This window comes from Mesorhizobium sp. Cs1299R1N3 (genome assembly GCF_037179625.1).
In the GTDB taxonomy this organism is placed as follows: domain Bacteria; phylum Pseudomonadota; class Alphaproteobacteria; order Rhizobiales; family Rhizobiaceae; genus Mesorhizobium; species Mesorhizobium salmacidum.
The window spans coordinates 1-230,686 of sequence record NZ_JAPYKQ010000001.1 but is presented as its reverse complement, the minus strand read 5'-3'; the positions used below and the strand labels follow the sequence as shown (position 1 = coordinate 230,686).

Sequence of the window (230,686 nt, the reverse complement as noted above, 5' to 3'; positions counted from 1 at the left end):
CAGGGACCAGCTCAACGAATAATTCTGGGCTATCGTACCCCACAGCCAACTTCCGGCCGCTATCCCACCCGATAAAAACGCATAGTAGATCGACAGCGTACGACCCACGACCCACCGCGGGCTCGACAACTGCACGCTGACGTCCAGGCCAGTCCAAGTCACCACCCAACCCGCGCCGCCGAGCGCGAGTGCAATAGCGGCCACGGCAAGCGAAGAGGTCAGGGCAAGAGCGAGTGAACAGGCTGCACAAGCGATGCAAGCGACCGTGATCAGCCGCTCTTGAGACAGCGTTCGCCGCAGAACATTGTTGCAGATACCGGCGGCGAACGCTCCGGTGCCGAAGCCGGCCATCAGGATGCCATATGCAATTGGCCCTGCGCTCAACTGATCGCGGGCAACCAGCGGAAGCAACGCCAGGATCGAGATGCTGGCCAGCCCAAAGAGGGTTCCGCGTGCGATTGCCGCCTTGATCTCCGAAGACATCGCTGTGAAGCGCACCCCGTCATGGATGGCCGTCGACATCGACTCACGCGGCAGAGGTGAGGAGGGGACCTTCCACCTGCAGCGCTGTAGTGTCCACAGCAGGGACAAATAGGTCATCGTCGCCAGCGTGAAGGCGGTCATAGGTCCAAAGGAAGCAACGACGAAGCCGCCGAGCGCCGGGCCGATGCTTCGAACCGCGTTATATCCGACCGATATAAGCGTGACGGCCGCCGGAACATCGCTTTTGCGCAGAACATCGCCAACCGAGGCGTGCCAAGCGGGGTCGGCGAACGCCACGCCGCATCCCGCTAAAAAGCTTAGTCCCAAGACAATCCTCGGGTCGACAAGGCCCAGCGCTACAAGGCAAGCCAGCATCGCTGATGCCAGAGATATCACGCACCAGCCAGCGAACATCACTTTGCGGCGGCTGAAGTTGTCGGCGATGGCGCCGGTAAAAACAGACAGAAAAAATGCGGGCAGCGTCGTTGACGCTTGCACCAGCGCCACATTCAGATCGGACTTGGAGATCGTTGCCATCAACCAACTGATCGCCACAGTCTGCATGAGCCAGCCGAGGCTGGAAAGCTGCGCGGCCAGCCAAATCGATCTAAATGTCTGATTTTTGAGCGGCGCAAACGTTGTTGGCGCTACTTCATCCACGTCTGCGAACGCCGGCTTGCTCATCTTATCCGAACCCTTACTGGTCCTATTGATCGCGTCCGCCATGCGATCGCTCGACCAGGGTCGGATGAGGTACGTATCGTCGCCACATTACAATATGTTTTCGCCGGAAACGCTCTTGTGGTCGAAACGAATATTTCTTGTGGAAGAACGATTCAACCAGGTTCTGCAGAAACGGGCGGAATCTGCTAGCGCTTCCAGCGCCTGGCAGTGACGGTCTTGATCAGCCGCTTTTGCGTGGCCGCGCAATCCATTGTCCCAAATCGTCAGGCGTCCGTGATTCGGCGACACGGAATCATGAACGACTGTACTGGGCAACAGGCGGGCCTCGCGACCCAGGGCTGCGAACTCGGGTTAACGCGCTTTGGGGATTGCGGCTGATCTGATTCCATGGAGTCCCATGATTCGGAGCCTGGCCATGACCACTGTCGCCCTTGAAGGATTCGAAAAGTCGCGCCTGAGGTCGCTTCTCGAGCATTTTGGCGAGATCGAAGACCCGCGTGAGCCGTGGCGGGTTGCCCATCCGCTGCCCGAGGTGCTGCTTCTGGTCGTCTGCGGCACGATCTGCGACTGCGAGGATTACGACCTGATAGCAGCGTGGGGAAATGCCCATCTTGACTTCCTGCGCCGCTATCAGCCCTACCATCACGGCGTGCCGAGGCGGCCGCTGGCTGACTTTGCTCATGAACCGCATCGATCCGGCGCTGTTTGCCGGCGCCTTCACCGCGTGGGTGCGCGAGACGTGGCCGGACAAGCCCGACTTCGTTGCCATCGACGGCAAGACCTCGCGGCGCAGCCACGACAAGAGCGCAGGCAAGGCGCCGCTGCATCTGGTTTCCGCCTTCGCCACCACCGCACGGCTGGTGCTCGGCCAGGAGGCCGTGGCCGACAAGAGCAACGAGACAACGGCCATTCCCGTGCTTCTGGAGCGCCTCGGCGCCAATGGCGGCCTCCTGGGCGCGCTCGTCTCCATTGACGCCATTGCCACAAATGCCGCCATCGCAACCGCAATCCGCGCTCACGGCGCCGACTATCTGCTCGCAGTCAAGGCCAATCAGCCGACATTGCGCGCCGAGATCGAGCGCTACTTCGACGACGCGCCGCAAGACAGCCTCGACAGCTTCACCGACCTCGACAAGGGCCATGGCCGCATTACGCGTCGTCACCGTCAGCCGCGAGACTGGATGGCTCGCAGGCCAGCGCCGTTTCCTCGGCGAATTGCGCCTGCCTGAGGTCAAGGCCATCGTCCGCGTCACTTCACGCACCGGACTGAAGGACAGGAGCCGCTTCGATACCCGCTACTTCATCGCCTCCGCCGACCTCACCGCCGAACGGGCCGCCCACGCCGTGCGCGGCCACTGGCTGATCGAGAACGCCCTGCACTGGACCCTTGATGTCGTCTTCAAGGACGACCAGTCGCGGCTCAGAAAGGGCCATGGCGCCCACAACATGGCCATCGTCCGCCATTTTGCCCTCAACCTCGTCCGGGCAATCAACGACAGGCAGTCGATCAAACTGAGGCGCAAAAAGGCCGGATGGAGCCCCGACTACCTCGCCTCAATCCTCGGTCAACTTCCCCGTTAACCTGGATTCGCAGCCCTGCCTCGCGACCCGTTCCTGAAGGCATCACCGCGCGGATGCCGCTCATGGCGAAAGGAGCTCTTCAAGCGTGGCGAGTGCCTCGCTTTCGTGCGGACGTGCGTCAGTGAGTTGTCACATGAAAGTTTTGTTAAGAAAGGTGTCGTTTCAAATAATTGTCTCTCCTCATTGATCTAGATCAACCGAGCGTCTCGTCCCTGCTGACATAGCTGCCGCGCACCCGAATTTCGGATTTATGGAGAGCAGGATGAGAGACTGGATAGGGCTGGGACGCGCAATGACGCTTGGCATCGCGCTTGTCGTGACAGGGCAGCATCAGGCAGCGGCCGCGGATGTACAATCTGCGGATCTGACCCATGGCACGGCCGATGTGGTCGAACCTAGTCCTTGGCAAGTTCGCCTGCGCGCGCTGGGAGTGATCACGGACGACAAGGGTTACGTCGACGGAATTCCAGGCTCTGGCCTTTCCTATTCGAATACGGCAATTCCGGAGTTGGACCTTTCTTACTACTTCACTGACAATCTCGCCGCTGAACTCATACTTGGCACGACCTATGCCAATATCTACGGCAGCGGAACGATCAGTGACCTGGGCAAGATCGGTAAGACTTGGGTGCTGCCGCCTACCCTGACGCTGCAATACCACTTCACCAATTTCGGCGCTTTCAAGCCCTATGTCGGCGCAGGCGCAAACTACACAATCTTTTATAACCAGAATACCGGCAGCGCCGACTCTCTCGACGTCAAGAACGCCTTTGGCGCCGCTGTGCAGGTCGGATTCGACTACACGCTGGACCGGCATTGGGGCGTCAATTTCGACGTCAAGAAGCTCTTTCTCAAGCCGAAATTCGAGACAGCCATTGGCGGGACGAACTTCACCGGCAAGGCCAAGCTCAATCCTTGGCTGATCGGCACTGGCATCACCTATCGCTTCTGACACTTCATAAATTCAACGCGGCACCATGTTCATATGGTGCCGCCAAGCTGGTGATCCCCTGATCATCAGGGCACTGCGCCGCGGTCGGGTTAAGCCGCTCCGAGCATCTTCCCCCTATTTTGTGTCGCGCTACGGCCGCAGACAGAGTTTTGGCTCGGGTCTGAACGCCTCTCATGCCCAGTATGCCTGCCTCTGGTCCTCACAGCAACAAAATGCGCGATCAGAGCGTGATCCGAGCCCAGCAAAAGAGTCGCGCGCATCAGAGCTCCTCGACACCCACGGGGCAACCGCGTGGATCGTTCATCCTGCAATAAAGCACGGATGTCGCGCCTCTTGAAATCCCGATGATGCGGCGAATGCTCCCGCGATCATGGTGACGATGTCGTTTGTATACCGGCGGCTTTCATCATGCTCCTCTCACGACAAGTGTAGCGCCGATGTCGCGCACACCAAACGACACTGTATAGGCTTTGTGGGTTTGTAGCATCCGCGACATGATGCTGTTCGGTACGGCTTCCTGCAGTACCTCGTAAGTCACTGAACAATTACACGAATATCTTTTTTCGCACTCCTTCTCCCAGTTGGCACACCTGTTGCGATCCCCGTCACGTGCGCCACTCGGGATGCGCTGAAAACCGCCAGGGCTAACGCGGAAGATGCAGAAAAATTCAAAGCGCAATGGCGGCAATAGTCGCGCGATCCTGGAGGGGCGCCAACCCAAGAGCCTTTTCTGGGCGGATGTGGCCGCTGTCGGAATCGCATTTGTTTGGGGTGCAAGTTACCCGGTGGTGAAGGGCGCGTTTCTCGTCGCACCTGTTCTGGTCATTATCTTTTACCGCTTCCTGATCACAGCAGTCGTCATGTCGTTTGTCGCGCGTAAGGAAATTGCGACGGTCGTTCAGGGCGATTGTGCCCGCGGCGCCGTGCTTGGGGCCATCCTGTTCGCGATTTTCCTGGCCGAGACCTATGGCGTGTCCCTGACAAGTGCCACGAACACCGCACTCATCATCTCCTTATGCGTCGTTTTCACACCCATCCTTGACTACGGACTTTCAAGAAAGTTGCCGCCGATTGGGGTTCTCGCCGGCTCCGGATGTTCATGTGTCGGTGTCGCTGCCCTAACCGGAGGAATGAGCGGCTTCAGCTTCGGGGATCTTCTTGTTCTTAGCGCCGCCGTATTGCGAGCAATCCTGGTGGTTATGACCAAACGGCTCATGCACGGCCGCCATATTTCGTCAGCTGCCTTGACGGCGATTCAAGGTGCCACTGTCGCCCTCCTTACGATCGCGCTGCTGCTGGTGGATAATGGCGTTTCCGAATTGGCGATTAAAGGCGGTGGTCGATTCTGGGCATCCGTCGTGTTCCTGTCACTCTTCTGCACCATCGGGGCATTCTATGTTCAGAACGCCGCCGTTCGGGGCAGCACGCCGACTCGGGTGAGCCTTCTGATGGGTACCGAACCGCTCTTTGGAGTCTTACTCGCTCACCTTTTTCTGGCTGAACCACTAACCATGCCAAGCATGCTTGGAGCCGGCCTCATTATCGCGGGAACCTGCACCGGCATCATTTTCGAAACCAGAAAGCGATAACCATGCTCATTGATTCTTGCCTAAGACATCCGACGGGTCGTGTTGAAAGCTTTGAAGAAGTCGCGGTCTTCGGCGATCGCTCGAAGCCGGTCGTGACGATGTTCAGTGGCGGCTTGGACAGCACTTACCTGATTTTCAGGCTACACCAACTCGGCTTTCGGAATATCGAAGCCGTAGCGGTTGACGTGGGCGGGTCCATCGACCATCCGGTTCTGGAGCAGACGGCCGCAAAGTTCGGGGCGCGCTTTACTTGCCTTGATCGTCGGGAGGCCTTTATCGAACATGGCGTCAACCCGGCCATTCGCGCGCATGCCAGATACCTTGGCACTTATCCGCTGAGCAGTTCGTTGAGCAGACCGGTGCTCGCCAAAGCCGTAGCGGACCATGCGACAACCATCGGTTCGGAACTGCTCCTTCATACGGCAAATCTGTCACAGAATAGCCTGGCTCGCCTTAACAACAGTATTGAGCAGCACGGCTTTTCGGGCCTTTTCGGCACCCCCTACGTCCGGTCGGCTATCTCAAGACAGCAAAAAGCAACGGCCCTCGCCGAAACCGGGCTCACTTTCATGATGGATCGCAAGCTGAGTGTGGACGAAAACCTCTGGTGCCGCGAATTCGAGTCTGGGCCGCTGGATGATCCGGAAGACTTTGTTATGCCTGACGAAGCGTTCTGCTGGACCCACACGCCAGGCGATCTCCCGGCAGAGGAGATCTCGCTCCGTTTCAGCAATGGCAATCTCGTTTCCGTGAACGGGCGCGATCTTCCGCTGATGGAGGCGATTGCCCTGCTGAACAAGGAGGTCGGCAAGTTTGGTCACGGTCGTTTTGTCGGCCTTGAACATATTTCCAACGATGACAAGGTGCTGGAGATTCGCGAAGCGCCGGCGGCCGCCATTATCATGGATGCCCTCAGGCACTTGGAGATGGCTTCCCTCCCAACCCGTGCCATTATACTGAAACAGGGCCTAGAACAGACTTGGGTGCAGGAATCTGTATCCGGAAACTGGGGCAGCACCAGCCACACTATCTGCGATAGCGCGATCGCTGCCGCCCTCGACGGCGTAGGCGGCACGTTGATCTATGTGATCGATAGCAATCGGTTCCTGCCTCGCTCCATCATTGCGCACAGACCACGCTATATCAGGGACCGGGACCTTTGGGAGTACCGGGCCGCGAACCAGCATTCCTTCAAGCCGTGACGAGAGAGCCATGCCGGACGAAATAAGCAAACGCACTAACGAAGAGTACATGCACGAATGCGTGGAAAGTCTTGGCGCCTGCGGTTGGTGGTTTTCACCATGCGAGTGGACGCAAGATGCATTTGATATTGCTAGCTGTTCAACATGGGTCGGCTTCGCTGATCATTGGAATCACCTGCTTAGGGATGAATACATGCGCGACGGCGGGACCTATCGGTTTCGCCGGTACAGTGCCTTCGAATTCGATACGGAAGCTGGCTCGTTTCGTCTGCTACCCGACGCGCCATACGAGCAGTCCAAGAGCGTCAACAAATTGAACGGCGGCTTCCCGCGATATTTTGAACCCCTCGAGCGGACATTTGTTGAGCATCCGATTTTGGACAAGATCCTGAAAGGCGTCGGCCGCATCGTTTCCAAAACCACCGGACACAGGCACTGGAACGTCAAGCTTCATCCCTACAGGATTGTTGCACGCGGAAGCGTGTCTGGCCTGCCGGCCCCTGAGGGGCTGCATCAGGACGGCGTCGATTTCATCGTTTCCTATATGATCGGTCGCCTAAACGTCGTCGGAGGCGTTAATACCGTGACGGATGCGGGCAAACAGTCGATCGGAACGGTGGAAATGATGCGGCCGAATGACTTCTTGGTCTGCGATGACAGGAAAACTTACCACGACGTCTCTCCCATCATTGCCGAAAAACGAGAGAAGCCGTTTGCGTACCGCGATGTGCTGGTCCTCGCGTTCGAAAAGATCTGAGCAGCCCGATCAGCGTTGGATGTACATGCGATGTTCCATCCCGACTATAGCTGTACTCGCCCTTGACCACTTGGCTCAGAATGCGTCTTGAAAATCGGGTTGCTGTGGGTTTGTCCGACGCTGGGTCATGCTTTGGAGACAAAGCAGTGCGGTGGTCGGATGTTGAACATTGGATTCGGCTGGCTGGTCCGTCCGGCGGACGTTCCGACCATTTCGGTAGCTTGGCAGACGGTCTATGGCCGGTTTCGGAAATTAGCGCGGTGATTCTTGCCCCAAACCACCCAGAATGTGGCGCTGACGCCGGATCTCTGAGCGAACCGTACGCGACACGAGCCCGTCGACGGCGGTAATCGACAGGCAGTTACGTCAAGGCTCCGCCATCGGAACAACGGGCTAGAACCCCGGAAAAAACGCCACATTCCAGTCGCTTCGAAGGCCCACCTATTGATGGTCAAACTCTCCGATATCTCCAATTCCGGCGCAAGCACGCTGGGCGTAAAGTAGTGGAAAGGGCCGCCTGTCTGGACATCGGATCGAGATCAATCGTCGATCGGACAAGAACGGCTCGTGTGGCATCCAAGATCCACGAGCGCTTGAATTTCAAAACGGATTCTCAGGACAATACCTCGATTGCGGGAGAAGCAAGTTGAGTGCAAATAGGGATTTCTTAACTCTAGCACCGCTTAACGTCCCTCCCGATAACGTTTACAGAATGGGATCATGGCCAAGCGACCAACGATTGCGGATCTTGCTCGCGAAGCTCGCGTCAGCGTGGCCACCGTCGACAGGCTTTTGAACGCTCGCCTTCCGGTGCGGGACCAGACTGCGCTGCGGGTCTACAAGGCGGCCGAGACCATCGGCTATCACCGGGTCGGCCTTGTCGAGCGGCGCCGGAAGCCCAACCCGCCGCGATATCGGCTCGGCTTTATTCTCAGAAAACCGGCTCAGCATTTCTACCAGGAATTCGCGCGCGAGGTCGAGGCGGCAGTAAATGCGGCACAAGCGTTTCATGGTACCTCCCGCATTGAGTTCGCGCCCTCGGATGTGCCGGGCGATCTGGTCGCACTGCTCCAAGAGCTTGGCGGCCGCTGCAACGCCATTGCCATGGTAGCGCCGGACCATCCGACGATAACGGCAGCCGTCGAAGAACTCAGGGCGAAAGGCATCCCGGTTTTTTCGCTGCTTTCCGATTTCGCCGCCGGCGTACGCGAGGGCTATGTTGGGCTCAACAACCGGAAAGTCGGGCGGACAGCAGCCTGGATGCTTTCCAAACTCGCCAAACGTCCGGGCAAGGTCGCGGTCCTTGCCATCAATGAGCGCTACCAGAGTCACGAGCTTCGGGAAATCGGCTTTCGCTCCTATTTTCGTGAGAACGCGCCGATGTTCGACCCGTTTGACGTATTTATGGACATCGAGACGCGACGGATGACCTACGAAGCAACGCGGGATGTGGTGCGGGAACCTGAGCTCGTCGGCTTTTATGTGGCCGGCGGTGACATGGATGGCGCAATCTCGGCGCTCAGGAAAGAGGGCGAACTCAGGGACATCGTAGCCATCGTCAACGAGATTACGCCGCAGTCACGGGCCGCGCTCGCAGATGGCACCATCACGATGGCGGTCGCCACGCCACTGCACCGCCTTTGCCAAGAGCTGACGATGCTGATGGCCAGGGCCATTGAAACCGGCTGCGCCAAGACGCCGGGACAGACATTCCTGCCATTCGACATCTATCTTCCGGAAAATATATGACGCGAACTTCTCAAACCGGTTCAGTATCGGCACGTCGGTCCGACGACATCGCTATGATCTATGCGGCTTTCCTCTGGCGCCATTGTCTTGTATTTCACGAAACCGCTTTGGCTTTTGGGCGATATTCGTCCGGCGCCCGAATAACGGCCGATTGCCGTAAAGGAGGATAGCTTGGACCAGCAGGACCCTAAGGAGGAGCCGATCGAGACTGTGTTCCGCAATGGCACGGTTACCGTCGTCGGCATCTTACTTGCATTCTCCCTGGGCTTCGTCACACATTGGGCGGCGAACCCGGTCCCATGGCGACTGTATGACCTTTTCGCTGTTGTGCCGATCTTGGCCGGCATCGCGCTTCAGATGCGGGCTCTGTCCATCCTGCTCGAAATCAGCTCGCTACGCCGGCAGGTTTTCGAACGTGCTAACCGCATTTTCATGTTCGGCCTCGTCCTCACCGCATGCGGGGTCGGACTGGCAATCCTGCTCGACGTGTTCGAGATGTCCGCAAGAAGCACTCTGCCCGGACGCTAAGAGGTTCAGCCCTTGGCAGGGTCGGACCGTTAATCCGGTGTTGTTAACGCCATTCTGGCGGGAAACCGCTAGGCTCTTTGCCCAGAATGGCTGATCAGAGTCTTAGCTGAAGCCGGTTTGCACCTGATACGTTCCGTGAAAAATTTCCAGCGCCTGACACAGTCCTGGCAAATCGCACCATTTGGCGCGTCAGCCCGGGCATGCGCTCGACACTGTCTTCACCGCCTCCGCCGGTGGCGCCGGGTCCCGGCATGACCTCGCCAAGGGCACGGAGCGAGACACCCCATAAATCGGGATTCGGCGAGGCGAGATTGAAGGCAAATTAAAAGCCGGAGAGCGTGTGAGGCATGAGCGTGCCTCGCCTCAAGGACATTTCGCGATTTGCGCTAGTCGGTGCGCAAGCTCCTCGACACCCGGCAGGGCTGCGCGCCGACGCGCATGCAGTTGGCCTTGGCGAGCTGCCCGGCTCGATCTCACGTCCGATAAGATAACGGCCGGCTCAACGATACGGTGCAAACGACCAGGCATGAGCTGAGGTGCTGTCGTGCGGGATCGTCCTTGCAAGCGGCCAAGCCGCCTGACGCTCGACCGTTCTCCGCCGTTCGGCTTCCACGATGACGCATGGCCCGTGCGGTCTCGGCCGTTTCATTCCTCTCGATTCCGCTTCCGCAGGCGGCCGAGGTCCTCCCTTATTGCGAATGAAATATCACGTAACACTACAAATGAAACCCGTTTCTCTTGGACGAATGCACCTGTGAATGGCACACGTGCCAGAGAATACGAGCGGCAGTGCAGTAAAATTTATAGCGAAGTCTCCTTTAGTTGTGACGTGACGATGTCGTCGGCATGCTAAACTCATGGTCACAAGCAATATAGCAGGAGATAAGCTCAAAGACAAACCAACTAGAGACATGGATAAGAATTATCCTAAAAGTTATCAGTTTCATACCGCGCATAAATTATGGCCACACACGTTCCAGAAGGGAAACACATGAAGAAAATGATCGACATGGATTGTAGAAAACTGTTGTCTGTCGCTTGTACGGCGGCTTTCCTGACGTTCATTTTCGCCAGCCCAAGCGCCGCTCAGGATTTCAGCGGCGTGACATCATTCCTTGACGCCATCGTGGCATCGATCACCGGCCCGATTGGGGTTGCAATCTCGGCGTTGGCTGTCATCGCGGTCGGCTTCTCATTCATGACCGGTCGGATGGACTGGACCTTCGCGGTGTCGGTTATCGTTGGTATCGCGATCGTCTTTGGTGGCGCCAGCTTCGTCCATGGCCTGGCCGCAAAATGATTTCGATCCGTCGCAGCCACTTTTTCATCCTCTAAAGGCTGCCGGCTGCCTCACGGTTTCAAGGGAGTAGAGGCCATTCAACGTACAACGCTCTTCATAGGCTTGACGCGAGAGGTCGCCTTTGCCGGGTTGCCGCTCACATATCTGGTCGTTCTCATATGTGCCGTGATGCTCGGCTTTCTTATAACCAAATCGTTCGTCTATATGGCGGTCGTGGGGGGGGCTGGCTACTTCGCGTTGCGTGCTCTAGCCGCCTATGATCCAAAAATCATCGATGTCTTCATCGCAACCGTGCAAAGCACGCGGATGAGTGCGGCACTGCTGAAAGGCGAAGGACTGGTGTACCGTGCTTGAGGCGCCTCCCAATCGGGCGATGCGACAAGGCGCTCACAAAAGCGACCAACTTGCCAGCCAACTTCCATATCTCAGCAGCGTGGACGACGTCACCCTGATGTTGCGGGATGGCGATCTAATGGGCGCCTTTGTCGTCGAAGGCGTCAATGCCGACACAATCGACAGCCGGCAGACAGCGGAGCTGAGTAACGCGTTTTCCCGCTTCATTGCGCAGCAGCGCGGTAACGTTGGGTACTATGTTCACCGCATATCCGTTGCAACTCAGCCCAGCATGCGGGCGGTCAAAGGAGATGCGTTCAACGAAGAGATTGACCGGCGCTGGCAATACTATCTTGAGAACATCGGCCTGCGCGATCGCATCACGATGGTCACCATGGTGATACGGCCACCGAAAAAACTGACCAAATTCATCAATTTGTTTGGGAAAAAGGATACCTATAGCCGTGACGAGGTCGCCGCGCGCGCGATCCGCCTCGATCAGATGATCAGAACCTCCATGATCAGTCTAAGCGAGGCAAAGCCTCGTCGTCTCACCGTCCTGGATGGCCAATGGCTCGGCATGTTGCGCACGCTGATCGATGGATCAAGTGGGCGTCTTGTTGCGGGCAGGAAATTTGTCCCGGTCGCGGACCTCCTGGCGACCTCGATGGTCACGTTCCGCGGCAGAGTCTTTGAATGCGATCATCCCAACCCCAGCCTCAAACGCTACGGGACCCTCATATCCGTAAAGGACTATCCGACCGAGACCTTTCCCGGAATTCTCGACAGGCTCAATCTACCCTACGATTCCGTGGTCTCACAGAGCTTTACACCGATCGATAACATCACCGCCCAAGGCAAGATCGCGCGTGTGCGCAAGCAGATGAAGGCGGCAGAGGATGCGGCCGTCTCCTTGATGGCACAACTCGAATTGGCCGAGGACGACGTTGCATCCGGTCGCGTCGTCTTTGGCGACCATCATTGCAGCATCGCTGTCTTCTGCGAAACTCAAGAGGAGCTTGAGGAGGCCATGGCGTATGTCACGCGCGCCATGCAGGAGGCTGGTGCTGCAATCGTTCGCGAGAGTTTCTCCGCCCGGGCCGTCTATTTCGCCCAGCATCCTGGCAACTTCACCTACCGCACACGAGCGGCAATGATCTCCTCTCAGAACTTCGCAGAACTTTGCGCCATGCACGGCTTGCCGAAAGGCAACCCGCCGGAGCGATGTCCTTGGGGCGAATGCGTGACAATCTTCCCGACAGCATCCGGCGAGACGTTCCGTTTCAACTTCCATTTACCAGGCACGCCAGGTCAGCGTACGGTAGCTCATACGCTCGTGCTCGGCCAAACCGGGTCCGGCAAGACCCTCGGCGTCGCGTTTTTGCTGAGCCAAGCCCAACGGCTTGGCGCCCGCACTATTATCTTCGACAAGGACAACGGTTTTGAGATGGCGGTCCGCGCCATGGGGGGAGCGTATTCCTCCGTACGTATGGGGCAGGAAACGGGCTTCAACCCAATGCGGGCGGAGGCGGACAACCGCGGCGCAGCCTGGCTGTCGGATTGGCTGATGGCATTGGCCAGCAACGAGGGCGGACGGCTAAATCCGGTGCAGGTTCAGGCCCTCACCGATGCCGTTCAGGCCAACGCGACGGCTGACCCCCGCCTCCAGAATTTCGAACAGTTCCGCACTCAGCTGCGTGCGACGGACGATCAGGGCGACCTCCACAACCGACTTGGCCGGTGGGACGAAACTGGCCAGTTCGGCTGGCTCTTCAGCGGCAAAGAGGTCGATCCGCTCGCTTTCGACAGTCGGATCACCGCGTTTGACCTCACAGAAATTTTCGACAACAACGCTATCCGCACAGCGTGGCTGAGCTATGTCTTCCGGCGCGTGGAACGGCTCGTAGAAGACGAGGTTCCGACCCTACTCGTCCTCGATGAAGCTTGGAAACTGCTGGACGACGCGTATTTCGAACTGCGCCTCAAGGACTGGATGCTAACGATGCGCAAGAGAAACGTTGCGGTCGTTCTCCTGACCCAGCGTGTGTCGCACATCATCAACAGCGCCGCCGGCGACGCCATATTGGAGAGCGCCGTCACGCGTCTCATCTACCCCAGCTCCTACAATACCGAAGCCGAACTCGCGCCGCTCAACCTGTCACCGACGGAGAGCGCGTTCCTTCAGACAAGTAACGTCGATAACCATCTCGTGCTGTTGAAGTCGGGCGGCGACAGCGTCGTTCTTGATTTCGCGCTCGGGCCGATTGGTAAGGGGATCGACGTTCTCGGGGGCGGACGCGGGCAAAACGCGCCTGCAGAATGGCGCAATACGCCTAATTTTCAAATGGAGATGCTGAAATGACGAGGTCCCTGATCTTTCTCACATTGGTACTCGTCCCCCTTGCCGCCTGCCAATCCGTCCCTGCGACGCGGGAGAACAACTGTGTCTGCACCTGGGAAATCCTTGACCATCAAGCCGAAGGAGCCATCACATGAAAGTCTTTTTCCAAGCCGTGGTTGGCCTTTGGGTTGGGGCCGGTCTGCTGGTTCACGAGGCTTACGCCCAAGAAACCGGGATCGCGCCTGCACCCCTGCCTCCCATCGCCGCCCTCCCGGCGGCGCCGGACGGCGCGCAGGCAAGCTATGACAAGAACGCTGTCGAACTGCTGACATACGTGGTTGAACTATCTCGGCTGATGGGCGGCGGGACCGCGCAACTGCTTGCGTCGGCGCACGTAGCTGAAAATCTGCTGAGCCGGATCCAGGAGGCGGCTCAAGCGCAGCTTGCTGCCATATCCGGGCCAAAGCCGTTCCCACAGAACAATGGCGAGGCAGACGTCGCGGCGCGCAAAGGAGGGCCAGGTCTGTGGGAAATGGCCACCGCTGCCTTGAACGGAGAGACGGTTGGCTCCGATGGCATTCAGGCAGCCCTAGTCAAAATTCGCAAGCTCTACCACTTGGACGACGCATTTGCGTTGCGCAATGACAAGCTCCTCAGCAACGTCATGGTCGCTCATTCAGCGGCTCAAGGCGCTGTCGCGGCGGCTGCCGCGGAGGACTCCTACCGGCGGGCCAATGACAGCATGGGCAGGATAAATGGCTATGTCACAGCGCTCGGCACCAGTGGCGACTTGAAAACGAGCGTCGACATCAACACACGCGTGATGATTGAAGTCGCGCAGCAACTGAACGAAACGCTTCGCACCCAAGCGGTGATCGCATCCGTGGCAGGAACCTACCTCATGTCGTTAGGCGCCGAGGCCGCCGAGCCGGACACTGTCCGAAATCTTTTCGATAACTTTGACAAGTAGTCACCATGGGCCTGATTTCAACACTTGCCGCAACCATCGACGGTGCCCTCGTCGATTACGTGCAGGCAGTTTTTGAAGGAGTCGCTCATCCGATCAGAAAACTGCTTAACGCTACTGCTCTGATTGCGCTGCTATTCATCGCGGTGAATCATATAATGCAATTTAGGCCTGTAAACTATTCAATATATCTGATGTGGGGGGTGCGATACATACTCATATATTCATTCGCCACGATCTGGGTGAATTTCCATGGCATCTATACAATTCTCGTAGACGTCCCCGGCGAATACACCGCGCTTATGATGCGCGCTGCGGCATCGCCGAGGGCTGTTGGTGGCGGCCCCAATCCTGCGAAGCTGATGAATACGTATTCTGCGATGGACGGGTTCTCTCGAGCGATAATGCAGATCGGCGAAGATCGTATTTCAAACACGTCCGTCTGGAATATCGGTAAGTCAGTACGGAACGTTGCTTTAGGCATCTTAATAATGGTCATTGGTGCTTTTTTTACCGCGGCATCCGCCGTTTGTGTTTTAATATCAAAAGTCGGATTTGCCGTTTCGATCAGCTTGGCGCCTCTCGCCATCACCATGCTAATGATGCCTCAAACCAGGCAACATTTCGAGAGTTGGACGCGCTTTACTATCGGATTTGCTATAATACCGTTACTTGCTACCGCGCTGATGGCAGTTGTAGTGGGCATTAGCGCCCACATGCCTAGAGGAGCCGGCGGTGAATTTGGATTTCCCTTTATCATGATCGCTGTGACAGTTCTCATGTTCATGATCCCCACGATGGCAAGCACCTTAGCCTCTGCATCGGTTGCCGCTGTGGGCGCTGGAGCAGCGGTTGCCGCAGCTTCCAAGGTCAAGGGTGGACTCAAATCACTTTATAAAGGAGGGCGGTGGTTGGAAGATGGCCTGATGACGGCAAACACCGCACGTGCCGCTGGCGCTTCGCACTTCGGCGCAGTTCGGTCGGGGGCCAACGCGATGCAGCAAAGCGCGTATGTCCGGAAACAGCGTTGGAATGATCATCTCGCTCGCGGGATCATCGGGGGTTCCTCGCCGAAATCGGACGGCAGGGGAGCCGCTGCCGACGGTCCTGCCGGTGGGGCTTCCCGCTCAAAGGGCAACCGAGGCTTGTCTCCTGAACAGGCCAATCTCTACCGCTGAACCCACGCACACCAGAATAGGAGGGACGCGTGGCTGAGCAAGCAATGCAGCACGCATTCGAAGACGAGCTTTTTTTCAGCATTCGCGATCAACGCAACAATTGGGCAAGAGTCGCCGTTTGCGCCGTCACCGCCAGCCTTTTGTCGGTGGTAGCTCTGGTCATTGTACTGCCCCTCAAAGAAACCAGGCCTTATGTCGTGATGGTCGATAAGACCACCGGCGAGGCTGAAAAGATCGTCCAGGTTCGGCCTGCCTCGCTCGATCAGCAGGAGGCAGTCCTTCAGGCAGAATTGGTGTCCTACGTTGTTGATCGCGAAACTTACGATCCAGCCGATAACAGCACCCGAATTCCTGATGTCATGGCGCGCTCATCGGATAACGCCGCCGAAACTCTGGCCCAGACCTGGCGCTCGGATTCGGCTCAGTATCCGCCGACTGTCTATGGTGATGAGGTTCGAGTGCGCGTTGTGGTCAAATCGATCTCACTGACGCCTTCGGGTCGGCGCAACGCGGCGGACCTCGCTCGTGTACGCATCATCAAGCATCGAGAAGAAAAGGGACGCGACACTGTCGAGCGCAGTTATGTTGTCACCGTCGGTTACCAGTTCAGGCCACAAGTAAATGCCACTTTGGAGTCGGTGTGGAAAAATCCCCTTGGCTTCACCGTTGTTGCCTACCGGATCGACGCGGAAACCGCCAATTAGAAATTCGGCAAACTGTTAGGTAAAAATGCTAAAGATCTTATCATTATCGATGATTGTCGGCGCAATGTTGATAGTGCCGGCCATGGCCGAACAATCGCCGGTGGGATTTGCATCAGACTCGCGAATAAAGCGGTATGTATATGATGAGCATAACGTGTATAAGCTCGGATTATATTTGAAGTCAGTCACTGCGATCCAGTTTGACGCCGGGGAGAAAGTGGAATCAATTCTCCTCGGAGACAGCGCATCCTGGCAAGTGATCAAGCTAAAGATGGGCAATGTGGTGAGTTTGAAGCCCATTATCGACCAAGCCCTGACGAATATGACTATCTACACCGATCAGCGAGTCTATACATTCGAGCTACGATCAGTCGGCGAGATAAAGGCGGGCATGAAGGCGGGTGCCGCGCAAGCGTTCCGGATCCTCTTCACCTACCCAGACCAATCCAGGCCCTCGGACAAGAGCCTTGCCCGAGGCGGACCCGTGGATCACAACTACATGGTCTCGGGCCATGCCCGGTTCCGGCCGCTCGCGGTGACAGACAATACATTGCAGACAACTTTCGTCCTGCCCAAGGGCGCACCCCGACCTGCAATCTTCAGCGTCGGTCATCAGCGCGAGGAAAAACTGGTCAATTCGCGCACCGACGGCGACCATATCATCGTTGATGGGACCAGCGACTATTGGGTGATGAGGATCGGCGACGAGACTGTCTGCGTCGGCAAGACAAACGCCGTGAAATGGCAAAAGAGCCAGTGAGGAAAGGATTGGGACGTGCCGGACAGGTCGAGCGACATTGACCCTCGACATGATCGCATTGCCGCAGAGACAGTGGCTGATGCCTCTGTCGATGTGGATCGCGAAAAGCGAGTGGAGGAACGGCGAGCTCGCCACATCCGTCAATCCGAGCGTCGAAGTGTCGGCTGGGTTGTGCTCGCCGGCATGTTGCTGGCCGGCATCGCCGTTGCGTTCCTGATTGTCGAGCCAACTCTCGCGCTGAAGGCAGTCGGCTTTAGCGGCGAGGATGAGCAGAAAACTTCGCAGGTTGATCTGGAAGTCGACCGCGCGATCCCTAACGATCAGCGGCTTGATTTTCCCGCTGCCAAGGGTCCTGCAGCAGCTGAGCCAAGGCCCAGTCCCAACGCTGAGACCAACAAGCAGCTCGAAGAACTGCGCAAGGAAATCGTTGCCATTGCCAGGGCCAACAAAGGCTCCGATGTTTCACTTGCTGACGTCCAGGCACTGCTGGAGCAATACAACAAAGACATGACGCAGAAGCTCCAGCAGGAGCGGGAGAAGGGGAAGATTGAAGACGCACGTGTGCGCGCCGAGGCGTTGCGTTTGCAAGAGGAGCGCGAACATTCCGGTGAGGTCGCCAAGCTCGACGTCGAGAGGCGTCGTCAACTCGAAGAGGTCGCCACCAGACAACGGGAATCGACAGGCGTTGTCGTGGATGACTCAGGAGCGGGCGTTGCCTCAGCCGAAGGTACGCGAGAAGTGTCTGACGACCTGAGCGCAAACGATCGTTTTCTCGCCTCCGCCGCCGGCTCCGAGGTAAAGACGTCGGTGTCTCGTGCTCTGCCTGCTCCGTCCCATACGGTCGTGCAGGGCACTATAATCTCTGCCGTGCTTGAAACGGCTATCGATACAGAACTGCCCGGGAATATCCGCGCCCAAGTGATCGAACCGGTGTTTTCCTTTGACGGTTCTCGCATTCTGATGCCGGCGGGGACGAGCCTGATCGGCACTTTCAGCGATAGAGTGGATCTTGAGCAAAGACGCGTGCTGATCGCCTGGAACCGGGCAATCACGCCCGATGGCAAATCAATCGCGCTCGGCTCCACAGGGGCGGACCTGCTTGGTCGCGCCGGTACCGAAGGTAATGTGGACAACCGCTATATTAACAAAATAGGTGCATCTGTCCTCATCAGCACCATCACCGCGCTGCCCTCGAGCATTCCCGGCCTGACCAGCGGCAACCGGTCCTCCAGCGGAGGTGGCCCGACCATCAATATTGGCGGTGCCGGATCAGGCAACAGCAATGCTGGTGGCCAGACTGCGTCAAAAATCGCGGGAGCACTCAGCGATCAAAGTGAAACGATCTTGGACAAATATCTCTCCCTCCCTCCTATCATTCGTGTCCCTCAGGGCGAGGAAATCCGAGTCTTCGTCAACCAGGATCTCATCCTCCGATGAATGATCAGCAGCCCAGTCGCGACATCTCATATGTGGAGCAGTACTTGGAGCCACTCCGGGACTATCTGGTCAATGATAATGTCAACGAGTTGGCGATCAACCCTAACGGCTCCATCTTCGTGGAGGAGGCCGGAGCGCTCCACATGCATGAGGTCGGCGTGGCCTTGCCGCCCCGTGCCATCAAGCAGCTTGGAGCCCAGTTGGCTGGAGAGACCCGCAACACCCTTGGGGCGCTCAATCCGATCGTCTCGGGCCGCGCAGTGGTTTGGGGGAATCCGCTGCGCGTGCAGGTCGTTGTCGAACCGGCGGTGACGTTCGGTGTGTCGCTGACCATCCGCAAATATCTGCAGCGCACCTTGGACGGTTCCAAGATAGAGCTATTCGAGGGTGGACAGACCACAGTGGATGCCAACCGCCGTATGCGCCATCGGGCAATTATGGACATGGCCCAGGCCAGCAATTTGCAAGGTGTGTTTCGACAAGCCGTTGACGAGCGATTTAACATTCTGATTTCGGGAGGCACATCCTCTGGCAAGACCACGGTCGCGCGTGCCTTGCTGGCGATGTCAGACCCTGCCGAGCGGATCATTACGATCGAGGATGCACAAGAGCTTAGCCCATCCCACAAAAACCAGGTGGGGCTAATCGCAGACCGTGAGGAGGGTTCGCCTCGCCGCCCATCGAGGCTCTTGGAAAGCTGTTTGCGAATGCGCCCAGATCGCATCATCCTCGGCGAAATACGCGGCATCGAGGCTTATGATTTCCTTGAGGCGATCAACACCGGCCACCCGGGTTCTATATCAACTATCCACGCCGACAGTCCTGAACTTGCCTTCGACAGGCTGGCACTCATGGTGATGCGCTCTGGTGTGCAGATGTCGCATCGCGAAATTGTCAGTTATGCCAGAAAGACGATTGACCTGGTTATTCAAGTCGGCCGCCAGAAGGGCAGGCGGGGCGTACTGGAAATCCACCTGCCCTCGCAATGCCTGGACTAAGCACGAGAGACCACATGGCAGGTCTGACGGAAACTGCTTGCCGCCGACGTGAGCCTCCGTCCATGTCGATCGGATGGTTGAAGCTCGCACTTCACCCCGGCCCGGAAGGGCCGATTCTGCGATTGGGTGGACATCCGATGTTATGGTGGCCGAACCCTTGGCATCTCCTGATTAAATGGGCTGAATGCCTTGGCGGCTCTTCACCGCAGCGTCTCAGAGCCAGTCAAGGCGACGGCTGCTTGAACGCCCAATTCGACGACGCCGCGGTCTAGGCTGCAGTTGTAACGCGAAACAGGTTCAGCAACCCTCGGCAGGGTGGTAGCCTCGGACAGTTGCCATAAGGAGCCTGCAATGGACCGCGATACACGTAGAAATAGACCTGAAGGTTCAGCCCGCGACGGTGGCGATGCCGCAGGATTAAGTCATCTGCCAAGGGAATTGCTCAGCGAATTGGCAAGGCGTGTCGTTACCGACGACCCGGTTCAAACGGCAAAGAGCTTTACCAATTTTAAGCAAACGAGTCGTTCGGTCCGAGACGAGTTCGATGGAGGGGGTGCAGTTGGCGAGTTTCATACGCGTCTCGGTCGGCTCGGCACTTCAGCTCAGGCTTTGTATACGGCAGCAATGCCGCCTGAGAATGGCATGTCGAATCTTCTCAGGGCACGCTATCTAAGCCGTGCTGTCGCACCAATACTGAAGTTTCAGAATGCGCCCAGGAAATCTGCCGTTGCCGACAGCATTCTAAGTCTGACACAGCCAGGCGCCCAAGCCTTCGCCCTGTCCAAGATGGGGGACAAGCTAGGTGATTTTAGCCCGGCAGATAGGACGCGCCTTCTTGACCGATCGATAGAATTGTTGACCGCTACAGCGGCACAGGGTGCTCAGGGACAATGGAGTGTTCTTGTCAGCACGGTCAGGGCCATTAAAAAGGGACACGACCATTTGAATGAAGAACAAAGAGAGCGACTGAACGGAGCATTTTCACAGGATCCGTACCTGGGTGCGCTGTATAGGTCGATTCAGGTGAGCACCGCTGGGCGTGCGATCCCGCAGCGCAATCCGGATTTGGACGGAAACATCAACGCAATTGAGAATCAGGCCGCTGAGCTGCCCGCAGAGTGGTCGATTGGCCAAGCGAATACGATAGCGCAGATCGGCGCTTCCATCAACGACACCTATGATAACGCGCGAGCGGAACTCATGCATTCCGATAGAAGCAGGGACTTGACACGATAGGGTTTCATGAGCGCCGCGAAGCTCGTCCCTAACCGTTCGCCCAGCGCCAGCAGGGTTTTGAGCAAAGGGTAGGGGGGAGGTCTCGGGGAATCCTGTCGCTGTTGTGGCAGCCGAAGGTAAATCTCGATCGAACTGTCTTGGAGCAGTTGAGCGGAGCTGCCAGCGCCAAAGGTGATGTCGCCGTGGTTGACGTCTCCAACTCGCAACGCGGCCCACCGCCGCCGCCCACCCCAACGGCACCACAGTCCGCGGCCCAATGGCCGCTGGACAGCATTGAAGTCGGTGTCCAAACGGTGACCGGCGGGCAGGCATTTAGGTGCTTCGCGCCGGCTTCCGGCACGGCGGATCGTCCAGACAAATTTCGACTTGCGGCCCATGCGGGAAGCTGTTTTCCCAGCGGGTAGCGTTCGGCAGCCTTGACCGGAATGCCTGCCTCTGTTGAGGAGCGAACATACGGCCAAAGGCTGGCACATGCAGCGGCCCCTTGAAAGCTCAATTCCCCGGTCTGCAGGATTGCAAACGTAACGCGAAATCAGTTCGGCAGGTCGCTCGTGCCTGATAGCCTTGAGCAGTAGAAATGAACGTAAGGACTCTGAGCAATGGATCGCAACACACGCAGAAATAGGCCGGAAAATTCGGCTCGCGATAGCGGCCGCTCCACACGATTCACCGATGTGCCTCGTGAACTAATGGACAACGTGGCCAGAGGTGTAGCCTCCGACGATCCAGTTGAAGCGGCAAACAACCTTACCAACCTCAGGCTGGCGAGCCGTTCAGTACGCTCCGACTTGGAGGGCGGCAGTGCAGGACAATTTCACAGCCGGCTCAATCGGCTCGGCGAATCAGCTCAGCGCGTGTATTCCGCAGCAATGCCGCCCCCTGGCAATGCCTTGATAAGCGACCCATTCAACTCGCGCTATTGCCCTGTCGGGCCAGTCCTGAAGTTTCAAACGGCCGCGATGAAATCTGCCGCAGTCGACAGAATCCTCGGAATGACTGACCGAACGTCACAATCTCTCGCCTTGTCCAATATCGCCGACAACATAGGTGATCTCAGCTCGGCCGACAGAACGCGCATTCTTGACCGAACAGTCGATTTGCTTACACAAGGTCCGAACGCCGCCGAACATAACGTCAACTATGTAACAGCCCTCAAAAAAGGGCAGGATTATTTGAATGAAGGCCAAAGAGAGCGATTAGACGCATTTCCATTGTATGGGATGCTCCGCGATGCGCTTGACGAGCCTGCCGGGCGTGCGGGACAGCCGCAAAATTCCGACTTGGACAGGCGCATCGACGCTATTGAGGCTCGAGCCCAGCAGTTGCCAGGAGAATGGTCGTATTACCAGCAGAATACAGTTGCAGAGACCGGGGAAGACATTCACGACGCTTACAATAGCGCGCGAGCGGAACTCATGGATTCCGACCGAAGCAGGGACTGGACACGATGAAATGGTCTGCGCGGTAAGCTAACCGGCTAGCCGTGTCACGGACCGAGGTCGGGTTCGCGCTTGACCCCGGTCCTTAAGCCTTGCGGGCAGCCGTCTTCGGTGGACGGAGCAGTTTGCTCGGTCAGCATGTCAAGCCCATCAGCGGAACGGCGAGGTGGACGTCCCGCAGCACTTGCCGGTTTGCGGGCATGATGTGCGGGCGTGACAAAAGGGATCAGGTGAATTCCAGTCCCAGGTCAGCGGCCTCGCTCTCTGCTTTCGCCGCCCATTGGAATTCACGTTGATCTCCGAATTGGGCGGCTTCTACGTCCATCGAGTGGCGACTAGCGCAGGAAATGGGGCTCGACGTTCTTGGCCGGCAACGCTGGAAACAGACGCAGAGGGCCTTGCCCGTCAGGAGATCGGCGGAGCGTCGACGCAGCGTGCGGCGATCTTCACCACAAGATGATGCCGATCACGCGGCACTCCAGGACGTGCACGTCGCCACAGTGTCGGTCGGCACGTTCAAACATGCCACACAGCACATCCTTATACCAAGAGTCACGGAGTTTGACCGACGTGCGCCCACTGCCGCATTCCGATTGATGTGATGGTTTCGGGGGCGGCGAGGAGCTTCTGCCACGCCTCGCAAGCGGCGTCGATGATGGCGTCGTAGTCGTCGAAGACACGGTTTGAGAGCCAATTCTGCCGCAGATATTGCCAGACGTTTTCGACCGGGTTCAGTTCCGGGGAGCGCGAGGGCAGGAAGATCGCCGTCATGTTTTTCGGCATCCTGAGATTGGCGGTGGTGTGCCATCCGGCACGATCCATGACGAGCACAGCGTGTGCGCCCTTTTCAACATGGCGGCTGATCTCGTCGATATGGCGTTGCATGGCCTCGGTGTCGGCAAAGGGCAGAGCCAGAGCGGCCCCGGCGCCGCGCGCCGGGCAAATCGCGCCAAACAGATACGCACTCTTGTAGCGCTGATCGGCCGGCTGGCGGGGTCGGGTGCCCCGCCTTGCCCATTGCCGCACGATGCCGTTCTTCTGGCCGATGCGGGCTTCATCCTGGAACCAAAGCTCCACCTTCGTGCGCGGCGGCAGGTCGCAAAGATGCGCCTTCAGCGTGCGTGGCCAGTTTTTTTGAACTCCTCGACAATATGGGCATCCTGGCCCGGATGATGTGGGCGCGCGCTGATGTGCGAGAAGCCGAGCTTGTGCAGCAGTTTCCCGACATAGCGCGTGTCGTAGTCCACGCCGAAGCGCTCCTTGATGACGCGCTTCAGGTCGATGCGCCGCCAGCGCACGACGCCGTCAACGGCACGGTCAGGCCCCGTCTCCACCATCGCAGCCAATTCGCTCTGCTGCTCTGGCGACAGCCGCGACAGCGGACCAGGCGACCACTGATCGAGAAGACCCTCGGGGCCTGCAGTATTGAACCGGTGCACCCAGTCGCGCAGCGTCTGCCGATCCATCCCGCCGATCCGCGCCGCATCGGTTCATCCCGTCCAGAACCGCCGCGATCGATAACAGCCGGCTGCTCTGCCGGACATCCTTCGAAGCCCGCGCAAGGCGTCGAAGTTCGTTCGCCGAATAGTCATCCCGTAATTTCACCGCTGAACCCATCGCCGAATCTCCTTCGGCATCAGGGAATCACGGTCCACCTGCGACATCACGAAAGAGTCAGCACCCGAGACCGTTGGTATTAGCCACAAATTCGCGATCATGATGATCCTTCACGGGGCCTGGATCCCCGTCGAAATCCTCTATTGCAGGCCAGATTTCAAGTGTAACGAAGAATCAGTTCGGCAGAGTCCTTCGGGGTGCTAGCGTTGAGCTGTAGAAACGGCCTAAGGACATCTTGCAATGGACCACGACATAAGTAGAGATAGACCTGGAAGTTCGAGCCGCACCGGCGGTGGCGCCGCACGATTCACTGACATGCCAAGCGAGTTATTGGGCAAAGTGGCGGCAAGTGTAGTCTCCGAGGATCCGGTTGAGACGGCAAACCGCCTTACCAATCTTCGGCTGGCGAGCCGCTCAGTCCGGACCGAGTTCGAGAGAAGCGGTGCAGGGCAATTTCACGAGCGGCTCAATCGGCTCGGAGATTCAGCGCACCGCCTTTATACAGCAGAAATGCCGCCTGAGAATGTCGTGCCGCAGGACGACCTTTTCTTTGCGCGCTATCAAACCCGCGCTGTCAGGCCAATACTCAAGTTTCAAACTGCTCCAATGAAGACTGCTGTGGTCGACAGAACCCTCGCTATCGATGAACCAAGGCGACAATCTCTCGCCCTGTCCAAACTAGGGCAAAGCATAGGTGATCTCAGCCAACTGGATCAGACGCGCCTGCTGGATCGATCCCTTGAACTCTTTACGCAGGAGGGCGGCGGTCCAGCGCACTTCGTCATCCGCAACAATACGGCCAAGGCCCTGAAAATGGGCCGCGACTATCTGAATGAAAATCAACGAGAACAGCTAAACACCGCGTTTGCGCAGAATCCGGAACTGGCTTCCTTCTACGCGGCGGTTGAGGTGCTGCCGGCCGGGCATGCGGCGGCGCCGCAAAACCCGGATTTGGACGCGCGCATCAACGCAATTCAGGATCGTGCGCATCAGCTGCCAGGGGACTTCGCTTCGTATCAGCAGCAGGATGCGATGGCGGAGCTCGGGGATTCCATTAGCGAAACCTACAATAGCGCTCGAGCGGAACTCATGCGTTCCAACAGAAGCAGGGACCTGACACGATGAGGTCGTGCCCGCGGCCAAGATGACCGTGTAATCGCTAGCGGACCGAGGTCGTCTTCGCGGTCGACCTCGGTCGCGTCGATACAGCAGGCTCGCAACGAGCCTCCGGCGTGCAGGACATACTTTACCGAGCCAGCGCTGCAACCCGTCAGCGCTGTAGGGAGAGGGTAACAGGATCAGGTCAGATTCTGGCCGCGGTCGCAGCTTCGCGCCAAAAACACGTCTCGGCCAGCGCTCCGGCGATGGCTCACCCAGACTGCTCCTCCGCTTCGAGCCGTCCGCCTCCCACGCTCCCTTTCCCCTCCCGGTCGGTCACTGGCCATCATCTTCAAAGGCGACGAGAATCTGATTGTCGGCGTCGGTCAACTCGACCGTATACGCCATCGCCATGCCCAACCGCCAGTGGCGGACCGTTGGGGGCGCAAGCCCGACAGGTCGCATTAACTGGATTTTCATCACTCCCTTGGAAGACCCGGCTTTTGCCGGCATACTCCCGTATATGCCAGGCAAGGACAGTCAACGCCCTTCCATCTTCGACCTCGACGCGCTGCGCGAGGCGTTCATGGAGTCTGTCCGCGAAAACAATGTCTCGCCTGCCGAATGGGGCGAGCACGCCGAACAGTTCATTCAAAGGCTAGCGGGTCACAAACTTGCCGAAGCGGCGGTTAGCCAGATCACTGGAGCGCCGGACGATAGCCAGCCAGCTCGAAATCCATAGGTACGGAATCAGACGCAGAATCTCACTTGATCTAGTGTTTTTGCTGGTCTTATAAAACCGACGTTACCCTTGCTTCTAGGGAGGCGCGCAATGGATAACGTGGTTCCGTTCCGCTATGTGGCGGCTCGTGTTGAAGTGGCGGAAGCCGGTGGCGAGTGGTTCGTCCGCGTCACCGAAGACGGCCAAGAACTTACCCGATCATTTGAACTGGAATCGTTTGCGCTGTCCTATGCGGAAGGCCAGCGGCTACGGCTAGGATTACATACGATCACCCGGATGTAGGAACTAACAAAGCCCCGGCGCTTGGGTCTGCGCCGGGGCTTTCGACATGTACGAGCTACACCAGCATGTCCACCTATGAGCATGTGCTGATATGGTAAAGGATTGGTGAATAGGACGGCCGCCGGGTAGGGTCTGGCCACCTTTCGCGTCGAAAGCAGGTGTCGCTGAGTCAGCATGGCCGAAACGAATATAAGGGTGGTCGCGCGGAACGGTCCGGTGTGCGGCAGCGTGGATCGCCACGACGCCTTGAAGGCCGTTCGCACCAAGCCCTCCAAAAAACACCTTGGCTTCGTCGTGGAACTCGGGCGGGACAGAACGGACATGGAAATCTCCTATGTCCATCTCGAGGACGGCGACTGAACGGTCGGGCTGAAAGATCGGGCAATGTGGAGTAGTCGAGGCAAACTATCCGGAGCTCCTTTTCACTGCGCCGACGTTGAGGACACGCGGCGCCCTAACCAGACCTCTAATCCCTCTCAACTCGCTTCAGGCCCGCCGCCACGCGAGTTCGGGCAAGCGGGGCTTGAGAGCTCAATCGGATGATCAGTCCGCCCCATCAAATCCCCGAATTGAACGGTCAGATTCAGAGTTCATTCTGTTGTGCTCTGAAATGCCAAGTTCCTGAAGTGAAAGTATTTGCGCCAGCAGCTCGCGCTGAGCAGGGGTCCCCCGCGGCTGCTTGGCAGTGTCCTGCATCGTGGACGGACCGGCGGCGATAGGCGCCCCCTTCGACTCTGGAATGGCGAGGCTAGAAGTTAGCTGCGCGGCATCGCCCGGCGCAGTCACTGCTGCTGGATACGGTCCTCCGTCGACTGCGGGGAAGGTCGTTATCTCCGCAATGAACGGGATCGGCGCTGGTTCGGGCAATGCACCTGTCTGGCTGGCGAAAATCGACTTCAGGTGACGATCACAATAGTACTTCACTTTATCCAGCTGCAGCGGTGGCTGGCCTTTGATCAGCACGATTTGTTTGTTGTCATCGAGCAAACGCACCTGCTCGGGCCGCAAGAGCGGCGCGCCTTGATCCGACATATGGATATTAGGACTTAGCCATTCCCGAGGGCTGAAAGACTTTGACCTTTGGTGAAAGGTATATTCGCCAATCGCTTTTGAAATGTATTGGGGCGTTTCGTCGTCGGCTGTCGCCATGAACACCTGCACACCGGTGTTCGAGAGGAAATTTTCCTTGCCAGGCTGCTCATAGGCGCCGGTCAGGGCCGAGAGGCTCTGGATGATGAACATGAAGCGGCCTTTGTAACCCGCAATCGTGGTGATTGCGGTTTCAATCGCTTCGAGCCTGCCGAGATGCTTGAATTCATCGAGGAGGAACAGGACCTCAAAAATCTCGTCCTTTCCCGGCAGAGTGCGTTGCAATATCGATACGGTTTGCTGGAAAAACAGCCGCACGAGAGGTGCAATCACCTCCAAATCATTGGGGCTGACGCAGAGATATATTGTCGTGGGGTCCCGGCGCAAGTTGCCAATGGAGAAATCCGATCTCGATGTGGCGTTCTTAATCAGCGGGTCAGCCCAAAGGTTCAGCCCGCCATCGCCCAAAACGGATGTGTATGAGGTGAGGAGTTTGGTGTCGTTGCCGGCCATGTTGTCAAAAATGCGCCTCGCCTCCGGAATTTTGCTTTGTTCCGCGAGTTGCGCAAATAACTTGTATTTCTCGCCCGGCTGCGAAAACAAATCATAGACGGCGCCAATGGTTGGCGTGCCACGCTCGATGCAGGCCAGAACACCGGCGACAAAAAGGTCCCGTGCGCCCTCGATGAACCCTTCCGCGCCCTTACCCTTGGGCGCGATCAGATTAACCGCTAATCGCCGAGTTTCTGAGAAGCGGCGCTCCTGCGGTGTAGCAACGATGTCGAGCACTGGATTGTAGCAATGAGTGCGTCCTTGCCTGTCGAGCGGCGAGAATTTGATGATCCGGTCGCCGCGCTTCAACCTCGCCCTCGACGTCAGTTCGAAGAGTTCGCCCTTGACATCGAGCGCAAGCACCGAGCCATCGAAGGTCAGAAGCGTTGGAATGACAACGCCGACGCCCTTGCCTGCGCGGGTGGGCGCAACCACCAAACTGTGTGGTTGCTCGCCATTGGTGAGATACTGTCCAAACCCGCGCGGCCCGGACGTTTTGCCGAATATGGGACCAGTGATGCGGCGGTAGGGCTTGATGAACCCTTTTTGGCGCATTTCGCCAAATCGCGCCCATCGTGCCGTTCCGAAGTGTTTGGCGCGAACCAAGAATACGGTGAGGGTGACCATGATGATCACCGATGTCATGCCGACAATGATCAAGCAGGTGTAAAACGTCGCACTGGCATAGCCGAGATAGAAGGGTGTTTCATACCAGAACGCCAGGAGATCGAAGTCGCGGAGTCCCCGGACGCTGAGCCCGACCCTTAGGCTAACATACAGGCTGGCGAAGATCAGCCCGAGGGGCAAAGACAGCGCAAGGCCGAACAAGAATGTGGTGAGCTTGAAATTCGTGCGTGCCATTGTCCTGTGCTCTGGCAATGTTCAGCGTTGCTAGCCCCGGACAGGGACCTTGCCAGCTGGTCCTACGGGCCGCAGTTGGTTCGACCTGCTGCAGCCCTCTTTCAGAGTCAAAATATGTCGTCTCGCGGATTTCAGCTGACCGCGATTACTCTTGTAACAGCGCAGACGCAGCGCGCCGCCATTCACTTAAAAACCTGAATAAGAGAATACATATCGGTGCGTCATCCGAAAGCGTACAAAATAACGGTTACAAAGGTAACAAGGCGCTGCAGAACCATCGCTATATCTCACCGAAGCTGTTGATATTGTCCGAACGATATTTGCACAGAGCGCTTTCGGCGCGGACGGATTGCGGCATGAAGCTGATCACTTGCTATTCATTTAAAGGTGGGGCGGGCAAAACAACGGCGTTAATGGGTCTGTGCTCCTCGCTTGCCTCCAAGCAAAAGAAGATTGCGTTGTTCGAATCTGACCAAAACCGCCCGCTCACCAGGTGGAAACAAAATGCCCTTCGTAACGACGCTTGGGACCGGCAATGCGAGGTATTCGTGGCCGACGATCTGCCCGTAATGGTGGATGCATATGGACAGGCGGATCTTGGCGGCTTCGACTATGGGTTAGTCGATGCCCATGGCGGTCCCAGCGACTTGAACAACTCTATAATCGGCAGTTCCGATTGCCTGCTGGTACCCGCTATGCTGTCATCTCTTGACATCGATGAAGCGCTAGCAACGTGCCGCTTCATCATCGAACTGTTAATGGCAGAGGGACTGGAAGCATATACTGCCATTCTACGCCAGCGAGTGCCAATCGGCAGACTGACAGTGTCCCAACGAGCCGCGTACGAGATGTTGGACGTTCTGCCGCTGTGCGACACCCCGATGCATGAGCGGGACGCCTTCGCGGCGATGAAAGAGCGAGGCATGTTGCACATGACGATCGCTAATATGGCCAACGATCCGGCAACGCGATTGATGCTGCATCACAGCCAGAGAGCATTGGATGAACTCGCTATGATCAGTGCATTCATCGAGAAGGTGTTGCAGGACTGACAGGGGAATGCGCAAGCCGATAGCTTCGACAAGGGTCACCGATCGACTTGCCGCGTTTTCGATTCATCGAGGACCCATAGCCGCCAGCCGACATGCAGATTGTCGCCGGACGATGGCACCAGCCAAACATGGCCGCTGGCCAGCACGCAACAGCACCCGCCGAAGCTTTGCCGCAGAAGGACTTTGATGCTTGCGGCAATGCACCTTGCTCGATCGCACTGGAGTCGAGGCCTATGCAGTTGCTGGTGACATCGAGCCAGAGACGTTCATGACTGCGCCCCGTAGCGATCCTGGATAGAATCCATCGGCCTAAGGAACTCCTTCTTGGGCGAGACCTAATACTCACTTGGTTCGGCAATCCACTGCAAGCGCTCAGTGTTGCATTCAATGATTCCGTTATTGCGCCGGATGGCGCCGGCCTCCTCCAGCGCCAATATGGCCCGATTTACTTTCGGCCGGCTTGCGCCCAAAATTCCCGCTATATCGGATTGAGTGAGCTGCAGTTTCAGATCCGCCCTTACCGGCAGCTCATTGCCGTGGATCTGCCTCAGGGTTACGAGGAGAAAACGGGCCGCCCGGGAATTCAAGTGATACAGGGCGATGGTTTCCAACTGCTCGGTGATACCCCGCAATCGTGAGCAGAGATAGCGGATTGTGGCTCTGGCCGCCCCCGGCGAAAGTTTGATGAGGTCCATAAATGGCCTCTTGGCAATGACGAAACCTTCGGAGGCGACCTGCGCCGTGGCGTCGGCCGATCGAGGCTGGTCATCTAGCATGGCCATCTCGCCGAACAGATCCCCGGCTTCGAGTTGCCGGAGGACCAATTCACGCCCTTGTGGGGTGATCAGCGACACCTTGATCCGTCCAGAGATCACTCCAACCATGTAATTGCCCTCATCGCCTCGCTGGAAGATCACCGTGTCTGGAAGCCACCTGCGAAAAGTAGAAATTCCGGCGAGTGCCGCGATGGTCTTGTCATCGAACTCCCGAAAAATCGGAAAGGAACGCCAGAAGGCAGCGCTTCTATCGAACTCGGCCATGTAGTTTCCTCGCTGGAAATGATTGGTCCTATGACGCGCGCTTCTGGGTGATCACGTCGATTGAGCATCGTTGGCGTTCCCTCTCCCGGAAAAAGCGACTCTCGCGCCGACGCGTTGTCACGCATCATCGATCTCCTGAGGCGGCGACGGCGAACCGGACGAAACCAGTTAACCTGTGGCTGTGGCTTGGGATGGGTTCGTGGCGCGCTCTTGTCTGTGGCCTGGTTGATGATGGCGCCTCAGCGCATCTCTCATAGGCTCTAACGCCCGCCTCCTGATCGACGCCGGCAAGCGTGGCAACCGGCAATGACCTGCACCACTTCGACGTGCCGCTTCAGTTTATTGTTCGGTCGCCCGAAGGCCGATCCGAGCCGTGGCCTGTGAGCTCGCTCCAGGATCTGGCCCGCTCTGCGAACCGGCCTGCCGCGCTGAGAGCGGGCATCCGCAGGTCTCGCTGCGCCTGCCGCTGCCGTCTGCCGGGGGGCCAGATGCGCCATGGTCGTGGCATTGACGTTCAACGCATGTAACAGGGAACTGGTTATCGGGGAGGCTGGTCAACTGCGTCATGCCGGGCGCACGGATATGCGTCGTGAGAGCTTGGCCGGCTTCGGCATTGGTTGGCACAAATGGACGTGGTGATCGCGGCAACATGGAACTGCTGGCAGTTGCGGGTGCCCTTTCTATCTTCGGTGGGGTTCGCCAACCCGGCTAAAGACCGAGGCCCGGCGGTGTTGTTTTCCCTCATTTCCGAACTTATTGAAAATCGATTGTTTCGATTTATCCCATCCACGCCATGGATGGATATGGGGCACGCACGCTCCTCCCAGCACCTCTTGCTCTGCTGTAAAAGCGATGGCGCATTCACTGGCTCTGGCTGGTGTCAAATCTCCAGCAGCTTCGCAGAGATACTGAACACGTAACCGACGCCACGTTTGGTTTTTATCAACTTTGGGGCGCGCGCATCGGTCTCAAGTTTTCGACGCAGGCGCAATATCTGGACATCGATGCTGCGGTCTGAGATCTCGCCGTGAATGCGCGTGGCCCGTTGCAGGTATTCTCGCGACACAGGTCGTTCTGCCACCTCGAGGAAGGCAATCAGGAGCGCATACTCGCCCTGCGTTAGAGGGACCAGTGCACCTGCAGGATCGCGCAGCTGTCGCGTTTTTAGGCGTAGCTCCCATCCGCCGAAAAGCCACTTTCCCGATTGTGACTTTCTCTGTGTTTCTACAGGGCCGGCAACACGCCGCCTCACCAGTGAGTCCACGCGCACCAAAAGCTCACGCACCCTGGTCAGACACTCGTCGGCCTCGGATTCAAGCCGGACCATATCGTTCTCTCCCCGGCGGTTCTCAACGACAATAACGGAGACGTCCCCAAGGTTGCGCAGATCACGCAAAAGCCCAGGGTCCTCCTGGCCAAGAGTCAAACTGGCAATGACAAGGTCGGGCTTTAGCTTTTGCGAAATCTTCAACGCTTCCCCATGCGCACCCCCCGCCACAGTGGTCGACAAATCGCAGCGCAGCACGTGTTCCTCAATGGTCAGAAGAAGCGCGAGAACATCGTCGACTAAAAGCACGCTCCCGATTTTGCGGGCCTCGCTCATATATCGCCTCCATTCCCCAACCCACCTTGCCGCTTCAAAAACACCCGCTGCCGACCAGGCCCATTTGAGCGCGGCAGCAGCCTCGGATTGCACGACCGGGGAATTGCTGCTGTAACCGATGGAACTTCACCTTGGTTACGACAGCTCGCCGCCGCGATTGCCGGCGGACGAGGCGCTGCGCGCGCCGGCGTGTCGTGGAGCGGAGGACAAGGGGAGGAGCGGCCAACAGTGGAAAATCGGCCAAACAGCTTGTTTTCGGATCGTTGCCGAAAGACAAAAACCGTGATGTGTTGTCGCGCTCGTAAAGATCTGAGCAGCGCCGTGCAGTTGCGAGACGCTTGCGATCGCAGTCCTGCCGGCTATGGGCGCCAAGCCAGGAAATGCCGCTCAATGCAGCCGATAAAGCAATTGACGGCCAGGCCCATGAGGGAAAGCATCGTCACCCCGGCAAACAGGTGTTCCAGGTTGTAGAGTGCTCCTGCGTCCAGGATGTAGGCGCCCACGCCATGCTCGGCACCAAGCATCTCGGCTGCGACCAGCAGAGTTATGCCGATCGAAATGGAGACGCGCAGGCCTGACAGGATACCCGGAAACGCTCCGGGCAGAATGATCTTGCGCACAATCGAGAGCCGAGCGAGGCCAAAGCTCTGGCCCATCCGGATCAGGCTGCGGTCGACATTGTCAACCGCCGCATAGGTGGCGACCACCGTGGGGGTGAAGGTACCCAGCGCGATCAGCGCATATTTCGATGCCTCATCGATACCGAACCAGACAATGAAGAGCGGTAGCAATGCAATCTTTGGCACAGGAAAGAGCGCCGCGACCAAAGGCAGGAGACCAGCGCGTATGAGGCTGCACAAGCCAATCAGAACACCGAGCCCTACGCCAAACACGACGCCGATGGAAACGCCAACAGCGAGGCGCCGCAGCGATGGCAGCAAGTGCTGCCAGAGCAGCCCGGTCTGGTAAAGCTGGACGAAGGTCTCGAAGACCGCTGAGGGGCGAGGCAGCGTCAGGCCCGAGATGAAGCCCGTACGGGTGCCGACCTCTGCCAGCCCAATCAGGAGGATGGCAACGAAGAAACCGACAAGGGGGACGCGTGAGGGCGCGAAGCCGCCGCCGCGGAACTTTACGAGCTGTGACACTACGATGATATCAGCCATCGAGCAGTTCCTGATCGGCGGCCATTGCTTCATCTCTCATCAGGGCCCAGAGATGCAGCTGCATCTTCTCCAGAACCGGAGCGCCGACGTATCTCTCGGCCAGCGGCTTCTCGATTGTGAGCATATCGCGGATGGCTCCGGGGCGACGGGAAAGCACGACAATGCGATGTCCCAGCCGCACGGCTTCGCTCAAATCATGCGTGACATAGACGGCGGTAAAGGGCTGATGCGTCCACAGCGAGACGAGATCATCCATCAGAAGCTCGCGCGTCTGGCTGTCGAGGGCCGACGTCGGTTCGTCCATGAGCATCACCGCCGGACTGACCGCCAACGCGCGCGCAATCGCAACGCGCTGACGCATGCCCCCCGACAACTGCTTCGGCAAAGTGGCGCGAAACTCAGAGAGTCCCGTGCGGGCAAGGACGTCGGCGACGATCCGCTCGACCTCCTTCGCCGGCAGTTTGTGATCCTCAAGTACCAGCTTCACATTGCCTTCCACGGTCCGCCACGGCAGCAGAGCGAGATGCTGGAACACGTAGGTAAGAGGATTGAGCGATTCAGCGGGCGGCGTGCCGACCTGCAGCACCATGCCTTCTGTCGGACGCTCCAACCCGCCCAGGAGGCGCAACAAGGTGGATTTACCGCATCCCGACGGGCCGATGATGCACATGATCTCGCCCCGTGGGATCCTAAGCGAGAGATCGCTCAGAACCTCTACGGGGCCATAGCGGTGGCTGACATTCTTTAGCAGCAGTTCCATATCTTCTGTCCCGCCTCCTGAGCCGGCCGGCGGAGGGGGTCAGATCGTCTCGACGTAAGAAATATCGAAGAGCATCTGTGCCTTGATCGTCTCGCTCACCATTTTCTCCGCCTTCAGCCAGACAAGCTGATTCATCGCGGACTCGAGTGTAAGCGCACATCCCTTGTTGATTCGCATGGCGCTGCCGACTAAGATTTTCTTCGCGGCCGGGAACGGATGGTCAGAGTCCACATATTTGTGGATGATCTTGGCCACCTCATCCACTTCCTCCGGTGTGGCGGTCTTGTCTACGACGGCAGCGTTGTAGTCGTCGATCGCCCTCGAATGGGCGGTGACAAAGGCTTCGGTCTTCTCCCGCTCGTTGGCGGCGTTGTTTGTCGAGCTTACCACTGTCGTCACCTGATAGTCGGGCGCATAGTCGGACACGAGGCCGATCTGCTTGGCACTGCCTTCGGCCAGCATCTCATTGGCGATGCTGCCCTGGATCGCCCAAGCGTCGATCTGGCCGGTGCCCAGCGCACCAACGATTGCACCGACCTTATGGAGCCGGCGCAGCCTGATTTCCGACATCGGGATGCCGTTCGCTTCCGCGATCTTGTGGCACATATAATGAAAGGAGGAGCCGGCCGTGGTGACACCGAAGCTCTTGCCGCTCAGGTCCTTCGCCGTGGTAAGACCGGCCTGGTACGCTTTTTCGGAGGCCAGGATGATAGCGCCGACGAGACCCTTCTCCTCAGATACCGCGCCGCCGATCACCTTGATTGCGCCTTTTCCGGCGAGGTTCACGAGTCCGCCGCTCATCGCGGTAACCGCATAATCGGCGTCGCCCGAGGCAATCGCCATGGCCATCGGCTGAGCTGCCTCGAAGAACTCGAATTCGACGTCCAGCCCTTCGTCCTTATAGTAGCCTCGCTCGCGCGCGATGTAGCTGGGGGCATGGCTGGCGAGACGCATCACACCAAGCTTCACCTTGCTGGCAGCAAAGGCCGGCCGGCCAAGCAAGGTCAAAGCCCCGGCTGCGCCGAGACCGACAATTGCCTGGCGGCGGTTAATCGCGAGCTTGGTCACGTTCCACGTCCTTTCAAGAGCGGTTCTTTTGTGTCTGGCTGGTGGCCGGCGTATCGAGCCGCTGCGCATGCCCGGGCGCGACCAGGCGACCGAAGGACCTGCATCGATTTGTTACGCCTGCCGCTCTGCTGCCTCGCTCAAATCGCCGCTTGGTCCGTTCGATCCATATGCGGTGTGATGTTCCGGCGGGACCATTGATTTCAACCGTTCTACATCTCCGTTGGATGCAGGCTTGCAGGTCGCAGCAGCTAGCTGCGATTCTCCGTTGCTCAAATTGCAAGCTCAACCTTACGAACAGCTGACGAGAGTCGATCAGTGATGGCTGCATGGACTGTTCATGTATGGCTTCGGCGTGATCAAAACCGAGCTTGGTGCACCTGACGAGTTTCGAAATGCGTTGCGGAAATCGTCAGCGTGAATCAGTTAGAATTATCGACTTCGTCCGACCAGCCAGACCCAACCGCCCGCTCATATGGGAATTGCCCAAAACTCAATCGTCGGTTGGGCACGTAATCCCGCACGCTCGGCGGCAGAAGCTGTGCCTCATCGATCTTCCAGGGGCGAAATTCCTTGCTCATAAATCCGCAAGGAATCAGACCCGTCCTAACTTAACCAGTGACTACTCGGACCGGCTCCTAGCTTAAACGCAACGAATTCAAATCCACGCGTAAGCTTATGGTCAGCTAACCGGTCTAGCGTGCTCTTCAGTGCTTGGGAACAATCAGCCCGGGTGCCATTCAAACCTACCGACAGGAGAGCGAATCTGATGTACGGCCGAATCAATGCCTCGTCCAGCCGGTCCCCAAGTCCTAACCGGGCCGGCGGATCAAATCGGGCAGCAGATACTGACCGCTTTGCGGAGAATGTTGCAGGCGTGGCGTCCGATCTTCGCCCAAGTTCATCCTCGGGAGAGCCGCGGTCATATTTCCTGACTTCGCAACCTCCGATCGAGGAGATCGACAGGTCCACCTTCAGGAGAGAAGTGAAGGCTTTCTATGGCGATGATATCAAGTACATTGCCGATAATCCGCAAGAGTACTCGGGTTTCGTGTCGCTAAAGGCCTTGAGCGCGGCAAACGTTGCTAGAGGCTACGCCAACACCAACAACGATGCGGCCGAGGCACGATATTTCAGCTATAAGCTAGGCGACAAAAGCGTTGGCCTTCTGAAGACAGAAGGCAGCTTGAGGGTCCCCCCGGGTGGTGGACGGTTTCACGCCCAGTTTCCCGGGCGAACTGAAATCACCTCCCAAGTAGCTCTTCGGGTTACTCACCCCCTTGTCGAGAATGCCGGTGATATCCTGCTTGAGCATCAACTTCGGCTTGACGGCGAACGCCCATTGGTCCTGTCACGCCCTGCCGCTAGGGGGGCAGAGGGCCGTCTCACGCAGATGGGTTTTGCTCATGTGGGAAGAGATAACTGGGTCCTTGATCCTGCACAGCATCCGGAAAAATGGAATAATGATGACGGTGAATGGCGGCGGACAGACAAGCCTACGCTATATCTTTCCAAGAGCGGTGACGACCATAGGGAAGCAAGCGTAGAGACAGACTCGTCCGATGATGATGATCCGTCCTGGTATTTCGAACGCCTTAATATCGAGCGGGACGGTAATATCGAGCGGGACCGTAATATCGAGCGGGGCCGTGCGCCGCGGACGCGAGATGATTATACAAGGTGAGCGCGACACAGCCGAGCTGAGGACTAGGGAAGTGGATCCGAACCGATTTCCGGCTCTCAGCAAAGCTCCATCTATCTCATCCGACGCTTGAGATGGCTGAACGCGCTCGGGCAGCAACCCCACGCGTCAGCGGCCTGGTTGTCATTTTGTGGCTCCTCGACTGTAGCGCAACGGCCGCCGCGTCGCGCGCCAGGAGAGGAGCCGGCCGATCATGGCCGAGTTCGAGCCTTGGTTGAATAGAGCTCGCCGATGTGCCTCAGCGCCTCGCTGGCGATCGGCGCTGGACCGGCAACTGCCAGTTCATAAGCGCCGGCGGACGTGTGCCCTGCAGAAGGCACTCTTCTCGGCCAGCGTGCGGTAGCCGCCACAACCCTCGACCTGCAGGAAGCCGCTAGACTAAAGCCGGAGAGATGGGCAATCGGCGGCTCGGCTTTGCGGTCCGGCGCATAGACATATGCTACACCCGGCGGTTCGCTGCCCTGCCATGGCCGGTCATCGCGGGCATAGGCCCATAACTACCCGACAAAGAGCTTGGGCAGGGCCTTCATTTCTCCAGCCGCCGCTCGTGAATGGGACGCATATGCCAGCTGACGAGAGTCGTTCGGTGACGGCTGCATGACTGTTCATGTACCGCTTCGGCGTGATCAAAGCCGAGCTTGGCGCACCTGACGAGTTTCGGAATGCGGTGCGGAAATGGTCAGCGTGAAGCAGTTAGAATTATTCACTTCGTCCCACAAGCCAACCGCCCGCTCATGTGGGAATTGCCCAAAAATTCGATCGTCGGTCTGTCAGCTATATATCTCCTCTACCTATGAGCCGAAGGGCGAAGGGAGAGATGGTCTTGGCCATCTCTCCCCCGCGATTGCCGCCTGCGCAGGGCGGGGCCGCCCGCTCGCAAGGCGGCGCTGATCCACATCGTCTGAGCTGACACGATCCGCCCCGCTCGACGCGCACCCCAGCTCCGCTCGCCCGCATTCGCCCCCCTCTCTGCCGCGCGCTCACGCGCCCCCGGAAGGCATGCCGAGGGGCATGCCTTCGGCATGTAACGGGAAAGGACCAGAACCATGACCATCCATCCAAAGAACGTTGAAACCGCCAATGTCAGCGCAAGCGGCACCGAGGTTTTCATTCCGCTGAACAAGTTGAAAAAGTCGCCGCGCAATGCGCGCAAGACACCACACAGCGAGGCGATCATCGAAGCCTATGCGGCAAGCATCGCCGCCAAGGGCATCCTGCAAAACCTTGTGGTTGAACCGGAGCTTGACGGCGAGGGCGCTGAAACCGGCTTCTATCTCGTCAGCATCGGCGAAGGTCGCCGGCTGGCGCAGCTGCTTCGCGTCAAGCGCAAGCAGATCAAGAAAACCGAACCTGTCCGCTGCGTCATCGACACAGTGAACGATGCGCACGAAATCAGCCTGGACGAGAACGTCACGCGCGAGGCGATGCACCCAGCTGACCAGTTCGAGGCGTTCCGACGCCTCAACGAGGAGCGCGGCTGGGGGGCGGAAGAAATCGCCGCCCGCTTCGGTGTAACCGCACATGTCGTGCGGCAGCGCCTGCGACTTGGCTCTGTCAGCCCCAAGCTGATGCAGGTTTATCGCGATGGTGATCTGACCCTCGATCAGTTGATGGCGTTCACCATCACTGAGGATCATGCAAGGCAGGAGCAGGTTTTTGACAACCTCACCTACAATCGCGATCCCTACATGATCCGCCGCCAGCTTACACAGACCCATGTTGCGGCCGCCGACCGCCGCGCCGTCTTCATCGGCGCGGAGGCATACATCGGCGCGGGCGGTATGATCATCCGCGACCTGTTCACGGATGATCGCGGCGGCTTTTACGATGACGCGGCTTTGCTCGACCGAATGGTCATCGAAAAGCTGCAAGGCTTCGCGGAAAGCGTCAGGCAGGCCGAAGGCTGGAAATGGGCTGATGTCCATATCGACTATCCGCATGCGCATGGCCTGCGCCGCATTTATGCGCAGCCGGTCGCTCTGTCGGAGGAAGACGAAGCCGCCTATGCGGCGGCGTCCGACGAGCTCAACCGCCTGACGGAAGAATGGAGCAGCGCCGAGGAACTTCCCGATGATGTCGACAAGCGCTTTGGCAAACTAGAGGCTGAACTCGAGCGCATCGACGCTTTGCGTCACGCCTACGACCCGGATGTCATCACGCACGGTGGTGTGTTTGTCGTGCTTTCCCATGACGGGACGGCGCGCATCGAACGCGGCTTCATCCGCGCCGAAGACGATCAGCCGGAAAGGCAAGTGCAAGAAGGTAGCGATGGCTACACCATCAACGATGATGGTGAGATCATCGAGGAAGGTATCGGTCCGGAACGCGATGGCGATAGCGACGACGAAACGCAGGACGCTGGCAAGCCGCTTTCCGATCTTCTCGTCCGCGACCTGACCGCCCACCGCACACTCGGTCTCCGTCTCGCACTCGGCGAACACCCGGACATTGCGCTTCTTGCTGTGACGCATACGCTCGCCGCACAGGCTTTCTATCAGGGCGCAGAAGCGCACTGCTTGGAAATCCGGCCAACCAGCACCTACCTTGCCGGCCACGCGAATGGCATCGAGGACACGGCAGCGGCCAAGGCTCTGGCGGATCGCCACGCAGGATGGGCAGCGGATATGCCCGGCGATGTGGCGAACCTATGGGGCTTCATCGCTTCGCTCGACCATGCCAGTGTTATGGCGTTGTTTGCGCATTGCGCCTCACTCACGGTCAACGCCATGAAGCAACCTTGGGAGCGCAAGCCGTGCGCTCATGAAACGGCCGACAGGCTGGCAGCGGCGCTTAGCCTCGACATGACCGCCCACTGGGCGCCGACGGTACGCACCTACCTCGGGCGCATAACCAAGGCACATATCCTCGCCGCCATATGCGAGGCAGTGAGCGAAGAGGCGGCGGAAAGGCTCGCTGCCTTGAAGAAGCAGCCGATGGCCGAAGCCGCCGAGCAGTTGCTCGCCGGAACCGGTTGGCTGCCGCCGCTGATGCGAACGGAGCCCACTGTGCTTGCCGAGACAGGTGACGCTCGCAGCGAGGAGGCGAACGAACCGCCAGCGGGAGACCTTGCACCTCTGGATGCAACGGATTGATCGCAGGCAACAGCGGCAGCATGGCCGAGGAAGGCCAACCCTTCTACATTGCGGCCGAGTGATAGGCAAAGGCCGGAGCCGCATCAGTGGCTCCGGTTGGCATCTTTGACAGGTAGGAGAATTTTCCGGCCGCGCGGAAGCGCGGCCGGGGACCTCGACAGCACGACACCATCGGTCGCAGCAACGAAAAGGCCACTCCGATAACGCGTAATGCGCGTCAACCCACGACGGCGACGATGCTGGCGGACTCTCCCGCCGAAGCTCCGGCGAGGCACGCAAGCTTCCCGGTTGGCGGATCACGCGGCGACGCTGCGCAGGATCAGGTGCAAATGTATCGTGCCGCGCTGTGGTCTCGACCAGGCTCGCTTGGATCGGAGCGCGACAACTCGGATCTTCTGTAAGATGGGGCGTTAGTCGCTGCCTCGCTACGCGTATTGTTTCCGTGTCGCATCGAATGCAGTGGGGTGCAGGGCAAGGGCCCGACAAGCCTGGACCTTCCATTGCCACCATCATATTTCCGCGGTGAAGTGATCCCTGCCTTGCCTTGAATAGGCTCCCGCACCGATCCAAGAGCCTGTTGCGGTGTGAATCCAGCCGACCGCGATTGCGGCGGTTCCTCTTCATCTGCTGGCAAGCCACGCCCACGGCGCCCTCGGATGGGTTGGTCTGACCGAAGACCGGCTTCGCCTCGATCGTCTTCCCGCAACGGCCGCCGCTGGCTTTTTTCCGCCGCCGGCCCAAGCGGCCGGCTTTGCATCGCGAGACAAAAAAGCCAGCGTCAGCCGCCTTTCACTTCGTTCCAGCCCTGAGGACCACCCCATTGCGCAAGCGCAACGGGGACCCCGGTGGGTGCGGATCCGATCGTCCCCGGTCTCACGACCACCATCGAGGCCGCGATGGGCGCGGCCCGATCAACAGAAGGAACCACCGCAATGGCTACGATCGGCATCTTCACCAGCACCGGTAAGGGCTTCAAGGGCTCCGTCAAGACCCTCAACCTCAACGTCAAGACCGTGGATTTCATCCCCGCCGATGGCGACAACGAAAAGGGTCCGGACTTCCGCATCTTCGCCGGGGGCACTGAATTCGGGGCGGCATGGAAGAAGACCTCGCGCGAGGGACGTGATTATCACTCGGTCAAACTCGACGATCCGAGCTTCCCCGCTCCGATTTATGCCAGCCTGGTCGAGACCGAAACGCAGGGCGAGTTCTCGCTCATCTGGTCCCGCCGCACCGCCGAGTGAAATCGGCCTAACCAAAAAACAAGCCCCGGCGCGCAGCGCCGGGGCTTCACCATGCTCAGTCCGCCACCGCCGGACAATAGGCAATTGGCCGCAGCAGGCTAGCCCTTCGCAGCAACTTTGCGCGTTTTCTTGGCAGGCGATTTTGCAGCGGGCGCCGTTACCGCGGCGGGCGCGGCGCGCGGCATCCGTTTCGGTTTCTCCACCTTGGCTGCTTCTGGTGCCGCCGGCTTGCGCCCGAGCCCGGCTGCCTTCGCCATCGCGGAGCGAGCGGCGGCGTAGTTTGGCGCCACCATCGGATAATCGGCAGGCAGGCTCCACTTGTGCCGATAGTCCCCAGGACTCAGATTGTAACGGGTAGCGAGGTGCCGCTTCAGCGATTTGAACTTCTTTCCGTCTTCCAGGCAGATGATGTAGTCCGGCGTTACCGACTTTCTGACCGACACGGCTGGCTCCAGTTTAACCGCAGGTTCGGCAACGGGTGTGCCGACGTTTCGCAAAGCAAAATGGATATCGCCGATCAGCTTCGGCAATTCCGCGACGGGCACTGGATTGTTCGACACATAAGCGGAGACGATATCAGCAGCAATCGCCATGAGATCGGTTTTGTCCTGTTGCTCATCGGAAACGGTCATGGAGATTCCTTCTTTGTCATCAATCACGTCGCCATGCTATTTGTGCAGTTTGTACAATAGATCAAGCGAATTATGATTTGTTCGCTCCATAAATCGCCAAATGCGCGAAACTTCCGGCTAAACCTCGTTGCGATTTATTGTGATCGCCGCGGAAGAATCTGCCAACTGCCCTAAGGGAAGCGAGGAGACTTTCCCCTCGCTTCCCCGCCATTGCCGCCTGTGCAGAGCAGGGCCGCCGGCTCGCAAAGCGGACCACCAACCGCCAACCATCACGATCAAATCCTATCCGCTTCGCTCGACCGTGCAGCCCGGCTCCGCGCGCCGGCAAGGGCCCCCATCACTCCCGCGCGCTCACGCGCCCCCGGAAGGCATGCCGCAGGACATGCCTTCGGCATTGACGAAAAAAGGAGTGACCCCAATGAACATGACCACGACCATCGGCAGCGCCGACAACAACCATCGGCAGCAACCCGTTTCCGGCGCCTTTCGCGTCGATATCTCGCGCGGCGAGCGCAGCGGACGCGTTTCGTCGGAATGGTTCTCACGCCCCGACGATGAGCGTTATCTGTCGCTGACCGAACTTTACGATGCGGTGCGGACGCGTGCGGATCGTGCCACGGCCCGCACTGTCGAGAGCCGCGCGGTCCGCGTCGAGGCAAGTCGGGACAACGCCGAGCGGCTTTCGCTGATCGTTCCTGGACAGGAGCAGATGATTGCGCCCACGCATTGGAGTTTTGGCCAGCTGTGCAGCCTTGTCGGTGCGCCCGCAACCTACATGCGCCAGCTTCCCGCACCTTTGGCAGGCATCAACCTGCAGCACGGCCTGCTCAATCATCGCGCGGAGCTTGTCAAAACCTTGGAGGCGGAGGACGGACGCATCGAGCTTCGTGCGGTCACCGGCCCTGACTATGGTCGCATCTGGGATCACGAACTTGTTGCCGCCGTCATGAGAATCGCCGGCAACGGCACCGGCGACACCATGTGGAAGGTACCGGGTATGCTGGACTGGGCGACCATGACGCACAATCCCTTCGTGGACGTCACCAAGGATACCACCACGCTTTACGCCAGCGACCGCGACGTGTTCCTGTTTCTGGTCGACGATACCCACCCAATCGAGGCCGGACGCCTGCCGAACGGAGAGCCGGATTTGTATTTCCGGGGATTTTATTGCTGGAATTCGGAAGTCGGCAGCAAGACGCTCGGCATCGCCTCTTTCTATCTTCGCGCTGTCTGCATGAACCGCAACCTTTGGGGTGTGGAAGGCTTCGAGGAAATCAGCATTCGCCATTCGAAGTTTGCGGCACAGCGGTTCGCCCACGAGGCGGCACCCGCCTTGACCCGCTTCGCCAACTCCTCGCCGGCGCCCTTCATCGCCGGCATCAAGGCTGCGCGTGAGAAGATCGTCGCCCGCAACGATGACGACCGCGAAACCTTCCTGCGCAAGCGCGGGTTCTCCAAGGCCGAAACCGGGAAGATCATCGATGCCGTCTTGCAGGAGGAGGGCAGGCCGCCCGAAAGCATTTTCGATTTCGTGCAAGGGATGACCGCGCATGCCCGCACCAAATCCCATCAGGACAGCCGGCTTGAGCTTGAGGGGAAGGCGAAGGCATTGCTGGAAAAGGCAGCCTGATCGTTTCGACGCTGCGCGGTCGAAATTCGGCCGCGCAGCGTCATGCTGGAATCTTCAGCCCCTCCGCTATCTGGGTTTGACAGCGGCGGCCGCGCCTCTTGGGCGGCCGCCCGCTCGCCGGGCTGTGCCCGGCTCGCGATGCGACTGCAGTCTAATTGCGATGCGTGGCTGGTCATCAAGCACGACATCGAATTTTACCGATGCTTTGACTTGACGTTTTGAACGGATACGACCTCGCTCAATAGCTCGTGCGGATCGAAGCCTATCGTTTCAGCCAGATCGAGAAATTCGACGACATCGATTCGCCGGCCCCCGGATTCAATGGCCGCGACCACCGATTGATATCTGTCCAGCGCTTTTGCCAAATCAGCCTGGCTCAGGCCGGCTTTCCTGCGCTTTTCGACCATCAGTTGGACAAGACGCAGATGTCTTGGTGATCGAAGCGTCTTCTGCATTTTTGCCGGTCCTTGACGAAGCCGGCAGATCAATTAAATGGAAAATCAGATAACCAGAAAATCTGATAATCTGGTCGCCCTCATCGATCAGCATGAACTCATCGAGGTGAAAGCCGTGGTGCATCCAGGCATCCCAATCAGGATTTGGCAGCACATCGAAGAAAAAGGTGTCGGCGCACGAGATTGCCATGCTTAAGCCTCTCCTCGATCCCGATGTCGCCGACGTCGCGCCAGACGTCCCCATCCTGACCGGCTACGACGAGGAGCGGCTGCTCACCTACATCCGCCTTCTCGATGCAGCAGCCGAAGACGCCGACTGGCGCGAGGTGGCCAGGATCGTTCTGCACATCGATCCCGCAAAGGAGCCGGAACGGGCATTCAGGGCGTGGGAGACGCATCTCGCTCGCGCCCGGTGGATGACCACCAACGGCTATCGCTACCTCCTGGCCGGCGGTGCACCACACTAGGCACGCGAACCGACGCTGTGCTCATTCAGCAAAGCGGTTTGCCGAACCTCTGACTACTCAAAGCAACAGTTGCCTCGGAAGCTGATGGCGAAGCTCGCGGCAGACCGCGGGCGTCGGTGTGGGGACCGTGGCCATGCACAGCGATTGGACCGATCCGGCAGTATACGAGCACATGCGCGGCTACGAAGCCGACGCGTTTGCCACCGAGTATCTGATCCGGAACGCCGATTTCGTCGCCGAATGTGAGCGCTTGGCCTCAGGGCCGCTGACGACAGGAGAAATCACCGGCTCGCGCGACTTCGCCGCTCGCTGGGGCGCGCGATTTCACGATTCCGGGTGCCGAGCCTCTCTCGCCTGAACACATCGTCTGGACAGAACAGGCCTCGCCACGGGTTCTTCGCGCAACGCGGTGGACAGTTGCCGCCGGCTCCTCGCAGCCGGCCCGTCGATTCAGCAGGGTTCAGAGCTGGACAGAAGCCGACCAAGTTCATGTTCTCTGGCCGTCGGCACAAGAGACATATCACATCGTCTCGGCTGAACCAGGAAGCCTGCTCGACATCAATGCTGTTGTCCTGCCGCTTGATGACAATTTCGAAACCAGGCTCGACGCGGCGCGCCGGCTCCGGCGGGCGCTGAAGGGCCAGCGGCTCGGCGCCCGCTATGGCTCCCTGCCACAGCAAACCAAGCTGAGGCACATACTCAATCTCCGTGCTTTTGATGGAAGGCACGCGCGGGCGCCTTACCGCCGGCTCGCCGAGAAACTGCTTTGCCACGAGCCCATCGCCGCGCGCGACTGGCGCGACCATCACCTGCGCCACAAGGTACGGGCGATCCTGCGCCGGGCCGACCGCCTGGTGGCCGGCGGCTATCGCGACCTTCTCCTCTATCCGCAAAGCCGCCAGGGCAATTCCAAGTCAGATTAGGCTCTGGGCGAAAATAGCCTTCGCCAAGAACTTGATGAAGCAATCCTGCGCCTTTCGATGAAGAGGATTGCGTGGTGCCCAAGCCAGAAAATCCTCAACCGACATCCATTGTCGGGGCTGTGAAGCAGAGCCACAGTGGATGAATTCGATACATAATTGTAGCTCTTCAGGATCGAAAACCAGTTGCCATGTTCCGGCATCATCCTCGGCGAGACGGCAGTTGATCGATGGCATGGTGATTCCTCCTTCGCCGGCAACAGTTCAAAAAACGAGCTGAGGTCGATCATCGGATCTTGGTATTGACCAAGGTCGCCCATAGCCCCGATTCACAGCCAGCTCGGTCTCCCAAGACGATGCCGCGTCCGCCTCACCAGTGTCGACGCTGGTCTCGGCGCCTGGGGTAGCAAAAACACGCCCGTCGATCTTTGCCCTCCCTCGCCATTTCTCGATTCGGCCATCGTCCGTTTCGCGCGTCCCGGCAGGCCAGGACGACAGCAAAACCGAATGGAGATCGAGCGATGTCGAAGGGTCCCGCGGACGCGCGCCAAAAATATCTTCGGACCAAGGAGGCGGCACCTATCGTTGGCCTCTGCGTCCGGACCCTGGAAAAACACCGGACCTACGGCACCGGTCCCAAATACCGCAAGGTCGGTGGTCGCGTTCTCTACGACATCGACGACCTGCACGCCTGGATCGAACTCGGCGCACGCACGTCAACCAGTGATATCAACGCAACCGATATTCCTCCCGCCAAGCCGCATGCGGCGCGCGCCCCGGCCTATGCCGGCAAGTCGCGCTGAGCCTTTCGTTGCGGGATACGGACATGCGGACATCTCCGGGAGATCTGGCGTCGATTACGTTATTTCATGCGCGCCCCGGCAAGTTGGCGCTGCGGGATGCACAGGACCTGATGGCGTGGCCATTCTTCTCGCTGGCCAAATCGCGGCGCATCAGGCCGATCGACTTTCGCATGGGCGAAGTCGCCATCCGCGTCGAGGCAACCATCGAGCATGGCATGGCGACGATCTGGGATGCCGACATCCTGATCTGGGCCGCCTCTCAGATTGTTGATGCCCGTGACAATGGGCTGCGAACCTCGCGCGTGATGGCAGCAACACCACACGAGATCCTGACGTTCATCGGTCGCGGCACATCCGCCCGGGAATATCTGCTGCTCAAGGCGGCCCTGGATCGATTGCAGTCGACCACCGTCGCCACCTCGATCCGCCAACCGACCGAGCGGCGCATGCACCGCTTCTCCTGGATCAACGAGTGGAAGGAACGGGCCGACCATCGCGCTCGACCGCTTGGCATCGAGCTTGTCCTGCCCGACTGGTTCTACGCCGGCATCATGGTCGACGCCTTCGTGCTCACCATTGACCGCGCCTACTTCGAGCTGACCGGAGGCATCGAACGCTGGCTCTATCGCCTCGTGCGCAAGCACGGCGGCCGACAGGCGCATGGCTGGTCGTTCGACTTGCGCCATCTCCACGCAAAGTCCGGCAGCCTCTCGGCCTACAAGCGCTTTGCCTTCGAGGTTCGCGGGATCGTGCGCCGGCAATCCTTGCCGGGCTATCGCCTAGCTCTGGGCGTGACGCAGACCGGCGAACAACTGCTCACGTTCAAAGCCTGTCACCTGGATCCGTTCAACCGCTTCGGCAAGGCCAGGCCGACGGAGGACAGCCTGTGAATCAGCTCGGCATTTCAGGAACCCGACGGCACGGGATTTCGGGAACCCGATCCTCGTCATTTCAGGAACCCAAACCACAATCAACCCACGGAGCCGAAAGACGAAATCGCGCCCCTAACTTATCTAACTTCGACTCCTTCGGAGTCTTTCTAACGCAAGGCTCGGTTCCGGTAGACTGTGGACGACCTTCGCGATGCGCCCACCGGAGCGTCGGCAGAGGGACCAAAATCCGTTGGAACACCCACGTGTCGGCCGCCCCTTCAACCGGGTCGCACACCCTTGCGACTGCCCACCCCATGCAGGAGAGGGCGGCGTGAGCGAATTCACCTTCGTCGAACTGCTCTGGCTGAAGAAGCGGATCGAGAACTATATCCGCTTCGGCAAATCCGTCGAGAACAGAATTATCGACAGAAGCCGCCGCGTCATCGCTTTCGCGCCTGGCAGCATCTTCGCATTCGTCCGCTGGACGGCAAACGACTTTGGCACCGTCGCCTCACGCATCGACATTCTGCGCGCCGTCGGTGCGGGCAGGCGCTGCTCGAGCGTCGCCTATGTTCGGCCCGGCGCCGAGATCCTGCTGACCGCCATCGGATGGCCGAACGTAGAGAAAATTCTGGAGATCATCGATGCCGTCGAAGCGATCAGCATCGACGCAACAGACGTTTCGCCGGAATATTGGCGGCACGTCCATAGCCGGCTCGCCGCGCGTGAAAGCCCCAGGCCTTACACACGGCAGCGGCATGAAGCGTGGCTGCTGCGCCGCCGGATCGAGCCATGAGCGCGCGCGGCAAGATTGCCGCGACGATGCTCGCCGGCACGGCGTTGATCGTCACCCCGGCCTTGAGCAGACATACGCCGTGGTTGATCTGGAACGCGTCGGCGAGCGTTCCGATTGGGCTCTATCGCATCGAACCAGACCAAAAGATCGCTGACGGTGATCTCGCCGTCATAATGCCGCCCGCAGCGCTCGCCGACGTCCTCACCGAACGCCAATATCTGCCGCGCGGCGTGCCCCTCTTGAAGCATGTCCTGGCGCACGGCGGTGAAACCGTCTGTCGCCGTGGGGCGGCCATCATCGCGCACGGCAAGATCTACGGCAGCGCGCTCGAGCGCGACAGTCGCGGTCGACCGCTGCCTGTGTGGCAAGGCTGCCATGTGCTTGCCGACGGCCAAATGTTCCTCATGAACTGGGCTGCCGCCGGCAGTTTCGACAGCCGCTATTTCGGTCCACTCCCAATCACCAGCATCGTTGGTCGTGCGGTCCCCATCTGGACCATCGACCGCCCAACTCCGGCGCCGGATGCCTCCGGCGAACCGGCTCCCGGCGAGCCATGACGGCGCGTTTTCTCTCCCGACGAAAGGATATCAGCATGAGTCAGATCGGCACCTTCACCCGCAACGATGACGGCTTCTTCGGCAACATCTGCACGCTGACGATCGATGCCAAGCTCGCCATCCTGCCTGTCGAGAAAACGGATGCGGAAAATGCCCCCGAACACCGCATCTACTGCGACGGCGTCGAAATCGGCGCGGCGTGGGACCGCACCGGGGAGAAGGCAGGCGCCTACCTCTCGGTGCTCATCGACGATCCGTCCTTCACGCAGCCAATACGCGCCAACCTGTTCCAGGTCCCCACGGAAAAGGACGTCTGGAATCTGCACTGGAGCCGGCCGTCGAAGCGCGAAGAACGGGCCTGAGTTCGATGTTTCGATCGCGCACCATCGATCTTGCCATGGCAAACCCTTTGATCGATCGAATGCCGGTCAAACCCTTCGACCCGATCGCCTGTCAGGCGGCCGTCGCGCGCAGCGGAGGTCAAGGGCGGCCGAACGGTTCTCCATCGACTGAGGCGCTGCTTGCGCTGCAGTCTTGCATGAGAAGCATAGTCGGTCGGCGAAGCCTTGCCCTTGACGGAAGCGAGCACGGCGGCAGTCTCTCGGCGGGTCGGGACTGTGGTCCACGCGTCACTCGCCTACGTATGTCGACGCTTTCGGCATGCGCGCTGCTCATGTTTGTCTCTGTGTCCAGCCCGGCAGCAGAACCTCCATCATACCTGCTAAAATCCTGCGCCGGGAGAGCGATCGGGATGAGCGGGACGTGGTCCGCTTACATCTGTGAAGCCGCGAAACGTTATGAACTCCCCGAGCGCTTGATACGCGCAGTGATGCATGTCGAGAGCGCCGCCGATATGCGTGCTCTCTCGCCAAAGGGTGCCATGGGCTTGATGCAGATCATGCCCACCACCTGGGAAGAACTGCGCGTCAAACAGGGTCTCGGAACCGATCCGTTCAATCCGCGAGACAACATCCTGGCTGGCGCCGCGTATCTTCGCGAGATGCTCGATCGTTTCGGTCCGAAGGGATTTCTTGCCGCCTACAACGCCGGACCACAACGCTACCAGGAGCATCTTTCAACCGGTCGTCCGCTGCCTCGCGAAACGATCGACTACGTTGCGAAGCTGATGCCGTTGATCAAGGGAGCTGTTGCGATCCCGCCGCCCCAACTGGAACGATTGGGAAAGCGGTCGAGCGCGGATCGTTCGCAGCTTTTTGCTCGCGAGTTTGCTCGGATGAATGACGTCGAATGGCGAGACAAAAGAGGTTTCGATTCCGTCGACCAAACGGTGTTCGCGCAGATGCGTTCAGTCGCAATGCCGCCACAGAGCGACGCGACGTTGAGCGATCTCACAGGGCTTGAGCCGGGGCCGGCTACTTTGCGCATAAACTCCTATCCCACCCCAAAGCCGGCTGCAAACAGCCTCTTCACCCACGAACGCGCGGTGCATCTCGATGAGCGCTGGATTTCGCGTCGATCGGGTGCTGGCCTGCTTTGTCGCGGAATGGGCGGCGGCCGTGCTGGCGGCTAGGGAGGTCGGGGAGGGATGGCAAGATAAAAGGCCGCGATGTGCGGCTCGGTCGGTCGGTTGTTTTGATTGGCTTTTCTCGAGTTTTGCGCACATCGCCAGAAACACACGCACATCGCGCGAATTGGTATTCTGCAACGGTTTCAGCGTGGATCGCACATCGCGGGTGAATTGTCGTGAGAGGTGACGATGATTTCCGCGTGCGGCCCGGCCGTATCCGCTCGCGCCAAAGCCAAAGGGCACGGCCCTTCATCGCCCAAGCACTTGCCGCCGCGCAGAAAGCTGGGGGGAGGATTTCTCGCCATGGCAGAATCACGAACGGGCACGGCTCCTATTTTGGACGCGGCCGGGTGGCGAGCATTCGCGCCAGTCGCGTCATCAGCAGCCGCTCTCGTTCCTGCACAGTCAAGACGCTCGTGGTCCGTCACAAGCGACAGAATGGCCCGCTTGCCCGACACCTCAACTATCTGCGGCGCGAAGGGGTCACCCGCGACGGCGAGAAGGCGCGCATGTTTGGACTGCAAACCGACGATGTCGATGTCAAAGATTTCGCCGACCGGTGCGCGGATGATCGGCACCATTTTCGCTTCATCGTCTCGCCCCAAGACGCCCTCGACATGGCCGATCTCAAGACCTTCACTCGCGATCTGATGGTGCAGGCTGAGAAGGACCTTGGCACCACTATAGATTGGCTGGCCGTCGATCATTGGAACACCGACAATCCCCACGTCCACATCATCCTGCGCGGCAGAGCCGGGGACGGTCAGGATCTCGTCATCTCTCGCGACTACATAAAAAATGGGATGCGCAGTCGTGCGCAGGATCTGATCACTCAGGAACTTGGGCCAAGGACCGATCGTGAAATTGATCGCACATTCCATCGACAAATCGAAGCCGAACGCTGGACGGAACTCGACCGCCAGCTTGCTCATGAATTCGACAGGCATGGCATGGTCGACGTCGCCCCTATCGGGGGTCGGAAGCCTGATGAGTATCTCGCGGTGAAAGTCGGCCGCTTACGAAAGTTGGAAAGCCTCGGCCTCGCGCACCCGATCGGTGGGGGCCAGTGGACAATGGTCGCCGAAGCCGAAGCCACCCTGCGGGCGCTTGGCGAGCGCAACGACATCATCAAGCGGATGCATCGCACGCTGGCCGAACATGGGCTCGACAGAGGCGCTGCCGACCAAGTTCTTGCGGGCGAGGCGAGCGACGCGCCCATCATCGGCAGGCTCATGGGCCGAGGCCTCGATGACGAGTTGCGCGCGTCTGCGTACGCAATTGTCGACGGCATCGACGGCCGCACCCACTACATCCGGCTTCAAGATCTGGATGCCACGGGAGATTCTGCACCAGGTTCGATTGTCGAGCTTCGGCGCTACGAAGACGGGCAGGGCCGGAGCCGGGTCGCCCTTGCTGTCCGTTCGGATCTTTCGATCAAAGAACAGGTCGGTGCTGACGGCGCGACGTGGCTCGATCGGCAACTGGTGGCGCATCGGCCAGCCAGACTAGGCGAGGGCGGATTTGCACAGGAGGTTAGACAGGCGCTGGAGAACCGCACCCAACACCTTGTCGAGCAAGGCTTGGCGCGGCGTGAGGCTGAACGTGTCATATTCGCGCGCAACCTCATTGCAGAGCTTCGCGGTCGCGAGATTGATGCACTGGGCGCGCAGCTGGCCGCCGCGACAGGTCTGGTATTCGCGAAGGCAGCTGAAGGTGACCAAATTGCTGGTGCCTACCGACGGCGCTTCTCTCTTGCGACAGGCCGCTTCGCGATGATCGACGATGGGCTCGGCTTCAAGCTTGTGCCTTGGTCACCCCGACTCGAGACTCACCTGGGCAGGCATGTCACCGGCGTCATGCGGGCCGGGGGTGGTGTGGATTGGACACTAGGCAGGAAACGAGGGCTCGGGCTATGAGGCTGGTTGGTCAGGTACGCGACATAGTCCGGTCGAGCCCCTTTTTTCATAGGAGCAACCCCGTTGCTGCGCAGTCGGCGCGGCTCTTGAGTCTGACTTCTCCCGACAAAAAAATGTCGCCGTATTCCAGTCTGTCCCCTGCTGATCAATCTGAGGAAGAATGTGACCAACATGTCACCGTCGTCAGAGAGATCATGCGCGCGCGAATGCAGAGTTGGCTTGGCGGCAACATCCTGCGATCTGGGTATCTCAAACAGACGACGACCTTGTTCAGACAGCTGAGATCCAGAGTTGACACTCTGCGCGTCCTGCTCTTGACCGCCGCGCGGACGCTCGCTGCCCCGATGCATGAATGGGTTGCCGGAGGGCATATCGAAGGGACAAGACCATGACCAAGATCGCCCTCGTCGCGATGACCATTGTCGGCTGCGACTGCGACGCCAAGCTGTGCGAATATATCGGCGAGACGCCGGCCAAATGGTCGACCATCGCCGAGTGCGAAGCCGCGATGAAGAGCCAGATCCTGCATGAGCGCAATTTCGACTACCCGCTCGTCTCCGGCATCTGCCGCACCAAAGGGTCGTCGTCCACCGCGAAAGGGGCCGCGACCGCTTCCCGCCCGGAACTGAAGTCTGCGAGCCCAACCACTGAGCCTGAAAGAGCGCTGCCGGCAGAGCTCAGCCATCGCCCCAGTGTGCCGGTCGGTTCACCGACCACGGCCACGGAGGCCGCCGCCGCCCGACCTGTCGCCTACGAACAGGTGGTCGATGGCGGGACCGGCGTGCTTTATCGGACGAAAAACGGATATGCGGTGGTCGAGACCGATCTTGGCCGCGCCGTCTCGGCGATCGCCGAGGCCGCAAAACGCTCAGTGAACTGGCTAGCCGGCCTGATGCCGAGGGGTCTGTAGGCTGGCCTCTACGTCTTCAGCTTGAGGCTCTCAGAACTTGTCGGTCAGCGGCTGTTCGGTAGCGGCGTCCTCGCCGGCGACGCGCTGATGTACATGGGACCTTGATCGGCAAGGCCGAGGCAGCGCTCGCCGCAGACGGCGGCACATACGGACTCCTGTTCGAAAACGGCTGGAAGTGGTTCGTTATTCCCGACCATTGCGCACCGATTGTCACTCCAAATGGTATATACAAGATCGGCAGTGCAGATGAGCCGGGTGAAATAGCTCTGATGTCCAAGGCGACGGCCCATCACGCGCCGGCTTGCACGCGCAGCCGGTGGTAGGCGCCCGCTGAATACAATCGCCGCGCCACGCAGCACAGCACACGGCCGATTCAGCGGCGTCGGACGATTTTTCAGCCTGGGCCGAACTGCCGCCTGCCTTTCTCGCGTGCGTCCAGCGCTTTTGCACTCAGTTCGGAGATCCCCGATTACTTGGAAAAATCGCCGCGTACGATGCCGTGGCGCTGCAGCTTATCGTAAAACGTCTTGCGCGGAATGCCGAGCGCCTCGACCGTGCGCCTGACATCGCCGCCGTTGCGGCCGAGCGTCTCGCGGATGATGTGTGCCTCATAGCGCTCCAGGCGCTCGGGCAAGGACATGACGGTGTCCGGATCGGCCGGCCGAAGAGAAGAGCTGCCACCGATCTCTTCCAACCCGAGCACGAAGCGCTCGGCAAAATGCGCGAGTTCGCGAACATTGCCGGGCCAATCATGTTGCCGGAGATGGTGCTGGACGGCGGCTGGCACGGCGGGCACCGGGCGATGAAAGCGGATTGCGGCGCGCTCTGCGAAGTAGCCGAACAGAAGAGCGACATCATCGCGGCGCTCGCGCAGCGGTGGAATGGAGACGGTGACCACGTTGAGGCGGTAATAGAGGTCCTCCCGGAAATCGCCGCGCTGACGCGGGTCGCCGAGATCGACCTTGGCGGCGGCGACGACGCGCAGATCCACCGGCCTCACGTCATTGGTGCCAAGCGGCATGACCTCGCGCATTTCCAACACCCGCAACATGCGCACCTGTGTCGAAACCGGCATGCTTTCGATCTCGTCGAGGAACAGCGTGCCGCCGCTTGAATGTTCGACACGGCCGATCCGCTTCTTTTGCGCGCCGGTGAAAGCGCCGGCCTCGTGTCCGAACAATTCGCTTTCGATCACCGTCTCCGGAAGCGTGCCGCAATTGAGAGCGACAAAATTGCCCTTGGCGCGGCGGCTCCAGCGATGCAGCAGCCCGGCCACCACCTCCTTGCCGGAGCCGGTCTCGCCGGTTACCAGCACGTCGACATCGGTGTCTGCAATTTGCCGTAGGGTGCGGCGCAGCCTTTCTATCGCGGGGGTCTGGCCGATCAGCGGCAGGCTGTCCTGTGCCAGCTCACCCGCCTCGCGCAACGCCCGGTTCTCCATCGTCAGACGCCGCTTTTCCGCGGCCCGCCGCACGCTCTGTGCCAGGCCCTCAGCGGCGAACGGCTTGGTGATGAAGTCGTAAGCGCCATCCTTGATCGCCTTGACAGCCATTGCGACGTCCCCGTGGCCGGTGACAAGAATGACGGGGATGTCCGGATCGAGCCGCAGGATGCGGTCGAAAAGCTGCAACCCGTCGATCTCGGGCATGCGGATATCGGACACCACCACACCGGCAAAATCGGAATCGATCCCGGCCAAGGCCTTCGCCGCCATCGAGAAGGCCGACACCGAGAATCCGGCAAGCTCAAGCGTCTGGGCGGTGGCTTTCAGGAGGTCACGGTCGTCCTCGATTAGGATCACTGGTGCTGGGCTCTGGTGCGTCATGTTCGACTACGCTGCCTTCAAAAGATGAATGGTGAAGCAGGTGCCCCTCTCGCCGCTCTCTACCTCGATGCGGCCGCCATAGTCGGCGACGATATCCTTCGAGATCACCAAGCCAAGGCCGAGGCCGGTTTCCTTCGACGTGTTGAACGGCGTGAACAGCGACTTCAGGATGGTCGGCGGAATGCCGGGCCCGTTGTCCAACACGCTGAGCGCCACACCATCGGCCGTTTCATCGATCGAGACGTCCACCCTAGCGTGATCGCAGCCGTCAAGCGCTTCCAGGGCATTCTGGAAGAGATTGATTAGCACCTGTTCGAGCCGGACCCGGTTTCCCATGACCTTGAAGGAGGCAGGCGCGGGCTCGATGACAAGCGCGTCGAGCCGGCCCGCAAAACGACTTCTCAGCAGGACGACTGCACTGTCGATGACGCCGCGCAAGTCCACCGGCGCAGCGGCCGTGCGGCCCTTGCGGGCGAAGGCCTTTAGTTCATTGGTGATTGAGCCGATGCGTTCCGTCAGCGCTGCTATGGCGCCGAGGTTCTCCTCTGCCGGAGCGGTTTGCTTGCGCTCCAGGAATACGCGGGCGTTGTCGGCATAGGCCCGGATGGTGGCAACCGGCTGATTGATCTCATGCGCAACGCCGGCCGCGACCTGCCCCAGGATGGCCAGTCGATTTGCCTGGACCAGATCCTGCTGTACCACCTGGAGCTTGGCTTCCGTGCTGCGGTGGCCGATGATCTCGGACTGCAGCCGATCGCGAGCGCGGCTTAGATCCTCTGTTCGCTCGGCGACGCTGCGTTCGAGCTCAGAGCGGGCCGCCTGTTCGGTCGCGATTCTCATCTGCGCCGATTGCCGGCGCCAGAGCAGATAAGCAGCCAGGCTCAGAAGCGGAAGCACGATGCCAAGCGCCAGGAGCCGCATGCCGCGGTGCGGCCGCTAGCGGTGCTTCCGCAGGTAGGAGATAGTCGAGTCGCCAGCTTGTCGTGGGGACCTGGGTCGAGAGGCGCAGATATTCCGCGTCGTTGCCGCCTGGCACCATGGCGTGGACAATCGATACATCCTGGCTCAAGACCTCGGGGCGTGTGATCGGTAACGGCTTCAGAGGCGCATGGCCGACCTGCTGGCTGTCGCTGACCGCGACAAGGTCAGGCCTGGCAAGAGCTGTTGTCGTCCTGAAACGCCAGGATGGAATACTGGTGACCAGCACGATACCATGTTCGTCGCTGACATAGGTCGGCCGATTCGCCTCGCGCCAGTTCGCTTCGATCTGATCGAACTCCATCTTGACGACGACGACCCCGAGCGGTGCTGTGGCATTGCCGACACGTCGCGAAATGTAAAGGCCCGCACGCTTGCTGACATTGCCGAGCGCGAAATATTCGGCTGTTCCGGTCTGCATCGCCCTAGAGAAGTAGGCGCGAAAGCCGTAGTCGCTGCCGACAAAGCTGTTCGGGTCGCGCCAGTTGCTGGATGCGACCGCCACACGATTGGCGCCGGTGACGTAGAGCACCGACGCCTTGGTGCCGGAGACCAGCCCCTCGAGCTTGCGGTTCAGCACATTGATCGCGACGGGATCGCGCCGTGCCAGAGCATCGTGCACCTGCTGGTCCTGCGATAGCAACAGCGGCAGCGCGCGTGGATTTTCCAGAACAGCGCTCAGTAGCGCCACTTTCAGGTTGACATCTGTGCGCCCCTGCGCCGCCAGCGCCTTGAGTTCGATGCCCCGCGCGTAGAGACCGGCGCTATAGAGCGCCGCCGCAATGATCGCGAGCCCTACTGCCGCGAAAGCGAACCAGGCTCGGCCCGCACGCCTGCCGAGTTGCTCTTGCGTCGAAGATTGGTCGGCGCGGCGCTGTAGCATCGCCCATTTGTGCATAACTTCGCACAACGGGCAATCCGATTTGTGCGGCCGGCCGCACTGTTTGCCCGCCGGCAAGCATCGGGAATTGAAGATCATTCCGCGAGATCAGAGACTTACCGATAACAGGCTGCGTCTGGCACGCCAGTTGCGAAGTCCGATTCAGCAGCCGCGAGGCTGTTGAGCTCAAGGTCCCGGGAGGTCGGGCTTCCCGATCGGGACGCAACGGAGGATATCATGCAGACAGCAATCGCTGCCGCCGAGCCGCGCGGCAAGGTTCCCCTATATCGGCATCTCTACGTACAGGTTCTGGTGGCGATCGCCGCCGGCATTGTTCTCGGCCATTTCTATCCCGAGACCGGTGCCGCGATGAAGCCGTTCGGCGACGCCTTCATCAAGCTGGTGAAGATGATCATAGCGCCGGTGATCTTCCTGACGGTGGCGACCGGCATTGCCGGCGTTTCCGACCTGCAGAAAGTCGGCCGCGTCGCAGGCAAAGCGATGATCTATTTCTTGGTGTTCTCGACCCTGGCGCTGGTTGTCGGCCTCATCGTCTCCAATGTTGTCCGGCCCGGCGCCGGCATGCATATCAACCCGGCCACGCTTGACGCGTCGAAGGTGATAACCTTTACCGAAAAGGCGCATGACACCAGCATCGTCGGCTTCCTGATGAACATCATCCCCGACACGATCACTGGCGCCTTTGTCCAAGGCGACGTATTGCAGGTGCTGTTCTTTTCGGTGCTGTTCGGCATCGCGATGGGGCTCGTCGGCGACCGCGGCCGTCCGGTCCTCGATTTCCTGCAAGCGCTGACCGCGCCAATCTTCCGCCTTGTCGGCATATTGATGAAGGCCGCGCCGGTCGGCGCCTTCGGTGCCATGGCCTTCACCATCGGCAAGTACGGCATCGGCTCGATGGCCAATCTCGCCATGCTGATCGGCACCTTCTACGCGACCTCACTGCTGTTCGTACTGCTGGTGCTTGGCACGGTCGCCCGCTACAATGGCTTCTCGATCCTGGCGCTGATCCGCTACATCAAGGAAGAGTTGCTGCTGGTTCTCGGCACCTCTTCGTCGGAGGCGGCGCTGCCCGGCCTCATGGTCAAGATGGAGCGTGCCGGCTGCAAGCGCTCGGTGGTCGGCCTGGTCATTCCGACCGGCTATTCCTTCAACCTGGACGGCACAAACATCTACATGACGCTGGCGGCCTTGTTCATCGCGCAGGCGACCGACACGCCGCTCACTCTCGGCGACCAGATCCTTTTGCTACTCGTCGCCATGCTGAGCTCCAAGGGTGCCGCTGGCATCACTGGCGCTGGCTTCATCACCCTGGCGGCGACGCTGTCGGTCGTACCCTCCGTACCGGTTGCCGGCATGGCGCTGATCCTCGGCGTCGACCGCTTCATGTCAGAGTGCAGGGCGCTCACCAATCTCGTCGGCAATGCGGTCGCGACGATCGTCGTGGCGCGCTGGGAAAAGGAACTCGATGTGACGAAGCTCGCCGCGGCCATGGCCGGTCAATTGCCAGACGAGGCAGACCTGTCGCTGCCGCAAGTGCAGGATATCTCTATCTCGCCGGACGATCGACCACGGTTCTGGGGCAACGATATGTACGAGGGCAAACCTCACTGAGATCGTTCAGCTCGGGCCGATATGCCGGCCGGACTTGTCGGGTACTCGCGCCATTCCAAAGCCGGGCGTCGAAACAACTGGCCGTCAGCCCTCGGCTTACCTTTGCACCTCATGGTCCGAAGGGGAGGTGTGACGTCGAGGAATGATGCTCAATGTGCGCAATCAGCGAAGTGTACAATCTCCTGGGGCCGGCGCATGGAGGCAAGCACAATCTCCTCCATGCGAGCTCGGGTGATTATAGAGTCACCCGGCAGAATTCTCCTTAAGTCTGTTGAGGACGAATCGCTTGCCTTCGACCACGCTGTCGTGAAGCGATCTCGCATTGGCCAGATGCGCGGCGATCGCGCTGGCCAGCATGCATCCCGTCCCGCGCATCGATCCGGCAACACGCGGTGCCTCGAAGCGAATGGGTTCTTGGTTGGAGCTCAGCAAAATATCTGTTGATCGCGGTCCCGTCGCGTGGCCACCCTTGAGCAACAACGCCTGCGGCCCGGCTGCAAGCAATCTTTTTCCCTGCTGGAGCGCGTCATCCTCGTCTGCTGCCAGTTCCGATCCGACAAGGGCCGCCAGCTCGATGAGATTTGGCGTGACGAGCCGGCAGAGCGGCATGAGATCCCGCTTCATGGCGCCGATCGCTTTCGCTTCCAGCAGTGGCCTGCCCGAAGAGGAAGCCAGTACAGGGTCGAGTACAGCCGGTATCCATGGATATTCGCTGAGCACGGCGGCGACCGCGACAATGACCCGCCCGGTTGAGAGCATGCCGATCTTGATGGCCGACACCTTGTTGGCCCGCAATGCTGCGCGCATCTGGTCGGCGACCAGCCCGGGTTGCAGGTGATGGATTGCGATGACGGCATCGTGGGTCTGCACCGTCACTGCGGTGACGGCAAGGCAGGTGCGCACGCCGACGGCAGAGATCGTCTCAATATCGCGTGCAACGCCGCCACCCCCGCTGGAGTCCGATCCCCCCACGACAAGCACGTGCGGCTCTTGCCTTAGCGCCATCGGTTTGTCTTCTCGATCCATTGTTGCGTGCGCGCTTCGGGATCGGCATTCAGCGTAATGTCGGTGACCACTGCCGCGCAGTCTGCGCCAGCCTCGAAGACACTGTCGAGCCGGTCAGGGTTGAGGCCGCCAATGGCAACCAACGGAATCGGTGCAACTTGTCGCTTCCACGCGCTGATCCGTTCGAGCCCTTGCGGCGCCCATTTCATCTTCTTGAGGCTGGTCGGATAAATGGGTCCCAGCGCCACATAGTCCGGCTCGGCCGCCAGCGCCGTTTCCAGTTCAGTGTGATCGTGGGTCGAAAGCCCGAGCTTCAATCCAGCGTATTTGATCGCTAGCAGATCGGCCGCAGCTAAATCCTCTTGGCCGAGATGGACGAAGTCGCAGCCTTCCTCGATGGCCAGCCGCCAATAGTCGTTGATGATCAGTTGGCAACCATGGATCGTGCAGGCGTCGTTCGCGCGGCGGATTTCCGTCCGCAGCGTGGCCTCATCCCTGTCCTTGATGCGCAACTGCACCAGCTTGACGCCAAGCGGCACCAGCCGTTCGATCCAGGCAGCGCTGTCGACGATCAGGTAGAAGGGATCGAGCTTCATGAAAAGACCCCCCGGCCGAATGTCGGCGTCGATGGCACGGCAACATCGCGCGGTTCGAGCATTCCCGATTTGAAAGCCTCATATCCGGCATCGACCGCCTTGCCGAACGCACCCGCCATGCCGACCGGATCGGCCGCCTTAGCGACCGCCGTGTTCAGGAGCACGGCGTCAAAGCCGAGCTCCATCACGGTTGCCGCGTGCGACGGTCGTCCGAGCCCTGCATCCACAATCAGCGGGACGCCGGGGAAATGTCCGCGCATCGAGCGCAGCGCCGGGATGTTGACCGGGCCGAGGGCGGAACCGATCGGCGCGCACCACGGCATCAGAACCTTGCAGCCCGCGTGCAGCAGCCGTTCGGCAACGACGAGGTCGTCGGTGGTGTAAGGGAAAACCGCAAAATCATCTTCGCACAGGATACGAGCGGCTTCGACCAGGCCGAACACGTCTGGCTGCAACGTATCATGGTTGCCGATCACTTCGAGCTTGATCCAACTCGTCCCGAACACTTCGCGCGCCATGTTCGCAGTCATGACCGCTTCCTTGATGGAGTGGCAGCCAGCAGTGTTGGGCAGGATTTTCGTGCCGAGCGATCGAACCAGCGACCAGAATTTTTCGCCGGCCCTGCCGCCCGCCATCTCACGCCGCAAGGAGACGGTCACCACGGAGGTGCCCGACGCCTTGACCGCATCAGCAAGGATGGCCGGCGAAGGATATTGCGCCGTGCCGAGAAGCAGCCGGGAGGGAAGTGGCGTCCCGAAAAGCTCGAACATGCTAGCCTCCCTGCATCGGCGAGAGGATCTCGATCCGGTCGCCGTCGCTCAACTGGAATTCCGCCCGCCTGGCCTTGTGGACAAGGTTGCTGTTGACGGCTGTCGCCAGCCAATCGCCTTCATAATCGAGGTCGGCAAGCAGTGCCGCCAGTGTCGTGGCGTCAATCTCAAGCACTTCGCCGTTGACGGTCAGTTTCATGAGCAAGCTCCACGGGTTTGTCTTTGCTGAAGAGAAAGTCTGCCGCCTGGCGCGCCATGGCCGGGGCCAGAAGAAAGCCATGACGATAGAGGCCGTTGATCCTAACGGTGTCTCCGCTCGCTTCGACTAGCGGCAGATTGTTGGGAAAAGCTGGACGAACCCCGGCGCCTGTCTCAATGATGCAGGCTTCGCCAAAAGCCGGGTGGAGCGCGCAGGCCGCGCTCAGAAGTTCCATCATCGAACGGACCGTGACCGGACCGCTGTCATCGCTCTCGATCATCGTGGCGCCGGCCATGAATCGGTGATCGGGGCGCGGCACCACATAGAGCGGAAAGCGCGGATGCAGCAGCCGGACCGGGCGCGACAGCGAGATATCGGGTGTGTGCAGGATCAGCATTTCGCCGCGAACGCCGCGCAGCCTCTCATCGCCCGCCGCCATTCCCACGCAGTCGATCTCACGGTCGAATCCGGAAAGCTGCCGGGCGTCCGTGGCAAAGCGGAAGTCGACGCCCATCGCGACGAGCTTTTCGTGAAGCGCTGCCATTGCAGTGCGCGGCTCGAGATGCGCCTCGCCGGCGAAGAACAGGGCGCGGCGAAAACGGCCGGCGAGGTCGGGCTCCAGCCGCGCGATTTCCTCCTCATCGATCCAGCGATGGCTCGAGGTGCGGCTTGCGAAGCGGTCAAGCTCGCCCGCATCCCGCGGCGTTGCAACAACCAGCGTTCCGGCCCGCGTCACCTGACCTGGCAGCACGGCATCCCACCATTCGGCGGCGCCGCGTCCGAGGTCCAGCACAGGCTGCTCCGCGCTTTCGCGCTCGCACCAGGGCGCCAGCATGCCGCCGGCAAACCACGATGCGCTGCCGCCGAGACCACACCCGATTTCAGCGACGGTGACCTCCGCGCCGCGAGTGGTGAGCTCGAAGGCCGCGGTGAGGCCGGCGACGCCGGCCCCCTTGACCAGCACCCTCATGATGGCTCCGGCGCCTCGGGCGTGGTGCCACTCACCGGCATATAAAGATCGCCGCCCGCGCGGTATTTTTCCGCCATCGCCGCCATCGCCGCCATCCCCTCCATCCCCTCCTTCTGCGCTTCGGCGCGGATGTCGTGGGAGATGCGCATCGAGCAGAATTTCGGCCCGCACATCGAGCAGAAATGCGCGACCTTGTGCGCCTCCTTGGGCAAGGTCTCGTCGTGAAAGGAACGGGCGGTTTCCGGATCGAGCGACAGGTTGAACTGGTCCTCCCAGCGGAACTCGAAACGGGCGCGAGAAAGGGCATCATCCCTGGTTTTCGCCGCCGGGTGGCCTTTCGCCAGGTCGGCCGCGTGCGCGGCAATTTTGTAGGTGATGACGCCGGTTTTGACGTCGTTGCGGTCCGGCAGACCGAGATGCTCCTTCGGCGTCACATAACAGAGCATGGCGGTGCCGAACCAGCCGATCATGGCCGCACCGATGCCTGAGGTGATGTGGTCGTAACCCGGGGCGATGTCCGTCGTCAGCGGCCCGAGGGTATAAAAAGGTGCTTCGCCGCAGATTGCGAGTTGCTTGTCCATGTTCTCCTTAATCTTGTGCATGGGAACGTGGCCCGGGCCCTCGATCATCACCTGGCAGTCCTTGGCCCAGGCGATCTTCGTCAGTTCGCCAAGCGTCTCCAGTTCGGCGAATTGCGCGGCATCATTGGCGTCGGCGATCGAGCCCGGACGAAGTCCGTCGCCGAGCGAGAATGAGACGTCATAGGCTCTGGCGATGTCGCAGATCTCCTCGAAATGCTCATAGAGGAAGCTTTCCCGGTGATGGTGCAGGCACCATTTCGCCATGATCGAACCGCCCCGGCTGACGATGCCGGTAACCCGCTCGACCGTGAGTGGAATGTAATGCAGCCGAACGCCGGCGTGGATGGTGAAATAGTCGACGCCCTGCTCGGCCTGCTCGATCAGCGTGTCGCGATAGACCTCCCAGTTCAGGTCCTCGGCGATGCCGCCCACCTTCTCCAGCGCCTGGTAGAGCGGCACGGTGCCGATCGGCACCGGCGAGTTGCGAACGATCCATTCGCGAATGTTGTGGATGTTGCGACCGGTCGACAGATCCATGACCGTATCGGCGCCCCAGCGGGTCGCCCAGACCATCTTTTCGACCTCCTCAGTCATTGAGGAGGTGACAGCAGAGTTGCCGATATTGGCGTTGATCTTGACCAGGAAATTGCGGCCGATGATCATCGGCTCGCTTTCGGGATGGTTGATGTTGGCGGGAATGATTGCCCGGCCCCGCGCTACCTCGTCACGCACGAATTCCGGCGTGACAAAATCGGGGATCGCCGCACCGAAGGCCTCGCCGTCCCGCTGCAGCTTGCCGCGCAGGCTTTCGCGTCCAAGGTTCTCGCGAATGGCGACGAATTCCATTTCGGGCGTGATGATGCCGGCGCGGGCATAGGCAAGCTGGGTCACCGCCTTGTCTGCGTTGGCCCTGAGCGGCCGATTGCGAATGGGAAATTCCGGCGTCAGGCGCGCGCCAGTCGCAAATCCGTTGTCTTCCGGCGTGATGTCGCGGCCATCGTAGAATTCGACATCGCCACGAGCCGTAATCCATTCGTGCCGAAGCCGGGCGAGGCCTTTCTCTATACTCGTTTCGACCGTTTGATCAGTGTAGGGGCCGGATGGATCATAGACCGTCACAGGCGGTTCGCCGGCGGTCGGGTGGACGGAGATTTCGCGCATCGGCACCCTGATCTGCGGGTGGAGGGTGCCTTGCTTGTGTATCTTGCGTGAGGCGGGCAGGGGTCCCGTCGAAACTGCGGGGGTCAAGGCATTCATTTGAGGCTCCTTTGCTCATTTGCAATGGAGACCCAGTTCTGTGCCGGAAGGATGAAAAGACGCTTTGGTCGACCTGTTCGAAACAGGTCTTCGGGGATGAACTCCCGCAAAGCGCTTGCACCGTCCCTACGCCAGTATGAACTGGATCAGGTTCAACGGGTCACTGCGCCGCGAAAGCCAGCAGTATCTCAGCCCCTTGCCGGGACTCCCCTGGTGAATGGGTCAATTGGACCGAGCCGGTGGCCTTTTGTCAAGCGCATTCGGTCCAGGGCGGTAGGTCGAAGCCAGAAGGACGGGTTTTATAAACAGGACGCGGACCGGCTCGGTCCGCGCTCGATTCTGTCGTCGCGGGGGGCCGGTGAAATGCTCATGGTCCATGACAAACCGACCGAAATGCTACATCTGAAACCATGAAGATATTGACTTTCATAAATTGCTCGTTGATAGTTGTAGCTCGATAATATCTCGGAACTCGTGACTTAATGAAAATATTACTTCGGTATAGCAGTTCAATAGACATCAGTTTAATGACGTAATCTTGTTTCATCCATAGTTTAAATCTTAAAAATTGCTAATTTGCTGGTTGATGGAGTAATGGGCTGGTGATATGCCAGCCGACTTCAACATGGCAGTCCCGATTGGCAATTTCCAGACGCCTCGGCCGATAGCGGCAGTGCAGCGAGCTCCTCCCTCTCCTTGTCGCACCGCCCAATCGGCCGAGGCTACCCGTCGCAAGGACGCGTGCCTCGGAAATGCACAATTGCGTTGGCCGTAGAGCACAGCACCCGTGGGAAGCATACGAATGGCTGTCGTGGATTCTGCCAACAGTTGTGACGTTGAGGAACTAGCGGGACATCCCGGCTCGTCTCAAAGTACTGAGTTGTTGATGCTTGGCGCACTCGGTGTGGTCTACGGCGATATCGGCACCAGCCCGATCTATGCGCTCCGCGAAGCGCTGCATGCCTCGTCGGGCGGCAACGTCGCTGATCGCACAGATATTCTCGGCGTCCTGTCGCTGATCATCTGGTCGCTCACGATCACAGTTACAGTAAAATACATCATGTTCGTGCTGCGCGCCGACAATCGCGGCGAGGGCGGCGTGCTGTCGCTGATGGCGCTGGCGCGCGGCAGCTTTCCGAAGCGCTCGGCGGTGATGCTCGGGATCGGCATCATCGGCGCCTCGCTGTTTTTCGGCGACGCGGTCATTACGCCGGCGATTTCGGTGCTGTCGGCGGTGGAGGGCATGGAGGTCGTCACGCCGACGTTCCAGCCTTATGTCGTGCCGCTGACACTGGTCGTTCTCGCCATGCTGTTCGCGGTACAGCGCTTCGGCACGGGCGGCGTCGGTCTGGTGTTCGGGCCGGTGACCGCTGTCTGGTTCCTGGCTATCGGCCTGTCCGGCCTCAACCACATCATCGCCGATCCGGAAATCCTGTGGGCGATCAGCCCGTACTACATCGTCGCCTTCCTGATCCATTCGCCAGGCGTCGCCTCCGTCACCATCGGCGCGGTCTTCCTTGCCGTCACTGGCGGTGAGGCGCTCTATGCCGATCTCGGCCATTTCGGCCGCAAGCCCATGGTGCTGGCCTGGCTGACGATCGTGTTTCCCTGCCTGCTGCTGAACTATGCCGGGCAAGGTGCCTTCATACTGGCGAACAAAGGTGTGGTCGGCCATCCGTTTTTCGAGATGAACGGGGGCTGGACGCTGATCCCGATGGTGGTGCTGGCCACCGCAGCGACCGTCATCGCCAGCCAGGCGGTGATTTCAGGGGCTTTTTCGCTGACCCGGCAGGCAGTGCAACTCAACATGCTGCCGCGGCTGGAAATCCTGCACACATCGGAAAAGCAGTCCGGCCAGATCTACATGCCGCGTGTCAACCTGCTGCTGGCCTTGGTGGTGGTGATGCTGGTGGTCGGCTTCGGCGAATCCAGCAAGCTCGCCTCCGCCTACGGCATATCGGTAACCGGCAACATGCTGGTGACGACAGTGCTGCTCTATGTCGTCATGACCCGTATCTGGAAGTGGAAGCTGTCGGTGGCGATCCCGCTGACCGTGCTGTTCGCCTTCATCGACATCGTTTTCTTTGCCTCCAACATCGTCAAGGTGTTCGAAGGCGGCTGGGCGTCGCTGGTCGTGGCCTTCACCATCGTGCTGGGCATGTGGACCTGGGTGCGCGGCAGCCGCTATCTCTTCGACAAGACGCGCCGCAACGAAATCCCGCTCGATGTCCTCGCCGGCAATCTGTTGAAGAAAAAGCCGCAGCTGGTGTCCGGCACCGCCGTGTTCCTGACCAGCGATCCCTCGAGCGCGCCGACCGCCTTGATGCATAGTCTCAAGCACTACAAGGTGCTGCACGAGCAGAACGTCATCCTTTCGGTCGTGACTGCCCCCCAGCCGGTGGTGCCCGACAGCGAGCGCGTCAAGATGGAGACGGTCAACGAGCTGTTCATGCGGGTGACGCTGACCTTCGGCTACATGGAACAGCCTAACATTCCACGCGCGCTGGCGATCTGCCGCAAGCAGGGCTGGAAGTTCGACATCATGACGACATCCTTCTTCCTGTCGCGGCGCTCGCTCAAGGCCTCGCCCAATTCCGGCATGCCGGTGTGGCAGGACCGGCTGTTCATCGGCCTGGCGCGCACGGCGGCGGACGCGACGGAATATTTCCAGATCCCGACCGGACGTGTGGTCGAGATCGGCACGCAGGTGGTTGTCTAGCTCTCCCCATGTTTGTCCGGTACACGTCCTGGCCAGGGCACGGGCAACTCATAAGCCGAGTTCGTCCCGCCCCGAGCGCCGATTCAAGCCGTGACCGCCCGAGACCGCATCGGTGTAAGCACCGGCGTAACCGCGACTTCCAGAGTCGGACCAAGCGCGCTCGGCGGCTCCAGGTCGTAACGCTTCCGCAGGTTGTGCCCCGTTACCACATCGCTCTTCGAGTCAGATTGCCATAGCGGCGATAATGGGCTGCTTCTCATCAAGATACCTGTCTGCCCAGAGATCCCGAGCAGGCTGGCGATTTCGCTCTTGGAATTGCACGGTGGGATTGGTCTTCGCAAAGGAGTTCGCCGGGGTGCATCGCGGGCAGGCTGCGCTTGATCGCGCTGCACAGTGGCGGGCCTCCAAGTCGTCTTCCCCCATCTCATCCGAATCACGCGCCGGAGGCGCGAGCCGAATAGCGAGCTTTCTCGCGACCCGTCAGGTTTTGGACATCTAGTCTTGGCACACATCCATGTCCTTTGGATGCTTGGTCTCATCCAGATATTAAATGGGCTCACGCACCTGTGGTCTCGCGCGCTCAAACCTGCGCACGGCCGGTTACGAAAAAAGCCCTACAGGGTTTATTGCGAAAGAACGTGATCATGAATTTTTGTAAGGCGACACCTGGCGCAAACCGATGGAAATGCGAGGCGGCGCCATGCACTGCCGGGCTCGTGTTCCACGCTTTGAACAGAAGGGTAGATCGACGCTTTCCCCGGTGGGCAGTGGGCCGATTTACCAGGTGAGTGACTTTCCTGACTGGGTGAATGCGCTGCATCGCGCTCAACCAACGGCCAAAGCAACCTGACTAGCGGGCGCACTGACCGAATGCGCGCCGCAGGACTGATCCCACTCTCGGCCAGCAACCTCAAGACAGGCAAGGTAGTGAGATGACCGCGCTACTGACCACGATCGCGCTTCTTCTGGCCGGTCACGCGCTGGCTGACTATCCGCTTCAGGGCGACTTCCTTGCCAGGGCCAAGAACCGCGCCAACCCGATTCCGGGCGTCCCCTGGTATCATGGCCTTCTTCCTCATGCCGCAATCCACGGCGGGACCGTCGGCCTGATAACCGGCAGCCTCGCGCTCGGTATCGCTGAATTCGTCGTTCACGGCCTCATCGACGACGCGAAGTGCATGGGGCGGATTTCTTACAATATGGACCAATCTCTGCACATCTCCTGCAAACTCTGCTGGGTGGTAATTTTGATGCTCTGGGGAACATTCTCATGACCGTTCTACTCGCATCCCTGTTTTCCAACCCCACCATCCTCGCGGTGGGCGCCGGCATGATTGGCGCCGCCGGCGCGTGGATGCATGGACGCCTCACCGGTGCCAAGGCTGAACGGCTCAATCAGATCGCGACGGGCGCCAAGACCACAACCGGAGGGCGAGCAGATCGGTGATGCCGTGGCCGGCCGCGTACGGGGGACGCCAGCGGCCGTCCATGGCGCGAACCCGACGGCTCAATGAGCGGATCGACCGGATATTCGAAGACCAAAAGCTGCCGCTCTCCGGTTACGGCAATCCAACACGTCTGATCTCCGGTCCGGCCAGATTTCCAGCGTTCGAACAAGCAGTAACCCGCTGCCCCTAAGAAAATAGGCCGCACGCCATAGCAACAATATCAAGCGACTTGAGAGAGAGTGCGTGTGAGAACGAGAGTGAGGTGGATCGGTTAGTCTCCATAATAGAAGGCTCGAGAGCTACGATTGGCGTCAGTTACTCGTATCCACAGCCTACCAGGTCCTCGATCAAGCTGGAGCGGTCGCGGTATCACTTTCATGGCCGCGTGCACATGACATTGTGCGTCGACTGACACGCTACGGATTGCTTTTGCGCCATCCATCTCCTCAACCTTGAAAGTTTCCACAGGTCCGCTTCCTCGCACCTAACAGATGGTTGTGTCGCCAGTTAGGCGTCAGACTTGCCATTGTCGCTTTGCACGGCCCAGCTCGACCTAATTCGATCGCTGGCCTCCAGGTAAGCCATGTCGATCAAATAGGTCAGCAGGCTCTCCCCGTCAGCCTGCACCGTCTGACGAATCTCTCGCAACATTGCTTGGACAAACTTCAAATTATCCAATTTTTTTACCTGTTTCATGGAACCCCCCTGAATTATTCCTGTCAACGAAACACGCCAAATCGCGTTTCAACCGATTCAATAACGAGAAAACACCCGCCTAGCAGGGCCGTTACGGAACCTAACAACCAAGCAGTGAGATCACAAACTCTCGCCCAGCAATACTTATGGCGCCTTCAGATGTTTTTTACCGATAAAGTAAAGCTTGAGAGCCAATTTCGACGGCGCAGAACTCTCACATTTTGTTGTTATAAACAAGCAGCTTGCCAGTTAAAATTTGCCATGACTGAGCCGCAAACGGGCGCGCAAACACTGCCTCCCGTGCATTGCCGGTGAAACAAGAGCGATGGCCACATCCGACGGCAGAGCGTCCACGAAGCTGCTCTGATATCGGTGGACGAAATTCTGTTGGCTGCACAGGGGCTCGGAACCACACATGACGGCCGCGATTTTCGGCACGATCGATCCATGTCTTGCGATTTCTCGACTTTGCTGCGTTTATGAAACCGGTTTGACTTCTAAGCCAAGCCGCGATCAATCGTTAGGAAGGAATACAGTATGGCGACTGGAACCGTGAAGTGGTTCAACAGCTCCAAAGGCTTCGGCTTCATCACGCCCGATGCCGGCGGCCAAGACGTGTTTGTCCACATTTCCGCCGTCGAGAGAGCGGGTCTTTCGACCCTCGCCGACGGCCAGAAGCTCAATTACGAGATCGAGCAGGACCGCCGCAGCGGCAAGTCCTCGGCCGGCAATCTTAGCAAAGCAGGTTGACCGCCGGCGCAAGCCGGAACGACACGGAAAACGCGCATCTGCTGGCTGTCGTTCAGCGAGCGCGGGAACAGGGCTCAAGAGCCGCTGTTGGCTTTTCTGACTTCTGGCAGGACAGCATGTGAAGCGAGGCGGGGGGTCCCCGCCTTTGGTATCGGCATACGTCTGGGCGGCTGCTATGCGCCAGAACGACCGGCCGGCCGATCGATCAGCCCTCGCGTCCTTGCGTATCCGCTTGGTACGCCCTTGATCTTCCTTTTGCGTGGGTTTGCGTCCGAGACCCGTGATCTTGGCCAATGCCGAGCGTGCGGCGGCATAGTTTGGCGTCACCACCGGATAGTCCGTCGGCATACCCATCCAGGCAGACGATGTAGTTCGGCCTGACCGATTTCTTGATCGGAACGGCAGGCTTGGGAGCTTCCGGCTTCTCGTGCGCCACGCCATCGCCGTGCTCTTCAGATCTGCATGCACTTGGCCGATTAGGGCCGGAGGTTGGCCGACCCGCGCCTTAACCGGAAGGTTTGTCATTTCCTTTTTTGCGAGTTCGCTAAAAAGTCTTTGGTCCAACCCACCTCATTTGTGGTCTGCCCTGTCATATTTTTTGCGCCCATCGCGCGGTAGAATGACGCTTGGCTAGTGCGGCCGGAAAGTTCAGAGAAAGCTGGAGTTGAGCCGAGTGCCGAGCCTGTCAGGGTTAGGCCGAACCAGGAACGCAAATCCTCATTTGCAAGGGATGGCAAAGGTGAAGGACCCACAAGACGGCTCAGCCCGTCGTGCTCGACAACAGTGACTATTCTCGACAGGGGATCATCATCATCCAACCGGCGGTCGGGAGGAACGGCCGGCTGAAAGAGGACGATGGAAATGCTGCGGTCAGGCGATGGGCGGCACGACATACACAAGCCAGTTGCACGGTTTCTCTGCCAGAAATGGCGGACCGGTCCCGCAATCAACCCCCCATCGCGAACTGTTCGCGCCGGTGGAGGCTTCGCTGTTTGCTATCCGCAGGATGAAGCGCGTAGCAGATGAGGCCTGCGCCGTAGGCCTATTCTTAAACCGCTCGCAGCGTTGTGTCTGGCCTGGTGGGTTTTTCGGAGACGGGGGGGTTAAGCCTAGCTTGTCCCTGTACTTGACCGAGCTCAGATAGCCTGGGGTCGGTGCCTTCGCCGAGGGCTGTAGAAGCGCTCGACGTAATCGAACACATCGGCCCTGGCATTATCGCTCCCTTGTAGATCTTGCGGGCTGTCCACTCGGTTTTCAGCGACGAGAAGAAGCTTTCCATCGCAGCATTGTCCCAGACGTTGCCCGACCGGCTCATTGAGCAGGTTGATGCCATGATCGGTCCTCAGCCGCTGGAACTCCTCGCTGGCGGATTGCGATCCCATGCCCAGCGCAGATCGCCAGTCTTTTTAGGTCTGGGCACAATGAGCTGCCGGGATGAAGCCTTTGCTATTGCACTGCCTGCGTTCGTACTCTGCTTACTCGCTCCCGAGATTTTGAATCGGGAGTAACGATGCCGGCAACCAGAATATTGTGGGGTCAGATCGTCGCTGTTTTGACCATCGTGCTTACGACCACCTGGGGAGCAACGCAATGGACCGCCTGGCAACTGGGTTACCAGGAGCAACTTGGTTCGCCCTGGTTCGAACTCGTCGGCCAACCGATCTATCCGCCACCGGCATTTTTCTGGTGGTGGTTTTTCTATGACGCCTATGCACCGACGGTCTTTGTTGAGGGCGCGGTGATCGCGGCGAGCGGCAGTTTCATCGCGGTTGCTATCGCTATCAGCATGTCACTATGGCGAGCACGGGAGGCCAAATACGTGGCAACGTACGGCTCGGCGCGCTGGGCTGTGCGAAAAGAGATTGAAGCCGGAGGACTGCTCGGCGCCGATGGCGTGGTTCTGGGCAAGTTTGACTTGGACTACCTTCGCCACGATGGCCCGGAGCATGTCCTGTGCTTCGCGCCGACCCGAAGCGGCAAGGGCGTCGGACTGGTCGTGCCATCCCTGCTCACTTGGCCGGGAAGCGCAATCGTTCACGACATCAAGGGTGAAAATTGGGAACTCACCGCTGGCTGGCGAGCACGTTTCGGCCGTGTGCTGCTGTTCGACCCAACCAATGCTGCCTCAACCGCTTACAACCCGCTGGTGGAAGTCAGGCGTGGCGCTTGGGAAGTCCGAGACGTCCAGAACGTCGCCGACGTGCTGGTCGACCCAGAGGGGTCTCTGGAACGCCGGAATCATTGGGAAAAGACGAGCCACGCGCTGCTGGTCGGCGCGATCTTGCATGTCCTCTACGCCGAGAATGACAAGACGCTGGCCGGTGTTGCCAAGTTCCTCTCCGATCCGCAGCGGCCGATTGAGGCGACGTTGCGAACGATGATGCTAACCAAGCACCTTGGCGATGTCGGTCCGCACCCCGTTGTGGCATCGGCAGCACGTGAACTTCTCAACAAATCGGAGAATGAACGCTCTGGCGTGCTGTCGACCGCGATGAGCTTCCTCGGCCTGTACCGCGATCCGGTTGTGGCCCAGGTCACGTCCCGTTGCGATTGGCGCATTGCCGATCTGGTGGAGGACGCGCAACCCACGACACTCTATCTGGTCGTGCCGCCATCGGATATCAGCCGCACCAAGCCGCTTGTCCGGCTTATCCTGAATCAGATCGGCCGCAGGCTGACGGAGGATCTCCATGCGAAGGATCGCCGGCATCGCTTGCTTCTGATGCTCGATGAATTTCCGGCACTCGGCCGGCTTGATTTCTTCGAGTCGGCCCTCGCGTTCATGGCCGGCTATGGCATCAAGTCGTTCCTTATTGCCCAGTCCCTCAATCAGATCGAAAAAGCCTACGGGCCGAACAATTCCATTCTCGACAACTGTCATGTTCGTGTGAGTTTCGCGACCAACGACGAGCGAACCGCCAAGCGCGTCTCCGACTCGCTGGGAACGGCAACCGAAATGCGGGCGATGAAGAACTATGCCGGGCATCGTCTGTCGCCTTGGCTTGGGCATCTCATGGTCTCGCGGCAGGAGACGGCACGCGCGCTGATGACGCCCGGCGAGATCATGCAGCTGCCACCGAGCGATGCCATTGTGATGGTCTCTGGGCTGTCCCCGATCCGGGCGAAAAAGGCGCGCTATTTCGCAGATCCGCGGGTTGCCGAGCGCGTTTTGCCTCCGCCCAAGCCCGCAACCACGAACGCCCTGTCGCGCGCCGATGACTGGACTGAAATGGCGGTTGCCAAGGTGCCGGAGGCGCAGGCAAGCCTTGCATCGCTTCACCAACCGGACAGTGATCCTGACAATGGCGGTATCCGCCGCCAGCCCGAATTGCCCGAACATGAGGATATTGCGCCGGATCCCACGCGGGTGCGCATTGATGAATTCGACCTTGATCGCGACGAATCCGATGATGAGGTTGCCCGACGCCGGTCGGTCGACCAGACGATGCGGCGCACCGCGCGACAGGTCGCACTCGATCCCAAAGACGGAATCGAACTTTGACCTCCATGAAGAAGCGCCGTCTCTCAGCCTATCTGGAACCGGAGGTCATGAATGCGCTTGCCGACTACGCCGCAAAGAGGGATGTGTCCCTGTCGCTGATCGCCGAAGCGGCCATCGCTTCTTTTCTCTCCCCCGATTCTGAGGAGCGCAAAGAAGCGGCAATCACAAGGCGGCTCGACCAGATCGACCGGCGCGTTCAGCGCGTCGAACGCGATCTCGGTATCTCAATCGAGACGCTGGCGTTGTTCGTGCGCTTCTGGCTCACCTCAACTCCGGCCTTGCCTGACGCCGCTCAGCCCGAAGCGCGCGCAAAAGGTCGGCAGCGTTATGACGCTTTCATCGATGCGCTCGGGCGCAGGCTGAGCAAAGGACCAAAGCTCAGGCAGGAGATCGCCGAGGACTTTGCGGCTCCATCATCGCCGGACACCGCTGAGTCGCACACGGGCTAGGCAGCCGAGGCGGGCGGCGAACTCATCGGTGCCGCATTTTGCAAGTCTCTGCACGTCGCATTGCTGCCAGCCATTTTCCTTGTTGCAAGGCGCACATTCCTGCTTCTTCTAATCATCCCCGTCAGCGGTGCGAAGCAATTCGCCCGAGAAATGGGGACCATCGTGGCAGACACTCAAAATGCCGGCAGGGAAGCGGTCTCGCGTGGGGCGCGCATGCTGCGCACGGCGCTCGGCCCGGCGATAGCCGGATTTCTTGACGATCCCTGCATCGTCGAAGTGATGCTGAATCCAGACGGGCGCCTGTGGGTCGACAGGCTGACAGAAGGCCTGTCTGCCACTGAGGAAATGCTGAGCCCGGCCGATGGCGAGCGGATCATCCGGCTCGTTGCCCATCACGTCGGCGCCGAAGTGCATCCCGGCGCGCCTCGCGTCTCGGCCGAACTGCCTGATAGTGCGGAGCGGTTCGAGGGTCTGCTGCCGCCGGTCGTTGCAGCTCCTACCTTTGCCATCCGCAAGCCGGCCGTCGCCGTGTTCACGCTCAACGATTACGTTGCCGCTGGCATCATGACAGAAGCCCAGGCCGACGTGCTGCGGCTCGCCGTCGAACGGCGAAAAAACCTGCTGGTCGCTGGCGGCACGTCGACCGGCAAAACGACGCTGGTCAACGCGCTGCTGGCAGAGGTGGCAAAAGCCTCCGACCGTATTGTGCTGATCGAGGATACGCGCGAGCTGCAATGTGCTGCACCCAATCTTGTGGCGCTGCGGACCAAGGAGGGCGTCGCCTCCCTCTCCGACCTGGTGAAGTCATCGCTGCGGCTCCGCCCCGACCGCATCCCGATCGGTGAAGTACGCGGCGCGGAAGCCCTCGATCTCCTGAAGGCCTGGGGCACCGGCCATCCCGGCGGCATTGGGACTATCCACGCCAGCACTGGCCTTGGGGCTCTGCGTCGACTTGAGCAGCTCGTACAGGAAGCTGTGGTCACCGTCCCGCGCGCACTCATTGCCGAAACGATTGATCTTGTCGCCGTGCTTGCCGGCCGCGGTTCGGCCCGCCGCCTCGTCGAGATCGCGCTCGTCGACGGGCTCGATGCAGCCACCGGCGACTACCGCATGCTCGAAGCCAAAATCGGGCCCGAGCCAACCATAAATCCCGAGCCATCCATGGAGCTTCAGAATGAACCCGATCCGCTTCACTTCATCATCTATCCCTAAGGTTGGTGCGGTCCTCCCGCATGTTGCCACGGCTATGGCGATTGGGGCCACGATGACTGTCCCTGCACGCGCCGCCGGTTCTTCCATGCCGTGGGAGCAACCGCTTCAACAAATCCTCGAATCGATCGAGGGACCGGTCGCCAAGATCGCGGCGGTGATCATCATCATCGTCACCGGCCTGTCGCTCGCATTTGGCGACACCTCGGGCGGCTTTCGGCGTCTGATCCAGATCGTGTTCGGACTGTCGATCGCCTTCGCGGCGAGTTCTTTCTTCCTGTCCTTCTTCTCGTTCGGCGGCGGAGCGCTGATCTGATGGAGGAGGCGGTTCGCGGCTTCTTCGCACCGGTCCACCGGGCGCTCACTGAACCGATTCTTCTCGGCGGCGCACCGCGCGCGGTGGCTATCGCCAACGGAACGCTGGCCGGCGCGGTTGGGCTTGGGCTGCGGCTTTGGCTCGCCGGCATCGGGATTTGGGCAATCGGACATTTCGTGGCCGTCCTGGCGGCGAAGCGCGACGCCCAGTTCGTCGACGTGGTCCGCCGGCACGTTCGATATCCCGCGCATTTCGGCTGCTGAGAGGCTTTTCCCAATGATGAACCTCGCCGAATACCGCAAGCGCTCGAAAAACCTCGCCGACTATCTGCCCTGGGCTGCCTTGGTGGCGCCGGGAGTCGTCCTCAACAAGGACGGCTCGTTCCAGCGGACTGCTAGGTTTCGCGGCCCCGATCTCGACAGTGCAACGCCGGCCGAACTGGTCGGCACGACAGCTCGGCTCAACAATGCGCTGCGCCGTCTCGGCTCCGGCTGGGCGATCTTCGTCGAAGCCGCCCGGCTTGCAGCGCAGGACTATCCAGAAGGGCTTTTTCCTGACAGCGCCTCAGCGTTGGTCGACCTTGAACGCCGCGAACAGTTCGAGGGTGAAGCCGACCGCGGATTGTCGCAGCAAGGCGATCGCCAGTCGCATAGTGAGCTCTTCGAAAGCAGCTATTTTCTCACTTTCGTCTGGTTGCCGCCGGCCGAGGAAGCATCCCGCATGGAAAGCTGGCTCTACGAAGGCCGCGAAAAGAGCGGCGTCGACCCTTGGGAGTTTTTGAGGAGTTTTGTCGACCGCACCGACCGTGTGCTCAACCTGATTGAAGGTTTCGTTCCCGAAGTCGACTGGCTCGATGACACCGGCACGCTGACCTATCTGCACTCGACGGTTTCGACCAGGCGCCATCGCGTCCGCGTTCCCGAAACGCCAATGCATCTCGATGCATTGCTGGTCGATGAACCGCTGGCCGGCGGGCTGGAGCCGCGGCTCGGCGAGGCCCACCTGCGCACGCTGACAATCATAGGCTTCCCGACCGCGACCTTCCCTGGGATTCTCGATGAACTCAACCGACTTGCGTTCCCATACCGCTGGTCGACCCGGGCAGTCATGCTCGACAAGACCGACGCAACCCGCCTGCTGACAAAGATCCGGCGGCAGTGGTTCGCCAAAAGAAAGTCCATCGCGGCCATCCTCAAGGAGGTGATGACCAATGAGGCGTCGGTCCTGGTTGACACGGATGCCGCCAACAAGGCAGCCGACGCGGATGCCGCCCTGCAGGAACTCGGCTCTGACCAGATCGGCCAGGCCTACGTCACCGCCACCGTGACGGTGTGGGATCTCGATGCAGGAATAGCTGACGAAAAGCTGCGGCTGGTCGAAAAAATCATCCAATCCCGCGACTTCACCTCCATGGTTGAGCGCGTCAACGCCGTCGAAGCATGGCTCGGCAGCATTCCAGGCCATGTCTATGCCAACGTCCGGCAGCCACCGCTGTCGACACTGAATCTCGCCCACATGATCCCGCTGTCGGCGGTCTGGGCAGGGCCGGCAACTGACGAGCATTTTGGGGCGGCTCCGCTCTTCTTCGCCAGGACGGAAGGCACGACGCCGTTTCGGTTCAGCCTGCATGTCGGCGACGTTGGCCACACGCTTGTCCTCGGCCCGACCGGCGCCGGCAAGTCGGTTCTGCTCGCACTGATGGCGCTGCAGTTTCGGCGGTATGAAAGCAACCAGATCTTTGCCTTTGATTTCGGCGGCTCGATCCGTGCGGCCGTGCTTTCCATGGGCGGCGATTGGCAGAATCTCGGCGGCAACCCGTCGAGCGGGCAGCGCCCGGATGACCCGCTTGCGGCACTCTCATTGACTGACCTGTCTGACGGCCCCGGAGACATCTCGCTGCAACCTCTGGCCGGCATCCATCACACGCCCGAACGGGCCTGGGCGGCCGACTGGCTCGTCGACATTCTCCAGCGCGAAGGTGTTCCAGTCACGCCGGAGGTGAGGGAATATCTGTGGTCGGCGCTGACGTCGTTGTCCTCCGCGCCGGTACAAGAGCGGACGCTGACCGGACTGTCGGTGCTGCTGCAGTCTTCGCCATTGAAGCAGGCGCTGAGACCCTACTGTATCGGCGGTCCCTACGGCCGGTTGCTCGACGCAGAACACGAGCGTCTCGGCGAAGCCTCCGTCCAGGCCTTCGAGACCGAGGGTCTGATCGGCACGGGTGCTGCTCCGGCCGTGCTCGCCTATCTCTTCCATCGCATCGAGCAGCGAATGAATGGACGGCCAACGCTGCTGATCATCGACGAGGGGTGGCTTGCGCTCGACGATGGCGGCTTCGCCGAACAGCTGCGCGAATGGTTGAAAACCCTTCGCAAGAAGAACGCTTCCGTCATCTTCGCCACGCAATCGCTCTCCGACATCGATGGCAGCAAGATTGCTCCGGCAATCGTCGAGAGCTGTCCAACGCGGCTCTTCCTGCCGAACGAGCGCGCCATCGAGCCGCAGATCACGGAGATCTATCGGCGCTTTGGATTGAACGACCGTCAGATCGAAATCCTGTCTCGGGCTACCCCGAAGCGCGATTACTACTGCCAGTCGCGGCGCGGCAACCGGCTGTTCGAATTGGGCCTCGGTCCGATCGCGCTGGCTCTTTGCGCCGCATCCTCGAAGGCCGATCAAGCGGCTATCGAGCGGATCATCGCCGAGAACGGTCACGACCATTTCCTCGAGGCCTGGCTTGCTGGGCGCGGCCTCTCCTGGGCCGCTGACCTCGTTCCCCATCTCACCAACATTGTCGATCAATCCGCAAAGGAAGTTTCGTCATGAATTCCGTCCGCAACCGTCTCCGTGTCCGGCATTTGATCGCGACCAGTGTTGTTGCTATCAACGTCGTGCTGTCGTGCGCGCCCGCATCCGCATTGATCGTCTTCGATCCCAGAAACTACGCGGAGAACGTCCTTTCCGCCGCGCGTGCGCTGGAGCAGATCCAGAACCAGGTCACCTCGCTTCAGAACGAGGCACAGATGCTGATCAACCAGGCGAAGAATCTGACCTCGTTGCCGACGTCGCTGCTTGGCCAGATCGAAGGCAATTTCTCGCAGATGAAGAGCCTGCTCGGCGAGGCCGACAAACTCGCCTACAGCGTCCAGGACATCGAAAGCCAGTTCAAATCGACCTACCAGAATCTCGGTTCGGATCTGTCCAGCCAGCAGCTCGTCGATGGTGCACGTGAACGCTGGCAAACTTCGGTTGCGTCGTTCGAGCATTCATTGAAGGCCGGAGCTGTCGCCGTCGACAACATCGAAGGAACGAGGGAGCAGACGAGCATGGCGGTCGACGCCAGCCAGTCGGCGGTCGGTATCCTGCAGGCGACGCAAGCTGGCAACCAGCTTCTCGCCGTGCAGGCACGGCAGGTCGCCGACCTCACCGCGATGATGGCTGCGCAAGGACGGGCGGCAGCCCTTGAAAGCGCCAGGCAGGCAGCCGCCCAGGAACAGGCGCGAGAACAGTTCAGCCGCTTCATGGTTGGCAAAACCTATAGCCCTTCCTCGGTTCGCATGTTCCACGACTGAGGTTTTCTCCGATGAACGTGAAGACAACCGCCCGCTTGATCGGCGTGACGGCGCTCGCACTGGCGGTCGCCGTCACCATCATCTCGCGCCATGACGACAAATACACCGTTCCGCCAACCCTGCGCCCAGCAGATCCCGATGGCGGTCCGCTGGTCGGTGAGCTCATGCGTTGCCGCACGCTCGGCGAACAGGCCACCCGCGACATTGCCTGCAAAGCGGCTTGGGAAGAAAGCCGGCGCCGCTTCTTCATGCCCAGCAATCGCGACAAACCGGCGTGGCCGGCCGACGACCGCTTCGGCCGGATCGACCGCTCGCTCGGCGAGGACAAGACGCCATGAACGACACGGGCGTCATTGACCGGTTTCTCGAAACCTTCACCCGCTACATCGATTCCGGCTTCGGCCTGCTCGGAAACGAGGTCGCCTTTCTCACTTCGACTCTGATCGTCATCGACATCACGCTCGCCGGCCTGTTCTGGGCCTGGGGCGCCGATGAGGACGTGCTGCATCGGTTGGTGAAGAAAACGCTTTATATCGGCTTCTTCGCCTTCATCATCGGCAACTTCAATCGGCTCGCCGGCATCGTCTTCGAGAGCTTTTCGGGGCTCGGCCTGAAGGCGGGAGGGTCGACACTTTCCGGTTCTGCGCTGCTGCAGCCAGGCCGAGTCGCGCAGGTCGGCATCGACGCCGGCAATCCGATCCTCGAAGCCGCCAGCCAATTGATGGGCTACGTCTCCTTCTTCGAGAACTTTGTCCAGATCGTCGTTCTGATGGTGGCCTGGGCGATCGTGCTCATCGCTTTCTTCATTCTGGCCGTGCAGATCTTCGTCACGCTGATCGAGTTCAAGCTGACGACACTTGCCGGCTTCGTGTTGATCCCGTTTGCGCTGTTCAACAGGACGGCTTTCCTCGCCGAAAAGGTACTCGGTAATATCGTGGCCTCGGGCGTCAAGATCCTCGTGCTCGCCGTCATCGTCGGGATCGGCTCGGGCCTGTTTGGCGAGTTCACGCAAGGCTTCGCAGAACAACCCACGATTACCGATGCATTGTCGCTTGTGCTCGGCGCGCTTTCCCTGATGGGGTTGTCGATCTTCGGCCCTGGCATTGCGACGGGGCTTGTCTCCGGCGCTCCGCAACTCGGTGCAGGTGCAGCCGTCGGCACCAGCCTCGCCGCCGCCGGTCTTGGCGCGGCGGGTTACATGGGCACGCGTGCGGGACTGAGTGCTGCTGCAAGTGCCGTCGGCACCGGAGGCCGCATGTCGGCTGCCGCGGCGCTACGCGGCGCTCATGTGGCGGGAAGTACATCGACGGCGTATGGGCTCGCCGCCGCAACGTCGGGGCAAAGCGGTGCAGGCGCCGTGGCCGCCGGTCTCGGCGGTGTCGCGCGAGCCGGGGTTGGGGCCGCCGTTCAGCCCGTCAAACAAGCCATGTCGCGCGCTGCGTCGGCGCTTAGCAGCAGCAATCAGTCCGGTCGCTCTGCCGGGTGGACGGCGACCGGCGGACAATTCGCGGTTGGCAGTACCGGCGAAGCCGCAAACGGTTCCTCCTTTGCCGGACCGCCCCCCGCATCGAACCCAAACTCCACAGCTGGCTCCCCGCCGGAATGGGCCACTCGCATGAAGCGTGGCCAGGCAATGAGCCATGGCGCCAGCACGGCCGCTCATTCCATCCGCTCCGGCGATCATGGCGGTGGCTCGATGAATGTTTCTCTCCATCAGGATGACCACCGATGAATCCTTTCAAACGACCTTCCGTTCGTTATGGCACGAGGCCCCAGCCCGAGACGCCGTACCAGCGTGCCGCGCAGGCTTGGGATGAGCGCATCGGCTCGGCCCGCGTGCAGGCGAAGAACTGGCGGCTGATGGCCTTCGGTTCCCTCGTGCTGGCCGGCGGCTTCGCCGCGGCATTGGTGTGGCAGTCGGCGCGTGGCTCCGTCGTTCCCTGGGTCGTTCAAGTCGACAAGTTTGGTGAGGCGCAGGTGGTCGCCTCGGCCATGGCTGACTTCAAGCCGACCGATCCGCAGATCGCATGGCATCTCGCCCGCTTCATCGAGCAGGTGCGAAGCATCGCGGACGATCCGGTCATCGTCCGCCAGAACTGGTTGCGCGCCTACGACTACACGACCGATCGCGGCGCCGTCTCTCTCAACGACTACGCCCGGTTGAACGATCCTTTTGCCAAGGTTGGCAAGATCCAGGTCGCGATCGACGTCTCCAGCGTCATCCGTGCCTCGCCGGATTCGTTTCGTGTCGCCTGGACCGAGCGCCGCTACGAGAACGGCAGCCTGGCCAGTACCGAGCGTTGGACCGCCATCCTCACCATCGTCATTCAACAACCCCGCGATGCCGAGCGGCTGAAGGCCAATCCGCTCGGTGTCTACGTCAACGCCATAAACTGGTCGAAGGAGCTCTCATGATGCGTGCGGCACAAACACGGAATCCGGCGCCACAGAACGCGCGCAGCATGTCGATCACGTGCTTGCTTGCCGTAGGGCTGCTGTCGGCGACAGCGCTCGTCGGTTGCGCCTCGAAAAGATACATTCCGCCGGAGGTCGGTTATGATGATGCCGCACCCGCTCTGCGGAAAGCCGACCCGCCCGGTCCGGTGAAGGTGGTGGAGCTTCCAAAACCACTCCCGCTACCCGGCCAAGTGAAGCCGGTCGAAAGTGGTAGGGCAAAGACCGAGCCGGCCGATCCCAAGCAGCGCATCAGCCAGGCGAACGAGGCCGCGCGAATGCAGCCCGTTCGCGACGGCTTTATCAACGCGATCCAGCTCTACCCCTGGAGCGAGGGGGCGCTCTATCAAATCTATGCCGCGCCCGGACAGGTCACCGATATCGCCCTGCAGCCCGGCGAGCAGCTTGTCGGCTCCGGCCCCGTCGCCGCTGGCGACACGGTGCGCTGGATTATCGGCGATACGCAGAGCGGAGCAGGGGACCGGCTTCAGGTCCATATTCTCGTCAAGCCGACGCGTCCCGATCTCCAGACCAATCTTGTCATCAACAGCGACCGGCGCACCTATCATCTCGAACTGCGGTCGACCGAGAAAACCTACATGGCCTCTGTCTCCTGGCAGTATCCTCACGACCAGTTGATTGCCCTGCGTCGGCAGAACGCGCAGGCTTCCGTTTCGCAGTCTGTGGCTTCGGGCGTCGACATCCAGAAACTCAACTTCCGCTATCGCATCGAGGGTGACCCAGCACCTTGGAGGCCGCTGCGCGCTTTCGACGATGGCGCAAAAGTCTACATCGAGTTCCCCTCGGGCATCGGTCAGGGTGAAATGCCGCCGCTCTTCGTTGTTGGTCCGTCCGGTGGCTCTGAACTGGTCAACTACCGCGCCCGGCAAAACTACTATGTCGTCGACCGGCTGTTTGCCGCGGCTGAACTGAGGCTGGGCGACAAGACCAGCGAGAAACGCGTTCGGATCGTGCGGACTGACGGAAGAAAGCCACAGCGTAGCGTTGGGCTGTTTCGATGAGCGACACCGCCACTTCACCGAACTCGGATATCGCCGCGGAACTGCGGCTGCGGCCCGAACCCGCCAGGGTGACGCGACTGTCGCGCAAGGTGCTCGTTGGCCTTGGCGGCGTCGCAAGCGTTGCGATCCTTGGCACGCTAATTTGGGCGCTGGACACCAGACGGCGCGGCAACGAGCAACCATCCGAACTGTTCACCACCGAAAATCGCACCACCGCCGACGGACTGCAGGTACTGCCGAAGGACTATTCAGGTGTCCCGAAACTTGGGCCTGCTTTGCCTGGCGATCTCGGACGACCGATCCTGCGCGCGCAAGAGCGCGGACAACAGATCCAGGTGCCGGACATCCGCACGCCGCATGCCGATCCTGACGAACAACGCCGCCTGGCCGAGATCGAGGCCGCCCGCGTGGCGAAGCTATTCACCGACAGCCACGCGCGGGCCAATCCAGCGCGACAGAGTTCTGGCGCAAATGGCGGTGGCGACGGCTTGTCAGGATCGGCATCGCCGCCCAAACAGCCCGCGCTTGAGCCGAACTCAGCGCAAGATGGGCAGGACCGCAAAACTGCCTTCGTCAACGCAACGCCTGACCGCCGCACCGTCAGTCCCGATCGTCTCGCCGAAAAAGCCTCGCCTTACGTCGTGCAGGCCGGAACGATCATCCCGGCCGCTCTCCTCACCGGCATTCGATCCGATCTTCCCGGCCAGATCACCGCTCAGGTCACAGAGAATGTCTTCGACAGCCCGACAGGATCGTACCTGCTCATTCCGCAGGGCGCTAAACTGATCGGCCAGTACGACAGCCAGGTCGCCTTCGGTCAGTCGCGCGTGCTGCTGGTGTGGAATCGTCTAATCATGCCCAATGGCACCGCCATCGTGCTGGAACGCCAGCAGGGCGCGGATACTGAAGGGTTCTCCGGGCTCGAGGACGAGGTCGATCATCACTGGGGCCAGCTGTTCCGGGCTGCCGCGCTCTCGACCCTACTCGGGATAGGGACGTCTCTTGGTTCCAGCAACGACGAAAGCGATATCGCCAAAGCCATTCGCGAAAGCGCTCAGGATTCAGCTTCCAATATTGGCCAGCAGGTCGTGCGCAATCGGCTTACTGTCCAGCCGACGCTGACCATCCGGCCGGGTTTTCCAGTTCGTGTCACCGTCAATCGCGATCTCGTTCTCGAGCCCTACGGTCAAGCGAAGGATCCGTCATGACCAAGCTGAAACTCTCCGCCATTCCCGACGATCGGCCGGTCAAGATCACGGTCGAATTGCCAGCCACCGTTCATCGCGATCTGGTCGCCTACGCCGAGGTCCTCGGCCGCGACACCGGCCAGGCTGCAGATCCGGCTAAATTGATCGCGCCCATGGTGTCGCGGTTTATGGCCACGGATCGGGCCTTCGCCCGGGTCCGGCGCAGCCTGAAAGAGAGCTAGTCTCGGGCGGACGCTGCTGGCGTATCAGGGCGGGCAATGCCTGCGCAGAAAGTCGATGAAATCAGTCACCTCGGGATCTTTGCCCAATGATCCAACGATGGCTTTGAGGAACGCGCAGTTGCAGAGCTGCCTATCTGATCCTGCCGATAGCTCACCGCTCTTTGCCGAGTCGGCTGGCTCAATTCCCTGGAGCGTATCGTCCAGCTCTTTCAAGATATTTCGTATTTTGGCCAGGAAAGTTTTGCCAGGGGCCGTTGCTCTGACCCCGCCGGGGTGGCGTTCGAACAAAGTCACGCCCAGCCTCAATTCGAGATCTTTTATGCGCCTGCTGAGCGCGGAATGATGAATCCGCAGTCGCCGGGATGCGCCGAGGAAGCTGCCTTCCTCGGCGACGACGGTCGCAAAATGAAGTGTGAGAAGCTGGATGGAGCGGCGCATGGCACCTCTTCCGTGCGCGGACCAAGGCTTGTGATTACGGCGTGGATCTATTGCTACCTGGGCTGCGCGTTTCACGAAGCCTTTGCAGCGTGCGCTCATCAAAACAGGCTGTCACCGCGACAGTCTCTTCCCCGGCGATCATTTTCGGCAATCCCAGCGGCGTCACCTTGAAATGCAACTGAACCAGGCGCAGCAGCCACAGCGGGTTCATTTCGATAATGATTGTGTCCACCCCGCTACCCAAGCCCCACTCGACGATGCCGGACAGCAGCGCATTGGCAACCGGGCTCAGCATCCGTCCGCGTTCGCGATATTGCGGCTCGACGCAGTAACGCGACCATTCCCAGATGTTTTCTCCCACTGGACGGGTGCCTTCGCACAACTCCGGTAGAATGTCCGACAGAAGGTGAGGTCGCGTCGACGGCAGCAAGCGTTGGTAGCCGACCACACGGTCCTGCTCGGTGAAGAGCATGTGGACGGCACGCCTGTCGTCAAAGCGGTCGACTTCACGACCGTCTTCACGCCACAGGTCCGTCCAGCCCTTTTCCTCGACAAACACCTTGTGGCGCAGACGGAACGCCTGATCCAGTTCCGCCTGATATTCGTCGGCATTGTGCGACGTGACGACATGAAGCATCTCGGTTGTCCTCCAGTTTCGAGGTCAACCAATGGTTCATCGCGGACCGATGCGGGATCACGCGATTGCGTGAGGCTAGCTGATCAGCCCCAGGCGGAAAGCTGTCGTGACGGCCTGCACGTTGTTTGTCACACCGAGCCTCTGGCGCATCAAGCGCAGATGTGTATCTGCCGTGTTGCGGCTGACGTTCAGGCGATCAGCGACCTGCTCCACGGTGAGGCCTTCGGCAACCCAGCGCAGGACATCCTGTTGTCGAGGTGACAGACGCACTGGTTTCGAGCCCAGTTTGCCATCCGCAAGAAGGGCCGCGCATCCGAAGGCGCAAGCGGCGACAAACTGAAAGGCGAGACGGTCGTGAGGACCCGGCTCGAGCTTCTCCCCTGCAACGGAAAATCCAACCGGCTGTCCGTTCAGTGTCGCGAACGGAATCGTAAAGCCGTCACGCAGATTAAACTCTGATGCCTCCGCCATGATCTGTCGCCCGAAGGAACAAACCCGGGAAATTTGATCAATCTCGCTCCACCGGAAGGGCGTGGTCCCACGCTTCACAAGCTGAATGGTGGGGTCGCGATGGAGATAGCCTTTGGAGAAATAGCGCTCGGACCATTGTTGCGGCCAGGCGTCAAGAAGCACATGGGAAATCTGCTCACGCCTCAGCGCATGCGGCGGTGGGATCGGTCCTGCCAGCACGTTTCTGGCGCCAAAGCGCTCGGCATAGGAAATCAGGTGCTGGCAGATTTCCTGCTGGCTTGAACTCTTGCGGATCTGATTGAGAAACTCGAACGTGTCATCGAGGTGCCGACGCCAAAGCGCAGGTGCTTCCATAACGCATTGCTTCCATGATGGTGATCATAGTGGGTGGTTTGGGGCTCTCGGGTGGGGTTGCAAGGCATCAAGCTGCCGCGTCGCTGGCCGACCGGTGCTGGTCGACAACTCTCCTCGATTCTTGTTGCATCAGTTGAGCGAGTTGCTCGGGCTAAGGTCGACAGCGGCCTTGATGCCAACGGCGGAGCTGGGACCGACCGGCGGAGCGGTCCGTTCCCTCGCGCGCCTGCCGAATGCCTTGGGAAATGGCGTGTGATTGCCTCTCCTATGCTCACTTCGAGTATATCAGGAATGTTGCTTCCAGCCTCGTCGGAGTCAACCCCCGACAAGAGGCAGTATGGCCCTGTGACAGTCAGGTGGCGCAAGCGGGAGAAACTGAGGAGCCCGCAGCCGATGTGGAATCAGCCCCCATATCTGAGTCCAGCCGTCTTGCCCTTCCGAGCATTCTGTAACCCGCCTACGGGTCACACCGCTCCGCGTAACGGATTGACGAATTCGAGTCCTGCAAAGTCCTTTTCGTTATCCGTCACCACCACGCACTCGTTCGCGCCGGCGACAGCGGCTATGATCATGTCGAGCCCGCTGCGTGGCTGGCCGGCCGCTCTCCCTTCGGCCATCAGTCGGGCCCAGATCAGCGCCGCCTTGTCGTCGAACGAGAGGATACGATTCGCAAAAAGCGCTTGCGGCCCGTCAGACCCCGAGAACCACTTGTCGAGCGCGTCGCGCTTTTTGCCTTGCGGCTTCTCCAAAACACCGCGGCGGATCTCCGCAAGCGTCAGCGACGCGATGAACAGATCATCGTCCCGCTGAGACGACATCCATGCCATGAGCGATTCCGATGGCTGCGGTTTGACTACATTACTGATGATGTTGGTATCAAGCAGGTAGCGCGTCACAGATCGACCTTGCGCCCTTCTTCGCGGGGTCGCGAAAAATCGAGATCGGCCCCCACCAGCGGCGACCGCAGCAACGCGGCGAGGATTCGGCCAGGCTTGGGGGGCTCGCCGGCGATCGACTTGCTCACCGTCGCGCGAAGTTCTGAAGCTTCCGGGGAATCCTCCGACAGGCGCCGGGCAAGCGATCGGATGAGATCGCGATCGGCCTCACGACCCAGCACTTCGAAACGCGTTAAGCCGCGCAGGGCAAGTCGGGAGCGGTATTGTTGGATGGCACGTTTCTGTGAACTGCCCATAGTGAACCTCTGACCATTTCCAGTAATATAGCCAGAAACAGGATTTCGACAAGGAGTAGGGCGGTTAGTGCGGGCGCAACGCGGCGGACGGCAGCGACGAGACGGACGTGCTCGTCAGGTTGGCCTGCGTAGTGCCGAAGCGAAAAATCGCACCACGATCTGTGCGGATGGCGTGGTTCTGTCGTTTGTGAGCTATGGTGGGTATTTATTTCCGAGCGGTGAGTGAACAACCCCACTCTAGCAAATCGAAGGCGCTGTCCCCCTGCATCTGACGTGCCCCCGAATAGACTTGCAGAGGCAGGCCCGCTGGGTTTTTGAAAGTTGCCGTTCGCGCTGACGAGCCAACAGGCCCCTAGCGATATCCAGCGGCCTGAAGTTCGAAGAGCTCGGCGTAGCGACCGCACTCGGCCAAAAGCTCCTCATGTGTACCCTGCGCCTCAACCCTCCCGTCGGCCAGCACCAGGATCCGGTCAGCCATCCGCACGCTGGAAAAGCGATGGGAAATCAGAACCGATGTTTTGCCCTTGCTGAGTTCCTTGAAACGCCGGAACACCTCGGATTCCGAACGGGCGTCGAGTGCGGCCGTCGGTTCATCCAGGATCAAGAGCTCGGCACCTCGCATATAGGCACGAGCGATTGCGATCTTCTGCCATTCGCCGCCTGACAGCTCCACACCATTGTTAAATTGCTTGCCGATCATCTGGTCATATCCGCCCGGCAGCCTGCCGATGACCTTGCCGGCTTGGCTGCGTTCGGCGGCACGTTCTACGCGATCTCTGTCCTCGCGGGCCTTGATGCGGCCAACCGCGATGTTGTCGTTAGCAGTCATGTTGTAGCGAACGAAATCCTGGAAGATCACGCCGATCGAATTGCGCAGTTCATCCAGATCATATTCTCGCAAATCCTTGCCATCGAGTAGAATCCGGCCCTCATTGGGATCGTAGAGGCGCGCCAGCAGCTTAACCAGCGTGGTCTTGCCGGCGCCATTCTCCCCAACAAGCGCCAACACCTCTCCGGCCCGTAGCGTGAAGCTGAGACCGCGCACCGCCCATCGCTCCGCTCCCGGATATTGGAATCCCACGTCTTCGAAGACGAAGCCTTCTCGGATTGGACAAGGGACCGGCAGCGGGTCCTTGGGCGTCAGGATTTCAGGCTCTAAGTCAAAGAACGAGAACAGGTCCTTGAGGAACTCCGCCTGACCAGCGGTTCTGGCGAAACCCAACAGCAGCGATGCCACCGCCTCGCTCAGTTGCAGGAATGAACCGGCGAGGAACGTAAGGTCGCCAACGGTGAAGTTTCCCTGTAGCGCACCCCATATGATGTAAGCGTAAGCGCCGTAATAGGCCATCGTGCCGACGGCGGTGAATAAACCGCTCCACATCGTGCGCCGTACTGCCAGCTTGCGGTTTGCGGTATAGAATTGGTCTGCAAGCTGCACATAACGATCGATGAGAAAGCGGCTCAAGCCGAAAATCTTAACCTCTTTGGCCGCCTCCACGCTGGTTGCCGTCAGGCGTACATAGCTATGCTCGCGCTGCGCGGGCGTGCGGCTGAAATGGAGCGAATAGCTCCTCGCATTGAAATAGAATTCGCCGAGAAATGCCGGCACCACCGCGATCAACATCAGAACGACCAGCCAGGGAGCAATGATCAAAAGGCCCACTGCGAAACTAATTGCCTTTATCATGCCCGCCGCCTGATAAAAAAGGGAGAGCAGCGTCATGGAATTGCTTGTCTGGACGCGCGCACGTTCGAGCTGGTCCTGAAATTCGGCGTCCTCGAAATCCTTTAGATCCAACGTCGCGGCATGTTCCATAAGACGGACGCTTGAGGCGATTGTAACGCGCTCGGCAAGTACATCTTCCACGAGAGAGCTGACGCGGCTAAACAAATCGGTGAACACGGCCAGCCCGAACCCGGCCGCGATCAACAATAAAAGCTGATGCAACTGCTCGTCATGAAAGGGCAGGGCGGGCGCCCCCAATTGGATTTGGTGGCTGACCTCGTCGATGATGAGCTTGCCGACATAGAGTTTGCTGACGGGAAGCACCGCATCGACGAGCCTCAACAGCAACGTGGACAATGTTAGATACGGGCTTGTGCGCCACACCATCGCGATAAACAGGACTATGGCGTGAAGCGTGCCGAGCCGCTTCTTCGTCGAACGCACGCCCGGTGGCGAGGACGTATTGTGACAAGGAGCCTTTGGTTGAGGAGCTTTGGGATTTTTGCCATTCGGGCTTTTCATACTAAAAACCTCGCGTCCTCTGATGCGAAGGATCAATGGACTGCTCCTTGCCTGTGTGTCGGTCATGCTAGTTTCGGTCGGCGGAGCTCGCCCTATTTCCGACTCCACTGCGGGTTGGCACGCTGAGATGGGGATGATTTCTCCTGCGCCGAGTTGCAGGCTGATTGCCAATCTGCCGCGCAAACGCCGTGCCAGGTGAAAGCCCTTCAATGCGACGGGTAGATTGTCGAAGCGCAGTCCGATGGCCGACATTGTCGGTCATGCGTCACCCTGCTGCGTTCGTTTCGGCGGGCATTCTATGCCGCGTCCCCACCGAACAACTGATCGTCGATTACCGGTCGATGCTCACGCTGACCGATGTGGAGATCATAGACCCAGGCGCGAAGACTGTTCGGCGACCGCACACCCATCGTGGGGCATGCAAACAACAAAGCGATTGAGATCTGGGCTGTCTATGCAGTCGTGCCAGGGTGACTTGATGCTGTCGCTGAGCCCGAGCATCTCGGTTGTCCTCCAGTTTCGAGGTCAACCAATGGTTCATCGCGGACCGATGCGGCATCACGCGATTGCGTGAGGCTAGCTGATCAGCCCCAGGCGGAAAGCTGTCGTGATGGCCTGCACGTTGCTTGTCACGCCGAGCCTCTGGCGCACCAATCGCAGATGCGTATCTGCCGTGTTGCGGCTGATGTTCAGGTGATCGGCGATCTCGACGACGGTAAGCCCCTCGGCAACCCAGCGCAGGACGTCCTGTTGTCGAGGTGACAGACGCACTGGTTTCGAGGTCTGTTTGCCATCGGCAAGAAGGGCCGCGCATCCGAAGGCGCAGGCGGCGACAAACTGAAAGGCGAGACGGTCGTGAGGACCCGGCTCGAGCTTCTCCCCTGCAACGGAAAATCCCACCGGTTGCCCATTCAGTGTCGCAAACGGAATCGTGAAGCCGTCACGCAGATTAAACTCTGATGCCTCCGCCATGATTTGTCGGCCGAAGGAACAAACCCGGGAAACTTGATCAATCTCGCTCCACCGGAAGGGCGTGACCCCACGCTTCACAAGCTGAATCGTAGGGTCGCGATGAAGATAGCCTTTGGAGAAATAGCGCTCCGACCATTGCCGCGGCCAGGCGTCAAGCAGCACATGGGAAATCTGCTCGCGCCTCAGAGCACGCGGCGGCGGGATCGGTCCTGCCAGCACGTTTCTGGCGCCAAAGCGCTGGGCATAGGAAATCAGGTGCTGGCAGATTTCCTGCTGGCTTGAACTCTTGCGGATCTGATTGAGAAACTCGAACGTGTCATCGAGGTGCCGACGCCAAAGCGCAGGTGCTTCCATAACGCATTGCTTCCATGATGGTGATGGTAGTGGGGGGTTGGGGCTGGGGTGGATTGCAGGCATTAAGCTGCCGCATTGCTGGCCGACTGGTGCTGGTCGACAACTCTCCTCGATTCTTGTTGCACCGGTTGAGCGAGCTGCTCGGGTTAAGCTCGACAGCGGGATGCCAACCGCGAAGCCGACCGACCGGCGGAGCGGTCCGTTCCCTTCCCGCGTCTGCCGGATGCCTGGGAAATGGCGTGTGATTGCATCCGCCTATGCTCACTTCGAGTATATCGGAAATGTTGCTTCCAGCATGGTCGGAGTCAACCCCCAACAACAGGCGGTATGGCCCTGCGACAGTTCGCCATCAGGACAGAGGAAAGCGGAAGGGCTTGCCGAAGCGCTCTTCAAGGATGGTCGCATTCAACCGACTTCGCGGCTATCTGCACCTCACGAGCGACCACAAAATCGGATAACGGCATAAAGATTTCTTTATGTCTCCTTGACAGGAATCTTCTCTTTGGCCAATGTCAGGTTGTCGTGGTTCTCTGATCCGGTTAGTCGCATCAGAGCTAAGAGGGAAGCCGGTGAAGATGCCGGCGCTGCCCCCGCAACTGTAAGCGGCGAGCCAAGCCCACTCATGTCACTGAGGCCATGCGCCTCGGGAAGACGGGCAGAGGTGTCGACCCGTGAGCCAGGAGACCTGCCTCGGCGAACAAGGTCCACAGGCGGGGTGTCTCGGTGGGCGTGGTAACCGGCTTTGTCTGCTTGCCAACGTCTGCCTTGCGTCCACGCCCCAATCATCGGGGTATGGTATGTCTCTCTCTCGGAAAGTTCCTGTTGCCACACTTGGCGTGCCGCGCATTGGGCGCCGTCGCGAGTTGAAGCGCGCGCTGGAGGCCTACTGGTCGCGAAAATCTTCCGCTGCCGACCTTCTCGAAACGGCGCGGGCGCTGCGTGTCGCGAACTGGACTGAACAATGCGACCGTGGCGTGACCATAATTCCGTCCAACGACTTCTCGCTCTACGATCATGTGCTCGACACGGCAACAATGGTCGGCGCTGTGCCGCCACGTTATGGCTGGACCGAGGGGGAAGTCCCGCTCGACACTTATTTTGCCATGGCGCGTGGCAGCCAAGGAGAGGCTGCCGGACTTGAACATGCCAATCACAGTGACGCGGTTGCCGCGCTGGAAATGACCAAGTGGTTCGACACCAACTACCACTACATGGTCCCGGAGCTCGTCGACGACCAGGCCTTTGCTTTGTCGTCGGCAAAGCCGGTGGATCAATTTCTTGAGGGTAGGGCGTTCGGCGTTCACACCCGCCCGGTCATTCTTGGGCCCGTCACCTTCCTCAAGCTGGCCAAGTCGCCTACCCGGGACTTCAACCCAATTGCGCTGCTCCCGCGGTTGCTGCCGGTCTATGAGGAACTCCTGCGCCGCCTGAAAGTGGCGGGCGCCGACTGGGTGCAGATCGATGAGCCGGCGCTCGTGCTCGACCTCATTCCAAACGAGCAAGATGCGTTCAATTTCGCCTACGACCGTCTTTCCAAAGCGGCGCCGGAGCTAAAGATCATGCTCGCCACCTATTTCGGCGGATTGAACGGCAATCTCGAGACCGCTCTTTCGCTTCCTGTGGCGGGCCTGCATCTCGACCTTGCACGCGCTCCTGAACAATTGGAGGCGGTGGGCCGGCTTGCGCCAAAGGGCCTGGTGCTTTCGCTTGGCCTGATCGACGGTCGCAACGTCTGGCGTGCAAACCTGCGGCCCATCCTTGACCGGATCAAGCCGGTCATCGCGGGCTGGCCACTGGAGCGAGTGGAGATCGCGCCTTCGTGTTCCCTTCTGCATGTGCCGATCGACCTGGAACTGGAAACAGCGCTCGATAGGGACATAAAGTCGTGGCTCGCATTCGCGGCGCAGAAGATGGACGAACTGACCACGATCGCCCGGGCCCTGTCCGAGGGCCGGGAGGCGGTTTCAGCAGAGCTGGAGTCCTCCACCAAAGCAGCCGCCGCGCGTTTGACGTCCCCGAAGGTGCATGACCCGCGGGTCGAAGGACGCCTTGCCTCTATCGACGAATGCATGACGCGCAGGAAGAGCGGTTTTTCTGAGCGCTCCAAGCTTCAGGACGAAACGCTCCGCCTACCGCCTTTCCCCACTACGACGATCGGCTCCTTCCCGCAAACACCCGAGATTCGCAATGCGCGCGCGGCCCATGCAAGGGGAGAACTGAGCTATATCGACTATGAGGCGTTCCTTAGGAAAGAGATCGAGGCAACCATCCGTTGGCAGGACGAGATCGGGTTGGACGTGCTGGTGCATGGTGAGTTCGAACGAAATGACATGGTGCAATATTTCGGTGAGCAGCTTTCCGGATTCGCCTTCACGCAGCACGCCTGGGTGCAGAGCTACGGGTCACGTTATGTGCGGCCGCCGATCATCTTTGGCGACGTATCGCGCCCCAATCCTATGACGGTGCGCTGGTGGCGGTACGCTCAATCGCTGACAGATAAACCCGTTAAGGGCAACTCACCGGCCCAGCGACGATTCTGAACTGGTCCTTTGTACGCGACGATCTGGCGCGCTCGGTCGTTTGCCGTCAGATCGCGCTCGCCCTCCGTGGCGAAGTGGGTGATCTTGAAAGCGCCGGCGCCAGGGTGATTCAAATCGACGAAGCTGCACTGCGCGAGGGCTTGCCGCTGCGCAAATCCGAGTGGAAGCTTTATCTCGAATGGGCCATCGAGTGCTTTCAGCTCGCTTCCACGGGCGTGTATGATGTGACCCAGATCCACACGCACATGTGCTACTCCGAATTCAACGACATAATAGAGGCGATCGCGGACATGGATGCCGACGTGATCTCCATCGAAACCTCGCGCTCGCAGATGGAATTGCTCGACGCCTTTCAAACCTTCGATTATCCGAACGAGATCGGACCTGGCATCTACGACATCCACTCGCCACGGGTGCCGGGAGTTGATGAGATGACGAACCTGCTCTCTCAAGCGCGTCAGCGCCTTTGTGACAGTAAGATCTGGGTCAACCCCGATTGCGGTTTGAAGACACGTCAATGGGAGGAAGTCCGTCCGGCACTTGTCAACATGGTAGAAGCCGCGCGTTTTCTGAGAGGTGCACCAAGGGCCGCCTAGCAAAAGCGTATACCCTCGCCGGTGGGGGCCGGATACACTGCCCTGAAGCGGATCGAAATTGGGTGAACGCAAGAGGCGAACGGGCAACGCCATTTCGTTAGGAATGTGTGGCAGTGCGCTGACGGCATTGATTTGACGGGTCCGATGCCTCTTCCAACTCGTCGGTCAATATACCGACCACCTTGCCAATAACGATGCCGTCGCGTCGGAGCGCATCTCTAACAGCGTGCCGTCGGATCTGCTCATCTGAACATTGAGAGTCGTAAAGTGATGCGGTTTGAATCCTATGCGTGGGGCGGGTGACGGCCTCCTTTCGTCTGAAAGGGCCGACTGATTGCTTCCACCAGATCGTCCCACGCAAGAGTTCGGCATGAGATGTTTTCTCCCCAAGCGCGCACGGGATCGTCATGCGTCGATCGCGGTAGTCACAAGTCAATGAGGTTATATCGCCCCAAACTTCACCGGAAGCGTCCACGACGTCGCAAAGCCGCCCGCTCGCTACAGCGCTATTGAGGGCGCGCTCGCGAGCAGCTTTTGCTCGGCCAAGCTACTACACCACGCGCCCGATCGTCATCTCAGATTTCCTGCTCTTCGAGCGCGTAGCCGCCCGAGCGTATGGTTCGGATGACGTTGTGGGGGGAGAGCGCCTTTCTCAGTCGGCTGACATGGACGTCAACTGTGCGAGGGCCAACATAGATTTTTTCCGGCCAAGCGGCGCTAACCAGTTCGTCGCGGCTGCATACCTTGCCAGGGTTTTCCATCAGGTGGCGCAGCATGTTGAACTCGAGTGGGCCAAGATGGAGCTGCTGGCCACTGCAGTGTACCCGACGGCTTCTGAGCTCCATATTAAGCTGCCCGCAGGTCAGCGCCCCGTCGTTCCCGCCGTTGGGGGTTAGGCGAGTCCGCAGTTTCCCGTCTAAATACGCGAGCAATTTAGCCGGCGCGAAGGGCCGCAGGAAAGTTTCGTCAATGCCGGCTTTGAGCAGATCGAGCTGCTGGTGCTCGGCGCCGGAAGCGATAAGGGCGATCACGGGCAGTGCGTCGGTTTGCAGCTCGCCTTTCAGCCGGGCGCAGATCCCCGGGCCGGTAGCGGTAGCCGGTTGGCAATCCAGGACAACAGCCTGCGGCTCGCACTCAGTCGTCTGCAGGATCGCGTCCTCGACGCCACCGGCCAACACGGTTGCGAAGCCGTCCACCTCCAGGACATGACTGAAGAACAGGTAGAACTCGGCATCCTGCGAACAGATCAGGATTAACGGCTTCATCTGCGTCCTACGTCAATGGAGCATTCAACGTCGGTCGTCAGGCAGCTCGCTCGCAATTGCCGCGTTGCTACGCCTGCCCTTGCTTCGGTCAGCGCCACCGGACATTTCCCTTACGGCCAGCGGCTGATTGGCAATTTGGCGTGCTCTGGAAACGAAGATCGACCCAAACACACCACATGCGGGTCGTTGGCGGCCAGGATGGAGAGTCCGGATCAGCTGTTCGATCAGGTTGGGCAAGCAGACCCAGCCGGTACGATCCGAGCTGGTGCGATAAGGAGTCCACGCAAATCGCAGCGATCATTTCGGCTCAATCTCCTCCGGTACGATGCCTGCTTATGCGCGCACTATCTGATGCTGACCTGACAAGGTCGCTTGCTACTTCGTTCCAGTTCTCTCAGCGCATCAAATGCCTCTCGGCAGTTCCTTGTCTCAAGACCAGAAGATCAAAATTCGTGCCAACGCGGAGGGAGTCGCAGAGAAGATTTTGAGACTTTTATTTCAGCGGTTTAACGGGAACGCAGCAGAAGATGAGGCGGAACCCACAGTGTCGCGGACTCGACAAAACGCTGCATTGCTGTCAGCCGCCTAAAGTTTGGCGTACTTTCGTCCCTCGCGCCGGTGATCGAAGCCGACAGCGGGCAAGTCTTCCAGAAGTGTCTACAACAACCCCGCCTGCTCGGCCTCTTCGCAGGTTCTGCCGTGGCCTTGGGCCGATCTGCTGGATCACCAATCCGGCTGCCAGCGAGCCAAGATCGCCGCAGGTCTGGAGGTCGCGGCCCTGTGTATAGTCATGCAGGAAACCGGCGGCGTAGAGGTCGCCGGCGCCCGTCGTGTCGACAAGCTCCTTGATGGCGGTTGCCTTTATGACACCGTCTCGTCGCCGCGCACGATGACCGAGCCCTTTTCGGAGCGGGTCACCGCCGCGATCTTGCAATCCTTGCGGATCTGCGCCACCGCCTCGTCGAATGACGAGGTCTGGTAAAGCGACTTGATCTCGTGGCTGTTGGCAAAAACAATGTCGACCGTGCCCGAGCGCATCAGGTCGAGGAATTCGTCGCGGTAGCGGTCGACGCAGAACGAATCCGACAAGGTCATCGACACTTCGCGACCGGCCGCGTGCGCAAGTCTGGCCGTCTGCCGGATGGCTTCCTTGGAGCGCGGCGGGTCCCACAGATAACCTTCGAAATAGGTGACCTTGGCGCCCGACGCCTTGTCGGCCTCGACATCTTCCGGCCCGAGTTCGACGCAGGCGCCGAGATAGGTGTTCATTGAGCGTTCGCCATCGGGGGTGACGAAGACCGCCAACGCAAGCTCTCGCGCGGTGGCAAAATGTCCGCCACCGGGGCCAGCTACCCCAACGAATCAGTGTCGCAGAATCCGCAGGATGCTCTTTCCCGTTCGCTTTCACGTCCCGACCAAGGGTTACAGCCGGCGAAACGACAAAATTCGGCAGCTCGCCCGCATTTCGTCCTCACCTTGAAGGGTGTAGAAAATTTCCTTGACCGCATATGACATTGCTTAAGCGGTCTTCGAGTGAGCAAGGGGGAACATCTCGCCTGGCTTATGAGACGTGGCAATAGGTGCGTAATGTCCCACTGCACGAGGTTGTGGGGAAGGTCTCTGGTTCCTCGAAGCCTACCACCACGAGAAACGCCGCTATCACGTCGCTCATGTCGATGACGCCTTGACGAGGACAAGGCGTGCGAATCCTGGTGTCTCCTCGAAGCCTGCCACACAACACGGAAGAACTCGCTCATCAGCCGCAAGCCGCGCTCCAGGATGAGGCGGTCGAGCGATGAGTATGTCGTGGGCAGCGGCAGGGCGCCTAAAAAATTCGCCATGTCCTGATCGGTGATCTGAAGGGCTTCATCGATGGTCTTGCCGACGATGAATTCGGTAAATGCAAATCATCAACGCCGCTTGCGAGGCTTGGCAGAAGCTCCTCGCTGCGCCCGAAACCATCACATCAATCGGAATGCGGCAGTGGGCGCACGTCGGTCAAACTCAATGACTCTTGGTATGAATTGCCCGCCTTTAAGATAGGCTGTTTTGAAACTCGGGGGTGGGCATTTCGTCGGACAAGGTTTCCACTGATGGCAACGAGCATCATGGCGTGAGAGACGTCGACGCCCCTGTTCATAATCGCGCCCGAGGCCTCGCCAGCGCATCGTCCATCCGAAGGTGTGCTCGACGAACCAGCGGCGGGGCAGGACTTGGAACCCATTCTGATCGGATCGATGGATGATCTTGACCACGAGGTCGAGATAAAGTGGCTTTGTCCATGAGCTTCAGCTGGTCATAGGAGCTGTCGGCGAACGGATGCTTAACCCAGGCCAACGCTTGCGGATGCCGTACAGGACTGCCTGAGTCCCCGTACTGTCGGAGATGTCGGCGATGGTGACCCGATTATTCGAAAAGAAACGATAGGCAGCTTTTGTGTTGGCCCAGTCCTGGCACGCCGGCGGAATGCTGGCCCTCATGGCGCCCCTCCATGCACTCCACAGCAGGCGCAAACGCTTGCTCAAACGCTCGTCCGCAACCTACGTTCGGAAAGCTCACGATCAAACGTGCGTCTGCCGTTTCCCGGGGGGCCCAGCCGAGCCATGGCACTGAAAGAATCGAATGCATCATTCTTCTTGATTCTTAAACATGTGTTGCAGCCCAAGTCGAGCTAATGTAGATGTGATAAACGCGAAGGCCTGAAGCCCAGAGAATTGAATTCGTGGTTTAGCTTTGAAAGGAACCGCATGCGATTAGATCGAGAACAGCTCCGCGGCAGGGCCCAGACCGTGACGGGGCTCGTGAATCCAGAAAGTATCGGTCTAACACTTATGCATGAGCACCTGATTTGGGATGCTCGGCCTAGCGACTGGAGGGCGTCGGAGCCCGGCCCGGAAATTCAGCTCTGCAACTGCTTCCGGATCAACTATGCGCGGTTGAAAGTGCCCAGAAACTTCGTGTGTCGCAGTATCGAAATTGTGTCCCAAGAAGTCGTGAAGATGATTGAGGCCGGAGGTCGCACCTTGGTCGAATTGAGTTGTGGTGGTCTCGCACCTGACCCGAAAGGACTGATGCAGATCGCGCAGAAGACAGGCGCCCAGATCGTGATGGGTTGCGGCTACTACCAAGATTCGTATCAGGATCGAGCTAATGAATCGCGCTCCATTGATAGCTTCGCTGAAGAAATTACCTCGCAGATCGTTGAGGGAGCGTGGGGCACGGATGTAAGGGCCGGAATTATCGGCGAGATCGGCTGTCAGGTTCCCTGGACGGCGTTGGAGCGTCGAGTCTTGCAGGGAGCGTTAATTGCGCAGGCTGAGACAGGCGCTTCCGTGAACATCCATCCGGGACGACACGAAGATCAGCCACAGCAGATTGCGGAGTTCGTTGTTGGCAACGGTGGTCGCATCGATCGGACAATCTTGAGCCATATAGACCGCACGATATTCGATGTGGATCGACTACTACGCCTCGCTGACACAGGTTGCGTCATTGAGTTCGATCTATTTGGGCAGGAGCAGGGTTATTATCCTTGGGCTAACATTGAGCCGCCGAACGACGCCGGGCGGTTGAGGCTCATTCGCGCGCTCATCAAGCGTGGACACCTCGACAGAGTCGTCATCAGCCATGACATATGCCAGCTAACGCGACTAACCTGTTATGGGGGGCATGGTTATGTGCACATTTATGAGAATGTCATACCCTTGATGAGGGAGCGAGGATTTTCCGAAAGGGAGATCGACGCGATCCTTGTCGATAATCCCAAGCGCCTTCTCACGTTCGTCTAGGCAATTAGTAACCGGTATGATCATGACGGTGCCATACGATCCCCGCTGGAGATGATCGATTTCGGCGTATGATGCGACCATCCGGGACAGGGGCACCGGGAGCACGCTAAGTGCGGGCAGGCCGACCTATTGCCGGGCTTGCCTAGGGCGCACCACGCGGAGCCAGGGAGGTAACCATGTTTGATCATCGCATCGACTGTCTATGCGCGGGTCTCACCAGGGCAGGCTCAGGACCACACCATTGCCAGCCAGTTGGCCGACCTACACGAGCGTATTGCCCCCGACGAGCAAGCCCCTGCACCGGATGACGCCGATGATTAGGGCTGCAGCGGCTATGTCTTGATCCGTCGCGATATCAGTGCCCTGCCGGCTAATGGTCTATCTGGCTGCAAGATGGGAACAATACACAAAGTGAATTTGACTAGATCACCCCTACGGCGGATCGTTAGGCCGCAAGCGCACAAAGTTAAAGCTTTCCGGGATCTGCAGAGTCAGGCGTCGTTACCTCCTATGGCGCGAGGCCGCAGATTGATGGAAATGAGCATTGGGGCGCCACTACAGCTATTCGACTTATGTTGGCCGATACCCCGATTTCTCGCCCGGTTAGACCAAACCCAGGAAGAGGTTGAAAGAAATGCGATCCGACTTGATACTGTCTGCGGCCGCCCAATCGTCGCAAACCTCCGCCGAGGCGCTTCAGACCGAGGCCGCATGTGCGCTCCCTCTCACCGAATTCTACGATACACCAAGCACGCTATCCGCGACCAAGCCCGGCGATCTGCTGCGCAAGGAGTCCGCGACCGAGTATACACTGCTTCCCGAGGGCACGAAAGTGCAGCGAATTCTCTACCACTCGCTGAACGCCGCGGGCAAAGATGTGGTGACTTCGGCTGCGGTCATGCTGCCTGCGGGGCGCGCGCCCCAAGATGGCTGGCCCATAATCGCATGGGGGCACGGCACTACTGGCGTTTCAAGGCAATGTGCGCCCTCGCTTATGAAGGATTACTACGGCTCTCGCCTCTCCGAGTACCTGAGAGCTGGCTTCGCTATAGTCGCGACCGACTATTACGGACTGGGTACGGAAGGGGCACACCATTACGGTAACGGGATCACCCAAGGGCGCGACGTCGTCTATTCAATAAAGGCCGCACGCGCCGCTGAGCCGGAACTCAACAAGCGTTGGGTTGTCTGCGGCCATTCGCAGGGCGGTCTCACCGCTTGGGGTACGGCCGCAGAGGTGCACGAGCAGAATGATCCCGATTACCTGGGCGCAGTTGCGGTCGCCGGCGGCATGCAAAAGGATCGTGCGGCTGCAATGTATTATACGACAACCGACCCCAAGAACGGCGCCTTGTTCGTGATGGTTGCACATGGAATAAAGGCACGCTTCCCTGAATTCGATCCAGCAAGCATGCTTACAGATGCTGGCATGGAGCACTATACGGAGGTCACCAAGGGCGGCCTGGATTACTGCTATGCCGCTTTTGCCAACGTCAAGCCGAATACGTTTCCCATGCCAGGCTGGGAAAATCTCCCCCTGGTCGACCGCTGGTTCTCCGAATTCGTACCCGGCGAGAGACCGATCCGGGGCCCGATCTTAGTCATCGCTAGCACGGGCGACACGCTAGTGAAAGCGGACGGCATCGAGGCGTCGGTGGCTCGCGCGTGCCGGGCGGGTATGGCAGTGACCTTCCGCCTCTACGACAATCTCGATCACAGTCAGGTCTTTCATCAGTCAGTCCCTGACCAACTTGCTTGGATTAAAGACCGTTTTGCAGGCAAGCCGGCACCGGGCAATTGTCCACCAAGATAAATAGGAAATTGCGGCGCTTTGCAGCGTCGTACGCAGTAGCCCATCTACGACATCAACCTCCTCTGCTGAATGCTGCGTCGCGCCGAGGACAGCAGTCGATCTCGGGAGCTAGCTGAAACTATACATTCTTAGGCAAAACGTGACTGTCCTTGGACCAATGCCTAGATTAATACTAACAGAAAAGGGGAACGACCATGTTCGAACTGTCGCGTCGAAACTTTCTTATGAGTGCAGCGTCGCTTGCTGCGGTCGGCACGGGTGTCAGCCTCGCCGGCGCTATCCGGGCACGAGCGGCTGAGACCATCACCGCCGTCGAGTGGGGCGGCAGCTACATGGAGGCCATGAAGAAGATCGCCGCCAAGCTGCCAGAGGTAAATGTCAATTGGCAGGCGCATACCGGCGGCTCGATGACTATTATGACAAAAATCAAGGCTACATGGCCCAATACTGGAATCGATATTCTTACGGGGTGGGATCAGTCTTGGCAAACAATCGCACTGGAAGGCTGGGCGGAACCGGTGACCTTGGAAAAAGTTCCCAATCTGGCGGACATTCCGCAAAAGCTGCTAGTCAAGGATGTCGCCGGGAACGTCGTCAACATCCCCCGTACAGTCACGTCACTTTTTTGGAGCTATCACGTAGACACGACTCCGTTTCAGATTGCTAGGATCGATGATCTTTTGGACTCCCGGCTCAAAGGCAAAATCTGTTTTCCGGCACCTACGATAGGCTCCAATGTGCAAATGGTATCGATAGCGCTGGCCAAAGGAGGTGATGAGCGGAACATGGAGCCAGCGTGGGATTTTATGAAAAAACTGGCGCGCAGCGGGAACATCGGACGCGTCGCGAATTCAGACGTAGACATCACGAACTCCATTACCTCCGGCGAAACCAGCATAACTTTTGCAAGCATGTCCCATCTGTTGAGATCGGGTTTCAAGTTCCGACTTTTGAACAAAATGGAACCGGAAACAGGATTTCGGGCCTTTGTTCTCCAGGAAGGATGGTGCGTGCTGAAAGGCGGAAACACGGACGCCGCGTTCAAGTTCGCAAACTTTGCGATCAACCCGGAGAATAATGCGGAGTTTAACAGTGAGGTCGGAGCCGTGCCTGCCAACGTCAAGGCTAAAGTGTCCGACGAAATCAAGCCCGCGACGTACAGCGCCGAGGAAATGGACCGTTACGTCTACATCGCGGATTGGGCCTATCTCTCCTCCCAGACCGATGCCTGGCTGAAGCGCTGGGAACAGGAAATCACACCTCTCCTTTAGGGTAGAATTGCCGTTGTCGTGAATCCGATCTAAAGCATGCTGAGCGGAGAAGAATGAATGGTCAGTAGACGGTCTCAAATACTGCTACTGCTTCCGGCGGTGGCAGTATTTGTCCTCTTTCTTGCGGTTCCGTTATTCACCGTCGTTCAAGAAAGCTTCCACGTATTCACGCCTGGTCGAATCGGGGCAGTGGCGGGATCTCCGCTCACAATTAAGAACTATACGGAACTATTCCTCCCCGTCTATGCCGGGTACTTCATACACACCTACTTTCTTGCGTTCATCTCGTCTGTGATCGCTATCTTCTTTGCGTTTCCGGTAGCCTATTATATCGCCAGGGATGCATCGGCAAGAGTCCGTAAGACCTGGATCTCAGCTCTTGTCGGGCTTATGTTCCTGAGTTCCTTGGTTCGTATCTATGCAATTCAGTTGGCATTTGGCTCTGTCGGAGCCCTTTCCCCGATTTTTTCGTTGTTTGGAGTGAATATGAACGGCGCCTCCTACATCAATGCGGTCATCGTTGCCGGTTTGCTGCACTACGCAATACCGATGTCAGTCCTTATTCTGATTGGAACAATACTTAACCTCAATCCGCGCCTAACGGAGGCGGCGCAGTCCCTTGGCGCGTCAGCTTTCGAATCTCATCTTTCGATAACGATCCCATTGTGCGTCAAGGGATTAGTCTCTGCCTTCCTAGTTTCAATGACACTTGGCGTAAGCGCGTTCGCTATACCATGGATTTTGGGTCGAGGAAGGGTGGTGTTCATTTCGAATCTTATATACAATCGCTTTAGCGAGATAGCGAATTACCCGAGCGGGGCTGCAATTTCGATTCTCATGATGTCCCTGTCGCTACTCCTGATTTTCGTCCTTTCCAAACTGGCAACACTGCTTGATCGGACGTAACAATGCTCAGCAAACGAACCGCCGATGCCGGTCTTGCAACGTGCTCAAAAGCCGTGATTGCAGTGACCGCAGTCTTTCTACTGCTTCCAGTGGTCATGACCGTGATCATGTCATTTGATTCCCGTGACGTCCTTGGTCCATTCCCACCACCAAATCTGTCCACGAAGTGGTTCGTTAAGTTCTTCCACAATGACTATCTTTGGTCTGGGTTCTATACGAGCCTTTCTCTAGCAACTGCGACGACCACCGTTGCGGTCACGTGTGGAAGCTGCGCCGCACTTGCAATGAGTCGGATGCCTCCGCAATGGAGAGATTACTTCACAACGGCATTCCTTTCTCCTCTAGTGTTGCCGGGCGTAATCATCGGGTTCGCGTTGCTGATAGTCTTCTCGTCAGTGAGTGGGTTGCCAACCTTCATGAAACTGCTCGCCGGACACCTTATCGTAACAATCCCGTTCACGGTCAGGATGACTTTGATTGGTTTGGCTGGCATAAGTGCGACGTTCCGTGAGGCCGCAATGAGCCTCGGCGCTAATGAGCGCCAGGCATTCTTTACGATTACCTTGCCGCTGGCCAGAAACAGCATTGCAGCTGGGGCCATCTTTGCGTTTGCCATTTCCATGGACGACTTGACGGTCAGCCTCTTTTTGAGCGACTTCAAAACATACCCGCTTCCCGTCGCACTCGTAAGCCTAATGAGATCGAATTTCAATCTTACTCTCGCGGCCGCCTCGGTCTTCCTGATGGGCCTCACTGTCATTATTTTGATCGTGCTTGATCGTGCGCTCGGTCTTGAGCGGGCCATCGGCCACGGCGACCAAAGGACCTGACCGTATGAATGTTCTGGAACTGAAAGACGTTACAAAGAATTATGGGGAGTTCGTCGCTGTTGATCGCGCGTGTCTGGAGATACAAAAGGGAAAGGTGCTTTCTCTCCTTGGGCCGAGCGGCTGCGGCAAGACAACGACGCTCCGCATGATTGCTGGTTTTATCGCCCCGAACAGCGGAGTTGTCGCGATCGCCGGCAAGGACGTTGGGCAGTTGAAGCCTTACGAACGCAACATCGGACTTCTGTTTCAAGACTATGCGCTTTTTCCTCACATGACGGTGGCGCAGAACGTCGCCTATGGATTGCGGTACCGAGGAACGCCGGCGGCCGACATTCTTTCTCGCGTGAAGGCAATGCTCTCGCTTGTACGCATGGTCGGTTTGGAGTCTAGATATCCCGCTCAACTGAGCGGCGGACAGCAACAGCGTGTTGCGCTTGCGCGTGCGCTTGCGACCGACCCCCAAATCGTTCTGTTAGATGAGCCCTTGTCCGCACTTGACGCTAAGCTCAGGCTGGAGCTACGCATCGAGCTTAAGGAAATTCTCAAATCCGTCGGCGCGACCACAATCGTCGTCACCCACGATCAGGAAGAAGCTCTCAGCTTGGGCGACGAAGTCGTAGTGATGCATGCCGGACAGATCATTCAGCGGGGGTCGCCGACGCAGATCTACAAGGCGCCAGCATCTAAATTCGTAGCAGAATTCGTGGGGCGGTCCAACTGGTTCAACGGAACGAGAGGAGGTGAATCGAGCAAGGGGTGCAGCTCCTATCTCACAAGCGAGGGGATCGAGATTCGCACAAGGCCATCACAGTTGGACCAGCGCGGCAGTGCCGATTTATGTATCAGGCCGGAGCACATCGAGCTCATACAGGGGGCACTCTTCGACCTTAATCACAACCTTGATCACAATGTCCTGGATGGTATTGTGGTCGATGTCGCACCGCTTGGCTCCGATGTGCACGTCGTCGTCGAAATATCTGGAGGAGCTCGCTTGCTAGCGATCCACAAAAATATCGGCAGTATGCCCGCAGTTGTGCCGGGCCAACCCGCGCGACTCTGTTTTTCAGCATCCGATGTTATCGTGTTCCCTACCGACGGCTAAGGATTCGCCTAAACGCAAAGGAATTCGTGCGAACATAGCTACCGGTGAAGCACGCGCGGGAGCATGAGACTGCTCAAGGCTTCTAATTCACAGTCTCCCTTAGAGTCCGTTTGGAGAATCGAGGGGTGGGATTTTGCGGTGAAGCGATTTGTGCTTCAAGTCGTTCAAGCTCTGGATGTGGACCGAGCAGAGCCGCGGGCGAATGCCCAGATCGCTCCATGCCCCGGGCCTGAGCATCGCTGCTGTCCGCGCAAGGTTTGAATTCCGTGGGTGATAAACGCCGTGCGCTACCTAGCGCGTTGCGGGTGGCGGATGCTGCCGATTCACTTCGGGTTCCGCCATTGGGCGCGGTGCTCTCTGTTCCAAACCATCCACGACGTGGCGCTGATCCTGGATCGCGAGCGGGACGGACGCGAGGTCAGCCCCACAGCTGGCGTGATCGACAGTCAGTTGGTCAAGGCTCCGCAAGCTGAAACAAGGGGTTACGACGCCGGCAAGAAGATTGTCGCCGCAAGCGACACATTGCCGTCGCTACCTCGATACCGATGGGCGGCTCTTGACGGTCACCTTACCACCCACCGACATCTCCGACAGTGCCGGGGCTCAGGTGGTCCTGAATGGCGTCTGCAAGCGTTGATCCATTGGTCCTGGGTGAAGCATCTGTTCGCCGACAGCGCAATGTTGGGGTGGAAGCTGATCCGCCGCAATATGGCAAGCCGTACGTAAAGCGCGGCAAGAACGACGCGGCCGATGCCGAGGCAAGGCGGCGGCCAGAGCGCCGACCGCGAAGAGAGTGACCTGCGGGACGGTCCAGAAAAAGTGCAGGAGCGTCTTGACCTCAAGGACCCCAATCAGAGAGGCCTCTCAAAGGCCTTTGGTAGTTTGTTTTTCGGAGGGTTCAGATGTCAAGGATCGTTTCTTGATACACGATAAATCAATTTAAGGATCGTTACCGGCGCCGACTGAAGCCGATCCGAATCAAAGCCAGTCGTCACGACGCCGAATCCACATCCAGGCGATAGTGGCAGGTTCACCCGTCTATGGACCTTTCAAGAACCAAGAGGTCGTAATGCTTTCCACCGTGAGAAAAGACCTCTGGAAGGCAGCCGGCGACTGAAAATCCACATTTCCTTTCTGCGAAGGATACAACACTGGGCATATCCTTAAACACGATTGCAAAAACGCAGTGAAGATCAAGTATAGTTGCGTGATTTAAAAGGGTTCTGGCAAGATCCGACCCAATTCCCTTGCGACGAAATTGCTCGTGGACATAGAGCGCCATCTCGGCTGTGTGGTCGGCATCTTCTTTGACGCGGAACGGAATGTATGCTGTCCAGCCGATCACGGCGCCCTTGTCCACGCACGTGTAGGACCCAAGTGAGGGATGCGATTCGAACAGAAGTTCTCTCATTTCATTGATGCTCCAGGGGCGCGTTCCTTCTGTTGATTCCCGGGCTCGACATGCGATGTTATAAATCTCTGTCACGCTTGGCACGTCGTCTATTCGCAAGGGGCGCACTTGGTACGACATCAGATGTCCTCCGACCTCATTCGGCATGGTGGATGGGGTTGATCATAGCCGTCTGAGAGTGACGTTCTCCGGAACGCGCAGCAACCTACCAGACCTAGTAGCTTGAGTTGACAGATCTGACTGTGGTTTTGTTCGGCATGCTAAACGGGCGGACAGCGGACTTTCGCCTTCCAGAGGTTAACGGGAATCTGAGGCATGCTTGTGGGCGGCGTCGAGTCTTGCCGGTCGGCAACTGAGGCTTGATGAATTGGGGGAGGCCGACGTGACGACGCCGCATGATGCGGCCGATGACCGTGACGTCGAGCACGTTGGGCGGCAAACAGGGTTCGTGCCATGCCGCTTGTGATCATGCGTCATGGCGTCGACCCGTCCGTTCTAATCGGCAGGCCGGTCAAGGTGCCGTCGAGCGCGGGCGGCTGGCTTTCTCGACCGACACCACAACGGCGTGGGCCGGAGGGTCGACACACAGACCGACGATTCGCTGGAGAGCCTTGACTTGGCGCAAACGGTGCGGCTGCGCCGCACAAGATCGGCCGCCTAGGCCACCATGTAGATTGTCCGGTGCCGTCGTGTCGACTGGCGGGTGTTGAAGCGTCAGTGGGACCTCCGGCGGCGCGAGGGCCACGTCTTGCCGAGCCCCTGGAAGCCTTTCTCCTGCTAAGGGCCCTAAGCAAGTCTTGAACTTTGCCGGTGTGCCGCATGATCTCGACGGCGCCAACGCCATCGGCGCTCAACGGCACGGTCTCGGCGCGCCAACCACGCTCCGGCGGCTGTCACGCTCCGGATCAGCAGTGCATGGGCGCGAACGGTCGGCAAAATCGTGAAAGGAAGTCCCTTTTTTGGGGCTCTTTCCTCAGACACTCGAACACCGAGCACGGGCGCTTTAAACACGAACAGACGAGTTAGGCTAATGTTTCGACGTGCAACTTGTTCCGATGCCGACAAAATGGCAAAAATCTACAATCAGGCGATGAAGCCCGGCACCTTTGCTATAAGTCAAATCGCTCCCGACACTCACAACGAACGCGTCGCCTGGTTGAAGGAACATCAAGATCCATATCCTGCATTCGTCTTCGAGATTGATCGGACAGTGATCGGCTGGTGCTCATTGAGCAAATTTTCTGTGCGCACTGAATATACGGATGTCGCCGAAACATCACGCTACATCGATGAGAATCATAGAGGTAGGGGAATTGGAAAGATGATGCACGCAAAATTGATTGAAACAGCTACTAAGCTTGGGTTTAGGATACTTGTATCGCGAGTAGGCCAAAGGAATGTTATGAGTATAAAAAGTGCCAAACGGTTCTTCCGGCAGGCCGTAGTGCTTCATGAGGCGGTCCGTATCCATGATGAATGGCATAACGACGTCTGGCTGTGGAAGAAATTACGATGAGTAGCGATTTTGTCTAACAGCCTGACTCGAACCTAGTTACGTGCGAGGTGGAGCTGCGCGGCGGCGGAGCGTGAGGCGGATGGAGGCGACGAATATCCGTGCCTCGGCGCTTGCGATAGTCGCCTCAAAGTCCTTGGTGAGCGGGCGACAAAGTCCGAGCCAGGCGAAAGTTCGCTCGACGACCCATCGTCACGGCAGAACCTCAAAGCCCTTGGCCATGTCGGAGCGCTTGATGATTTCGATGGTCCACGTGCCCAGGTCGGCCAGCGCCTGCGTCAGTTTTTCTCCCGGCATAGCCGCCGTCGGCGAATAGATGGCGCAGCCACGGGTAAAGCTGTCGAATGGAGCGGTGACGCCAACTGCCCTATCCCTGTCCTGGATGTCGGCCGCGTGCACCCTCAGCCCGACAAGGTGCCCCTCGGTGTCGGTAATGATATGGCGCTTGCGGCCCTTGATCTTCTTGCCGCGGGTAATGGTCGCGCGTCGCCAGTTTTAAGTTCCTCCAGTTGCTTACGCCGATCGCGGCGCAGCGGCTCGTAGCCGGACACGCCTTGGCTGAACAGCAGGCCCTTGACGCGATTGGCGTGACTGACCCGTTCGTTCGTTAATGCCTTGCGCTCACGCGAGAGACGGCGCCGGTCCTCTTCTTCCGGTGTCGGAGCTCGGACATCGCCTACACTCGTGGCTCGCCACAAGTGTGGGCCAGCAAAGCCCGAACGAGCGCCTCGCCGTCAATCTGTCAGTCTTTGCCCGCCGCCGGCGGCGCGAGGTGGCAATCGATGCCGGATCTACGACATGGCTTTCGATTCCTCCGGCCTGCAGCACGCGATGGATCCAGTGCCGTCAAGCCCGGCCTTCTGGATCACGATGATTGGAAAGCATCTCCCGGTCCGCACCTGTGCCTTCCTGCTGACTCGGCAAATCGTGCCAGCATGCCGGCGATGTCGCCGCCGTTACCGAATGCTTCGACATCTTCCCATCACCGGGCGACAGCGAGGTGATCAGCCATTTCGAGCGACTAAGTTCCAACGAGTGCCAAGATCGGTACGGATAGCGGTCAGCGGGTCGCACCGGTAAGCTGCAACGGACATGTTTGAGCCTCCAAGGTGAGATGCTAGCGACCTCATCTTGCCAAAGCGCAGGTCGCTATCCACCTCCTCATAGGATCTCGCGAGATGCGGTGGCAGGGCTGGCCTAGACAGCCGACTCCTACGCCAAATCGTCGCTCACGCTACATCCGCCAACCTCTCAGTCGATCCGTGGTGCATAAGGCGGGCTAGAGAAACCTCCGACCTCAAGCGGGTTCAACAAAGTCCAATCCAAACCGCAGTGAAACAGACCTACCAACTAATGGGCTTGGCTCAGATAACACAAATTTAGAATATCTTCACAACCGCAATTGCTGACGATGGTACCCTCGCCGCTCTGATGCCAGGCACAGCAAAAAAGCTGATGTCGGTTTACGTTCCGACCACCAGAAATCGCGCAACATAGGAGTCAACAGCCATGCCGAAAAGAGCACTCATCCTCGTTGAAGGCAACAACATACGTACAGGTCCGCTTTACGTGAAAGCGGCTCGGCGTCTCGGTCTTCATCCGATTACCCTGTCGGCTGATCCAAGTCAGTACGACTATCTGGGGGCGGAAGGAATTGAAGCAATCCGTGTCGATACGGGCAATTTCGATGCGCTGATCCACGAATGTTCCCGGCTGCGTGCGACGTATGACGTTGCTGGCATTACGGGCGCCAGGGAGGCGTTCTATGCAACAGTTGGCAAGCTCTGCCGGTATTTCGAGCTACCGGGACCGAACCCCGCATCCATTGAACGATGCTGCGACAAGGTTGCTCAACGTCAGCTCCTTGCGGAGGCCGGCGTTCCAATACCCGCCTATCGTTTGGCATTGGATGTGACGGACGTAGAAAGCTCTGCCGCGGAGATCGGCCTGCCGGTAATTCTTAAGCCCGCCGTAGGCAACGGCAGCGTCGGCGTCCGACTCTGCCGCAACGCCGATGAGTTGGCCGAACATGCGAACTATCTGTTGGGCGGGAAGCACATTTGGCGGTCTTCGCCGAGGATACTGGTCGAAGAATTCGCACAGGGCCTACTCTATGAAGCCGACATCATGGGAAATGAGGTCATTGGAATTTGCACCTCTGACTTCGGCCCCCTGCCGCACTTCCTCGTTCATGAGTGCATTTATCCGGCTCCACTGACCGATGATGAGCATAAGCGTATCATCGATGTTTCGCTCGGCTGTTTGCGAGCTCTCGGCCTTGGCTGGGGGCCAACCTGCATTGAATTCCGGTGGACGAAGCGTGGCCCAGTCGTCATTGAAGTCAATCCGCGTCTTGCGGCTGGGATCGGTCCTCAACTGGTTCAGCTGGCGTATGGTGTCGATCTCATTACCGAGCACATCAAGCTTGTCACCGGCAAAGAATGGAATTTGCGCAGAAGGCATTTGCAGACTGCGGCGGCGCGGATCCTGACTCCTGATCGCGATGGCGTTCTCGATTGGATCGATACCGACAAGCGCGCAGCTGCGATATCAGGTCTCATCGAGGTTAAATTTTATGTTGAACCCAAGACGCCGATCATCAGGAAAGGCGACTACCGAGACCGCATCGGACATGTCATCGCCGCTTCACCCAGCCGTGCTGAGACCAAGGCGATTCTTCAGCGTGCTGTAGACTTAATTGATTGGTCGATCACGCCATTTCCGACCGTTACAGAACTGGAAGGTTCTGTCGCAAATTCTGATAGAGACTGAAACGGGAGTGCGCTTCGTTCAGGTAGGACAAGTCGATGAGCACATCGGTTTTCTGTCGTAACCTCCGACAATTGGATTGCCGCTGCACTGGTCGTTCATCAAAATGCACGGCCTACATAACAATTTGGTTATCCTTGACCGGCTGGACGGGACGACGCCTTTCCATGTCGACCACATTGTTCGCACTTGTAGCCCGCATACCGGAGCGAGCAACTGCTATGGGACGACCTGAAAAATTGACCACCGCTGACGACACGAGGATCAGCCCCTCTTCGTGGCCGAGGAGGGAAATGTTGGAGACGAGGGAATTTGGCCACAGAGCGACTGTCTTGGTTGTCAAGCGGTTTGCCATGGTTTTTGGTCGCGCAAGATAGCGTTGAGGATAGTGAGAAGTTTTCACATTGTGGCGACGACTGCGACGATCTTTGGCTTGCCAGGTGCGACAAGGCGGTCGCGGAACGCCTTGAGGACGGGTTGTGTCCAATAGCGACGAGGGCAGCCATGAAGAGGACGGCGCGCAGGCGGCTCCTGCCGCCACCGATGAAGCTTTTGCCACGCCATGTGCCGGACTGCCTCGTCCACGGCGCAAGGCCGGCGAGCGCAGCGATCTGGCGACGGTCGAGGCTGCCGAGCTCCGGCATCTCAGCAATCAGGCTACGGGCGACGATAGGACCGACGCCCGGTACGGAGGAAAGCAGCGTCTCTCTGACGCTGCGAGCAGTCGCTTGATGCTCTTGTGCGCCTGCCTCGCCGTGGCGGTGCGGGCACGGTTCTCCTCGGCCACGATCATCTGCACGATCTGGTGCCGGCGGGCGACGAGATCGGCCAAAGTTGTGGCCTCTACATCACGCAGCGGCCGCAGTTCCGCCTTCGTCGCGGCGACGAAGGCCGCGATGACGGCGGCATCGATCGGATCCGTATTAGCTCGCTTGCCGAGCGCATTGGCATAGGCTCGCACCTGCGCCGGATTGACCACGACAACCGCCAGGCCAGCACCGGCCAAAGCGGCGACAGCCAGTCTTTCGAAGCCGCCCGTCGCCTCCAATCCGACAACGGACGGCGAAAGAGCTGCGAGCCGCTGGACCAGATCCTCCAACCCGGCGTGGTCGTTGCTCACACAAAATGCCTAATCGGGCTTCGCTCGCGGCCCAGGCGACTGTTCGGGTTCGATGGAACGGCGGACGAAGACCCGAGCTCTCCCACGGGCTCAATGGCCCAAAGATGCTTCGGTCTACCGTCCGCCACCGCACCTGCTTTCATAGCAGAGTCGGCACAGGGCAAGTTACAAGGAGATGCTGCAGCCTGACGAGAGTGGCGGTCGTAATACGGCTGCACGGGCTTGGCTGGTGTGCGGCTAGTGGTTCTTGCCTGTAAGAGTCCGATCGGGATTTCCTTTTGCTTGCCCGCGTGCGAGTGATGCGTATGCGCACAGGAATATCTCTCACCGTCTCGCCTTCTGGTCATCGGCGTTTGGTTGCCTTGTTCAAAGACCGTAAACCCGCAGAAGCACGTCTGGCGCAGCGAGACCGTGTTGTCGAGCGCCGGCGGCACCGGCTCGATGGCAGCGCAATCGGAAATGACGTTGCGCGAGGCGATCGGCTTCCTCGTCTCGCGCGGGGATCGCCAGCGCGACGAGCGGCGGATCGAGATGGCGACCAAGCTCGCGCAGTTCCCGTTCGTGCGCGAACTAGAGGGTTCGAGCGGCGCGCATAGCCTTCGGTCGATCAGCGCCACATCCGTGAGCTCGCCACCCCGGCGCTGGATCGCGCATGGTGACGCGCTGCTGTTCCGCGGGTCTCCCGATCCCACGACATAGTGCACACCTCGCTATGTTATTGAAAAAGCTGGATCTGCTGATCTTGTGATTGTGATAATGGACTGCGTCCGCTGCTGCCGGAATGGCGCTGGATATCGAGTTGCTCGATATCTTCATGACGGATGATCCAAGGCGTGCCCTTGCAATACTGCTCCGCCTTCAGATCGCCGACATGGATCATGTGCAGCACGGTCATTGGACGCAAGCCGAGCTTCGCAGCCGTTTCCTGCAATGTATACTCGCCGCGTTCCGACCGTTCGTCCTTTTTGTAGACGGCGATATCGTGCTGGTTGCGGAAGGTGCAGACACTGGACTGCGTCCATCCGTTCTCACGACCCGTGGTTTTGCCGAGCCGGTTGAGAAGCGACGCGATCGCCCCGTCCGGCACTTGGCGCGCCAGGGCACGGATCAGTTCCTCGATCTCCAGCGGGGCGCCCCAACGGTGATGGCGTACGTTGTTCTTCCCGACCGAAAGCGCGGTATGGGCACCGCCCTGCCAATGCAACAGCATTTTGATATGGTCGTCTTCGATGGCGACCACAATCTCGCGGGTCACGGCACGGATGATCCGCGAGCAGGTGGTGGCGTTAGCATGATGCCCCGCCAGTTCGAGATCGGCGCCCATGGCAGCAGGCTCCGACGCTCCTCTTCTCCCAGAGCCTCGGGCTTGTGGCGGTCGAGCGGGTCAAGCTCGTCCTGACGCTCGCGGACGGCTACGAGCGCGGCATTCCGGCGTCGCTCCAGTTTCACCAGCCATGAGCCTATTGTCCGGATCGACGGCGTCATAATGGCGGCGGGCATGGCCGCCTTCATAAAGTGCCTGCTCGAGCCCGCGCTCCACATGACGCCGCTTCTCACAAGCCTGCACGGTGGAGGTCTCTATGGCCTGGATCGCGGCTTCGATAACGAACGACAGCGCCCGGTATGGCCGTTGCTGCCGGAATAGGAGACATGCAGCTTGCGGCCCAATGGCCGCAGTGCAAGAGACCGCCGAGCAGCAACTCGCCCCGGCGAAGAGCACCGCGCGGCACCAGGCCTTTGCTTGTGGCATTGTCCGCGATCAGGCGCTGATTCCTCTCAAAATCGTGCAGCTCAGGTAACTGTCCGGGACTTACTGAAACGCGCAACCATACCGGACAGGTGCTTGTCGAAATGCCGCACATGAAGGCCTGACAGAAGACCGCATTCGATCACACCTCGAAAAGAGCCAGAAGCCTCTTGCATAACGGGCGGCTTCCACAGAAGGCTCCATATCAAGGTCGACAGATAGCAGTGTCGAGCAAAGAACAAAGCCGGCGTCTTTGTCGGGTTTGTCGAACCCGCCACACAGGCTTGTTTGGCCATTCTCTTGGTGGCCTCGGGCTAAATAGCTGAAAAACAATTAAACGTTTTCCTTCATTTGATCAGCCAGATTGGCACGAAATTTGAAGCGTTTGTTGTGGGGTGACCAGAGTTGCCGACCAATAGCTATTCCGGAGATGCCAAGCAACGATGAACGGCATTTTACTCCATACTCCTTACTTAATATAGCCATGGAAGAATTTGGCCCATGATGACTCCGCATATCAACAAAAGCGTGTCTATCCTGACAGACGGTGTCGGCTGCGCAAGGCGACTAAATGCCCGCAACGTAAGTGTCCTCGACACCGGTGGCGATAGGGGCCGCGGCGTATTCTCTGCTCGCGATTTCCTGCCGGGCGAGGTTGTTATCATTGGGCATATTGAGCGCTTGGAACGGATTCGGACGACAAACTCGATCCAACTGAATTGGGATGTTCATGCTCTCTTTGAGAAGCCGGCTGTAATTGTGAATCATTCTTGTGATCCCAATTTAGCGATCGTGCCTAACCGGTTCGGAGCCTACGATTTTATCGCTATTCGGGAAATCTATTCTGATGTCGAAGTGACGTGGGACTATGCCACTTCGGAATTCGAATGCATCGGCATCTCGGTCTGTCTTTGTGGCGCGGCAAATTGCCGAGGTGGAGTCCTAGGCTTCTCTAAGTTGCCTCCCAACCATCCGATGGTCGTGTCGCGATTCTACGCACCGTATCTTGAGGAGACTCTGAGCAATTTCCGAGGAAAATAGGTCCAAAGACTTGTCGGCATTTGGAACCGTCCCGCCCTACGCACCTCGAAGCGCGACTTGGGAGGTAATGTGACTGAAGCAAGAGCGAGATCGGTCGAACAGCTTTCGCATGGCTGAGCAAAGGCCGACGAACCGCTGCACGCCTCGTTGCATCGGATGACCTGCATCGCGCGCTCTCTGTCGCCGCACCGGTAGATGCGAATTCTCGCTACGTGGCTAGTGGTGTACCCATCAGGTCGTGTAGCCCGGCGGCTATGAAGCCGCTCGCGAGCGCGCCGTTAGTAGCACTGTAGCGAGTAGCTGGCGTGTCGGTGGTCATCGGCGCTTTCCGGTGGGGTTTGGTCGTTGATGCCAACCCATTTCGGAACCACCGATGACCGGCGACATGATGAACCAGCTCGCGCTCGTGGAGAAGACCCCGAAAGCAGATCTGCTGCGGGACATGATCGGCTTTGCCGCCGAGCGACTGATAGAAAAGGGGGACGGGCGCGGCCACCGGCATCGATCTGCCCGCCCCAGCGTTGAGGCAATGCACCCATCCGCGTCGACGACCACCTTGCCGGGACAATGGTAGTCCGGCGTCACGGTGCGGCCGCGATAATGGGTGTGCAACCGTCGCCCACAATGGCCGCAGCAGGCAATGCCCTGCAGCAGGGCGCCTCCCTATCTGGCGGCGCCACCGACCTGTTCCTGCCCGTTTGGCGTGCGTTACGGGACTGTTTGCTGGCCGCCATGTGCTCTCGATTGCCAGGCGCAACACCTCCGCCCGCGCCTCGGCGTCCAGCGTGTCCCAGGCGGGTGGGGCGGGAGGCCGCTTGCGGTCTTCCTCGGCGAATCTCAGCTTCAGTTGCATGTCGCTCCTCCTTGTGATCGGGCGGCGGCTCGCCACGCCGCTTCGGAAGAGCGTCGGTCAGAAGGCGCAGATGTCTGAAAGCCGCCCAATGCTGGAGTGATTTGCCGGCGAGGCTGAGGAATCACCACTACGCCCCCGATATCCGTCCACGCGACAGGGATGTTGGTCCGGCTGCCGTCCGGCAATGCTACAAACAGCGTTGGCTCGCCGCGGCGTTTGACTCGGCTAATTACGGCCCGAGGCCGCCCTTCGGAGGCGTGGCCCTCCCGCATGATCGTTGCCGAGGCGGGAAGGTCCCGGTAATGGGCAGTCTGGAGATGTTTCCTTCGGGAGCTTCCCACGAATGGATGCTCCGGTTTATCGAAGACGGAATTCGGGTATCCACGCCGTGATCACCTTGATCAGCGCTGGTTGAAAGCGGGCGTACTGGAGACGGAGCGTCCATCCGGCGACCGTCCGGCGACGAAGGAACTTCACAAGGCGGATCGATTAGCGGTTACTGAGCAACTTTTATCTGCCTATGCGCTCGACCGTTGGTCCGAGCCTATGAAGACCCGATTACGGGGCGAGGCTCGGCTGGTGCGCTATATCGACGTGATGTGATCTGCTTCCAATATCGTTCGGACGCTCTGCGCGTCTAGCCGGCTTCTCTGATTGGGGTCGTTTAGTCGCTCCTCCTGATATTTTTTCGGACCATATCGCGCCGCGGGTCATACCACCGTCGGCGACAGCTTCTCGAACAAGGCTGCCACCTCCTTGCGCCGCAGCTTGTTGCGAAGCACCGGCTCCTCAGCCGCGTTGCGCCATGGAGTTGGAAGACGTGCTTTGACGTGTCGATGGCCAATTCGAATAATTTTTTCCACGGACGTTCTCCTTTGCTTGAGATCTGCAACGACCTCATTCTGACACATCAATGCCGTGCGGGGGACCTTCCGCCCCAACATCATGCGGCGGCCTAACGTCGACCGCGAAGAGAAGCGGGTAGCGATCGAAGCGTGCGGCGGATCGCACCACTGGCGCGTCTCTTGCAGTCGTTCGGGCACGAAGTGAAGTTGATCCCTCCGCAATATGTCAAACCGTACGTCAAGCGCGGCAAGAACGATGCGGCGGATGCGAAGCGCTGTGCGCGGCGATGAGCCAGCCGACGATGCGCTTCGTACCGGTCAAGACAGCCAACAACCAGGCGGCATTGATGCTGTTCGGTCTGCGGCTGATCGGCAAGCGCACGCAACTCGACAATGCGATCAGCAGCAGAATACGGGATGATCGCTGCCAAAGGGATGTGCAAGATAGAACCGCTGCTCGAGCGTATCGCGGCAGATAAGATGCTACCGGATTTGGCGCGGGAGCTGTTCGCGCTCCATGCCAAGGAGTATGCGCAGTTGCAAACACGTCTGAAAGACGTCGACGCCAAATTGATGGCTTGGCATCGCGCCGATGAATGCAGCTGCCGCCTGGCGCAAATCCCCGGCGTCGGTCCGATCGGCGCGTCACTGTTGGTGATGAAGACGCCGGCGCTTGGGACCTTTCGATCGGCCCGATACTTTGCCGCCTGGCTCGGCTTAACGCCAAAGGATCATTCAAATGCCAGCAGGTTCAGGCTCGGCGTGATCACGCCCGCCGGCGAAAACTTGGCAGCGTGCCGGTGGCCGGGGCTACCGCGGTCATCCGGCATATCCGACGCGGCCGTCGTACTGAGCTGGATCAATATCGTAAACCATTAACTGTATGACCTTCAACCAGGATGAGCGCTCTTTTTGCCATTGGGGCGACCTCCGTTGAGTGCTGTGCGACAGGCTGAGCGTAAACAGGCAGCCGCCCTTGCTCAGATTTCCCGTGAATACCACGTTCAGCGATCTGTTGTTGCAAAGAGTCTGTGAACTCTATTTTAAGGAGTATTACAACCTCCTCGATACCGCCATGGTCCGCCTCGTCGAAGAGTCCATGCAGCCCGGCTATTCTTGAGCATGAACGCGCCTGCCTGCTGGCGGTGGACCCGCGGCGTCTTGACCGCCGCCCGAGCGCGGACGGATTTCGCATCGCTTCGTGATCTTCATCGGGAATCCACACCGCGGTGAGATCGCCGGCGCGCGGCAGTCGGCAGGCGATCGCGCATCGCATATTGCAGCGCGCTGCTATTGCGATTGTCCATGACCTGATGGGCTGACTGCCGCACATACAGGATCGCCTTACGCTCGAGATAGTGCGGTCAGATCTTCTCATGCATCATGTGCACCTCCTCATGTCGAGAGCGGCCGCCGTCGACGCGATCGACAATCACGCTGACAATCAGCTTCGTCACTGATCGATGCGTCTCGGCGGGCAGCGCCTGTCATTGCGGCGTCTGCACCGTCTTGGGTGTCGCTCTGCTTCGAGAACAAGATCGAACTGGTATGACGTGGGCTGGCGCGGCATGGACAACTTCCTTGCAGGCAGGACACGTCCATCTTCGATGATGCGCGTGTGCTCACATAGAACCGATTGTATGCTGCAAACGGATCGAAATCAGTCCTGATTTGATACGATCGCTTTGCCTCTCTTGCCACCTGTTTTCGTTGTCGTAGAAGAGGCCGGACGGGACGAGCGGGCCTCTCGGGTCCAAGCTCTCGATTTCAAGTGTGTGTGGAAACCTGCAAGATGAGCATCGAACCGGAGTAGAGACTCACGCGCGGTCTCCGCACCTTTTCCGGCGATCAACGCACCCAGCACTTCAGCGACCGCGAACGCCGGAGTCATCGTGTGGAAGAATGAGGGACTCTTCGTCTGGACAAGAACGACATCGTCGGCCACTCGGGCGAGCGGGGCAACCTCGCTGTCGGTGATAGCCACGATGGGAATTCGATGTTGATGCGCATATTCGGCGATCTCAACCGTGACGCGCGTGTACGGGAACACACTTGTCACGAAGAGAACGTCGGTGCGAGAGGCACGAGCCAATGCGTCCGAACCGGTGCCGCCGATCGCATCGAGCATGACGGACTTTTCGCTGATCATCGACAAGATGTAATGCAGATGCCAAGCAGTTGCGTGGCTCGACCTCAATCCGATGCAAAAGACGCACGTGGCGGATGATAGGCGTCCTGCCATTGATACTATTGCATCAAGTTGAGACTCGGCCAGACGGACAATCTCGGCCGCTTGAGCCCGGAGAATTTCTCGCGCAAGGCCATGTTCGCCTTTGCGCCTTTGAGCGACCGCCTGTACGTCGGCCTTTCCGGCGAATCCGACGTCGCCGGTGCGAACGGCCTCAGCATAGATTTCACGAAGCTCGTCGTAACCTCTGAGGCCAAGGTGCTTGGCCAATCGTGTCATGGTGGCCGGCTGGACCCCAGCAAGACGCGCCTGGTCGCGCATTGACAACAGCGCGACGTCATGCGGTTGGTCGATAATATAGCGCGCCGCAGTTTGGAACTGCTCCGACATTGCGTCGAAGCAGGCGATTAATCGCTCCGAGAGAGGTCCGTCAGCCATGACTTCTCCCTAGCGCAGCCTTATAGCATGTGCAACAGATGTTACATTTCTGGGCCAAGCGGCTTACTCTGGCCGACGTGAGCGCCGCTGCTCCTTCCTTCAGAGTCGAACTCCGGCGATGTGCTTACGGCTAACCGCTCTCTGGTTTGAGGCGATGACACACAGCCGGCAGGGACTTCGGTATAAGCTCACCTCCGTGTGGCAGCGCTTCGTTGGAGCCGCCGGAATCACCTTGAGGAACGGGTCGAACGCACTGTCGTCGGATCGGCCGTTCCCCAGAGGAGGAAACATCACAGGTCTTGCCATGCGTGACGCAGATCGGCTGCGTTGGCTCTAGCGAGGCCAAATCCCAGCAGGCTTCTCGATACACCTGCGACCAACTCGGCGTTGGACTTGGCCATTGCCCCGTCGGCGAGCTGGCGATTGTTCTCAAAACCGACGCGAACATGCCCACCAAGAAGAGCCGCCGCGGTAACGCAAGCGGCTTCACGTGCACCGAAGGCGCAAACGCTCCAATGAGCGAAACGCGGCTTGGATCCATCAAGGAACGGCAATAGGTCCGCGGGATCCGATCTCTGGGCGGCGGTGTAACGTCCGAGCACAAAAAGGACCGGAACCTGGTTCCATGGAATGAGACCACGGCGCATATACCCGCCCAGGCGCACTGTCTCGTCTGGATCATAAAGGATGATCTGCGGCACGATCGCCTCGGCCTGGAGCCAAGACAAGAATGACGCGAACTCGGTTTCATGAGCTTCCGTCGGCACGAATTCGCGTAACGCCAGCGAAACGGCCTCCGGCCGAGTTTCCTTTATGACGGCAATCTGTTCCAGCGGCGTGTAGCGACCGAGCGACTCGCTCGTGACCTGAACGATCATTTCATCGCCCACGGCACGGTTGATTGCGTCAATGACATCTCGATATGCAGTCGCATCGAGGACGTGTCGCCCGTCCTGATCGCGCACATGGACGTGGATAAGGCACGCTCCAGCATTGAGACACTCTTGGGCCGTCCGCGCCAGATCGTTTGGCCCAAGCGGCAAGGAAGGATGGTCGGCCTTGGTCAGCTTGCCGCCATTAGGCGCAACGCAAATTGCGATCGGCCGTTCGATTTCGATCATGCTTTCACCGTCTGTTGAACCAATCGCTTTTTCCTCGCTTGAGCTGTGTGCCAAAACGCGGCTCCTGCCTGCACGCTCCGACCTTTCGGCGGCCCAAAGATGATCCATGCAGTGCACCCATGGATTATTGAAACGTATGTTGCAAATCAAATTTCCTCTGCTATCGTGCCGGCAAACATGTTCGTCCCGCCCGGCGGGTTGATAGGAATGCATGATGTTTGAAACGGTCGCCTACGAACTCCAGGACGGTATCGCCGAAATTCGTCTGAATCGACCGCACCGGCTGAACGCAGTCGTACAGAAATTGTACGACGATATCCTAGCAGCTCTCGATCAGGCTGAAAGAGACAAAAACGTGCGCGTTATTGTCCTGACAGGAGAAGGGCGAGCGTTTTGTGTTGGCGCCGATTTGAAGGAGCACAAAACGGGTCGCACGGCCTTCGATCGGCGACAATATCTGATGAGCGAGCAAAGGGTGTGTAGACGTCTGGTCTCACTTCCAAAGCCGATCATTGCTGCCGTGAAGGGCTATGCGCTTGGCGCCGGTGCCGAAATGGCTCTCGCTTGCGACTTTATCGTTATGGCCGCATCGGCGCGGATCGCCTTTCCCGAGATTGGCCTCGGCACATTTCTTGGTGGTGGCGTCACGTATGTCCTTCCAAGGCTTGTCGGTCTGGCAAAAGCACGCGGATTGATCTTCTTGGGCCAGCAGATCGATGGAGCGGAAGCAGTTCGCATCGGGCTCGCGTCATACTGTATTCCCGACGAGACATTCCGCGAAGGCGTCCGCACTCTTGCGAGCGAACTTTCGAAAAAGGCGCCATTTTCGATGCAGCTTGCCAAAGAGCAGTTGGCATCCGCCGCTTACGGGACGTTCGACTCAGCGCTCACTGCTGAGCTTGAGGGCATGATGTTTTGCTCGACCACGCGCGATTGGCAGGAGGGCGTTGATGCCTTCGCCGAGAAGCGTCAGCCGACCTTCCGGGGGGGATAATGACGGCGTCGAACGACCTGCTCCACATTCTCGCCCCCGAGTCTATTGCGATTATCGGCGCGTCCAATAATCCGGCAAAGCGCGGGTACCGCTCGCTGAGAAAACTTTTGGATGACGGCTATGCCGGAGCGATCTACCCGATCAATCCGAAGGAGAAAGAAATTTGCGGTGTCAGGTGTCTACGCGATCTCGGTAGTTTGCCGGGGCCCGTCGACCTTGCGTTGGTCTGTACTCCCGCTGCGACAGTCCCTTCAGTGATAGCTGAATGCGCCGCAAACGGGGTGCGCGGTGCCGTGGTTCTGGCGGGGGGGTTTGGGGAAGCTGGAGACGATGGCAAGCGGCTCCAGGATGGGGTGCTCGCCGCTGCGCGCCTTGGCCGGGTGAGGATCATCGGGCCGAACACCTCTGGCATGTTCAATACTCATAAAGCTTGCAATCTCGTCGGCTTTTCGGACTTGCGGAAGGGTAGTGTTGGTCTTTTGTCCCAATCTGGCAACATGGCTCTGTCGCTCGTCACGGAAGCTCAAGCCAACGGGCATGTGGGCTTGAGCACTTACATCGGTGTAGGCAACGAGGCCGACATTCGATTTGACGAGTACCTCGACTACTTTGCGGCAGATTCCAACACGAATGTGGTGATCGCCTACGTTGAAGGACTAAAGGACGGCCGCCGCTTTTTGAATGCCTTGAGGCGTATCTCACGTGAGAAACCAGTTGTCATGTACAAATCCGGTCGAACAACTGCCGGACGCATTTCCGCGAAGTCTCATACCGGCGCTCTGGCTGGCGACTATTCGGTCAGCGAGGGCGTGCTGAGGCAAGCCGGCGCGGTTCTCGCTCACCGATCCGATGAGATCCTGCCGATCGCGGAGGCACTCTCACTGTTGGCACCCTTGCGCTCGCGTCGCGTTGCCATCCTGGCGGACGGCGGAGGCCATGCGACAATTGCCGCCGACGCGTTGTGCGAACGTGGACTGGTGCTCGCGCCTCTGAGCGAAGACACGCGGCGGCGGCTTGCGGCGGTGCTTCCTCCTGCTGCGTCGGTTGCCAATCCAGTCGACGTCGCCGGGGGCACGGATGCGGATCCGTCGGTCTTCGCCGCTTGCGCCGAGATTCTCTTGGAGGATTCGATGGTGGACGGACTGCTAATATCCGGTCTCTATGGCGGGTACGCAGTCCGTTTCTCGCATAACCTGCTCGCCGCAGAAATCGATGCGACGAAGATGATCGGAGCGATGTTGCACAGGTTCGGCAAGCCGGTGGTTGTTCACAGCCTGTATAGTGCACTACAGGCAGATCAACGGCCGTTACCACTCGTGGACATGCGCTCCGCCGGCATCCCGGTGCACAACTCGGTGGAAACCGCCATGCGATGCATGCAGGCTTTGGCGGAATACGGTGAGATAGTCCACGCCTTTGCGCCGTTGCCGGCAGGTCGTGCGGAGCAGGGCGGCGTATTCGAGCGGGTTCTCGCCCGGTGCAGGGCCGAGGGTAGGCGGGTGGTGTTGGAGCACGAAGGTCGAGCCAGCCTTGCTGACTTCGGCCTAGATCTCGCACCGGCTTTGCTGGTTGTAGATGAAAGAGAGGCCGAAGAGGCTTTTCTCCGTCTCGGCGCACTGCCGGTCGCGATGAAAATCGTATCGCGCGACATCCTGCACAAGACGGACGCGGGCGGCGTCAAACTCGATATCACTGACGTCACAACGGTGCGCCGCGGTTTTCTCGAGATCGTTGCCAATGCCAAGGCCGCGGTAGCGAATCCGAACGTTACCGGCGTCCTCATCACCCCAATGGCAGCGAAGGGAGGGCTCGAGCTCATCATCGGCGTCGTGCGCGATGCCGCATATGGGCCAGTCATGATGTTTGGACTGGGCGGTGTTCTCGTCGAAGTTTTTAAAGATGTAGTGTTCCGAGCACTTCCGATCTCGCGGAGTGATGCCTTTGCGATGTTGGACGAAATCAAGGCCCGAGCGCTTCTCGATGGCGTGCGGGGCGGAGCGCCGATCGATAGAGAGGTGCTCGCAGACTTGATGGTACGGATTTCGCGTTTCGTTGAAGCGTCCCCGGATATCGACGAACTCGATCTTAATCCTGTCCTTGCCTATCCCGACGGTCTGACCGTCCTCGATGTTCGCATCCTTCTCACCGAGTGCTCAAAAGCTTGGCCGCCACAGAAGCAAGGGATCCAAGCATGAACAATCTGCCGAGACTGATCGACGCGAAGCTCGAGGTGAGCAACCGCGTCGCCGTGCTCTTGCTGGACCGCGACGACGTCCGTAACGAGCTGACCGGGACGGCCCTTATCGAGGATATTGTGCAAACGGTCGACTGGATCAATGGTGGCGCAGCCGTCTCGGTATTGGTTGTGACGGGGGCCGGCAAAGCATTTTCGGCCGGCGGCAACGTCAACGACATGCGGGACCGTAGGGGAAGCTTTGCTGGCGATGTCTATGAGGTGCAGGATCGCTACCGCCGCGGCATCCAACGAATCGCCCTGGCCATGCACCGCTTGGAGGTGCCTACCATTGCCGCCATTAACGGCGCCGCAATCGGTGCCGGTTTCGATCTCGCGACGATGTGTGATATCCGGATTGCGGCTGATAACGCTGTATTCGGCGCGACCTTCATTAATCTCGGGATTGTTCCGGGAGACGGCGGCGCTTGGTTCCTGCAGGACCTGCTCGGCCCTCAAAGGGCAGCGGAGCTGATCTTAACCGGGCGTTTGATGCACGCGGAGGAGGCTCTACGACTGGGAATCGTGCTTGAGATGGCGGCAGCTCCCGAGTTGCGGACCCAAGCGCTGCAGCTTGCCGGAAGCATTGCTGAAAAGCCCCCTCAGGCACTTCGGCTCGCCAAGCGGCTGCTGAAGGCGGCGCGGCGGTTGGATTTGCCTGATTTCCTCGATCTCTGCGCGGCATTTCAGGGCATGTGCCACAATTCTTTGGATCATCTTGAGTCGGTCGAAGCCTTCCTGGCTAAGCGCCCCGCCCGGTTCCAAGCGCGCTGACTTGCCTCGTCAATGGCATCAGCGATCTACTCGAAGCAAATGGATTGCAAGTGAAACACGCGTTGGAACCCGACCCAACTTTGCTATTGTCACTGACAGGGTGGACTAGGCCTTGAGCCCGTTTTTGTAAGGCCCTTTGGATTCCAGCTATCCATTAGAACACGAGACCACTATGAGCAGACTCTTGCACCGCTCGATTGACGCAAACCTGCCGGTGGCTACCGGCGGGCGCGGAATCGAGTTGTTCGACTCCGATGGCAAAGTATATATCGATGCGTCCGGCGGCGCTGCGGTGTCATGCCTGGGCCATAACCATCCAGCCGTGCTGGCGGCGTTGCACGTCCAACTCGACAAACTCGCCTACGCTCACACGGGCTTCTTTACCTCTGAAATCGCTGAAAGGCTGGGGGAACGCCTCGTCGCCGATGCGCCGGATGGCATCGACTTCGTCTATCTCGTCAGTGGCGGATCTGAAGCTATGGAGGCGGCACTGAAAATGGCGCGCCAGTACTTCGTAGAGAGAGGGGAAGGCCGGCGGAGGCACATCATCGCACGCCGCCAAAGCTATCATGGCAACACTTTGGGTTCACTGGCAGTTGGTGGCAATGAGCGGCGCCGAGCCCAATTCAAACCGCTGCTCGTGGAAACCCATCACATTGCACCGTGCTATGCTTATCGTGGCCGCTTGGCCGCTGAAAGCGAGTATCAGTACGGAGAGCGTGTCGCAAACGAACTCGAGGCAAAAATTCTCGAGCTCGGGCCAGATGAAGTGATCGCATTTGTGGCGGAAACGATCGTTGGCGCAACGGCCGGCGCAGTCCCGCCCGTAGAGGGCTATTTCAAAAAGATCCGCGAAATTTGTGACCGCTACGGCGTTCTTTTGATCCTGGACGAGGTCATGTGCGGCATGGGGCGCAGTGGAACTCTGCACGCTTTCGAGCAGGACGGGATAGTGCCGGACATGGTCGCAATCGCGAAGGGTCTGGGCGGCGGATATCAGCCGATCGGGGCCGTGCTGCTCGGACGTCATATCTACGAGGCGTTCTGCGGAGGCTCAGGGTTTTTCCAACATGGCCACACCTACATGGGACACCCGATGGCTGCGGCGGCGGCCCTTGCGGTGCAGGACGTGATCCGGGAGCACCGGCTTCTGGACAATGTCGTCCAGATGGGGGAATTGCTCACTCGTCAGCTCCGAGATCGCTTCCAAAATCATCAGTATGTTGGCGACATTCGCGGGCGCGGCCTTTTCTGCGGCATAGAAATTGTTAGTGATCGCAGGGACAAATCGCCGTTGGACCCCTCACGTAAAATTCACGCGGTTGTGAAACGAGAAGCCATGGCCCGCGGTCTTATGGTGTATCCGATGGGCGGTACGATTGACGGCGTGCAAGGTGACCATATCCTTCTCGCGCCGCCGTTCATCGTTAATGCAGACCAGATCCACACGATTGTTGAGCGTCTCGGCGATGCCCTGGATGATGCGCTTGACTATGATTGATGGACCAAAATAGCTGTAGTGTAGGCGGCGGAGAAGCGCCGCCCAGCGCCAAGATGCTCGGTTATCTCGTCCCATGGGTGCGAACCTTCAATTGCGTTTCGAAGCGAATTTTTTCGCAGCTTGATGGCTTGCCCGTCGAACGCTTCCGAGGCCGGTCCTTTCGTGAAGATACTCAATGATCCATTTGGGTTACAGACACAACTTCAAAAACATATGTTGCATCCCGTATAGGGCTGAGGTAGACTTTGCGTCGGATCAGGGTTCCGTTGCGGGAGATGCTGCTACCCACATTTCAGGTGCGGGAATGAGACAAAATGGTCTGACGTCGATCGCTCAGTGCAAATAGTAAAGATCGCAAACCTATAACGGCCCGGCTAGGCGGGGCCGCATTTTTGAAGGCGCTGCCATGCTCTATGCGGATACCGTGGACTCCGATGTGCTCGTCCATAAGCCGTGGTTTATCGCCTCGGTCTTTGTGTTGGTGCTTTCGGTTTTCCTTATGGTCAACCTCACTGGTACGACCATGGGTGAACTTATGCGGCCAGTCATCGGCAATCCGCTGGAGAGCGGATTCTATGGCCGTTTTGCGATCGCGTTTGTGATCGCGCTAGTGTTCTGCCTCAACATGGCACTGATCGGCTTCGCTCCGTTGAAAGTCCAGATTGCCGTAGTATGGATAGAGCTACTGCTTCTTTTTCTTTCTTTCTTCGCGGTATTTAATTTAAGTATACCATTCATTCAGCAGAACATCCCATATCTCATTACCCAAGGTGTAGTGACTACTCTCTACATTTCGGCGATTTCGCTCATCTTTGCGTCCGCAATAGGTATAATTGCTGCGATAGCAAAGCTGTCAAGCAATGGCTTTGCGTACGGCATCGCCGCGTTTTACACTTCGTTCTTCCGCGGCCTTCCTCTTTTGATGCAGATTTATCTGATCTATCTCGGGCTGCCGCAGTTGGGAATTATTCTGAATGCTGTGCCATCAGGCATTTTAGCGCTTTCGCTATGCATTGGCGCATACATGACGGAAATCTTTCGCGCCGGCATCCAAAGCATCGATCGCGGTCAATGGGAGGCATCGCGATCGTTGGGCTTTGGCTTTGGGCTCACGATGCGCAAGATTATCCTGCCCCAGGCGCTTCCTGTGATCATCCCTCCTATGGGAAACACTTTCATCGGGATGCTGAAGGATAGCTCGCTTGTGTCCGTCCTCGGCGTGTGGGAGCTGACGTTCCTTGCTCGGACACTTGGCCAGGAAACCTTCCATCACATGGAAATGCTGATAACGGCGGCAATTATCTATTGGATATTGTCCGTCTGCCTTGAGCTGATTCAATCAAGAATAGAGCGCTACTTTGCCAGGAGCAAGGTAAGATGACCATCGACAGTATGCATCAGGTAACGCAGGATCCGAACTGGCAAAACTCGCTTAGAGCGCCCTTTGATGGACCGCTCTCAGAATCAAGTCGTGATGGAAAATCATCGAACTGGAGGCAGGCGGTATTGAGCGACGCGGTCATCGAGGCCAGAAACGTCTCGCAGTGGTATGGCACCTTCAGAGCTTTGACGCATGTCAGCCTCACTGTGCGAAAGAGCGAACGCGTCGTTATCTGCGGCCCGTCGGGATCCGGAAAGTCGACGCTGATCCGCTGTTTCAATCGGCTCGAGGCACACCAGGAGGGTGAAATCGCCGTCAACGGGATCAGATTGCACAGCAAGATGCGCGACCTGGCCGACGTTCGCAAAAATGTGGGCATGGTTTTCCAGCACTTCAATCTTTTTCCGCACATGACCGTGCTGATGAACTGTATGGCCGCTCCGATGTGGATCAAAGGTGTGCCCGAGACCGAGGCAAGGAGGCTTGCGCTCAAATTCCTCGAGCGCGTGCGTATACCGGAGCAGGCAAACAAATATCCGGGGCAGCTCTCGGGAGGACAGCAGCAGCGCGTCGCGATTGCCCGTTCCCTCTGCATGGAGCCTGCCGTCATGCTCTTCGACGAGCCCACCTCGTCTCTGGATCCGGAAATGGTGTCGGAGGTGCTCGAGACAATGACTAGTCTCGCGCGCGACGGCATGACCATGGTTTGCGTCACCCACGAGATGAGCTTCGCACGATCCGTTGCTGACCGCGTCATCTTCATGGACGCAGGCCGAATTGTCGAAGAGGGTGCCCCAAATGACTTCTTCGCCAACCCGCAGCACCCAAGAACAAAGCTGTTCCTCAGCCAGATCTTGAAGTAATTTCCTCTTTCGTCGCAGAATGCATCTTATAGTTGCGAGCAGCGACACGACAGAACGCGTATTTATCCTTGGAGTAGCTAGCTTTGATTCCGAAAGAGATGCATATAGACGCGATAGTTGACGATTTGCTCTGCCGGCGGGACGAGATTTTAGAGCGACTTTGCGCGTTCTTGCGCATTCCGAGCGTAAGCACAGACCCCGCTTTTATAGGCGGGATGCGAGACGCGCGAACGTTTCTAGTCGATTGGATCGAGCGCATGGGCTTGAGCGATGTCCAGCTGCTCGATGGCGGCGGTCACCCAGCCGTTTACGGCGCTTGGAACGGTGCGCCAGGAAAGCCTACCTTGCTCGTCTATGGGCATTATGATGTTCAGCCCCCGGAACCACTAGATGCTTGGGTGACACCACCTTTCGAACCAACCATCCGGGACGGACGGCTCTATGCGCGCGGTGCATCTGACGTCAAAGGCTCGACCGCGATCGCACTCGAAACTATCGCTGCCTTTCTGAAAGTCCGAAACGCCTGCCCAGTGAACGTGAAAGTGTTTTTGGAGGGGGAAGAGGAAACCAACAGTCCTAGTTTGCGCGCGATTGTGGAACGGTACGGCGACTTGCTGCAGGCGGACGGGATGATATCCGCTGATGGCGCGCGAGCGCATCCCGAAATCCCCACGATTAATGTGGCCTCCCGCGGAATTGTAGAGTTTGAATTTTCAGTTCGCACCGCCGACAAGGACCTTCATTCTGGTCGCTACGGCGGCGCGGTCCGGAACGCCACACATGAGATGGCGCGCATCATTGCTTCCTTACATGACGAGCAGGGCGCCATCGCGATCCCGGGGTTCCTGTCGTCGCTACCCTCAGTCTCTGTCGAGGCCCGGACTGAGACGGCCAAATTTCTCTTCGACGGGGTCGCTTTCGTCAAGGACGTTGGGGCGCAGACCCACGGGGAACCTGGGTTCTCCGTACGTGAGCAACTGACGCTCCGACCGGCTCTGGATGTAAACGGGATGTGGGGAGGTCACACCGGGTTGGGGTACAAAACAGTAATCCCAAGCACTGCTCACGCTAAGCTGTCGTTGAGAACCGTGCCCGGACAAGACCCTGACCGGGTCTCGGACGCACTGAAGGTTCATCTGCGCACGGTTTGCCCGCCGGATGTAGAGCTCTCGATCGACGACCCGGAAACTGGGAGCTGCGCCTTCGAGCTGCCTGCCGGGCATCCACTTGTGCTTGCCGCCAAGAAAGTCTTGCACGAGGCGACCGGAAGAGAGCCGGTACTGGTCCGGCTTGGAGCGTCCATCCCCATCACGGCGATATTTCAAGAACTGCTCGGTGTCCGGACGCTGATGTTCGGGTTCGGCTTACCGGATGAGGATATTCACGCCCCCAACGAATTCTTCCGGTTGTCCTCCTTGGAAGAAGGCCTTTCTGCATGGCCGAGACTGCTAGAGCAAGTTGGTGAGCTAAGCGCCGATGAGTTTCAGTCAATCGTCGCAAATGAACAATAGTGAGATTACCTAGTTACTTGCGTAGCGAAAAATCCATTCATGGCAAAGACGTTCACGGAAGGCCGATATGATAAAAGAACTGCAGTTTCAGGTTGCCGAATTCCGGGCCCGTCTGTCCGCGGTGAAACGCGAAATGGTACGAAGGGGGATCGATATCCTACTTTTATCAGAACCGTCGAACCAGAACTATCTGACGGGTTACAATGCGGATTCCTACTATACTCCGCAAATGGTGATTGTGGCGATCGACCATGAGGAGCCTATCTGGGTGGGTCGTTTAATGGACCGAGTCTCGGCGGTAATGACCACCTACCTTGCCGATGAAAACATTAGAGCCTATCCCGAGTCGCATGTTCATTCGCCCACCCTTTCAGCGTACGACATTATGGCTGACGTTATTAAGGAAGTTGGCGGAGAAAAGGCACGCATCGGCATAGAGATGGGTGGGTATTACTACTCCGCACGCGCTCACGCGGATCTTGTACGGGCTCTCCCGCTCGCCGAGTTCGTCGATGCCGACCTGCTTGTAGGATGGATCAGACTCATTAAAAGCCCGGCTGAACTGGTGATCATGCGCCAGGCGGGGCAGATAGCCGATGCGGCAATGCAGCGTGTGATTGATATGGTTGAGGTGGGTGTGCGCGAATGCGACATCGCTGCCGCTGTCTACCAGCAACAGATATCAGGCACCGCTGGGTTCGGAGGCGACTACCCATGTTACCCGCCAGTTCTGTGCATTGGTGAGCGCTCTGTTGCTCCACATGCCGTGTGGACAGATGGGCCGGTCGAGAATTCAGCCGTGATCAATCTTGAGTTGTCAGGATGCCGGCATCGCTACACGGTATTTCTCGCCCGCACGATTGTTCTGGGCGCGCCCTCAACCGCTTTTCTAGAGCTGTCAAGAATTGCCGTGGAAGGTCTGAACGTCTGCCTTGAAAGCGTTCGTCCCGGGCGAACCTGTTCAGAGGTTTTTAGCGCATTTCATGAAGCGTTGGCTCGCCACGGAGTCGAGAAAGCCGGAAGAATCGGGTACCCTACTGGGATTGGATTTCCTCCATCTGGCGGAGAGCGCACAGCCAGTATCCGAAAGGACGACAGAACGGTCCTTCAACCAGGTATGGTATTTCACCTGATGCCGGGCCTGTGGTTGGACGATGCCGGCATCACGATCACGCAAAGCTTTGCTGTGACCGAAGACGGCTGTGAGCCTTTGACGATGGCGCCGCGCAAGTTGATCGTTAAATAGTCTAAGAGAGATGAGTCATGACATGGCAAACACGTACCGCTATCGGAATTCTCGAGCTTGACGAAGGACAGGAACTAGGTGGGGTCTTACATGCTCCCCGAGAAAACTCCCTTCTGAATCCGGCGACGTTCGACCGACCAATTCTTGCCGAGATCGTCGAAGGTGCAATTGCGGAAGTGGTGATCGCCGGCGATCCCTCGCTCGAGGAAGCCTGTGTTCGGGCAGCCCGCAGGTTGGTTGAACGCGGCGCTGGTGTGATTGTGGGAGACTGTGGTTTTTTGATCAGGCATCAAGCGGCAGTGTCCGCGGCAGTGAACGTGCCGGTGGCGATGTCGAGCCTGCTCCTAATTCCGACGTTGCTGCTACACTTGGCGCCTGCCCAAAAGCTTGCCGTGATAACGGCTGACTCAAAACACTGCACTGAAGACTTGTTTGGTATCGACAATGCTGCGCATCGAGCAAGAGTGGTTATAGGAGGGATCGAAGGCGGTGAGTACGTCCGTAACGCAATTGCGCGTCCCATAGTCCGAGTCAGTCTCGATCAGATCGAGCGGGAGCTAGCGGCTTGCATCGCTCGACTCCGCGCTGAGCATCCTGAGATCGGGGCGCTGTTGTTTGAGTGCACCGGATTTCCCGTTGTCACAGCTGCTCTGCGTCGTAGCACAAAGCTTCCAATCTATGACATTACCGACCTTTGCAAATTGACAATTGGCGCAGTTGCCTGATGCAGAGTTTGCCGCTTGATGTTTCACCGTCTCCCCGCATATGAGCAGGTCGCGTTGCGGTCGGCACTTACGAAGTTCGCAGGGATGCACGTTCTTGGACCCGCGTTGTCACTGGCACCGATGTGCGCATTGAGCGCATTCATCGCCCAACCGATTGGCCGCTGGACCGGATCGGCGAACCGAGCACAACCGGCGCATTGCGGCTTCTTCATAGAGAACGTGCGCAAGAAGGGTCAGTCGGTCATCTGAATTTCAGATGAAGTAAATCTTAAAACAATATTCGACACTGGCTACTTCCAAATGCAATTGGGGCCAAGTGTGGCGACTCGTTTGCTGATTTGGAATTCAGCTCTGATTACTTCTCATAATCCCGGTTGTGCGTGCTGTCGCCGAGACTCAGAAGAAGGATAACTGCAGTGAAGCTAAGTGAGTACGTAGAATACGATGCGACCGGTTTGGCCTCTCTCGTGAAGGCGGGAGAGGTGACGCCCTTGGAGTTGACGCGTATAGCCCGGCAGGCCCACGACGAGGTCAATCCGCGCGTCAACGCTGTCATTGAATTCTACGAAGATGCCGAGACCGTTGTCGGCGCAGACGGAGGACTCTTTCACGGTGTGCCGTTCCTTCGCAAGGATATCGGGGGCACTGAAGCTGGCCGCCTGCAGGAAAAAGGGAGCCGTCTGTTCAAAGGTCATCGTTCCAATATCGACAGCTTTTTTTTCCGACGCGCCCAGGCCGGAGGGCTTCGGTGTCTCGGCAGAACAACAACATCCGAGCTCGGATCCTCTCCAATGAGCCAATCCATTCTCAATGGTATCACCGGCAATCCATGGGATTTGGACCGCACCGCAGGAGGCTCCTCAGGCGGATCCGCGGCGGCGGTGACCGCCGGCATAACGCCTATTGCATCTGGGAGCGATGGCGGCGGGTCAATTCGCATCCCGGGATCGTGGTGCGGTCTTGTTGGACTGAACCCGTCCCGCGGACGTGTTTCCGGCGGCCCGGATAACCAGGACGCGTCATTTGGTTGCAGCCGCGCATTTGTTCTCTGTCGAACTGTGCGCGACATGGCCGCTGCGCTGGACATTTTTTCCGGTCCCCATCCGGGGGATCCATTTATCATTGTACAGGCGAGCCGTCCTTACGTGGAGGAACTGTCGCAGCCGACCGATCATCTGCGGGTCGGGGTCGCGAGAACGAGTTGGGGCGCGGTCGACCTCGACCCGGAAGTGCTGGAGACTGTCGAGGCCACGGCAACGCTTCTGCAGGAGATGGGGCACATGGTAACGGACATCGACCGGCCATATGAGCCCGAAGATTACAGCAGAATAACTTTCGCCGGGCGGAACTCGGCCGCGAATTCACTTGAAGCAGCGGCGCGGGCCATGGGGCGCACGATTAGCTCAGACACCTTGGAGCCAGGCAATCTCAAACGGTATGAATATGGCCGCGATATGCCTCTTTTCCAAGGGATCGAATTACCGGAGGCTCTCCGGAGAATGCGCTTTCGCGTCGGCGAGGCGATCCAGGGGTTCGACATTCTGCTGACCCCGACATTGCCAACTGTGGCCCTGCCGCATGGCGGCATCTATTCTGCCACCAATCCAACCCTTTCCGCAGAAGAAATCACCGAAGCGGACACAGCGATTTGTCAGTACACCGGCGTATTCAATGTCACCGGACAACCTGCGGTGTCCTTGCCATTGGCACAAAGCGCCGGCGGGCTGCCGATCGGTATTCAGATCGTCGGCCGCTTTGGCGACGAAGCTACACTGGTCCGTGTCGCACGCGACCTGGAGGAAGCCCGACCGTGGCGCCACCGGCTACCAAGCGTTCGAGCGGGAGTAAGCTAACGCTTCGACGTCGCCGCGCAACTACGTTAGACGCTCAAGGATCGGACTTCGTGTGCGTATTGGGCCAACATCCCACCAAGAAAATCCGAACCGACAGCTTTCTTTCAAGGGGTTCTACAAGCGCAATCGCATCGAGCGATACTCCAATCAAATAGTTCAGGGTATCGCTACCGCTACGGCAGAGATCCGCTAAACGTCCTGGCCGCGATCAATCTCCTGCCACAGGGTGGACTGGTTTCAATCATCTAGGTTCTAGCTGATCGCCATCTTGATTATCTTCTCCCAACTGATGGGCCGACGGGACTAGGGTGAGCGTGAAACGGCGTGGGTGGAATGAGCACGCGCTCCTACCTCAAATTTAGATTGATCAGGTTCACTTGAACTCATGTGCAGGAATAACCTTAAAGATCTAGCTGTTAAGAATTGTAAGAACGACAAAGAAGGGAACACAGCATGTACAAATTTCTGACGACAATAGCAGCTGTAGTATCGGTCGCAGCTTCGTCTGCGGCTTCGTCCACTGCGGCCAATGCCGACCCTGTACTTGATCGTGTGCTTGCGACAAAGACTTTGACAGTGGCGGTCGGGACGGATTGGGGGACGATGTCATTCTTGAATGACAAACACGAGCTCGATGGTTTTGATATCGACGTCGCCAAAGACATCGCAGAACACCTCGGCGTGCAGGTCAAATTCGTCACGCCGGGCTGGGATGTCATCGTCGCCGGAAAATGGCAGGGTCGTTGGGACATGGCAATGGGCCAGATGACCCCGACCAAGGCGCGGGCCGAAAAATTTGAGTTCGTGACCTATTTCTACTCGCGATCGATCGCCGTCGTTCACAAGGATAGCAAGGCGAAAAAGCTTTCCGATCTCGACGGCAAGGTGGTCGGCGCCTCGGCGGGTGCTGTGGACGAGCAATATGCAAAGCACGCCCTCGCACCGGATTGGATAGGTGCTCAGCCAGTAGAATATCAGTTCACTCCGGGCGAGGTGAAGTCATACCCGACCCCCGAAATTATGAATCAGGATCTCCGCCTGGGCGATGGCGTTCGTCTTGATGCAATCGTCATGACGCAAGAAAGTTTTCCTAAAATGATCGCCTCTGGGTACCCATTTAGGCAGCTCGGTGAACCGCTATTCGCGGCGCCTGCCGCTATTGCAATTGAACACGGCGAAAAAGATTTCAGCAAAAAAATAGCGGCTGCGATCGACAGTATGAAAGATGACGGGATGCTCTCCGAAATATCGAGAAAGTGGTATGAAGGAGTCGACTACACCAGTGAAAGATAGGAACGTGGAGCTTTGGTGGCCGGCTAACCTCGCGGGCGACGCTCCGAAACGTGCCGCTCAGCCAGTCGACGCTCGTCCGACCAGGTCGGCGCCGGCGCTGATGCCGCTGTTCAAGCGGCTCGAAGCCCATGTGCTGGTCGCTTCACGTCTGCACGGGGACGATACAACGGTTCCGGTGTTGGCCGACCGATATCGGCCGATTGTGGACCTATGTGCGCGATGACCGACCGTTCGGCGCGCTGATCCTCCGGTGGCCGTGTTCTACTATTCCCGAGATCGCCGAGGGGAACATCCTCGGCCCATCTTGCCCGCTGGAGCGGCATTCTGCAGGCCGATGCTTTGGCGGTTGTGGCGATCTCTATGCAATGGGCCGTCAGCCGGCGCCGATAGGCCCAACCTGGTCTATCCGCTAGCGGTTGAAGCCGTGAGGCGCATGGATGCGCTGTTCGATGTCAAGCGCGCGATTAACGGCCTGTCGCCAGGCCAACGCCACGCTGTGCGTCAGGACGGAGCGCGCCCTTAGCCACCGAGCTCGAGCGCTGGATGATCGAGACGCGCGACGAGCTCTCGCGCGGACACGATCTGACCAAGCCCTTCAACTACATGCTGCGCCGCCTGGTCGTCCTTCACACGCATGATGGGCGGATTTGTCTATCGAACAATGCGAGTCCTGCGCGGCATCCCTCTCGGCAGAAAGTCCTGGCTGTTCTGCGGTTCCGATCGCGGCGGACAGCGCGCTGCCGTTCTCTACAGGCTGATCGCGAGCGCCAAGTTGAACGATATCGACCCTCAGGCCTGTGCCGACGTCCTCGCCCGACTGCCCGCCGGCGCATCAGATCATTGATTTGCTGCCGTGTAGTTGGAGATCCGCAAAACTGCGGACCCAACAAGCGGCGGCCTGATCACGCAGCGTAATAAGGTGCATCACGTCCACACCGTCAAAAGTGTCGCCATGGACCTCGGCGTCAGCGAAAAGCTCATCCACAAACTGACCCTCGGTCTCGAGCCCGAGGACGGCGTCATCTGGGTCTGCGGGGCCAACGATGACGACGGGATCTTGCTTTCACCGATGATCGAAAGCTTGACCTCAGCACCGCGGTGCTTAAGTGATCATGGCCGCCGACCCGCACGTCTGCGGCCTTCACCGGATGAGTCCCTCGGTCAGGTCCGAATTGACAACCTCCTGAAAGCTCTTCTGATTGTTCGGCTCGAGGGCGAATGATAGCTGAGCCGGTATGCATTGCTGGCTCAAGTGCCAGCATCACCGGCGCGGTAGCGGAGTTGCCCGATTATGTCATCCAGTGGTATGCTGATTGCCCGCTCCAGGTTCGTCCAGTAATACTCGGCATCAGCGAGTAGCTCCTCGCGTTGGTTAGGTGCGCGCTCAGCTTTCCAGTACCTGATCAACGCGAGCATGGTGAGTCGCGCGAGAGCCGCAACTGGCAAAAGTGGAAGTTCTGACTCGTTTATCGGCCGACTCTGCTCATACCCAGCGACAAAGGCAAAAGCATCCTGCCAAGGGTGATCCTGATCGCGGCCGACCAGGTGAGCGACCGCGTTTGCAGGGTCAAAGATCACCGCGCTACGGACAGTATCACCAAAGTCAAGGACGGCCTTCACGAACACATCGCTGTGCGGATCCACCACGACATTGTTGGGAGCGTAGTCACCGTGGATCACTTGTATCTCAAGATTGGACAGCCTCGGCAGCACGACTTCGTCGAAGAGCCTGAAGGCTCGTTGAGCCAGCAGACGGCGTTCGGGGTCCGGCGTGTACTCGACAAGCCCGGCCCAATGGTGAAAGTGCCCAATGTCGTAAACTAAGTTCCGCGCAGCGCCTGCGTGCTCAAATGATCGCAGTGCACTGTTTACTCGCCCAAGCATTCCTCCCAACTTAGTTAACTGCTCTGCGCTCGAGTCTATCTGTTCCCATAACACCCCTTCGACGAAGCGGAAGACGCTAATGATCCGGCGGGTGCCATCGCTCATGTCGATGGGAACGCTGTCGCTTCCATCAAGAGTCAGTTCGATTCGCTGAACCGGCAACGCGTGAGCGGTATCATTGAGGTAACGCATCACGGCGATCTGCAGCGCCGTCACCGATTCCGGCTCATCGGAGGGCGACACCTTCACGAGGTATTCACTGGAACCAGTTGCGAGCCTCAAAGTGACGCCCTTTTCACTCGCCAGTCGTTTGACTTGTCCGCTGAGCCCATAGTGCCTCTGAAGCATGATCTTCAGCAACGGGAGGTCGATGGACTCGTGAGGCGACAACAGGCAACTCTCCTCGAGGAGACATTGCAACACCACGCCGGGTGACTTGTTCATGTCCGTCGAGGCCTCCTACAGCCGGTCTTTTGCGACAACCGCAAATGTCTCAAGGAGTCGCGACGCATCGGCAGCGGTGAAGGCGACCGGGGGACGTACTTTCAATACGTTGGACGCCGGGCCCGTCCGGCTGATCAGGACTCGACGATCACGCAAGTCCTTGATGATGGCTTCGCAACGAGCGGAATCGGGCTCGAGCGTCCTTTTATCCTTGACGATCTCGACACCCAGGTATAGGCCGCTGCCGCGGATTTCGCCAACGTAAGGGGATTCCCGTGTGAGCGCCTCAAGTCCTGCGCGTAAGGTCGCACCGTTAGCGACAACGCGCTCACGCACATTTTCCTGCTCGAACACATCGAGCACCGCAGACGCTGCAGCTACAGAGATCGATCTGCCACCCAACGTGTTGAAGTAGCTGACCTTCTGTCCGAACTCGTCGGACACCTCGGGACGGAAGACGACGCCGGAGATGGGGAACCCGTTCCCCATCGCCTTGCCCATCGTGACGAGGTCAGGAAGTACATCGTGTCGACTGAACCCCCACATCGAATCTCCGAGCTGAGCGAACCCCGATTGAACTTCGTCCGCGACGTAGAGGCCGCCGGCGGCGTGAACCTCGTCGACGACCGCCTTCATGAAGCCAACAGGGTGAGTGAAGATCCCGTCGGAGGTGAACGCCGAATCGGCGATCAATGCGGCCAGCCGGTATCCATGCCGCTCGAGATCACGGATCGCGGATCGTACCTGATCGCGCATATAATCGGCGAGAGAACGTCCCGACCCGACGAGTCGGGGGTCAGGAGCGGCAATGAGGCGGACGTTCGGTCCGAGCGGGGATCCTGCGCCCAGCATGGGGGAAAAACTCGCCACCTCTCGAGTGCGGCCGTGAAACGCCCAGCGGGTCGCGATGATTCCCTCGCCGCCGGTGTGGAACCTCGCGACCCGAATCGCGAGATCGTTCGCCTCGGATCCGGTGCAGGGCAAGCTTAGCTTCGACAGCGCCGCCGGAAACGTCGCAAGCAGCCGCTCTGCGTAGTCAACGAGTAGCTTCTGGGGATAGCGCGTATCAGTATTAATTGCGGCCATCTGGCGGCAAATGGCTTCCACAACATGCCTGTGCGCATGCCCGACGCCCTGAACGTTGTTATACGCGTCCAGATAGTCATTGCCGTCGCGATCGACGAGGTGCGCGCCAAAGCTCGAAACAAACTCCACCGGAATCGTCTCGGAAAAATGGTAACCAGGACCGAGCACCCGGTCACGGCGTCGGATAATGTCCTGGAGCGGTTCTGGCAGATCGCTGACACCAATCCGCTTGGGGGCGCGCGAATTCATCTCAGCGTGAGACCGAACGATCGAAGGAAAGGTGAGCTATCGTTACGGCAAGTGCTGCGAAAAAGGAAAATGTTCATTCGGAGTCCCGGCGGCTGCAATCAGTGTATCCTCGACTACCAGTAGAAAGCCAGCGGCCGCGGGTGTCCAATTCAGTTTGAAGATTGATATCTTCTCGCGACGAGATGTCGGAATGCAAGGCGGTGGCCCGGCCTGTGCGAGCGGGCGTGAGGCGCGGCGCCCGGTCGGCCGCGATGCGCCTGCCCCATTCGCTAGCCCGTCTTAGGGCGATGTCACGGTAACGCGTTGGAGACATTTGCGGCAGACACAGGTGGACGAACACCTTGCCGATCAGCTACAAGCGCCATCGTCTCCCGCCGCAGATCATCGCCGCCATCTTGAAACACGATGGCACCAGAATGGACTTTATATTGGCGCCCACAATACTGGGTAGACCATATTCGTGGTGGAGGCGGGACAACAGCTTCGATCCCGCTAGCATTCGCCTCGCAATCGGGCAGAACAATGAAGATAGACGACGTGATTCTAGCTCCGGGAAACGGCGCATTTTTCTACGACGACCAAGCTGCAATCAGGCAGGGCGCAAGGCAGGAGGGGTTCATCTATGTTGGTGAACCGATAACGCCGGGTTTCAGCTCCATTCGGGTACCTGCGTCTTCGCTGAGCATCGGCCTTGTTCTTTCTGACGGAGCCGTCGTTTGGGGCGACATGATGGGCGTCCAGTACTCAGGGGCGGGCGGGCGCGACCCGGTATTCGATCCTGGGACCATTTGTGATCTGACGTCGCGCATCGTCTCGCCGCGGCTGCTTGATCTCGACCCCACCCGGTATGTCGAGGCCTGCACCAAAGTGTGTCAGCCCTTCGAAGGTGAAAGACTTCCCCTTTCGATCGAGTATGGCGTCACGCAGGCGCTGCTTAGCGCGGCTGCCCATCTCTGCCGCAAAACAATGGCGGAGATCATATGTAGCGAGTTCAATCTGCCACTGCCTCGGCACATTGTCCCGATCTACTGTCAGAGCGGTGACGCTCGCGACCTCAACGTGGACAAGATGATCCTGAAGGGGGTGAATGTACTACCTCACGGGTTAATCAACTCGCGCCAGAAATTCGGCATCAATGGCGGGACCTTTATCGATTTCGTCAGCTGGGTCGCAAAGCGCACGCGCGAACTTGGCCCTCCGGATTATCATCCGGTGCTCCATTTCGATGTGTATGGTTGGATCGGCCAAGAAATCGGACTGCAGCCGCAGCGGATCGCCGACTTCATCTGCAATGTGGCCGATACCGTTCCGGGTTTCACCCTCAACATCGAGTCACCTGCAGACTTTGGGTCCACACAAGCCCAAATCGAAAACTACGCCCAGATCGTATCGATCTTGGACGGGAGGGGTTCCAGCGCGCGCATCGTGGTGGATGAAAGATGCAATACGTTGGAGGATATACGTCTCTTTGCCGAAGCTAAAGCGACGCATCTCGTCCAGATCAAAACCCCCGACGTCGGCTCACTTACCGACACTGCGCGTGCCGTTCTCCTCTGCAAATCGAACAACGTGGGGGCTTATGTCGGAGGAAGTTGCACCGAGACGGATCTGTCAGCCCGGGCTTCGGTCCACGTATCGGTGGCGACACAGGCGGACATGATGCTGGCAAAGCCCGGAATGGGCGTTGACGAGGGTTTTTCTATCGTCGGGAACGAACAGAACCGGTTGTTCGCGATGCTGGACCATCGTCGCGCTCACACAAATAGTCTCAGTTGAATGCGCGGTGCAGACATGCAGAACTGCCTTGAGGGGATCACCGTTGTTGCGGTGGAGCAGGCTGTAGCAGCGCCTTACGCATCTTCTCGACTTGCGGACGCAGGCGCTAGAGTGATCAAAATCGAGAGGCCCGAAGGGGACTTTGCGCGCAGCTATGACCAGTTGGTGAGGGGTCAAAGCGCTTACTTCGTCTGGCTCAATCGCGGTAAGGAGTCGGTTTGCCTGGACCTGAGGTTGGAGGCGGATCGTGTCGTTCTGGGGTCGCTCATCGCCGCTGCTGACGTCTTCATCCAGAACCTGAAGCCGGGCAGTATTGAAAAGCTGGGCTTTGGGTCGGCGGCTCTTCGTCGACGCTTTCCGCGGCTGATTACCTGTGACATTTCAGGCTTCGGGGAGGGCGGGCCATATTCCCATCTGAAGGCCTACGATCTCATCGTTCAGGCCGAGACGGGATTGTGTGCGATTACGGGAACACATCAGGGGCCGGCAAGAATAGGGGTGTCGGTCTGCGACATCTCGGCAGGCATGACGGCGCACGGCGCCATTCTGCAGGCGCTGTTCCACCGCGAGCGGACGGGGGAAGGCGCGCACATACAGGTCTCGCTTTTTGATGCCGTCGCTGATTGGATGAATGTACCGGTCCTGCAGCACGACTACAGCAGCTACGAGACAGTGCGCGCGGGCGTGAAGCACCCGTCGCTTGCCCCATATGGCGCCTATCGATGCTGCGATGGCAAAGACGTCATTTTCTCGGTCCAGAATGATCGGGAATGGGTGAATTTTTGCGAGAAGTTCCTCAAGCAGCCCCAGCTGACACGGGCACCTGGCTTTGCTGATAACATGGAACGACTCCATGACCGTGCTCGCCTCGATAAAATTGTGGAAGGGCGCTTTGCAGAACTTTCGTCCGTGGAAGCTATGCAGGAGCTCGAAGCTGCCGGTCTTGCCTACGGGCGACTGAATGAAGTAGCGGCTGTTTCTGAGCATCCACATGTTCGTAGAGTGCAGGTCGGCACGCCTAGCGGAGTTATAGAGGCGATAGCTCCAGCCGCGATTTTCGATTCTAAGCAGCCATCGCTGCGCCCGGTTCCGGCTCTTGGGGCCCACACTGCGGCTGTCCGCGACGAGGTTGAAACACGTGCACGCTAACAGGCCGCGTCGGCGCGAGGGGCCCTTCGGCCCTTCGTTCTCAAGAGCGGCATCCGCAGCGGGCGACGAGGGAGACGGCTCCTGCCGGCTTGCCTGCCAGCGTCGCCGACCGCTTGCTTACCCAATTAGCCAAGGGGCCTAGGCCATGAGCAGGGGAGCCGATCCAACTGTTGGCAGCGCGAAATGCGTTCCTCGCTGGAGATCGCTACTCTTTGTACCGGCTCACGTTCCGCGCTTCGTTGAGAGAGCTCACGAACGCGGTGCCGATGGCGTCATACTCGATCTCGAAGATTCTGTTCCGCTGAATCAAAAAAGCGAGGCACGTCGGCTGCTCACTGAATCCGTGGCGAAGGTCGGCAGGCAGGGCGCATCAGTTCTGGTCCGCGTGAATTCTGGTCTGCGTGCCGTAACGGCCGACCTCAATGCGGCCGTGATGGCGGGTGTGGATGCCCTCGTTCTCCCCAAAACGGAATCGGCTCACTGGATAGCAGAGATCGCCAACGCGGTTTTGGAACTCGAACGAGAAAGAAACCTTGCCGAGGGCCAAATCCGCTTCCTTGTTCAGATTGAGACTCCTGATGCATTGCAAAGACTCGAGGCTATCGCCTCGGCTCACCCACGCGTGATTGCCATGGCGCTCGGTCCCGAAGACTTTTGTGCTTGTGTTGGCGGCGTTCCAGAATTCGACCTGCTTTTGGGTCCAAACCTTTCCGTCTTGTTTGCAGCACGCGCGGCCGGGTTACTCCCCTTGGGCTTTGTAGGAAGCATTGGCGACTTCTCGGACAGGGACAAAGTCCGCGATACGGCCGTGCATGCACGTCGGCTTGGGTTTGCTGGAGCTTTGGCCGTGCATCCCACACAGGTGCCAATATTCAATGAGGCCTTCTCGCCAAGTGCAAAGGAGTTGGAGTGGGCCCGCCGTGTTGTAACCGCGGAAAGCGATGCTGATGCCCGCGGCATGTCCGCATTCTCTCTGGATGGCAGGATGATTGATCCTCCAGTGGTGCGGCGCGCCCGCGAGATGATGGCCCTTGCCGGCGAGAACTAAGCTGATTGGGATCAGGCCCTCTGTCTGCCAAGTTGTATGCACGGTGCAGCGGTTTTGTTTGCTGCCTATCTCGTTTCGAGATAGGGTTATAAATGCGCGGCGGGTCGCGTTTCAGTTGGATACGCTTACCGTGGAAATCAGGCAGCTAAGATATTTTGTCGGCGTAGTCGACGCAGGTAGCTTCACCAAGGCAGCTTCGCTCCTTCATGTCGCACAGAGCGCGCTCAGCCTGCATGTGCGTCAGCTGGAAGATGCCTTTGGAACTCAGCTGCTCGTGCGCGACAGAACTGGCGTGACCGTGACGACGTCCGGAGCGAAACTGCTCGAGCGGGCGCGCAACATCTTAAAGGAAATTCAACTCACCGAAGCGGAACTGACCAATACGGTGGTTTCCCCCGCCGGAGAAGTTACTATAGGTATCCCATCTGGAGCCGCTCGCGTCCTTAGCGGGCCGTTGCTCGAAGCGGCACGAAACGAGCTGCCGAAAATCTCGCTCAAGATGATCGAGGGCATGACAGGCCCGCTCGAAGAATGGATGGCATCTGGCCGGTTTAACCTGGCGGTCCTCTATCGCACTGCGGAGAGCGTGGGGCGGATGACGGTGTTGGCGCGCGAGGAGTTTTGCCTGGTCGTACCTCCGGGGGAGCCTCCCTTCGAAGATTCGATACCTCTGTCCGACCTGCACGCATTTCCGTTGGCGGTTCCCATGCGCAACAACAATGTCAGGCGGTCGGTGGCTGACGTCGTTGCACGGCACGGGTGTGTCCTAGATGTACGATTCGAAGTCGACTCGCTTTCCACGATCATCAATATGGTCATGGAAGCGAAAGCGTATTCTATCCTTACACCGTCGGCCATCCATAAAGAGGCATCCCAAGGCCTCGTTCGTACGGTCAAGATCATCGATCCGGTGATTACCCGATCCGTCGTGCTTGCCGTCAACCCAAAAGATGAGCGCTCTCCGGCCGTGTCTGCGGTCCGCAAGCTGATCCACAAGGTGGCTCGGACTTTGATCGAGAGCGGGCTTTGGTCGGCCACAGCTCCAGATAAAGGCTAAGCAGCTTTCAAAGCAGCATCTGCTGGCCTGTCTTGCCAATCTGGAATCCAGATGGAATTGCGCGACAATTCATATTTGACCGGCAGCGCCCATCCGATGAAAATGCAGCGGAACAGACAGCGGTTCGGAACTCGTTTTATCGGAATCGCTCTGGCAAGATCACAAAGTGGAACATGCGATGACCGAAGCCAGGAGCTATCAGCTCTTCATCAACGGCAAGTGGCGAGCCGGAAGCGATGGAGCGACTATCCCGGTCATCAACCCGGCGACTGAAATGGTGTTCGCCTCGGTCGCCGCTGCATCGTCGTCCGATCTTGACGAGGCCCTCGCTTCCGCAGAGCGAAGCCGCCGGGCGTGGTCGTCACGACCCGCCAAAGAGCGCGGCGATCTCCTTGTGAGGGCCGCCCGGATCCTGGCGGCCAAGATCCCGTACGCAGTCAAGGACCTATCGACCGAGCAGGGAAAGACCATCGCTGAAGCGGCAGGTGAATACGCGCGGGCCGTCGAAACTTTTGACTGGGACGGGACGCACGCTGAAGAACTGTCGGCTGCCATTCCAATGGGCCCGAACCGAATGATCGTGCCTGCACCTCTCGGTGTAGTGGCTGCCTTCACGCCCTGGAATTATCCGGCCGTGCTTATCGCGCGCAAGCTAGCCCCCGCACTGGCGGCGGGCTGCCCGGTGATCCTCAAGGGGGCCGAAGAGACGCCAAGCGTCGCCATGCACATCGTCGAAGCGTTGCGTGAAGCGGGCCTACCAGACGGCGTCGTCAATCTCGTTTTTGGCGTGCCCTCGCAGATTTCTCGTCATCTGCTCAATTCGCCGATCGTGAGGGTCCTGACCTTTACAGGCTCGACGGCGGTCGGAAAACAGCTGGCAAGGCTTGCCGCAAACAATTTGCAGCGGTGCATCCTTGAACTGGGAGGGCATTCCCCAGTTGTCGTGTGCGCGGATGCTGATTTGACAAAAGCCGTGCCGGCAATTTCAGAATACAAATTCGAATGCGCTGGCCAGAGCTGCAACGCTCCTAGTCGAATTCTCGTCGCGCGGCCTCTCTATGAAGAGTTTCTGTCCCGCACGACTGAAGTCGCCCGGACGATCAAGATCGGCGCACCGGATGATCCAGCGACTGAGATGGGGCCGATGGCCAATGCCCGGCGAATCGAAGCCATGGAGCGCCTAACCAAGGATGCCACCGACCGAGGGGCGCACGTCGAGACTGGTGGCGCGCGGCTCGACCAGCTGGGCTTTTACTGGCCCCCAACCATTCTTACAGGCGTACCGAAAGACGCGAAAGTGCTTCATGAGGAGCCATTCGGACCAATCCTGACCGTCGCTCCATTCGACACGATCGAGGAGGCGATCGAAGAAGCCAATGCTACAGAGTATGGCTTGGCTGCCTACTTCTTCACCGCCGCCGCGAATTCGAAACGGGAGCTAATCGGTGGTCTTGCCGCCGGCGCTGTCAGCGTGAACTACCTGAAGGGGGTTTCCGCGGATGCGCCGTATGGAGGCGTCAAACAGAGCGGCTACGGGTACGAAGGCGGCGAGCACGGGGTACGGAGCTTCCAGAACCTGAAACTGGTCAATGGGCAGGGGTCATTGGGTTGAGCCACCGTGAGTAGGAGCACGCGAACCATCGCTGGCGAGGACATTACTAAGAGCGTTGCTGACGCCCTTCAGTATACTTCCTATTATCATCCGCCGGACTACATTCGCTCTCTCTCGCAAGCATATGCGCGCGAGCAAAGCCCGGCCGCCAAGAATGCCATCGGACAGATTCTGCTGAACTCTCGGATGGCGGCCTTCGGGCGGCGCCCTATTTGCCAGGACACCGGGCTCGTGGTGGTCTTTGCGAAGGTGGGCATGGGAGTCCGCATCAAGTCAAAGGCCAGTTTCGCAGACCTCGTGAATGAGGGCGTACGCCAGGCATATCTCGACCCCGACAATCCCCTGCGCCCGTCGATCGTCTCGGATCCGCTTGCCAGACGGCTAAACACCCGCGACAACACGCCCGCGGTCATCCACGTCGACCTCGTGCGAGGTAACCAGATTGAGATTACCATTGCAGCAAAGGGCGGCGGATCGGAAAACAAAGCGCGGTTCACCACCTTGAACCCCAGTGCGTCTGTTTCCGATTGGGTGGTTGACACCGTTTCAACCCTTGGCAGCGGGTGGTGTCCCCCCGGCCTAATCTCTATCGGTATCGGAGGTAGCGCTGAAAAAGCGATGCTTCTGGCCAAGGAGGCCATGAACGAGCCCATCGACATGTCGGAATTGATCGCCAGGGGACCATCAAGCGCCGAGGAGGCCCTTCGCATCGAGCTCTATGAACGGATCAACGCTCTGGGCATCGGCGCCCAGGGTCTCGGCGGTCTGATGACCGTGGTCGATGTCAAGGTCGCGACCCATCCGGCGCACGCTGCATCCATGCCTGTGGCGCTCATTCCGCAATGCGCTGCCAACCGGCATCTGACATTTGCGCTCGACGGGTCAGGGCCGGTAATGCTGCAGCCGCCCGACCTTTCCGAATGGCCTCAGATTGGAGCCGAGGAACTGCGGGTGAGTGGCGTGCGCCGTGTCAACGTCGACACGCTCACCAGAGAAGAGACGGTGTCGTGGCGCTGCGGAGAAGCGCTCCTCCTGTCCGGAAAGATGTTGACGGGGCGCGACGCCGCGCACAAACGAATGGTCGGCCTCATCGACGCAGGCAAGCCGCTTCCTGTCGATCTGCGGGGACGCGTCATCTACTATGTCGGCCCTGTCCGCGCCGTCAGGGACGAAGTGGTTGGACCGGCTGGACCCACTACTTCAAGCCGCATGGACGATTTTGCGGAAAAGATCCTCGCGGATACCGGGCTGTTAGCGATGGTGGGCAAGGCAGAGAGGGGACCGACGGCCATCGAGTCGATCGTGAGATACAAAGCGCCGTATCTCATCGCGGTGGGCGGCGCCGCCTACCTGATTTCCAAGGCGGTAAAGGCGGCCCGCCTCGTGGCGTTTGAAGACTTGGGCATGGAAGCCATCTATGAATTCGATGTCGAGGATATGCCAGTCATCATGGCTGTCGACGTAGAGGGGAACTCCATCCACAATTCCGGGCCGCTAGAGTGGCGCAAGCGCATGGCGGCCGACAGCATCGCGCGCAGCATCGGCATCTGATTTCCCCGAGGCATTTCGTCCTGATCAGGCTCCCAAACCGCCTCTCATGGGCAAAACCCGCTCATTCAAACGCCGCTCATTCATAAGGCTTGCGCGGGTAGGCGAGCTCCGTGCTACTAAGAGCATACTCGTCGATCGCAGAGTTAGCTGAACGGCAAGTCAGGCGATTGGCATAGCGCCCGCAGCAGCCTAACGTTTCTGCAAAATCAACTCCGCTCGAGGGGCCATGAAGCCGAACCTCAATACTGCGCGCCTGGACGCCTGGGATTTCCGGATCCTTACGGAGATTCAAGCAGACGGCCGAATCTCAAAAAGCGAGCTTGCCAAGCGCATTCATCTTTCGGCGTCCGCCTGTTCGGAGCGACTGCGCGTGCTCGAGGCTGTGGGTATCATTGAAGGCTATTTCGCCCGACTGAGTCCCTCTCTCACCGGCGGCGGCATTTTCGTGATGGTGGAGGTGGTGCTGAACCGTCACCGTCTCGAAGACCAACGCCGCTTCGAGACGGCCATCCAAGGCTTTCCGGAGATTCTCGACTGCTGGGCGATCGGGGGTCGGATCGACTACCTGATGCGGGTCGCGGCCCCGTCGATGGCTGCCTACCAGGAATTCATGGACCGACTGCTGCAGGTGGGATTGGGAATCGACCAGTATTACAGCCTTGTCGTAACCAAACCCGTGAAAGCTAATTCCCCCATTCCGTTGTCGGCTTTGGAGAAGCGCTAAACACGCTCCCCCTTGGTTTACACGGCCATTGAGGCACATTTCCGGGAATTCGTCGGGCCACCCCGCGTATTCCCGTGAATTACACCACCCTTTGGCTGCTATATTTATCGGCAGGCCGGCTGACAAGTTTGTTCGCCGAGCGATGAACGGGAGAGAGCGGCAATGAGCCTGACTAATCTGGGAACCAAACAAATCCAGGAAAAGGACCGCAGCTTCGTTTTCCATCCATCCACGCATTTGGCGAAGCACAGCCGCGGCGAGACGCCGACCCGCATCATGGCCGGTGCGGAAGGCGTTTACATTTGGGACACTGAAGGCCGCAGAAGCCTTGACGGTTTCGGCGGGCTCTATTGCGTCAACATGGGCTATGGATGCGCGGAGATAGCAGACGCGATTTCGCGGCAAGCGCATGACTTGCCGTTCGCGCATGTCTACGCCAGCCAAGGTACCGAACCGGTTGCTCGCCTGGCGGAGGCCGTGGTCGAATTGTTCGGACAGGACATGCGAAGGGTCTATTTCGGCCTGTCCGGTTCTGACGCCAACGAGACCAACATCAAGCTGGTCTGGTACTACAACAATATTCTAGATCGCCCTGAAAAGAAAAAGATCATTTCACGAAACCGTGGCTATCACGGATCCGGGCTGGTCACCGGCAGCCTGACAGGGCTTCCGTTCTTTCACAAATTCTTCGATCTTCCCTTAGATTTGGTGCGTCATACCACAACGCCTCACCACTATCGCCAGGCGCATGATGGCGAAAGCGAGGAAGGTTTCTCCAAACGCTGTGCCGATGAGCTCGAAGCCCTTATCCAGTCCGAAGGCCCCCAAACCGTCGCAGCCTTTATCGGCGAGCCGGTGCTCGGGACTGGAGGCATCGTTCCTCCGCCAAAGGGTTACTGGGCTGCGATCCAGGCAGTGTTGGACAAGCACGATATCCTTCTCATCGCCGATGAGGTCGTCTGCGGTTTTGGCCGAACTGGAGAGAAGTTCGGTTCTCACCTCTACGGCATGCGTCCCGACTTTGTCACAATCGCAAAGGGCTTAAGCTCCGCCTATCTTCCCATCTCGGGGTCGATTATCGGCGATCGCGTCTGGTCCGTTCTGGAAGAAGGGACCGAAAAGCATGGCCCTCTCGGCCATGGCTGGACTTATTCAGGTCACACGCTCTGCGCGGCCGCCGCGCTCGCCAATATTCAGGTCCTTAAGGAAAGGAATATCGTGGAGCATGTCCGCGATGTCGGCCCCTATTGGCTTTCCCGTATGAAAGCCGAGCTGGAGGGACATCCCATCGTAGGCGAGGTCCGTGGCATTGGCATTCTATCCGCAGTAGAGATGATGCGAGATCCCAAGGCACGGATACCCTTTGACCCGGGGCTTCAGGTCGGCGTGCGCGCGGCCGCTGCCCTGCTTGAAAACGGTGTCATCGGCCGGGCGATGCCGCACGGTGATATCCTCGGCTTTGCGCCACCGCTGATCATCAGCAGGCAAGAGGTTGACATCATCGTCGACGCAACCGCGAAATCCGTCGAGACGACCTATCGCGCGCTAAAGGCGGAGGGTGCGGTCCGGCGTTAGCGGCATCCGAAAATTCGGGGGATCGCGCGCCTATCAAAAAGCACCCTGCCGCAATTCCCTGCAGGCAGTTCATTACGCGGGCGGCGGCGTCGATCCCCACTTCGCCTTGGCCTGCAATATGACGAGGAGCACCTATCCATCTCGCAGCCAGATGATGACATTATACGAACGGCATTTGACGCCAGGCTCCGGCGCATTCATCCTGACGGAACAAAGGCACGTGTTGGTGTAACGTGTTGATGTAAGATGTCGATGTGGCTCGTCGAGGAATTCGACCTCATGGTCATCGCATGAGATTAGTCAATCACCGCCACTCCTCCCAAGGCGGACCTGGCCGGCGGGTGACGAACAGGTTGCTCGCCGGCTCCTTCTTCAATTTAGAGCAAAGAACTTTGGCTCGTGAAAGCCGAGCCTCACTAGCGGCCATGCCGCTCGAGAAGTTGGAAATCTTCGCTGGATCGATTATTGGACGATGAGGCTGCGGCCTTTTTGCCGGTCCTTTTTTGCAGGTGCAGGTTTTCCCGGCTCCTGAGCCTTTCTGCCCACGGCCGCGCCTTGTGGACGTAAGAGAGGCTCGTCCGAATGAGCAGGGTGGTGCGCGAGACGGGGCTGCAGTTACCTCGGCGACATTCGCGGCGCTGGAGAACCCACCTTTCGTGCGATCTGGCTTGGTGCGCAGGTGTCGAGCTTGGGCTGGCTGATGCAGACCATTGCGATCAGCTGGCTCATGGCGACCATCTCGACCTCGGATATGATGGTCGCGCTTGTGAGACTTCCACGACACTGCCCGTGTTCATCCTGTCGATCTTTGCCGGGGCCATTGCCGACAATTTCGGCCACCGCACATGTGATGGCGCTCGGCTGGTGTGCTTGATAGCGTTGTCGTCGACGATGCTGACTGCTCTCGTGGGGCTCGGCTTTTGCAGTGCTTGGATGATCCTGTCGACATCGACAAAGTGGACGGCAAATCCAAGCAGGTCAACGATTCGCTAGGCCATGTGGGCACACTGTCTTGCAGGCGATCGCCGAGAGACTGCGGCATTGCGTCGGGGAAAAGGATTTTGTGGCGCGCTTTGGCGGAGACGAATTCGCTTCGTGCAAAATGCAGTTTCGTCTGAGCCGGAATTTGCCCGATGGTACGATGATCTCGCCGAGTGAGTTCGTGCCTGTTGCCGAACGAACAGGTGCGATCGTGGAAATACGGGGAGTGGGTTCTTGAGCAAGCGTGCCTAGAATGCCGCAACTGGCTCAAGAACGTGCGTGTCGCTGTCAATGTGTCACCGGTGCAATTCTTTCGCATCGGGTGGCAACTGTTGAGCGGATTCTGGCTGAGACGGAGGTGTCTCCCCAAATGCTGGAACTGAAGATCACCGAATCGGTCCTAATCAGTGATACGATCTTCGTTGACTGATTTTGCGTGACCTTCGCAGGATGGGCATACGAATCGCCCCTGACGATTTCGGTTCCGGCTATTGTTGCGTGCGTTATTTGCGCCAGTTCACAATCGACAAGATCAAGGTCGACAAGACTATTGTTGATGACGTTGCGCGAGCGAAAAGGCGTTGAACATACTCCGCAGGGCCTCGAAGATTGCGTCAGAAATCGGCATGATAGTCACTGTCGAGGGAGTGGACAACCAAGGCCCAGATGGCGCGAGCCATCTTGTTGGCGAAGGCCACCCGCCAGCATTGGCGGCTTGCCTGCCATGGGCGAAGCCACGAGCCTGCCGGAGCTCCGTTGGGGGCCGCCCAACGTAAGACGCCCCTGGCGCCAAGGATCAGCAGCGCGGCGGGGTCAGCTTGCCTATCTTCGACGTGGCGCCGAGCTTCTGCCTGCCGCCCGTGGAATGGTGCAAGGGCGTGAGCCCCACGCAGGCGGCAAGGTACCGTCCGCGATTTCAGCCGGCGGGCCAGCGGCGCCAACGCCACCGCGGTCACCGGACCCAGACTGGGAATGGGCATCAGCCGATGCGCTGTCTCATCCTCCTTGGCTCGCTGGGCAACTCCAGATATGTGATCTGCCTGCTTGTCCACCCGATGGAGCGCCTCGACCAGCATCTAGAGGATTGGTCGAGCAAGCTCCGGGATCGGCTGTTCCAAATCCTCGAAGCCTCCACTAGTCTAGGAGCGGAACGTGAGCCGGCCATTTGGGCCGCCTGCAGATCGCCTCGGCGTCGGCTGCATCGTTCTTCTGGCGCTAGACGACGGGTTCACGTAAGCCGGCGGGATCAGCCGGACCGCATGCCCGAGTTGGCCGATCTCTCGCGCCCAATGGTGAGCGGTGCCGCAGACTTCCTTCGCCACCGTGTAGGGTGACTGAGACGAGAAGAACACCAGGACCTGGTGCCGCCCAGGTTCAGCGCGGAACAGGACCGCTCCCGATGCGTCGGCACCGCGCATCTGGAACGCGCTCTTCGCCAAATGCAAGCCAATCGTGCTAACCTCTCCCGTGGACGCCTCCCTATAAAGGTGCAACCAACACCTCTACTGTGGCACACCGAGGCTGTTGGGGCGTCCACACCATAAAAGCCGGGCCAAGAGATAGTGGTCAGCGACACGAATTTCCCCGCCGCTTATCGCGCATCCGAACGGATCATGTCCGCCGCCTTCTCGCCAATGGCCATACTGGAAGCGTAAGTGTTGGCCGACGGGATGGTCGGCATGATCGAGGCATCTGCAATGCGCAGTCCCCGCAAACCATGAACACGCAACCGCTCGTCAACCACCGACAGGGGATCGGACGTGGGACCCATTTTCGCCGTACCAACCAGATGATACCCTGTAGATCCATGCTCCATGCAGAATTTCAGCATCGCTTCGTCGTCGGCAATCTCCGCGCCTGGCACCGTTTCGCTCTCCAAATATGGAGAAAGCAGTGGAGAATGCAGGACGCGGCGGACAAACTTCATGCCGGCTACCAATACGGCGCGGTCGAGCGGGTCGTCAAGATAGTTAGGCTGGATAATTGGATCCACCGCTATGTCGCGGGAGCGCGCTCTAACATAACCTCGGCTGCGAGGTCGATGCTGCCAAGCACCGGCTGTCACTCCGGGGTAGCTGTCCAGCATGTAGTGCCGCCCTTCCTTGTAGCTTCCGGGCGTGAACACGCATTGGAGGTCCGGCTCGTCGAGTGCAAGGTCCGATCTGGTGAACATGTACGCTTGGCTCGGAGCGTGGGACAGTATGTTGGGACGCCCTAACGACCATTTAGCGATTTCGAGAAGAAGGCGGGGCCCCTTCGATAACTCATTAAGCGTCACCACGCCGGGCCGTGCGCGCATTACCATCCGAGCGGAATAATGATCCCTAAGGTTTTCGCCGGCGCCGGGCAGTTCGTGCATGACGGGCACGCCGATATTCGAGAGCAGCGCGCCAGGCCCAATGCCTGACACTTGCAGAAGACGGGCCGTGTTGACTGCGCCCGCTGAGATTACCACCTCTCGCCGGACGCCAATTTGGATTTCAGTTCCGCTGTTCTTCGGCCTGTAACTTATACCGGTCACCCGCGAATCCTCGATGATGAGTGATGTGACGGTCGCTTGGGCAATAAGCCGAATGTTCTGCCGTTTCAGTGCGGGCCTGAGAATCGCTGCCGCTGAACTGACCCGCACCCCCTTGCGGATCGTGCGCTGGAAATAACCGACTCCTTCCTGATCGCCGCAATTGTAATCCGGATTGAGCGGAAGACCAAATGCCTGCGCTGCTTCAATGAAGGCCTCAGAGACAGGATGAAACCAGTCCATCTCGGTAACCGGAACACCATTGCGATTGCGCCCGTGGACTCCAACAGCGCCGATGCCGACCCTCATTTCTGACTTGCAGAAGTAGGGCAACAAATCCGCCCAGCTCCAGCCGGCATTTCCCATTTGTGCCCAGGTATCGAAATCCGAAGGTAGCCCACGGTTATAAACCATGCCATTGACCGATCCGCTGCCCCCGACGATCTTTCCTTGCGTAGTGGGAATTGCCCGGCCGGCAGTCAGCGCCGTCGGTTCGGTATGAAATTGCCAGGTAATCTGCGACTGCAGCAGCGTCTTCACGAACCCAGCAGGAATCATTACATAGGGTCGCCTGTCACTTGGCCCCGCCTCGATGAGGCAGACTCGCATTGAGGTATCCTCAGCCAGCCGCGCCGCGACGATAGAGCCGGCAGCGCCTGCCCCGACAACGATGTAGTCATACATCTCTTTGACTTTCGCGATCACGACCTTATCCCCTGTGCAAGGATCTTCCCTAATTGGCTCTGTTCGTTCCCCGTGATCGACAAGCCCGCATCGACTCCAATGCCCGGGTTTGCCAGCATCAGGTCCGCCTGTGTCGGAACCGCCATATACCCCGATGATGTGCGGCCGAGAGGTCCGTATCCACGCAACTCCCGCCGACGTAGGCCCCTATACTTGCCGCATTGCAGGCGATCACCGCACGTACGCGTGCCGCAACGCCGCCCACATCGGGCATCTTGATCCGGACAAAATGCGTGGCACCAGCAGCAGCGATAGCACGATTGTCAGCAAGCGGTTTGCAGTGTTCCTCGCCAACGATCCGCGCCATGGACCCGAGCCGGGCGAATTCCTCAGGTGTTTCTCGCCAAGTTTGGCGTGCTCTGGCGGGCGGCATCCAGAGCGTCGGCGACGTCACCGGTACCCGCGGACGCAACCCTGGCCGCAATGGCCGGTTGATGATGTCAAGCAGGCCGTTAGACCCTTCGCGCCAGGGGCCGTCGATGAAAAGGACACAGGTTGTCACGCGCTTTTTTCCTACGTCTCGGTGAGCGATTTGCCGTTAGCCTAGGTGGCGCAATCATGCCTCGGAACGGGCAGGTGGTGTTTCTGTTTTCCGCCAAAATGGCTATTGGACCAGTTCATTCTTCTGCTAAGAAGGGACTATCGTGGAAGAATGACCCGATAGGGGGTTACCCTGAGCACTCACGAGCTTGACCGAATCGATTGGAAGATTATCGGAGAGTTACAGGCCGATGGACGGATCTCGAACGCAGAGCTCTCTCGCAGGGTGGGCCTGTCTCAATCCCCTTGCTGGACCCGCGTCAAGAGCCTTGAAGAGCGCGGCATAATTACCGGCTATCATGCCGCAATCGACCAGCGGGCGCTCGGACGGCCGGAAACGATGATCGTTCAGGTCACGATGGAAAGGCATGCCGACCGGTCAATGGCTGATTTCGAGGCTGCGGTTCGCGCGCTACCGGAGGTCTTTGAGGCGAGCGTCATCGCCGGCGAGTTCGATTTCCAGCTGAAAGTGTCGCTGCGAGACACCGCCGAATACGAACAATTTCTACGCCGGAAGCTCTACAAAATCTCCGGTATACGCAACGTCCGGTCGATTTTGTTGATCCGCGACATCCTGAAGGAGAAATAGATCGGACTCGCGACGCCGAGCAGGCCGGATCACTATTTGCATGTGATCGAGTTGATGCGACGCGGCGTTTTACCAGCCAAATCGGCCCTTGATCCGTTCATCTTCGAGGCAGCGAATGGTCTGGATCACCTCGCGCGCAGCGTCATCGACTCCGCCACGATATCCTTTATGAGTGCGAGCAGGAGCTGCTGGCGACACCGCACATGTCGATACCCGGCGGTTTCTGGGCGGCCTCGAGGCCCGCGAAGCCGGAACCGCATCGACAGGCGCACGCGCCGGACACCTCGCTCAGCCGGGCTCCCCAGCTCTTCTCGATCTGGCCCTCCAAAGAGCCGGTTCTCGGGATCGCAGGCGGCAGAGCGGCGCTCGGCTAGCGACTCCTCATAGCGCGCCTGCTGCAGGTCCATCTCGAACATCTGACGAAGCTCTGCTCAGGGATCGTCGAAAGTGGACCCAATCCCTTCCTCGACCAGCCCGGATACTCTAGGCTCGATGTCGTCCAAGATCAGAATTAGCGCATTGGCGAGGAAAGTGATCGCCACACGCTGGCGCCGCCGGAGAGTTTCACGCCGCGTTCGCCGATCGGCGTGCTGTGACCGTTCGGCGGGCGCGCAATGACGCCGTAAGCCGTACACAATCCGGTTAACCCGAGTTTCCCTATGTGCCAGTGCGATCTCCTCAGCCACGACGTCCGGAGGTGCCGACGGCCACTGAGACTATGACGAGATCGGCCCCGCGAACCGCCTCGTGGGCGTCGGTCGTGTCGGTGGCGCCGAGCTTCAACTCCTCGGAGCGCTTCAGGGTCCTCGGCGCCAGGAGTTGCAATGGCTATATGGCCGGCCAGCCCCTCGCGCATATCACGCGCGCTAGCGAATCGACCAAGGCGATTCAAGGACGGGGTTTCCACATGACTAGTTTTCAGGAACTCGGCGAGTGCGGCGACTACCCCCAATTGGCTTCTTCGGTTTCGACCGCCACCCGCAGCCCGTTGGCGCAACCGTGGCCAGCAAGGCGCCGGAGAATAAAGCCGCGCGGTTGCGAACCACCATGGTCCAGCTCGCTTGGCTTTAGATACGCCACCAGGCGGGGTCGAACCTTACACAGTGGTTCCAATCCAGGCTGAGACGTAACGGAGGTCGCTTGAAGAAGACTACGATCGTCGCGCTCGCGCGAAAGCTTCTGATTGCTCTCCGGAAATACGCAACATCCGGCGTCATCATCGAGGGCGCCTTGATGAAAGCCGCATAACAAGCTGTCTCGTTCCCTAGGGCCTGATCAGTCCTGACGGATGCAGGTGGACGAACCGCATGGCAGGCTGGCCTAAAACGCCGCTCACTCAGAATGGTCTCGTCGCGTAAGCCCAGCCGCCGCAAGCCGAATGTGAGGTTGATCTGCTCGGTTAACGAGCAGAGTCATGCAATTCGGGCTCAAGCTAGATCCCATAATTTGAAAGGGTATCGATACGACAAGCTAATCCACTTGACCGGCGCTTCCCCATGTGAGCCTGCCATGACCGCCTTCGCTCAGCGAATTTGCAGAACTCTCAGCACACTACCGAAACGGTTTGATCGACCAACTAATCGAGTTAACGGCGCGCTCAAGTATCGCCTGGGTCTCGGCACGGCTGGGCGACGCGGCAATGACATGTCCGATCGAGTCTCGGTAATCGCCTTGCCTGATGATCGGCGTGTTGGGTTCAACATAGAATTTGACCTCGGCGACACCTGGTACAGCAGCCGCGCGAGCCTCGCCACCGATCCGATCGAGGATTCCATCGCGATCAGGAACGAGGCACCGCGCGGCCGCAATCTGCGAATGCCTTCTGCGCAAATCCCATTCCTCGCCGATGATAAGCTTGATGTGCTCGGTGATGAGATCGACACCGTAGGCCAGCTGAATCCGCCGAGGAGTGGTTCCACCCGCAAGGCGCGGATTGACTTCGATGACGATTGGGCCACGCTTCGTCCAACGGAATTCAATGCACGTTGGCCCCCAGCCAAGGCCGAGAGCTCGCAGACAGCTCAGCGATACATCGGCGATACGCTCATGCTCGTCATCAGTCAGCGAGGCCGGAAAGATGCTCTCACGAAACACGAAATGCGGTGGCGGGCCGAAGTCGGAAGCACCAATCCCAACGACATCATTTCCCATTATGTCGGCGCAATAAAAGGGGCCTTGTGCGAATTCTTCGACCAGTATGTTTGGCGAACACTGCCAGATGTGCTTCCCGCCCAACAGATGCGTCGTATGTTCGGCCACCTCGTCGATGCTGCGGCACAATCGGACACCGCTGCTGCCTCTGCCTACGGCCGGCTTAAGTATCACCGGTAGGCCGATCTCGGTAGCAGCGCTTTCAACCTCCCTCGCATGCGCTGCTACGCGATAAGCAGGTATTGGAACGCCGGCCGCCGCGAGAAGCTGACGTTGAGTGAATTTATCGCAGCATTGTTCGATCGACGCAGGGTTCGGTCCCGGTAGATCGAAATGCCGGCAGAGCTTGCCAGCTGTCGCGTAGGACGGCTCCCAGGGGCTCGTAATGCCAGCAATGTCATAGGTCGCACGCAGCCGGGCACATTCGTGGATCAGCGCATCGAGATTGTCCGTATCGACACGGATTGCCTCAACCCTTTCCGGCGCATGATAGTCGAAGCGAGTTGCATCAGCCGACAGGGTAATTGGATGAAGACCAAGACGCCGAGCCGCTTTGACGTACAGGGGGCCGTTGGCCCTTGTGCCTTCAACCAGGATGAGCGCTCTTCTTGCCACTGGGTCGACCTCCGTTGCGTGCTATGCGCGGTCTGAGCCTTAAATTGGCATCAGCTTTTTTAGCTGTGCATGACCTCAGACGCTTCGGTGAATGTACCATTGGCAGCAATCTGTAGAGTAAAGTTCTGTAAATTATTTGAAAAGATCTGTTGGTCACCTGCAGTATAACAAACTCACCAGGAGGCTTTGGTCGAAGCCGTGGCGGCTTTACGAGCGAGATCCTCGCCCGCGCGGCGCTAAGGGCGCTCCTCTCGGCGTCGTCGTGGCCGGCTGCGAACCGTCCTGCCGCCGCCGCTTGACGGCCCCGCCACCCGATGGTTGTCGCTGAGGCCTGACCCCTGATGTGGTTTCGCAAAGTCCGCGACAAGGATTTTAGTAAGCCGCGGACAACAGGCTGTCCATTCGGCCCGGTCGTGGCTGAAACACACATTTGCGGAAAACCGAATGAACACCCAGAGCAATGAGCCTCCGGCGCCGAAACGTCCAGGTGCGGCGCGTTGTTGAAGGAGGGCTGAACAAAGCAACTGCAGGCAATCAAGGTTATGCCGAAGACGCGCCAAAGCGATCAACCGCTTCCGTCAGAAGGCATAGATGGTTTGCGCGATAGTTTTTCTCGGCCTCACAAATTGGCAAGCCAAAGCCCCAGTGGTCCCGTGTCCGCCGTCTCAACATTGCGCCGCAAGTGTTACACAACAAAGCAGATCGCCACTTATTTGCGCTCGTACGGCGAGAACCCAGCGCTCTGAGCGCGTTTCAAGCCGCGCTTGTCGCATCCGCGACAATACGGCAGCGGCTTCGCTGGCGCGAGCATTAGCTCTTCCTTCGGTAAATCAACGGATCAACGCTCGCTTTCCACCGTTGGTACGCTGCTTGCTGGAGGTAGGGCGCCAGCGAGCTTAATAGCCGCAGTTGCACGGCTTTTGTCTGGCGAAGGAACCGCGTGCTTGGAGAATTTCAACATGAGTGAAACGGCTTTGATGATCGATAGTGTTATTCCGCGTACCGCTGTTGTCAAACGCGCGGCGCGCATTGGCGCTGAAATCAGGAATATCAAGCTGACGGGCGATTTGCCGGACCAGACCATCGCCGCGATCAAACGCCTGCTGCTTGACCACAAAGTCATCTTCTTCCGTGACCAGGGTCATCTCGACGACGCCGAGCACGAGCGCTTTGCTCTTCGTTTCGGGAAGCCTATGCTGTCGCCGACGTTAGATCCTGCGAAGGGAACGACGTCAATCCTCGAGATTGACCACCCCCGCGGGGGGTTCAGGACTGATACTTGGCACATCGATTTCGCCTACCTGGATGCTTATCCCAAGATTTTGGTGCTGAGAGGCGTTGTGATCCCACCATTCGGCGGCGACACGGTGTGGTCAAACACCGCGGCCGCATATCTCGACTTGCCGGCACCGCTGCAACGGCTTGCCGACGACCTCTGGGCAGTTCACAGCAACGCATACGACTTCGCCGTATTTGCCCGCACTACCGAAGCCGAAAAAAAGGTTCACGATGAGGCCCTTGCTAGAGCGAGCTTCGAGACCGAGCATCCCGTTGTACGCGTCCACCCCGAAACCGGCGAGCGAACGCTGGTGCTTGGTTTTTACGTCAAACGTTTTGTTGACGTGCCGAAATATGACGGCCAGAAGCTATTCGACTTGTTCGAGTCTCACATCACCGCACCGGAAAACACTGTGCGCTGGAACTGGAAGCAGGGCGATGTCGCTATCTGGGACAACCGCGCCACGATGCATTACGCGGTTAGGGATTACGTCGACCAGCCTCGCGCCGTTCGTCGCGTGGCCATCAATGGCGAGGTACCCGTCGGCGTGGACGGCCGGGGCAGTGTAGCGCGGATCAAGATCATCAAGCCGCCGCCCGCGAATGTCGTCTAGCGCGTCCGCGAATTTGGTGGAGATCGAGCTGGTCCCGACGCTGCTGGTCGCGCGTCAGGAAGCGCCGGTGGCCATCGTGCCGAGTTCTCAAGCTCTGGGAACGGAGCTGTCACATCCAGAAAAGCAAAGGAGGTCAATACTAATGGCAAGAAGAGCCCTTATCCTGGTTGAAGGCCACAGGAGTATTGGTCTGCTGTACGCGAAAGCGGCCCAGCGTCTTGGTCTTTATCCAATTACCCTGTCGGTTGATCCAGCTCAGTACGATTATCTTGCGGTGGAAAGGCTTCAGGCAATCCGAGTCGATACAGACAATCTCGATGCGCTGATCCACGAATGTTCGCGGCTGCGTGCGTCCTATGACATTGCCGGCATTACTGGCTTTACGGACCTCGACGAGTCGGTCTATGCGACAGTTGCCAAGCTTTGCCAGCATTTCGATCTACCTGGACCGAACCCCGTATCGATTGAACGATGCTGCGACAAATTCGTTCAACGTCAGCTCCTCGCGGAGGCCGGCGTTCCAATGCCTACTTATCGCTTGGCAGCGGATGCGATGGAGGTAGAAAGCGCTGCCGCCCAGATTGGCCTGCCGGTGGTTGTTAAGCCAGCGGTAGGCAGCGGCAGCAGCGGTGTCCGGTTGTGCCGCAACGTAGAAGAGTTGACCAAACATCTCGCCTATCTGTTGGGCGGGAAGCACATATGGCGATCTTCTCCGAGGATACTGGTCGAAGGATTCGCGCAAGGCCTCCAATATAGCGCTGACACAATGGGAAATGCAGTGATTGCGATCGGCGCTGCTGACTTCTACGGCCCACCGAATTTCGTTGTCCGTGAAAACATCTTTCCGGCGCCGCTGACTGATGAACAGTATAAGCGTATCGTCGATGTTTCGCTGAGCTGCTTGCGAGCTCTCGGCCTTGGCTGGGGGCCAGCGAACATTGAATTCCGCTGGACGGAGCATGGCCCAGTCGTCATTGAAGTCAATCCGCGTCTTCCTGGTTGGACCACTCCTCGGCTGATTCAGCTGGCATACGGCGTCGATCTTGTCACCGAGCATGTCAAGCTTATCATCGGTGAGGAATGGAATTTGCGCAGAAGGCATTCGCACACCGCGGCCGCGCGGTACCTGGCCCCCGATCGCGATGGTATCCTCGATTGGATCGATGGGACCAGCCGGGCGGCTGCCATGTCAGGTGTCGCCGAGGTCAAATTGTACGCTGAGCCCAACACGCCTATCGTCAGGAAAGGCGATGTCCGAGATTGCATCGGACATGTCATCGCCGTTTCACCCAGCCGTGCTCGGACCGAGACCATCCTTCAGCGCGCCGTCGACTTAATCGGTTGGTCGATCACACCATTTTAGACCCTTGACATACAGGAGCAATCTGCAGCCGTTGATCGCCGCGCCAACCTCCGCAACAGGCAAAGCAATTGACGAGCAGACGTCGTGATCAATCTCGGTTTCGAGATTTCCGCCCCAACAGTGGCAAAGCTTCCACGGCGAAGGTTTCGCGCCCAGGCGGCGTGATGCGGACTGCTACCGCTGGCTGGAGAACCTGCGCCAGTCTATCGCGCTCGTTGGCGCGCCCAAGCGCTGCGAGCATGTGGTGACCGCGAGAGCGACAGCTACGACTCTATTGCACCACCAGCTTCCTCCTGCGGGTGCAGATGAACAGGCTGGCCGAGCGGCCCGCCGATGCCCCCCCATACCATCCTGTCGTCGCGTCTTCGCCCAACTTGCGGCGGCGCCTTGGGCGGGAAGTCATCGCAGTACGGTCAATCAGGACGATACGACCTGCCTGCAGGCGAAGTTCGCCGCCACCAACACCCTGGCCGCCCGTTGGCAAGCAGAATCGCTACGTCCGCAGGTTGCGGCGGATGGTGCGCTCGATGACGTTGGCGTCGATCTCGATCCTGCCATCATCGAGGAAGTGGCTGAGGCCCGCCCAGCGCGAGCGCGTAGCGGATGGCCTCGACCGGCTTGGCTTTCTGCCTGATGAGGGCTGGTTGCTCTCTAAGCCATGGCTCGAAGGTGTCGACGATCGCATGGCTGCTTGTCTCGCGGGCACGCTTTCGTCGGCCGAGCGACCGTGGATCTAGCTCTCGATCCGGTAGAGTTGGGCGATGCGGGCGAGCGCCTCCGTCGCGATCGGCGCGGGCCGGACTGGCGCGAGTTCATAAAAGCTGCGATGCACGTGCGACCCAGCAGAAGGCCAAGCTCACGGCGTTGCGGTCGGCCAGCGCTTCGCGGTTGTCTCGTCCGCGAAGAGCTTGTCCGACGCCTTCAGCCGCTGGAATAGCCGCTCATCACTGGCTCGATCGCGGAGCGTCGGCGGTGTGGCCGTCATAGGAACTGCCGGGCAGTGCTTTTGCATGCAGGGCGAACTGGCCGCCCTTGGAGCGGCTGCACGGTGTCGACGATCACCTGGCGCGTGTCGGCCGGCTTCATCGCCCCGTCTTGACCGCAAGGCTGAGGCTCTCCTGCAACAGCGCCATGATCCGCTCCTCGCCCATGCGGCTGCGCCAGCGCGTCATCGACGAGCGGTCGAACAGCAGCGCATGACAGAAGAACACCTCGCCGGTGAGATGCTGGAAGTAGGGGTTCTCCACCCAGCGCTCGCACAGCACCTCGTCGGACAGGTTGAAGGTGTGCTTGAGAATTGCCAGCCCCGCCATCAGCCGGGTCGGTAGTGGCGGCATGCCAGGGCCGTCCGAATAGACGGCGCCGAAACGCTCCTCCAGCATCGGCCAGTCGATCGCCTACGCCAGCTCATGCTTCATGTTGATGATCTGGTCGAGCCTGGAGCGGAACAGGTCCTGCTCTCCCGTCTCGCGCTTTTCGCGTGGCCTGGACATTCGCCGTCCTCTCGATTCGCCGCCGCCGTACCGAGTGAATCACGCTCCGCAGCACAAGGGAATCGCAAAACCGAATTGCAGGAAAACAGCGCCCAAAATACCGCTAGTTCTGCAATTCTAAACCTGCCGTCCGCCTTAATCAACCTGCCAGATCAATGACTTGCGGATAGTTCACGGCCTACTAGTCAGCATTTGCCCGCCTTTCAATCTCATTCTTCGGGCAAATCGTCCAACCAGCAGGCGCCCTCGACGTGGGGACGGGAAAAGATCTTTCCGATCTTTTCGGGAGCCTTGTTCTGATGATATCGCATGTACACGCGACCGTCGGCTCCGAGGTCGAGGATTTCGATCTTTCCGGTGTAGTGGGACATGATGTATTTGAATGTCTTTTGAATGCCGCTGAGACGTTGGTTGATGCCGTGCGTGATCTCGATTCCGCGGCGCAGTGAAACCTGGAAATGTGATGCGCCTTTCACCGGCCTGCCCTGAAAGAGATAATAGGGGCGGACACCCGTTTGGTGACACTTCGCGAAGGTCGCTGCCAAGATCTCGGGATCGTCATTAACTTTCGAGAGAAGCACGGACTGATTAAGGAACTGCACCCCCCGTGCACGCAAGGAGCGAATGTTTCGCTCCGCATCGACCGAGATTTCGCCGATGTGATCGAAATGTACGACGATCACTGGGGTCTTACCCGCTTCATGGATCCGCTGGAACAAAGCCGATAGAGCGGGATCCTCAAACCGTTTCGGCTGATACGCGACTGCTTTTGTGCCGAATCGAATTGACTCCAAATGTGGGATCGGCAGCAGATAATCAAGAATTTTGTCGAGCTTGGGGGTACTGAGCACGAACGGATCGCCTCCCGATAGCAGCACGTTCGTCATCTCAGAATGACTGCCAATATATTGCGCAATCTCGGCAAAATCAGGTGCGATTTCATCAGAGTTCTTACCGACGATGCGTTTGCGAAAGCAATATCGGCAATATGAAGCGCAACGGTCGGTTACCAACAACAACCCGGTCTGGGCGTACTTGTGCTGAAGTCCTCGCACGACCGTGTTGTCATTCTCGCCGCTGGTGTCCAGATTGCCGAGGCTCTCGAACTCCTCGATCGAGGGCTCCACAATGTACTTAAGATGGTCGTAGTAGCCACTATTGGCGATCTGTTCGCGATAGAAGTTTGTGACATGATGACGCGTGATGCTGTTGGCGTGTAGCTCCCGCTGGGTGACAACGCGCCTCCCCTCGATAAAATTCATGACCGCAGCGTTGGGTCGCGGGTCCGAGTTGGTGGGCGATAATTGCGGCGCGCGGATGCTGGGCGCCGCCGAGGTCGCCCGCGCCTTCCGCTCGCGATAACGCAGGCCCCGGTCCCGGGAGACAACCGCGATCGCCTCCGGATCCCGCTCCGCCCGTGCCTCACGCAGGTCGTGAATGCGGCGGTCCTGCGGATAGGGTACTTCCGTTGTTCTCGACTCCATCAGAAGATGGTGACGTTCCTCCACGAACAGAAGCGGCGTCGACCAGACCCGCTGCTCAGGGTCAGCCGCCATTTGGCCCAGCGCCTGCTGAAAAGAGCTCACAATCCTTTCGACCGTGCTCGGCTCAAACAGTGACGTTGCGTAGATCAGCCTCCCACGAATCGCCTTGCCGACCTCAATGAGATCAAGCGCAAGATCGTGTTGCGCGACATGGTCGCCAACGCCGACGTACTCAAGTTCAAGCCCCGGCAGCTCCGTGGGCTTCGCGGCCTTGCTTTGCCTTGCAACTGGGCGGTGATGGTTCACGGGTTTAACAAGCCGCAGGTCCTGGTAAAGCTGCGCTTCATGCGCAGCGGCATTCACCCGCTGCAGCAATGTCGCCACGGTCGGATCGCCCGACAGATCGATCTGCAGCGCCAGTGTATTGACGAAGAATCCGATCAGCCCCAGGCTCTCGGAGCGCGTTCGGTTGGCGCCCGGCGTACCGATCACCAGTTCATCCTGACCCGACGACCGCGCCAGCACCAACGCCCAGCCTGCCAGCAGGGTCCCAAACAGCGTGGTCCCATGACGCCAGCTCAGCGCCTTGAGTTGCACGGTCAGCGCCTCGTCCAGCACGAAGTCGAGGCCGCTGAAGTCCTGCTGCGCCGGCCGGTCCCTCGTCAGCTCCAGCAGCATTGGCGTGCATGCCAACATTCGGAGCCAGTATTCAGACTGAGGCTCCAGGACCTCGCCTGCCATCCAACGGCGCTGCCAAAGGGCGTAGTCCGCATACTGCAACTGCAACGGCGCGAGCCGATCTCCGCGGCCTTCCCGGCCTGCGGCATAGTGCTCGCTGAGCTCGCGCGTCAGGATCTCCCGCGACCAGTCGTCCGAGATCAGTTGATGAGTGGTGATCCGCAGCACATGATCGTACCCCGCGAGGCGCACCAGCCGTCCGCGGATCAGCGGCCCGGCGTCCAGGTCGAAAGCCGACTTTGCTTCATCGCGCGTCAGCTCCGCGAGCGTCGCCTCCGCATTCGCTGACATCGTCAGATCCTCTCGGTTCAGCGGCAGGCAGACGTCCGCCTGCCCAATCTCCTGGAACTGTTCGCCGTCCTCCACCCGGGTGCGCAGCACCTCATGACGCGCCACCAAGCCATCCAAGGCGGACTGCAGGGCCGATCGGTCCAGCTCGCCGCGAAGCCACTTCTGGATGTGGCACGGGTCATTGCCGCCCTCCAGACGCGACAGTAGCCAAAGCCGCTGCTGAGCAAATGACTGCGGCACCCGCGACGGACGCGGCAATGCTATAATCGACGGGGCTGCACTCAACGGTTCAGCATCTATCGGGTTGACTTGGATCCGTCGAGCAAATTTCATGTAGACCTCCTCGGCGGGAGACTGTGAGACCGGTAGGTCACAACGGACTGTTCACCCTGTCGATGCAATAGGCGTGCCGCCGAACAGGTTGCCGGAAAGAGCGGCAAACCATGTGTTTTCCCGCCGCGCCCGCGGAATCCTTGCGCCTCAGTGTGTCGGGTTCCGAACACACCCGCAAGTTCCTCGTCCGCTCGGCAAAGTTGGAGCGGGAGACGCCGATTGTGCCCACGACGGTCTTCGCATCGAACCGCCCTTGTCGAGCGAGGCGAGCCGCAACGCTGGCTTTTTGGGGGCGGCGAGATCGAGCGCCTCCATGAGGATCTCGACCTCCATGGTTTGCGACCGAGCATGCGCCCCAAATCGCGCACGCGTTTATCGAGCTCCCGCACACCGGCTGCGCCAGCCACATCGTCATTGGCATGAACCGCTGTCGCGCCGCCTTGAGCATGCGCCGCTTCTTGGCAAAGAGCTGGCTGGCCGAAATGCCTGCCCGGCGTGCCACATAACACCGATATGCCGGGCTGCATGGTCTCCCTCTACGAGGCGGACCTCCTCGGCTGTCGTCCAGCGCCGCCGGCGCTGCATCAAGGTGATCATTTCAACACGCGGCGGATGGGAGAACTGATCGGAAGCCGCAATCATAGGAGATCCCTATGATTACGGCTATTGCTGCCTGTCCGGTCAAAACGCGGTGCGCTCCCGTAGCTCCCTCTGCTCGATCCAGATGCCGAGTATCTCCTTGGTGCCGTCCGGCAGGATGCCGAGCGCGATGTAAATCGCTTGTTGCGAACGAAGCCTTCGTCGCGAATCTTGACCCGGATCGCATCGAAGAAGACCAGGGGAAAGCAGGCATCCAACGGTCTGTTTTGCCATTCCGCGACCTCCTCCAGCACGGCATCGGTGACGGCCGAGATCAGGTTCGGCGAAACGTCGATGCCATCGAGCTCCTCCAGGTGGCCGCGTAGCGCGCACGCTCATGCCGTGCGCATACATCGACACAATCTTGGCGTCGAAATCAGGAAAGCGGCGCTGATATTTGGCGATCAGCTTAGGATCGAATGAACCGGCGCGGTCACGCGGGATCGAAACCTCGAGCCTCGACGTCCCCGTCAAAACCGTCTTCTTCGAATGCCCATTGCGCCGGTTAGTTGAGCCTTCAGCCTGCTCTTCCGACAGACGATCGTCCAACTCGATGTTCAGGATCCGCTCCGACAGCGCCCTCTTCAGATCATCCAGCAAGCCGTCCTTGGCAAACAGCTCCTGCGGATCACGCCCCCGCCAGAAACCGGTCCAAGTAGTTCCTTGTCGATAGCCATGAGATGATTCACCTTTCCATCATCTTGGCCTCACGCACAAGATTCCTGACAGTCCCGAGCAAGCACATTCTTTATGAGGACCTGAAGATGCACGGCGGCAGCGATCGCAAAAAAATCATGTAGGGCCGATCCAATTCAGGCTGCTGCCCCACCCGTTGAGAACCCCGGTCGGGGAGGGTTTCGGAAACATTTCCAGCTTATGCACGCGTCGCATTAAGCAGTCCGAACAGCTGAAGACTTTGACCGGATGTTTCGAAATTTTAACTTTCCGAGAAGCTAGCGTGACCTACATTTTACTAAAGGTAACTTTGCAGGTGGCGGTGATGTGATACATTTTTGGCGATGCCGGTCTGCCCAGGACGGTAAAGAGCCGCAGCCCTAGAGCCGGCAGGCTTGTGCACCAGTGAACACCCGGCGCAAATCGCTAGCCCGCAATTAGCTGCGGAGGAGAGACTATGGAACGCCCGGAGATGAGTGCGGCCTCTCATTTTCCCGGGCTGGCAACCAGAGTGTCCGACCAGTTTTCTTTGGTCCCGTCGCTGCATTTCCCGAAGGCGCCTAGGGGAGCGCTTGCGGTCGAGTTTGGTCGCTTTCTCGAACAGACTGATGGTGTTGCTCAACCCGAGCAACTGTTCGAGCTACTATCTGCTTTTGCCTTGAATCTTGATTTCCCGTGGATCGCCTATGACTCTTTTACACCCGACCAAAAATGCTTAATGCACCTCCGACGCGATGCGGCGCTCATGCTGAATTATGCTGATGAATGGCAGAAGCGCTATTTCGAAATGGGTTATGACAGGATAGCCCCCATTTTAAAGAGGTGTCGAAAGCGGGCAGGCGCCTTTCGATGGAGCGAAATGTATAACGACGCAAGCACGACTGAAAACGAGCGGCGCGTTTTCGACGAGGCTGCGACGTTCGGCTTGAGGTCAGGCATTAGCGTTCCATTGTACGGCCCCCATGCCACCTTGGCGATCATGAGCTTTGCTCAACCCTGGGCCTGCGAACTTCAACAGAGAACAATTCCCTACTTGCAGCTTGCTGCGTTACAATTCCATCTGAATGTCATTCAATACACAAATCCGAGTGATGTCAAGAAGGTTCCTAAGCTTTCTCGAAGAGAAACCGAGTGCATTCTATGGGTGGCGAGAGGAAAGTCCTCTTGGGAAATAGGGATAATACTAGGAATATCGTTCAACACTGTCAATTACCACATAAAAAATGTAACGCAAAAATTGGATTCTGCTAACCGAAGAGTCGCTGCTGTAAAGGCCACGAACCTCGGAATTATTGAGTTGTAAAGCGGTAAGTTACTTGGCTATCGCGGCCGCAACCGGCAACGTCTGAAAGGTCAGACGGTCGGAATTATGCCGGTCCTTCAACAGCGCGACAGTCTGTGACGGGAGGGCATTCCCGCCACTAAGGAGTTGACGGCTCAACTGCCGGCGGAAGCCAGTCAGTCGCTGCAACATCAGCTTCAGGTCCACCAGAGAACAAGATCCGGCCGAGCAAATCCGAAGAAGCAGTTCAGCAGAAGGCGACGCTTTCCGTTGCCTGACTGTCGGGTGACCCCGTGAACGAAACCGCCGTCAAACAGGACGATATCCCCCGCCTTAAGCTGGAAGTCGTGACAAGGAAAGGCATCGAGATAAGCTGCCGCATAGGGATAGCCAGTGGTCTCCACCCCCTGCGACCTGCGATCGGTGACTGTCGGCTTGTGGCCCCATATCCGCACATTGCCACCCTCATCGGGCATGCTGGCATAGAAGTTGAGCGCTACGACGGTGTGTTCCGCCACCGCAGTAAGCTCGTAATTGCTTCCGGCGGATACGACTTGAGCAACGTCGTCGTGAGGCTCCAAGGCATACGGGCCCGTGCCAGACCAAGACAGGGCACGACAAACATTGGCTTGGCCGTCGGCCGAACGAGCAAGCCGTAATTCAATGCCCTGAATGTGAAGTTCGCGCTTAAGGGCGTCGAATACTCCGTGGACAGGATCAACCAAGCCGCCAAAAAGAGCGTCGACAAAGGATCGCGCATCTTCCGACTGTGCGAAATACGTGCCTGCATCCTTCCTGTAGTGAGAGGCGCCGACGTACTGTCCAGGAACGCCGTCTTTGCGCTCTTTGAGACCGGGATTGCGAAAAAAGTTCGCGGTGATCTCCTCGGCCACTTCGCTACTGAACCCTCGCTTGATGTGCAGGCCGGTGATGTCACCTTTCAGCACCGAGATGATCTCCGCAGTGCTGATCGAGTCCGTGCGTTCCGTGAGCTTAAGAGGCGAGATGGCTGGCGTCTGAGATTTTTGATCAGTCTTCACTAGCTTGCTCCTGTAATGCTTGATCAAGAATGGCGATGCCATCATGGAGTTCGTCATCACTGATGGTAATCGGTGGGAGGACTTTGATGACATCCCGATTTGGCCCCGAGGATTCAATCAGCAGGCCAATTTCGAATGCGACATCGTGCACGCGGGCGACGAGGGCCGGTGAACGGCACTTAAGCCCGGCCATCAGGCCGCGGCCGCGTTTTCGTTCGATGCACTTCGGATATTTCGTAACGAGGCCATCGAGGAGTGCTTGCAGTTTGACGGCTGTTCGCTCGACCCCTGCAATAAACTCCCTGTCGGACCACATTTTGCACATCGCCCTTGCGGTTACGAAGGCGAGATTGTTGCCTCTGAACGTTCCGCTGTGTTCCCCGGGCTTCCATATGTCCATTTCCGGGCGAATCAGAACGATGGAGAACGGACTGCCCGAACCGCTTAGGGACTTCGACAGACATACGATGTCGGGATCGATTTTCGCGAACTCGAACGAGAAGAAATCGCCGGTTCGCCCAGTTCCTGCCTGAATGTCGTCAACGATCAAAACGATCCCGTGGCTGCGACATATGCGCTGGATTTCGATGAGCCAAGCTGTGGATGCGGTGTTCATGCCCCCTTCTGCTTGGATGGTCTCCAGAATGATTGCGGCGGGCTTTTCTATGCCGCTCCCCGGATCCCCCAATACATGATCGATGTAGCTCGCGGAATCGAAAGTTGGGTTCGGATAGCCGTCATAGGGGACCCGGATCACATCGTGGCGAGCAACGCCGCCTAGCTCCCGGGTCGACGCGGAACCCGATACCGCCAATGAGCCCAGCGACATGCCATGATACGAATTTGTGAAGGCCATGACGCTCGAGCGGCCGGTATATTTTCGGGCTAGTGCAAGCGCGGCTTCGTTAGCGTTTGTGCCAGTCGGTCCTGGAAACTGTATCTTGTAGGAAAGGCCCCTTGGTTTCAGAATGGAATCGACGAACACCTCGATGAATTCACGCTTTGCAGTTGTATACATATCAAGCGACAAAAGGATGTTCCCGCCGGCTAGATATTCAATTGCTGGCGCCATAATGTTCGCGTTGTTGTGTCCGTAGTTGAGTGCGCCGGACCCGACAAGGAAATCAATATAAGTCTTTCCGGCCTCGTCCCAGATTGTCGCCCCAAGGGCTTTGGTAAACACTGTGGGAAACGACCGCCCATAGCGACGGACGTTTGACTCATAAGCCGCGAAAACGTCGGTATTCATTTAGAGATCCCTCTGCACGTAGTCAGTGCGTTCAATTTAATGGCAATTAGACGCCTTTAGTCGGCGATAAACATCTCCAGCCAATCTCCGAGCCACAGGGTACGGATCACGCGTTCAAGGCGATTCATTTCGTGAATACCGGTGTGGCGCCTTGCCAATCACTCCACTCATGGTGTCCTCCTTCGCTGGTAAGTCGTTCAATGGCCCCTAGCTCGGTGTTCTCAGATCGCGCGAGCGTGCGTGAAAGGGGCCGTAACGTGCGCGAGCGTTTCGGCGGGACTTAACTCATGTTCCGTGACACGTGTCCGCACTCAATATCTGAGAAACGCGAACAACTAACCTACCAAGGCTGGTAGTCTCCTGCGATCCAGAGGTAAGTCTGCCGCTAGGCTCGCGTCGTCCATTCCGGATAGATTGACCGTTGCAGTGTTTCCATGAGCGGTTTCCGACCTGGAGGGTCGGGACCGCATCGGCAGCTATTGCTAAACGGCTTTTGCTGTGGGGCTGATATGACCTTTTGCTGGCCAGGCTGGCCGCCTCGGCAATTGCGCATGAAGCCGATCAAGCTCATTCTCAGTTGCGCAAAGCGCCGAATATCCCCGCGACGTTTCTGCTGAACCGCTTTCTCGGTTTTGCGGCCGGATCTTGTTCTAGGTTTTGGATATTCACAACGACTGACCGGCTCGCACCGGTAATCACCCGTAGAAGGGCATGATGTTCCCAGCCCGTATCGCTGCGTCTGCGCCGGTGATGCGATGATGACCCGACCGAAGCGGCCCCGAGTTTTTGATGTCGATGTGGATCAGCTCGCCAGGATGGGCAAGTTCGTAGCGGCATTCCGGTTGTGCGGATCCAGACGCGCTTGAGTTCATTCATTGTTCAACTTAAGGCGCTTGAACACGGCTGACCTTTGCAGCGGAGACACCAACCTCCTTGGCGATATAGCTTGCCGTGCCCTGCGCTCCCGGCGCAGGCTGTGCGAGCGAAGACCTTCGGCCGCTTCGGACGGCGCAGGGTGGTCGAGAACTGCGATCCCGAAGACTGGCCACACCCTCGGCTCGATACCGCGCTACGCAGTTGAGGGACTGCGGCGTCTGGGCAGCATCTCACCGGCAATTCGCAACTGCATCAAGGCATGAGGCGTCGACGCAACAATGCCGACGACAGGAAGAACGGCAACACTGTGTAGATGCACAGCGCACCGATGTGCAGTCCGACACTGGTGGCCGGGCGGCCCAGCATCGCTGGACGAATGAGCTCGATCGAATGCGCAAGCGGCAAGAAGCCGCCTACCTGCTGAAAAACCCCAGGCATCCGGCTCACCGGGAAGACAGCCCCGGATAGGAATAGCATGGGTGTGATGACGAGCGTCTGGTAAAAAACGACGTAGTCGTAGCTGGGCGCAAGCGCCGTCACGACCATTGCCAGGCTTGCGAAAGCTAGGCCAGTAAGAGCAAGGACAGGCAGCGCACAGAGACCGGATGGCCATGCCACATAGCCCAGCACAGTGGCCACAATCATAATTCCTGTGCCGGCCAGGAAGGCCTTCGTGGCTGCCCACGCCAATTCACCCAGCACGATGTCGCCGAGCGTGAGCTGTGTGTAGAGGATTCCTTCCCAGGTCCGCTGCATGCGGCCGAAAGTTGCGTATATGGTTTCGAAAGTGGAGGAGGTCATCGCGCTCGCGGCGACCATGCCCGCCGTCAAAAACGCAATATAGGATGTGCCTTCAACTCGCCCCACCATTATACCGAGGCCAAAGCCGAGCCCGAACAGCGAGATCAGAGGGTCGGCCAGGTTCCCGATGAGCGAAGCAAGCGCCACTTTCTTCCACGCCAAGTAGTTGCGGCGCCATACAGCGACCCAGTTCCAGGCATTGGACGGCAAAGCCGCCACATAATGTTCGGCTATCATCATTGCTCTATCCCATGCCCGGTTAGCCGCAAAAACACGTCCTCCAGATTCGGTGGCCGCTGCAGGAGACGCAGACCCGCGCGCCCATGCAGTTGCACATGGACCTGCTCCGGATCTGGTGCATAGCAAAAGAGCGTCTCACCGCTCACCTCGATGCGCTTCACGAATGGCTTGATCATCTCACTCAATTCATGCGGATTACCGCCGTATATCTCAAGCACCTGACACCCGATCTGCTCTTCGATCAGCGCGTGTGGTCGACCCTCAGCGATAATGCGCCCTCTCTCAAGAACGCAAAGGCGGTTGCAGAGCCGCTCGGCCTCTTCCATAAAGTGCGTGGTCAAAATGATCGTCTTGCCCTGCGACAGGAGCTTGCGCAGTCTCTCCCAGATTAGGTGGCGCGCGTGCGGATCGAGGCCTGTGGTGGGTTCGTCCATGACAAGCAACTGTGGGTCGTTGATCAACGCTCGCGCGAGCGTTAGGCGGCGCTTCATGCCACCGGACAGTGCCCCCACGCGGGCATCAGCCTTGCTCTCGAGGCGGGCGAACTCAAGCAGGGACGGTATGACCGCTTTTAGCGTGCGCGTGCTCATCCCGAAGTAGCGCCCGAAAACCAACAGGTTCTCACGTACGGTGAACTCGAGATCAAGGTTATCGAACTGTGGGACCACTCCAATGCACGCGCGTGCCAGGCGCGCGCGTGCTGGTACTGGCATGCCGAGCACCGTGATCTTACCGGAATCAGGCGGGGTCATGCCGAGGAGCATGCGTGTGATCGTGCTTTTGCCGGCCCCGTTGGGGCCCAACAGGCCGAAGCATTCTCCTGCCGCGACAGTGAACGACAGCCCGTCCACAACCAACTTGTTGCCGTATGACTTGCTCACGCCGTCAAGGTCGATCGCTAGCGGGGACATGTGCTCGTCTCCCTCTGCAGAAGGGCGTCGAGCAGCCTCAGGTGGCCTGCTTAAACTTGCGATGACGCCAGGGGGAGAGAGGGAGCGCGCCCCGTTGACGGCCTCGGCTGGCGAATTGGCGTCACCCTGCCAGAACGCGCTCACTCGCTTGGCCCTACCCCTACCATGCCGACCGTGTCCCGCGACGGCGGTCCACTCGTGTTAAGATGCCTGTGGATCTGATGGGGCGGACCCTCGCCTTGCTTCTCCTGTTCAAAGTGACAGAAGAGGCGTCCGCCCTCGACATGGGCAATCACCCCGTCACGCAGTACCTTCATGCCGTCCATTCGGATAGTGCCTTTCATTTTTGCCGCCCGCAGGCTATCCTGCCTTCCCAGAGTGATCGTAACTGGCTTCACCCAACCGCTCCGCCTCTGTTGTGTGTGGCCTTGGACGGCTCGCGGAGCTCTGCTCGGTCCTCCACACCAGACAGAGCATCGCCAAGAAATACCCGAGCTGAGCGAGCACGGCGTAGAGAGCCGTCTGAACGAGCGAACTGGTCAAGCAATAGGTTAACAAGGCGGAAGCCGCCGATGCGGCGATCACGTGTATCAAGAAATATGATGCCTCCATTCAGCTCTCCCCGTCGTCTGCCGGAATCCGATGCAAGCCGAACGGGACTTTCAAAGCTAGCGAGCAGTGTTTCTTGATGTTTCACTTGGCCTCTGCTGATGATCTGCCTGGTCTTGCGTGACTGGCCGTCGCGGTGTCTGCGCCAGCGGGATGTCCAGTCCGACAAGCGGCATCGCGCGCTGATCCGAAATCAGATGCCCACCCGACGCGGGCACACTCGCCAGCTTGCCAATGGGCGCGTGCATACCGGGCGTGGCCACGGAAGCCGTGTAGAACTTCCGCCAGGATGATCAGCCCAAACGGCTTCTCGTTCGAAAACCATCCGACGTCACCGACACTCAAACAGGCGTGTTGCGGCTCGTTCATTCGTTGGCGCCTTTGAGCCTTTGCTCGCGCCACCATAGCGACGACCCTGAGCTTATGGCCGCGGGGCGAAAAGGTTCGTCAAATGCCTCAGTCGCGCATCCGATTTGCAGCGCGTTTGTGACAGACCCCTGGGAAAGCGACAGCCGGAGGGCTTCCGGGCGACGCCTGCGATCCAGCGTATTGCCGTCCAACCGCCAGGGATCGTCTGTGGCCAATTCTAAATGCGGCCAATGGCGACTATCATGCTCTGCCAAGACTGTCTCCCAGTTTCGATCGGCAATCATTCTCGGGCGCCGATGCCGGATGATGTCACCGTCGAAAAATCCCTCAAAAGAGTGGGCCTGTGCGATGGCGCGCCATCTTCCGACGCGTCTGTGGTTTTCGAACCAACACTGGGGGTTCTGATCGGAACATCTTTGCCGCCGCCGCTTGGCACGGTGGCGGCAGAGTTGCGCGACAACCAATCGCTGTTGCTCAAGGTGCAAAGCGCATAGGCTTTCAAAGGAAGCAAAAGGAACAGATTGATGGGTGTATGGAGACAAAATCCCAGAAATCGCAGTTCGCGAGCACGAAACGCTGCCACGCTGCAGCGGATCAGCGTCATGGCCGCAATCATGATGCCAGTCCACCAAGGCACTTCGTCAGCCAGCGCAAGGTGCGCGATCCCTGTTGCCACCGACACTGCGAGGAGGAGCGGCCCGACATTTTGCCCGACCACGTCCAAGGTGAGATAGCGATCGAGGCTGGGTAGCAGGCGCAGCGAAAGCAGCGTGTCTCTGAAGGTGCTTCGCGCCCAGCGCAGTTGCTGGCGTAGATATGGCCGCAGCCGATCCGGCACGACCGTTGCCGCGATCGCGTCCGGAATGTACTCGGTTCGAAGTCCCGCTTTCAGCATGAGGATCGTCAGATGGCGATCCTCGCCGAAGTCGCTTAGCTTCCCACGGAACAGCTGCGTTTCGTATTGATCAAGAACCATAAGCAGCGCCGACCGGCGATACATCGCACATGGGCCACAGCAGCACATAACCGCACCGAAACGAGCTTGGGCCGCACGCTCCTCGTTGCAAGCAAGCCAGTATTCCATGTCGATCAACCGGGTCAGCCAATTCTCGTTCCTGTTGCTGGCTATCAACTGACCCATGGCCGCGCCGATCTGGGGATCTCGCATCTTTAGCGCGAGCTTCGTCACCACATCGGAAGCGAGCGTTGTGTCGGAGTCGACGTTGAGCACCAAATCTCCGGATGAGCGGCGGATCGCAGCGATCTGCGCCTTGCGCTTTCCAACATTGCGCGGGAGAAGAATGAAGTTGAACCTCGGATCACGCGCATGGATATTGTGAACGGGTCCGACGGCAACCCGATTTGCAGACCCGTCATCAACCACATAGACCCGCAGTTTTCCGCCGTAGTTTTGGTCCGCAATAGAAGCTAGGCAGGCAGAGAGCGTGTCCGGATCCTCGTTATAGCATGGGATGATGACATCCACGCTCGGCAGAAGTTGGGAGCTGGTCGGGCCATCCGAGGTCGACGACAGGTCTGCCGACGAAGCATAAACCGTTTGCATGCCTTTGTAGGCAGTCGAGAGCAATGCGTAGATCGAGACAGCACCAATGCTGGTTGCGTCGAGCAGGTTCATGGGATGTCGCTTTGTTCAGTGGGTTGGGGGGAGGGAGCGGATTGCAAATCCCCGCTCGTGCAACTCTGGGATCAGATGAGACAGGGCCTTCAGCGTCTGGTCCCGCAGAGCGGCCTCAGCATCCGGTCTGAACTCGTTGGGAGGACAGCCATCGTGCAAGAGCACGATTGCGCCCGGGCGGACGGAGGCCATTACCGTACCGACAATCGCCTCGACGCCGGGCCGAGACCAGTCTTGAGGGTCGATCGACCAATGGACCGGCGTCAGACCAGCGCGCGCACAGGTCGTGAGGACTTGTTCCGTCCAATTGCCATACGGAGCGCGCATATGCGCCAGTGAGGCCTCGGGACATGCCAGCCGGATGATCCTGTTTGTCTCAAGTATCTCATACTGTATCTGCCCAAGATGGCATTCGGACGGCTCCCGATGCGTCATTGTGTGATTGCCAACCTGGTGCCCTTCTGCAACGATCCTTCGGATGAGGTCGGGATGTTCCGCCGCATACGCCCCGACGACGAAGAAAGTTGCCGACGCCCGGTTTTCCGCAAGAAAATCGAGGATGTACGGCGTGCAGCCCGGATTAGGACCGTCGTCAAACGTCAAATAAACTGTGCGATCGCCGGCGCCGTCGGCACATTCCCCGCGCACTTCGGGTATGCAGCTGAGGGGTCTCACAGCTCTGGCCCGTTTCGATCGATTATCGTGCCGGCCGGCCATTCGGATATCGGCTGTGCAATCGGGAGAACGATGAGAACTACATCCTCGGTGCGGGTGGGTGGTTTGTCGAGAAGGGCACGGGGAAGGGTCGATCGCACACGGATCCCGGGCATGATCGTCGCCAGACCGTTTCGGCTGAACCTTGCGATATGATGCCGCAGCGCAGGTCGAACCGCGCCGAATGCGAATGGGACTTTGAGCTCCTGCAGTACCGGATGCATGACCCGGACTGAATGCGCAATCCAGAGCCCCTCAAGATCCGGACGTACACCATACAGGCCAAGTTCACCCACCAGCAGATCGACGGCGCCGATCCTGATGAAGCGACGCAGCAGCCCGATGTGAGCTGCTACCCCATTCGAGTCATAGCCGATTGCACGGAGCTCAGGCCTCGCGCCGGCCCAACTTTTACTGCCATCGAATGGTTTTGCGTGGAATATCCCAGTCGGACCATAGGTCTTTCGGAAGAACTCTGCCAGTTCTATATGGTCGTCAAGGCTAAGTTCATTTTCCCAGCACAGTCGCCAACGCAATTGGCAGCGCCTTGAAGAAGCTATTAATTCTTGATGTGTTGCCAAGCTACTCATCACGCGATCCGATCTAAAGCGAATTAGAAATGCACACGATACGGGCTGAGCATCTCAGCGGGAGGGTTGATAAGTTCAGTTGGTGTGATGGTATCTATGCACGACGCCGAAGAGCATGATTTCGAAGGATATACCACTGGACTGCTTGTTCTACATACCAAGTGTTGCCGGGGGAAGGTTGTGGAAATCCATCCTTAGTTCTAAGCTTCGGCTGCTTTAATGCAGCATCTGCTAAAGTTGGTAAAATCGAATGTTTTGATGGGAATTATCCAGGTCATGGATGGGGTAGTCGCCGAACTTGGGTAGCATCAATCGTCACGGACCTTTCGATCGCTTCGTTTGACGTGTCTGTTCTAAAGTCACGATTTGCGACCGTGGCGCTGAGTGACCCATAAAGGGAGGCTCCTGCTGATCGCGGCAGGATGTGGGGCGAACAGTTCCCGCAGCGAATGCGCCACCGGAACAGGGCTCATGCAAGAGACCCATCGCAATCTCCATGAGGCGGGAGGTCCGACAGCATCCCGCGGCAATAGACCCGCCGCGGCCCGGCCGTGAGAGGGGGAAAGCCATAGCTGGGAAGGGGACGATGGCCCGATCCCGCCAGCAGAGCCGACAGTAGGGCGTCCGGGAGGTTTTCTTGGTCCCATGCCAATGACGCGGGCCAGACCGGGAACGATCCCGTCAACCGCCCTGAGATGCCAGACACTCGCGCTCGCAAGAGATCAGCCACGGTGCTCCTCGCATAAGGAGAAGCCGGGCAATGTCATATGTGGTGTCCAGATTGGGATGCCCGGTGCTCGCCTTTATCGTCGATCTACTTTTCGCCGAAGCTCGACGCTGCGCCTTCGCAATGGGCTGCTAAGGTCCTTTCCGCCGGAACCCGGGGCTAACCTTGGGCAGCCCGCTCGTTCCCGCCGCCACAGCGATTGAGGCGGTCACCGAGCTCAAAGAAGCTCGCGTAAGGTCCGCCTGAGAAGTGGCGTCGCAACTCTTCGAAATTCTCTATCGTTTCGTCCAGGCGGCGCGCTTCCTGGCGCTTCAGGTTTGAGGTACCAGAGAGCCCAACCGCCGGAACCCCGAGGAAATCCCAAATCTTAGCCAAGCACGACGAGGGTTCGCCAAGAAGGTTCTCGTACTCGACCGCATGCAAGTCGCTGCAGGCGAAGGAGCGCGTGACGCGACTGTGGAATTCGTCGGCGGCCTTGAAATAAGCCTCGCAGCAGGCGATTGCTAGTTTCACGGGCGGAGCCGCGTCGTTGTCCGAGCTGAACTTCAGCCATTGCCGGGTTTGCCTCGCCTGTGTCAGCGATCGAAGCGATTCCAATGTGTTCTTGCGGACCAGAAGGATAACCTTGAGATCTGGCCAACAGACGAGCTCGGCAAAAAAGCTCGGACGGTCGTGGAACTGAGGTTCATTGATCTTGCAACCAACGCGCGTCAGCTTCTTGTCGGTTTGGTTCGGGTAGCGCAAGTAGGCAAGCTCAAGGAGCTCGCGATCGCCGCCGATCAAACGGTCCTTATCGAGCCAATTCGTGTCGTAGGTGTTGAGCAACTCCCCGTTGCTCAGGACATTCGGATGCTCGTTCAGCATTTCTTCCAGATAGTGCGTGCCCGTCCTAGGCATCGCAAGGATCACGAATGGGCCGGGCGCCGGCACGGGTTGGGTCATTGCTTGTATCTCCGATCAGCATTGCAGATGATAACTCGGCCAGGACTACGAGACGCGGCGAGATAAAACCACGCAGTAGCCAGATGTGAGTTGCTAGAACGTCGCAAGCTATGGGCGCCAACGATTTTTTCTATGCTTTAGATAGAATTATCTTTTCGGCTGCAGCCGCTAACATGCGAGCTATACGACGATATATTTGTATTACTGTCATAGTTCTTCAATAACCCACATCGACGATCCAACTTAGAACAGTTTGGAAACTGTCGGCTCCAAGCAGCCCAGGAGGTGCTTTGTTGCGGGTACGCCCAACAAGATCGCGGTGCTGGACATTGCGGATTCGTTGATGCTCGGCGTGCTCCTCAGGGAGCAGGGCAACTGAAGAGCCATGGTTGTGCATCTGAAGAGACTCTCGCGGTTGACATTTTTCTATGCGGCATTCCATAAGCCGCGTAAAATCTAACGTTTTGATGCCTCCCATCCACGCTATGGATAAAATGTCACGTGCGCTTCAAAGGCCTTGATCTAAACCTCCTCGTCGCGCTCGACGCTCTCATGAACGAGCGCAACCTCACCGCTGCCGCACGCAGCATCAATCTGAGCCAGCCGGCCATGAGCGCGGCTGTCGCCCGGTTGCGGGACTTTTTCCATGATGAGCTATTTACGATGAAGGGCCGCGAACTTGTCCCAACGCCCCGTGCCGAAGGGCTGGCCCCCGCCGTCCGTGAGGCTCTGCTGCACGTTCAGCTCTCCATCATTTCCTGGGACATGTTCAACCCAGCTCAATCGAAGCGCCGCTTCCGGATCAGCATTTCCGATTTCATGACGTCCGTATATTTCCAATCGGTCGTGGAGCGTGTCGCACGGGAAGCGCCCGACGTCAGCTTTGAACTGCTGCCTCTGTCCGAGGACCCCGATGAGCTTCTGAGGCGCGGGGAGATCGATTTTTTAATTCTTCCAGACGTGTTCATGTCGAGCGCGCATCCTAGAGCAACACTATTCGAAGAGACTCTCGTTTGCGTAGGCTGCCCCACGAACAAGGCGCTATCAAAACCGCTTACGTTCGAGCAATACCTGTCGATGGGGCATGTTGCCGCCAAGTTCGGACGCACGCGGCAGCCCTCCATCGAAGAATGGTACTTCCTCGAGCACGGGATCAAGAGACGTATCGAGGTCGTCGTACAGGGCTTCTGCATGGTCCCGCCCATGTTGACGCGGACGGAGCGGATAGCCACCTTGCCGTCGCGGCTGGTTGATCACATTGCAGGAGCAATACCGCTGCGGATCGCTGAAATTCCGCTGCCGCTTCCCGCATTTACCGAAGCCATACAATGGCCTGCTCTTCACAACAGCGATTCCGCAAGCATATGGATGCGCGAGATATTATTGCAGGAGGCATCCCGAATGGGTCCGCCGCGCAAGGCTGCTGCAGGTGTCACCTCCTAATTCGATGCAAATTTGCCTAAAGGGCACATAACGCGAGAACGTCTCTGTCCGCATGTGTTGCCCCGAGCCATGTGAGAATCGTTGTGCATTGCGAGACGCACGCAGTGGTTCGGCGGTGGTAAACTGATTGTGGCATGGTCGACGTGTCTCGAATGTCTCTGGTGTATACCGCGACTCCCTCAAGTTGGCGTCTGATCCCGACGCATCTGGCAGCATCGTTGACTCACCTGCGCTAGTCAAACCGCATTCAGACCGCTTCACCACGCTGACTCCAGCGCCGCGCAACAATCCCCGCGTGCCAAGACCCCGGCTAAGCGACGCCGTCGTCTGCCTGCTCAAAATGAAAGGATTCGCGTTCGTCAACCTGGAATTCTTTGGCTTAAGGCGATCCGGCAAGCCGATCCGCAGCTTTGTCTATCGGCATGTCAATGACTGTGACTGCGCACTCTGCCAGGAAACGGCGTTCGTTTCTGGTCAGCACAGACCCATCGATTAGCGCACAATGTGGCCCGTCGGACCGCTTCATGATCTGCCGGGCGTAGGTACGTAACATCTGATCGTCAAAGCGGCAGCCGACAAAGAAAAACCCCCGATTGCTGCGCCGCTGCTTCACCTGATCGGGAATTGGCGTCTGGATGTCGATGTCTGTTAGCACTTCGACATAGTCGGAATCTGAGACCAGGAAGTTTGCGGCCGGCCTGATGCTGCCATGAGGAACATAGAGAACCGTCTCTACCGGTGGTACCCGGTCGAGTTCAATTCCGGACAAATCGTAGGCTTTGGTCCAAATGTCACTGATTTCGTTCGCCCGCGTGACGCCTTGTATTTCGACAACATCCCTTCGGCCGGTCGCGATCAGGGCCGCGCGCATGGCACCATCATACCAACTGTCAACGATGAGCGAGAGCGGCAGCGTGGCGAGCCAGGTGTGGAGGACCGTCGGCACCGCAGGCGCGGCGAAGATTTCGGCCATCCAAGCCTGAAGCGTCCGCCGATGCCGTCGCTGTTCAATAAACTGCGCCACAGACCACATATTGGTGCGAATCTTGGAGGGGGCTGGGGCGCGCTTGTTGAGGGCCGCGGCGACAGCTTCCGGAGTATGCGGTAAGGGCGACTTCGCGCAGCCGAGCCGGAGCAGACCAGGACCAAGATAGGGAATGATCGCGTCTGCGACCAGCGCTCCCTTGAGCAGGTCAAGCCGCGTCTCGGCATGACTGTCCCGGGTGATTAGAAGATGGCGCGCGATGGTGTTCATGCCCGTTCCTCTACCGTCAGTCTGCGGCGTCGGAAACTTTCCGAGCCTCAACAGTGATCGGCAAACGTGTGTCCTGCGGAAGCTCAGGCAGAACAAAACGCCAGCCGTTTTTGAGCACCACGGCCCCGCCCCACAGGCTTTCATTTTCGACCTCGATGATCGGCTCTTCGAGATCCTTCTTGGGGATATATGCCGACAGGCCAGCATCGGTCTTGCGGATCATTATCTTCATGTGCCTGCCCGGTCGTGAGGAGCGTCAGTCATTTCGGCACCGCAAGCAGCAGAAGACGTGTCGAGGCTTGTCATTTCACGAGCCCGCATGCCCACCACCGTGCCACGATCGACCCACTCGACCGCATAGATATAAAACTGCTGGAGAAAGGTGCCGATGTCGCGCACATATCCTTCGTCACCTTTCCGCACCAGGTTCTCGCCAGTCGCCCGGCCGGGATAGGTGCCGTCATTCTTGATGTGGCGTGTGGCGCAGACCCTTTCGCCCGGCATAAACCTCGGAGGCTTATGGATTTCGACCTCCTGTTCGCGCCAGAGGTTCATGGCTGTTCTTCCTTTTCGCGGTTGGAGATTTGGGGCGACGAACTTCAAGGCACGTCGCAAAGCGATCGGAAGGTCAAGCGGGAACGCAGGTCATCTCCACTGGACAGACGGAGGCGCATTGCTGTGCCTCAAATATGTCCTTGCATTCGGTGCACTTTTTTGCGTCGATGACGTAGGCTTCGCCTTTGAATTTGATCGCTCCAGAAGGACATTCGAACTCGCAGGCACCGCATTGAGTACACTGGGATGCGATGATCTTGAACGCCATTTTTCTTCAACTCCTGGTCAATTGGATTGAGAGGTCTCAGGCCGTCGCGGCCAAGGATCCGCCCCCAAATTCGGCAGCGTAAATCGTGCCGATCGCGGTCTCGATATGCTCATAGCCATAATCATCGATAGCGCGGATCCCGGCTGCCGTCAGGCGGGCCTTCGGGCATTCTCCGATCTTGGCGCACAGCACGACCTCTATGCCGTCGAGGGCAGCGAGGGCGCCCTCTAACGCGGAATCCTCGCCCCAGCCACCCAGGCAATATTGCTCAATCTTGCGATGCCCGACCAAGCTGATCCCTCTCGGCGAAGCCTCGTAGATCTGGAATTCTCTCACGTGGCCGAAGTGCTCGTTGACGCGGCCGCCGCCCTTGCTGGCCACAGCGACAAGAAGCGACCTGCCCGAGCCGGTTGCCTTGACCGTTTCGAGCGCTTCACTCTTCGCCACCACGTGATCGCCGCGCTCGCGCGCCACCACTTCACGATAGGCGTTGCGCTTGCTGGCATCGTAGGTGACTTCGTCGGCAATGTGATCGAGCGTGAAGTCCTGGCCACGATCCTCGCCGAGCAGGCCAACGGCATCGGCCCGGCACTGCCGGCAATGGCGCATCAATGTTGCGCCGCCTGCGAGGCGATCCTGAAGAGCCTTCAACTCCATCGCCTTTGGCCCGCGTCGACCGATCAGGCCGTAGTGGGTACCGTGTTTCGGGTCGGAAATCAGCGGCATGACGTTGTGAAGGAAGGCGCCGCGCTCCTTCACCCATTTGTTCACCTCGACAAGGTGCTCGTCATTGACGCCTGGGATCATCACCGAATTGATCTTGATAAGAATCCCACGCGCCGTCAGCATCTCCAGGCCCAGCATCTGCCGCTCATGCAGGATCCTGGCCGCCTCGACGCCGGTGTAGCGGCGGTGCTTGTAGAAGATCCAAGGATGGATCTCTGCGCCGACTTCCGGGTCGACCATGTTGATGGTGATTGTAACGTGATCGACATTCATGTCGCAAAGTTCAGCGACATGGTCCGGCAGCGCCAGCCCATTGGTCGAGATGCAAAGCTTGAGGTCGGGGATTTGTTTCGCGACTCGTGCGAACGTCGTCCTGGTCCTGTTCCAGTCGTAGCAGGCATCTCCCGGTCCGGCGATGCCGAGCACGGAAAGCTGCGGCACGTCATTGGCGACCGCGATCACCTTGCGGACTGCCTGGTCTGGGGTCAGCTTTTCCGAGACGACACCAGGTCGGCTCTCATTGGCGCAGTCATATTTGCGGTTGCAGTAGTTGCATTGGATGTTGCAAGCTGGTGCGACCGCCACATGCATGCGGGCGTAATAATGGTGCGCTTCTTCTGAATAGCACGGATGATCCTTGACCTTCTCCCAGACAGCCGACTCCATGGCGTCACGGCTTGCGGGCGAGCCGCAGGTTGAAGAGGCGCATCCAGCCGATTTCGCGGGCGAGATCTTTTTGGTCTCGCTTTCAAGCGAAGTCATCGGTGGGGACATCGAATAGCTCTGTTAGGCTGGCGTTACACTTCCAGGCGCAAGAGCCGTGCCAAACCCCGCAGAGGCGGCATTCATCCGAAATCGCGGCTCTTCGTGTCCGATTCGTCAGATTACTGACCATTTGGCTTTGTCGGGCTTGCGACATGAAGACACCAAAGGGCGCGCGAGCGTCGTTGCATCTCTGGTCTGCAGAGAGCGGACGAAGTCAGGTGTTTCTCACGTCAGAACTTCTTCACCTCGATGCCGTGCCGGCGTAGGGCATAGCCGACTTGACGGGGTGTGAGGCCGAGGAGACGAGCCGCTTTGGCCTGGACAGAGCCGGCCTTTTCCATAGCGGCGATCAGCCGGTCGCGTTCCGTCAGGCGGGGGCCTATTGCGGGACGATTGGGATCGTCATCGCTCGCGCTATCGGGCCATGCTTCAGTCGCCGAGCCGATGCGCCGGGCCGGGAACGGCGATCCAACTCGGTCCATGGTGCCGCGGGCGAGACCGGCCACGGCATTGCCGCCGTGGGAACAGCCAGTTCCCTTCCAAATCAGCGAAGAAAGACACTGGCCGCTTTGGCAGGCGAAGTCGGACGGAACGATCGTGGTGGAACGGGCAAGTGTAGCCGTCCTTCTCACGCAGTTTTCCAGCTCGCGGACATTACCAGGAAAGTAGCATTGCGACATGACGTCAAGCGCCGAAGAGGTGAAGGCGAGCTGACGATGGTTCTCCTTGTTGAACCGGTCAAGGAAGACTTCACCCAGACGTGGAATATCGCCGGGCCGGTCTCGCAGCGGAGGCAGGATGATCGGTATCACACTGATGCGGTAGTAAAGGTCAGCCCTGAACTCCCCATTCACGACAGCCGATTCAAGATCCTTGTTGGTGGCACAGATAAGCCGGACATCAACCTTGAGCGTCCTGTTTCCGCCGACCCGTTCCAGTTCACCCTCCTGCAAAACGCGCAACAGTTTGGCTTGAAAAGCAGGCGAAATCTCACCGATCTCGTCGAGCAACAAGGTTCCACCATGCGCCAATTCGAAACGGCCCGCCCGTTGCGCGATCGCCCCGGTGAAGGCGCCCTTTTCATGCCCAAACAGCTCCGATTCCAGAACGCTTTCAGGCAGCGCGGCGCAGTTGAGTTTGATAAAGGCCTTCGTCCTACGGCCTGAAAGCTTGTGGATTGCCTGAGCGAAGAATTCCTTGCCGGTGCCGCTTTCGCCGCGCAGAAGAACGGTCGAATTGGTCCTTGCCACGATTGGAACCATTTCGAGCACCTGCTTGACTGCCGGGCTTTCCCCGATGATCCCGTCGATTTTGACCGACCGATACCGGCCGGGGTCGGCCCTTTCTGCGTCGCGCGGTTTGCCCGGTCCAGCTTGCTGTTCGACGAGCTGGTGACCGTCAGTATTCGCCAAGCGGTGCAGATGGACAACGCGGCCGACAAGGTCGGCGACCATGTTGAGGAAGGGCAGGTCCTCGTCGTCATGGACGGAGCTGGGTTCCTCTTTGAGGCGCTCGATCGACAATATCCCGAGGATTTCATCCTGCGCTTTTACAGGGATACCGACAAAGGTCAGCGCAACGGCTTCGTCGTTCGACACCGTTTCACCATCACCCTGAAACAGTGCGGACTTGCTGACATCCTCTATGATGACCGGCCTCGCCGTAGCGACGATTTGGTCGATTATGGCCTGCGGTATGGCGCGGCGAGTGACTGACTGGGGTGGATAGACGTTGCCCGGTATTGCGGAGATATCCGGCCCTCCATCAGCGCCAAGGACGATGATTGCTCCACGACGCATCCGCACGAAGGAAGATAGCGCCTTGATGACATTGGCCAGCGTGGTCTCTAACCGGGCAGGGGCGGTCAGGATCTTCGATATCTCGTAGAGTCCCCTGAGCGAGATATCCGCGTTATGCATGCTTCCTGTGGCTGGTTCAGGCAGGGTGGTAGAGCTTATGGGGTCGACCCTGCCGCGCATCGTATCGTCCATACAAACAGCTCCGTGTGTCCCCCCACCGGCAAATTCCTGTTTTTTCGGATGTCGAAGAGAACTATCGGCTATGCCGTCTTCAATTGCGAGGCGGTTCTTGGCAACTGCCTATGCGACGCGTTGCCGCAACTAGGAGTTGTTGGCCCCGCGCTCTGTATCAGACGGTAAATGCGTAGATCATCCGAACTTGAAGAGAACACCAAAACCGCCGCGCGGATAATTCCACGTGATCTCGCCACTGGCCTCGCATAGCACTCGGCAAGTGCCACACTCCATGCACCCGTCGGCTGCGATCTCCACTTGACCCGTGGCGTTCAGCTCATAGCATCTTGCCGGGCAGACGCGTGTCAAAGCCAGCAGGTTCGTGCTCGGGCTTTGGTGAGCTCGCACCGTGATATGGGGGCGCCCCGCATCGATAAGGTAGCGGTTTTGATATAGCTTGTCCTCGACGCGTACGGCCGGCACTGCAATCGTCATGTTGCTCTCCCTCAGCGCCAGGCGAATGCCAGGCGCAACGCATCGCTGACCAGCCCCCAGCGCGAACGCGCAGATATGAACGCTGCCGTGGTCGCCTTTTCCTTGTCGATCTTAGGCGTGCCATCGACCCGCACAAGATTCTGCGCGGCCAGCGAAATCAGCTGCGGGTATGTCATGAAGAAGCTGTGGGAGTTGGTGTGCAGCAGTGCCGGCATATCCTTATGTTTGCGCAAGTCCTTGAGGACAAAAGAGCTGTCCAGCATGGTTTTGTACAGCGCGAGATTACGCTTGGTCATCGGGAGATTCCGGGCCTTGATCTGCATGATCGCCTCGCCTGCGATGCGACCGGACGTCATTGCGAGATTGGAACCCTCGCGGTGAACGGCATTGTTCAATTGCGCTGCATCTCCGACGGCGACCCAACCGTCGCCGAAGAGCTGCGGGATCGCCTTGTACCCGCCTTCGGGAATGAGATGGGCGGCGTATTCCTTCACCTCCGAGCCCGCTATCAGCGCCCGCACCGAGGGATGGTTCTTGAAACCCTCGAGCAGGACATATGGGCTCTCCATCGTCGCAGCGAAATCGGAAACGAGGCAACCGATGCCCAGTGAGATCGATTCCCTGTTGGTGTAGAGAAACGCCAACCCGGTCATGCTCCGGGAGATGGTGCCCGCTGCCTCAATGACACAGCCCTCATTGCCCTTGAGGCCGAAGCGTTGCTCGATCACCTCTTCGGGCAAGAAATGCATTTCCTTCACGGCGAGTGCCACGCTTTCTGCCCTCGGCAGTTTGCGCAAGCCCGACCGCGTGCCTAGCAGTCCGTTGACGCCTTCCGCGAGAATGACGACATCCGCCAAGAGCCTTTCCCCGGCTCTGTCGGTGCGAACGCCGACGACCTTGCCCGCAGCATCATAGGCGAGCTCCGTCGCTGTCGTTTCGCACAGGACCGTCGCCCCGGCCTCGCGCACCTTGCGCGAAAACCACTTGTCGAACTGGGCCCGGATGATTGTGTACCGGTTTGGCTTCGCTTCGTTGAAGTCGTCGGACCGATAATGCATCCCAGCATGGGATGTGTCGTCCATCATCCAGAAGCGCTGCTCCACCAGATGCCGTTCGAGAGGCGCGTCATCCCGAAAGTCGGGGATAATCTTCTCCAACATGTGCGCATACATGATGGCTCCCTGGACATTTTTGGAGCCCGGATACTCTCCGCGCTCCAACTGCAGCACCTTCAGGCCGCCACTTGCCATCGTGAAAGCAGCTGCGTTGCCGGCCATGCCGGCTCCAATAACGATAGCGTCGAATTTTTCCTCGAGCATGCCCGTCTCCCTTAGCTCGCAAGCTTGTCGCGACTGTGCGGCGACAGCCGCCGGGTGAAGGCTTCCGTCAATGCCGGCAGGAAGCGGATCGCATCAGTGACGATGCCGATATGGGCGAAATCGAAAATCGGCGCGTTCGGGTCGGTATTGACGGCCACGATCAGATCGGCGCTTTCAACGCCCACCCGGTGCTGGATGGCGCCTGAAATTCCAGCCGCGATGTAGAGCTTCGGTCGGATGGTCTTGCCGGTCTGGCCGATCTGCCGTTCAGCCGGCATCCAGCCTTTCTGGACGAGCGGGCGCGAACAGCCATATTCGGCGCCCAGTGCCCGGGCGAGCTTCGTCACGACCTGCAGGTTCTCCGCCCCGCCAAGGCCGAGGCCACCCGCAACCACCACGTCGGCAAAGGCAAGATTTGCCTTCACCGACTGGGCATCGGGCAGGAAGCCAAGCACCTTGGTGACGATCTCGTCCTCGAGCATCGACAACTTGTGCTGGATGACACGCCCGACGGGCTTTTCCTCGCGCTGCGGCAAAGCCATGACTCTCGGTCGCACTGTCGCCATCTGCGGCCGGCAGTTGAGCGTATAGATCGTGCACAACAAGGAACCGCCAAAAGTCGGCCGAGTGGCGGCAAGCGAGCCATCAGGATCCACGTCAAGTTGGGTGCAGTCGGCCGTGAGCCCGGTCAGCAGAGTGGTCGCCACCGAGCCGGCAAGGTCCCTGCCACGCATGGTGGCACCCAGAAGCAGGATCTCGGGTTTGTAGGTATTGACCAAGTCGGTCATCGCCTTGGTGAAGGGCTCGTTGCGATAGTCAGCAAGCAGCGGCGCCTCCACGATGTAGGCAAGATCGGCACCATAGGCGAAGGCCTGGGCGACGGCATGCCAAGAGGCCTCTCCCGCGGGCCCGAGCACGACGCCCGCAAGTTGCACGCCAAGCTTATCGGCTAGCTTGCGACCTTCGCCCAGCAGTTCGAAGGAGACCGGGTGCACTTCGCCGCGCTCCAGCTCGATGAAAACCCAGACGTGCCGATAGTCCTTGAAACGCTCGGGCAGATCCTTCTTCATACCAGCACGACCACCCGTCGCAGCAGGGGTTCCTCGGTTCTCGCTCGACATCCTTAGCTCCTCAGGCACCCTCGAAGGCCAGTTCGTGTTCTAGCGCCGGCTGGCGGGTGAAGATTGCAGCGATCAGCTCGTCAGCGACATCGCGCAGCACCTTGTCTGCGCTGTCGATCTGCATTGCCTTCTCCACCCGGTTGGCAGGCGCGAACACACGCTTCACGACGGTCGGCGATCCGCGCAAGCCGCATTTCCCGAGGTCCTCGATGCCAGCCTCGGCCGCACTCCATTTCACGACCTGACTACGGGCCGCGCGCAGCGCGTCTTGCAGCGAGCCGCGGCGGATTTCGTTGATGCCTTCCAGCACCGTAATGAGGCACGGAAGCTTGCTCTTAAGCAGTTGCATACCGCCTTCCGCGCGGCGCTCGACCGTGATCTCGCGCGCATCGAGATCAAGGACGGCGATCTTGGCTACATAGGTGAGCTGCAGCAGGTCGAGACGCTTGGCGATGCCAGGCCCTACCTGGGCCGTGTCGCCATCGATCGTCTGCTTGCCTGTGAAGACGATGTCGGGGGGGCCGAATGTCTCACCGATCTTGCCGATCGCCTGAGAGAGAGCAAACGAGGTGGCCAACGTATCGGAGCCGGCAAAAAAACGGTCGGTCAGGAGCACCGCGCGGTCGGCGCCATAGGTGAGCGCCTTGCGCAGTGCGTCCTCCGCCATGGGAGGGCCCATCGTAAGCACGGTAACTTCGCCGCCATCGGTGTCGCGCAGCCTCAGTGCCGCTTCGAGCGCAAACAGATCGTATGGGTTGATGATCGTCGGCACACCTTGGCGCATGATCGTGTTCGTCACCGGATGGACGCGTATTTGCGCTGAATCGGGGACCTGCTTGATACAGACGACGATATGCATGCAATCTCTCTGGCTCCATCGGGGTGCGGCTTGGCGCTTGATCTGCTTGCAAGCACCATTCGTGCCAACCGCTAGTGCTGGCCACATCCCTTTAAGACGCGCCACTATGCGTCTGAGCCGTGGCTGCCGGATTTGTCGCCTTCACGACATTGTCGTGTGGCAATGCTGTCGCGTTCACTCCTTTCCGAACGGCTTCAGGATGGAATCGAAGGGGACGAAGGTGCGGCCGGGCGTGGCAGGGCGATTTGGATCGTGGTCTTTGAGTACCTTGAAGACCCGATGGCTGAGTGGCGCGGCTGTGGCGAAGTCCTCATAGGCGCGTTGCAGTGTGGCGCGCGCGCGCGCGGCGATCACCTGGTCGGTGAGATCTGAGAAATCCTCGTTGGCGAGATATTGACCCATGCGCTTCATGATATGAAGCCGGGAGACATCGAGCACCTTTGGATCATAGCAGACCCGAAGGACCGCGAAGAACTCCTCCGCGGCAGACAAGCCTTTCAGCTGTGTGAGAATGCCGGCGACTTCCATGATTGGTCTTTCGGTGGAACAGCGGCTCATTGCGATCTCCCTGGTCGGTGATGATGATCTTGGGCTCGGCTTTCTTCTCCCCAAGGCTCAGATTTCAAATCCCATCGCCGTATACGTTGCAGGTCGGGACGGAATCACGCAGCTTCTCCACGAGTGCGGGAACGATCTCGAGTACCCGGTCGATGTCCTTCCCGCTGTTGTCGCGCGACAGGGAGAAGCGGATTGCCCCTTGCGCCGCGCAGCCGGCAATGTTCATTGCTGTGAGCACATGGCTGAGCTCCGTTGAGCCGCAAGTGCAGGCCGAGCCAGAGGAACAGGCGATCCCCTCGCGATCGAGAAGCACCAGCAGGCCATCGGCCTCGACATTCTCGAAGGCGATGTTGGTCGTATTCGAGAGCCGCTCCATGGGATCGCCGGTCACGAAAGCGTCTGGAATGCGCTGAAGAAGTCCGCACTCCAACCGATCGCGGAGAGACCTTATTCGTTTACCGTCCTCATCCATGAATTTCATGGCAATTTCAGCTGCCTTGCCAAGCCCGACGATGCCAGGCGAATTCTCTGTGCCAGCGCGCCGGTTGCGCTCCTGGCGACCCCCCTTGATCAGTGGACGAAAGTACACGCCGCGCCTGATATAAAGCGCACCAATGCCCTTGGGGCCATGCAGCTTGTGTCCGGAGAGCGACAGCATGTCGATTGCTGTCGATTTCAGGTCTATCGGAAGCCGACCGACTGCCTGCACGGCGTCCGTGTGGAAAAGGGCACCGACGTCCTTGGCCAGGTCAGCCAACTCGACCGCGGGAAAAATCGTGCCGGTCTCGTTGTTTGCCCACATGATCGAGACGATGGCCACGCCCGGGCTCAACGCCGCCCTGTAGGCGTCGATGTCGAGCCTGCCATGGCGATCCACTGGGACCATGTGCACCTTGACGTCGCGCGTCTTCTCAAGGTCCGCGCACAGCGCCAGCACGGCCGGATGCTCGACCGCGGAGATCACGATCTCTGGGCGGTGGGGCATTACTTCAAGCGCCGAGAGGATCGCCGCATTGTTGCTTTCCGTTCCGCCAGATGTGAAGGCGATCTCATCTTCAAATTGTGCGCCGATCAGCGTCTGCACCTGCTGACGCGCCTTTTTGACGGCCGTGCGCGCGGAAGCGCCAAATCCGTGCTTCGACGAAGGGTTGCCGAACTGATCCATGAAGAGTGGCCGCATGGCTTCATAGACTTGAGGATCCACTCGTGTCGTTGCGTTGTTGTCGAGATAGATCGGCCTCATGAAGCTCTCCTTAGCTGACCGAAAACACGTCCAGGCAAGACCCCTCGGTCACGAAATTCTGCCTCCGTGCGATGGTCGCAGATCAACATTTGTGCGCGGGGCGCCGGCCTCCCCGACAACATTCGCCATCCCCAGAACGCCGGCGTCTTCGGATGGAAGAGGTCTTGCGTGCCGCATAGGCCCACATGGTCTGCCTCTTCGCTTAGGCAATCAGGCGAAAGACTTCCCACAAGCGCATTTCTCCAATGCGTTCGGATTATCGAAGACAAAGCCAGAACCTTCCAAGCTCGTCACGAAATCGACCGTCATGCCTGCGACATGGGGCTGCGAGCTTACGTCGACGAATACCTTGACGCCGTCTGTCTCGATGACCGCATCGCCCTCCCGCGAGAGGGTTTCCAGGCCCATGAGATACTTCAGTCCCGCGCAGCCGCCACCCTCGACCTTGATGCGCAGGCCCTCCGCCGGCTCGCCGGCTTGCGTAAGCGCGGTCCTTACCGCGGCGACAGCATTTTCGGTAAGCGTGATCATGGGACGTCTCCTCAGGGCGCGATGTTCGGCGATGCCGACGCACGGATCGTGCCAGAGGCGGACTGTTCTTCTAAACAGGTGACGTTTTTGGCAGCGCAGGTCGCATGCCCATGTCCACAGCGCTCGACACGCGTCCGGGTGGGGCGGGAGGGCAGGGCGCCATTCCGGACTTTCCTTGGCGACACACAGCTGTCGGCTTTGTCGAGCCAACGACACGAGGGGTGTTCGGTCTGGGTTCCTGGAGCCTTCCAAGTCGTTGAAAACCAGCGATCAACTGTCTCTGAGCTCTTCCGCCGCAACTGGCATGGCTTTTGAAGCACTCTCGTTGCGAAGCGGCGGAAGTCGGCCGTTTCATGTCGCCCCGTGAGATCGCAACAAAGGAAGGACAGCAAAATGTCAGACCTGCCCCAGATCGCCATTCAATGGGCAACCCGGCATCTACATAGGCCGCCTCCCAAAACACGTTCGCCGCCATTGTCGGTCTTCGGCAAAAAGAATTGATCGTCACTCGAGACCCATCGCCGCTAGTTCGGTACACCGCTTCTGCTCAGAGGTTGCGCAAGCGCGCCGAGGTCGTAGCGAACTGGCGACGATGACATTGCTGCCGCGAGACGGGCGAGCCGACCACGATGGAAGCCAGCTGGTCTTCGTGCCGGCTGCGGGACCTCCCGCCCCGCAGTCTCCCTCCATTGTTCTTTCAGTCTTCGCTTTGGAGAGTGTCGATTTCGATTGAAAGCCCCGCCCGACCGACCCGTCGGGCTACATCGTTCCACGACGAGCGGTCGCAATAACCTTGCAAAGGACTCGCGTCTTCCGATCAGGCCGAGCTCAGCCATTGGCTTGCTCACTCCGCCCAAATCCAACGGCCGGGAACATCACAAAAATGGAAACCGAACCTTGGGTAACAGTCCTCCAGCAAGTGCTTGTTCCAGTGAGCCGCCCAACTTGCTCGCCAAAGCTGAGGCAAACAGATCTGGAAACTACGCCCGTGAACAATCATGCCGATGGCGGCGCAACCAATCCGAGGAATTCGACCGCGCATGTGGAGGCGGCGGGTTGGGGCCAAGGCCTGAGCACCCTCACGCGCATCACATGGATGAATTTGCGGCACCCGTGGCAAGTTGCATTCGCGATTGGATCGACTTTCCTGGCTGCAACCTTGCAATTGCTCATTCCTCCAATGCTCGGTCGGGCTGTTGACCTCATCCGGACCGGCGGCGGCATCTCTGCCGATGCAGCCGACCAAGCGTTTTGGAGTTCGGGTCTCCTACTGCTCGCCGTCAGTGTGCTGCGCGGCCTTTTCACATTGGCACAGAATTACTTTGCCGAATCCGTCGCTCATCACTTCGCCTATGACTTGCGGCTCGCCTGTTACGAAAAGATCCAGCGCCTCAGCTTCTCTTTTCATGACCAGGGGCATTCAGCCGACCTGATTACCATCTGCATGCTCGATCTCGAAGGCGTGTGCTGGTTTTTCTCCACCGCGCTGGTCCGCGCCGTCCTGCTGGCCATGCTAATCGGTATTGGCGCTTATAGCCTGCTCTCCATCAATCTGGCGCTCGGTCTCGTGGCGCTAAGCTTTGTGCCGCTCGTGGGATGGCGCTCATCGCGCACCCAGCTCAAGCTCCGCGCGACTTGGCTCGAACTGCAAGGCCGGCTATCGATTCTGAGCCGCGTCATGGAGGAAAATCTCTGTGGCATTCGCGTTGTCCGCGCCTTTTCGGCGCAGGCCTATGAGATGCTGAAATTTGAGCGAGCCTCGAAGAGCGCGCTTGCACTTGCCCAGGAACGGGTTGACATCTCCGCGCGCAACACTTCGGCGGTGAGTTTCTCCTTCTTCTTCGCCATGGGCCTTGTCCTCTGGATCGGCGGCACCAAGGTCATTGCCGGTGAGATCAGCGTCGGAAACCTCGCGACTTTCCTGACATTCATGACCCTCCTGCAAATGCCGGTCCGCCAAATCGGATTGATGGTCAATGCCTTCGCTCGCGCGTCGACCTGCGGTTCCCGTCTTTTCGCCTTCCTCGATCTGGACGTCACAATTAAGGATGCGCCCCAGGCTAGCCCCCTTCAAATCAACGAGGGCACTGTACGTTTTGACAATGTCTCGTTCGCTTACCCAGGCGCTCGAAATCATCAGATTCTGAGGAACATCAGTTTCGAGGCCCGCAGAGGCGAGACACTCGCCATCGTCGGCCCCCCCGGTTCGGGCAAGTCGACAATGGCTCACCTGATCCCCCGATTTTACGACGTCAGCGCTGGCGCCATCACTCTTGACGGACAAGATATCCGCAACGTCACCCTTTCTTCGCTTCGCCGGGCGGTCGTGGTCGTGCAGCAGGATGCGTTCCTGTTCACCACAACGGTCGAGAACAATATCGCTTATGGAGATCCATGGGCGAACCAACCACGGATCGAGCGGGCAAGCGTATCCGCCGAACTGCACAACTATATCCTGAGCTTACCCGCCGGCTACAAGACGGTGGTTGGCGAACGTGGCGTTTCCCTGTCGGGCGGCCAGCGCCAGCGTCTCACGATAGCTCGCGCGACGATGTTGCGCCCACCGGTCATTGTTTTCGACGACTCCACCGCCGCGATCGACGCCGCTACCGAACGGCGCATTCGCTCAGCCATGCTGCGTTTCGCGAAAGATCGCGTGACGATCATCATTGCCCACCGGCTGAGTTCCGTCATGCACGCCGATCAGATCCTTTTCGTGGAAAATGGCGAGATCGTCGAACGAGGCACTCACGAAGAGCTTCTGGCCAGGGGAGGGCGCTATCAGGCGCTACATGACCTCCAGGCTCGGCCTGGCGAAGTCGACGGAGCGAACTGATGGTCCAGAATGTCGACGGCGACAGCGAAGGCAATGCTGTCCGCGACGACGGCACGCGGCCGCCGCGCGCTGTCGTCGGCTCGCCCCGAACCGAGGACGAGTTATTCGGTCAGGCTTTTGACAAGAACATCGTCCGGCGGATCTGGGCATTCATCGAGCCTTACCGGATCCAGCTTGTTATAGCGGTTACCGGGGTACTGATCTGTGCCGGCGTGCAGCTTCTCATCCCGCTGATCATCCGCTACGCGATCGAGCACGCCATCACGCCTGGAAGCAACGATGGCTCTGCGCTGCTTGTGGCCACCGGCGTCTTTTTTCTCGCAATTTTGGTCAATTGCGTTGCCAGTTGCGTGCAGGAGAGCGCGATCGGCAAAATGGTCGAGCTCGTGCTCTTCGACATTCGCCGCGCCATGTTCGGTCATCTGCAGAGGGTTTCGCTTTCCTTCATGGACAAGACCGAGGTCGGGCGCCTGATGTCGCGCCTCCAGGGCGATATCGGCGCAATCCAGGAATTTCTCCAGACGTCGGTGCTTTCGGTGGGCGACATCGCTCTGCTTTTCGGCATCATCGTCGTCATGCTGTGGCTGGACTCTTCGTTGGCGCTCCTTACGCTTTCGGTATTGCCAGTCCTCTTCATCATTCGCATCTTCTGGCTGCCGAGCGCCCGCAAGGCCTTCATGGCCGCCACCGAAACCAATTCGGCCGCCAATGGGGCGCTGGCCGAGGCCATTCATGCCGTTCGGGCAGTCCAATCCATGGATCGGCAGCAGGTCAATTTCCTCCTCTATGACGACAAGGCCCATGCCAATCTCAAGACGCAACTGACCGCTGCCAAATATGCCCAGGTCATGGTGCCGATTGTCGATACCCTCACGGGTCTTGCCATGGCCGTCATTGTGGTTGGCGGTTCACAGGTCGTGAACGGCCGCAACGATGTAGGGGTGACGATAGCGTTCTTGTTCTATGTCCAGCGCTTCTTCGACCCGATCCGCTCGCTCACGCTGCAGTATTCTGTCATGCAGCGCGCGATGGCGTCGGGCAAACGGCTGACAGAGGTGCTCGACGTGCACATCGAAATTCAAGACAAGCCGGACGCCAAGTCGCTTTGGCCGCAGATGGACGGATCCGTCGAATTCAGGAATGTCACTTTCGGCTACGATCCCAAGCATCCGGTTCTGAAAAACGTTTCCTTAAATGTCAACCCGGGTGAGACGGTCGCTTTGGTTGGTCCAACCGGTTCGGGCAAATCGAGCGCCATGGCGCTCGTTCACCGCTTCTATGATGTCCAGCAAGGCCAAGTGCTGGTCGGCGGACATGATGTGCGCGATGTAACGCAGGAATCGCTTGGGCGGCAGGTCGCTATGGTTCTGCAGGAGCCGTTCCTCTTCACCGGGACCGTTTTCGACAACATCCGCTACCATAGAACGGACGCGACTGGCGACGAGGTGATCGAAGCCGCCAAAGCCGTCGGCGCCGACAACTTCATTGTGAGCCTGGCCGGCGGTTACAACGCCGTGATCGGTGAGCGCGGTGGCAATCTCTCGCTCGGTCAGCGCCAGCTCATCAGCTTCGCGCGCGCGCTCGTGGCCGACGCCAAGATCCTCGTCCTTGACGAGGCAACCGCCAATATCGACAGCTACACGGAAATGCTGATCCAGAGGGCTCTGACAAGGCTTCTAGCAGGCCGAACTGGCCTGGTGATTGCCCACCGTCTTGCCACCATCCGTCGAGCCGACCGCATCATCGTTCTACAGAGCGGAGAAGTGGTCGAAACCGGCAAACACGATCAGCTGATGGCCAGGGATGGCCTGTACGCCAAGCTCTACAAGCTCAATTATGCCTCGTTCGACGACATTCCCGAGGACCAACTTGATCTTACCCCGCAGGGCCGGCGCCAGACTTGATATCTGGAAGGCAGCTGTTCACACCGTTGCCAAGGACTGGGTCCAGCACTCGGCGGACGATCGCGCGCCAAGGCTGCGCGTTATGGCCCAGAAAACTACCACGCCCAACTCTGACGAACCAAGAGCACCGTAGACTTGGATCAAGAATCTTTCGTCGGGGGAGGCCAACCGCGCTTCTCTCGGCGCCGTTGCACTGAGGAGGGTATGTTCATCGCTTCCCGGTATTTCATGACAGTGCGGCGAGCAAGGTCGATGCCGTTTTCCCTGAGCCGGACGGCAATATCCTCATCGGAAAGCACCGCATCTTCCGCGGCGATCAGCGCCTTGATTTGATGGCGAACGGCTTCAGCGGAGTGGGCACCGCCACCCTCGCAAGAGCCAATCGCAACGGTGAAAAAATACTTCAGTTCGAACACGCCACGCGGCGTGAGCATATACTTGTTCGACGTGACCCGGCTCACGGTCGACTCATGCATATTGATCGCCTCGGCAACGTTTCTGAGATTGAGAGGCCGCAGATGAGCCACGCCATGTCTCAAAAAGGCATCCTGCTGGTGCACGATCTCCGCAGCCACCTTAAGGATTGTTTTGGCGCGCTGATCGAGGCTGCGGACGAGCCAATTCGCGTTTTCCATGCATTCGTTTAGAAATATCTGATCCTTTTCATTTTGGGCTGTAAGCCGCGAGACTTCCACGAAATAGCTTTGGTTGATCAGCACCCTCGGCAGCGTGTCCGGATCAAGTTCGACAGTCCATCCACCTTCGCGCGAGGGCAGGACCCAGACGTCGGGCACGATGGTTTCCGGCCCCCCTGATTGGAATCGGTTGCCAGGCTTGGGATCAAGCGCACGCAGTTCGTGCAGCATGTCGACAAAGTCCTCTTCATCGACCCCGCAACGCCGCTTCAATGCCTTGAAGTCGCGTTCGGCAACCATCTCGAGATTGGCAACCAAAGCTGCCATTGCCGGGTCGAACCGGTCCTGCTGACGCAACTGTATTTCAAGGCACTCGGCAAGCGTTCGCGCAAATATCCCCGGTGGGTCAAAAAGCTGCAAGATTGCCAGAACCCGCTCCACAACAGCCTCGGGGACATTCAGGATGCCCGCCAGCCCCAAAAGATCCACCTGAACATATCCGGCGTCGTCCAGATGGCTGGCAAGCGCGCCGGCAATCATCCGCTCTTGGGGGTTAAACGCAGTGAGGGCGATTTGACCAGCGACGTGTTCGTGCAGTGTTTCAGGAATGGCGACAAACACCTCTGGCCTTGGCTCGCCGGGCGCGACAGCGGGGGGGTCGCGTGTTGATTTCTGCTGCCTGAGCCGCTCCGAAGGCTCGGCCCCGACAGACCTATCGTCCTGGCTTGCGCGTTCGACGTTCGGAAGATCCTCCCCCGAAGGTGATGCGTCACCCTCACTGTCGTTTGACGTCAGTTCCAAAAGAGGGTTCTTCTCGACTTCCTGCTCCACGAACTGACGCAGTTCCGTGTGCGCCAGTTGCAGCAAGCGAATCGACTCAATGAGTTGAGGTGTCATAACCAGGGATTGCTTCTGGCTCTGAAACAGGCTTGCTGAGGGCTTCATGACTACGGCCAATGCACCTAGGCTGTGCGCGAGGGGCGATGTGAAACGTTGACTCCACTTGGCCATACAGCGGCCGTGGTTTTACGATCCCTCAGGGTTTCAAGAATGTTCTGCGGCGACGAGACCCCATAAGGATCGGTCTCGCAGTTGTCGGAAAAACCTTCCTCCTCGAACCACTGCTCCACCACACCATCGTCGACGACGGCCGCGTAACGCCAGGAGCGCATACCAAAACCGACATTGTCCTTGGCAACCAGCATGCCCATCTTGCGCGTGAACTCACCCGAGCCATCCGGAAGGAGCTGAAGCTTTTCCACGCCCAACGCCTTGCCCCAGGCATTCATGACGTAGGCGTCGTTGACCGCGACACAGTAGATCGCCTCGACGCCCTCTCTCTGGAACTCGCCATAGAGCTCTTCAAAATCTGGCACCTGGTAAGTCGAGCAAGTCGGCGTGAAGGCCCCGGGCAGCGAGAACAGGACGACGCGCTTGCCTCCGAAATAGTCGACGGATGTTTTGTCATCCCAACGGTATGGATTTGGCCCACCGACAGATTCGTCGCGAATGCGCGTGCGAAAGGTAACCAGGGGTATCTTCTTGTTCACGGTCATCAAGGTTGCTCCTGTAAAAGGGAAACTGGCGCGGTGCTTCTCTGTTGGGCCGACGCAACGCCGGTCATCAACCGGGACGAGGTGTCGGTGCGCTCCCGTGTGTTCGGGAACGTGCCGGTTTCTGGCCTCGGGCTTCCGAGACAACGATTTGACTGACCTGGGCTCTCTGGCACGCCTTCTGCGGCCATGCCGCTGGAAAGGATATCGACGACGTACGGCCTGTCCTCGAGCAAGAAGTGCCGGTGCGATCACGTCATCAGGTTTGACGCGGCGAACGCAGGAAGCTTCATCGAAAGCACCGGTGTATCGACCAGCATGGCCGTCATACTCGAGATGGACGGTCCGGGCGGCTCTCGAACGGCCGCAAACGTCCGCTATCAGCTGGACGCACCGGAATTGTGTTGCCTCGCGGTCAATAGCGTCGTCGGCGCGCCACGCGCTCGCTAAAGGGAGCGGCATATGCTGATGCGTAGAATTGAAGCCGCATCGACATTGCCATTCCCTTTGCAACAAGGCTCATCTCCTGCGTCCGCGAAGCGTTCGCGGATCCCACGCATGTATCGTGCCAAGGGAGAAATCGTTTCCGAACAAGGGCCGGTTCCAGCACGCTATGTAGAATGTCGGACACCGGACATTGAGACGAGCGGGCCTGGCTCGGACAATTCCGCTGCCGTTGCGGAGCATCCGGTGAGCCATTGCTGAGGTTGCGAAACAGACACCCGGTGTCGGGTTTGTCGAGCTAGTGACGCTCGTGTCATCCGCACTTTTGCTGCGCTCCCCACCTGAAAGCGCGCCAATGCGCTCTCCGGTTACTGTTGTGACGTTTGGAGGCGCAGTTGGCACGGCATTTGAATCTGCTCACCAGGAGCGGTGGGACGCTGCCGGCGCGTTTCAAGTCGCGGTTGACGTCGCGATCGCGGCAACGAAGCAAGGAAGCCAAATGTCAGGTCAGCCTCAGGAAGGCACTATTTGGAAAACCGGCATCAGCCGCTCAGCTCCAAATCCCAGTTGTCCAGATCGGCTTCCACACGCACAGTCGCGCGGCATCGGCCAATGGCCTTTTATCGATCCGGCGGTAAGCTTCGACGAGCATGTGCTTGCCTGTGTTCTCGCAAGGGCGCTCCAGGAGATCGATCGGGGCGAGGCGACCGCGACGCAGGCTACTGGCCTTAAGCGTGCCGATCTGCGCGATGTCCTGACGGACCGGTTTCCAGACGTCCCTGTCAGCGCATTCGCCTTGGAAGCGGCGACCGACGTCGAGCCGGCGATGGAGGAACAGCTGCTGCGCGATCTTTTGCTGGCGCAGGCCCGGCCGGGAGACCCGGCGAGCGCCCGGTTTGCCAAAATCATCGCCCGGCGCGCCATGCGCGATGACCATCTCTGGCAGGATCTTGGCCTTTTCAATCGGGCCGAACTCAGCCGCTTGCTCGCCACGCATTTCCCGACACTCGCAGCCGGCAACAGCAGAAATATGAAATGGAAGAAGTACCTGTACCGCATGCTGTGCGAGGCTGAAGGTTTTTCACTATGTGCCGCGCCCAGTTGCGGCCAATGCTGTGATTTCGAAAGCTGCTTTGGCTCGGAAGAAGACGAAAGCTGCCTGGCACGGAGCAGGACGACATCGATCTGAATTAAAACCGCCTTCGTCCGCGGTACGAGGCACGCCAGCGCTTGATCCGGCGGCATTGCTGGGAGGCGATGTTCATCACATCTCCTTTTGTGACACCGCGCTCGAGTGGGGCCCAGCCCATGTCGCCCAAAGGAGGCCCAAGGTGAGGAAAAACCAGGTTGCGAACCATTGGGTTCCAGATCATGTCCCGTCCGAGATGGTGAGGGACTTCAGCCTGTTCACGTCGCCAGGGATGCGGCCCACGGCCAACGGAGATCCCCACGCCGCTGTGGCCTGCGTCCATGGCGGGCCGCCGATCTTTTATGCCCCCCACAACACGCGCGATGGCCGGGGTACCTGGGTCATCACGCGCGCCAGAGATCAGCGCCGAGTGCTGCAAGACACCGAAACCTTTTCCAGCCACCGCAGCATCTTCGCCTCCGCGCTCGGCGAAAACTGGCCGATGATCCCACTCGAACTCGACCCGCCGGCGCATGGCATCTTTCGATCACTTCTCAATCCATTCTTTTCGCCCCAGCGTGTAACCGCGCTGGAACCGGCCGTTCGGGAAAGGGCGATAGCACTAATCGACAGGATCGTCGCATCGGGCACAAGCTGCGATGTGATGAGGGATTTCGCCTTCCCTTTCGCGGTCAACATCTTTCTGCGCTTTCTGGGGCTAACCGACCACCGGCTTGAGACATTTGTCGGCTGGGGGAAGGATCTGCTCCATGGCAATGCTGTCCAAAGACTGACCGCGGCCCAGCGGATTGTCGACTTCATCGACGAACTTGCAGCTTTGCGCCGCAAGCGACCCGCCGATGATTTCATGAGTTTCGTCGTGCAGGCACATGTCGAAGGTCGCCCACTGACCGACGGGGAGGTCCGTGGCATCGGCGTGCTCCTGTTCGTCGCAGGTCTCGATACAGTTGCAGCAGCGATCGGCTTTGACTTGGCCTACCTCGCACGCAACCCAAAGGACCAGGAATGGCTGCGGAGCAAACCGAACCGTATTGTGCTCGCGGCCGAAGAATTGCTCCGTGCCTATCCGACCGTGCAGATGATCCGTGTGGCAACAAGAGACATCGATTTCGAAGGCGCGCCCATACGGAAGGGGGACTATATTTCTTGCGCCACGATGATTGCCAATCGTGATCCGGCGGAATTCGAACGCCCCAACACGGTCGATCTCGCACGTGAGGAGAATCGCCACACCACCTTTGCCCATGGCCCCCACCGCTGCCTTGGCTCACATCTTGCCCGGCGCGAAATTGTCATCGGCCTGGAGGAGTGGCTGGCGCGCATACCGGCGTTCCGGATCAAGGGAGGGACCGCGCCCATCACCCATGGCGGCCATGTGTTCGGGATCGAAAATCTTATCCTGGACTGGTCCTCGCCAACGCCGTCCCGAGCCGAGGGACAGATGAGGAGCTAGCGCCATGCGCATCATCGTCGACAAGGCCAAATGTCAGGGTCACGCGCGATGCTGGGCGCAAGCACCGGACATCTTCACGCTCGATGACGAGGGCTACATCCTGCCCGGTGACATCAAGGTCGCGGTTACAGACGAACCGAAGGCGGCACGAGGCGCACGGTCCTGCCCTGAACGTGCATTGGGAATCGATCGGACGGCCGCTGCTTGAACGAGTGACCCGCTTTGTCACTGAGATTCTCGCGGCGTGGCCGCATCCAGCGAACTCCCAGAACGCAAACAGCGGGGCGAGGTGCCTCTACCGCCCCGTCAAGCGCCGAACAACACGAACCGTTGCCGCGCAAATGAATGCGCGAAAACGCCTCTTCCAATCTCAGAACCTGGGACAAAGCGATGGGCCATGCAAAACTTATCGAACTGCTCGACCGGGAGGCCATCCGCGACTGCCTCTATCGGTACTGCCGCGGAATAGACCGCGCCGACGAGGCGGCACTGCGCAGCGCGTACTGGCCTGATGCGCATGACAATCACGGTGCCTATTCCGGCTCGGCCGAGGGCTTCATCCAGTATGCGCTGGATGTCTTCAAGGCCCAGCCGCGCTACATCCATCAGGTCACGAACATCCTGATCGATTTCATCAGCCCGGCTAACGCCGCAGTCGAGAGCTATTTCACCGCGCTGCAACGCGGACCCGACAGGGCCGGCGATATACGCCAGGAGCTCCTCTGCGGCCGCTATTGCGATCTATTTCAGAAGAGGAAAGGGGCGTGGCGGATTGCCGAACGGACGGTGGTCTACGATTGGTTGCAGGAGCAGATGCCGCCGACGGGCTTCGAGCCAGAGCTGTTCTGGCCCCGGCGGCCGATCGGAGCACCGCATCCAGACGATCCGGTCTACGCCCTGGGCATGCCCGCAGCGGAGGCGAAGGGCCATGACTATGCTGCAGTCCCCTCGCACTCTTTTGGCGACGGCCTGTCCGCCGCGAAGAAGTCCAGAGCGGACCAGGCCCAGTTCGGACGGAAATGGACCGTCCCCAAGACGAGCAACTGTGGCGAGACGGATCTTTCCGCCGGCTGGCGCCGGGTCGAGATCGGTGACCCTGGTGGGAGACAAGTTCTCAGGAACCGGCTGGCACGACGCATCGTGATCATTACAGGTGCTGCAGACGGCATCGGCGGTGTCCTGGCCAAGACTCTCGCCGCGGACGGAGACGTCGTCGTTGCAGTGGATCTTCCCGACAGTGGGGTGCTCGAACTGGCCCGCGGTCTCGGGCGCCCGCATCTCGGGCTCGAGTTCGATGTCTCGAAAGAGGAGGACATTCTTGCGCTTTACCGCCGGGTCGAAGCACAGTTCGGGCAGATCAGTGTGCTCGTCAACAACGCCGCTATTGGGCCCATTGTCGATGCGACTGTCGAGACCAGTATCGAGTCCTTCCGACGCACCCTGGCAGTAAACCTGATCGGGCCCTTTGTCATGGCCCGCGAAGCAGCGAAGCGGATGCAGCCGGGCGCCGTCATCGTCAACGTCGCCTCGATATCGGGCCTGGTCAGCAATCCGAAGCGAAATGCCTACGCTGCGTCGAAGGCGGGCCTGATCTCTTTCACGAAGTCTTTGGCGTGCGAATGGGCGTCGCGCGGCATTCGCGTGACGGCGTTAGCGCCGGGCTATGTGCGCACTTCGATGACCGCGGCCCTTGAACGCGCCGGCAAAGCGGACCTGGCGGCGGTGCGCCGCCGCGTGCCGATGGGGCGGATAGGGCGTCCCGACGAGATCGCCCGGGCCGTACGGTTTCTGGCCAGCCCGCAAGCGAGTTACATCACCGGTTCGGTGCTGACGGTTGACGGTGGTTGGACCTCCTTCAACCAGCCGGGCGATGCACATCCGCCGGTGGATGCGACGCCAGGAGCCGAACTCTCCCGTCCGGCCGAGCACGCCGGCGCGCGAATCGTGCTTGTCACGGGCGGGGCAACCGGCATAGGCGCGGCCGTCGTTCGCCGCTTTGCCGCGAACGGCGACACCGTCGTGATTGCCGACAAAGATGGCAGTGCCGCGACGGAACTCGCTCGATCGCTCGGCGGCAAGCATGTGGCGCTTACCGTGAACGTGGCCGTCGAGCGCGAGGTGGTGGCGCTGTTTGAGGAATTAAGGGCGCGCTTCCGCCACTTTGAGGTCCTCGTCAACAGTGCTGCTGTCGCCGATTCGGCGGCGATCGAGCAAATGCCGGCGCAGACCGAACACGTGCTTGATGCCACTCTGACCGGCGCCTTCACTTGCGCGCGTGAGGCGATCAAGATGATGCGCCCTGGAGGCATGATCCTTAATATCGGAGCGACCAGCACCTTTCTGCCCTTGGCCCCGCGCCATGTCCATGGCGCATCCAAGGCGGGGTTGGAAATCCTGACCCGGTGCCTGGCGGCCGAACTCGGGCCGGGCGGCATTCGGACGGCCGCCGTCGCTTCTGGCTACATCCGCTCGCTTGGCACCACTCAGTTGGCGAAGCTCGGCACCATCGACCCGAAAGCGATCAGCTGGCGCATCCCAATGGGCAGGATGGGACAGCCGGAAGAGGTCGCGGACGCAGCGTTCTTTCTGGCTTCGCCGGATGCTTCATACGTCAACGGCTCAACCCTGTACGTCGACGGGGGCTGCAATGCGTTCGGCGATGCAGGGTTCGCCAGCGAATCCGATCAGGAGCCAACCGACATCGTGGAATGATTCGTCGAGCCAGCCGGCGGGCTGCGGCTGCTGCACCGAAGCGTGGCCCGCGGGGGGGCGGCATGAGTTCCAACGTTCCCGCGCGCGGCTGTGATCTCCGAACCGGAAGCGGCTGACCGCAATGTGGTGGACTGCGCCACGCCAAGACGAGATCGACACCGCGGCCAAGGCGATCCCGTGAAACAAGGAACCAGCATGGAATTCGCGACATTCATCCTGGCCGCTCAACGCGGCTATCATCAATCGTCCGACAGTGTGATCCGCAACTCCATCGAACAGGCGGTGCTTTCGGAGCAAGCGCAATTCAACACCGCCTGGTTCGCCGAGCACCACTTCAACAATTACAGCCTGGTTCCGTCGCCCTTGATGATGGTGGCGCACTGTGCCGGCGTGACGAACACCATTCGGCTCGGCACTGGCGTTTGCGTTCTACCGCTCTATCAGCCACAGCGCCTGCTCTCCGAGATTGGCTTCGCCGACGTCGTTTCGAACGGCCGCCTCGAACTTGGACTCGGCTCGGGGTACCAGCAGTTCGAATTCGAGCGTTTCGGCATCGACGTCGACGAGGCGCCGGCTGTATTTTCTGAATATCTGGACATTCTTCTCAAGGGCCTCAACCAGAAGATCTTCGAGCACCATGGCCGGTACGAGAAGATGCCGCCGACGGCGATCTCGGTACGCAGCCTTCAGAAGCCGACCCCGCCGATCTGGATCGCCGCCGGATCCGCGCGCAGCATGGGCCGGGCGTATCGTGAAGGACACAACCTCTTTGTCACAGCTCTGCACAACGGCCTGGAGACCCTGCGCATGCTTCGCGAAAGCATCGAGAAGGCGGCAGCTTCCGAGGCAAAGAATGCCGCGCAAGCCAGGATATCGCTGCTGCGCTGCTGCTATGCCAGCGACAACGCCGCCGAGATCAACAGCTATCTCGACAATGCCCGCTTCCAGCGCCGGCTGTCTGAAGCCCTGCATCAACGCCGTCAGCAGAGCCAGGACGGTTACCTGCTGCAGGAAACACCGACTCAGCAGGATCTGTCCTTCGAGACCATGCGCGAAAACTTGCCGATTGGCAGCGTGAATCGCGTGATCGATCGCCTGCTGGAGGAGCTAGATGTCCTGAAACCGGACCAGATCGCGATTCAGACCCAATTGGGAGATTTCGACCACAAAACGATGCTGCGTCAACTCGAACTCTGGGGAGACAAAATCATCCCGGCAATCAACAAGTCGCTTGGTCAAGGTCGTAACGGCCTGAATTGAATCACATTGCATCGGCGCGGCGCTGTTCGGCATCGAAGATCCAGACGCTTGTCGTGTTGCCACCTCGCATAGGCCGCGGTTTGATCGGGACGCCCCTTTTGGAACCAGTCCCAAGCTTTGCCTGATGACGCCGCTTCGTCAGGTTGTCGTCAGCAACGGTCTCTATCTGCCCCGTAGCGATCCGCCTGCGAGTCGAGCCGGCAGGGTGGCTTTCATCCCAAATGGATTACGGAGTCAGAAATGAAGAGGTCCTCCCTGCTGGCCGGCATCGCGATTGGCTTGCTCGCTTTGTCTGTGACGGCGAAATCGTTTGCATCCGAAGTCACCAACCATTCGGCTAATGCACTGACGGCACTGACGGCACTGACGGGACCAACAGCACCAACGGCACCGGCCGAACCCACGGTGCCAGCGGCACCAAGCGACAAGGGCCAAGACGCCTCTTCCGATGCGACCGATAATCCTGGGGTCGGCAAGAGACTGCTCTGCTTCCTACGGCTGGGGAAGTGTACTGATCCTCGCTTTTGAGCGTGTAAGCGATCTCACCACAGAATGAGATCTTGGTGTTGGCCGTGCTGATCAGTCGGGATTGGCGATGTCTCGGCGCCCTCCGTCCAGCGGCCGAGATCGTGAGCATCTGCTCCGGTCCGCCTGCCCATGATGGCCGCTCCGTCAGGATATCGTCAGCAGCGGTCCCTATGGTCGCCAAATCGGGCCGCCCGCCACCGGCGGCCTAAAGCCGACAGGGCGGTTTGATACAATTCCTATGATCGACGGAGAGAGAGATGAAGAGGTCCATTCTGCTGGCAGCCACCGCGATTGCCTTGCTGGGTTTGCTTGTGACGGCGAGATCGTTTGTCTCCGTGGTCGATCAATCGGCTCCGGTAACGGTCACGCCACCAAGCCATTAGCAGCCATGATGGCAGCACCGATTGAACAATGACCTTGGTGCCGGCGAAAAACGCCTCCGCTTGCTGGGCAAGGTGCACCGATCCTCGCTCTTGAGCGGTCTACGGCAATGAGACATTGCCGTAGACCATACTGATCAGCTGGGAAATGGCGATGCTGGCGCTATCCTGCGGCGGCAGAGCTCATCTAGCATCTGCTTCGGTCCGCCTGGACCGACCCGTATGGTCAGCAGCGGTCCGTATCATCGTCAACGCGGTCTGCCGGCTACCTGCGGCTCAAACAGCCCGCATGGCTGGCTTTGACACACGTCGCTGTTCCCAAAAAATCGACGGAGACAGAAATGAATAGGATCATTCTGCTGGCAGCGACGGCGATTGGCTTTCTGGGTTTGTTTGTCACAGCGAAATGGTTGTGTGTTTAGTCGATCATCAGCTCCGTTATGGGCCACGGCATCAAGCGGTGCCAGCCAGCATACCACCACCGATTCCACCGAAGACTGATCTGATACCCGACCACGAGTTCATCTGCTTGTTCTGACCGCGATCGGTTGGCGGGCGCTGAGTGCGAGATTTGCTGCGTCACAAGCCGCGCGGCTTCAGTGCCGGCCGCGACATCAGGATGACAGCTGGCTGAAAGGCTAGCGTCCATGCCGCCGATAATCCTGCTGTGAGGCCGGCGTCAGAGCTGGGCCGATACGGCCTCCCGCGCCGGCCACTGACGGATTGGGTGGATGCAGTCGTTTTTCAGCTGTACGGATCCCCTCATACCCGAGGCCATTTCAACGAGTTGCCGATTGGGATTGGCCGCTGTCGCTCTGAGTCATTATCGACATGGAGCAATCGACACTTTTGTAGGCTTTGTCGGATCCGCAACATGGGTGTTTGACCAATCAGCCGGTCCATCCATGAGCTAGATAGCTGAAAACCAACACGAAGTTTTTTCTTCAGGTCGATCCAGGCAGGTTGGCACGAGTTTTGATCCTTTTCCTGGGAGAGCGGCATGACCTGCCGACCGGTCATGCGTGTATTGACCCAGATTGATGAAAACGAAGGAAGGAAACTACATGTCGGCTTTGCGTCAGATCGCATTCTACGGAAAGGGGGGCATCGGGAAGTCTACCACCTCCCAAAACACGCTCGCTGCCCTGGTCGACCTCGGGCAGAGGATTCTCATCGTAGGCTGCGACCCTAAGGCTGACTCCACCCGTCTCATCCTGAACGCGAAGGCGCAAGATACCGTGCTGCACCTCGCGGCAGAGGAAGGGTCCGTCGAAGATCTCGAGCTCCAGGACGTGCTGAAGATCGGCTACAAGGACATCAAGTGCGTCGAGTCCGGTGGTCCTGAGCCGGGCGTCGGTTGCGCGGGCCGCGGTGTCATCACCTCCATCAATTTCCTTGAGGAGAACGGCGCCTACGAAGACGTGGACTACGTCTCGTACGACGTGCTTGGCGACGTTGTCTGTGGCGGCTTCGCAATGCCTATCCGCGAGAACAAGGCACAGGAAATCTACATCGTCATGTCCGGCGAGATGATGGCACTCTACGCTGCCAACAATATCGCCAAGGGTATTTTGAAATATGCCCATTCGGGCGGCGTGCGTCTCGGCGGCCTGATCTGCAACGAGCGCCAGACCGACCGGGAACTGGATTTAGCCGAGGCTCTCGCAAAAAAGCTGAATTCCAAGCTCATCCACTTCGTGCCGCGCGACAACATCGTCCAGCACGCCGAACTGCGCAAGATGACAGTGATCCAATATGCGCCGGACTCCAGGCAGGCCGGGGAATACCGCGCCCTTGCCGAGAAAATCCATGCCAATGGCGGCCAAGGCACCGTCCCGACTCCCATCACCATGGAAGAGCTGGAAGACATGCTGCTCGATTTCGGCATCATGAAGACCGAGGAGCAGATGCTTGCCGAGCTTGCTGCAAAGGAAGCCGCGCCTGCGGCCGCTCAATAGCCCCGCCCAGGGCGCCGGGTCCCGGCGCCTTCCCCGAACGGGCGCCTAACGAGCAGGCGCCAGCCAAAGAACCGCAAAAAGGGCAGCTTTATGAGCCTTGACTCCCAAAATGACGGCGCCTTGCACACCAAGCTCATTGAGGACGTGCTGGCGCGGTATCCAGAAAAGACGGCAAAGCGGCGCAAGAAGCACTTGGGCGTCGCCACCAACGGCCAAGAGGTTGCCGGAGTGGGCGAGGCCCTCTCCGAATGCGACGTCAAATCGAATATCAAGTCCATTCCCGGTGTGATGACGATCAGAGGGTGCGCCTATGCCGGCTCCAAAGGCGTGGTGTGGGGGCCGGTGAAGGACATGGTCCACATCTCGCACGGGCCCGTCGGGTGTGGCCAATATTCCTGGTCGCAGCGCCGCAACTACTATGTCGGTACGACCAGCATCGATAGCTTTGTCACGATGCAGTTCACCTCCGACTTCCAGGAGAAGGATATCGTCTTCGGCGGCGATAAGAAGCTGGAAAAAATCATCGATGAGATCGAAGAGCTCTTCCCGCTGAACAAGGGCATCAGCATCCAGTCGGAATGCCCGATCGGCTTGATCGGCGACGACATCGAGGCGGTCTCGCGCAAGAAGGCCAAGCAGCACGAAACGACCATCGTGCCAGTGCGCTGCGAGGGATTCCGCGGGGTCTCGCAGTCGCTTGGCCATCACATCGCCAATGACGCGATCCGCGACTGGGTGTTTGAGAAGAAGGAAGTCGAGTTCGAGGCAGGGCCTTACGACGTCAACGTCATCGGCGACTACAATATCGGCGGTGATGCTTGGGCCTCGCGCATCCTGCTCGAGGAGATGGGCCTGCGCGTGGTCGGCAACTGGTCGGGTGACGCGACTCTCGCCGAGATCGAGCGTGCGCCGAAAGCCAAGCTCAACCTGATCCATTGCTATCGGTCGATGAACTACATCTGTCGCCATATGGAAGAAAAATACGGCATCCCCTGGATGGAGTACAATTTCTTCGGTCCTTCCCAAATCGAATCCTCGATGCGCGACATCGCCAAGCATTTCGGGCCGGAGATCGAGGGCCGGACCGAGTATGTGATCGCCAAATACCGCCCGCTCGTGGACGCGGTGATCGACAAGTACTGGCCACGCCTGGAGGGCAGGACGGTCATGCTCTATGTCGGCGGGTTGCGCCCTCGGCACGTGATCTCCGCCTACGAAGATCTCGGCATGGAGATCGTCGGCACAGGCTACGAATTCGGGCACAACGACGACTATCAGCGCACTGGTCACTACGTGAGGGAGGGCACGCTGATCTATGACGACGTGACCGGTTACGAACTGGAAAAGTTCATCGAGGGGATCCGCCCCGATCTCGTCGGCTCCGGTATCAAGGAAAAGTACCCGGTGCAGAAGATGGGAATACCATTCCGTCAAATGCACTCCTGGGACTATTCCGGCCCCTATCACGGGTATGACGGCTTCGCCATTTTCGCCCGCGACATGGACATGGCCATAAACAACCCGGTCTGGGACCTCTACGACGCGCCCTGGAAGAAAAAGTCCGAGCCGTCGGCGGCCATCGCAGCCGAATGAGAACCTCGCTTCGCATCGCCAGCGAGCCCTCGAACGCCTGCGCTTCTTGATCCGCAGGCGATCCGAACGTTTTGACGTCCCTGTGCCGCCCGATGGCGCGCGCCAGATCCAAAGAGGTACACCCAATGCCGCAGTCAGCGGAAAAAGTTCTCGATCATGCTCCTCTGTTCCGTGAGGCGGAATACAGGCAGATGTTGGCCGCAAAAAAGCTGAATTTCGAATGCCCGCATCCCGACCAGATCGTTACAGACCAAAGCGAATTCACCAAAACGTGGGACTATCGCGACAAGAACCTCGCTCGCGAAGCGCTTGTTGTGAATCCGGCCAAGGCTTGCCAGCCGCTTGGCGCGGTGTTCGCCGCCGCAGGCTTCGAACGCACGATGTCGTTCGTCCACGGCAGCCAGGGATGCGTGGCCTACTACCGTTCGCACCTGTCACGCCACTTCAAGGAGCCGTCGTCGGCGGTCTCGTCCTCCATGACCGAGGACGCCGCGGTGTTCGGCGGCCTGAAGAATATGGTCGACGGGCTTGCCAACACCTACAATCTCTACGAGCCGAAGATGATCGCGGTCTCCACCACCTGCATGGCAGAGGTGATCGGCGACGACCTACATTCGTTCATCGAAAATGCCAGGCAGGAAGGCTCAGTCCCACAGGACTTCGAAGTGCCTTTCGCACACACGCCAGCATTCGTCGGCAGCCATGTCGACGGCTATGATGCCATGGTCAAGGGCGTGTTGGAGAACTTCTGGAAGGGCCAGCAGCGTTCCGCGGTGGCCAACACCGTAAACATCATTCCAGGTTTCGACGGCTTCTGCGTTGGCAACAATCGCGAGCTGAAGCGTCTGCTGGATGTCATGGGCGTGTCCTACACCTTTATCCAGGACGCTTCGGATCAGTATGACACCCCGTCGGATGGCGAATTTCGCATGTATGACGGCGGCACCAAGATCGAGGACGTCAAAGCGGCGCTCAACGCCCAGGCAACGGTCTCGCTACAACATTACAACACCCGCAAGACGCTGGAATATTGCCAGGAGGTGGGGCAGGCAACGGCCTCCTTCCACTACCCCATCGGGGTGGAAGCGACCGACGAGCTCCTGATGAGGCTGTCGGAGATATCCGGCAAGGACATCCCGGAGTCGATCCGCCTCGAGCGTGGCCGCCTGGTTGATGCGATGGCCGACAGCCAGGCCTGGCTGCACGGAAAAAAATACGCGATCTATGGTGACCCGGACTTTGTCCACGCCATGGCCCGCTTCGTTATGGAAACCGGCGGCGAGCCGACCCACTGCTTGGCTACCAACGGCAACAATGCCTGGGAAGCTGAGATGAAGAGACTGCTCGCAGCCTCGTCCTTTGGCAAGGGCGCGCAGGTCTGGGCGGGCAAGGACCTATGGGCAATGCGCTCTCTGCTTTTCACAGAACCGGTTGACCTGCTGATCGGCAATTCTTACGGCAAGTATCTGGAGCGCGACACGGGCACACCGCTCATCCGGCTGATGTTCCCGATCTTTGATCGGCACCATCACCACCGCTTCCCATTGCTAGGCTATCAGGGTGGCCTGCGCGTGCTGACGACGATCCTCGACAAGATCTTCGACAAGCTCGACCGAGCTACGATCGAGACGGGCGTGACGGATTATTCCTTCGACCTGACCCGCTGAAGCTGGCAGCCGCACGGCTGCCATTCCGACGGACCTTGGAGACCGGTGCAATGTCCTTGCCCAGTGCGAAATTGCAGGATCTCTTCTGCGAGCCCGCTTGCGAGAAGAACCAGGGCAAGGATGCCAATACGCGCAGACAGGGCTGTTCCAAACCGCTGACGCCCGGAGCCGCAGCCGGAGGCTGCGCTTTCGACGGCGCCAAGATCGCCCTGCAGCCGATCACGGACGTCGCGCATCTGGTCCACGCGCCGCTCGCCTGCGAGGGCAATTCCTGGGACAACCGAGGCGCGATGTCGTCGGGGCCGGCCCTGTGGCGCACAAGCTTCACGACCGATCTCACCGAACTCGACGTCGTGATGGGGCAGGGCGAGCGCAAGCTTTTCAAGGCCATTCGCGAGATTAGCCAAGCGTATGCCCCGGCGGCAATCTTTGTCTATTCAACCTGCGTGACCGCGCTGATCGGCGATGACATCGACGCCGTGTGCAAGCACGCGGCGGCAAAGCTAGGCTTGCCCGTTGTGCCCATCAATGCGCCGGGCTTCGTCGGCTCCAAAAATCTCGGCAACAAACTCGCCGGCGAGGCACTGCTCGATCACGTCATCGGCACTGCTGAACCCGACGATGCCGGCCTGTGCGATATCAATATCATCGGCGAATTCAATCTCTCTGGGGAGTTCTGGCTGGTAAAGCCACTCCTGGACCGGCTCGGCATCCGCGTGCGCGCCTGCATTCCTGGCGATGCACGTTACCTCGATATTGCCTGTGCGCACCGCGCCCGGGCGGCGATGATGGTCTGCTCGACTGCTCTCATCAACCTCGCCCGCAAGATGGACGAGCGCTGGGACATCCCGTTCTTCGAGGGTTCCTTCTACGGCATCAGCGCCACCTCGCAAGCACTTCGCAAGATCACGGATCTGCTCGTCAACAAGGGCGCCGATCCAGAGTTGGTCGACCGCACCGAGGCGCTGATTGCGCAGGAGGAGTCTATTGCCTGGAGCAAGATCGCGGCCTACCGCCCAAGGCTCCAAGGCAAGCGCGTGCTGCTCAACACCGGCGGTGTGAAGTCCTGGTCGCTGGTTGATGCGCTGATAGAAGCCGGCCTCGAGATCGTCGGAACCTCGGTCAAGAAATCGACCGACGAAGACAAGGAGCGCATCAAACAGACCTTGAAGGAAGAGAACCAGGTCTTCGAGTCGATGGCGCCGCGCGAGCTTTACGCCATGCTGTCACAAGGCAAGGCCGACATCATGCTGTCGGGCGGGCGCACGCAATTCGTCGCGCTGAAGGCAAAGACGCCCTGGCTCGACATCAACCAGGAGCGTCATCATCCCTATGCTGGCTATGACGGCATGGTTGAACTCATACGCCAGATCGACCTCGCCATTCGCAATCCGATCTGGTGCCAGGTGCGGGACCCGGCACCGTGGGATGGCCATCCTGGCCTGAACGATCAACTGACGAGCACAACCAGCCCCGGCCCGACCCCCGCCACCGCCAAAGCCGTGGGCCAGGCTTGATGAAGCCAATGGCCAGCATTCTTGCTCAGACCAAATCGGCCGCGGTCAATCCGCTGAAGTCGTCACAGCCGCTGGGTGCCGCGTTCGCCTTTCTCGGAGTCGATGGTGCGGTTCCGCTGTTCCACGGCAGCCAAGGTTGTACCAGCTTCGCCTTGGTGCTCTTGGTCCGGCATTTCAAGGAAGCGGTCCCCCTGCAAACGACGGCGATGGACGAATTGGCGACAATCCTCGGCGGCGCCGAGCATCTCGAAGAGGCGATCCTTAACCTCAAGACTCGCACCAAGCCAAAGCTGATCGGGGTCTGCACAACGGCGCTGGTAGAAACTCGCGGCGAGGATTTGGCAGGCGACATTGCCAAAATCAAGCGCGACCGCGCGGAGGAACTCGCCGGGACGGAGGTCATGCTGGCCCACACGCCGGATTTCGATGGCGCGATCGAAGAGGGCTGGGCCAAGGCCGTCACCGCGATGATCCAAGGCATTACACGGCGTGGCGAGCAGATGCGGCACTCCAAGACGATCGCGATCCTGCCCGGCTGGAATCTCACCGTGGCCGACGTCGAGCACTTGCGCGAGATGGTGCAAAGCTTCGGCCTGCACCCGGTGATCCTGCCGGACGTCTCCGGCTCGCTCGATGGCACAGTGCCCGACCGCTGGATCCCCACCACCCATGGCGGCACCAGCGTCGAGGACATTCGCGCGCTTGGCACTGTCGCGCATTGCATCGCCATTGGCGAGCACATGCGCTGCGCGGCGGAAGCGCTGCAGAGCCTGACGGGAGTGCCTTACGGGCTGTTTCACTCCCTGACCGGGTTGAAGGCTGCGGACCAGCTTGTCTCGCTTCTTTCGGCGATTTCAGGCGCGGCGGTGCCGGCCAAGATACGCCGTCGTCGGAGCCAATTGCAGGATGCCTTGCTCGACGGACATTTCCATTTCAGCGGCAAAAAAATTGCGATCGCCGCCGAACCAGACCAGCTCTACCAACTGGCGACCTTTTTCGTCAGCCTGGGCGCCGAAATTGCGGCCGCCATCACGACGACCGATACGTCCAAGATTCTCGAAAGAATTCCAACGGAATCGGTCCAGGTCGGAGATCTCGGAGACCTGGAAGCCCTCGCTGCCGGTACTGAGCTTCTTGTCAGCCATTCCCACGGACGCCAGGCGGCGGAGCGCCTGGGGATTCCGCTCATGCGCGTCGGCTTCCCGATCTTCGACCGCCTCGGCAGCCAGCATAAGCTCACCATCCTCTATCAGGGAACGCGCGACCTCATCTTCGCGGTCGCTAACATCTTCCAGGCCAACCAGCATGCATCGACGCCTGAGACGCTTGACCCATTCCGCAACCGAGAAACGCCAGATGACCTCCCTTCGTCGCCTCTCGCTCGTCAATGACGAGGCCCACGCAATGCCGCCCGAAAGGCAAGCCGGCGCATTGCGCGTGGCGATCGCCACGCACGACTTGAGGGACCTCAACGCCCATTTCGGATCGGCCAAGCGCTTTGCCGTCTATGACGTGACGCCGGCCGAGTGGAATTTGGTGGAAGCAGTGGCTTTCGATGAGGTTTCAGACGAGAGCGGATCGCATCGCACCGAGGGCGATGACCGCATCGGCCTGAAAGTATCGGCATTGAAAGGCTGCCATCTCCTGTTTTGTCTGGCGATCGGCGGCCCTTCCGCAGCCAGGCTTGTTGCCGCAAAAATTCATCCAATCAAAGTCCCACACCCTGAATCCATCGTCGAGGTCCTTTCGCGAACCCAGGAGATGCTCAGGAAGGCTCCTCCGCCCTGGCTGCGCAAGGTGTTGGCCGACGCGGGCGTTCCGCGAAAGAAACCGTCGTTCGAGGACGAAGATTGAAAACGAGGAGAATGCGCCATGGCTGACGCGGCCATCATCCCTGCCGTCAACGAGGACGAGTCGGCGCTTGCCACGCCCTTCGTGAAGTGTCTGCTGCGGCTGGTTCGCGCGCAGGACTCCTACGGCTCATGGGAAGGCAAACCAGACCCGGAGCTGCTGGCCGACTTCATTGTCACCAAACAAAAGCGCCGTGAAATCCCCATTATCGGCGATCCCGATCCAGACGTGCTGTGGAGGCTCGATCTCTATTATGCCGCTGTCGGACTTGCGATCGAGGAGCGCGCCGGCCTGATGGCTTCGCCCATGATGAAAATCAGCCATGAGGGCTTCGGGCGCGTGCTTCTCACGGCCGGGCGATTGGTGGTCCTGTCCAAGACGCTGCGCGACGTCCATCGGTTCGGTTTCGAGACGTTACGCAATCTTGCCGAGGCTGGTACGAAACTGGTCGATGGCGCGATCGTGGCCATCGAAATCTATCCCGACGCGGCCCGGGCATGATGCAACGCATTGGTGGAAACAGGTCATGTCGAATCTGGAGGGGTGCAGAAGAAGGTCGGCAGCCGCTGCGCGCGCAGAAACTGCGATGAGGGAAATTAACGGGTGCGGCAGGTCTGTCAGCTGCGCCGGCCCAAACGGTGCCACGAACTGGCCGGCTACGCTGTCGAGCAGGGCGGCAGACAGACAAACGCATACGCTGCCATCGTCCATATCCCTCCTGCTGAAAGGGAATAGTGCGGCTTCGGACGCATGTACAAGCACAAGAATCCTCAGAAAGAAGCACTCAATGGCTTTTAAAACCGTGCTGTGTGTCACGGAAGTTGAACATTCCGATCAGGACGTCAGAACCGCTGCCGGACTGTGCGCCGAGGTTGGCGCTCGTTTGTCCATACTAATCATCAAATTTGCCACGCGTCCGCCGATCAGCGCAGTTTCTGCCCTCTGGCCTGAGCACACACGAGACGTGATCAGACTGGAACGACGTTTTCGTGAAATCGAGGCACTTTCAGAGAATATCGCCAAGCTGGAAAAACGGTCCAGGGAAATCCGTACACTGCTTGAAGCCGGGAGGGCTCCCTATGACGTGGACACCGACTATTGCGATAAGGGCAGCGTCGGTCACCTGCTGCGGCATCGGGCCCCTTATGCAGATCTGACAGTCATCGGGCCATCGCTTCTCGATGACGAAGATCTCGGGCCTCTTGCTATTGACGGTAGCCTGGTCCAGTCGGGAAAGCCGGTGCTTGTGGTGCCGCATGGCGCCAAGGCCTCTCTGCGGCCGCGCCGCATACTGGTCGGCTGGGATTCTCGCGTTGAAACCGCGCGTGTCGTTCGGGAAGCACTGCCTCTGCTGTGTGATGCAGAGGACGTTCGGGTCACATTGCTCGATCCGGAGGCAGCCGGGGCCGAAAACGGCCCTGGGCCGGGCACCGACATTGCAGGCTACTTCGCCCGGCACGGAATTCGGGTGGCTGTCGACCGGCTGCCGAGCGACGTCCAGTCGCTGACCACGGTTCTCACGCAGCACGCGATCGACACGTCCGCCGAGATGATCGTCATGGGCGCTTGTGGCCACCGCCGGCTGCGGGAGCGGATCTTCGGCGGCGTCACCAGATGGATCGTCGAGAAGCCGCCATTGCCGCTGTTTGTCGCGCGCTGAAGATCGAGGCAGTTGCCGCACGAAGAAATTCGAACCTGGCCGAAACGGGTCGGCTGCAGGAAGCCGAAGCGTTGCCAGCAGAGTGCGCAATCGATTCTGAGGAAGGAAACTATGTCGGACATTGAGGAACTACAAAAGAAAGTCCGCAAGCTGCAGTCGCGCGCGGGAACCGCGAAAATGGATTTGCACGACCTGACCGAGGACCTACCGCTCAACTGGCGAATGATAATGACCGTCGCCGGGAAAACGTTCGACGTCTTTGCAGAGTTGGACACCGCAAGGAGAGAGCTCGCTGCGTTGGAGACTTCACGATGACCAGCCCGTTCGTTACCCGCGACGGCTCCAAATGGATGCCAGACTATCTGACCGCCATAGACGGCACGACCTGCATTGGTTGCGGCCGCTGCTTCAAGGTCTGCTCGCGCGAGGTCATGCACCTTTATGGCGTCGATGACGCGGGTGAAATCCTCGGCGTTTGCGATGACGAGGACGACTTCGATGGCGAGCTCAACCGCATGATCATGGTCGTCGACCATGCCGGCCGCTGCATCGGCTGCGGAGCCTGCGCCCGCGTCTGTCCGAAGAACTGCCAGACTCATCTTGCGGCCGACAACGCCGCAGCATGACCTGACGGACAAACCAGGAGAACGTCAGTGCCCCTCAGAATGTTTTGCCTCGCCTTGGCGGCGGTGCTGTCCATCAACGCTGCTATCTTGTTCCTCCTCACGCATTCTATCCGATCGGTCATCGTCAAGACGCTCGCTGCTTCGCTGCTTGCCCAGGTCGGCTATTTCGCAAGCGTGCTCTTTCTGATCTGGCGGTCAGGCCGTCTTGGGAAAGCTGCAAAAGAAAAGGCCAAGCATTCCGGTCGGGGCCAGCAGCGCCGGCGCCAGTGGCCGACCTGTCCTGAGGATGAGGAGTGAACCTGAGACTTCGCAGTGCCAGGAACGAGCAGCTGACTTCGCGCCGAACACCACCATTGAAACGGCATCCTAGCTCAACTCACGTCGCCGGAGAGACCATCATGCTGAAAAAGTTCGAACGTCACCCGCTCACTTTTGGCCCGACGCCCATTGAGAAGCTCGATCGTCTGGGCCAACATCTGGGGGGAAAGGTGGACATCTACGCCAAACGCGAGGACTGCAACTCCGGTCTTGCATTCGGCGGAAACAAGCTCCGCAAGCTTGAATACATCATCCCTGACGCGATCGCTTCCAATGCAGATACGCTTGTCTCCATCGGCGGCGTTCAGTCCAACCACACACGCATGGTCGCTGCGGTCGCCGCTAAGATCGGCATGAAATGCGTCCTGGTGCAGGAGAGCTGGGTCCCTCATGAGGATGCCGTATACGACCGGGTGGGTAACATACTCTTGAGCCGCATTATGGGAGCAGAGGTGCGCCTGGTTGACCAGGGCTTTGACATCGGCATCCGCCGCAGTTGGGAACAAGCACTCGATGAGGTCAAGGCGAGGGGCGGCAGACCCTACGCGATACCGGCAGGGGCCTCCGTGCACAAATATGGCGGCCTCGGCTACATTCGGTTCGCCGATGAGGTGCGCGCGCAAGAAAAGCAGCTTGGATTTGCTTTCGATTATATCATCGTGTGCACGGTCACGGGCTCCACGCAGGCCGGCATGATCGTCGGCTTCGCCAAAGACGGCCGACAGCGCAACGTGATCGGCATCGATGCCTCCGCAACCCCGGCACAGACCAGAGCGCAAGTGCTAGACATTGCCAATAGCACTGCGAAGCTCGTCGACCTTGGCCCGGCATTCACCGAGGCTGACGTGGTGCTGCTCAAGGAATACGCTCACCCGTGTTATGGCATCCCCTCTGAGGAAACAAAGGAATCCATCCGTCTGTGTGCCAGACTCGAGGGGATGATTACAGATCCCGTCTATGAGGGTAAATCGATGCAAGGCCTCGTTGACCTCGTTCAGAAGGGCTTCTTTCCAAAAGGTTCGACCATCCTCTACGTCCATCTGGGCGGGGTGCCGGCGATCAACGGCTACGGTTATGCCTTTCGCAACGGTTGAGGGTGGAGAATGCGACCACAGCCGAACAAGAGTTGGCGATAAAAGTCCCTCCTGAAAAACACCGTCAACCCGGAACCGACGGGTAAGAGAGAACGTCGACCGTGTGCTGAAGAGGAGCACAATCGCGCCACAAGGTCGGTAGAACACGAACAATTAGCCATTCAGGGTACGGGGATAGCCCTGGAGAAAGCCCACTGCGGGTGACCGGCACGCTTGCTTGGTACCGTAAGGGAATTCCAACCCGAGCCTTCCCAACAGATCCTCTTCCTGTGCCATCGCGTCAACCCGCGACATTCGGTTCTACATGTCGCGCGTTCAGTCAAACCGCTTGTCTTCTCGGTCGATCAGGATGCGCTCTGCCGCACCATCCAGATCCTCGTACTGGCCGCTGCGCAAAGCCCACAGGAAACCGCCCAATCCAATTGCGCCGAGGGAGAGCGCAACCGGGATGAGATAGACAAGGATCGTCATCGGGACCGGATCAAATCTCTCAGGATGCGCTTACGGGCAAAACATTCTCAGTCCCCACGCTTCCTGAAAGCATGAAGCCGCATGGCGTTGGCGACCACGGTCAGTGACGAGGTGGACATCGCGATCGCCGCGATGAGCGGCGTCACGTACCCTGACATGGCGATCGGCACGGCAAAGACGTTGTACACGATTGCAATGGCGACATTCTGGCGGATCAGCCGGCCTGCCTTTCGAGAGATATCCAATGCCAAAGGCACTGCCAGAAGGCTCTCGTGCAGGAAAACGAAATCGGCGGCATTGCGACCGATATCGGCCGCGCTTGCCGGAGCCATCGAGACGTGCGCAGCTGCCAGCGCCGGCGTATCGTTCAGTCCGTCGCCCACCATCAAGACTTTGTGGCCGGCCTTGGTCAGCGCCTCGATGCGCTTAACTTTGCCGGCTGGATGAAGCGAAGGTACGAAGTTGCCGATCCCCAAGGACTTGGCCACTTCACCGCAAGCCTTGGCCGTATCCCCAGACAGCATCTCAACGGCCAGACCAGCATCCTTCAATGCCTTCACCGCGACCCCGGCGTCGGCGCGCGTGTAGTCCTCAAAGTCAAACGCGGCGACGACCACGCCGTCTCGCGAAAGCACGGTACCGCAGCTGCCACGCTTGCCGTTCCCACCAGTCGCAGCTTTCCATCCGGCCCACCCTTCTCGGCCCAGCCGCCAAATGTTTCCCTCCATGGAGGCCTCGATGCCGAAGCCAGGCTGCTCGCTGATCGAAGCTGGTCTAGGCTGGCTGGATGAGCCCAAAAAAGCGGCAATCGCCCTTGAGTACGGATGGCGCGAATGGGTGGCCATGTCGGCTGCGATTGCGAGCATGGCCGGATCGATGGATGGTGCGTTGACAAGCCGCGCCCGTGCACGTGTGAGCGTTCCGGTCTTGTCGAACACGGTTGTGTCGATGACCGCCAGCCGCTCCATGGCCGAACCATCCTTGACCATCACGCCGGCTTCAAACAAACGCCGCGCCGCGACCACTTGCACGATCGGTACGGCAAGGCCGAGCGCGCAGGGGCACGTAATGATGAGCACAGCGATTGCGGTCGTTCCTGCCAGATGCCAGTCGCCTGACGCTGTGATCCAACCAAGGAAGGTTAGGAGCGCGGCCAGATGCACTATTGGGGCGTAGAGGGCAGAGACGCGGTCGGCAATCTTGCGGTACTGCGAACGGCCACCCTCGGCTGCTTCCATAAGCCGAACCATTTGCGCCAGGAACGAATCTTTCGCGGCCGCCGTGGCGCGCATTGTGAGCGGACCAGTGATATTGAGCGTGCCGGCTTGGATATCCGATCCCGGGCCAACCGCACGCGGCCGGCTTTCGCCAGAAACGAGTGAGCAATCGACATCCGAGCTGCCGTGGAGGATGTCGCCATCGACAGGCACACGCTCTCCAGCGGCAATCACCAGCTCCATGCCCGGCTCGATCTGCCCGATCGACAGGTATTCGCGGGTCCTGCCGCTGCGCAGGACGATGGCGCCGCGGCCGGCCAGCCGCGAAAGGCCAGTCACGGCGGTTCGTGCCCGTTCGCGCATCACATGGTCCAGCGCGCGGCCGATCAACAGGAAAAACAGCAGCGACACCGACGCGTCGAAATAGGCATGCTCGCCATGGGTGATCGTTTCGTAGAGGCTCATGCCATAGGCGAGTGAAATGCCGACAGCGATCGGCACGTCCATGTTTACCCGCCCATGGCGAAGCGCCTTTCCCGCCGAACGGAAATAAATCCCTCCAGCGAAGGCGAGAGCCGGGAGGGCAATCAGCGCCGAAACCCAGTGGAAGAGGTCGCGGGTGGCTCCTTCCGCACCGGACCAAACCGAGACCGAGAGCAGCATGATGTTGCCGGCGGCAAAGCCAGAAATGGCAACCGCCCGGATCAGCTCCGACAAGGTCTTGTCCTGCTTGGTGCTCCCCGGGTCGAACAGAAGCGCCTCATAGCCAAGCCGCCCGAGCGTAGCGAAGATCGGTGGCACCTGGTCGCCATGCCAGCGCACGGACACGCGTTTGGTGGATAGATTCACGCGAGCGCTTTCGATGCCTTCCAGCTTCCTCAGGGCCGTCTCTACGGTTTGCATGCAGGCCGCGCAGTGAACTGTCGGCACCGACAGATCGGTCTGGTGCCTGTCGCCGCCCAAACTGCGGCTGGCCAGTTTGATCTCGTCGCTAGATGGCAGCGCGGACGCTGTGTCGATCATGTCTAGTGTCGTTTCGGCGCCCGGCGCGCAGCAACTCATCGCAGCGAGCCCTTCGAAATGATCATGCGGCGGACATCACGAAATGGCCAAGTAAGACCTGCATCGGCGTCGATCTCGACGATCCAGACGCCATCCTTCGGCGTATGACGCCCGCCAAATTCCCAGGCGATATCGGGATTGCTACCTGAAGGTACAAGTGTCACGGCTTTGTCCTGCGCGTCGTAAGCCGGGTGCCGAAACAGGATGCGAACGCCGTGCAGCGGAACCAGCCTGCCCTTGGCATCGGCAAGGCTGTAGCGAACCTCGCCGGACGCAATGGTCAATCTGCCATGCCAGCCAAGTGCCGCTTGTGCCCGTCCTACGCGGGCCTTTTCATTGAACTGCTGGCTGGCCACATATGTGTTCTCCACCACAAAGCCGGTCCAACTGGTGCTGGCGAGCGTTGCCATGGTCGCGTTGACGCCGATCACAACGCCAAAGAAACCGAGAACTGTGAGCAGCATGTGCTTGCCAGTGAATTCGCGCCCACCCTGCGTATTGGCTATCATCTGGCGATCTCCGGCGCATTGAAGCTGGCGGTGTACTTTGCCGATTCAGAGCTCGCCTCGTCCTCAATCCGAAACGTGAAGCTTTGCACCGGTTTGTAGATTTGGTCCGCCGGTTGGCGGACGAAAACCTTGAGCGTTGTGAGCCGGTCGGGCTCAACCGGAATGGCAAACGAGCGGCCGGATGGCAGGTCGACGCCGACGATGCTCATTTGCGCATTGGGCAACCCTTCCAGGGAGAGCACGACTGTCCGCGGCTGGGGTATCATGTTGAGCAATTTGACGGTGTAGCCGTTTCGGATCGAGCCGTTCGAAAGGGTTACAAATTGCGGATTGCGGTCGTGAAGGACATTCATCTCCAGCCGCTCGCGCGTCAGCAGCGAAGAGATGAGAACCAACCCGATCGCCGACCACGCACCGAGATAGATGAAGGTGCGCGACCGGAAGATCTTGCGCCGTAGGGACTGCGCGACCCCGTCGACAAAGGTGTTGGTCGGGTTCCTGATCAGAGCCGGGTGGATGGCACTGGTGCCGCCAGCGCTCGCCAGCGCCAAGTTGGCGTTGTAGTCCGCCAGCGTTGCATAGGAGATCAAACCGCGCGCCCGACCGAGCTTGTCCATCACCCTATCGCAGGCATCGATGCAGAGCGCGCAGGTGATGCACTCCAGCTGCTGGCCGTCCCGGATGTCGATACCCATGGGGCAGACCGCCATGCAGGAATTGCAATCGACGCAGTCCCCGGCAGGCTGTCCCGAGGCCATGGCTTTCTTGGCATGGCGCGAACGGGGTTCGCCGCGCCAGTCGTTATATGTCACGGTCAGCGAATTTTCGTCGAGCAGGGCGGCCTGGATGCGCGGCCACGGGCACATATAGGTGCAGACCTGCTCGCGCATGAGCCCGCCGAACAGGTATGTGGTTCCTGTAAAGATGGCGATGGTGACATAGGCGACGGGGGCTGCCGTGCCCGCGAGGACTTCGCCGAGGAGCTCCGGAGCATCGGCAAAGTAGAAGATCCAGGCACCGCCCGTGGCAACTGCGATGACCAGCCAAACGGCATGTTTGATCGCACGCACAAGCAATTTGCGCGCGCTCCAGGGACTGGCTTCAAGTTTTATGCGGGCATTGCGATCGCCTTCGATCGCACGCTCAACGACCAGGAACAGGTCGACCCAGACCGTCTGCGGGCAGGTGTAGCCGCACCAGGCCCGCCCGACCGTGGACGTGAGCATGAAGAGGCTGATGCCGGCCATCATCAGAAGCCCTGCAACGTAATAAAATTCCTGCGGCCAGATTTCGATGGAGAAGAGGTAGAAGCGCCGGTTCGCCAGATCGAGCAGGACGGCCTGGTGCGGTGCGAAGGGGCCTCTGTTCCATCGCAACCACGGCGTCAAATAATAGACGCCAAGCGTGATCGCCATCACCAGCCATTTGAACTGGCGGAAACGACCCGAAGCACGCTTCGGGAAAATCTTCTTGTGCGCTGCATAGAGCGGTTGCCGAACCTTGCCGGAGTTCGCAGCCTCCGCTGCGGGCCGTTCTATCTGCCTTTGATCCAGCACAGCACCTCCAGTCGAGCAGTCCGCAGTTTCCCGTCCAACAAGCTTTGCCGCAGGGTGGACCGCGCCGCCTTGATGCAAGTCAATCCGGCGAGCCGAAAAGTTGGGTCGAGGCCCGGCTGCAGCCGGGCCTCGTCGCTCGGCGGTGGTGGGGGCGAATAGGCCGCTTTCCTATTCCCCACCGCCAAGCGAATGGACGTAGACCGCAAGCTCCTTCACCTTTGTCTCCCCCAGCCGCGCGCCCCATGCTGGCATTACACCTTGCTTGGGTGCGCGGACCTGCGCGGCGATTGCGCTTTCGCCCGAGCCATAAAGCCAGATCGCGTCCGTCAGGTCGGGAGCTCCAAGCTCCCGGGTCCCCTTTGCGTTTTCGCCGTGACAGGCCGCGCAATTGTCTGCAAACACGTTGGCGCCGGACTGGATCAGGGTCTTGTCGCGCACCGGCCCTGAAAGGCTTGCCACATACGCGCTGACCTGGCTGATCTGCTCGGGTTGAAGCACATCTGCGAAGGCCGGCATTTCCGACTGGCGAGTGTCCGGATCGGAAGCAAAGCGGATGCCGTGGGTGATGGTCTGCTGGATCTCCTCGGTCTTGCCACCCCACAGCCAGTCGTCGTCGTTGAGATTTGGAAAGCCTTTGGAGCCTTGAGCGCCCGAGCCATGGCACTGCACGCAATTGACCTTGAACGTGGCGCCCCCGGCTGCGATGGCGAACTCACGCAGCGCATCGTCCGCGGCAATTTCCGAAACGGTTTTGGACTGTATTGCCGCGACATACTTACCTTTGGCAGCTTGCGCCGTCGCCAGCTCGCTCGCGACGCCCTTGCGGCTGGAATAGCCGAGCACGCCCTTGGTTGATGAAGACAGCATGGGCCATGCGGGGAAAGCAATTGTGTAGACGGCCGCCCAGGCGATGGTGACGTAGAAGGTCATCACCCACCACCGCGGCAACGGGTTGTTGAGCTCCCTGATTCCATCCCATTCGTGACCGGTTGTTGAGATGCCGGAAGCTTCGTCGATATGCTCGCTGCTCATGATCAGTCATCCTTGAAAGGGATCTGCGCGGCTTGATCGGCCCGTGTTTTGCCGCCGGGGCGCAAGGCAAAAGCAATGCAGCCGACGAAGAAGAGCGCTATGGCAAGCAGGGCCCAGCTGTCGGCGAACTCGCGCATCAAACTGTAGCTCATGCGTCTCCCCTCAGCGGTAGCCGGCTGCATCGTCGTAGGTCTTGAAGTCGACCAGAGTGCCGAGCATCTGCAGATACGCGACCAGCGCATCCATCTCGGTGACCTGTCCCGGATCGCCGTCAAAGTCGCCGACCTTGGCTTTGGGATAGCGCCTCTCGAGCGCGGTCGTGTCGGCGGAAGGATCAGCTTGTGCTTTCAGATCTGCGTTGGCGTTGGCTATCATGTCGGGCGTGTAGGGAACGCCGACATTGGCGTTGGCGACGAGATGGGTTGAAAAGTCTTTCACGTCGATCAGGGTGTCTTTCAGGAACCCGTAGCTCGGCATGATTGATTCAGGCACGACCGAGCGCGGGTTTGTCAGGTGCTGTGTGTGCCACTCGTTGGAATATCGATCGCCGACACGCGCCAGGTCTGGACCGGTTCGTTTCGAACCCCACTGGAAGGGATGGTCGTACATCGACTCGGCCGCCAGGCTATAGTGCCCATACCGTTCGACCTCGTCGCGGAACGGCCTGATCATCTGGCTGTGGCAGAGGTAGCAGCCCTCGCGCACATAGATATTGCGGCCGGCGAGCTCCAGCGGCGAATAGGGCCGCATGCCTTCTACCTTCTCGATCGTGTTGTCGAGATAAAACAGCGGTGCGATCTCGACGATGCCGCCGACGGTCACGACCAGCAGCGACCCTACAAGAAGAAGCGTGGCGTTTCTCTCGATGAGGGCGTGTTTGGCCATCAAGCCCATGTCTGGCTCCTTATTCGGCAGGCTGGAAATCGGATGTGGAGCCCTGCAACGGCTCTTGTTCGCGCCGGCGGCCACGAACAGTCATGGTGACGTTCCAGGCCATGATCAGCATGCCGGCGAGATACATCGCGCCGCCCGCTGCGCGCATGACATAGTACGGATGCATGGCGGCCACGGTCTCGGCGAAGGAGTAAACCAGGAAGCCCCGTTCGTCATACTCGCGCCACATCAAGCCTTGCATGATGCCGGAGACCCACATTGCCGCCGCGTAGACGCCGATGCCCAAGGTCGCCAGCCAGAAGTGCCAGGTGACAAGGCGCAGCGAATAAAGCCGCTCGCGATTCCACAGCTTCGGCACCATGTAGTAGATCGCGCCGAACGAGATCATGCCAACCCACCCCAGGGCGCCTGAGTGAACGTGGCCGATGGTCCAGTCCGTGTAGTGCGACAGCGAATTGACCGTCCTGATGGACATGACTGGACCTTCGAAAGTCGACATGCCGTAGAAGGCGATCGCGGCAACCATCATGCGGATGATCGGGTCAGTGCGGATCTTGTCCCAAGCGCCTGACAGCGTCATCAGGCCGTTGATCATGCCGCCCCAGGACGGCATCCACAGCATGATCGAGAACGCCATGCCAAGCGTCTGCGCCCAGTCGGGCAGGGCGGTGTAATGCAGGTGATGCGGGCCAGCCCAGATGTAGAGGAAGATCAACGCCCAGAAGTGGATGATCGACAGCCGGTAGGAGTAGACGGGCCGGTTCGCCTGCTTCGGCACGAAGTAATACATCATGCCGAGAAACCCGGCGGTCAGGAAGAAGCCGACCGCGTTATGCCCGTACCACCATTGCGTCAGCGCGTCCTGAACGCCGGAGAACGCCGAATAGCTCTTCGATCCGAGAAAGGAGGCGGGCATCGAGAGATTGTTGACCACATGCAGCATCGCGATGGTGACGATGAAGGACAGGTAGAACCAGTTGGCGACATAGATATGCGGTTCCTTGCGCTTCAGGATGGTGCCGAGGAAAAGGATCAGGTACGCGACCCAAACAATCGTCAGCCAAATGTCCACATACCATTCGGGTTCGGCATATTCGCGGCTTTCGGTGACGCCCAGCAGATAGCCGGTCGCGGCCATGACGATGAAGAGCTGATAGCCCCAGAACACGAACCAGCCCAGGTCGCCGCCAAACAGCCGCGCGCGGCAGGTGCGTTGGACAACGTACAGTGACGTGCACAGAAGCGCGTTTCCGCCAAAGGCGAAGACGACGCCCGACGTATGAAGGGGCCGCAATCGTCCGAAATTGAACCATGGCTGGACATTGAGATCCGGGTAGGCCAGCTGCAGCGCGATGGCCACACCAACCAGCATGCCGACAACACCCCAAAACACTGTGGCGATGGCTCCACAGCGGATCGGGCCATCCATATAGGCCGACGGATCGACGGGAGCTGCCGGCTTGAATTCGAAGTTGCGCAACAGGAACGCCGTGAAACCGGCAAGGACAAAGAACAACACCCACATATGTTGCCGAAAAGGTCCGTCCACACCTAAGCCGGCGCCGACCAGCGCCGCGAATGCGAACAAACTCAAAGCGACGACCTCTGTGGCAAATCTCATGACATATCCCTGACGCCGATTGGTGGAACGCGGATCCGCTCCCCACTAGTTCCGCAAACGGCGTGTTGGCGCCTTGATTTATGTCAAAGGCGGCGATCGTCAGTCGGACAATCCTGCGTCTCGAATTCACGCGGAGACGCCCCGATGGCCGGCTCGAAATCCTCAATCGTCGCAAGATGCAAAGCCTGGCCGTTTGTCGACGGCTGCGTTCATGGCAGCCGGCCATGCCGGGATGTCTGTCTCTTGCAGGAACGCAAGTTGCTGATGTGCAACGAACTGGAGGCGATAGCCGACCGGCTGCCTTCGGTGGATCGTTCGAAATGCCTGCTGATAGCAAACGAGCTCGTGCCGCTGCTGCGCATGAGCCATGCTCGCGAGGAAGAGCATCTCTTTCCTGCGTTCGCAAGCGGCGCATCGGAGGGAGATCCGAGCGCCTCGTTACGTCGCTTGCGCGCCGAGCACATTGAGGACGAATGCGCGGCGCAGGATTTGACTGATACGCTGCTGACCATCGGCCACGGAGGTGGAGTCGCCAACCCTGAAGCCCTCGGGTTTATGTTGAGGGCCTTTTTTTGTTCGGCACGGCGACACGTCGCATTCGAGCGCGAGCACGTCCTGCCGCTCATCGCGCAGCAGAATCGGACGAAAAGCCAGGAGACCTAAGCCTCAGAACGCGCCCAAGTGCCCGAACAGCGTTGCAGCCGGCTGACGCTATCGACCACGACATGGCGATTGTTCTCGATGCGGATCACGCCGTCGGCACGAAGCTTTGTCAACTGACGGCTGATGGTCTCGATCGTCACGCCGAGAAAGTCGGCGATATCGGCGCGGGTGAGCGGCAGATCGAAAGTTGCCGATCCGTTGCTGGTGGTTTCAGTCGCCGGGTCGATATTCCTCGCGATCAGGAACAGAAAACTCGCGACCTTTTCCGACGCCGTTTTGCGGCCCAGAGTCAACATCCATTCGCGAGCCTCGTCCAATTCCATCAGTGTCTGCTTGAGCAAGCGGTGTTCGAAGGCCGGCGACTGCCTTATCATTCGCTCAATGGCAGCTTTCGGGAACGAGCACAGTGAGACTTCGGTCGCGGTCTCCGCGTTGATCTCGCTTTCCGACCTGAACGGCCGGCCCACAAAATCGGGCGCAAATTGAAGCCCGACGATCTGCTGGCGGCCGTCCCCAAGAACCTTGGTCAGCTTTACAACGCCCGAAAGCAGGTTCGAATAGGTGTCGATCGGTTCGGCGTCTCCGACCAGCTCGGTTCCGGCCGGAACGCTGTGTCTCGACGATGCCTTGGCCAACTCGACCAATTGGTCCGGCTCGAGCGCCCCGCATAATCCGCTATCCCGCGCATCGCAGGCTTGGCAAAGCACAGGAATTGCAAAACTTGGAACGTCCTGTCGAATGGTCATCGGCGCGGCCCGAAACGGTAATCGTGGCGGCAAGATAGCATCGCAGCTGCGTCAGGTGTTGCGTCAGTTTGTCCTGCCGCCGCTAAGCTTGATTCAAATCAAGGCGGGCGCGGTTTGCAGAACGCAAGTTGCCCCCATGCATGGAGCAGCAACCAACGGCACGCATCCCGAATTGTCCGCCATACTGCGCGAGAACGTGCCGCGCTACACAAGCTACCCGACCGCGCCACACTTTCATCCTGGTGTCGACGCCGATGTGCTTCGAGGCTGGATAAATCACCTCAAAACCGACGACGAGTTGTCGCTCTATCTGCACGTACCTTATTGCCAGGCGCTGTGCTGGTTTTGCGCCTGCCACACCAAGCACACGCGGCATTATGCGCCGGTGGCAACCTTCCTGCGCGCCCTGCACATCGAGATTGAAACGGCCGGGCGTCTCATAAGCCGCAAGGGCCGCGTGCGTGCTGTCCATTTTGGCGGCGGCTCCCCAACCATGCTGAAACCGAACGACATACTTGCGCTCGGAAAAGCCTTAAGGGACCGGTTTGATTTTTGCCCCGATGCCGGCATCAGCATCGAGATCGAAGCCCGCGACATCGATGAAGCCCGTCTGGATGCGCTCGTCGCGATCGGCATGACGAGAGCCAGTCTTGGGGTGCAGGACTTCCATCCCAAGGTGCAGACGGCCATCAATCGCGAGCAGAGTTTCCGGTTGACCAAGAGCGTGGTCGACGGCGTCCGGGCCCGCGATGTGAAATCGGTCAATCTCGATCTGCTCTACGGCCTGCCGCACCAGACGCTTGAAAGCGTCGCCGCGACGGTCACGCACGCCTTGGCGCTGGAGCCCGACAGGATTGCGCTGTTCGGCTACGCCCATGTGCCGTGGTTCAAGAAGCATCAAACAATGATCGACGAAGCCTGGCTGCCCGATTCTGCCGAACGGCTGGCACAGTCGCAGCTTGCCGCCAGGATCATCGTACGCGCCGGCTATGAGGCGATCGGGCTTGATCATTTTGCCAAGCCGGACGATTTGCTCGCCATCGCAGCGCGCACGGGCAAACTGCGCCGCAATTTCCAAGGCTATAGCGAGGACAACTGCGAAACCCTGATTGGTCTTGGCCCATCCTCTATCAGCCGCTTCCGGCAAGGCTACGCCCAGAATATCGTTGCGACGGGCGAGTATGAGAAGGCTGTGATTGCCGGCCAATTGGCCACGGCACGCGGCATCGAATTCCGCATTGATGATCTGGCAAGGGGCTGGGTCATCGAGCACCTGATGTGCAACTTCGCCTTTTCGGCGCTCGAGCTGGTCGAGCGTTTCGGCGAGGTCGGCCAAAGGCTCCTCTATGACGCAAGCCGCGTCGCGATCGGCAGCTCAGGCAGGCTGCTCGAATTGGAGGGCAATAATTTTATCGTGCCACAGCAGAGCCGCCCTCTTGTCAGGACTGTGGCGGCGAAATTCGACAAATATCTTGAGAAGGGAGCTGGCAGATATTCCGTGGCCATCTAAGTGCATGTCCTGGGCAAGTCTGGCTGGCGCTTTGTCGGCCATGGATGCGAAATCGGGCGAGGCTGCACCTGGATAGAAGGCACAAGGGTCTTGTCTTTGTGCAAAATCAAATTCGGAATTCGTCGCTCGTGGCGGCCGGCGGTTAGCCGGCCCAGCGTCTGGAGGACCGAAGTTAGCGCCTCAGCACGGCAGAAATCCCGCGTCGGATAAAGGGCAGATTTTGGCCGAGCCGAAGGCCGACATGCCTGGCGACCTGTGCGAGCGGGCGCTCGTCGGTGTAAAGCCTAACCAGCATGTTGGTGGCGTGGTAAAGCGGCGCCGCACTCAGCCTTAGCCGGGTTTCATACCGGCGCAACAAGGTCGGATCGGCAATATCCGTTCCTTTGCGCCAAGCCGTCAAAATTCCATTCGCGAGGCGATGCTGGCCGCCAAGGCCGATGTTGAAGCCGTGCGCCGTGACCGGATGCATGCCTACGGCCGCATCCCCGATGAGCGCGGCGCGCGGCGTCCAGAACCTGTCTGCCCAAGTCGTAACGAGTGAATAGGCGTGGCGGCTGCTGGCCAGCGACATTTTACCCAATCGCCCCCGACAGCGCTGGCTCATCTCTGCGAGAAAATCAGCATCGTTCATCAGGACAAGCCGGGAAACCTCGTTTGTGGAAAGTGTGACAAGCAGTGACGACACGCCTTTCGCAAGCGGCAGCATTGCGATCGTCTGCTTATCATCAAACCATTCCGTCGCGATCCCGTGATGGTGCATCTCGTGCCGAACGCGGCAAATGAGCATCGAGCAGCCGAGCCGATTGACCTCGGCGGCGATGCCCAGCAGATCACGCAGAGCAGACAGACGTGAATCCGCCGCCACGAGGAGCTGGGCTTGGAACTGTCGGCCATCTGAGAGGGTCACCATCGCGCCGCCGCGATTGATTTGCGCGGCGACGACGGTGCAGCCAGCGAACACACGCAGATGCTCCCGTTTATGGACAATGCCGAACAGAGCCCTGCGAATCCAATGGTTGGGGACCAGAATCCCCAGTGGGTTCGCGCTTCCGGCAGGCGCATCGAAGCTCAGCGCGAACGGATTGGATCCGTTAAGAACCCGCGCACCCAGCAGGGGGGACTTCTCGGAGCAGGGGATGGCATCCCATGCGCCGAGCTCTCGCAGAATTTTGACCGAGGTTTGAGTGAGTGCAATCTCACGTCCGTCGAAGGCGGGCTGAGCCAGATCAGCTATCGATTGGCGTTCGACCAACGCGACCCTGAGGTCACTTGCGGCGAGCGAGGCGGCAAACGCCAGTCCAACCGGACCGGCCCCGACAACTACAATGTCAAAGCTGGTCATCTGGGGCACCTCTGCGGCGGTGCAGGCCAGAGCGAACAAAACCGGCAGAGTTTCCCGACAGCGTTTCGGATGACACGGTTCGACATGTGGCCTCTCGAGAGAAAGGAATTTTTTGGCGAAGTTGATTCAGGTCAATGCCGACCTCTCGCGTTCACGCGATTCTTTTGAAAATCAATATCAAATGGGTGATACATGGCCGACGTCGTCTCGGGGCTTGTCCGGGCGTGCAATACAGCGCGGGCCAAGGGCATGGATTTTCCCACCATCTGGCAGACAATGCTCAAACAACACCCCTATGTCGTAGGCCGGCCGCTGCAAGATCAGAACGAAGTCGGCCCTGCGCTCAGGGTGCCGTTGGTCACGGGCCGTCATCTCCTATTTGATGCTTCAGGTTTTCGGCTCGGCTGAAAAGCAGTGTAGTGGCGACTTGCCGCCGGTTCCGACCAGGGACAGCCATCGCTTGCATGCTTGATGACGAGATTGCGAAGGAGCATAGGCCCATGATTGCAATGTAAAATCCAATAGCCACCGAAAGACTTTGCGCAGACATATCATTCTCCTTTGAACCGGGTGAGGACAGCATGCCATTGACGGACAAGCCTTGATCTGGATCAACCACACCGAAGGGATTGATCGAAAACCTGTCTGAACCATCGGTTCGCCAGCCGGCGACTCGACAGATCGTCCGAGCGCCGCCTGCAAGCGCTGCGCCGGTTGATGTGTAGCCTCGTCCTCGTGACGGGTACCAAGCTCCGAAGCAAGCAGCCTGCCGCATCGCCTTTCTTGCGCGATTTGAAGGAAATGCTTTTCCGCACGGCTGCGAGAAATGGGCAAAGCATCGTGGAACTCGCGGTTCGGGTTCCCCAGCGGCTTGGTCGCAGACGACGAGGGGTGTGGAACTGGTCGGCACGACGGCACCTGCGGTCCTGGTCGGATCGGCATCTCAGCCCGAAAGGCCCGTCTTTCGGTTTGGACCCGCGCGGCATTCGGTCAGATGTCCGACGATGTCGGACATCTGACATCGCTGGATCAATGCTATCGCCTTGTTTCAGCACGACCTCTCGTTTGGAACGATGCATGCATGGCTGTCCGCGAATGTCCCCGAGCCAGTCTGGACGCCCCATGCCTTTGCCGATCCTTGCGCTTGCCATTGCGTCCTTCTGCATCGGCACCACCGAATTCGTCATCATGGGCCTGCTGCCGGAAGTAGCCGCCGATCTCGGCGTGACCATCCCCGCCGCCGGCCTGCTGGTCACCGGCTATGCGCTAGGCGTCGTCTTCGGCGCGCCGATCGTCGCCATGGCCACCGCGCATTTGCCGCGCAAGCCGGTGCTGGTCGGGCTTGCAACCCTGTTCGTCGTCGGCAATATCTTTTGCGCCATCGCGCCCAATTACTGGCTGCTGATGGCCGCGCGCGTCTTCACCGCTTTCGGCCATGGCGCCTTCTTCGGCATCGGCTCGGTCGTCGCCGCCAGCCTGGTGCCGCGCAACAAGCGCGCCA

At 59.2% G+C, this 230,686-nt stretch carries 189 protein-coding genes, 25 pseudogenes and 2 riboswitches (1 of these 216 cut by a window edge); of the genes and pseudogenes, 124 read left to right on the top strand and 90 right to left on the bottom strand.

The genetic code is table 11. The features are described 5' to 3' along the window. A protein-coding gene (locus tag O7B34_RS01065; RefSeq protein WP_337145171.1) for an MFS transporter crosses the window boundary here: on the bottom strand, nt 1-1,167 show its 5' portion. It extends 486 nt beyond the left edge of the window; the window shows 1,167 of its 1,653 coding nt (coding positions 1-1,167); its start codon is at nt 1,165-1,167; the stop codon falls past the left edge of the window. Between the two features lie 415 nt (nt 1,168-1,582). Between O7B34_RS01065 and O7B34_RS01060 the strand changes: the two are divergent. From O7B34_RS01060 to O7B34_RS00975, 18 genes and pseudogenes are all read left to right on the top strand, one after another. Beyond that, a pseudogene (locus O7B34_RS01060) lies at nt 1,583-2,748 on the top strand (ISAs1 family transposase). Between the two features lie 292 nt (nt 2,749-3,040). Next, nucleotides 3,041-3,700, top strand: a complete 660-nt coding sequence (locus O7B34_RS01055; RefSeq protein ID WP_337144558.1) for an OmpW/AlkL family protein — start codon at nt 3,041-3,043, stop codon at nt 3,698-3,700. Between the two features lie 656 nt (nt 3,701-4,356). After that, nucleotides 4,357-5,289 (top strand): DMT family transporter, encoded by a 933-nt coding sequence (locus tag O7B34_RS01050; protein ID WP_337144557.1) that lies wholly within the window; start codon nt 4,357-4,359, stop codon nt 5,287-5,289. 2 nt (nt 5,290-5,291) lie between these two features. Further along, the gene (locus O7B34_RS01045) at nt 5,292-6,491 is read left to right on the top strand and encodes an argininosuccinate synthase-related protein (protein ID WP_337144556.1); all 1,200 of its coding nucleotides are present in this window, start codon (nt 5,292-5,294) and stop codon (nt 6,489-6,491) included. 10 nt (nt 6,492-6,501) lie between these two features. After that, nucleotides 6,502-7,248, top strand: coding sequence for a 2OG-Fe dioxygenase family protein (locus O7B34_RS01040; protein ID WP_337144555.1), 747 nt, complete (start codon nt 6,502-6,504; stop codon nt 7,246-7,248). Between the two features lie 720 nt (nt 7,249-7,968). Next, a complete protein-coding gene (locus O7B34_RS01035) occupies nt 7,969-8,997 on the top strand; it encodes a LacI family DNA-binding transcriptional regulator (protein ID WP_337144554.1) in 1,029 nt (342 codons plus the stop codon). Nucleotides 8,998-9,168: 171 nt separating this feature from the next. Next, the gene (locus O7B34_RS01030) at nt 9,169-9,525 is read left to right on the top strand and encodes a hypothetical protein (RefSeq protein WP_337144553.1); all 357 of its coding nucleotides are present in this window, start codon (nt 9,169-9,171) and stop codon (nt 9,523-9,525) included. Between the two features lie 991 nt (nt 9,526-10,516). Beyond that, nucleotides 10,517-10,825, top strand: a complete 309-nt coding sequence (locus tag O7B34_RS01025; RefSeq protein ID WP_337139607.1) for a TrbC/VirB2 family protein — start codon at nt 10,517-10,519, stop codon at nt 10,823-10,825. A 45-nt stretch (nt 10,826-10,870) separates the two neighbouring features. Further along, nucleotides 10,871-11,179 carry a VirB3 family type IV secretion system protein gene (locus O7B34_RS01020; RefSeq protein WP_337145170.1) on the top strand — a complete coding sequence of 103 codons (309 nt, stop codon included), beginning with the start codon at nt 10,871-10,873 and terminating at the stop codon, nt 11,177-11,179. After that, nucleotides 11,172-13,520 carry a TraG/VirB4 family ATPase gene (locus O7B34_RS01015; RefSeq protein WP_337144552.1) on the top strand — a complete coding sequence of 783 codons (2,349 nt, stop codon included), beginning with the start codon at nt 11,172-11,174 and terminating at the stop codon, nt 13,518-13,520. The genes O7B34_RS01020 and O7B34_RS01015 overlap by 8 nt, the downstream gene beginning before the upstream one ends. 130 nt (nt 13,521-13,650) lie before the next feature. Next, entirely contained in the window at nt 13,651-14,469 is an 819-nt protein-coding gene (locus tag O7B34_RS01010) for a type IV secretion system protein (RefSeq protein WP_337139609.1), read from the top strand. Nucleotides 14,470-14,474: 5 nt separating this feature from the next. Further along, the gene (locus O7B34_RS01005; protein ID WP_337144551.1) at nt 14,475-15,644 is read left to right on the top strand and encodes a type IV secretion system protein; all 1,170 of its coding nucleotides are present in this window, start codon (nt 14,475-14,477) and stop codon (nt 15,642-15,644) included. Between the two features lie 29 nt (nt 15,645-15,673). Then, on the top strand, nt 15,674-16,348 hold the full coding sequence (locus tag O7B34_RS01000) for a virB8 family protein (protein WP_337144550.1): 675 nt from the start codon (nt 15,674-15,676) through the stop codon (nt 16,346-16,348). Nucleotides 16,349-16,373: 25 nt separating this feature from the next. After that, nucleotides 16,374-17,108, top strand: coding sequence for a TrbG/VirB9 family P-type conjugative transfer protein (locus O7B34_RS00995; protein ID WP_337144549.1), 735 nt, complete (start codon nt 16,374-16,376; stop codon nt 17,106-17,108). A 15-nt stretch (nt 17,109-17,123) separates the two neighbouring features. Then, nucleotides 17,124-18,545: a TrbI/VirB10 family protein gene (locus O7B34_RS00990; protein WP_337144548.1), complete on the top strand. Its 1,422-nt coding sequence runs from the start codon at nt 17,124-17,126 to the stop codon at nt 18,543-18,545. Further along, a complete protein-coding gene (virB11, locus tag O7B34_RS00985) occupies nt 18,542-19,543 on the top strand; it encodes a P-type DNA transfer ATPase VirB11 (RefSeq protein ID WP_337139613.1) in 1,002 nt (333 codons plus the stop codon). The genes O7B34_RS00990 and virB11 overlap by 4 nt, the downstream gene beginning before the upstream one ends. A gap of 351 nt (nt 19,544-19,894) precedes the next feature. Then, nucleotides 19,895-20,779 carry a hypothetical protein gene (locus tag O7B34_RS00980; RefSeq protein WP_337144547.1) on the top strand — a complete coding sequence of 295 codons (885 nt, stop codon included), beginning with the start codon at nt 19,895-19,897 and terminating at the stop codon, nt 20,777-20,779. 599 nt (nt 20,780-21,378) lie between these two features. Continuing rightward, nucleotides 21,379-22,230 carry a hypothetical protein gene (locus tag O7B34_RS00975; RefSeq protein ID WP_337144546.1) on the top strand — a complete coding sequence of 284 codons (852 nt, stop codon included), beginning with the start codon at nt 21,379-21,381 and terminating at the stop codon, nt 22,228-22,230. Between the two features lie 540 nt (nt 22,231-22,770). Here O7B34_RS00975 and O7B34_RS00970 read toward each other — a convergent pair. Next, nucleotides 22,771-23,835: pseudogene (locus O7B34_RS00970) on the bottom strand (IS630 family transposase). 240 nt (nt 23,836-24,075) lie between these two features. On the opposite strand from O7B34_RS00970, the gene O7B34_RS00965 reads away from it, so the two are divergent. The 4 genes from O7B34_RS00965 to O7B34_RS00950 all read left to right on the top strand — a co-directional run bounded on the left by O7B34_RS00965 (nt 24,076) and on the right by O7B34_RS00950 (nt 26,317). Beyond that, a complete protein-coding gene (locus O7B34_RS00965; protein ID WP_337144545.1) occupies nt 24,076-24,960 on the top strand; it encodes a hypothetical protein in 885 nt (294 codons plus the stop codon). 346 nt (nt 24,961-25,306) lie between these two features. Then, on the top strand, nt 25,307-25,675 hold the full coding sequence (locus tag O7B34_RS00960; protein ID WP_337144544.1) for a hypothetical protein: 369 nt from the start codon (nt 25,307-25,309) through the stop codon (nt 25,673-25,675). A 90-nt stretch (nt 25,676-25,765) separates the two neighbouring features. Beyond that, on the top strand, nt 25,766-25,957 hold the full coding sequence (locus tag O7B34_RS00955) for a hypothetical protein (RefSeq protein WP_337132397.1): 192 nt from the start codon (nt 25,766-25,768) through the stop codon (nt 25,955-25,957). 174 nt (nt 25,958-26,131) lie between these two features. Beyond that, nucleotides 26,132-26,317, top strand: coding sequence for a hypothetical protein (locus O7B34_RS00950; RefSeq protein WP_337144543.1), 186 nt, complete (start codon nt 26,132-26,134; stop codon nt 26,315-26,317). Between the two features lie 183 nt (nt 26,318-26,500). Here the strand turns inward: O7B34_RS00950 and virD4 are convergent, their stop codons facing one another. Then, entirely contained in the window at nt 26,501-28,459 is a 1,959-nt protein-coding gene (gene virD4, locus O7B34_RS00945; RefSeq protein ID WP_337144542.1) for a type IV secretion system ATPase VirD4, read from the bottom strand. Nucleotides 28,460-28,815: 356 nt separating this feature from the next. Here virD4 and O7B34_RS00940 point away from each other — a divergent pair, with 356 nt between their 5' ends. Next, nucleotides 28,816-29,511 carry a conjugal transfer ATPase VirC1 gene (locus tag O7B34_RS00940; protein WP_337132399.1) on the top strand — a complete coding sequence of 232 codons (696 nt, stop codon included), beginning with the start codon at nt 28,816-28,818 and terminating at the stop codon, nt 29,509-29,511. A 335-nt stretch (nt 29,512-29,846) separates the two neighbouring features. Here the strand turns inward: O7B34_RS00940 and O7B34_RS00935 are convergent, their stop codons facing one another. The 5 genes from O7B34_RS00935 to O7B34_RS00915 form a co-directional block, all read right to left on the bottom strand. Then, on the bottom strand, nt 29,847-30,551 hold the full coding sequence (locus tag O7B34_RS00935; protein ID WP_337132400.1) for a Crp/Fnr family transcriptional regulator: 705 nt from the start codon (nt 30,549-30,551) through the stop codon (nt 29,847-29,849). A gap of 880 nt (nt 30,552-31,431) precedes the next feature. Further along, nucleotides 31,432-32,154 carry a winged helix-turn-helix domain-containing protein gene (locus O7B34_RS00930; protein ID WP_337139621.1) on the bottom strand — a complete coding sequence of 241 codons (723 nt, stop codon included), beginning with the start codon at nt 32,152-32,154 and terminating at the stop codon, nt 31,432-31,434. 359 nt (nt 32,155-32,513) lie between these two features. Next, nucleotides 32,514-33,317: an ABC transporter permease gene (locus tag O7B34_RS00925; RefSeq protein ID WP_337132402.1), complete on the bottom strand. Its 804-nt coding sequence runs from the start codon at nt 33,315-33,317 to the stop codon at nt 32,514-32,516. After that, nucleotides 33,310-34,077 (bottom strand): ABC transporter ATP-binding protein, encoded by a 768-nt coding sequence (locus O7B34_RS00920; RefSeq protein ID WP_337132403.1) that lies wholly within the window; start codon nt 34,075-34,077, stop codon nt 33,310-33,312. The genes O7B34_RS00925 and O7B34_RS00920 overlap by 8 nt, the downstream gene beginning before the upstream one ends. 39 nt (nt 34,078-34,116) lie before the next feature. Then, nucleotides 34,117-35,145, bottom strand: coding sequence for an ABC transporter substrate-binding protein (locus O7B34_RS00915; RefSeq protein ID WP_337144541.1), 1,029 nt, complete (start codon nt 35,143-35,145; stop codon nt 34,117-34,119). A gap of 982 nt (nt 35,146-36,127) precedes the next feature. Here O7B34_RS00915 and O7B34_RS00910 point away from each other — a divergent pair. Beyond that, nucleotides 36,128-36,826, top strand: a complete 699-nt coding sequence (locus O7B34_RS00910; protein WP_337144540.1) for a host specificity protein — start codon at nt 36,128-36,130, stop codon at nt 36,824-36,826. Nucleotides 36,827-37,035: 209 nt separating this feature from the next. Here O7B34_RS00910 and O7B34_RS00905 read toward each other — a convergent pair. Beyond that, a pseudogene (locus O7B34_RS00905) lies at nt 37,036-37,281 on the bottom strand (IS66 family transposase); the annotation flags it as partial. A gap of 609 nt (nt 37,282-37,890) precedes the next feature. Between O7B34_RS00905 and O7B34_RS00900 the strand changes: the two are divergent. Both O7B34_RS00900 and O7B34_RS00895 read left to right on the top strand, forming a co-directional pair. Next, nucleotides 37,891-39,936 carry a ParB/RepB/Spo0J family partition protein gene (locus O7B34_RS00900; RefSeq protein ID WP_337144539.1) on the top strand — a complete coding sequence of 682 codons (2,046 nt, stop codon included), beginning with the start codon at nt 37,891-37,893 and terminating at the stop codon, nt 39,934-39,936. Nucleotides 39,937-40,868: 932 nt separating this feature from the next. After that, a complete protein-coding gene (locus O7B34_RS00895; protein ID WP_337128550.1) occupies nt 40,869-41,180 on the top strand; it encodes a DUF736 domain-containing protein in 312 nt (103 codons plus the stop codon). 98 nt (nt 41,181-41,278) lie between these two features. Here the strand turns inward: O7B34_RS00895 and O7B34_RS00890 are convergent, their stop codons facing one another. After that, complete coding sequence (locus O7B34_RS00890) at nt 41,279-41,812, bottom strand: MucR family transcriptional regulator (protein WP_337145169.1); 534 nt, start codon at nt 41,810-41,812, stop codon at nt 41,279-41,281. Nucleotides 41,813-42,236: 424 nt separating this feature from the next. Here O7B34_RS00890 and O7B34_RS00885 point away from each other — a divergent pair, with 424 nt between their 5' ends. Further along, complete coding sequence (locus O7B34_RS00885; protein WP_337145168.1) at nt 42,237-43,445, top strand: DUF932 domain-containing protein; 1,209 nt, start codon at nt 42,237-42,239, stop codon at nt 43,443-43,445. A 194-nt stretch (nt 43,446-43,639) separates the two neighbouring features. On the opposite strand, the gene O7B34_RS00880 is transcribed toward O7B34_RS00885, so the two are convergent. Both O7B34_RS00880 and O7B34_RS00875 read right to left on the bottom strand, forming a co-directional pair. Further along, nucleotides 43,640-43,852, bottom strand: a complete 213-nt coding sequence (locus O7B34_RS00880) for a helix-turn-helix domain-containing protein (protein WP_337145167.1) — start codon at nt 43,850-43,852, stop codon at nt 43,640-43,642. After that, nucleotides 43,812-44,090 (bottom strand): hypothetical protein, encoded by a 279-nt coding sequence (locus O7B34_RS00875; RefSeq protein WP_337145201.1) that lies wholly within the window; start codon nt 44,088-44,090, stop codon nt 43,812-43,814. The genes O7B34_RS00880 and O7B34_RS00875 overlap by 41 nt, the downstream gene beginning before the upstream one ends. Between O7B34_RS00875 and O7B34_RS00870 the strand changes: the two genes are divergently transcribed. The 3 genes from O7B34_RS00870 to O7B34_RS32135 all read left to right on the top strand — a co-directional run bounded on the left by O7B34_RS00870 (nt 44,089) and on the right by O7B34_RS32135 (nt 45,290). Then, on the top strand, nt 44,089-44,367 hold the full coding sequence (locus O7B34_RS00870; RefSeq protein WP_337128555.1) for a DNA -binding domain-containing protein: 279 nt from the start codon (nt 44,089-44,091) through the stop codon (nt 44,365-44,367). The genes O7B34_RS00875 and O7B34_RS00870 overlap by 2 nt on opposite strands. A gap of 133 nt (nt 44,368-44,500) precedes the next feature. Beyond that, a complete protein-coding gene (locus tag O7B34_RS00865) occupies nt 44,501-44,725 on the top strand; it encodes a transcriptional regulator domain-containing protein (protein WP_337144538.1) in 225 nt (74 codons plus the stop codon). Then, a complete protein-coding gene (locus O7B34_RS32135; protein WP_442920940.1) occupies nt 44,697-45,290 on the top strand; it encodes a DUF2285 domain-containing protein in 594 nt (197 codons plus the stop codon). The genes O7B34_RS00865 and O7B34_RS32135 overlap by 29 nt, the downstream gene beginning before the upstream one ends. On the opposite strand, the gene O7B34_RS00860 is transcribed toward O7B34_RS32135, so the two are convergent. After that, a complete protein-coding gene (locus O7B34_RS00860) occupies nt 45,282-45,524 on the bottom strand; it encodes a hypothetical protein (protein ID WP_337139634.1) in 243 nt (80 codons plus the stop codon). The genes O7B34_RS32135 and O7B34_RS00860 overlap by 9 nt on opposite strands. A 284-nt stretch (nt 45,525-45,808) precedes the next feature. Here O7B34_RS00860 and O7B34_RS00855 point away from each other — a divergent pair, with 284 nt between their 5' ends. From O7B34_RS00855 to O7B34_RS00820, 8 genes are all read left to right on the top strand, one after another. After that, entirely contained in the window at nt 45,809-46,090 is a 282-nt protein-coding gene (locus tag O7B34_RS00855) for a helix-turn-helix transcriptional regulator (protein ID WP_337144537.1), read from the top strand. A 23-nt stretch (nt 46,091-46,113) separates the two neighbouring features. Further along, on the top strand, nt 46,114-46,980 hold the full coding sequence (locus O7B34_RS00850) for a replication initiator protein A (protein WP_337144536.1): 867 nt from the start codon (nt 46,114-46,116) through the stop codon (nt 46,978-46,980). Between the two features lie 313 nt (nt 46,981-47,293). Next, nucleotides 47,294-47,758: a DUF2840 domain-containing protein gene (locus O7B34_RS00845; protein ID WP_337144535.1), complete on the top strand. Its 465-nt coding sequence runs from the start codon at nt 47,294-47,296 to the stop codon at nt 47,756-47,758. Further along, on the top strand, nt 47,755-48,315 hold the full coding sequence (locus O7B34_RS00840) for a S26 family signal peptidase (protein WP_337139641.1): 561 nt from the start codon (nt 47,755-47,757) through the stop codon (nt 48,313-48,315). The genes O7B34_RS00845 and O7B34_RS00840 overlap by 4 nt, the downstream gene beginning before the upstream one ends. A gap of 35 nt (nt 48,316-48,350) precedes the next feature. Continuing rightward, nucleotides 48,351-48,677 (top strand): DUF736 domain-containing protein, encoded by a 327-nt coding sequence (locus O7B34_RS00835; protein ID WP_337139642.1) that lies wholly within the window; start codon nt 48,351-48,353, stop codon nt 48,675-48,677. A gap of 389 nt (nt 48,678-49,066) precedes the next feature. Further along, nucleotides 49,067-49,846, top strand: coding sequence for a lytic transglycosylase domain-containing protein (locus tag O7B34_RS00830; RefSeq protein ID WP_337144534.1), 780 nt, complete (start codon nt 49,067-49,069; stop codon nt 49,844-49,846). Nucleotides 49,847-50,019: 173 nt separating this feature from the next. Further along, nucleotides 50,020-51,759 (top strand): relaxase/mobilization nuclease domain-containing protein, encoded by a 1,740-nt coding sequence (locus O7B34_RS00825; RefSeq protein ID WP_337144533.1) that lies wholly within the window; start codon nt 50,020-50,022, stop codon nt 51,757-51,759. A 388-nt stretch (nt 51,760-52,147) separates the two neighbouring features. Beyond that, nucleotides 52,148-52,669 (top strand): hypothetical protein, encoded by a 522-nt coding sequence (locus O7B34_RS00820; protein WP_337144532.1) that lies wholly within the window; start codon nt 52,148-52,150, stop codon nt 52,667-52,669. Nucleotides 52,670-53,138: 469 nt separating this feature from the next. On the opposite strand, the gene O7B34_RS00810 is transcribed toward O7B34_RS00820, so the two are convergent. Together O7B34_RS00810 and O7B34_RS00805 are read right to left on the bottom strand one after the other, a co-directional pair. Beyond that, the gene (locus O7B34_RS00810) at nt 53,139-54,494 is read right to left on the bottom strand and encodes a sigma-54-dependent transcriptional regulator (RefSeq protein ID WP_337144531.1); all 1,356 of its coding nucleotides are present in this window, start codon (nt 54,492-54,494) and stop codon (nt 53,139-53,141) included. 6 nt (nt 54,495-54,500) lie between these two features. After that, a pseudogene (locus O7B34_RS00805) lies at nt 54,501-56,370 on the bottom strand (sensor histidine kinase). Between the two features lie 219 nt (nt 56,371-56,589). Here O7B34_RS00805 and O7B34_RS00800 point away from each other — a divergent pair. Then, on the top strand, nt 56,590-57,984 hold the full coding sequence (locus O7B34_RS00800) for a dicarboxylate/amino acid:cation symporter (RefSeq protein WP_337139647.1): 1,395 nt from the start codon (nt 56,590-56,592) through the stop codon (nt 57,982-57,984). 243 nt (nt 57,985-58,227) lie between these two features. Here the strand turns inward: O7B34_RS00800 and thiD are convergent, their stop codons facing one another. From thiD to thiC, 6 genes are read right to left on the bottom strand one after another with little or no spacing between them, the layout of a single operon-like run. Next, a complete protein-coding gene (gene thiD / locus O7B34_RS00795; protein ID WP_337145166.1) occupies nt 58,228-58,989 on the bottom strand; it encodes a bifunctional hydroxymethylpyrimidine kinase/phosphomethylpyrimidine kinase in 762 nt (253 codons plus the stop codon). Further along, nucleotides 58,980-59,585 (bottom strand): thiamine phosphate synthase, encoded by a 606-nt coding sequence (locus O7B34_RS00790; protein WP_337144530.1) that lies wholly within the window; start codon nt 59,583-59,585, stop codon nt 58,980-58,982. Before O7B34_RS00790 ends, thiD begins: the two co-directional genes overlap by 10 nt. After that, entirely contained in the window at nt 59,582-60,355 is a 774-nt protein-coding gene (locus O7B34_RS00785) for a thiazole synthase (protein ID WP_337144529.1), read from the bottom strand. Before O7B34_RS00785 ends, O7B34_RS00790 begins: the two co-directional genes overlap by 4 nt. A gap of 1 nt (nt 60,356) precedes the next feature. Further along, on the bottom strand, nt 60,357-60,554 hold the full coding sequence (gene thiS / locus O7B34_RS00780) for a sulfur carrier protein ThiS (RefSeq protein WP_337139651.1): 198 nt from the start codon (nt 60,552-60,554) through the stop codon (nt 60,357-60,359). After that, on the bottom strand, nt 60,523-61,524 hold the full coding sequence (gene thiO / locus O7B34_RS00775; protein ID WP_337144528.1) for a glycine oxidase ThiO: 1,002 nt from the start codon (nt 61,522-61,524) through the stop codon (nt 60,523-60,525). The genes thiS and thiO overlap by 32 nt, the downstream gene beginning before the upstream one ends. Then, the gene (gene thiC, locus O7B34_RS00770) at nt 61,521-63,362 is read right to left on the bottom strand and encodes a phosphomethylpyrimidine synthase ThiC (protein WP_337144527.1); all 1,842 of its coding nucleotides are present in this window, start codon (nt 63,360-63,362) and stop codon (nt 61,521-61,523) included. The genes thiO and thiC overlap by 4 nt, the downstream gene beginning before the upstream one ends. A gap of 105 nt (nt 63,363-63,467) precedes the next feature. Continuing rightward, nucleotides 63,468-63,584, bottom strand: a riboswitch (TPP riboswitch). A gap of 664 nt (nt 63,585-64,248) precedes the next feature. Here thiC and O7B34_RS00765 point away from each other — a divergent pair. The 3 genes from O7B34_RS00765 (at nt 64,249) to O7B34_RS00755 (ending at nt 67,528) form a co-directional block, all read left to right on the top strand. Beyond that, nucleotides 64,249-66,081, top strand: a complete 1,833-nt coding sequence (locus O7B34_RS00765) for a potassium transporter Kup (RefSeq protein ID WP_442920927.1) — start codon at nt 64,249-64,251, stop codon at nt 66,079-66,081. A 932-nt stretch (nt 66,082-67,013) separates the two neighbouring features. Then, nucleotides 67,014-67,355: a DUF3307 domain-containing protein gene (locus O7B34_RS00760; RefSeq protein ID WP_337128586.1), complete on the top strand. Its 342-nt coding sequence runs from the start codon at nt 67,014-67,016 to the stop codon at nt 67,353-67,355. Next, nucleotides 67,352-67,528 (top strand): hypothetical protein, encoded by a 177-nt coding sequence (locus O7B34_RS00755; protein ID WP_337144525.1) that lies wholly within the window; start codon nt 67,352-67,354, stop codon nt 67,526-67,528. Before O7B34_RS00760 ends, O7B34_RS00755 begins: the two co-directional genes overlap by 4 nt. 508 nt (nt 67,529-68,036) lie before the next feature. Here O7B34_RS00755 and O7B34_RS00750 read toward each other — a convergent pair. Then, the gene (locus tag O7B34_RS00750; RefSeq protein WP_337139658.1) at nt 68,037-68,225 is read right to left on the bottom strand and encodes a hypothetical protein; all 189 of its coding nucleotides are present in this window, start codon (nt 68,223-68,225) and stop codon (nt 68,037-68,039) included. 537 nt (nt 68,226-68,762) lie between these two features. On the opposite strand from O7B34_RS00750, the gene O7B34_RS00745 reads away from it, so the two are divergent. Beyond that, the gene (locus tag O7B34_RS00745; RefSeq protein ID WP_337144524.1) at nt 68,763-68,975 is read left to right on the top strand and encodes a cold-shock protein; all 213 of its coding nucleotides are present in this window, start codon (nt 68,763-68,765) and stop codon (nt 68,973-68,975) included. 1,113 nt (nt 68,976-70,088) lie between these two features. Here the strand turns inward: O7B34_RS00745 and O7B34_RS00735 are convergent. Continuing rightward, nucleotides 70,089-70,354, bottom strand: a pseudogene (locus tag O7B34_RS00735) (IS3 family transposase); the annotation flags it as partial. Between the two features lie 131 nt (nt 70,355-70,485). Between O7B34_RS00735 and O7B34_RS00730 the strand changes: the two are divergent. The 13 genes from O7B34_RS00730 (at nt 70,486) to O7B34_RS00670 (ending at nt 82,928) form a co-directional block, all read left to right on the top strand. Next, a complete protein-coding gene (locus O7B34_RS00730; RefSeq protein WP_337144523.1) occupies nt 70,486-72,477 on the top strand; it encodes a conjugal transfer protein TraG in 1,992 nt (663 codons plus the stop codon). Nucleotides 72,478-72,482: 5 nt separating this feature from the next. Then, complete coding sequence (locus O7B34_RS00725) at nt 72,483-72,926, top strand: CopG family transcriptional regulator (RefSeq protein WP_337145165.1); 444 nt, start codon at nt 72,483-72,485, stop codon at nt 72,924-72,926. Between the two features lie 213 nt (nt 72,927-73,139). Further along, a complete protein-coding gene (trbB, locus tag O7B34_RS00720) occupies nt 73,140-74,138 on the top strand; it encodes a P-type conjugative transfer ATPase TrbB (RefSeq protein ID WP_337144522.1) in 999 nt (332 codons plus the stop codon). A 34-nt stretch (nt 74,139-74,172) separates the two neighbouring features. Then, on the top strand, nt 74,173-74,451 hold the full coding sequence (locus O7B34_RS00715; protein ID WP_337145164.1) for a TrbC/VirB2 family protein: 279 nt from the start codon (nt 74,173-74,175) through the stop codon (nt 74,449-74,451). After that, nucleotides 74,451-74,714, top strand: a complete 264-nt coding sequence (locus O7B34_RS00710) for a VirB3 family type IV secretion system protein (protein ID WP_337144521.1) — start codon at nt 74,451-74,453, stop codon at nt 74,712-74,714. Before O7B34_RS00715 ends, O7B34_RS00710 begins: the two co-directional genes overlap by 1 nt. Nucleotides 74,715-74,727: 13 nt before the next feature. Continuing rightward, nucleotides 74,728-77,277 carry a conjugal transfer protein TrbE gene (gene trbE / locus O7B34_RS00705; protein ID WP_337144520.1) on the top strand — a complete coding sequence of 850 codons (2,550 nt, stop codon included), beginning with the start codon at nt 74,728-74,730 and terminating at the stop codon, nt 77,275-77,277. Beyond that, nucleotides 77,274-78,023, top strand: a complete 750-nt coding sequence (trbJ, locus tag O7B34_RS00700; protein WP_337144519.1) for a P-type conjugative transfer protein TrbJ — start codon at nt 77,274-77,276, stop codon at nt 78,021-78,023. The genes trbE and trbJ overlap by 4 nt, the downstream gene beginning before the upstream one ends. An 11-nt stretch (nt 78,024-78,034) precedes the next feature. After that, a complete protein-coding gene (trbK-alt, locus tag O7B34_RS00695; RefSeq protein WP_337128599.1) occupies nt 78,035-78,361 on the top strand; it encodes a putative entry exclusion protein TrbK-alt in 327 nt (108 codons plus the stop codon). Then, a complete protein-coding gene (gene trbL / locus O7B34_RS00690) occupies nt 78,358-79,755 on the top strand; it encodes a P-type conjugative transfer protein TrbL (protein ID WP_337144518.1) in 1,398 nt (465 codons plus the stop codon). Before trbK-alt ends, trbL begins: the two co-directional genes overlap by 4 nt. Then, the gene (trbF, locus tag O7B34_RS00685; protein WP_337144517.1) at nt 79,752-80,438 is read left to right on the top strand and encodes a conjugal transfer protein TrbF; all 687 of its coding nucleotides are present in this window, start codon (nt 79,752-79,754) and stop codon (nt 80,436-80,438) included. Before trbL ends, trbF begins: the two co-directional genes overlap by 4 nt. A gap of 47 nt (nt 80,439-80,485) precedes the next feature. Further along, nucleotides 80,486-81,499: a P-type conjugative transfer protein TrbG gene (gene trbG, locus O7B34_RS00680; RefSeq protein WP_337144516.1), complete on the top strand. Its 1,014-nt coding sequence runs from the start codon at nt 80,486-80,488 to the stop codon at nt 81,497-81,499. Further along, on the top strand, nt 81,496-82,707 hold the full coding sequence (locus tag O7B34_RS00675) for a TrbI/VirB10 family protein (protein ID WP_337144515.1): 1,212 nt from the start codon (nt 81,496-81,498) through the stop codon (nt 82,705-82,707). The genes trbG and O7B34_RS00675 overlap by 4 nt, the downstream gene beginning before the upstream one ends. Continuing rightward, nucleotides 82,704-82,928 carry a DUF2274 domain-containing protein gene (locus O7B34_RS00670; protein WP_337128609.1) on the top strand — a complete coding sequence of 75 codons (225 nt, stop codon included), beginning with the start codon at nt 82,704-82,706 and terminating at the stop codon, nt 82,926-82,928. The genes O7B34_RS00675 and O7B34_RS00670 overlap by 4 nt, the downstream gene beginning before the upstream one ends. A 24-nt stretch (nt 82,929-82,952) precedes the next feature. On the opposite strand, the gene O7B34_RS00665 is transcribed toward O7B34_RS00670, so the two are convergent. The 7 genes from O7B34_RS00665 to O7B34_RS00635 all read right to left on the bottom strand — a co-directional run bounded on the left by O7B34_RS00665 (nt 82,953) and on the right by O7B34_RS00635 (nt 89,594). Beyond that, nucleotides 82,953-83,366 (bottom strand): LysR family transcriptional regulator, encoded by a 414-nt coding sequence (locus tag O7B34_RS00665; RefSeq protein ID WP_337144514.1) that lies wholly within the window; start codon nt 83,364-83,366, stop codon nt 82,953-82,955. A 34-nt stretch (nt 83,367-83,400) separates the two neighbouring features. Beyond that, the gene (locus tag O7B34_RS00660) at nt 83,401-84,003 is read right to left on the bottom strand and encodes an acyl-homoserine-lactone synthase (protein ID WP_337144513.1); all 603 of its coding nucleotides are present in this window, start codon (nt 84,001-84,003) and stop codon (nt 83,401-83,403) included. A 75-nt stretch (nt 84,004-84,078) separates the two neighbouring features. Continuing rightward, nucleotides 84,079-84,828 carry a helix-turn-helix transcriptional regulator gene (locus tag O7B34_RS00655; protein WP_337144512.1) on the bottom strand — a complete coding sequence of 250 codons (750 nt, stop codon included), beginning with the start codon at nt 84,826-84,828 and terminating at the stop codon, nt 84,079-84,081. 464 nt (nt 84,829-85,292) lie between these two features. Next, a complete protein-coding gene (locus O7B34_RS00650; protein WP_337128616.1) occupies nt 85,293-85,724 on the bottom strand; it encodes a type II toxin-antitoxin system VapC family toxin in 432 nt (143 codons plus the stop codon). Next, nucleotides 85,721-86,020, bottom strand: a complete 300-nt coding sequence (locus tag O7B34_RS00645; protein WP_337144511.1) for a hypothetical protein — start codon at nt 86,018-86,020, stop codon at nt 85,721-85,723. Before O7B34_RS00645 ends, O7B34_RS00650 begins: the two co-directional genes overlap by 4 nt. A 352-nt stretch (nt 86,021-86,372) precedes the next feature. Beyond that, nucleotides 86,373-88,520 carry an ABC transporter ATP-binding protein gene (locus O7B34_RS00640; RefSeq protein ID WP_337144510.1) on the bottom strand — a complete coding sequence of 716 codons (2,148 nt, stop codon included), beginning with the start codon at nt 88,518-88,520 and terminating at the stop codon, nt 86,373-86,375. A gap of 324 nt (nt 88,521-88,844) precedes the next feature. After that, on the bottom strand, nt 88,845-89,594 hold the full coding sequence (locus O7B34_RS00635; RefSeq protein WP_337144509.1) for a helix-turn-helix transcriptional regulator: 750 nt from the start codon (nt 89,592-89,594) through the stop codon (nt 88,845-88,847). A 506-nt stretch (nt 89,595-90,100) separates the two neighbouring features. After that, nucleotides 90,101-90,301: riboswitch (cobalamin riboswitch) on the top strand. Between the two features lie 90 nt (nt 90,302-90,391). On the opposite strand from O7B34_RS00635, the pseudogene metE reads away from it, so the two are divergent. Further along, nucleotides 90,392-92,730, top strand: a pseudogene (gene metE / locus O7B34_RS00630) (5-methyltetrahydropteroyltriglutamate--homocysteine S-methyltransferase). Between the two features lie 575 nt (nt 92,731-93,305). Here metE and O7B34_RS00625 read toward each other — a convergent pair. The 5 genes and pseudogenes from O7B34_RS00625 to O7B34_RS32130 form a co-directional block, all read right to left on the bottom strand. After that, nucleotides 93,306-93,995 carry a response regulator transcription factor gene (locus tag O7B34_RS00625; protein ID WP_337144508.1) on the bottom strand — a complete coding sequence of 230 codons (690 nt, stop codon included), beginning with the start codon at nt 93,993-93,995 and terminating at the stop codon, nt 93,306-93,308. 657 nt (nt 93,996-94,652) lie between these two features. Further along, nucleotides 94,653-95,294: pseudogene (locus O7B34_RS00620) on the bottom strand (adenosine kinase); the annotation flags it as partial. Next, a pseudogene (locus O7B34_RS00615) lies at nt 95,292-95,510 on the bottom strand (7-carboxy-7-deazaguanine synthase); the annotation flags it as partial. The pseudogenes O7B34_RS00615 and O7B34_RS00620, both read right to left, overlap by 3 nt. Before the next feature lie 544 nt (nt 95,511-96,054). Further along, nucleotides 96,055-96,397, bottom strand: a pseudogene (locus O7B34_RS00610) (transposase); the annotation flags it as partial. A 15-nt stretch (nt 96,398-96,412) separates the two neighbouring features. Next, nucleotides 96,413-96,520 (bottom strand): annotated as a pseudogene (locus tag O7B34_RS32130) (transposase DNA-binding-containing protein); the annotation flags it as partial. Nucleotides 96,521-96,784: 264 nt separating this feature from the next. Between O7B34_RS32130 and O7B34_RS00605 the strand changes: the two are divergent. From O7B34_RS00605 to O7B34_RS00575, 7 genes and pseudogenes are all read left to right on the top strand, one after another. Beyond that, nucleotides 96,785-97,783, top strand: a complete 999-nt coding sequence (locus O7B34_RS00605; protein WP_337144507.1) for a phosphotriesterase family protein — start codon at nt 96,785-96,787, stop codon at nt 97,781-97,783. 634 nt (nt 97,784-98,417) lie between these two features. After that, nucleotides 98,418-99,596 carry an alpha/beta hydrolase family protein gene (locus O7B34_RS00600; protein ID WP_337144506.1) on the top strand — a complete coding sequence of 393 codons (1,179 nt, stop codon included), beginning with the start codon at nt 98,418-98,420 and terminating at the stop codon, nt 99,594-99,596. Nucleotides 99,597-99,790: 194 nt separating this feature from the next. Then, nucleotides 99,791-100,867: an ABC transporter substrate-binding protein gene (locus O7B34_RS00595; RefSeq protein WP_337144505.1), complete on the top strand. Its 1,077-nt coding sequence runs from the start codon at nt 99,791-99,793 to the stop codon at nt 100,865-100,867. A gap of 57 nt (nt 100,868-100,924) precedes the next feature. Next, nucleotides 100,925-101,773, top strand: a complete 849-nt coding sequence (locus O7B34_RS00590; RefSeq protein ID WP_337144504.1) for an ABC transporter permease — start codon at nt 100,925-100,927, stop codon at nt 101,771-101,773. Between the two features lie 2 nt (nt 101,774-101,775). Then, a complete protein-coding gene (locus O7B34_RS00585) occupies nt 101,776-102,603 on the top strand; it encodes an ABC transporter permease (RefSeq protein WP_337144503.1) in 828 nt (275 codons plus the stop codon). Between the two features lie 4 nt (nt 102,604-102,607). After that, nucleotides 102,608-103,705, top strand: a complete 1,098-nt coding sequence (locus O7B34_RS00580; RefSeq protein WP_337144502.1) for an ABC transporter ATP-binding protein — start codon at nt 102,608-102,610, stop codon at nt 103,703-103,705. A 175-nt stretch (nt 103,706-103,880) separates the two neighbouring features. Continuing rightward, nucleotides 103,881-104,339, top strand: a pseudogene (locus O7B34_RS00575) (transposase); the annotation flags it as partial. Nucleotides 104,340-104,735: 396 nt separating this feature from the next. Here O7B34_RS00575 and O7B34_RS00570 read toward each other — a convergent pair. Continuing rightward, a complete protein-coding gene (locus tag O7B34_RS00570) occupies nt 104,736-105,236 on the bottom strand; it encodes a GNAT family N-acetyltransferase (RefSeq protein ID WP_337144501.1) in 501 nt (166 codons plus the stop codon). A gap of 910 nt (nt 105,237-106,146) precedes the next feature. On the opposite strand from O7B34_RS00570, the gene O7B34_RS00560 reads away from it, so the two are divergent. Beyond that, entirely contained in the window at nt 106,147-106,632 is a 486-nt protein-coding gene (locus tag O7B34_RS00560; protein WP_337144500.1) for a GNAT family N-acetyltransferase, read from the top strand. Nucleotides 106,633-106,668: 36 nt separating this feature from the next. Here O7B34_RS00560 and O7B34_RS00555 read toward each other — a convergent pair. Together O7B34_RS00555 and O7B34_RS00550 are read right to left on the bottom strand one after the other, a co-directional pair. Then, nucleotides 106,669-107,097, bottom strand: a pseudogene (locus tag O7B34_RS00555) (transposase); the annotation flags it as partial. Nucleotides 107,098-107,099: 2 nt separating this feature from the next. Next, a pseudogene (locus O7B34_RS00550) lies at nt 107,100-107,723 on the bottom strand (IS110 family transposase); the annotation flags it as partial. A 415-nt stretch (nt 107,724-108,138) separates the two neighbouring features. On the opposite strand from O7B34_RS00550, the gene O7B34_RS00545 reads away from it, so the two are divergent. Further along, nucleotides 108,139-109,401 carry an ATP-grasp domain-containing protein gene (locus tag O7B34_RS00545; RefSeq protein ID WP_337144499.1) on the top strand — a complete coding sequence of 421 codons (1,263 nt, stop codon included), beginning with the start codon at nt 108,139-108,141 and terminating at the stop codon, nt 109,399-109,401. A 396-nt stretch (nt 109,402-109,797) separates the two neighbouring features. Here O7B34_RS00545 and O7B34_RS00540 read toward each other — a convergent pair. Beyond that, nucleotides 109,798-110,524 (bottom strand): annotated as a pseudogene (locus O7B34_RS00540) (IS110 family transposase); the annotation flags it as partial. A gap of 351 nt (nt 110,525-110,875) precedes the next feature. On the opposite strand from O7B34_RS00540, the gene O7B34_RS00535 reads away from it, so the two are divergent. Then, nucleotides 110,876-111,217: a hypothetical protein gene (locus O7B34_RS00535; RefSeq protein WP_337144498.1), complete on the top strand. Its 342-nt coding sequence runs from the start codon at nt 110,876-110,878 to the stop codon at nt 111,215-111,217. 16 nt (nt 111,218-111,233) lie between these two features. On the opposite strand, the gene O7B34_RS00530 is transcribed toward O7B34_RS00535, so the two are convergent. Then, complete coding sequence (locus O7B34_RS00530) at nt 111,234-111,842, bottom strand: helix-turn-helix domain-containing protein (RefSeq protein ID WP_337144497.1); 609 nt, start codon at nt 111,840-111,842, stop codon at nt 111,234-111,236. A gap of 924 nt (nt 111,843-112,766) precedes the next feature. On the opposite strand from O7B34_RS00530, the gene O7B34_RS00525 reads away from it, so the two are divergent. Continuing rightward, nucleotides 112,767-113,306 carry an SET domain-containing protein-lysine N-methyltransferase gene (locus O7B34_RS00525; RefSeq protein WP_337144496.1) on the top strand — a complete coding sequence of 180 codons (540 nt, stop codon included), beginning with the start codon at nt 112,767-112,769 and terminating at the stop codon, nt 113,304-113,306. Between the two features lie 373 nt (nt 113,307-113,679). Further along, the gene (locus O7B34_RS00520) at nt 113,680-113,880 is read left to right on the top strand and encodes a hypothetical protein (RefSeq protein ID WP_337145200.1); all 201 of its coding nucleotides are present in this window, start codon (nt 113,680-113,682) and stop codon (nt 113,878-113,880) included. Between the two features lie 992 nt (nt 113,881-114,872). On the opposite strand, the pseudogene O7B34_RS00515 reads toward O7B34_RS00520, so the two are convergent. After that, nucleotides 114,873-115,022, bottom strand: a pseudogene (locus O7B34_RS00515) (IS110 family transposase); the annotation flags it as partial. A 46-nt stretch (nt 115,023-115,068) separates the two neighbouring features. On the opposite strand from O7B34_RS00515, the pseudogene O7B34_RS00510 reads away from it, so the two are divergent. Then, a pseudogene (locus tag O7B34_RS00510) lies at nt 115,069-115,849 on the top strand (IS110 family transposase); the annotation flags it as partial. Between the two features lie 815 nt (nt 115,850-116,664). Here the strand turns inward: O7B34_RS00510 and O7B34_RS00500 are convergent. Next, nucleotides 116,665-117,630 carry a MurR/RpiR family transcriptional regulator gene (locus O7B34_RS00500; protein WP_337144495.1) on the bottom strand — a complete coding sequence of 322 codons (966 nt, stop codon included), beginning with the start codon at nt 117,628-117,630 and terminating at the stop codon, nt 116,665-116,667. A gap of 290 nt (nt 117,631-117,920) precedes the next feature. Continuing rightward, entirely contained in the window at nt 117,921-118,751 is an 831-nt protein-coding gene (locus O7B34_RS00495; RefSeq protein ID WP_337144494.1) for a 3-keto-5-aminohexanoate cleavage protein, read from the bottom strand. Nucleotides 118,752-118,965: 214 nt separating this feature from the next. On the opposite strand from O7B34_RS00495, the gene O7B34_RS00490 reads away from it, so the two are divergent. From O7B34_RS00490 to O7B34_RS00430, 13 genes and pseudogenes are all read left to right on the top strand, one after another. Next, on the top strand, nt 118,966-119,745 hold the full coding sequence (locus tag O7B34_RS00490) for an enoyl-CoA hydratase/isomerase family protein (protein ID WP_337144493.1): 780 nt from the start codon (nt 118,966-118,968) through the stop codon (nt 119,743-119,745). Beyond that, entirely contained in the window at nt 119,745-121,940 is a 2,196-nt protein-coding gene (locus O7B34_RS00485) for an acetate--CoA ligase family protein (protein ID WP_337144492.1), read from the top strand. Before O7B34_RS00490 ends, O7B34_RS00485 begins: the two co-directional genes overlap by 1 nt. Next, nucleotides 121,937-122,752 carry an enoyl-CoA hydratase-related protein gene (locus O7B34_RS00480; protein ID WP_337144491.1) on the top strand — a complete coding sequence of 272 codons (816 nt, stop codon included), beginning with the start codon at nt 121,937-121,939 and terminating at the stop codon, nt 122,750-122,752. The genes O7B34_RS00485 and O7B34_RS00480 overlap by 4 nt, the downstream gene beginning before the upstream one ends. Before the next feature lie 172 nt (nt 122,753-122,924). Then, nucleotides 122,925-124,253: an aspartate aminotransferase family protein gene (locus tag O7B34_RS00475; RefSeq protein ID WP_337144490.1), complete on the top strand. Its 1,329-nt coding sequence runs from the start codon at nt 122,925-122,927 to the stop codon at nt 124,251-124,253. Nucleotides 124,254-124,659: 406 nt separating this feature from the next. Beyond that, nucleotides 124,660-125,634: an amino acid ABC transporter permease gene (locus tag O7B34_RS00470; RefSeq protein WP_337144489.1), complete on the top strand. Its 975-nt coding sequence runs from the start codon at nt 124,660-124,662 to the stop codon at nt 125,632-125,634. A gap of 125 nt (nt 125,635-125,759) precedes the next feature. Further along, entirely contained in the window at nt 125,760-126,497 is a 738-nt protein-coding gene (locus O7B34_RS00465; protein WP_337145163.1) for an amino acid ABC transporter ATP-binding protein, read from the top strand. Between the two features lie 98 nt (nt 126,498-126,595). Next, the gene (locus tag O7B34_RS00460) at nt 126,596-128,008 is read left to right on the top strand and encodes a dipeptidase (protein WP_337145162.1); all 1,413 of its coding nucleotides are present in this window, start codon (nt 126,596-126,598) and stop codon (nt 128,006-128,008) included. A gap of 67 nt (nt 128,009-128,075) precedes the next feature. Beyond that, nucleotides 128,076-129,254, top strand: a complete 1,179-nt coding sequence (locus O7B34_RS00455) for a M24 family metallopeptidase (RefSeq protein WP_337144488.1) — start codon at nt 128,076-128,078, stop codon at nt 129,252-129,254. 17 nt (nt 129,255-129,271) lie between these two features. After that, the gene (locus O7B34_RS00450; protein ID WP_337144487.1) at nt 129,272-129,979 is read left to right on the top strand and encodes a hypothetical protein; all 708 of its coding nucleotides are present in this window, start codon (nt 129,272-129,274) and stop codon (nt 129,977-129,979) included. A 416-nt stretch (nt 129,980-130,395) separates the two neighbouring features. Next, nucleotides 130,396-131,832, top strand: a complete 1,437-nt coding sequence (locus O7B34_RS00445; protein WP_337144486.1) for an amidase — start codon at nt 130,396-130,398, stop codon at nt 131,830-131,832. A 453-nt stretch (nt 131,833-132,285) separates the two neighbouring features. Continuing rightward, nucleotides 132,286-133,125 (top strand): transporter substrate-binding domain-containing protein, encoded by an 840-nt coding sequence (locus O7B34_RS00440; RefSeq protein ID WP_337144485.1) that lies wholly within the window; start codon nt 132,286-132,288, stop codon nt 133,123-133,125. 97 nt (nt 133,126-133,222) lie between these two features. After that, a pseudogene (locus O7B34_RS00435) lies at nt 133,223-134,027 on the top strand (IS66 family transposase); the annotation flags it as partial. Beyond that, a complete protein-coding gene (locus O7B34_RS00430; protein WP_337145199.1) occupies nt 133,985-134,347 on the top strand; it encodes a hypothetical protein in 363 nt (120 codons plus the stop codon). The pseudogene O7B34_RS00435 and the gene O7B34_RS00430, both read left to right, overlap by 43 nt. A gap of 26 nt (nt 134,348-134,373) precedes the next feature. Here the strand turns inward: O7B34_RS00430 and O7B34_RS00425 are convergent, their stop codons facing one another. Together O7B34_RS00425 and O7B34_RS00420 are read right to left on the bottom strand one after the other, a co-directional pair. Further along, nucleotides 134,374-135,453 (bottom strand): phosphotransferase enzyme family protein, encoded by a 1,080-nt coding sequence (locus tag O7B34_RS00425; RefSeq protein ID WP_337144484.1) that lies wholly within the window; start codon nt 135,451-135,453, stop codon nt 134,374-134,376. A 15-nt stretch (nt 135,454-135,468) separates the two neighbouring features. Next, nucleotides 135,469-136,788: an aspartate aminotransferase family protein gene (locus O7B34_RS00420; protein WP_337144483.1), complete on the bottom strand. Its 1,320-nt coding sequence runs from the start codon at nt 136,786-136,788 to the stop codon at nt 135,469-135,471. A gap of 522 nt (nt 136,789-137,310) precedes the next feature. Between O7B34_RS00420 and O7B34_RS00415 the strand changes: the two genes are divergently transcribed. From O7B34_RS00415 to O7B34_RS32120, 11 genes are all read left to right on the top strand, one after another. Continuing rightward, nucleotides 137,311-138,564 (top strand): methylaspartate ammonia-lyase, encoded by a 1,254-nt coding sequence (locus tag O7B34_RS00415; RefSeq protein WP_337144482.1) that lies wholly within the window; start codon nt 137,311-137,313, stop codon nt 138,562-138,564. A 15-nt stretch (nt 138,565-138,579) separates the two neighbouring features. Continuing rightward, nucleotides 138,580-139,713 carry a CaiB/BaiF CoA transferase family protein gene (locus tag O7B34_RS00410; RefSeq protein WP_337144481.1) on the top strand — a complete coding sequence of 378 codons (1,134 nt, stop codon included), beginning with the start codon at nt 138,580-138,582 and terminating at the stop codon, nt 139,711-139,713. Between the two features lie 145 nt (nt 139,714-139,858). After that, nucleotides 139,859-140,761, top strand: coding sequence for an HpcH/HpaI aldolase/citrate lyase family protein (locus O7B34_RS00405; protein ID WP_337144480.1), 903 nt, complete (start codon nt 139,859-139,861; stop codon nt 140,759-140,761). Nucleotides 140,762-140,891: 130 nt separating this feature from the next. Continuing rightward, on the top strand, nt 140,892-141,818 hold the full coding sequence (locus tag O7B34_RS00400; protein ID WP_337144479.1) for a LysR family transcriptional regulator: 927 nt from the start codon (nt 140,892-140,894) through the stop codon (nt 141,816-141,818). A 178-nt stretch (nt 141,819-141,996) separates the two neighbouring features. Continuing rightward, nucleotides 141,997-143,430 (top strand): aldehyde dehydrogenase family protein, encoded by a 1,434-nt coding sequence (locus tag O7B34_RS00395; protein ID WP_337144478.1) that lies wholly within the window; start codon nt 141,997-141,999, stop codon nt 143,428-143,430. Nucleotides 143,431-143,436: 6 nt separating this feature from the next. Then, nucleotides 143,437-144,981, top strand: a complete 1,545-nt coding sequence (locus tag O7B34_RS00390) for a fumarate hydratase (protein WP_337144477.1) — start codon at nt 143,437-143,439, stop codon at nt 144,979-144,981. 226 nt (nt 144,982-145,207) lie between these two features. Beyond that, the gene (locus O7B34_RS00385; protein WP_337144476.1) at nt 145,208-145,705 is read left to right on the top strand and encodes an Lrp/AsnC family transcriptional regulator; all 498 of its coding nucleotides are present in this window, start codon (nt 145,208-145,210) and stop codon (nt 145,703-145,705) included. Nucleotides 145,706-145,867: 162 nt separating this feature from the next. Then, nucleotides 145,868-147,280 carry an aminotransferase gene (locus O7B34_RS00380; protein WP_337144475.1) on the top strand — a complete coding sequence of 471 codons (1,413 nt, stop codon included), beginning with the start codon at nt 145,868-145,870 and terminating at the stop codon, nt 147,278-147,280. 582 nt (nt 147,281-147,862) lie between these two features. Next, nucleotides 147,863-148,273 (top strand): MFS transporter, encoded by a 411-nt coding sequence (locus tag O7B34_RS00375; RefSeq protein ID WP_442920926.1) that lies wholly within the window; start codon nt 147,863-147,865, stop codon nt 148,271-148,273. Then, nucleotides 148,248-148,499 carry a diguanylate cyclase domain-containing protein gene (locus tag O7B34_RS32125; RefSeq protein ID WP_442920939.1) on the top strand — a complete coding sequence of 84 codons (252 nt, stop codon included), beginning with the start codon at nt 148,248-148,250 and terminating at the stop codon, nt 148,497-148,499. Before O7B34_RS00375 ends, O7B34_RS32125 begins: the two co-directional genes overlap by 26 nt. Before the next feature lie 194 nt (nt 148,500-148,693). Then, on the top strand, nt 148,694-148,846 hold the full coding sequence (locus tag O7B34_RS32120; RefSeq protein WP_442920925.1) for an EAL domain-containing protein: 153 nt from the start codon (nt 148,694-148,696) through the stop codon (nt 148,844-148,846). Nucleotides 148,847-149,852: 1,006 nt separating this feature from the next. Here O7B34_RS32120 and O7B34_RS00365 read toward each other — a convergent pair. Together O7B34_RS00365 and O7B34_RS32115 are read right to left on the bottom strand one after the other, a co-directional pair. Then, entirely contained in the window at nt 149,853-151,484 is a 1,632-nt protein-coding gene (locus O7B34_RS00365) for a GMC family oxidoreductase (RefSeq protein ID WP_337144474.1), read from the bottom strand. Between the two features lie 97 nt (nt 151,485-151,581). Beyond that, nucleotides 151,582-151,896 carry a hypothetical protein gene (locus O7B34_RS32115; protein WP_442920938.1) on the bottom strand — a complete coding sequence of 105 codons (315 nt, stop codon included), beginning with the start codon at nt 151,894-151,896 and terminating at the stop codon, nt 151,582-151,584. Between the two features lie 300 nt (nt 151,897-152,196). Between O7B34_RS32115 and O7B34_RS00360 the strand changes: the two genes are divergently transcribed. Next, the gene (locus O7B34_RS00360) at nt 152,197-152,652 is read left to right on the top strand and encodes an Lrp/AsnC family transcriptional regulator (RefSeq protein WP_337145161.1); all 456 of its coding nucleotides are present in this window, start codon (nt 152,197-152,199) and stop codon (nt 152,650-152,652) included. A gap of 690 nt (nt 152,653-153,342) precedes the next feature. Here O7B34_RS00360 and O7B34_RS00355 read toward each other — a convergent pair. Next, nucleotides 153,343-153,540, bottom strand: a pseudogene (locus O7B34_RS00355) (prephenate/arogenate dehydrogenase family protein); the annotation flags it as partial. 144 nt (nt 153,541-153,684) lie between these two features. On the opposite strand from O7B34_RS00355, the pseudogene O7B34_RS00350 reads away from it, so the two are divergent. After that, a pseudogene (locus O7B34_RS00350) lies at nt 153,685-153,900 on the top strand (IS110 family transposase); the annotation flags it as partial. Nucleotides 153,901-154,203: 303 nt separating this feature from the next. Here the strand turns inward: O7B34_RS00350 and O7B34_RS00345 are convergent. Further along, nucleotides 154,204-155,418 carry an ATP-grasp domain-containing protein gene (locus tag O7B34_RS00345; RefSeq protein WP_337144473.1) on the bottom strand — a complete coding sequence of 405 codons (1,215 nt, stop codon included), beginning with the start codon at nt 155,416-155,418 and terminating at the stop codon, nt 154,204-154,206. A 959-nt stretch (nt 155,419-156,377) separates the two neighbouring features. Here O7B34_RS00345 and O7B34_RS00340 point away from each other — a divergent pair. Both O7B34_RS00340 and O7B34_RS00335 read left to right on the top strand, forming a co-directional pair. Next, nucleotides 156,378-157,310 (top strand): TauD/TfdA dioxygenase family protein, encoded by a 933-nt coding sequence (locus O7B34_RS00340; RefSeq protein WP_337144472.1) that lies wholly within the window; start codon nt 156,378-156,380, stop codon nt 157,308-157,310. Nucleotides 157,311-157,452: 142 nt separating this feature from the next. Continuing rightward, on the top strand, nt 157,453-158,673 hold the full coding sequence (locus O7B34_RS00335; protein ID WP_337145160.1) for an ATP-grasp domain-containing protein: 1,221 nt from the start codon (nt 157,453-157,455) through the stop codon (nt 158,671-158,673). A 493-nt stretch (nt 158,674-159,166) separates the two neighbouring features. Here O7B34_RS00335 and O7B34_RS32110 read toward each other — a convergent pair whose 3' ends face one another. The 7 genes and pseudogenes from O7B34_RS32110 to O7B34_RS00305 form a co-directional block, all read right to left on the bottom strand. Beyond that, entirely contained in the window at nt 159,167-159,358 is a 192-nt protein-coding gene (locus tag O7B34_RS32110) for an IS66 family transposase (protein ID WP_442920924.1), read from the bottom strand. A gap of 54 nt (nt 159,359-159,412) precedes the next feature. Then, nucleotides 159,413-159,557: pseudogene (locus tag O7B34_RS32105) on the bottom strand (IS66 family transposase); the annotation flags it as partial. A 154-nt stretch (nt 159,558-159,711) separates the two neighbouring features. Next, nucleotides 159,712-160,166 (bottom strand): annotated as a pseudogene (locus tag O7B34_RS00325) (transposase); the annotation flags it as partial. Between the two features lie 209 nt (nt 160,167-160,375). Continuing rightward, nucleotides 160,376-161,428 carry a KamA family radical SAM protein gene (locus tag O7B34_RS00320; protein ID WP_337145159.1) on the bottom strand — a complete coding sequence of 351 codons (1,053 nt, stop codon included), beginning with the start codon at nt 161,426-161,428 and terminating at the stop codon, nt 160,376-160,378. A 237-nt stretch (nt 161,429-161,665) separates the two neighbouring features. Then, nucleotides 161,666-163,012, bottom strand: a pseudogene (locus O7B34_RS00315) (condensation domain-containing protein); the annotation flags it as partial. Between the two features lie 172 nt (nt 163,013-163,184). Beyond that, nucleotides 163,185-163,654: pseudogene (locus tag O7B34_RS00310) on the bottom strand (transposase); the annotation flags it as partial. 63 nt (nt 163,655-163,717) lie between these two features. After that, nucleotides 163,718-164,328 (bottom strand): annotated as a pseudogene (locus tag O7B34_RS00305) (IS256 family transposase); the annotation flags it as partial. Between the two features lie 455 nt (nt 164,329-164,783). Here O7B34_RS00305 and O7B34_RS00300 point away from each other — a divergent pair. Further along, nucleotides 164,784-165,629, top strand: a complete 846-nt coding sequence (locus O7B34_RS00300) for a helix-turn-helix transcriptional regulator (protein WP_337144471.1) — start codon at nt 164,784-164,786, stop codon at nt 165,627-165,629. 176 nt (nt 165,630-165,805) lie between these two features. Here the strand turns inward: O7B34_RS00300 and O7B34_RS00295 are convergent, their stop codons facing one another. From O7B34_RS00295 to O7B34_RS00260, 9 genes and pseudogenes are all read right to left on the bottom strand, one after another. After that, nucleotides 165,806-166,648 carry a 2OG-Fe(II)-dependent halogenase WelO5 family protein gene (locus O7B34_RS00295; protein ID WP_337144470.1) on the bottom strand — a complete coding sequence of 281 codons (843 nt, stop codon included), beginning with the start codon at nt 166,646-166,648 and terminating at the stop codon, nt 165,806-165,808. Then, nucleotides 166,638-167,897 carry a diaminobutyrate--2-oxoglutarate transaminase gene (gene ectB, locus O7B34_RS00290; RefSeq protein WP_337144469.1) on the bottom strand — a complete coding sequence of 420 codons (1,260 nt, stop codon included), beginning with the start codon at nt 167,895-167,897 and terminating at the stop codon, nt 166,638-166,640. Before ectB ends, O7B34_RS00295 begins: the two co-directional genes overlap by 11 nt. Nucleotides 167,898-169,025: 1,128 nt before the next feature. Next, nucleotides 169,026-169,811 (bottom strand): ABC transporter permease, encoded by a 786-nt coding sequence (locus O7B34_RS00285; RefSeq protein WP_442920937.1) that lies wholly within the window; start codon nt 169,809-169,811, stop codon nt 169,026-169,028. Continuing rightward, nucleotides 169,811-170,725: a nodulation factor ABC transporter ATP-binding protein NodI gene (nodI, locus tag O7B34_RS00280; RefSeq protein ID WP_337144468.1), complete on the bottom strand. Its 915-nt coding sequence runs from the start codon at nt 170,723-170,725 to the stop codon at nt 169,811-169,813. The genes O7B34_RS00285 and nodI overlap by 1 nt, the downstream gene beginning before the upstream one ends. Before the next feature lie 693 nt (nt 170,726-171,418). Further along, nucleotides 171,419-171,987 (bottom strand): annotated as a pseudogene (locus O7B34_RS32100) (SAM-dependent methyltransferase). After that, nucleotides 171,984-173,339: a chitooligosaccharide synthase NodC gene (nodC, locus tag O7B34_RS00275; RefSeq protein WP_337144467.1), complete on the bottom strand. Its 1,356-nt coding sequence runs from the start codon at nt 173,337-173,339 to the stop codon at nt 171,984-171,986. Before nodC ends, O7B34_RS32100 begins: the two are co-directional and overlap by 4 nt. 15 nt (nt 173,340-173,354) lie before the next feature. After that, nucleotides 173,355-174,014, bottom strand: a complete 660-nt coding sequence (nodB, locus tag O7B34_RS00270) for a chitooligosaccharide deacetylase NodB (protein WP_337144466.1) — start codon at nt 174,012-174,014, stop codon at nt 173,355-173,357. Next, nucleotides 174,011-174,643: a NodA family N-acyltransferase gene (locus O7B34_RS00265; protein ID WP_337142635.1), complete on the bottom strand. Its 633-nt coding sequence runs from the start codon at nt 174,641-174,643 to the stop codon at nt 174,011-174,013. Before O7B34_RS00265 ends, nodB begins: the two co-directional genes overlap by 4 nt. An 886-nt stretch (nt 174,644-175,529) precedes the next feature. Then, nucleotides 175,530-176,312, bottom strand: coding sequence for a sulfotransferase (locus O7B34_RS00260; protein ID WP_337144465.1), 783 nt, complete (start codon nt 176,310-176,312; stop codon nt 175,530-175,532). Between the two features lie 501 nt (nt 176,313-176,813). On the opposite strand from O7B34_RS00260, the gene O7B34_RS00255 reads away from it, so the two are divergent. Then, nucleotides 176,814-177,755, top strand: a complete 942-nt coding sequence (locus O7B34_RS00255; RefSeq protein WP_337142633.1) for a LysR family transcriptional regulator — start codon at nt 176,814-176,816, stop codon at nt 177,753-177,755. Nucleotides 177,756-178,134: 379 nt separating this feature from the next. Here the strand turns inward: O7B34_RS00255 and O7B34_RS00250 are convergent, their stop codons facing one another. From O7B34_RS00250 to O7B34_RS00190, 13 genes are all read right to left on the bottom strand, one after another. After that, nucleotides 178,135-179,010 (bottom strand): SIR2 family protein, encoded by an 876-nt coding sequence (locus tag O7B34_RS00250; RefSeq protein ID WP_337144464.1) that lies wholly within the window; start codon nt 179,008-179,010, stop codon nt 178,135-178,137. Nucleotides 179,011-179,026: 16 nt separating this feature from the next. Further along, complete coding sequence (gene nifT / locus O7B34_RS00245) at nt 179,027-179,242, bottom strand: putative nitrogen fixation protein NifT (protein ID WP_337142631.1); 216 nt, start codon at nt 179,240-179,242, stop codon at nt 179,027-179,029. Beyond that, nucleotides 179,239-179,565: a nitrogen fixation protein NifZ gene (locus O7B34_RS00240; protein ID WP_337128381.1), complete on the bottom strand. Its 327-nt coding sequence runs from the start codon at nt 179,563-179,565 to the stop codon at nt 179,239-179,241. Before O7B34_RS00240 ends, nifT begins: the two co-directional genes overlap by 4 nt. A gap of 73 nt (nt 179,566-179,638) precedes the next feature. After that, the gene (locus tag O7B34_RS00235; protein ID WP_337128379.1) at nt 179,639-179,833 is read right to left on the bottom strand and encodes a 4Fe-4S binding protein; all 195 of its coding nucleotides are present in this window, start codon (nt 179,831-179,833) and stop codon (nt 179,639-179,641) included. Between the two features lie 36 nt (nt 179,834-179,869). Then, nucleotides 179,870-181,333: a nitrogenase cofactor biosynthesis protein NifB gene (gene nifB, locus O7B34_RS00230; protein ID WP_337144463.1), complete on the bottom strand. Its 1,464-nt coding sequence runs from the start codon at nt 181,331-181,333 to the stop codon at nt 179,870-179,872. Between the two features lie 221 nt (nt 181,334-181,554). Further along, nucleotides 181,555-183,243 carry a nif-specific transcriptional activator NifA gene (gene nifA, locus O7B34_RS00225; RefSeq protein WP_337145157.1) on the bottom strand — a complete coding sequence of 563 codons (1,689 nt, stop codon included), beginning with the start codon at nt 183,241-183,243 and terminating at the stop codon, nt 181,555-181,557. Nucleotides 183,244-183,492: 249 nt separating this feature from the next. Next, nucleotides 183,493-183,792, bottom strand: coding sequence for a ferredoxin family protein (locus O7B34_RS00220; RefSeq protein WP_337144462.1), 300 nt, complete (start codon nt 183,790-183,792; stop codon nt 183,493-183,495). A gap of 11 nt (nt 183,793-183,803) precedes the next feature. Beyond that, a complete protein-coding gene (locus O7B34_RS00215) occupies nt 183,804-185,111 on the bottom strand; it encodes an FAD-dependent oxidoreductase (RefSeq protein WP_337144461.1) in 1,308 nt (435 codons plus the stop codon). Nucleotides 185,112-185,122: 11 nt separating this feature from the next. Then, nucleotides 185,123-186,232, bottom strand: coding sequence for an electron transfer flavoprotein subunit alpha/FixB family protein (locus O7B34_RS00210; RefSeq protein ID WP_337144460.1), 1,110 nt, complete (start codon nt 186,230-186,232; stop codon nt 185,123-185,125). Between the two features lie 10 nt (nt 186,233-186,242). Continuing rightward, nucleotides 186,243-187,091, bottom strand: a complete 849-nt coding sequence (locus O7B34_RS00205) for an electron transfer flavoprotein subunit beta/FixA family protein (protein WP_337128374.1) — start codon at nt 187,089-187,091, stop codon at nt 186,243-186,245. A gap of 174 nt (nt 187,092-187,265) precedes the next feature. Further along, nucleotides 187,266-187,649, bottom strand: coding sequence for a nitrogenase stabilizing/protective protein NifW (gene nifW / locus O7B34_RS00200; protein WP_337144459.1), 384 nt, complete (start codon nt 187,647-187,649; stop codon nt 187,266-187,268). A 64-nt stretch (nt 187,650-187,713) separates the two neighbouring features. Then, nucleotides 187,714-188,892 carry a cysteine desulfurase NifS gene (gene nifS / locus O7B34_RS00195; RefSeq protein ID WP_337144458.1) on the bottom strand — a complete coding sequence of 393 codons (1,179 nt, stop codon included), beginning with the start codon at nt 188,890-188,892 and terminating at the stop codon, nt 187,714-187,716. 210 nt (nt 188,893-189,102) lie between these two features. Further along, on the bottom strand, nt 189,103-189,423 hold the full coding sequence (locus O7B34_RS00190) for a HesB/IscA family protein (protein WP_337144457.1): 321 nt from the start codon (nt 189,421-189,423) through the stop codon (nt 189,103-189,105). Nucleotides 189,424-190,411: 988 nt separating this feature from the next. On the opposite strand from O7B34_RS00190, the gene O7B34_RS00185 reads away from it, so the two are divergent. Both O7B34_RS00185 and O7B34_RS00180 read left to right on the top strand, forming a co-directional pair. Then, nucleotides 190,412-192,259 carry an ABC transporter ATP-binding protein gene (locus tag O7B34_RS00185; protein ID WP_442920923.1) on the top strand — a complete coding sequence of 616 codons (1,848 nt, stop codon included), beginning with the start codon at nt 190,412-190,414 and terminating at the stop codon, nt 192,257-192,259. Next, a complete protein-coding gene (locus O7B34_RS00180) occupies nt 192,259-194,163 on the top strand; it encodes an ABC transporter ATP-binding protein (RefSeq protein WP_337144456.1) in 1,905 nt (634 codons plus the stop codon). The genes O7B34_RS00185 and O7B34_RS00180 overlap by 1 nt, the downstream gene beginning before the upstream one ends. A gap of 140 nt (nt 194,164-194,303) precedes the next feature. On the opposite strand, the gene rpoN is transcribed toward O7B34_RS00180, so the two are convergent. Together rpoN and O7B34_RS00170 are read right to left on the bottom strand one after the other, a co-directional pair. Continuing rightward, a complete protein-coding gene (gene rpoN, locus O7B34_RS00175) occupies nt 194,304-195,743 on the bottom strand; it encodes an RNA polymerase factor sigma-54 (protein ID WP_337144455.1) in 1,440 nt (479 codons plus the stop codon). 17 nt (nt 195,744-195,760) lie between these two features. Beyond that, nucleotides 195,761-196,354 carry a peroxiredoxin gene (locus tag O7B34_RS00170; protein ID WP_337144454.1) on the bottom strand — a complete coding sequence of 198 codons (594 nt, stop codon included), beginning with the start codon at nt 196,352-196,354 and terminating at the stop codon, nt 195,761-195,763. 940 nt (nt 196,355-197,294) lie between these two features. Here O7B34_RS00170 and O7B34_RS00165 point away from each other — a divergent pair. The 18 genes from O7B34_RS00165 to O7B34_RS00075 all read left to right on the top strand — a co-directional run bounded on the left by O7B34_RS00165 (nt 197,295) and on the right by O7B34_RS00075 (nt 216,562). Next, nucleotides 197,295-197,984 (top strand): nitrogen fixation protein NifQ, encoded by a 690-nt coding sequence (locus tag O7B34_RS00165; RefSeq protein WP_337145155.1) that lies wholly within the window; start codon nt 197,295-197,297, stop codon nt 197,982-197,984. A gap of 196 nt (nt 197,985-198,180) precedes the next feature. Next, complete coding sequence (locus O7B34_RS00160) at nt 198,181-199,398, top strand: cytochrome P450 (RefSeq protein WP_337145154.1); 1,218 nt, start codon at nt 198,181-198,183, stop codon at nt 199,396-199,398. A 4-nt stretch (nt 199,399-199,402) separates the two neighbouring features. Then, complete coding sequence (locus tag O7B34_RS00155; RefSeq protein ID WP_337128367.1) at nt 199,403-199,606, top strand: ferredoxin; 204 nt, start codon at nt 199,403-199,405, stop codon at nt 199,604-199,606. 137 nt (nt 199,607-199,743) lie between these two features. Next, complete coding sequence (locus tag O7B34_RS00145) at nt 199,744-202,110, top strand: SDR family oxidoreductase (protein ID WP_442920922.1); 2,367 nt, start codon at nt 199,744-199,746, stop codon at nt 202,108-202,110. Nucleotides 202,111-202,305: 195 nt separating this feature from the next. Continuing rightward, nucleotides 202,306-203,370, top strand: coding sequence for an LLM class flavin-dependent oxidoreductase (locus tag O7B34_RS00140; protein WP_337144453.1), 1,065 nt, complete (start codon nt 202,306-202,308; stop codon nt 203,368-203,370). 785 nt (nt 203,371-204,155) lie between these two features. Then, on the top strand, nt 204,156-204,281 hold the full coding sequence (locus O7B34_RS00135; RefSeq protein ID WP_337144452.1) for a hypothetical protein: 126 nt from the start codon (nt 204,156-204,158) through the stop codon (nt 204,279-204,281). Between the two features lie 1,061 nt (nt 204,282-205,342). After that, nucleotides 205,343-206,236, top strand: coding sequence for a nitrogenase iron protein (gene nifH, locus O7B34_RS00130; RefSeq protein WP_337145152.1), 894 nt, complete (start codon nt 205,343-205,345; stop codon nt 206,234-206,236). 90 nt (nt 206,237-206,326) lie between these two features. Further along, nucleotides 206,327-207,829 carry a nitrogenase molybdenum-iron protein alpha chain gene (nifD, locus tag O7B34_RS00125; RefSeq protein WP_337144451.1) on the top strand — a complete coding sequence of 501 codons (1,503 nt, stop codon included), beginning with the start codon at nt 206,327-206,329 and terminating at the stop codon, nt 207,827-207,829. Nucleotides 207,830-207,954: 125 nt separating this feature from the next. Beyond that, a complete protein-coding gene (nifK, locus tag O7B34_RS00120) occupies nt 207,955-209,496 on the top strand; it encodes a nitrogenase molybdenum-iron protein subunit beta (RefSeq protein ID WP_337145151.1) in 1,542 nt (513 codons plus the stop codon). A 50-nt stretch (nt 209,497-209,546) separates the two neighbouring features. Continuing rightward, nucleotides 209,547-211,013: a nitrogenase iron-molybdenum cofactor biosynthesis protein NifE gene (gene nifE, locus O7B34_RS00115; protein WP_337144450.1), complete on the top strand. Its 1,467-nt coding sequence runs from the start codon at nt 209,547-209,549 to the stop codon at nt 211,011-211,013. Nucleotides 211,014-211,021: 8 nt separating this feature from the next. After that, nucleotides 211,022-212,404: a nitrogenase iron-molybdenum cofactor biosynthesis protein NifN gene (gene nifN / locus O7B34_RS00110; RefSeq protein ID WP_337144449.1), complete on the top strand. Its 1,383-nt coding sequence runs from the start codon at nt 211,022-211,024 to the stop codon at nt 212,402-212,404. After that, nucleotides 212,370-212,867, top strand: coding sequence for a nitrogen fixation protein NifX (gene nifX, locus O7B34_RS00105; protein WP_337128360.1), 498 nt, complete (start codon nt 212,370-212,372; stop codon nt 212,865-212,867). Before nifN ends, nifX begins: the two co-directional genes overlap by 35 nt. Nucleotides 212,868-212,885: 18 nt before the next feature. After that, a complete protein-coding gene (locus O7B34_RS00100) occupies nt 212,886-213,365 on the top strand; it encodes a NifX-associated nitrogen fixation protein (RefSeq protein ID WP_337144448.1) in 480 nt (159 codons plus the stop codon). A 286-nt stretch (nt 213,366-213,651) separates the two neighbouring features. Further along, on the top strand, nt 213,652-214,524 hold the full coding sequence (locus O7B34_RS00095) for a universal stress protein (RefSeq protein ID WP_337144447.1): 873 nt from the start codon (nt 213,652-213,654) through the stop codon (nt 214,522-214,524). A gap of 111 nt (nt 214,525-214,635) precedes the next feature. After that, nucleotides 214,636-214,839: a CCE_0567 family metalloprotein gene (locus O7B34_RS00090; protein ID WP_337144446.1), complete on the top strand. Its 204-nt coding sequence runs from the start codon at nt 214,636-214,638 to the stop codon at nt 214,837-214,839. Next, nucleotides 214,836-215,150 (top strand): ferredoxin III, nif-specific, encoded by a 315-nt coding sequence (gene fdxB, locus O7B34_RS00085; protein ID WP_337128356.1) that lies wholly within the window; start codon nt 214,836-214,838, stop codon nt 215,148-215,150. Before O7B34_RS00090 ends, fdxB begins: the two co-directional genes overlap by 4 nt. Nucleotides 215,151-215,213: 63 nt before the next feature. Beyond that, nucleotides 215,214-215,447: an exopolysaccharide production repressor protein gene (locus O7B34_RS00080; RefSeq protein ID WP_337145150.1), complete on the top strand. Its 234-nt coding sequence runs from the start codon at nt 215,214-215,216 to the stop codon at nt 215,445-215,447. 101 nt (nt 215,448-215,548) lie between these two features. Beyond that, nucleotides 215,549-216,562, top strand: a complete 1,014-nt coding sequence (locus O7B34_RS00075; protein ID WP_337142614.1) for a 1-aminocyclopropane-1-carboxylate deaminase — start codon at nt 215,549-215,551, stop codon at nt 216,560-216,562. Nucleotides 216,563-216,877: 315 nt separating this feature from the next. Here the strand turns inward: O7B34_RS00075 and ccoS are convergent, their stop codons facing one another. The 8 genes from ccoS to ccoN all read right to left on the bottom strand — a co-directional run bounded on the left by ccoS (nt 216,878) and on the right by ccoN (nt 224,924). Then, the gene (gene ccoS, locus O7B34_RS00070) at nt 216,878-217,033 is read right to left on the bottom strand and encodes a cbb3-type cytochrome oxidase assembly protein CcoS (RefSeq protein WP_337144445.1); all 156 of its coding nucleotides are present in this window, start codon (nt 217,031-217,033) and stop codon (nt 216,878-216,880) included. 47 nt (nt 217,034-217,080) lie between these two features. Then, nucleotides 217,081-219,312 carry a cation-translocating P-type ATPase gene (locus O7B34_RS00065; protein WP_337144444.1) on the bottom strand — a complete coding sequence of 744 codons (2,232 nt, stop codon included), beginning with the start codon at nt 219,310-219,312 and terminating at the stop codon, nt 217,081-217,083. Next, entirely contained in the window at nt 219,309-219,821 is a 513-nt protein-coding gene (locus O7B34_RS00060) for a FixH family protein (protein WP_337144443.1), read from the bottom strand. The genes O7B34_RS00065 and O7B34_RS00060 overlap by 4 nt, the downstream gene beginning before the upstream one ends. Continuing rightward, nucleotides 219,818-221,377, bottom strand: a complete 1,560-nt coding sequence (ccoG, locus tag O7B34_RS00055; RefSeq protein WP_337145149.1) for a cytochrome c oxidase accessory protein CcoG — start codon at nt 221,375-221,377, stop codon at nt 219,818-219,820. The genes O7B34_RS00060 and ccoG overlap by 4 nt, the downstream gene beginning before the upstream one ends. 168 nt (nt 221,378-221,545) lie before the next feature. Beyond that, on the bottom strand, nt 221,546-222,409 hold the full coding sequence (gene ccoP / locus O7B34_RS00050) for a cytochrome-c oxidase, cbb3-type subunit III (RefSeq protein WP_337144442.1): 864 nt from the start codon (nt 222,407-222,409) through the stop codon (nt 221,546-221,548). Between the two features lie 2 nt (nt 222,410-222,411). Beyond that, nucleotides 222,412-222,561 (bottom strand): cbb3-type cytochrome c oxidase subunit 3, encoded by a 150-nt coding sequence (locus tag O7B34_RS00045; protein ID WP_337144441.1) that lies wholly within the window; start codon nt 222,559-222,561, stop codon nt 222,412-222,414. 10 nt (nt 222,562-222,571) lie between these two features. Further along, nucleotides 222,572-223,303 carry a cytochrome-c oxidase, cbb3-type subunit II gene (gene ccoO, locus O7B34_RS00040; RefSeq protein WP_337144440.1) on the bottom strand — a complete coding sequence of 244 codons (732 nt, stop codon included), beginning with the start codon at nt 223,301-223,303 and terminating at the stop codon, nt 222,572-222,574. 10 nt (nt 223,304-223,313) lie between these two features. After that, nucleotides 223,314-224,924, bottom strand: a complete 1,611-nt coding sequence (gene ccoN, locus O7B34_RS00035; protein WP_337128348.1) for a cytochrome-c oxidase, cbb3-type subunit I — start codon at nt 224,922-224,924, stop codon at nt 223,314-223,316. Between the two features lie 144 nt (nt 224,925-225,068). Here ccoN and O7B34_RS00030 point away from each other — a divergent pair, with 144 nt between their 5' ends. Beyond that, nucleotides 225,069-225,587, top strand: a complete 519-nt coding sequence (locus tag O7B34_RS00030) for a hemerythrin domain-containing protein (RefSeq protein ID WP_337142609.1) — start codon at nt 225,069-225,071, stop codon at nt 225,585-225,587. Here the strand turns inward: O7B34_RS00030 and O7B34_RS00025 are convergent. Then, nucleotides 225,584-226,333 carry a Crp/Fnr family transcriptional regulator gene (locus O7B34_RS00025; protein WP_337144439.1) on the bottom strand — a complete coding sequence of 250 codons (750 nt, stop codon included), beginning with the start codon at nt 226,331-226,333 and terminating at the stop codon, nt 225,584-225,586. The two genes, O7B34_RS00030 and O7B34_RS00025, sit on opposite strands and share 4 nt — an antisense overlap. 136 nt (nt 226,334-226,469) lie before the next feature. Between O7B34_RS00025 and hemN the strand changes: the two genes are divergently transcribed. Beyond that, nucleotides 226,470-227,843: an oxygen-independent coproporphyrinogen III oxidase gene (hemN, locus tag O7B34_RS00020; protein WP_337145148.1), complete on the top strand. Its 1,374-nt coding sequence runs from the start codon at nt 226,470-226,472 to the stop codon at nt 227,841-227,843. 172 nt (nt 227,844-228,015) lie between these two features. Here the strand turns inward: hemN and ubiM are convergent, their stop codons facing one another. After that, complete coding sequence (gene ubiM / locus O7B34_RS00015; protein WP_337144438.1) at nt 228,016-229,185, bottom strand: 5-demethoxyubiquinol-8 5-hydroxylase UbiM; 1,170 nt, start codon at nt 229,183-229,185, stop codon at nt 228,016-228,018. A gap of 192 nt (nt 229,186-229,377) precedes the next feature. On the opposite strand from ubiM, the gene O7B34_RS00010 reads away from it, so the two are divergent. Beyond that, a complete protein-coding gene (locus O7B34_RS00010; RefSeq protein ID WP_337144437.1) occupies nt 229,378-229,593 on the top strand; it encodes a hypothetical protein in 216 nt (71 codons plus the stop codon). A 714-nt stretch (nt 229,594-230,307) separates the two neighbouring features. After that, nucleotides 230,308-230,686 (top strand): MFS transporter (locus tag O7B34_RS00005; protein ID WP_337144436.1); only part of this gene is annotated, 379 nt, incomplete at its 3' end.

Bases quoted from the DNA above. Each gene is read 5' to 3' on its own strand.
- virD4 (WP_337144542.1), bottom strand. From the start codon at position 28,459: ATGGCACGCACGAATTTCAAGCTCACCACATTCTTGTTCGGCCTTGCG.
- nifS (WP_337144458.1), bottom strand. From the start codon at position 188,892: ATGAGGCCGATCTATCTCGACAACAACGCAACGACACGAGTGGATCCT.
- ccoN (WP_337128348.1), bottom strand. From the start codon at position 224,924: ATGAGATTTGCCACAGAGGTCGTCGCTTTGAGTTTGTTCGCATTCGCG.
- trbF (WP_337144517.1), top strand. From the start codon at position 79,752: ATGAATCCTTTCAAACGACCTTCCGTTCGTTATGGCACGAGGCCCCAG.
- O7B34_RS00730 (WP_337144523.1), top strand. From the start codon at position 70,486: ATGCCGGCAACCAGAATATTGTGGGGTCAGATCGTCGCTGTTTTGACC.
- O7B34_RS00500 (WP_337144495.1), bottom strand. From the start codon at position 117,630: ATGGCTGACGGACCTCTCTCGGAGCGATTAATCGCCTGCTTCGACGCA.
- O7B34_RS00300 (WP_337144471.1), top strand. From the start codon at position 164,784: ATGGAACGCCCGGAGATGAGTGCGGCCTCTCATTTTCCCGGGCTGGCA.
- O7B34_RS00100 (WP_337144448.1), top strand. From the start codon at position 212,886: ATGGCTGACGCGGCCATCATCCCTGCCGTCAACGAGGACGAGTCGGCG.
- O7B34_RS00525 (WP_337144496.1), top strand. From the start codon at position 112,767: ATGATGACTCCGCATATCAACAAAAGCGTGTCTATCCTGACAGACGGT.
- O7B34_RS00840 (WP_337139641.1), top strand. From the start codon at position 47,755: ATGAGCGCGCGCGGCAAGATTGCCGCGACGATGCTCGCCGGCACGGCG.
- O7B34_RS00790 (WP_337144530.1), bottom strand. From the start codon at position 59,585: ATGAAGCTCGATCCCTTCTACCTGATCGTCGACAGCGCTGCCTGGATC.
- O7B34_RS00135 (WP_337144452.1), top strand. From the start codon at position 204,156: ATGAAGAGGTCCATTCTGCTGGCAGCCACCGCGATTGCCTTGCTGGGT.
- O7B34_RS00675 (WP_337144515.1), top strand. From the start codon at position 81,496: ATGAGCGACACCGCCACTTCACCGAACTCGGATATCGCCGCGGAACTG.
- hemN (WP_337145148.1), top strand. From the start codon at position 226,470: ATGCATGGAGCAGCAACCAACGGCACGCATCCCGAATTGTCCGCCATA.
- O7B34_RS00965 (WP_337144545.1), top strand. From the start codon at position 24,076: ATGGACCACGACATAAGTAGAGATAGACCTGGAAGTTCGAGCCGCACC.
- rpoN (WP_337144455.1), bottom strand. From the start codon at position 195,743: ATGAAGCCCTCAGCAAGCCTGTTTCAGAGCCAGAAGCAATCCCTGGTT.
- ectB (WP_337144469.1), bottom strand. From the start codon at position 167,897: ATGAATACCGACGTTTTCGCGGCTTATGAGTCAAACGTCCGTCGCTAT.
- thiD (WP_337145166.1), bottom strand. From the start codon at position 58,989: ATGGCGCTAAGGCAAGAGCCGCACGTGCTTGTCGTGGGGGGATCGGAC.
- O7B34_RS00810 (WP_337144531.1), bottom strand. From the start codon at position 54,494: ATGACGCACCAGAGCCCAGCACCAGTGATCCTAATCGAGGACGACCGT.
- O7B34_RS00250 (WP_337144464.1), bottom strand. From the start codon at position 179,010: ATGAACACCATCGCGCGCCATCTTCTAATCACCCGGGACAGTCATGCC.
- O7B34_RS00750 (WP_337139658.1), bottom strand. From the start codon at position 68,225: ATGAAACAGGTAAAAAAATTGGATAATTTGAAGTTTGTCCAAGCAATG.
- O7B34_RS00625 (WP_337144508.1), bottom strand. From the start codon at position 93,995: ATGAAGCCGTTAATCCTGATCTGTTCGCAGGATGCCGAGTTCTACCTG.
- trbJ (WP_337144519.1), top strand. From the start codon at position 77,274: ATGAATTCCGTCCGCAACCGTCTCCGTGTCCGGCATTTGATCGCGACC.
- O7B34_RS00645 (WP_337144511.1), bottom strand. From the start codon at position 86,020: ATGGGCAGTTCACAGAAACGTGCCATCCAACAATACCGCTCCCGACTT.
- O7B34_RS00580 (WP_337144502.1), top strand. From the start codon at position 102,608: ATGAATGTTCTGGAACTGAAAGACGTTACAAAGAATTATGGGGAGTTC.
- O7B34_RS00545 (WP_337144499.1), top strand. From the start codon at position 108,139: ATGCCGAAAAGAGCACTCATCCTCGTTGAAGGCAACAACATACGTACA.
- O7B34_RS00595 (WP_337144505.1), top strand. From the start codon at position 99,791: ATGTTCGAACTGTCGCGTCGAAACTTTCTTATGAGTGCAGCGTCGCTT.
- nifN (WP_337144449.1), top strand. From the start codon at position 211,022: ATGGCCAGCATTCTTGCTCAGACCAAATCGGCCGCGGTCAATCCGCTG.
- trbK-alt (WP_337128599.1), top strand. From the start codon at position 78,035: ATGAACGTGAAGACAACCGCCCGCTTGATCGGCGTGACGGCGCTCGCA.
- nifK (WP_337145151.1), top strand. From the start codon at position 207,955: ATGCCGCAGTCAGCGGAAAAAGTTCTCGATCATGCTCCTCTGTTCCGT.
- O7B34_RS00165 (WP_337145155.1), top strand. From the start codon at position 197,295: ATGTCAGGTCAGCCTCAGGAAGGCACTATTTGGAAAACCGGCATCAGC.
- O7B34_RS01040 (WP_337144555.1), top strand. From the start codon at position 6,502: ATGCCGGACGAAATAAGCAAACGCACTAACGAAGAGTACATGCACGAA.
- O7B34_RS01010 (WP_337139609.1), top strand. From the start codon at position 13,651: ATGAAAGTCTTTTTCCAAGCCGTGGTTGGCCTTTGGGTTGGGGCCGGT.
- O7B34_RS00480 (WP_337144491.1), top strand. From the start codon at position 121,937: ATGAACAATCTGCCGAGACTGATCGACGCGAAGCTCGAGGTGAGCAAC.
- O7B34_RS00475 (WP_337144490.1), top strand. From the start codon at position 122,925: ATGAGCAGACTCTTGCACCGCTCGATTGACGCAAACCTGCCGGTGGCT.
- O7B34_RS00785 (WP_337144529.1), bottom strand. From the start codon at position 60,355: ATGTTCGAGCTTTTCGGGACGCCACTTCCCTCCCGGCTGCTTCTCGGC.
- O7B34_RS00755 (WP_337144525.1), top strand. From the start codon at position 67,352: ATGACCGTTCTACTCGCATCCCTGTTTTCCAACCCCACCATCCTCGCG.
- O7B34_RS00180 (WP_337144456.1), top strand. From the start codon at position 192,259: ATGGTCCAGAATGTCGACGGCGACAGCGAAGGCAATGCTGTCCGCGAC.
- ubiM (WP_337144438.1), bottom strand. From the start codon at position 229,185: ATGACCAGCTTTGACATTGTAGTTGTCGGGGCCGGTCCGGTTGGACTG.
- O7B34_RS00160 (WP_337145154.1), top strand. From the start codon at position 198,181: ATGGTGAGGGACTTCAGCCTGTTCACGTCGCCAGGGATGCGGCCCACG.
- O7B34_RS00710 (WP_337144521.1), top strand. From the start codon at position 74,451: ATGGAGGAGGCGGTTCGCGGCTTCTTCGCACCGGTCCACCGGGCGCTC.
- O7B34_RS00940 (WP_337132399.1), top strand. From the start codon at position 28,816: ATGAAGCTGATCACTTGCTATTCATTTAAAGGTGGGGCGGGCAAAACA.
- O7B34_RS00880 (WP_337145167.1), bottom strand. From the start codon at position 43,852: ATGGTCGAAAAGCGCAGGAAAGCCGGCCTGAGCCAGGCTGATTTGGCA.
- O7B34_RS00380 (WP_337144475.1), top strand. From the start codon at position 145,868: ATGAGCCTGACTAATCTGGGAACCAAACAAATCCAGGAAAAGGACCGC.
- O7B34_RS00660 (WP_337144513.1), bottom strand. From the start codon at position 84,003: ATGCTTCATGTCGTCACGTCGCACAATGCCGACGAATATCAGGCGGAA.
- O7B34_RS00010 (WP_337144437.1), top strand. From the start codon at position 229,378: ATGGCCGACGTCGTCTCGGGGCTTGTCCGGGCGTGCAATACAGCGCGG.
- O7B34_RS00760 (WP_337128586.1), top strand. From the start codon at position 67,014: ATGACCGCGCTACTGACCACGATCGCGCTTCTTCTGGCCGGTCACGCG.
- nodI (WP_337144468.1), bottom strand. From the start codon at position 170,725: ATGTCCCCGCTAGCGATCGACCTTGACGGCGTGAGCAAGTCATACGGC.
- O7B34_RS00420 (WP_337144483.1), bottom strand. From the start codon at position 136,788: ATGAATTCGCGCGCCCCCAAGCGGATTGGTGTCAGCGATCTGCCAGAA.
- O7B34_RS00885 (WP_337145168.1), top strand. From the start codon at position 42,237: ATGACCACGACCATCGGCAGCGCCGACAACAACCATCGGCAGCAACCC.
- O7B34_RS01045 (WP_337144556.1), top strand. From the start codon at position 5,292: ATGCTCATTGATTCTTGCCTAAGACATCCGACGGGTCGTGTTGAAAGC.
- O7B34_RS00930 (WP_337139621.1), bottom strand. From the start codon at position 32,154: ATGAGCGAGGCCCGCAAAATCGGGAGCGTGCTTTTAGTCGACGATGTT.
- O7B34_RS00285 (WP_442920937.1), bottom strand. From the start codon at position 169,811: ATGATAGCCGAACATTATGTGGCGGCTTTGCCGTCCAATGCCTGGAAC.
- virB11 (WP_337139613.1), top strand. From the start codon at position 18,542: ATGAATGATCAGCAGCCCAGTCGCGACATCTCATATGTGGAGCAGTAC.
- O7B34_RS00585 (WP_337144503.1), top strand. From the start codon at position 101,776: ATGCTCAGCAAACGAACCGCCGATGCCGGTCTTGCAACGTGCTCAAAA.
- O7B34_RS01050 (WP_337144557.1), top strand. From the start codon at position 4,357: ATGCAGAAAAATTCAAAGCGCAATGGCGGCAATAGTCGCGCGATCCTG.
- O7B34_RS00835 (WP_337139642.1), top strand. From the start codon at position 48,351: ATGAGTCAGATCGGCACCTTCACCCGCAACGATGACGGCTTCTTCGGC.
- O7B34_RS00855 (WP_337144537.1), top strand. From the start codon at position 45,809: ATGTCGAAGGGTCCCGCGGACGCGCGCCAAAAATATCTTCGGACCAAG.
- O7B34_RS00665 (WP_337144514.1), bottom strand. From the start codon at position 83,366: ATGCGCCGCTCCATCCAGCTTCTCACACTTCATTTTGCGACCGTCGTC.
- O7B34_RS32110 (WP_442920924.1), bottom strand. From the start codon at position 159,358: ATGCGATCGTCGACACCTTCGAGCCATGGCTTAGAGAGCAACCAGCCC.
- nifW (WP_337144459.1), bottom strand. From the start codon at position 187,649: ATGAGCCGCTGTTCCACCGAAAGACCAATCATGGAAGTCGCCGGCATT.
- trbG (WP_337144516.1), top strand. From the start codon at position 80,486: ATGTCGATCACGTGCTTGCTTGCCGTAGGGCTGCTGTCGGCGACAGCG.
- O7B34_RS00895 (WP_337128550.1), top strand. From the start codon at position 40,869: ATGGCTACGATCGGCATCTTCACCAGCACCGGTAAGGGCTTCAAGGGC.
- thiS (WP_337139651.1), bottom strand. From the start codon at position 60,554: ATGAAACTGACCGTCAACGGCGAAGTGCTTGAGATTGACGCCACGACA.
- O7B34_RS00865 (WP_337144538.1), top strand. From the start codon at position 44,501: ATGCACAGCGATTGGACCGATCCGGCAGTATACGAGCACATGCGCGGC.
- O7B34_RS00045 (WP_337144441.1), bottom strand. From the start codon at position 222,561: ATGAGCTACAGTTTGATGCGCGAGTTCGCCGACAGCTGGGCCCTGCTT.
- O7B34_RS00210 (WP_337144460.1), bottom strand. From the start codon at position 186,232: ATGTCGAGCGAGAACCGAGGAACCCCTGCTGCGACGGGTGGTCGTGCT.
- trbE (WP_337144520.1), top strand. From the start codon at position 74,728: ATGATGAACCTCGCCGAATACCGCAAGCGCTCGAAAAACCTCGCCGAC.
- O7B34_RS00065 (WP_337144444.1), bottom strand. From the start codon at position 219,312: ATGAGTTGCTGCGCGCCGGGCGCCGAAACGACACTAGACATGATCGAC.
- O7B34_RS00800 (WP_337139647.1), top strand. From the start codon at position 56,590: ATGCAGACAGCAATCGCTGCCGCCGAGCCGCGCGGCAAGGTTCCCCTA.
- O7B34_RS00470 (WP_337144489.1), top strand. From the start codon at position 124,660: ATGCTCTATGCGGATACCGTGGACTCCGATGTGCTCGTCCATAAGCCG.
- O7B34_RS00495 (WP_337144494.1), bottom strand. From the start codon at position 118,751: ATGATCGAAATCGAACGGCCGATCGCAATTTGCGTTGCGCCTAATGGC.
- O7B34_RS00170 (WP_337144454.1), bottom strand. From the start codon at position 196,354: ATGACCGTGAACAAGAAGATACCCCTGGTTACCTTTCGCACGCGCATT.
- O7B34_RS00980 (WP_337144547.1), top strand. From the start codon at position 19,895: ATGGACCGCGATACACGTAGAAATAGACCTGAAGGTTCAGCCCGCGAC.
- O7B34_RS00440 (WP_337144485.1), top strand. From the start codon at position 132,286: ATGTACAAATTTCTGACGACAATAGCAGCTGTAGTATCGGTCGCAGCT.
- O7B34_RS00140 (WP_337144453.1), top strand. From the start codon at position 202,306: ATGGAATTCGCGACATTCATCCTGGCCGCTCAACGCGGCTATCATCAA.
- trbL (WP_337144518.1), top strand. From the start codon at position 78,358: ATGAACGACACGGGCGTCATTGACCGGTTTCTCGAAACCTTCACCCGC.
- O7B34_RS00955 (WP_337132397.1), top strand. From the start codon at position 25,766: ATGGATAACGTGGTTCCGTTCCGCTATGTGGCGGCTCGTGTTGAAGTG.
- O7B34_RS00415 (WP_337144482.1), top strand. From the start codon at position 137,311: ATGAAGATAGACGACGTGATTCTAGCTCCGGGAAACGGCGCATTTTTC.
- nifH (WP_337145152.1), top strand. From the start codon at position 205,343: ATGTCGGCTTTGCGTCAGATCGCATTCTACGGAAAGGGGGGCATCGGG.
- O7B34_RS00925 (WP_337132402.1), bottom strand. From the start codon at position 33,317: ATGGCTGATATCATCGTAGTGTCACAGCTCGTAAAGTTCCGCGGCGGC.
- thiC (WP_337144527.1), bottom strand. From the start codon at position 63,362: ATGAATGCCTTGACCCCCGCAGTTTCGACGGGACCCCTGCCCGCCTCA.
- O7B34_RS00715 (WP_337145164.1), top strand. From the start codon at position 74,173: ATGGCGATTGGGGCCACGATGACTGTCCCTGCACGCGCCGCCGGTTCT.
- O7B34_RS00385 (WP_337144476.1), top strand. From the start codon at position 145,208: ATGAAGCCGAACCTCAATACTGCGCGCCTGGACGCCTGGGATTTCCGG.
- O7B34_RS00850 (WP_337144536.1), top strand. From the start codon at position 46,114: ATGCGGACATCTCCGGGAGATCTGGCGTCGATTACGTTATTTCATGCG.
- O7B34_RS00530 (WP_337144497.1), bottom strand. From the start codon at position 111,842: ATGGGCGCCGATCTCGAACTGGCGGGGCATCATGCTAACGCCACCACC.
- O7B34_RS00260 (WP_337144465.1), bottom strand. From the start codon at position 176,312: ATGACCCAACCCGTGCCGGCGCCCGGCCCATTCGTGATCCTTGCGATG.
- O7B34_RS00075 (WP_337142614.1), top strand. From the start codon at position 215,549: ATGCTGAAAAAGTTCGAACGTCACCCGCTCACTTTTGGCCCGACGCCC.
- O7B34_RS00335 (WP_337145160.1), top strand. From the start codon at position 157,453: ATGGCAAGAAGAGCCCTTATCCTGGTTGAAGGCCACAGGAGTATTGGT.
- O7B34_RS00235 (WP_337128379.1), bottom strand. From the start codon at position 179,833: ATGGCGTTCAAGATCATCGCATCCCAGTGTACTCAATGCGGTGCCTGC.
- O7B34_RS00890 (WP_337145169.1), bottom strand. From the start codon at position 41,812: ATGACCGTTTCCGATGAGCAACAGGACAAAACCGATCTCATGGCGATT.
- O7B34_RS00935 (WP_337132400.1), bottom strand. From the start codon at position 30,551: ATGGCCGAGTTCGATAGAAGCGCTGCCTTCTGGCGTTCCTTTCCGATT.
- O7B34_RS00520 (WP_337145200.1), top strand. From the start codon at position 113,680: ATGACCGGCGACATGATGAACCAGCTCGCGCTCGTGGAGAAGACCCCG.
- O7B34_RS00490 (WP_337144493.1), top strand. From the start codon at position 118,966: ATGTTTGAAACGGTCGCCTACGAACTCCAGGACGGTATCGCCGAAATT.
- O7B34_RS32115 (WP_442920938.1), bottom strand. From the start codon at position 151,896: ATGCCGCCCGCCAGAGCACGCCAAACTTGGCGAGAAACACCTGAGGAA.
- O7B34_RS00190 (WP_337144457.1), bottom strand. From the start codon at position 189,423: ATGATCACGCTTACCGAAAATGCTGTCGCCGCGGTAAGGACCGCGCTT.
- O7B34_RS01005 (WP_337144551.1), top strand. From the start codon at position 14,475: ATGGGCCTGATTTCAACACTTGCCGCAACCATCGACGGTGCCCTCGTC.
- O7B34_RS00340 (WP_337144472.1), top strand. From the start codon at position 156,378: ATGAGTGAAACGGCTTTGATGATCGATAGTGTTATTCCGCGTACCGCT.
- O7B34_RS00485 (WP_337144492.1), top strand. From the start codon at position 119,745: ATGACGGCGTCGAACGACCTGCTCCACATTCTCGCCCCCGAGTCTATT.
- ccoO (WP_337144440.1), bottom strand. From the start codon at position 223,303: ATGGGCTTGATGGCCAAACACGCCCTCATCGAGAGAAACGCCACGCTT.
- O7B34_RS00155 (WP_337128367.1), top strand. From the start codon at position 199,403: ATGCGCATCATCGTCGACAAGGCCAAATGTCAGGGTCACGCGCGATGC.
- O7B34_RS00975 (WP_337144546.1), top strand. From the start codon at position 21,379: ATGGATCGCAACACACGCAGAAATAGGCCGGAAAATTCGGCTCGCGAT.
- O7B34_RS00460 (WP_337145162.1), top strand. From the start codon at position 126,596: ATGCATATAGACGCGATAGTTGACGATTTGCTCTGCCGGCGGGACGAG.
- O7B34_RS00860 (WP_337139634.1), bottom strand. From the start codon at position 45,524: ATGCCATCGATCAACTGCCGTCTCGCCGAGGATGATGCCGGAACATGG.
- O7B34_RS00635 (WP_337144509.1), bottom strand. From the start codon at position 89,594: ATGGAAGCACCTGCGCTTTGGCGTCGGCACCTCGATGACACGTTCGAG.
- O7B34_RS00030 (WP_337142609.1), top strand. From the start codon at position 225,069: ATGGCCGGCTCGAAATCCTCAATCGTCGCAAGATGCAAAGCCTGGCCG.
- thiO (WP_337144528.1), bottom strand. From the start codon at position 61,524: ATGAGGGTGCTGGTCAAGGGGGCCGGCGTCGCCGGCCTCACCGCGGCC.
- nodC (WP_337144467.1), bottom strand. From the start codon at position 173,339: ATGAACCTGCTCGACGCAACCAGCATTGGTGCTGTCTCGATCTACGCA.
- O7B34_RS01055 (WP_337144558.1), top strand. From the start codon at position 3,041: ATGACGCTTGGCATCGCGCTTGTCGTGACAGGGCAGCATCAGGCAGCG.
- O7B34_RS00640 (WP_337144510.1), bottom strand. From the start codon at position 88,520: ATGTCGGCCATCGGACTGCGCTTCGACAATCTACCCGTCGCATTGAAG.
- O7B34_RS00025 (WP_337144439.1), bottom strand. From the start codon at position 226,333: ATGACCATTCGACAGGACGTTCCAAGTTTTGCAATTCCTGTGCTTTGC.
- O7B34_RS00265 (WP_337142635.1), bottom strand. From the start codon at position 174,643: ATGAGTAGCTTGGCAACACATCAAGAATTAATAGCTTCTTCAAGGCGC.
- O7B34_RS00240 (WP_337128381.1), bottom strand. From the start codon at position 179,565: ATGAACCTCTGGCGCGAACAGGAGGTCGAAATCCATAAGCCTCCGAGG.
- O7B34_RS00870 (WP_337128555.1), top strand. From the start codon at position 44,089: ATGCTTAAGCCTCTCCTCGATCCCGATGTCGCCGACGTCGCGCCAGAC.
- nifX (WP_337128360.1), top strand. From the start codon at position 212,370: ATGACCTCCCTTCGTCGCCTCTCGCTCGTCAATGACGAGGCCCACGCA.
- trbB (WP_337144522.1), top strand. From the start codon at position 73,140: ATGCTGCGCACGGCGCTCGGCCCGGCGATAGCCGGATTTCTTGACGAT.
- O7B34_RS00410 (WP_337144481.1), top strand. From the start codon at position 138,580: ATGCAGAACTGCCTTGAGGGGATCACCGTTGTTGCGGTGGAGCAGGCT.
- O7B34_RS01035 (WP_337144554.1), top strand. From the start codon at position 7,969: ATGGCCAAGCGACCAACGATTGCGGATCTTGCTCGCGAAGCTCGCGTC.
- O7B34_RS00920 (WP_337132403.1), bottom strand. From the start codon at position 34,077: ATGGAACTGCTGCTAAAGAATGTCAGCCACCGCTATGGCCCCGTAGAG.
- O7B34_RS01025 (WP_337139607.1), top strand. From the start codon at position 10,517: ATGAAGAAAATGATCGACATGGATTGTAGAAAACTGTTGTCTGTCGCT.
- O7B34_RS00950 (WP_337144543.1), top strand. From the start codon at position 26,132: ATGGCCGAAACGAATATAAGGGTGGTCGCGCGGAACGGTCCGGTGTGC.
- O7B34_RS00560 (WP_337144500.1), top strand. From the start codon at position 106,147: ATGTTTCGACGTGCAACTTGTTCCGATGCCGACAAAATGGCAAAAATC.
- O7B34_RS00820 (WP_337144532.1), top strand. From the start codon at position 52,148: ATGACCAAGATCGCCCTCGTCGCGATGACCATTGTCGGCTGCGACTGC.
- O7B34_RS00145 (WP_442920922.1), top strand. From the start codon at position 199,744: ATGCGCGAAAACGCCTCTTCCAATCTCAGAACCTGGGACAAAGCGATG.
- nifB (WP_337144463.1), bottom strand. From the start codon at position 181,333: ATGTCCCCACCGATGACTTCGCTTGAAAGCGAGACCAAAAAGATCTCG.
- O7B34_RS00395 (WP_337144478.1), top strand. From the start codon at position 141,997: ATGACCGAAGCCAGGAGCTATCAGCTCTTCATCAACGGCAAGTGGCGA.
- O7B34_RS00320 (WP_337145159.1), bottom strand. From the start codon at position 161,428: ATGAATTTTATCGAGGGGAGGCGCGTTGTCACCCAGCGGGAGCTACAC.
- ccoS (WP_337144445.1), bottom strand. From the start codon at position 217,033: ATGACGATCCTTGTCTATCTCATCCCGGTTGCGCTCTCCCTCGGCGCA.
- O7B34_RS00205 (WP_337128374.1), bottom strand. From the start codon at position 187,091: ATGCATATCGTCGTCTGTATCAAGCAGGTCCCCGATTCAGCGCAAATA.
- nifE (WP_337144450.1), top strand. From the start codon at position 209,547: ATGTCCTTGCCCAGTGCGAAATTGCAGGATCTCTTCTGCGAGCCCGCT.
- O7B34_RS00725 (WP_337145165.1), top strand. From the start codon at position 72,483: ATGAAGAAGCGCCGTCTCTCAGCCTATCTGGAACCGGAGGTCATGAAT.
- O7B34_RS00405 (WP_337144480.1), top strand. From the start codon at position 139,859: ATGAGCAGGGGAGCCGATCCAACTGTTGGCAGCGCGAAATGCGTTCCT.
- O7B34_RS00830 (WP_337144534.1), top strand. From the start codon at position 49,067: ATGAGCGGGACGTGGTCCGCTTACATCTGTGAAGCCGCGAAACGTTAT.
- O7B34_RS00375 (WP_442920926.1), top strand. From the start codon at position 147,863: ATGAGCAGGGTGGTGCGCGAGACGGGGCTGCAGTTACCTCGGCGACAT.
- fdxB (WP_337128356.1), top strand. From the start codon at position 214,836: ATGACCAGCCCGTTCGTTACCCGCGACGGCTCCAAATGGATGCCAGAC.
- nifT (WP_337142631.1), bottom strand. From the start codon at position 179,242: ATGAAGATAATGATCCGCAAGACCGATGCTGGCCTGTCGGCATATATC.
- ccoP (WP_337144442.1), bottom strand. From the start codon at position 222,409: ATGAGCAGCGAGCATATCGACGAAGCTTCCGGCATCTCAACAACCGGT.
- O7B34_RS00090 (WP_337144446.1), top strand. From the start codon at position 214,636: ATGTCGGACATTGAGGAACTACAAAAGAAAGTCCGCAAGCTGCAGTCG.
- O7B34_RS00060 (WP_337144443.1), bottom strand. From the start codon at position 219,821: ATGATAGCCAATACGCAGGGTGGGCGCGAATTCACTGGCAAGCACATG.
- O7B34_RS00670 (WP_337128609.1), top strand. From the start codon at position 82,704: ATGACCAAGCTGAAACTCTCCGCCATTCCCGACGATCGGCCGGTCAAG.
- O7B34_RS00995 (WP_337144549.1), top strand. From the start codon at position 16,374: ATGCTAAAGATCTTATCATTATCGATGATTGTCGGCGCAATGTTGATA.
- O7B34_RS00450 (WP_337144487.1), top strand. From the start codon at position 129,272: ATGACATGGCAAACACGTACCGCTATCGGAATTCTCGAGCTTGACGAA.
- O7B34_RS00900 (WP_337144539.1), top strand. From the start codon at position 37,891: ATGACCATCCATCCAAAGAACGTTGAAACCGCCAATGTCAGCGCAAGC.
- O7B34_RS00220 (WP_337144462.1), bottom strand. From the start codon at position 183,792: ATGACGATTGCAGTGCCGGCCGTACGCGTCGAGGACAAGCTATATCAA.
- O7B34_RS00455 (WP_337144488.1), top strand. From the start codon at position 128,076: ATGATAAAAGAACTGCAGTTTCAGGTTGCCGAATTCCGGGCCCGTCTG.
- O7B34_RS00095 (WP_337144447.1), top strand. From the start codon at position 213,652: ATGGCTTTTAAAACCGTGCTGTGTGTCACGGAAGTTGAACATTCCGAT.
- O7B34_RS00745 (WP_337144524.1), top strand. From the start codon at position 68,763: ATGGCGACTGGAACCGTGAAGTGGTTCAACAGCTCCAAAGGCTTCGGC.
- O7B34_RS00875 (WP_337145201.1), bottom strand. From the start codon at position 44,090: ATGGCAATCTCGTGCGCCGACACCTTTTTCTTCGATGTGCTGCCAAAT.
- O7B34_RS00425 (WP_337144484.1), bottom strand. From the start codon at position 135,453: ATGAACAAGTCACCCGGCGTGGTGTTGCAATGTCTCCTCGAGGAGAGT.
- nifD (WP_337144451.1), top strand. From the start codon at position 206,327: ATGAGCCTTGACTCCCAAAATGACGGCGCCTTGCACACCAAGCTCATT.
- O7B34_RS00765 (WP_442920927.1), top strand. From the start codon at position 64,249: ATGCTTGGCGCACTCGGTGTGGTCTACGGCGATATCGGCACCAGCCCG.
- O7B34_RS00590 (WP_337144504.1), top strand. From the start codon at position 100,925: ATGGTCAGTAGACGGTCTCAAATACTGCTACTGCTTCCGGCGGTGGCA.
- nifA (WP_337145157.1), bottom strand. From the start codon at position 183,243: ATGCATAACGCGGATATCTCGCTCAGGGGACTCTACGAGATATCGAAG.
- O7B34_RS00655 (WP_337144512.1), bottom strand. From the start codon at position 84,828: ATGGAAGCACCTGCGCTTTGGCGTCGGCACCTCGATGACACGTTCGAG.
- O7B34_RS00600 (WP_337144506.1), top strand. From the start codon at position 98,418: ATGCGATCCGACTTGATACTGTCTGCGGCCGCCCAATCGTCGCAAACC.
- O7B34_RS00215 (WP_337144461.1), bottom strand. From the start codon at position 185,111: ATGCTCGAGGAAAAATTCGACGCTATCGTTATTGGAGCCGGCATGGCC.
- O7B34_RS00570 (WP_337144501.1), bottom strand. From the start codon at position 105,236: ATGTCGTACCAAGTGCGCCCCTTGCGAATAGACGACGTGCCAAGCGTG.